Below are 193,640 nucleotides of genomic sequence, written 5' to 3'. Positions count from 1 at the left end.
GTCACCCGGCTGGTCGGAGTCACCCGGCTGGTCGGAGTCACCCGGCTGGTCGGAGTCACCCGGCTGGTCGGAGTTGGTGGTGATCTGGAAATAGGCAGTGCCGGTCGCGGAGCTGGTGGACCCGTCGGGCCCGGCTGCGACGATCGTCACCTGGGTTGTGTATTGACCCTCGTTTTGCGGGGTGTACTCAATCCCGCAAACCGTGGAATCGCCGGCAGCGATGGAGCTGTCCTGGCAGGACAGGCCAGTGGTGCCGCCGAGTTGGTCGATGTTGGTGTCGCCGGTGTTGTTCACCGTGACATTGATGTCGACCTGGTCACCAGGTGCCGACTGCGGGCCAGGGGCCTGGGAAGCGGACTCCCCATTGACCTGGATGTCGGTCACCTCAATCGAGACCTTGCCGTCGGAGTCACCCGGCTGGTCGGAGTCACCCGGCTGGTCGGAATCGCCCGGCTGGTCGGAGTCACCCGGCTGGTCGGAGTCACCCGGCTGGTCGGAGTCACCCGGCTGGTCGGAGTCACCCGGCTGGTCGGAGTTGGTGGTGATCTGGAAATAGGCAGTGCCGGTCGCGGAGCTGGTGGACCCGTCGGGCCCGGCTGCGACGATCGTCACCTGGGTTGTGTATTGACCCTCGTTTTGCGGGGTGTACTCAATCCCGCAAACCGTGGAATCGCCGGCAGCGATGGAGCTGTCCTGGCAGGACAGGCCAGTGGTGCCGCCGAGTTGGTCGATGTTGGTGTCGCCGGTGTTGTTCACCGTGACATTGATGTCGACCTGGTCACCAGGTGCCGACTGCGGGCCAGGGGCCTGGGAAGCGGACTCCCCATTGACCTGGATGTCGGTCACCTCAATCGAGACCTTGCCGTCGGAGTCACCCGGCTGGTCGGAATCGCCCGGCTGGTCGGAATCGCCCGGCTGGTCGGAATCGCCCGGCTGGTCGGAACCACCTTGGGTCGGGACACCCTGCTGATCTCCGCCGCAGGTACCGAAGTCCTGCGAGTTGACGAACAGGAGCGAAGCAGCCTGCATGCCGCAGGGGTTCTGCTGCATGCCACCCACAAGGGTGATGGTCTGCTGCGAAGCAATGTCATTTGCGTTGACGCCAGCATTGCCGGCGTTACCTGACGTGCTTCCCGATGAAACCCCGTCACCACCACAGGTACCGAAGTCCTGGGAGGTGGTGAAGAGGAGCGAAGCAGCCTGCATGCCGCAGGGGTTCTGCTGCATGCCACCCACAAGGGTGATGGTCTGCTGCGATGCGAGGTCCGAGGACCCGGCGCCGGCAGGAATGCCGGTCGCCGAGTCCGCGGAGGTGTTGCCGGCAACAACGTTGCTGTCGCCACCACAGGTGCCCCAGTCGGTCGTGTTCACGAAGAACAGCGACGCTTCCTGAGCACCACACGGGTTTTGCTGCATGCCTCCAACAGCGGTAATTGTCTGCTGGGAGGCCAGGTCCGAGGACCCGGCGCCGGCAGGAATGCCGGTCGCCGAGTCCGCGGAGGTGTTGCCGGCAACGACGTTGGTGCTGTCGCCGGCGCAGGTGCCCCAGTCGGTCGTGTTCACGAAGAACAACGACGCTTCCTGAGCACCACACGGGTTTTGCTGCATGCCACCGATAGCGGTGATGGTCTGCTGGGAAGCCACATCAGTGGATCCAGAGCCATTACCAGCAACGGTTCCTGCGGCCGTGTCACCAGCTGCGGTGCCGCCTGCAACAACATTGCTGTTGTCGCCGGCGCAGGTGCCCCAGTCGGTCGTGTTCACGAAGAACAGCGAGGCCTCTTGGGCGCCACACGGGTTTTGCTGCATTCCACCGATGGCGGTGATGGTCTGCTGCGAAGCCACATCGGTGTCTCCGGAGCCGGCCACGCCAGCGGCGGTGTTTCCTGCGGCCGTGTTGCCAACGACGTTGGTGCTGTCGCCGGCGCAGGTGCCCCAGTCGGTCGTGTTCACGAAGAACAACGACGCTTCCTGAGCGCCACACGGGTTTTGCTGCATTCCACCGATGGCGGTGATGGTCTGCTGCGAAGCCACATCGGTGTCTCCGGAGCCGGCCACGCCAGCGGCGGTGTTTCCTGCGGCCGTGTTGCCAACGACGTTGGTGCTGTCGCCGGCGCAGGTGCCCCAGTCGGTCGTGTTCACGAAGAACAACGACGCTTCCTGAGCACCACACGGGTTTTGCTGCATTCCACCGATAGCGGTGATGGTCTGCTGGGAAGCCACATCGGTGGATCCAGAGCCATTACCAGCAACGGTTCCTGCGGCCGTGTCACCAGCTGCGGTGCCGCCTGCAACAACATTGCTGTTGTCGCCGGCGCAGGTGCCCCAGTCGGTCGTGTTCACGAAGAACAGCGACGCTTCCTGAGCACCACACGGGTTTTGCTGCATGCCACCGATAGCGGTGATGGTCTGCTGCGAAGCCACATCGGTGGATCCAGAGCCATTACCAGCAACGGTTCCTGCTGCCGTGTCACCAGCTGCGGTGCCGCCTGCAACAACATTGCTGTTGTCGCCGGCGCAGGTGCCCCAGTCGGTCGTGTTCACGAAGAACAGCGACGCTTCCTGAGCACCACACGGGTTTTGCTGCATGCCACCGATAGCGGTGATGGTCTGCTGCGAAGCCACATCGGTGTCTCCGGAGCCGGCCACGCCAGCGGCGGTGTTTCCTGCGGCCGTGTTGCCAACGACGTTGGTGCTGTCGCCGGCGCAGGTGCCCCAGTCGGTCGTGTTCACGAAGAACAACGACGCTTCCTGAGCGCCACACGGGTTTTGCTGCATTCCACCGATAGCGGTGATGGTCTGCTGGGAAGCCACATCGGTGGATCCAGAGCCATTACCAGCAACGGTTCCTGCTGCCGTGTCACCAGCTGCGGTGCCGCCTGCAACAACATTGCTGTTGTCGCCGGCGCAGGTGCCCCAGTCGGTCGTGTTCACGAAGAACAACGAGGCCTCTTGAGCGCCACACGGGTTCTGCTGCATTCCACCGATAGCGGTGATGGTCTGCTGGGAAGCCACATCAGTGGATCCAGAGCCATTACCAGCAACGGTTCCTGCCGCCGTGTCACCAGCTGCGGTGCCGCCTGCAACAACATTGCTGTTGTCGCCGGCGCAGGTGCCCCAGTCGGTCGTGTTCACGAAGAACAACGACGCTTCTTGGGCGCCACACGGGTTCTGCTGCATTCCGCCGATGGCGGTGATGGTCTGCTGCGACGCGACGTCAGTCGAGCCGGAGCCATTACCTGCGACGGTTCCTGCGGCCGTGTCACCAGCTGCGGTGCCGCCTGCAACAACATTGCTGTTGTCGCCGGCGCAGGTGCCCCAGTCGGTCGTGTTCACGAAGAACAACGACGCTTCCTGAGCGCCACACGGGTTTTGCTGCATGCCGCCGATGGCGGTGATGGTCTGCTGCGACGCGACGTCAGTCGAGCCGGAGCCACCAGCAACACCAGCGGTTCCTGCGGCCGTGTCGCCAGTGGTGACAGCGACGCTGTCATCGCCGGCGCAGGTGCCCCAGTCGGTCGTGTTCACGAAGAACAGCGAGGCCTCTTGGGCGCCACACGGGTTCTGCTGCATTCCACCGATAGCGGTGATGGTCTGCTGCGACGCGACGTCAGTCGAGCCGGAGCCACCAGCAACACCAGCGGTTCCTGCGGCCGTGTTGCCAACGACGTTGGTGCTGTCGCCGGCGCAGGTGCCCCAGTCGGTCGTGTTCACGAAGAACAACGACGCTTCTTGGGCGCCACACGGGTTTTGCTGCATGCCGCCGATGGCGGTGATGGTCTGCTGCGACGCGACGTCAGTCGAGCCGGAGCCACCAGCAACACCAGCGGTTCCTGCGGCCGTGTTGCCAGTGGTGACAGCGACGCTGTCATCGCCGGCGCAGGTGCCCCAGTCGGTCGTGTTCACGAAGAACAGCGAAGCTTCTTGGGCGCCACACGGGTTTTGCTGCATTCCACCGACGAGGGTGATGGTCTGCTGCGAAGCCACATCGGTGTCTCCGGAGCCGGCCACACCGGCGGCGGTGTTTCCTGCTGCCGTGTTGCCAACGACGTTGGTGCTGTCGCCGGCGCAGGTGCCCCAGTCGGTCGTGTTCACGAAGAACAGCGAGGCCTCTTGGGCGCCACACGGGTTTTGCTGCATGCCGCCGATGGCGGTGATGGTCTGCTGCGACGCGACGTCAGTCGAGCCGGAGCCACCAGCAACACCAGCGGTTCCTGCGGCCGTGTCGCCAGTGGTGACAGCGACGCTGTCATCGCCGGCGCAGGTGCCCCAGTCGGTCGTGTTCACGAAGAACAGCGAGGCTTCTTGGGCGCCACACGGGTTTTGCTGCATTCCACCGACGAGGGTGATGGTCTGCTGCGAAGCCACATCGGTGTCTCCGGAGCCGGCCACGCCAGCGGCGGTGTTTCCTGCTGCCGTGTTGCCAACGACGTTGGTGCTGTCGCCGGCGCAGGTGCCCCAGTCGGTCGTGTTCACGAAGAACAGCGACGCTTCCTGAGCACCACACGGGTTTTGCTGCATGCCACCGATAGCGGTGATGGTCTGCTGGGAAGCCACATCGGTGGATCCAGAGCCATTACCAGCAACGGTTCCTGCGGCCGTGCCGCCTGCAACAACATTGCTGTTGTCGCCGGCGCAGGTGCCCCAGTCGGTCGTGTTCACGAAGAACAGCGAAGCTTCTTGGGCGCCACACGGGTTTTGCTGCATGCCACCGATGGCGGTGATGGTCTGCTGCGAAGCCACATCAGTGTCTCCGGAGCCGGCCACACCGGCGGCGGTGTTTCCTGCTGCCGTGTTGCCAACGACGTTGGTGCTGTCGCCGGCGCAGGTGCCCCAGTCGGTCGTGTTCACGAAGAACAGCGAGGCCTCTTGGGCGCCACACGGGTTCTGCTGCATGCCGCCGATGGCGGTGATGGTCTGCTGCGACGCGACGTCAGTCGAGCCGGAGCCACCAGCAACACCAGCGGTTCCTGCGGCCGTGTCGCCAGTGGTGACAGCGACGCTGTCATCGCCGGCGCAGGTGCCCCAGTCGGTCGTGTTCACGAAGAACAGCGAGGCCTCTTGGGCGCCACACGGGTTTTGCTGCATTCCACCGACGAGGGTGATGGTCTGCTGCGAAGCCACATCGGTGTCTCCGGAGCCGGCCACACCGGCGGCGGTGTTTCCTGCTGCCGTGTTGCCAACGACGTTGGTGCTGTCGCCGGCGCAGGTGCCCCAGTCGGTCGTGTTCACGAAGAACAACGAGGCCTCTTGGGCGCCACACGGGTTTTGCTGCATGCCGCCGATGGCGGTGATGGTCTGCTGCGACGCGACGTCAGTCGAGCCGGAGCCACCAGCAACACCAGCGGTTCCTGCGGCCGTGTCGCCAGTGGTGACAGCGACGCTGTCATCGCCGGCGCAGGTGCCCCAGTCGGTCGTGTTCACGAAGAACAACGACGCTTCTTGGGCGCCACACGGGTTTTGCTGCATTCCACCGACGAGGGTGATGGTCTGCTGCGAAGCCACATCAGTGTCTCCGGAGCCGGCCACGCCAGCGGCGGTGTTTCCTGCTGCCGTGTTGCCAACGACGTTGGTGCTGTCGCCGGCGCAGGTGCCCCAGTCGGTCGTGTTCACGAAGAACAGCGAGGCCTCTTGGGCGCCACACGGGTTTTGCTGCATTCCACCGATAGCGGTGATGGTCTGCTGGGAAGCCACATCGGTGGATCCAGAGCCATTACCAGCAACGGTTCCTGCTGCCGTGTCACCAGCTGCGGTGCCGCCTGCAACAACATTGCTGTTGTCGCCGGCGCAGGTGCCCCAGTCGGTCGTGTTCACGAAGAACAGCGACGCTTCCTGGGCGCCACACGGGTTTTGCTGCATGCCGCCGATGGCGGTGATGGTCTGCTGCGACGCGACGTCAGTCGAGCCGGAGCCACCAGCAACACCAGCGGTTCCTGCGGCCGTGTTGCCAACGACGTTGGTGCTGTCGCCGGCGCAGGTGCCCCAGTCGGTCGTGTTCACGAAGAACAGCGACGCTTCCTGGGCGCCACACGGGTTCTGCTGCATACCACCGATGGCGGTGATGGTCTGCTGCGAAGCCACATCGGTGTCTCCGGAGCCGGCCACGCCAGCGGCGGTGTTTCCTGCTGCCGTGTTGCCAACGACGTTGGTGCTGTCGCCGGCGCAGGTGCCCCAGTCGGTCGTGTTCACGAAGAACAACGACGCTTCCTGAGCACCACACGGGTTTTGCTGCATTCCACCGACGAGGGTGATGGTCTGCTGCGAAGCCACATCAGTGTCTCCGGAACCGGCCACGCCATTGTCGGAAGGCAGAACATTGCCGTCCTGAATCGTCACATCAGGTGCAGGTGCCGAAATCGGGACTATTTGTGGGTCACTGTCATCGGACTCACCTCCGGAGGTCGACTCACTGGAGGAGCTGACCTGATGAGACTGCCGCGGACGGTTCACCGTGGTTGTGGTCGTGCTGTGCGAAACATCGCCCTGGGTCGTGACCTGGGGCGTATTGGTGGTGACGCTCGAGGTACCAGAGGTACCGCCGACCGATGCTCCACCAGTTGCCGCGACCGGAGCCGCAGCCGTATCCGTACCAGCGTTCCCGATCGCGGTCAGGATCCCGGAGTCGGCGCTGCCGGAATCCGTTGCCTGGATCGGAATGTCGAGCACGGGGGCGCTGGCGCCGCCGTTGCTGGTTGCGTTGGCTGACGACTCGTCAGAGCCGGCAGCCGTCTGTGCGTTTGCCGCGGCCATGTCGGACGACGGTCCAACCTGCTGGGATGTCGACTGGACCTGGCCGTTCGGCTGTACGTCACCGGTCACTGCGCCGGTCGCACCCTCGACACTGCCCACCGGGTCGGTGGTAACTGCCGTGAGTTCGCCGGAACCGGGAACCTTCTGCACTGCCGTGCTGAGGGGATCTCCGGTGGTGCCGGTGAGCTTGCTGATGATGCCGCCGCCCTGGAGCTGACCGACCGTATTGGTCACAGCTTCAAGGGGCGTACCGCTGGTGAGGTTCCCGACCGCTTGAACGGGGGAGCCTCCGGTGATCTTGCCAACGGTTTGCAGCGGGGAGCCGCCGCCGGTGACCTGGCCGACCGTTCCGGTGACGAGGGCGACCGGGCTGTTACCTCCGGTGACCTTGCCAACGGTCTGCAGCGGGGAGCCGCCGCCGGTGACCTGACCGACCGTTCCGGTGACGAGGGCGACCGGGCTGTTACCTCCGGTGACCTTGCCAACCGTCTCGAGCGGGGAGCCGCCGCCGGTGACTTGACCGACCGTTCCGGTGACCAGCTGAACCGGATCGGATCCACCAGTGACGCTACCCACCACGTCGAGTGGGGAGCCACCTCCGGAGCCCTTTCCGGTCGTACCGGTGACCAGTTCCAGCGGCTCATTGCCGCCGGTGACGAGGGCCAACGGGCCACCGCCTCCGGCGAGGCCGCCGGTCGCACCATCGACCGTGCCGGTAACCGTACCGACCGGATCGTTGGACAGCTGACCGACTTCGGTGGTCACCGTGCCGACCGGGTCACTCTCGACCTGACCGACCGTGTTGGTGACCAGCTGGACCGGATCGCTGCCGCCGGTGACGCTACCCACAACGTTCAGTGGGGAACCGCCGCCGGTGACGCCGCCGACCGTGTCGGTGACCAGCTTGACCGGATCGTTGCCGCCGGTGACGCCGCCCACAACGTTGAGTGGGGAACCGCCGCCGGTGACGCCGCCGACCGTGTCGGTAACCGTCTTGACCGGATCGTTGCCGCCGGTGACGCCGCCCACAACGTTCAGTGGGGAACCGTCGCCGGTGACCTGGCCGACCGTGCCGGTCACTGTGTCAACCGGATCATTTTCGACCTGGCCGACTTCCTGAGTCACCGTGCCGACCGGATCGCTCTCGACCTGGCCGACGGTGTTGGTGACCAGCTGCACCGGATCATTACCTCCGGTGACACCGCCCACCGTGTCGGTGACCGTCTTGACTGGGCTGTCACCGCCCGTGACGGACGAAACCGGATCATCTGACGATTCGGAATCACCCCGGGTGGCGCCCGTGTTGGCGTCGACATCAGTAGCGTGCACTTCGCCCGCTGCTGCGACGTCCTTCGCCTCGTCCAACGCCGCCGAGACCGTTTCCGGATCTGCAGCGATGGTGGACTTGTCATTCGTGGTGCTGATCTGCACATCCTTGCCCGAAGACTCGGCGTTGACGGAGTGATCACCAAGAAGATCGTCCGTCGTGCCTGCCTCGGCCTTCAGCTGTGCAGAGTTATCTGTTGAGTCGGACGTCGGTTCGCCGGCAGCGACCTTGATCGCTCCCGACTGCTGATCATCCAGATTCGCCGACGCATCAGCCGATGCACCGGTGGCGGATCCCGCCGCGCCGTCAGCCGTAGCTGCGACCTTGTCGGTGGTGTCGCCAACGACGGGGAGGCCACCAAGAAGGCCACCCGTGGTGTTGTCGACTTCACCGACCACGCCGGATACGAGCCCGTCGGAATCGTTGTCCTGGATGGTCACGTCAGCGTCGTCGTTGTTCGACGACTCGTCCGTCTCTGACGTTGCCTTCACCGGCTGCTCTTCAGCCGCTGGTGAGGCGTCGTTGCTTTCATCTGTGTTTTCTGCGGTGGCTTCATCGGTCGCTGATGTCTTGACCGGTTCGGCCTTGACCGCCTCGGTGCCTGCCTTGTCATCGGACAGGGTGGTCACCTTGACGGACTTGTCCGACTTCGTCGACGCCGCGCTGTCCTCGTCCGTGGTGGACTTGGACGCCGTGGCGATCTTCGTCGTCGGGGTTGCGTTGTCATCGTCCGCCGCGTGCTTCGGCGCGGCGTCCGTGGTTTCCATCTTCTGGCTGTCCGCGGCGTGCTTGGGTGCGGCAGCTGTGCTCTCATCCTCATGCGACGCCTTGGCGTGCTTCGGCTGAGATTCGGATCCATCGCTCGTGGCGTTATCCTGCGATGAGGTCGCCTCGGCGGTGTGAACCTTCGTCGCCTTGACAGGTTCAGAGTCGGACTTGCTGGTACTGCTCTGCTCCTGTGACGACCCGCCTTGTTCCTGTGCCTTCGAAGTCGACTTGGCTTCGGAGGACAGGGACGAGGTCTTTGCCGCAGCGGGTTCGGTGCTTCCGGACTTGGCTTCATGGGCCGGGGCCTCATGAGCCGTACTGCTGCCGGACGAACTCTTCTGCAGCTTGACAGTCGAACGAGCCGGTTGGCTGTGGTCGGATGCCTTCGTCGCTGTCGATTCGTCGGATTCGTTGGACTCGCTCTGTCCCTTGAGTGATGACGTGACCGGTTTGGTCGTGTCGGAAACAGTCTCGTCCACAGTTTTCGTCAGGCCGGACACAAGGCCGTCCTGCGAATCATCCGAACCCGGTGGTGATCCGTTGTCAGCGTGAGCCAGCGTTCCGCCGAGCGCGAGGATTCCTCCTGCGATGGCTGCTGCCCATGCTGTTCTTCGTAGTCCCCGAGAACAGACTTCTCTCACAATGTCTCCCAACATTGCACGGGTTTGAAGTTCAGGTCCTCATGTATGTCTGCTGACCATGGAGGGTCGGATCACAGGCGTCGGCCCAGACATGGGCGAGCGCACTGGATCAGAGCAGACGGGACACCCGTCAGTCAGGGGAGGAGCCAGGACCGAACGTGGGTCCTGTGGGGAGATTCTCTGATTCGGGATGTACGGTCCCGAGTTGATCAAGTTTGGGGAGCTTGAACGCGTCGGCAAGGACGCCGGCGTTGCTCGCGGCGGAGCCACCGCCGATTGAGGAGTTGGCACCGGCGCTGCCGCCGTGGCCGCTACCGCCGCCCACCGAGGGAGCGAGAACGTCGACGGCGCCGGGCTTCAGGTGCGACCCACCGAGCCCCTGCGAGCTGTCAGCATCGTCATCGCCCAGACCGTCGGTTGCGTTCTGCAGGAACGAGGTCGGCTGAGCGGCACGCTGGCCGGGGCGGGTGGGGCTATCCATCACGGGACCGAGTCGTACGGTCCCGGTCGGCTGGAGCGTCGTCGGCTCGTCCGAGGTCAGCGTTCGGACCGGCTGCAGCGTCGCCACGGTCATCGCCGGAACCGTCGACGGCACGGCCGCGAGCTGGTCAACGGACAACGACCCTGAGGGCGCGACATCGGCTACGGACCCGGTGTTCCAGGACGGCAGCGTCGCGCTCACCGTAGGCAGGATCGCGCCGGTCAGCGGTTGGGTGACGATGTTGATCACCTCGGTGACCGAACCCACCGGCCCACTGATCGCTGTCACGATCGGGTCGACCACGGTCGTCACGGTCGACGTGGCGTTGACCACTGGAGCCGTGACGGTGTTGATCACCGGGGCGGTGACATCGGTCACGGTGTTGATCACCGGGGCGGTGACATCGGTCACGGAATTGATCACCGGTGCCGTCACATCACCGACGGTCGTGGTCACCGGCGCAGCCACGTCGGTGACGGTGTTGATCACCGGGGCGGCCACGTCACCGACCGCTTCGGTCACCGGCACAGCGGTCGATACGACGGTCCGGGTGATCGGGGCGGCGACGTGCGCGACCTCGTCGACCACCGGAGAAACTGTCTGATCGAGTAGTGGCGCCACGGTCTCGTCGACCAGCGGACCGACCGTACGATCCACGAGTGGCGTGACGGTTTGATCAAGGACTGGACTGACGGTCTTGTCGACCAGCGGGTCGACGATCGGCGCAACGGTTCCCTCGACGATCGGTGCCACGGTGTGATCGAGTAGCGGAGCAGCGGCCTTGTCCACCACCGGCGTGACCGCTTGATCAACAAGTGGGCCGACCGATGCGTCCAACACCGGTGCGACGGTGTTCTTGATCAACGGGGTGACCGTGTGATCGATGAGCGGCGCGACCGAGTCGCCCAACAGTGCCGTCGTGGTTCGTTCCAGCAGGGCACCGGTCGGTGAGCTGTCTGCCGAACCGCGATCGGTCGAGGTGGTTTCGCCGGAGACGGCCGAGATTGCCTCATCGGAGCGGAGAGCGCCGTCGTCCGCCGTACTCGGATCGGTCTGCTCGGCGTGGTCCTCAGTGGGCTGTGCGGAACCGGCCGCAAGCCGGTCGAGACCGCCGAGCACCGGCACCAGATCGCGGATGATCGACGTGGAGTGATCGGCGTCGGAGCGATCCGCGGCCTCGTCCAGATCGGTCCTGGGCTGGGAGGCGGCACCGTCGTCGGTGACGTGGCCTGCCGACGACGAGGCCCGCGTGCCGATCGGGATCGACAGCAGCGTCGGCCGGTCACCGAGCAGGTCGGCCGCGGCTGCGGTGTCCGGGACATCGGCCGCAGTGGTATCGGCGACGGTCAGCTCGGACTCGGCGTCGGCGGAGTCAGTCGCAGCGGTCGCGTCGTGACGATGATCGGCGGCTCCGCGATCGGCCCCGTCGGCCGGTTCGGTGGCGCCGTCGGTTGCGTTCCCCGTCACCGGTGCGACCAGCGAGTCGACCATCGACAGTGGGGCATCGGACGAGTGATCGTCGTCGACCTGGATGGCCTGCCGAGCCCCATCGTCGGCCGGTCCTGCCGCGGCGTCGGCGGCGGTCGCAGAACTGAAGGTCGATCCGAGAAGCGTCTCGAGTCCGCTGTCGCGGCTGTCGTCCTCCACCTGCTTGGCGTCCTCGGAATCGGTCGAGGTCACGTCGGCAGTGGTGGATTGATCGGCAGTGCCAGATTGATCGGCAGTGCCGGATTGATCGGCGGTGTCAGAAACGTCGGCGTTGGTGCTCGTGTGACGGGGGTCGTCGGATTCGGTATCGGCAATCGAGGAAGTGGCGACATCGCTGGCGCGAACATCAGCAGCATTCGAATTGCCCGCGGTTACTGAATCCTTGTCGCCGTTCGTCTTGGTAAGTGACGCCGGCGAGTCATCAGCACCCGCCGCATCCTCGTCAACGGCGGGGGAGGAAACTTCTTCCTCGGTAGTGGAGGAGTGCTGATTCTCTGACTTGTCCGCAACGTCGACGGCATTCTTGTCGTTCGAGGATCCTGTAGCGACCTGAGCGATATCGTCGATCGCATCGATCAGGTCGGTTGAATTCTCGGTGGAGTCAGAAGAAGCCTCTTCTGCTTCATCGGAGATCTCGGAGTTGTTTTCCTCGAAATCACTCGAGCTTGAATCCTCTGAAATCTTGTTCGGTGATGTCGAAACGGAAGCGCCGGTGTTGTCGTCGGAATCCTGTGCTTCGTGATTATTCGGATCTGTCGAGTCCGACTGGCTGCTGATCGACGAATTCTTATCCGCCGACCGATCCGAGTTTGATGCTGAATTGTCAGAAGACTTCGAGGTCTTCGAGATCTCCGAATTCTCGGTGTCCGAATTGTTGGACTTCTCGGAGCTATCCAAGTCTTTCGAATTCGCGGTGACGGTCTGGATGGACTCGGTCTTGATCGAGTCCTCGTCACCGGAATGGTTTGCCTGCTGGTCGTGCTGTGCTTGGTTGTTGCTCTGCTGTGTCGACGTCGCGTCGTCGTCCGACGATGCGGCGTGACGAGGGGTGTAGTCGCCGGCGCTGCTGTGCTGCGTCGTCGAGTCTTCGCCGTCCCGAGCTCGGCGGGGCATCACCCGGGCACCCTGATCGGATCGCGACTCCGACGTCGTGCTGGTCGGAGCCGGGTCGGTGTTGGTCGTGTGTCGGACTGTCGAATCCACGGTCTTGGTGACTCCGCTCAGCAGGCCGGCCCTGGGGGCCTTGTCTGCTGCCTTGGTGTCGCGGAGCGCTACGGGATCTTTCTCGTCCGCGCTGGCCGTGTGGGCCAGTGCCACACATGCGACGGCAGACAGGCCGACCATGAAGGCCAGCCGGAGTGCGAATCGCGCCGAGCCGCTTGACCGTCGGTTCCACGTCGAAGGTGAAGCCGCTTGTCCAGCAGGCTTCTTGGTGTCCCGGGGCTGTGGGGCGCGGCGGGTGCTGCGAGGCATTTGACTTCACCTCCTCTCTGCGGATCCAACACGTGCTGCGCAGTCGTGAACTGCGTAGCCGGACTCTTCCCCGAGTCCCCCGAGAGGCTTGTGAAGTGCTGCTCTGTCGGCCGTGGCCGACGCGTGGAGCGGGCGGTGCTTGGATGCGACGGATCGCCACCATCCACTCCGGTGAGCCCAGGATCTTGGTCATCCTGTGCACTAGACAGTGCCGAATCTAAGCGTTGACCCGAACCGTGTCAATGCTGCAATGCCGAAATCCTGAGGTTTGGTCAGAGTGGTGGCAGAGGGCGCGCTTGCGACCCTCTCGATGCCGGTGCGCAAGCCCTGTCCGGGCAGCGTGGTTAGCCGACCGAAGGGGGTGCCATGGTGCCCTCGATGAGGAGCGCCCAGGCGTAAAAGGCACGAAACGTCATTTCAGAATGAGGCTTTCATAAAGTTTTGGAGGTTCTGCCCTCCGAAGGTGTGCCCAGCCATCCCGGGTAGACCGCCGCATCGCGCCGATTGGTACTGAATCGGCGTGCTGTCGCCCCGCCCGATGCTTGGTGTGCCAGCGCGCGGATCGGAGGGGGTCGTGGATGGGCTGTACGGCGCCGCCGCCCATGTCGTCGGTACGACCTGGGCGCCCGCGTCGATTCGGTGCCCACTGCGCCAGGGGCGCAGCGCGTCCGACGGGATGCAGTCGTGCTGCAACGGCTGCCGCTCTCGAAGCGATGTTGATCATGGAATGGCGTCCGGCCGGCGGCGGTGGTGCGGTCGCTGGCAGAGCGTAGGTCCGGTCGGCTGCATCCCGTTCGGGTACGAGGAACCGGTCGCTGGCTGACAGTCCGCGCTCGTCCGCCGATCGCAAACTCACGCTTGCCGACAGGGGCGGCAGGTAGCGGCGGGGAAATCGTTGAATGCCAAGGTGATCAGGTCATCTGGATTTCCTTCGGGTGACTTGCTGTGCGGGCGGACGCCGATCCGTTCCTGCGGGCATAGCTTTGCGCGCACCGCCTCGTTGAATTGAACGGGTTCTGTCACTCGGCCGGCATGGCGGCGTAGGTCGGATCCGCTGTTCGTACTGGCACTGATGCATCTGGTCGCCAGGGATGCTTGTTGCTATCGCTGTCTCGTGGAGTGGAGTTCGCCGCTCTTTCTGTGGTCGAGACTGCGAGAACGCACCGTCCGGCCCTATGAGCGAAACGTGGTGGAGTGGCGTGGTGGAGGAATGACGACTCGTGTCCGAGCGCTAGGAAAACTTGCGTATGTTGGTCGTCGGCTGTCATGCGGCGGATCCGGAAGGTGGGCGTGCGAAAGAGGGTATCGGTGAAGAGTTTCCTTCTGTCGTTGATGTGGTCGTGGGATAACGCCGTCGGCTGGCGCGTTCGAATGCTCGACAAAGATGCGACTTCGCATTGGCGCGCACCTTGATCGGTGATGGTGCCGGCTGCGGCTCAGTCGCCGGAATGGGGGCGTCGAATACCGGAAATGTCTGCCGCCCGGCCAGCAAGCATGACGATGAGGAGTTCATCGTGGTGAATTGCATCGCCGCCCAACGGTTGTCGAAGAGTCGAAAGTCCGAAGCGCCCCGGGACATCACGAAGGGCCCTGAGCGTGTCGGAGGGGTTGTGTCCGTGGTTCCGATCTGGTGGTCGGGGCCACGGTCCTGCGACAGGCTCAGGGCCCTTCGACAAGCTCGGGGGCCTCAGGTCGTGATCAGTTGGGGATGATCAGGCCCTTGGTCTGTTGGGTGGCGCGGGTGAAGCGTTCTTGGGCGTCGGCCCAGTTGACCACGTTCCACCAGGCCTTGACGTAGTCGGGCTTGACGTTTTGGTAGTCCAGGTAGAAGGCGTGTTCCCACATGTCCAGCAGCACGATCGGGACCTGGGCGATGGGCAGGTTGCCCTGCTGGTCGTAGAGCTGGACGATGTTGAGTCGTTGGCCGAGGCTGTCCCAGGCCAGGATGGCCCAGCCCGATCCCATGATGGTGGTGGCGGTGGCTTCGAAGTGGGCGCGGAAGCCGTCGAAGGAGCCGAAGAACTCGTCGATGGCCTGGCCGAGTTCGCCGGTGGGCTTGTCGCCGCCGTCGGGGGAGAGGTTGGGCCAGAAGACGGAGTGGTTGACGTGGCCGCCGAGGTTGAAGGCCAGGGCCTTCTCCAGGCCGGCGACGGTGCCCAGACTGTTCTTGTCGCGGGCTTCGGCGAGTTGGTCCAGGGCGGTGTTGACCGCCTTCACGTAGGTGGCGTGGTGCTTGTCATGGTGGAGTTCCATGATCTTGCCCGAGATATGGGGCTCGAGTGCTCCGTAGTCGTACGGCAGATCGGGAAGCTCGTAGGCAGCCATCTTCAGTCCTCTCGTGGTGTTGCCTTGATCTCTACCCATCCTGCAACTTCAACAACGGTTGAGGGCAAGCGGCCGTCTTGTCGGCGGACGGAATCATCCCTAGAATCGAACACAAGAGCGATTGAGGGAGGATGCATGGAGACCTTGGTGCCGCCCGGCTGGCCGGCGACGGTTCGACCACCGGGGGTAGAGGGATGGGAACGGCAGGCGATCGCGCATCTGCTGGATTGCTGCCCACCGGACTTTCGGCGGGAGGCTCTGTTCGCCCGACATCCGCTGGTGCTGGCGATCTTCGCCGAACGCTGCGTCCAGGGCCAACAGCGTGCCGCCCACGACGGGCTGGCGCTGGTGCGCGCCGACCTCGGCGACCGATTCGACCAGCCGGTGGTCGATGCGGCCGTCGACGTCTGGCAGGCCGAGTCGGCCCGACTGATCCGCGTCGTACGGGAGGTGGACCTGCTGCGGCGTGCCTTCTCGGGCGAGCAGTTCGTTCCGACCCTGGCCGGCAGATGGAACACAAGGCCGACCTGACCGCTCCGGGGCCGCCGAGCCGTTTACGAAAGGCCGCTCTCGAAGGATGTCGGTGACGACCCTATTAATGTCCTGAGATCTCGGCGCGAGCCGCCGAACCGGCGCGACCCCGGGCACCCGTCCCACGTAAACTCGGGCCCATGTCCTTGCTGGAGACGATCGATCAGCCGCGTGACCTGCGCGGGCTCTCCGCAGCACAGCTGGAACGGCTGAGTGAGGAGATCCGGGCCTTCCTGATCCACCACGTCTCCCGTACCGGCGGCCACCTCGGTCCCAACCTCGGTGTCGTCGAGCTGACCATCGCGCTGCATCGGGTCTTCGACTCGCCGCAGGACCCGATGGTCTTCGACACCGGCCACCAGAGCTATGTCCACAAGATCCTCACCGGTCGGCGCGACCGGTTCCCGACCCTGAAGCAGCGCCATGGGCTGTCCGGCTACCCGAGCCGGACCGAGTCCGAACACGACTGGGTCGAAAACCAGCATGCCTCGGCTTCCTTGTCCTATGCCGACGGCCTGGCCAAGGCGATCCGGCTCCGCGACGACGATCAGACCGTGGTGGCGGTGATCGGTGACGGCGCGCTCACCGGAGGGATGGCCTGGGAGGCGTTGAACAACATCGCCGCAGCCAAGGACCTGCCGGTGGTGATCGTCGTGAACGACAACGGCCGGTCCTACACGCCGACCGTCGGTGCGATCGCCAACCACCTGACCACGCTGCGCACCGATCCGAGGTACGAGCAGGTGCTCGACCTGGTCCGCCGCAGTGTGACCCGGGCACCACTGGTCGGCAGCGCGGCCTATGAACTGCTGCACGGTGTGAAGACCGGGCTGAAGGACGTGCTTGCTCCGCAGGGGATGTTCGCCGACCTCGGGATGAAGTATGTCGGCCCGATCGACGGGCACGACATCGGCGCAGTCGAGCGAGCGCTGCAGCAGGCCAAGAATTTCGGCGGCCCGGTTCTGGTGCATGTCATCACCCAGAAGGGCAAGGGCTACCCGGCCGCGGAGAACAACGTCGAAGACCAGTTCCACACCGTCGGGAAGTTCGACGAGATCACCGGCGAGCTGTTGGCCGGGTCGAAGGGGCCGAGCTGGACCGACGTCTTCGGCGAGGAACTCGTCCGACTCGGTCGCCGGGACGATCGGCTGGTCGCCATCACTGCCGCGATGCTGTATCCCACCGGGCTGCACCGCTTCGCCGAGGCCTTCCCGGAGCGGACGTTCGATGTCGGCATCGCCGAGCAACACGCGGTGACCTCGGCTGCCGGCCTCGCGATGGGCGGAATGCATCCGGTCTTCGGTGTGTACGCGACCTTCCTCAATCGGGCATTTGACCAGTTGCTGTTGGATGTCGCCATGCATCGGCTCGGCGTGACCTTCGTCCTCGACCGCGCCGGCGTCACGGGTAATGACGGGGCCAGCCACAACGGGGTCTGGGACATGTCGTTGCTGCCGATCGTGCCCGGTCTGCATTTGGCCGCACCACGCGACGCGACCCGGCTGCGTGAAGCGCTCGGTCGTGCAGTGAGCGTCGACGACGCGCCGACGGTGTTGCGCTACTCCAAGGACGCGGTGCCGGCCGATATCGGGGCGATCGAGTCCGTGAACGGGGTCGATGTGCTTGCCGGCTCGGTCGCCGAACCGTCCGACGTCTTGATCGTCGGATACGGCGCGATGGTGCCGACGGCGCTCGCGGTCGGTCGTCGGCTGACCGATCAGGGAGTGGCGGCGACCGTCGTCGATCCGGTCTGGGCCCTGCCGGTCAACCCGGCCCTGATCGACCTGGCCGCGTCCCATCAGTTGGTGATCACGGTCGAGGACAACGGCGTCGTCGGTGGCTGCGGAGCACGGCTGGCCCAGGAATTCGGCACCCGCGGGCTGCCGACGCCGGTACGCAACTTCGGCGTCCCGCCGGCATTCCTCGAACACGGCAGCCGCGCGGAGATCCTGGACGAGATCGGCCTCTCGGCCCAGGACATCGCCCGAGCAACCCTGGAACAGCTGCTCGGCCACGCCCGCCCGATGACTGCCGAGGACGTCCTCCAAGATCAACAACGCCCCAGCGCCTGACCGGACGAATCGGTTCCACCGGTAGCGCTGGACGTCCAGGGCCTGTCGGGGATGTGCCGGCAGCCACGCCGGTTCGGCTAGCCGCTGGTCTTCACCGCGACCGGATTGATCGGCCGTGGCCGACGTTGCGACGTTGCGGTAGCCGACGAGCAAACCGGTTCTCGGCGCGCCGGCCGGGCTAAGGCGACACCGGAGCCCGCACCCGAGCGGCAACCGGGATTTCGGCCCGTCGGTTGGGTTTCGGGTGTGGCGGGCGTTGCGTCGCGGCCGGCCGCGACACGCAACCCGACCGCCGCAACGTAACCCGGCCGCGATGCTGGGCGGAAACCCAACCGACGGGCCGAAATCCCAACCAGGCACCCAGCCCTTCGACAAGCTCAGGTCCCGATGGGCTGAGGGAGCGACGGAAGAGAAGATGACAGAACGGCGCCGCCGGAGACTTGGGGGAGCCGCCGGCGGCGCCGTTCTGAATTCGCGGTGCCTGTGTGTGACGTTCAGTCGGTCCGGGCGACGCTGGCAACGCCGGCGGGCAGGAACCGTTGGCCGACGGTCTTCTCCGAAACTCCGGTCCGGTCCAGGTACGGGGTGATACCGCCGTCGTGGAAGGGCCAGCCGGCGCCGAGGATCAGGCACAGGTCGATGTCCATCGGTGCGGCAACGACCTTCTCGGTCAGCATCAGCCCGATCTCCTCGGCGAGCGCCGAGGTGGCCCGATCGAGGATCTGTTCCGGCGTGCTCGGCCGGTCGCCGACGGTGAAGAGCTCCTTCACCTCGTCGGGCACGTACGGCGTGCCGTTCTCATCCCAGTCGTAGACGCCGGACCGCTTGGAGGCGACCAGCGCCTTGAGGTTGTCCGAGACGGCGAATCGATCGCCGAGCTTGGCGTTCAGGGTCTCGGCCACGTGCAACGCGATCGCCGGTCCGACCAACTGGGTCAGCACCATCGGCGTCATCGGCAGCCCGAGCGGCTGCAGTGCGTTGTCGGCGACCTCGATCGGGGTGCCCTCGTCGATGGCGGCGATCACCTCGCCCATCAGCCGGGTGAGCAGCCGGTTGACCACGAAGGCCGGTGCATCGGAGACGATCACCGCGTTCTTCTTCAGCTTCTTGGCCACCGCCAGCGCGGTGGCGACGGCGGCGTCATCGGACTTGCTGCCGCGGGCCACCTCCAGCAGCGGCAGTACCGCGACCGGGTTGAAGAAGTGGAAACCGACCACCCGTTCGGGATGATCAAGATCGGCGGCCATCTCCGAGACCGACAACGAAGAGGTGTTGGTGGCCAGGATGCATTCCTCGCCGACGTGCTTCTCCAGTCGGCCGAAGACGTCCTTCTTGACCGACAGTTCCTCGAAGACCGCCTCGATCACGAAGTCGCAGTCGGCGTAGTCGGCGAAGTCGGTGGTGCCGGTGATCAACGCCTTGAACCGGTTGGCGGTGTCGGCATCGATCCGGCCCTTGCTCAGCAGCTTGTCGATCTCGGCATGGACGTAGCCGATCCCGCGGTCGACCCGCGCCTGATCAAGATCACTGATCACCACCGGCACGCTGAGCCGACGGATGAAGAGCATGGCCAGCTGGCTGGCCATCAGACCGGCACCGACCACGCCGACCTTGTTCACCGAACGGGCCAGCCACGAGTCCGGCGCGCCGGCGGGCTTGCGGGCCCGCTTCTGCACCAGGTCGAAGGCGTACAGCCCGGCCCGCAGTTCGTCGGACATGATCAGGTCGGTGAGCGCGGCGTTCTCGCGGGCGAAGGCGGCCTGTCGGTCGCCGTCCTTCGCCGCGGCGATCAGCTCCAGGGCCCGGTACGGAGCCGGTGCAGCGCCCGACACCTTCGCGTCGGCGATCGCCTGGCCGCGTGCGACCGCCTCGTCCCAGGCGGCCCCTCGATCCGGCTCGGGACGGTCGACGGTGACGGTGCCGGCAACGACCTGACCGGCCCAGTCCAGCGACCGCTCCAGGAAGTCGGCTCCGTCGAACATCGCGTCGGCCAGACCGAGTTGGTAGGCCTGCGGTCCCTTCAACATCCGGTTGTTGTTCAGCGGGTTCTCGATGATCACCGTGACCGCTTTGTCGGCGCCGATCAGGTTGGGCAGCAGGTAGGCCCCGCCCCAACCCGGCACCAGACCGAGGAACGCCTCCGGCAGCGCGAGCGCCGGTGCGACGGCCGAGACCGTCCGGTAGTGGCAGTGCAGTCCGATCTCCAGGCCGCCGCCGAGAGCCAACCCGTTGTAGAAGGTGAACGTCGGCACCGGCGAGTCAGTGAGCTTGGCATACACCTCGTGCCCGATCCGGGCGATCGCTTCGGCGTGTTCGGCCTTGGTGATCTTCGCGACGCCGGACAGGTCGGCGCCGGCGGCCAGGATGAACGGCTTGCCGGTGATCGCGATCGCGGCGATGTCGTCGCGGGCGAGCGCAGCATCGATGGCGGCGTTCAGCTCGCCGAGGCTCCGCGGTCCCATCGTGTTCGGACGTTTGTGATCATGGCCGTTGTCCAGTGTGATCAACACCGCGGTGCCCGCGCCGTGGGGGAGGGCGACGTCGCGGCTGAACGCCTTGGTGACCACCTCGTCGTCGGTCAGCGCCGATGCGTCGTCGATCAACTTCTGCAGGTCGTCGGACATCAGGCTGCTCCCTCGTCGGCGCCGGAAGCGCTGTTGTAGAACGGGTTCTCCCAGACCACCGTGCCGCCCATCCCGAGCCCGACGCACATCGTGGTCAGTCCGTAGCGGATCTGGGGGTTGTCGCGGAAGCTGCGGGCCAGATGGATCATCAGCCGGACACCGGAGCTGGCCAGCGGGTGGCCGAGGGCGATCGCACCGCCGTACGGGTTGAGCTTCGGGTCGTTGTCGTCGATCTTGAAATGATCACAGAAGGCGAGCACCTGGACTGCGAACGCCTCGTTGATCTCGATCGCGCCGATGTCGTCGAAGGACAGGTCGGCGCGCTGCAGTGCCTTCTCGGTGGCCGGGATCGGACCGACGCCCATCACCTCGGGATCGACACCGGCGAAGGCGTAGCTGACCAGTCGCATCGCCGCCGGCAGGCCGAGCTCGGCGGCGGTGTCCTCGGCGGCCAGCAGGGAAGCGGTGGCGCCGTCGTTCAGACCGGCCGAGTTGCCGGCGGTGACCCGGCCGTGCGGCCGGAACGCGGTTCGCAGCCCGGCCAGCGCCTCGACCGTGGTGCCCGGTCGCGGCGGCTCGTCCTGGGTGGCCAGCCCCCAGCCGAGCTCGCTGCTGCGCAGCGCGGTCGGTACCAGGGACTCCTGGATGATGCCGTCGGCGTAGGCCTGAGCGACCCGCTGTTGGCTGAGCACGGCGTAGGAATCGGTGCGCTTTTTGGTGATCGCGGGGTAGCGGTCGTGGATGTTCTCCGCGGTGTTGCCCATGATCAGGGCCGACTCGTCGACCAGCTTCTCGGCGACGATCCGCGGGTTGGGGTCGATGCCCTCACCCATCGGATGCCGGCCCATGTGCTCCACGCCGCCGGCGATCGCGACATCGTAGGCGCCGAAGGCGATCCCGGACGCAGTGGTGGTCACCGCCGTCATCGCGCCGGCGCACATCCGGTCGATCGCGAAGCCGGGAACGGTCCGCGGCAGACCGGCCAGCAAGGCCGCCGTGCGGCCGATGGTCAGACCCTGATCACCGATCTGGGTGGTGGCCGCGATCGCCACCTCGTCGACCCGCTCCGGCGGCAGTTCCGGGTGGCGACGGATCAGTTCGCGGATGCAGTTGATCACCAGATCGTCGGCACGCGTCTCGGCGTACATCGACCCGGCCTTACCGAACGGGGTACGGACGCCGTCGACGTAGACGACCTCCCGGGAGGTTCTGGGCATGCCGTCATATTACTCACGAGTAACAAGCGAACGAAAGTGCCGTCAGGGCCAAAGATCCCTGAGCTTGTCGAAGGGGCATCACAGCGTGGTTGCGTCTCGGTCCTTCGACAGGCCTCAGGAGCTTGCCTGGAGCAGTGGTGTGATGATCGGGACGACGATCTCCCGCTGCCACGGCCGCGCGCCGAAACCGCCGAGCATGTCGTTGACCGCGCGTTCGTCGGGGTCCTTCGGTGGGCGCCAGGTCAATCGCCGGAGGTGGTCGGGGGTGAGCAGGTTCTCCACCGGGAGTTCGAGTTCCTCGGCTTTCTCGGTCAGAGCATCGCGGACCGCGTGCAGCCGGTCGGCCGCCGCCGGGTCCTTGCTCGCCCATTGTCGAGCCTGCTGCGGTGGCCCTTCGGAATGGCGGTGCATCGGCGGCAGCTCCGACTCCGGCAGCTCGAGTGCCCGGGTCACCGCGCCGACCCAATTGGTCCGATAGCGGTTGGCCGGCCGGCGTCGGAAGGACGGTACGGTGCCCACCGAGTCGGGGCCGACATCGCGCAACGCGGCAAGCTCGGTGATCGCGGAATCGGCCAGCACCCGTCCCGGTGCCTTGTCGTTGCGGCGGGCGATCTGATCCCGGACCCGCCACAGTTCGGCGACGATCGCGAGTCCGCGCCGGTTGCGTACCTTGTGGATGCCGGACGTCCGTCGCCAGGGGTCGGGTCGCGCCTCCGCCGGCCAGGCCGCTCGGGCGGCGAGCCAACCGAACTCCTGCCGGGCCCACTCATCCTTGCCCGTCTCGACCAGCTGTGCTGCCAGGGCATCGCGCAGCTCGACCAGCAGCTCGACATCCAGTGCGGCGTAGTTGAGCCAATCCCGGGGCAGCGGCCGAGTGGACCAATCCGCAGCCGAGTGCTCCTTCAACAGCCGAACGCCGAACAGTTCCTCGATCAACGTGCCGAGGTTGACCCGGGGATACCCGAGCAGCCGGCCGGCCAACTCGGTGTCGAACAGCCGGGAGGGAACCAGTCCGATCTCCACCAGGCAGGGCAGATCTTGGGTGGCGGCGTGGATCACCCATTCGGCGTCGCCGATCGCGTCGGCGATACCGCTGAGGTCCGCGGGAGCGGTGGCGGCCTGCCGCGACGGGCGCTGGCGGCGACCCTTGCCCGCTGTGGTTGAGGCCGCCGACTGGGAGTCGGCGGACCGGGTCGGATCGGTCCCGGCGCCGGCCGTCGCCGATCCGGGAGAGGCGGCCGCGATCTTCCGGGCGCTGGTCTGCGGCTCCTCCGCCGTCACCGCAGCCAGGGCGATCGGGTCCAGCAGCACCGTGCCCGCGCCGTGCCGGCGGAGCTGGATCAGGTAGGCGCGTTGGCTGTAGCGGAAACCGTGTGCACGCTCGGCGTCGATCGCCACCGGCCCGTCACCGCCGGACAACGCCGTGATCGCTGAGCGCAGACCGGGCAGATCGACGATGACCTCGCCGAGCCCGTCTGCGGGTTCCTTCAGGATCCGTACGTCGTCGTCAGAGGTCACCGTTTTCGACCACTCCGGCCCGCCGGAGTGCGTCGGGACGGGATCGGCACCACGCCGTCGGGCAGCGGAGGGAGCCCGGCGGTCGTACACAACATCTCCGCCCACGCGGTCAGATGCGGCGTGAGCGGCTCGCCGTCCTCGATCTCGGCGGTCCACGAGGCGCGGATCTCGACCTCGGCGCGCGGCGGCTCCTCGGCCATCCCACCGAAGGACTCGCTGGACACCGAGGTGACGGTGCCGCTCGGGGAGTGGAATCCGGCCTTGTTGTCGGTCAGCGCATCGATCAGCCAACTCCAGCCGACCGACCCGAGCAGCGGATCGGTGACCATCTCCGGATCGACCTCCGCGCGGGCAAAGGTGACCAAGCGGAAGGTGCCACCCCAAGCCGCGTTACCGGCGGGATCGTGCAGCAGCACCAGCCGTCCGCTGCCGACCTCATCGCCGCCGACCATGACATCGGCGGTGATCGCAGCGGCATGCGGTGCGATACGTTGTGGCGCCGGGATCTCCTCGATCTGCAATTCCGGGCGCCAGGAAGCCGATTGCAGCTCAGCAACGACCTTGCGGAAGCCGTCCGGCGCGGACGCCCGCTCCTGGTTCACACCCACATCACTGAGCCTATGCCGCCGCACCCACACCGGATCGTCTCGACGCGCCGCTCGTGAAAAGATTCACTGCGTGTCTGTTGATCCGAGCCCATCCTCCGCCGTCTCGAACGTGCCGCCGCTGCTGGCTGCGGCCGCGCGACAACAGGGTGACCGACTGCCGGTCTGGTTCATGCGTCAGGCGGGGAGGGCGCTGCCGGAATACCACCGCGCACGCGACGGCGTCGGGATGTTGGAAGCCTGTGCCCGACCGGATCTGGTGACAGAGATCACGTTGCAGCCGGTCCGGCGCTACGGGGTCGACGGCGCCGTCGTGTACAGCGACATCGTGGTGCCGTTGCGGGCCGTCGGCGTGGATCTGGACCTCGTCCCCGGGACCGGTCCGGTGATCGCGGACCCGATCCGGGACCGGGCCGGACTGGACCGGCTGCGGCCGTTGGATCCGGCATCGGTGGACTTCATCGCCGAGGCGATCCGGCAGTTGGTGGCCGAGTTGGGAGAGCAGACTCCGGTGATCGGGTTCGCCGGGGCACCGTTCACCCTGGCCAGCTACCTGGTGGAGGGCGGGCCCAGTCGCGACTATGCGCGGACCAAGGCTCTGATGCTGGCCGATCCGCAGCTCTGGGACGACCTGTGCTCACGGCTGGCAGACATCGCCGCGGAGTTCCTCGCCGTTCAGATCGGTGCCGGTGCTCGGATCGTCCAGTTGTTCGACTCCTGGGCCGGCAGTCTGGCGCCGGCCGACTACCGGCAGCAGGTGCAGCCACACTCCGCGCGGGTGCTGTCCCGGGTCCGCGAGCTGGGCGTGCCGAGCATCCACTTCGGTGTCGGCACCGGCGAGCTGCTGCCGGCGATGGCTGAGGCCGGTCCGGACGTGGTGGGTGCGGACTGGCGGGTTCCGCTGGCCGAGGCGAGTCGGCGGATCGGCCCTGATCACGCTGTGCAGGGCAATCTCGATCCGGCGCTGTTGACTGCGCCCTGGCCAGTGCTGGCCGACCGGGTCCGCGACGTCATCCGGTCCGGTGCGCAGGCGCCTGGCCACATCTTCAACCTGGGCCACGGGGTGCCGCCGACCACCGATCCCGACGTGCTGACCCGGATCGTCGAGCTGGTGCACACCGAAGGGCCGGCGTTGCGGGCCGAGGTCGCCCGGTGACCGCGACGGTGGTGGTCGGGGCCGGCATCTCCGGACTGTCCGCCGCCCACCAGCTCGCAACCGAGACCTCCGACACGATCATCGTCTGTGATGCCGCTCCGCGGTTGGGCGGCAAGCTGCATCGGCTCGCTTTGGACGACCCGGCCGACCTCGACCAAGGGCCGGACCTTGTCGACGGACGGTGCGGTGACCCTGCGCTCCCGTTCACCGTCGACGTCGGCGCGGAATCGATGCTCGCCCGCCGCCCCGAAGGACTGGAGTTGATCACCGCGCTCGGTCTCGATGATCACCGCGTTCATCCGACGACCGCACGGGCACAAGCCTTCCTGGACGGCCGGATCACGCCGCTGCCGCCGAGCAACATGGGCGTGCCGACAGACCTGGAGGCGCTCGGCGGGTTTCTGTCCGATGCCGGGCTCCGCCGAGCCCGAGCTGAAGTTGATCATGAGGCACCCGCACTGGCCGGTGACGTCTCGATCGGATCCTATGTGGCCGACCGTTTCGGCGACGAAGTGACCGATCGGCTGCTGGAGCCGATGCTCGGCGGTGTGTACGCCGGACAATCCCGGCGATTGTCCTTCGAGGCGGTCCATCCGGGATTGTTCGCCGCTGCCCGTCAGGGCGGGTCCCTGTTGGCTGCCGCGCAGCAGGTGGCAGCGGCTGCCAAACGCAGTAATGATCAATCCGTCGGCTCCGCGCCGCCGGTGTTCGCGGGCCTGATCGGGGGCGTGTCCGGGGTGATCACCGCCCTGGAAGATGATCTTCGTTCACGGGGAGTGGCCATCCGCTCGTCGACCACCGTCCGGGAGATCCGTCGCGAGCCCGGCGTTGATCACGGTGGCCGATTCACGCTGGTGACCGGGCCGGTCCCGGCGCCGGAGTTGATCACGGCCGACCGGGTCGTGCTGGCGACGCCGGCGGCACCCACCGCCCGGCTGCTGCGGGCGCTGGCGCCGGAGGCCGCCACCGCGCTGGCGGAGATCCCGTACGCGTCGATGGCGGTGATCACCTTCGTCCTGGCCGACGCCGAACTGTCCGGCTCCGGCCTGCTGGTGCCGCCGGGGGAGTTGCCGACGATCAAGGCCTTCACCTATTCCAGCAACAAGTGGGACTGGATCGCCGACCGTGCCGCGGCCGGCTTCGGTGCCGGCACGGCAGTGGTCCGAGCCAGCGTCGGCCGGTTCGGTGAAGAACAGTTGCTGCAGGTCGATGATCATGAACTCGCGCGACGAACGCTTGCCGAGGCGCGGGCCGTCCCGGGATGGCAGTCGGCTCGCCCACTGCGAACGAGGGTGCAGCGCTGGGGCGGTGGACTGCCGCAATACCTGGTCGGTCATCGGGATCGGATCCAGACGATCCGGTCGGCCGTCGCCGCGGTCGGCGGGATCGCCGTGGCCGGTGCGTACCTGGACGGCGTCGGGTTGCCGTCCTGCATCGCAGCAGCGCGGCGGGCCGTGGCGGACCTGTGACCGCAGCCCGTACTACCGAGGGTAGTAGATTGGGTCCGTAGCGACCGGAGAACAGTAGTAGCGACGAGACAGGACAGGGAACTGTGGCCAAGGCACGGGAGATCAACGACACGATCCGCTACACGATGTGGTCGGTGTTCCGGTTGGCGGTGCGGCCGGACGGCGCCGCCGACGAACTGGCCGGCAGTGCGCTGGCCGACATCGAGAAGGCCGTCGACGGCGAGGACCTGGCGATCCGCGGCTGGTACGACGTCGCCGCGCTCCGCGCCGACGCCGACCTGATGGTCTGGTGGCACGCACCGGACATCGAGGTGCTGCAGGAGGCCTACCACGCGCTGCGCCGGTCGCAGCTGGGCAGCGGTCTGGAGTCGGTCTGGTCGCAGGCCGCGCTGCATCGGCCGGCCGAGTTCAACAAGGGCCACGTACCCGCCTTCATGTCCGGCGAGGAGCCGAAGGACTACGCCTGCGTCTACCCGTTCGTCCGGTCCTATGAGTGGTATCTGCTGCCCGATCAGGAACGACGCACGATGCTGGCCGAACACGGCATGATGGCCCGGCCCTATCCCGATGTCCGGGCCAACACGGTGGCGTCCTTCGCGCTCGGCGACTATGAGTGGATGCTGGCCTTCGAGGCCGACGAACTGCATCGGATCGTGGACCTGATGCGCGAACTCCGCAAGGCCCCGGCCCGGCGGCACACCCGCGAGGAGATCCCGTTCTTCACCGGCCGCCGCCGCGAACTCGCCGACATCGTCTCCCGCTGGTGAACCCCTCCAAGTCGGCAGAACGTGGCGCGCGGTGGCGCAACCACGTTCTGACAACTTTCGGCAGTCGGGTGACTACCGGGGGTCCATCGTCAGGCTGATGGAGTTGATGCAGTAACGCAGGTCGGTCGGGGTGGAGTAGCCTTCACCCTCGAAGACGTGGCCCAGGTGCGAGTCGCAGGCTGCGCAGCGGACCTCGACCCGGCGCATCCCCATCGAGGTGTCGGTGATGTAGCGGACCCGGTCCTCGGCCAGCGGCGCGAAGAACGACGGCCACCCGCAGTGGCTCTCGAACTTCTCATCGCTGCGGAAGAGTTCGGTCCCGCACGCCCGACAGCGGTAGACGCCGGCCGCGGTGGTGTCGGTGTATTCACCGGTGAACGGCCGTTCGGTGCCTGCTTCGCGCAGCACATGGAACTCGGCGGCACTCAGCTGCTGGCGCCATTCCTCCTCGGACTTGACGATCTTGCCGACCGCCGCCGCCGGGCTGCTGTTCTGTGCGGCGGACTGCTCCTCGACCTGCGGTTGCTGATCGGTCGTGGTCGGGTTCTGCTCGGTGGTCATCGATGTTCCTCCTTGGTCGGTGCAACCGTTGCAACAGCGACGGGCGACCGGACGTTCCCCATCAGCGTACGCGTCATCGGTGCGTCATCGATCCGGCGGTTCACGACTCCTGGCGGACCGGAACCAATAGGTTGGACGCCATGGCGAAGACCGCAGCTGCTCACGTCACCGCGGGGGACCGCGAGGTTCGGGTCTCCAGTCCCGACCGGGTCGTCTATGAGGCCACCGACAGGACCCCGGCGCTCACCAAGCTGCAGGTGTGTGAGCACTTCGTCACCGTCGGCGAGGCGATGATCCGTGCCGTCGGTGATCGACCGACCGCGATGGAACGATGGCCGGACGGGTGGCGCGAGGGCATGCGACTGGCGACCGGCCCGCAGGACCGCAACGCCGACGGCTTCTACCAGAAGCGACTGCCGAAGGGCGCTCCGGACTATGTCGAGACGGTGCAGGTCAGGTTCCCCAGCGGGCGCACCGCCGACGAGCTCTGCCCGACCGAGCCGGCCGATCTGGTCTGGGCCGCGCAGATGGGCGCGATCACCTTCCACCCGTGGCCGGTCCGCCGCTTGGACGTCGATCGCCCCGACGAGCTGCGGCTCGATCTCGATCCGCAGCCGGGCACCACCTTCGCCGATGCCCGACGGGTGGCCGCGGTGGCCCGTGACCTGTTGGACGAGCTGGGCCTGCGGGGCTTCGCCAAGACCAGCGGCAACCGCGGGATCCACATCTACGTCCGGATCCGCCCCGAGCACTCGTTCGAGGAGGTGCGGCACGCCGCGATCGGCTTCGGCCGCGAGTTGGAACGCCGCGATGACGGGGTCACCACCGCCTGGTGGAAGGAGGAACGAGGGAGCAGGATCTTCCTGGACTTCAATCAGAACAACCGCGACCGCACCATCGCCAGCGCCTGGAGCTTGCGGGCTCGGCCGGGTGCACCGGTCAGCACCCCGATGACCTGGGAACGGTTGGCCGAGGTGGACGATCCCCGGGACTTCAATCTGACCACGGTTGCCGACTATCTGTCCGACGGTGACCCGTGGGCCGAGATGGACGACCAGGCCTATGACCTTGCGCCACTGCTCGAGCTGTGGGAGACCCTTCCCGGCGGCGAGCTGAACTTCCCACCGGACTATCCGAAGATGCCCGGCGAACCGCCCCGGGTGCAGCCCAGCAAGAAGGTCGCCGAACACTGGGATGCCGACGGCAACCGCATCGCCGACTGACCCCGAAGCTGTCTGAGCTACGGCCCGACGACCTGTTGGCGACTGCGCGTGTAGCGCAGCAGCAGGGACTGGTCGTCGGCGGTGATGCAGTGGGCCAGGTCGTAGGACTCCGGGTCGAGCATCGTGCCGGCGGTGGTGCGGGAGGCGTCGCCGCCGATCACCAACGGTGACAGGGTCAGGCAGATCTCGTCGACCAGCCCGGCCGCATGCAGCTCCTGGCTGAGATGCGGGCCGCCCTCACACAGCACCCGGTACAGTCCGCGTTCGGCGAGAACGTTGATCAGATCGGCGGCGCCGACAAGATCATCATCGCCGATTTCGACCAGTTCGGTGCCGTCCGGTGCCGAGCGGCCCTCCGAGCCGCCACCGGTCAAGATCAACACCGGGCCGCCGGGGACCTGATCCGACGCTGTCCCCAGATCGGCCGGCAATCCGCAGCTCCGGGATACGATCGCCAGCGTCGGGTCGGGCGTCATCCCGAACTCGGCGCGCAATTCGTGCTGCCACGGTTCAAGATCAACTGCACGATAGTGCTCGACCCGGGCGGTCCCGGCGCCGACCATGATCACATCGGCCATTGCCCGTTGCAGGGCGAACACCATCCGGTCGCTGGCGGTGTTGATCGATCCCGATCGGCCGTCCGGTCCCTGGGCAGCCCCGTCCAAGGTGCTGACGAAGTTGGTCCGAACCCACGGCCGATTCCCGGTCGTCGGGTGCCGATACAGTTCGGCCAGTTCCGCGGTCGAGACCGAACGGCCGGGATGACCCTCACCGAGCAGCACGCGATAGTTGATCGTCACAGGTGTTGACCCTATCGATCAGAACGCGTTCCGCCGGCTCAGGCGCCGACGACGGCCAGGTGCGGCGCGGCCCGCCGTTCGGCCAGCATCGGCTCCAGGTCGACCAGATCCATCGCCGAGACCACGTAGCGGCTGATGATCGTCTGCAGCAGTTCCGGCTCCGGCCCGAGCGGTTCGGAGACCGCGATCGCGCCCGCCTCGTAGGCCATCCGGGCCTGTCGGAGGTAGTCCTCGGTCGGGCTCAGGTACCAGCTGCCGACCGCGACGTGGCGACGGCCCTGGGCATGCAGCGTGCGGACCGCTTCGGCCGCCGTCGGACCATGATCACCGCCGAACGCGGTCACCGACGGCAGTCGGTGGTGACTGCCCCAGAGCCGGGTGCGGCGGGCGACGACGGCGTGGCTGCGGGTGTCGTGCGAGTTGTCGGACAGGAACACCAGACCGTCCAGTTCGGTTGCCCGGCGTGCCTTCAGGGCATCGCGCAGCCGCCGGTCGACGACCGACAACAGCTTCGGATCCGGTCCGATCGGCTGCGATGCGACCACCTGCAGCCCGGGATGGGCTGCCCGGACGGCCGTCAGCATCGCACCAAGATCATCACCGCCGCTGAACGCATCGGCGATGCTGAGCGGGGTGAGCACGACCTCGTTGACGCCGCGCTGGGTGAGCTTGTTGATCACCTGCAGTGCGGTCGGCGGGTTGTCGGCGAACGCACAGCGGACGTCCAGTTCGGGACGCAGGTCGTTGAGCCCGGCTCGGAGGCCTTGGCTGACGGCAGCGACTCGGGGGTCGCCGCCGCCATTGCTCAACAGGACAAGTGCGGGCGCGGTCATCGTCGGTCCTCCTCTGTAGCCGGCCTCATGGCAGATCCCTGCCCAGTAAGGCCGAAGCCAGCGCCTTGGTCTGCACGACCGATTCGGTCAACGGCACCTGTCCGGTGTCGATCACGAGATCGGCGCTGGTCGGTTCTTCGTACGGGTCGTCAATTCCGGTCATCCCGGTGATCTCGCCACGGCGGGCCTTGGCGTACAGGCCCTTCACGTCGCGCTGCTCGGTGATCTCGAGGCTGGTCGAGACGAACACCTCGCCGTACGGGACGGCGTGCTTGGCATGGTCGGCACGGACGGCGTTGCGGGCACTGGCGAACGGGGCGATCACCGGCACCAGGGTCAACACGCCGTGGCTGGACAGCAGTCGCGCCACGTAACCGATCCGGGTCACGTTGATGTCCCGGTCCTCCCGGCTGAATCCCAGCCCCTTCGACAGGTAGGGCCGGACGTCGTCACCGTCCAGCACATGGACGTCGATGCCGGTCGCCCGGAGGTCGTCGGCCAACGCATGCGCGATCGTCGACTTGCCGGCCGACGGCAGACCGGTGAACCATAGGGTTGCCCCGGTGACGTCGGTCCGCACCGGGTTGGACGGCCGGCCGATCCCGGTCGACAGGGCTGGTTCGGTCGACACGGCTGGTTCGGTCACAGCTGGATCCCGCATTCGGTCTTGCCGCGGCCGGCCCACCGGCCGCTGCGCGGATCGCCGCCGTCCACCGGACGGCTGGTGCAGGGTTCGCAGCCGATCGACGGGTATCCATCGGCCAGCAGCGGGTTGCTGATCAGGCTGTGCTTGTCGATGTAGGCAGCCACCTCGTCGTCGGTCCAGGAGGCGATCGGTGCGATCTTGACCATCTTCTTGACGTTGTCGAAGGCCACCACCCGGGTGTCGGCCCGGCGGGCGCTGTCCACCCGGCGCAGGCCGGTGGCCCACGCGTTGTACGGCTTCAGCACCTTGCCCAGCGGCTCCACCTTGCGCATCTGGCAGCACAGGTCGGGGTTGCTGGCGAAGAGATCCTTGCCGTAACGGGCGTCCTGCTCGGCGACGGACAGTTCCGGCGTCACGTTGCCCACGTTGACGTCGAAGATCTGCTCCACCGCGTCACGGGTGCCGATCGTCTCGACGAAGTGATAGCCGGTGTCCAGGAAGATGACGTCCATCCCGGGTGCGGTCTGCTCGGCGAGGTGGATCATCACCGTGTCCGCCATCGAGGCCGTCACCGCCAACCGGCGGCCAAAGCGCGCGAACCCCCAGGCGAGGATCTCCTCGGCCGGTGCGCCTTCCAGTTCCTGGCCGGCTCGCTCGGCGAGAGCGCGCAACTGCCCCTCGGAGAGGTCGTTGCTGTCACCCAACTCGATGTCTCGTTCCGTACTGGTCTGGCAGATCGTCATTGCTGGTCACCGTCCTTCGGTGCCGGACCGGCGGTGCCCGCCGCCCCCGACACCAGTCCGTGGAACCTCACCGAGAACGCACGCAGACAGCTCCGGCATTCCCAACCCCCGCTTTCGGCGGGGAAGAGCGTTTCCTCGGAGCAGTACGGGCAGAAGGCGATCGACTGCCGCCCCGTCCCCGACCCCGAGCTGGGTGAATCCGACACAGTAGCGCCTTCCGATGTGGAGTCGGCGAATGTCAGGCTCGCCGAAGCGAGAGTCCCGGTCACAGCAGCAGCGATTCGTCGGCTCGCCCGACCCATTGGGCGAAGCGTTCGCCGTCCTGCCGATCGGCGAGGTACGCCTTGGCGACCCGTTCGACGTAGTCGGGCAACTCGTCCGCGGTCACCTTGTGGCCGCGCAGCTTCCGGCCGAAGCCGGCATCGAGTCCGAGTCCGCCGCCGAGATGCACCTGGTAGCCCGGCACCTGATTGCCGCCTGCACCGGGGACGAGCTGGCCCTTCAGGCCGATGTCGGCGGTCTGGATCCGGGCGCAGGAGTTGGGGCAGCCGTTGATGTGCACGGTGATCGGGTTGTCCAGCGAGCCCAGCCGCTGCTCCAGTTCGTCGGCGACCCGGACGGCCTGCGCCTTGGTCTCCACGATGGCCAGCTTGCAGAACTCGATGCCGGTGCAGGCGAGCACCGAACGTTGCCAGGACTTCGGGTCGGCCGACAGCCCGAGTCCGGCGAAGTCGGCGATCAGGCCCTGCACCTCGTCCTCGGCGACGTCGAGCACCAGAAGCTTCTGCATCGGAGTGGTCCGGAGCCGCCGGGAACCGTGCGCCTCGGCGATTTCCGCGGCCCGGGTGAGGATGTCACCGCTGACCCGACCCGCCGGGGTGCTGAATCCGACGTAATGGTTGCCGTCATGCTGCCGATGAACACCGACGTGATCACGGGTTGAGACGGGCGTCTCGGGTGCTGGGCCGTCGATCAGCTTGCGTTGCAGGTACTCGTCCTCCAGCACCTGCCGGAACTTCTCGGTGCCCCAATCGGCGACCAGGAACTTCAGCCGGGCCCGGTTGCGCAGCCGACGGTAGCCGTAGTCCCGGAAGATCCGGGTCACCCCGGCCCAGACGTCGGGCACCTCCGCCAGCGGCACCCAGGCGCCCAGCCGCTGCGCGAGCATCGGGTTGGTGGACAGCCCGCCGCCGACCCACAGGTCGAAGCCCGGGCCGTGTTCGGGATGGTCGACTCCGACGAAGGAGATGTCGTTCAGTTCGGGGACGACGTCCTGGCCCGGATCGCCGCTGATGGAGGTCTTGAACTTGCGGGGCAGGTTGGAGAACTCCGGGCTGCCGATGTAGCGCGCCTTGATCTCGTCGACGGCCGATTGACCGTTGATGATCTCGTCGGCGGAGATGCCGGCCACCGGCGATCCGATCACGACTCGCGGGCAGTCACCACAGGCTTCCGTGGTGTCCAGGCCGACGTCGGCCAGCCGGTTCCAGATCTCCGGCACGTCCTCGATCCGGATCCAGTGCAGCTGGATGTTCTGCCGATCGGTGATGTCGGCGCTGCCGCGGGCGAAGTCGTTGGAGATCTTGGCGATCACCCGCAGCTGCTCGGTCGTCAGTGCTCCGCCGTCGATCCGGATCCGCATCATGAAGTGCGTGTCATCCAGTTCGTGCGGCTCCAATGTCGCGGTCCGGCCGCCGTCGATGCCGGGCTTGCGCTGGGTGTAGAGGCCCATCCACCGGAACCGACCGCGCAGATCGCCCGGGTCGATGCTGTCGAAGCCGCCCTTGGCGTAGATGTTGATGATGCGCGCCCGGACGTTCAGCGGGTCGTCGTCCTTCTTGGACTGCTCGTTGGCGTTCAGCGGCTCACGGTAGCCGAGTGCCCACTGGCCCTCGCCACGCTTACGTCCTACCTGGCGCCGGGTGCCGGGCCGCCGTGCGGGCGCAGCTGTACGGGCGGTCCGGGTGGGCGTGGTGTCGATGCTCATCGCATTCCTTCGTTGGCCGTTGTCGGTCGGTCATCGGTGCGTCGTGTTCGATGCGCTGGCGCGCCACCGGGGGAGCAGCAGGATGCTCTGAGGTTCGGCGGCGCTGATCGTGCGCACCGCCGGAAGTCCGGGAAAAGGGGGCGCAGATCAGGCGGAAGCCCGACACATCATCGACTTGGTCCGAGCGAAGTCGACGAAGCGGCGTACGACGAAGGGGCCGAGGTCGGCGATCATCTCGGTGATTGCGAAGGCTCGGCTCGTCCGGCCACGCGCGGCACGCACTCCGGGCCCGAAATCCGGGCGGAGAGCTGCGGGCAGGCGCGTTGGCATGTCACAAGACTGGGCGATCACGGCTGATCCGGCAAGCCCTCATACCATAATACGGACATCTGTCTCAGGATTCGGTCACGGAGTGTTCTGGTGAGGCCTGCGGATGGGCAAATTCATCGATCGCAGAATTGAATGCGGCACCGATCAGGACGGCCAGGGAGATCAGATACAGCCACAGCAGCAGAGCGATCGGTGCCGCCAACGGACCGTAGACCGACGGGGTGCCGCTGCTCAGACTCAGCGCCTTGCGCAATGCCCAACTGCCGCCGACCCAGATCAGCATCGCCAGCCCTGCGCCCGGCAGCGCCCAGCGCAGTTGATACCCCCGAGGCAGCGAGACGTCGTACAGGCTGGCCAGGAAGAACGCCGATCCGATCAGCACGATCGGCCAGTAGAGGTCGCCGAGCCAGCCGATCGGATCGGGAAGGATCCGCTCGACGAAGCTCGGTCCGGCCAGCACCAGTGGGATCAACACGACCGCGACCAGCAGGAAGGCCACGTAGAGCAGGAACGACAGCAGCCGGGCACGGACGAAGTGTCGGTGCCCCTGATGGCCGTACATGATCCCGATCGCATCGATGAACACGTTCAACGCCCGTGATCCCGACCAGAGGGCGATCAGGAACCCGACCGAGATCACATCGGCGCGGCCGCCGGCCAGCACGTCGTCGATGGTCGGGGCGATCACCGACTGGACAGCGCTGGGGGTCAGGATCCGGCTGGCCAGTTCCAACAGCTCGGTGCGGAACTCCTGGATGACCGCCGGCCGGATCTGCGAGGCGACGAACCCGAGGGTGCCGACGCCGGCGAAGATCAGCGGTGGCAGCGAGAGGATCGCAAAGAAGGCTGCCTCACCGGCCAGACCGGTGACCCTGTTGCGGAAACAGGCAGCCAGGGTCACTGCCAGGATCCGCCGGACCGCATGAAGTCCGCGCCGGCCCCGATCACCGACGTCCCCGCGGTGTCGGGCGGGAACGGGGCGATCGGTCATGACTTCAGGGTACGGAGGTTCGCACCCCAGTCGTGGCACCTCACGGCGAGCGTCGCAGCACGGGTTGTCGCGGCGACGATTCCCGACCTCCGGCCGGCGGCGGTCGATCAACCGTCGGCGTGGGGTCAGACCGGCCCGGGCCGTCCTCGGTCCGCCGCGACTGCGGAGTACGCCGGATAGTCCCGGGCGGCGGTGCGGACCGGTGTCGCGCTGCGAACCCCGTCCAGGATCGCCTGTTGCATCACCCGGGCGGCGGCCGCCTGGATCTCGACCAGCGCGGCGATCCGTGGCATCGGTTCCGACGGTAGGTCGATCGCGCCGGTTGCCAGGCCGAAAACGGTGTCACCGTCGGTGAGCGTGTGCACCGGATCGATCGCCCGGGCGAAGCCGTCGTGCGCACAGGCCGCGGTGCGGGTGATGTCGGCGACGTCGAGCCGGGCGTCGGTAGCGACCACAGCGATCGTGGTGTTGAAACCGGGCTCGGTCACGGCTCCGTTCGGCATCCGCGGTGGCAGGCCGGACAACAACGCGTCGATCCGCGGCAACTGGGGGACACCGCGGGCATTGACGACGGCCAGCGCTCCGACGGTGACCGACCCGCCGTCGAACCGGACCGTCGCCGACGCCGTCCCGACCCCGCCCTTCAGTCGTCCGTCGGCGACCTGGGCGCCGGTGCCGGCGCCGACGTTTCCGCGCTCGACCTCGGCGCCGTCGCCGCTGTGATCGGCGGCGACGGCCGCTCGGTAGCCCCAGTCCTCTGTGGGGCGGGCGGTGAACCGGCCGCCCCGTCCGAGGTCGAAGATCGCGGCCGCCGGAACGATCGGCACCACCTCGCCGGGAGCGCCCATCGGCACGCCGCGGTCGTGTTCGGCGCACCACCGTTGGGCTCCGTGCGCCGTCACCAGGCCGAACGCGCTGCCACCGGTCAGCACCACCGCGTCGACGGTCGGCACCAGCGTCCCGGGCGCCAACGCATCGGTCTCGTGCGTACCGGGCCCGCCGCCCCGTACGCTGACGCCGCCGACGGTGCCACGGGGCGGCAGGACCACCGTAACGCCGGTCAGATGATCATCGTCGACCCGGCTGACGTGCCCGACCCGGACCCCGGGCACGGCAGTGATCGCACCTCTCGGATCGGTGTCAGGCCCATCGGTCTCAGGGCTCGTGGGCAGCTGGTTCAACGATCGCCTTTCGTCATCGGCCGACGGCCGTGGTGTGCAACTCGGGCAGCGCGCCGATCAGACGTTCGGTGTACGGGTGGCGCGGTTCGGCGTAGAGCTGCTCTGTCGGGCCGCACTCGACGATCCGCCCGGACTGCATCACAGCGACCGTGTCGCACAGGTGCCGGATCACGTTCAGGTCGTGCGAGACGAACACCAGGGTCAGCCGATAGCTGCTGACCAGGTCGGCGAGCAGATTCAGCACCTGGGCACGGACCGACACGTCCAGCGCCGACACCGCCTCGTCGGCCAACAGCACGCTCGGCTCGGTGATCAGCGCTCGGGCGATGGCGATGCGTTGTCGCTGGCCGCCGGAGAACTGGTGCGGGAATCGGTCGCCGGCGTCGGCCGGCAGCCCGACGGCCTGCAACATCTCCGTGACCCTGCTGCGGCGGCCGGCGTCGGAGACTGCGCGCAGCGGCTCGGCCACCACGTCGCGGATCCGCATCCTCGGGTCAAGCGAGGAGTGTGGGTCCTGGAAAACGATCTGCACCTGCTCGCGCAGTGCCCGCAGGTTGCGCTCCTTGGCGCCGGCCAGCTGCTGTCCGGCCACCTCGACGCTGCCGGTGGTCGGAGAATCCAACGCACACAGCAGTCTGAGCAGTGTCGACTTGCCCGATCCGGACTCGCCCACGATGCCGAACCGGTCACCCGACGAGACATCGAAGGACAGGTCGTCCAACGCGGTCACCTCCCGTCGCCGACCGAACAACGAGGTTCGCCCGCGGTGGTAGGTCCGCCCCAGCTCCCGAACGCTGATCACCGGTGCGTCGCTCCGGTTGAAGATCACCGGGTCCCCGTCTGCCAGGACGTCGTGCGCCGCCGGTCCCTGAGCTTGTCCGTCCGAAGGGCCCTGAGCTTGTCGGAGGGCTGGTGGTTGAGTTGACAGTCCTTCGGCGGGCTCAGGACCCTGTGTGGGCTCAGGTCCTTCGACAGGCTCAGGACCCCGGGGAACGGTGATCAGGCGACCGGTGTGCGGATCGGTGGCCAGGGCGGAGGCCGCGAGCAGCCCGCGGGTGTAGGGATGCCGGGGATCGGAGAAGACCTGATCGATGCTGCCGGACTCGACGATCAGACCGTCCTTCATGATCAACACCCGCTGGCACATCCCGGAGACGACGGCGAGGTCGTGGGTGATGAACAACAGCGCCGTGCCGTGCTCGCGGACCTGGGCCCGCATCAGGTCCAACACCTGCGCCTGCACCGTCACGTCCAGAGCCGTGGTCGGCTCGTCGGCCAGCAGCAGATCGGGGGAGTTGGCCATCGCCATCGACAACATCACCCGCTGCCGCTGCCCGCCGGACAGCTGATGCGGGTAGGCCTGTGCCGCGACCGCCGGGTCGGGCAGCCCGACCTGGTCGAGCAGTTCGACGGTCCGCCGGGACGCCGCGGCAGCGTCCGCACCGTGCAGCGTCATCATCTCCGCGACCTGCCGGCCGACCTTCATCAGGGGGTTCAGTGCGGTCATCGGTTCCTGGAAGATCATCGACAGCCGACGGCCGCGCAGCGTCGACCAGGCCGACTCCGGGGCCACGAGCAGATCATGATCAACTCCGTCCAGCCGCAGCGACCCGGACGCGGTCAGCCCGGCCGGCAGCAGGCCCATGATGCTCAAACAGGTCAGCGACTTACCCGATCCCGACTCGCCGATCAGCCCGACCCGTTCACCGGGTTCGATGACCAGATCGAGATCCTGCACCAGGGCAGTGCGACCGGCGGCGACATTCAGCCCGGCAACCTCCAGCAGACTCATCGGTTGCCCTCCGACCGAGGATCCAGCAGGTCTCGCAGCCCGTCACCGAGCAGATTGAAACCCAGCACGGTGAGCGCGATAGCGCAGCCCGGCCAGACGATCAACAGCGGCGTGCTGAACACGTAGGTCTGCGACTCCTGCAGCATCCGGCCCCAACTCGGCGTCGGTGCCGGGGTGCCGAGACCGAGGTAGGACAGGGCTGCCTCGGCGAGCACCGCGACCGCGAAGTTCACCGAGGCCTGGACGATCAACACGCCGCCGATGTTGGGCAGGACGTGCCGGACAGCCAGGAAGAAGCGGCCGCGGCCGGCTGCTCGGGCCGCGGACACGTACTCCCGGCTCATCACCTGCAGCGTTCCGGCACGGGCGACCCGGGCGAAGGCCGGTGCGGTTCCGATCCCGAGCGCCGTCATCGCCGTGACCGTACTGCCGCCCCAGATCGCGCCGAAGATGATCGCCAACAACAAGGCCGGGAACGCTTGCATGATGTCGTTCCAGCGCATCAGCCAGGCTCCGGCTCCGCCGCCCGCGATGCCGGCGATGATGCCGATCGGGACCCCGATCGCGGCAGCCACCACGACCGCGATCACGCCGACCGCCAGCGTCGTCCGGGTGCCCTGCAGGATCACCGAGAAGATGTCATGGCCGAAGGAGTCGGTGCCCAGCCAGTGGGCCGTCGACGGGCCCTGCAGCCGGATCGAGGCATCGACCAGCGTCGGGTCGTACGGCGTCCACACGAACGACAGCAGGCAGCTCAGCACGATCGCCGCAACGATCACGGCGCCGACGATCAGGGTGGAGTTCGGGCGTCGACGTCCGGCCGGTTCGGCGACCATGCCGGGGCGGACCGGAAGTGTCGTCATCGGGCGCTCCTCAGTCGTGGGTCGATCACGGCATAGAGCAGGTCGACCAACAGATTGATCAGCAGCACCATGATCACGATCACCATCACCACGCCCTGGATCTCGATCAGGTCCCGGTTCTGGACCGCGCTCACCAACAGACTGCCGATGCCGGGCACCACGAACACGGTTTCGATCACGATTGCACCGACGAAGAGTGCCGCCAACTCGATCCCGGAAACGGTCACCACCGGGATCAACGCATTCCGCAGACCGTGTCGGAGCAACGCCCGGAAGGGGGTCAGGCCCTTCGACCGGGCGGTTCGCATGAAGTCCTCGGCGACGATGTCCAACACCGCGGACCGGACGTAGCGGCTGAGGATCGCACCCTGGATCAGCCCCAGTGCCAGGGCCGGCAGGATCAGGTGGGACAGGAACGGACCGGCCCCCTCGATCGGTGCCGCCCAACCGCTGGCCGGCAGCCAGTGCAGGGTGACGGCGAAGACGATCACCAGCAGCAGTCCGGCCAGGAAGCCCGGCACCGCCACCGCGATCTGGCTGAGAGCGCTGATCACGGTGCCGTCCGGGCGACCCTGTCGCCAGGCGGCGAAGATGCCGACCGGGAAGGCGCCGCAGATCGCGATGATCATGGCCGAGACGACCAGGATCAGCGACACCTGAAGATGCTCGAAAACCTCCGGGGCGATCGGCTGATGGGTGACGTAGGAGACGCCGAGGTCGCCGCGCAGCAGGCCGCCGAGCCAGTCCAGGTAGCGCAGCGGCGCCGGTCGGTCCAGACCGAGTTCGGTCCGCAGCGCCGCGACCGCCTCCGGGGTCGCCTGGACGCCGAGCATGGTGCGGGCCACGTCACCGGGCAGGATCGCCAGCAGCGTGAACACGATGATCGAGGCAACCCAGGCGGTCAGCACGAAGATGCCTGCCCGTCGCGCCAATCGCACGACCATGATCAACAGCGCCTGACGTCGGAGACCTGGTGCATGATCAGGACGGGTTGCCGGTCTTGGTCAGATCGAGTGAGACCCCGGTGTCGTTGGCGCCGAGTCCGGTGACCGACTTCTTCGCGATCACGATGTTCGGCGCGTTGTAGAGCCAGTCTGCCGCCGCGTCGTCGACGATGCCGTTCACCGCGGTCTTCATCCGGCTGGTGAACTGTTCCTTGTCCGGGGCGGCGACGGCATCGTTCAGTTCCTTCTGGACCGCCTTGTTGCGGTAGCTCCAGTAGTAGTCCGGGTTGGCGTAGTTGAAGACGTTGCGGGCCTCGACGTGATTGATCACGGTCAGGTCGTAGTCGTGCTTGGTGTAGGTCTTGTCCAGCCAGACCGCCGGAAATTCCTGGGTGTGCAGGTTGGCGGTGACGCCGATCTTGGCCAGGTCGGACTTCACCACCTGGGCGATGGTCTGGGCATACGGCAGGCTCGGGACGTTGAAGTCGACGCTGAGCTTGGACTTGCCTGCCGCCTTCAGCAGTTGCCTGGCCTTGGCCGGGTCGTACGGATACTTCTTGGACAGGTCGGTGTACCACGGATCGGTCGGCGGCACCGGTCCGCCGAGCACCTTGCCCAGCCCGTTGGTCGAGGTGGTGTTGACGGCGTTACGGTCCACGCCGTAGATGATCGCCTGCCGGACACGCTTGTCGTCGAAGGGCGGCTTGGCGTTGTTCATCGACATCACGGTGATACCGGTGGTGACGCCGATCTGCACGGTGAACTGCTGGTCGGACTGGAACTGCTTGACCTGGTCGGCGGCCTGGCTCTGGTAGACCGCGTCGAGATCGCCGCTGCGCAACGCGTTCACCGGGGCGTTGGCGTCGCTGTAATACCGCAATGTCGCTCGGCTCAGCTTGGCCTTGGTGCCCCAATAGCTGTCGTTCCGCTTCAAGATCAACGACTCGCCGCGGTTGTACTTGTCCATCAGGTACGGGCCGGTCCCGATCGCGGAGTTGGCAAGATCATCTTTGGCCTTCGGAGAGAACATCGCCCCCAGCGGACCGGCCAACCAGAACAGCAGGTTGTTGTCCGGCTGCTTCAGGTTGATCTTGACCTCGGTTGGTGAGACCGCCTGCACCGACTTGATCGCGGACAACACCGTGGGGGTGTTCGCCTTCCAGTCCGGCACCGCATCCAGATTGGACTTCACCACGTCGGCGTCGAACGGATCCCCGTTGGAGAACTTCACCCCGGACTGCAGGGTGAAGTCATAGCTCAGCCCGTCGTCACTGATCTTCCAGGACTTCGCCAGCAGCGGCTGGACGTCGGCGTTGCCGTCCAGCTTCACCAGGCCCTCGTAGACGTTGTACATCAGCGCCTGCGGGATCGCCGCGCCCGCGGTCTGGGTCATGTCCAGATTGGCCGGGGCAGCACCGAGCCCGATCGACAGCGTCTGATCGGCCGCGCCGCCGGACGGGTTGCCGCCGCCGGAGTCGCCGGCGCCGGCGGAGCAGGCCGTCACGACCAGCAGCAACACCGACAGGATCGCTCCGGCACCGATCGTCGCCGCCCGGGATCGGGTGCCCCGGCTGACGCCGGTCTGTGGCGACCGGGTGGGTTGTTCAGCGGTTGTGCTCATGGCAGGCCTTTCTGTCCAAGCGCTTCGTCAGCCGTACGCCCGGCGGAACGTCCACGGCATGGTCCTCTCCGTACGTCGAAGACCACTAGCATGCCGCCCCCGGCTCGGTTCGGTCACCAGATCTTGGGCCACGGACGCCGCGAGTCGGCCGGGCCGTGGTCGGAGTAGAAGCTAGCGGCTGCCAGCACCGTACGGTCGTCGAACCGCCGACCGGCGATCTGCAGACCGATCGGCCGGGCATCATCGGTGTAGCCGCAGTTGATGCTGATCGCCGGTTGGCCGGACATGTTGTAGGGCATGCAGAAACCGATGTGGTCCATCGCGTGCTCCACGTCGTTGCTGGGCATCGGCCAATCGGCGGGATAGGTCGGCTCGGGAGAGACGGGGGACAGCACCAGGTCGACGCCGGCGGTGGCGGCCAACGCGACTTTGGCGATCTGCAACTGGGCGTCGCTGCCGGCGGTCGCCTCGGGCCCCGTCAGCTCGGCCCCGGCCCGGGACCAGTCGGCGATGAACGGCAACAGCAGGTCGCGGCGTTCGGCCGGGATCGCGAGATAGTCGTTCCAGTGGCCGACCCGCCAGAACCGATCCACCCGTTCCAGCAGGTCGGCGGTGAGGAACGGTTCGAGCGGCCGGACGTCGGCACCGGCCGCGGCGAACACGTCGGCGGCGGCGAGCACGGCGTCGCGGACGGCAGGAGACACCGCCGTACCGGTGCCCGCTTCGGTCAGCAGGCCGATCCGCAGCCCGGCGGGACGCAGCTCGAGGTCGTTCCAGTCGATGGGCTGAGCCGGCAGGCTGTAGGGATCGCGCTCATCCGGCCCGGACAGCGCCGCCATCGTCAGGGCGGCATCGGCGACCGTCCGGGTGAGCGGACCGATGGTGCGGCCGATGTAGGCGGGATCGACCGGGATCCGGCCGAAGCTGGGCTTGTAGCCGAGGCAGCCGTTCCAGCCGGCCGGCAGCCGGATCGAACCGCCGATGTCGCTGCCCAGGTTGATCGGCGCGTACCCGGCGGCCGTTGCCGCACCGGCACCGGAACTGGAACCGCCGGCGTTCCAGTCGGCGTTCCAGGCGTTCCGGGTGGTGGGATGCACCGAGGAGATGCCCGAGGACAGCATGCCCCAGTCCGGCATCGTCGTCTTGCCCAGCACGACCGCCCCGGCCGCGAACAGCCGCTCGGCGACCGGCGCGGTGCGGGTCGCCGGCTGGTCCGGGCTGGCCGCCGTACCCCAGCGGGTCGGCTCACCGGCGACGTCGACGTTGTCCTTGATCGTCACCGTGACGCCGTCGAGTCGCCCGAGCGGACGGCCGGCGGCCCACCGGTCGGCGCTCGCCCGGGCCGCGGCGCGAGCCCGTTCGGGCCAGCTGATCTGCATCGCGTGCAGGACCGGCTCGGCGGCCTCGATCCTGGCCAACGCGGCCTCGGTGACCTCGACCGGCGACACCTCGCCCGCGGCGTACCGCGCATGTTGCTCGACCGCGGACAGCTCCGCGAAGAGATCGCTCACGTACCCTCCATCCCCGCTCCGGAGGTCCGTACGTTACTGACCCATCCACCGGAAGTTTGCCAAAGGTGGTTGGGCTCCAGTGTCCCGCGCCCGACGTTCGCGCGATCCGTCGAAGCCTGAACAGCGATCGGCTGCGTTGTCCTCGTTCGGCGGGGCCCGGCCCGCCCGCGCTCCTGCGCCCGGCGACCGACGCGCAACACGGTCCTCGCAACGCTTCTTCCTGATCGGTGCTTTCGTCGCACGACCACACTCTGACAACTGTGGAGAAGTTGTGAGAATGCACACGAGCCATGTGGGATCTCACACGACTCGTGTGAAGTATGGTGGGGCTGACGCAGCAGCGATGCTCGTGGCGCGAGCACGGACGAGTTAGGAACATCGATGTCCTTCATCAGCAACGACCCCGCTCGATTCAGCGAGCAGGCAACGGCCGGCTTCGTGGCGGCCCATGGCGACCTGGTCCGGGCGGTGCCCGGCGGAGTCGCGCGCCGGACCGCCACTCCGCAGGGTCAGCCTGCCGTCGTGATCGGCGGCGGCTCAGGCCACTACCCGGCCTTCGGTGGCCTGGTCGGGCCCGGCCTGGCCCACGGAGCGGCCGTCGGCAACGTGTTCGCCTCGCCGTCCGGCCAGCAGGTCTACGACGTGGCCAAGGCGGTCGAGAACGGCGGCGGTGTGCTGCTCACCTGCGGCAACTACGCCGGCGACGTGCTGAACTTCAATCAGGCCAGGGACCGGTTGCGGGCCGAAGGCATCGCGGCCGAGACCCTTTTCGTCACCGACGACATCTCCTCGGCCAAGGCAGACGAACGCGACAAGCGGCGCGGCATCGCCGGCGGACTCGCGGTCTACAAGATCGCCGCCGCCGCGGCCGAGGCCGGCAAGGACCTGGACCAGGTCGTCGCGCTGGCCGGCAAGGTCAACGACAACATCCGTACGCTGGGCGTCGCCTTCTCCGGCTGCACCCTGCCCGGTGCGCACGAGCCGCTGTTCACCGTGCCCGAGGGACGGATGGGTGTCGGGGTCGGGATCCACGGCGAGCCGGGGATCGACGAGACCGGGCTGCTCAGCTCCCAGGAACTGGCGACGATGCTGTGGGACGCGGTGATCGCGGAGAAGCCGGACGGCGCCGGTGATCGTGCGGTGATCTTCGTCAACGGTCTCGGCGCGGTCAAGAACGAGGAACTCTTCATCCTCTTCAACGATGTCCGCGCCCTGGCCGAGCGGGACGGCCTGGTGGCCGCCGATGTCGAGGTCGGCGAACTCGTCACCAGTTTCGAGATGGCCGGCGCTTCGCTCAGCCTCTGGTGGGTCGACGAGGAGATCGAGCAACTCTGGGCCACGCCCTCCTATACCTCCGGCTACCGCAAGGGCGCGTTGCAGGCGGATCAGGGCGAGGTGCTGGACGACGTCGACGCCAGTGCCGCGGTCGAGGTCGGCGACGCGACCGAGGAGTCACGGCAGGCGGCCCGGACGATCGCCGGGCTGCTGACCACGGTACACCGGACGATCACCGAGCACGCCGACGAACTCGGCAAGCTGGACGCGATCGCCGGCGACGGCGATCACGGGATCGGGATGGAACGCGGAGCCCGGGCCGCGGTGGAGGCGGCCGACGGGCTGCTGGACAGGCAACCCGGTGCGCAGACCCTGCTGGTCCAGGCCGGAGCGGCGTGGGCCGCCCAGGCCGGCGGCACCTCGGGCGTGTTGTGGGGTGCGCTGCTGGACGCGATCGGACGCACCGTCGGTGACGAGGTCAAACCTGACCCGGCAACCGTCGCCGCCGGCGTCCGCGCCGCCGATGAGTCACTGCGCCGGATCGGCGGCGCCCAGGTCGGCGACAAGACGATGATCGACGCCCTGGTGCCGTTCGCCGACGCGCTCGGCAAGGCCGTCGAGTCCGGCAAGGACCTCGCGGCGGGCTGGACCGAGGCGGCGCAGGCGTCCACCCAGGCGGCGCAGGCGACCGCCGACCTGATGCCCAAGCTCGGCCGGGCCCGGCCGCACGCCGAGAAGAGCCTCGGCACCGCCGACCCCGGAGCGATCTCGTTCGCCCTGATCGCGACCGCCGTAGCCCAGGACCTCTGACCAGAATCTCGACAAGACGAGCACAACGCGAAGGAAGTAGTGAGATGAGCGGGTGGAAGATCGTGGTGGGGTCCGATGATGCGGGCTTCGACTACAAGGAAGCGCTGAAGAAGGATCTGGAGAATTCCGATCTGGTCGAGTCGGTCGTCGATGCCGGCGTCGACGCCTCCGGGCACACGCCGTATCCGACGATCGCGATCGCCGCGGCGGAGATGGTCGCTCGAGGCGAGGCCGATCGGGCGCTGTTGGTCTGCGGGACCGGACTCGGGGTGGCGATCTCGGCCAACAAGGTGCCGGGCATCCGGGCGGTGACCGCCCACGATCCGTTCTCGGTGCAGCGTGCGGTGCTCTCCAACAACGCCCAGGTGCTGTGCTTCGGCCAGCGGGTCGTCGGTCTGGAACTCGCCCGGATGTTGGCCGGCCAGTGGTTGACCTACACCTTCGACGAGTCCAGCGCTTCGGCGGAGAAGGTCGCGGTGCTGACCGACTACGAGAAGCGGGTCGACGCCAGCGCCGATCAGGCGACCGGATCGTCCTGCTGACGAATCCTGCGCAGGTGCAGGTGGCGATGACGATGTCGACCAGGAGGTACAGGTGACCAGGGCTCCGATCTTCCTCGGCGTCAGCCTGAAGATGTATCTGGACCACGAAGCCACGTTGCGCTGGGTCACCGACGTGGTCGCGACCGCCGACTCCGAACCGGCCGTACGGGACGGTCGGGTCCGGGTCGCGGTGCTGCCGACCTTCGTCTCCGTCGACGCCGTGGCCGCAGCCACCCGGGGTACGCCGGTGGCTGTCGGCGCCCAGGACCTGGCGTGGGCCGACCACGGTGCCTTCACCGGTGAGGTGAGTGGACGTGACCTGGCGTCGTTGGGCTGCCGTTACGTCGAGGTCGGGCATGCCGAGCGGCGCCAGCTGTTCGGCGAGGACGACAAGATCATCGCGAGCAAGCTGGCGGCGGCCGCACGCAACGGGCTGATACCGATCCTGTGCGTCGGGGAGCAAGATCATCTTTCGCCGGAGCGGGCGGTCGATCTGTGCCGCCAGCAGGTGCTCAGCGCGTTGGCCGAGGTCGACTCCGGGCTGGACGAGTTGATCATCGCCTACGAGCCGGTCTGGGCGATCGGAGCAGAGCAGCCGGCCGACGCCGATCATGTCCGGGCGGTGTGTCGACAGCTGCGGGCCGGGCTGGCCGACGATCATCGGACCGAACAGGTCCGGGTGATCTACGGAGGTAGCGCCGGTCCCGGACTGCTGACCGAGCTCGGCGATGCCGTCGACGGGCTCTTCCTGGGCCGGTTCGCCCACGATCCGGAGGCGTTCGGTCGGGTGATCGGCGAGGCGGCCGCGATGGGCCGGAGCTGAGCGATGAGCACCGAGGCCGATGCCACGGATGCGGTTTCCCGACAGGGAAAACGCACCGATCGCCAACACGCGATCGCCGATGCGGTGATGCGGCACGGTTCGCTGCGGATCGAGGACATCGCCGATCAGTTCAAGATCAGCGTGATGACCGCGCATCGTGATCTTGACGAGTTGCAGGCCCGCGGGTTGCTCCGCAAATCACGTGGTACGGCGACGGCGTTGGCGTCCACCCTGGTGGAATCCAGCGTCGTCTATCGCCAGGCGCAACGGACCGAGATCAAGCGAGCCCTGGCCACGGCGGCGCTGGACTACCTCGACACCGGGCAGTCGGTGCTGCTGGACGACTCGACCACGGTGCACCAGATCATCCCGCTGTTGGCCGACGTGGCACCGCTGACCGTGATCACCAATTCGTTGATCGCGATCAACGAGGTGAGCGTGATCGACGACATCTCGGTGATCGGTCTCGGCGGGGAGTTCCACCCGTGGTGCGCATCCTTCATGGGCCGGATGACCAACCAGGCGATCGGACGGCTGCGATCGGATCTGTTGTTGATGTCGGCAGCCGCGATCGTCGGCCGCACGGTCTGCTTCCAAGCGTTGGAGACGGTCGACACCAAGCGGGCGATGTTGGACGCCTCGGCGACCCGGGTGCTGCTGGTCGACCACACCAAGTTCACCTCCGGCGCCCTGCACGCGCTGGGAGATCTGGACGAATTCGATCACGTCGTAGTGGATCGCGAGACCCCGCGGTCCACGGTGGCCGAACTCCGCCGGTCGGGGATCGACGTCGTCGTCGCCGACCGGTGATCGGTCACCGAGGTCTTGTCATATGAAGTGAATAGCTTCAGACTTGCAGAATGAAGGAATCAGCTTCAACGACGGGTCGTTCGGGTGGATCCGGCTCGGACGATGATCGGTCGCCCGGCGTTCGCGGGCCTGCCCCTGGAGACTACCGCGCCGCGGTGATCGGGGACCTGGTCGGATCCCGGAAATCGACCGACCGCCGCGGGCTGCAGCAACGGCTGAATACGGCGCTGGCCCGCAGCGCCGCCGATCATCCGGTCGCCGATCCGTTGGTGATCACCGCCGGCGACGAGTTCCAGGGCAGCTTTCCGACCGTCGGGGAAGCCCTGCACGCTTCCTTCCTGCTCTGGCTCGATCTCGCGCCCGACGGCGACGTTCGCTTCGGTGTCGGTTGGGGCACCGCCCAGGTGCTCGATGCCGAGACCGGCACCCAGGACGGCCCGGCGTGGTGGCAGGCACGGGCGGCGATCAACACGGCCGAGGCCCGGGCCGAACATCCCGGCACCCGGCACGCCCGCTTCTGCTATCGGTCCGGTCCGGAGGGGGAGGGGCCCAGTGAGCCGGCGGTCGATGCCGCTCTGCTCTGTCGGGACCAACTGGTTGGATCACTGGCAGCACGGTCGTTGCGGATCCTGGGAGGGCTGATGGCCGGTCGGAGCAAGACCGAGATCGCCCGCGACGAGGGCATCTCGACCTCTGCGGTGTCCCAACGCGCCCAGCGGGACGGGCTGGACGTGATCGTTGCGGCCAGTGCGATGATCCGGGAGATCGTGTGATCACCGCCGACGACGGGAGCGTCCGATGAGTGTGCTGGCGGTGCTGCTGATCGCGGTCGCGACCTCCGATCTGTGCCGGCGGTCGCGGTTCCCGTCCTGGCTGCCGTTGCTCGCCGGGCCGCTGGCGGTGCTGCTGTTCGGCCTGTTGGCCGGGCTCGCCGCGGCGGCCGAGATCGTGCTGTTGGTGCTGGCCGCGGCCGTGGCCTTCGGCTGGGCTCTGCTGGTCGACCGATCGCGGCGTCGTGGCGTCGCCGAGCACTGGCCGTTGGCGGTGCTGCTCACCGGAGTCCTGGCGATGCTGCTGCTCGGTGGCCTGGCCGGGCCGGCCGACGGCCTGGTCGAACGCTGGCTGCGGACGGTGGGCTGGCGACCGACAGTCGGCCTCAGCGCGGATCGATTCCTGCTGATCCTCGGGCTCTTCGGGTTCCAACTCAGCACCGCCAACGAACTGGTCCGGCAGGTGCTGGCCGCGGTGGGGGCGATCAAGCCGCACGGCGAGCCGCAGGCCTCCGACCAGTTGCGCGGTGGACGTCTGCTGGGCCCGATGGAGCGGCTGCTGATCCTCGGTCTCGGCCTGGCCGGCCAGATCACGGCGGCGAGCCTGGTGATCGCGGCCAAGAGCCTGATCCGCTTCCCCGAACTGAATGCGCGCCGCGGTTCCACCTCGTCGGTGACGGCGGTCGGGATCGACGAGGTCACCGAGTATTTCCTGGTCGGCAGCTTCGTCAGCTGGTTGATCGCCCTGATCGGGTTGGGTGGCGCGCACCTGATCTGATCCGCCGTCGGCAACGGTGCCTGATCGGTCGAGGACGGGCTGCCAGTACGGTTACGCCCATGGGACTCCTGGACAGACTGCGTGGCCGCGGCGGTGGCGGACCGGATCCGACCATCGTTCTTGATCTTGATGCCCGCCGGGAGCAGTTGCAGGCGCTCGAACAGTCCCTGGACGCGCTCGCTCGGCTGATGCGTGAGCGCGAGGATCTGATGGTCAATCCGGGCTGGCGCGCCAAGATCACCGAATACGACCTGGTGGCGGGGGAGGCGATGCAGTTGCGTCGCGGAACGCCGACTCGGGAGGCGATCCTCGACCTCGCCTTCGAGGTCCGGCCGGCGGTCAAGGGCGAAGTCCCGGCGGGCTTGGAACAGGTTGCCGCGCAACAGGAGGATGCCCTCGCTGCCGCCAACCGGCTGGCCGAGTTGTTGCCCGGCGAGCGGCGCTGAGCCCCAGGGAGACTGCTGAACCGATCCGGGCCCATCGGCGGCGTTGCGGCCGCTCAACGGTGAACCAGACTGCCTTCGCGGCGGCAGGATGCCGATGCGCCCGCCTGGTGCCGCTCGCTAACGCCGACGATCGATGTATTCAGGCTGAGGTGAAGATCACAATCTGCGTTACAACGTTGAAATCGCGCTGTCGATAGTCGTATGGTTCGCCCAGACAGTCGGAACAGGGTGTAGTCGGGGCGCGGCAAAGGGGCATGCAGCATGGTTTCTCACACACGTCTGACCCGTCGGGGTCTGCTGCGCGGTGGGCTGGGAGTGGCTGCCGGACTCGGATTGGCCGGCGGGCTGTCCGGCTGTGGCAGCGCCTTCTCCGCCGGTGTCGCCGGCACCGAGCTGGCGCCCGGGACGGTGACCTTCTGGAATCTCTTCGGGGGCGGTGACGGCGTCCGGATGCAGGCCATGGAAGACGGCTACCGCAAGTCACCCGGCGCGGCACCGTTGCAGGCGGCGACCTTCAGCTGGGGCAATCCGTACTACACCAAGGTCTCGCTGGCCACCCTCGGCGGAGCACCGCCCGATGTGGCGGTCTCGCACCTGACCCGGGAGAAGAACCTGGCCACCGGTGGGCTGCTCAGCGAGATCACCGACGACATGCTGGGTCTGGTCGGACTGAGCGCCGACGACTTCAACGCCAAGGCCTGGACGAACCAGAAGGTCGACGGCAAGAGCTATGCCATCCCGCTGGACACCCACCCGTTCGTGCTGTTCTACAACGTCGACGTCTGCAAGAAGGCCGGACTGCTCGACGCCGACGGCAAGCTGAAGCCGATCAAGGGAACCGCGCAGTGGGAGGACGCGCTGAAGGCCGCCAAGGAGGTCACCGGCCACACCGGAGCCAGTGTTGCGACGGTCGGTGACACCGCAACGAGTTGGCGCTGGTTCCAGACCCTGTACAGCCAACGGGACGGCGCCACCGAGTGGCTCGGTGACGGCGGGCAGGAGCTGACCTACAACGAGGAGTTGGTACTCGACACGCTGGACTACCTCCGGAAGCTGACGAAGTCGGGGCTGATGCCGGCCACCGCCGACTATGCCGGGTCGCAGACGATGATGTTCACCGGCCAGTCGGCCTTCTACATGCAGGGCGAGTGGGAGATCAGCACGGCGCAGGCCGTCAAGGGACTGAAATTCGGGATGGTGCCGATCCCGACGCTGTACGACAAACCTGCCGAGCAGGCCGATTCGCACACCCTGGTGTTACCGAAGATGGACCGTACCGATGCGCAGGTCCGGCGGGCGATGGGCTTCATCAAGTCGCTGCTCGACCAGAGCATGACCTGGGCCGAGGGCGGCCACATTCCGGCCTACCTGCCGACCCTGAACAGTGCGGCGTACAAGAAGCTCACCCCGCAGTCCGACTACGCGTCGGCGGCCGACTACGCCGTCTACGACGCGCCCGCCTGGTATTCGGGGTCCGGCTCCAACTTCGAGAACGTCGTCGGTGCTCAGATCGGCCTTGTCCAGCAGGGCCTGGCGACACCGAAGGCCGCCCTGGCCGCAGCCCGCTCCCAGCTGCTCACCTACGCCAAGACGGAGAATCCGCTGTGACCGCTCAGATCGAGACCACCGGTGTGGTGGCGCCGTCGGCCGGGCGGACCCGGCGCGGAGCCGGAGGGACGCTGCCGGGGATGACCCGGAGTGCGTGGTTGTTCCTGGCGCCGTTCGGCATCCTGTACGTGATCTTCCTGATCTGGCCGGTGATCTACATGATCATCACCAGCTTCTTCAACACCACGATGGTGAAGAACGGGTTCGGCAGCTTCGCCGGCCTGGCGAACTATCAGGAGATGTTGACCAAGCCGGAGTTCTGGTCGGCCCTGTGGCACACGATCCAATTCACGATCTACACGGTGCCGCCGTTGGTGATCCTGGCGTTCGTGTTCGCCGTCCTGGCCAACCGGGTCCGCCGCGGGCAGGCGATCTTCCGGCTGGCGTTCTTCGTCCCGTTCATCCTGCCGTCGGCCGCGATCGCGCTGATCTGGAATTTCATCTTCACCCCGGCGACCGGATTGTGGAACTCCTTCCAGACCCTGCTCGGCGATACCGATCCGCTGCCGGTCCTGGGGACGCCGAAGCTGGCCATGATCGGGATCGCGATCACCACCGTGTGGTGGACGATCGGCTTCAACTTCGTGCTCTACCTGGCCGGACTGCAGGACATCCCGCGGGAGCTGTACGAGGCTGCGGCGGTCGACGGAGCGACCGAGTGGCAGCAGATCCGATCGATCACGATCCCGTTGCTCAGCAGGACGACAACGCTGGTGATCCTGCTGCAGATCGTGGCCAGCATGAAGATCTTCGATCAGGTCTACCTGATGACGCAGGGTGGCCCGGGCATCGATACCCAGGTGCTGCTCGGACTGGTCACCAACACCGCCTTCACCGACTATCGGATCGGTGCCGCGTCGGCGGCCTCGGTGCTGCTGTTCATCGTGATCCTGCTGGTCACGGTGCTCCGACAGGTCGTCGAGATGATCCAGCAACGGAGGGCCGCCTGAGATGACTGAGAACGCGATTCCCGAGGTCGTCACCGGCCGCCGCCGGCCCAACAACGGCGTCTCCGCCGCGGCACCGCCGGCTCGGATCACCCAGGCCGGCAAGAAGAGCAGCGCCGGGAAGATCTTCACCGTCGTCTCCTGGATCGTCCTGATCGTCTTCGCGGTGCTCTGGTTGCTGCCCAGTCTGTGGGCGATCAAGACGTCGCTGACCTCCAACGCCACCTCCGCGATCGGTGCCGGTCCGATCCTGAAGGACTGGAACCTGACCTTCGGCTCCTACTTCACCCTGCTGTCCGGTGGTGATCTGTGGAACTGGTATCTGGCCAGCTTCATCACCTCGATCCTGACGGTGGTCTTCGCCGTGCTGTTCGCGGCGATGGCTGCCTACGCGCTGTCGCGGATGCGTTTCCGCGGCCGCAACCTGGTCATGCTGTTGATGATCGGCGGGATCCTGGTCCCCGGCCAGGTGTTGATCGTGCCGATCTTCCAGGAGCTGAACGTCGTCGGCCTGCTGAACACCTACTGGGCGGTGATCCTGCCGCAGATCCCGACGGTGATCGCGGTCTTCGTGTTCAAGCAGTTCTTCGACGGCATTCCGCGTGACTTCGAGGAATCCGCCCGGATCGACGGCGCAGGCTTCTGGCGCAGCTTCGTGTCGATCATCCTGCCGCTGTCCCGGCCGGTGATCGCGGCGATGTCGATCGTCACCTTCGTCGGCACCTGGAACAACCTGATCCTGCCCTTGTTCGTGCTGTCCAACCCCAAGCTGATGACCATCCCGGTCGGGCTGGCGACCGTGCAGGGATCGTACGGGCAGCGACTGAGCGACATCCAGGCGTCGTCGATCCTCGGGGCGTTGCCGCTGGTGATCTTGTTCCTGATCTTCCAGCGTCAGATCGTCGAAGGCGTCGCCGGCTCGGGCCTGAAGGGGTGAATCGGCAGAGTTCGACACCGAATCCTTCACGGCCGGGCCAAAATTGCCGTGAGTAGCTGGCCGTAATGGGCCAATTCAAGTGGGCGGATTTAATATCGGCCGACTTGTCCTACAGCCAACGTGGTTGCATATTACGGAATGGTCTCAACGGCGGCGATGAGTTGCCCGCGACCCCGCCCGACTGGTTGAGTAGCAGCCATGGACGGGGACGTGAACCCCCGAGCTCGTTCCCGTCCACACCGAGAGGCGCCAGATCCCTACGGATCGCGGCGCCTCTCGTGTTTTGCCTATCGGATGACCGACGTCGGGCAATAGCGGGACAAATCTGGAAGGAAGCTCCAGCGATCAGGGATCGCGTGGACATAACCTGCCCGGATACGAATCCCGGAGTCGAGCCGAAGTATTCCGGCTCTCTTTCCGGGCCGAGCCGAGGCCAGGTCCGGGCCGACGTCAGGCCCGAGCCGACGTCAGGGCGCGACGCCGACCGAGGATGCTCACAGCGGCTTGCGGAGCGTCGGCGGGCGGGTGGCTGCCGGGCACGAATCATCATCGCCCCGGTGTCGACGGCGGCGAGAAGCTCGCCATCCATGACGCGGCCCGGCAACAGGGTCGGAAAACAGGAGAGGCACCCCCCGGATCTCTCCGGACGTGCCTCTGGCCGTTCACCTGGTGGGCGATACTGGATTTGAACCAGTGACCCCTTCCGTGTCAGGGAAGTGCGCTAACCGCTGCGCCAATCGCCCGAGGTGGAGACGGGATTTGAACCCGTGTAGACGGATTTGCAGTCCGTTGCCTCGCCTCTCGGCCACTCCACCAGGGAGTCTCGAACCCTCCCAACGGGGAGTGGGCAAGACCCGCTCCGAGCGGACGACGGGATTCGAACCCGCGACCCTCACCTTGGCAAGGTGATGCTCTACCAACTGAGCCACGTCCGCATGCACACCCTGGAACCCTGCTGTTCTTCGTGTTCCTGGCGCGAGCAGAAACAATAGCGGGTCCGCGACCAGACTCCAAACCGGGGTCCACGACGGTCTGTCGCGGTCCGATCCGGGGCCCTGCCGACCGGCAGCCGCAGCCCCGATCGGGGCCACGACAACGGGCCGTACGGACCCGATCGTACGCTCGGTTCACGCCTTGGCTGACGCATGCGCTACAGTTCGTTGCGCGCCGCCCGAGGGCGGCGACGAGATGCGAGGGCGATTGGCGCAGTGGTTAGCGCACTTCGTTCACACCGAAGGGGTCACTGGTTCGAGTCCAGTATCGCCCACCCTCAATCATTCAACCCGCGCGAATCAGCCGGGCACTCGATCAGCAGGGCATCGGGTCCGCCATGATCGATTTCGATCACGCCGTGAGATCGGTCCGGACACCGATTGCCCGACCGTGGTGCGGCTTGGCAGTGTGGTTGTCGCGCAAGATGACGCCGACCACGGAGGCGAGCTCATGAAGCGGTCAACGGTGACCGAGGCCGGATCCGACACCGACGGTTACCCGACCGCCCTGTACCGCGCCGACCGGGTTGCGGACTATGTCGAGTCGATCGACGACATCACCGAGTCCGATATCGATCGGTTCGACGAGCGCGGCTACCTGGCTGTCCGTCGGCTGCTGGGCCCCGCCGAGGTGTCCGAGGTGTTGGACGGACTCGCTGCCGTCCTGACCGACCCACGTGACGCCGCCGTCGAGTACGAGTCCTGGGCCGTCGATCGGGTCGGGCAGGCAACCGGGGTCGAGCGGATGGACCTGGTCCACAAGCTGATGTGGTTCGCGAGCTCTCATGATCAACTTGCACGGCTCGCCGGCGACGAGCGGATCGTGCAGGTCGTCCGTCGTCTGACCCGGGAGCAGGACCTGACGATGTTCCAGGACATGGCGCTGCTGAAACCGCCCGGCGGCGGCCGGGAGAAGCCGTGGCATCAGGACAACGCCTACTTCAACTACGAGCCCGGCACCCCCATCGTCGGGGTGTGGATCGCGCTGGATCCGGCGACCGCGGACAACGGTTGCATGCACGTGCTGCCTGGCACGCATCGCGAGGGTCCCCGGATCCATTACCGGCGCCGGGACTGGCAGTTGTGCGACACCGACGTCGACACCGGTCGTGACATCGTGGTGCCGCTCCCCGCCGGCGGAGCACTCTTCTTCCACGGCCTGATCCATCACGGCACGCCGGCCAACCACACCCACACCCGCCGACGCGCCGTGCAGTTCCATTACCTCCCGATGGGGACACCCGGGGTCGCAGACGAACGCCGGCTCGAGCTGTTCGGCAGCGAGGGGAAGAATGTGAGCTGCTGACCTTTGGCGGCGATCGCGGCGAGTGGCAGGCAACCGCCGCCGACGTGCCCGGACGTCATCGGTCATGATGGTGACCATGACCGATCAGACCGAACGCTGTTGGCTCTTCGACACCCTTGCCGTGACGGTGGCCTGGGTCGACTTCCACGATCCTGCGATGGCCGACCGGGCCGACGCCCGCGAGCGTGGCGTCCGGGTGGAGATCAGGCCGATGACGATCGAGGCCGGGGGATCGGTGTATGCGTCGCCGGCGATCGCCCTGGCACCGGCCGTATGCCGGATCGATCTGTTGGAATCTGCTCCCGATGCGGCGGACCGGATGCACTGGCATCCGGTGATGATCGACGGCGAACCCGACGACCGGGAGTACGTGCCCCGGATGGGAGCCGATCCGGCCGGCTGGTTGGCGGCGAGACTGGCCGAGGTCGATGTCTTGTTGCAGCGGACCGGGGTCCCCGACGACGCGGACCGCCGCGCCGCAGCGGCGGCGATCGCTCGGTCGGCCGACGAGATCGTCGACGCCGCCCGCGCCGGATTGGACTGGGCGCGTCAACCGTGGCCACAGGTCGAACGCGATGTCCGGGGGATGGCAGTCAGCGTCGGGTGATCAGCAGGGCCATCATCGCCAGGGGTCCAGCGCCTGCTTGCCCGTCGTCCGGCCGGCCTCGAGATCTGCGAGGACCCGCGGTCCGTCCGCCAGGGGATGGATCTCGGGACGGCCGGGCGGGTAGACGCCGAGCCTGATCAAATCGGTCAGTTCGGCCAGCACGTTGCGGTAGAGCGCCGGTGCAGACGTGGCGAGACTGCCGATGTGCAGGCCCTTCAACTGCACCGGGTGTTCGAAGATCATCTTCTCCATCGACACCGCTGCCGGCCCGGAGGCGGTCCCGAAGACGATCACCCGCCCGGTGTACGGCCGGGCCACCCCCAGGCTCACCGGGACGCTCGTCCGGCCCACCGAGTCCAGCACCAGATCGACACCATCGGTTCGCCGCAGGATCTCCGCCGCCAGATCCGGGTGATCGCGATCGAGGACGTCGTCGGCGCCGGCCGCTCGAACGGCCGGATGCTTGCTCACCGAGGCGGTGGCGATCACCCGGGCGCCGAAGTGTCGGGCCAGTCGGACGGCGGGCTGCCCGACGCCACCCGCCGCGGCATGGATCAGCACGGTGTCACCCGGAGTGATCATGCCCATCGGCCGCAGCGCCGCCAGCGCCGTTCCCCAGTTCAGCACCATGCCGAGTGCGGCGGCGCTGGTCCAGTTGTCAGGGATCGGCAGGACGCCGGCCGCCGGCATCGCCAGGAACTGCGCGAACGCGCCCGGGCCGGTCCCGACGATCCGGGTACCCGTCGGCAACGGGCCGGCGACCCGGCTACCGACGGCCACGATCTCTCCGACGGCCTCGAAGCCGGCCGGGTAGGGCGGTCGCGGCCCGCCGCCGTAGCTGCCACGGGTCTGCATCGTGTCGGCGAAGTTGACACCCGCCGCCTCGACCCGGACCAGGTAGTCATCCGGACCCGGTCGAGGTCGCTGTTGATCTTCGTGCAGGATCAGGTCCGACGGCCCGCGGTCGGAGTGTTGGACGAGTGCGCGCATCCGCGGACCGGCGCGCTGCGGACCTTGATCATCGGTCATGCCGCGAACGCTAGAACGTTGACAGAGGTGTCAAGGTCAAGTCGGGGGCTCCGAACGTGCCGATCGCCTGGGACCGTCGAGTTCGGCCAGGAACCGGTCCAGCGCGATCCGTCGCTCGTCGAGCGTCGCGATCCGGGCGACGATCCTGCGCCGGTGATCCCGGATGGCCGCAACGACGGCCGGATCCACCGCGTCCAGATCGAGCTCGGCGGCGCCACCGTCGAGCTGCTCGGTCAGGATGATCTTGATCAGCCGGGTCGGCACGCCGGACTCCAGCAGCGTACGGATCGCCTGGGCGCGGTCCACCGTGACCTGGCAGAAGTCCCGGTAGCCGTTGCCGTACCGGCCCGGGACGATCAGCCCCTGGTCCTCGTAGAACCGCAGCGAGCGGGCGCTGACACCCGCCGCCCGGGCTGCTTCACCGATCCTCACGATCGGCGCAACACCCGGCGAGTGGTGAATCTTCCGGTGGCGAGTATGACGGTGCCGGCAGACAGCGCCGCACCGGTGACCAGGACCGCCAGGATCACCGGCAGCGAGACTGCGGACGCCACGTCCCCGGTCTTCAGGATCGCGAACGGGATCACCGCGCAGACGCCGGCGATCAGGCCGCTGAGTCCGCCGACGGCGATCGCGATGATCGACTCGATCAGCACCATCGCACGAGTCTGCGATCTGCTCGAACCGATCAGGTCCATGACGCTGAACTCGGGCCGGCGCTGACCGATCGACGCTGTCAGGTTGTTCACCAGGGCGATCGCCATGAAGGCCGCGATCAGGACGACGACGAAATAGTTGATCGCCGCCATCACCGCACCCATGCTGCCGGTGGCGCCGGAACGGGACTCGACCTGTTGCATCGTCAGGGTGCCCACGGCGATACCGACGAACAGCGTCAGGAAGGTGACCAGCGGCCGGAATCGCGCCGGCGCGGCTGCCAGGTTGACCCGGGCGAGATGCCCGCTGATCGTCGGGCTCGGCGGCAGCAGGCGTACCAGTCGAGTCGCCAATGCCAGTGCCTCGGGAGCGAGCACGGCGAGCCCGACGGTGATCAACACGCAGCCGGGTCCGGTGGTCGCCGTCGAGTAGATCTGATCGGGCCGCAGCGCCAGCGTGGTCAACGCGCTGAGCATCCCGATGATCACCGCGAGCAGCGCCAGCAGCCGGCGAGGGTTCCGACGTCGGTGGCCGGGGACCTGACCTGCGGCGGCCGGTTCTGCGTCGATCGGAACTGCCCCGACGAGTGGCCGATGGGCGAACGTGCGCGCCCCCAGGTAGCCGCCGAGGACGGCGGCGATCAGCACCAGCACGCCGGCGGCTACCGGAAGTCCGATTCCGGGGGCGAAGCCGGACGGTGCCGCGATCAGTCCGGTGGCCCCGATCCGATCCATGATCAACCGGTCCAGCGGGTACCCGAGCAGCACCCCGACGACGACGGCCGGCAGCGCGCCGATGCCGATCTGTACGGCGATGATCATCTGCAGCTGATGCGGCGTCGCCCCGGTCAGGCGCAGACTCGTCAACTCCCGAAGTCGACCGTGCAGGGTGACGGTCACCGTCGAGACGACCGCGAAGACCGTGATCGCGAGGATCCAACCGCCCATGATCATCGGAAACTCGACCAGGAAGGACCGGTCCTGCTCGCGTGTGGTCGGCGCGAGCCCGGCGGCGAGCACCCCGGCCATCGCGCTGACCAGCCCGGCACCGACCGTGGCGACCAGCAGAACCGCGGCCGCGGCGCGGGTGCGGAATCCGGAATACACCGAATAGCTCAGCATCGGTCCACCCGTTCCTCCGGGCCGCGGTCGGCCAGTGCGACGAGCTCGGCCATCCGACCGGCGACGGTCGAAGCTGTCGGAGCCGCGAGCCGGTCGACGATCCGTCCGTCGGCCAGGAAGAGGACGTTGTCGGCGACGGCCGCGGCGGTCGGATCGTGTGTCACCATCACCACGGTCTGACCTTGATCGGCGAGGCGACGCAACAGCTGCATCACCTCCCGAGCGCTGTGCAGGTCCAGCGCCCCGGTCGGCTCGTCGGCGAAGACGATCTCCGGATGCGTGATCAACGCCCGCGCGATCGCCACCCGCTGCTGCTGGCCGCCGGAGAGCTCCGCCGGGCGATGCCGGACCCGATGGCCCAGACCGACGGCGCTGAGGAGCGCCAGCGATTCGCTGCGCTGTGCCCGGCGGCCGTCCAGCCGGAGCGGCAGTTCGACGTTGTCGATCACCGTCAGCGCGGGCAACAGGTTGAAGGACTGGAACACGAAACCGAGCCGCGTCCGGCGCAGTCGGGTGAGGTCGGACTCGTCGAGTCCGGCGATGCTGGTGTCGCCCAGCAAGATCTGTCCGCCGGTCGGTCGCTGCAGTCCGGCGGCACAGTGCAGCAGGGTCGACTTGCCCGATCCGGACGGTCCCATGATGGCGGTGAACGAGCCGTGCGGCAGGTCGAGATCGACGCCGCGCAGTGCGTGAACGGTGCCGGCACTGCCGGCGTAGGTGCACTCGAGTCCGCGGACCGTCAACGCGACGGTGCGGGGCGAGTGGAGGAAAGCGGTCATGTAAACAAGCGTATGAAACAAGCGTTTAAAACACAACTGCTAGTCTGCGCTGGTGGCAACGACGAGATCGCGTTTGATGTCGGCGGCGCGGACCTGCCTGCTGCGCGACGGGTACGCCGGCACGACAGTGCGCGACCTGGTGGCGGAGAGCGGGACGAACCAGGCCTCGATCAACTATCACTTCGGTTCCAAGGACGAATTGCTGAACAGCGTGCTGTTCGAGTTGAACAGCGAATGGGGCGACCTGCTCTTCGGTGCGCTGGCGGCCGAACCGCCGGGGACCGATCCCGAGCGCCGATGGGCGCGGGTGATCGAGTCCATCCGGGCCAACACCGGGCTGTGGTATCTCAACTTCGAGGCCGTCGCACTGGCCCAGCATGACGAGGCGATCCGGGCCGGGCTGGCCGAGCGTGGCGCAGCCGCCCGCCGGGCGTTGGCCCACGCGTTCGCAGGCCTGGACGAGGCCAGTGCGTCGGCCGAGCAGATCCGCGCCGTCGGTTCGCGCTACTACGGACTTCTGATCGGCGTCGCGCTGCAGTTGATCACCGATCCGGACAGTGCGCCGCGCAGTGCCGACCTGACGGCCGACGGGAGTTGATCCTGCCCCCGTCGGTCGCCGGATCCGTGCGGGTCAGCAGCGAGCGAGTTCTGCCCCCGCGGTGTGAGCGCGGGTCAGTGCCGCGGTGCGCTGATCGTCGGCATCGACGGTGACCAGGTTGGGACGGAACTCGATCTCGATCGGGTCGCCGAGTCCGGCGAACCGGAACCAGTCGCGCAGGTAGGGGAGCTGGAAGTCGGTGCCGAAGGCGGCCGGCCGACCCGTCCCGTACACCGCACTGGTGGAGATCACCGCCGTCCGCTTGCCGTGCATCAGTGGCGAGTAGCCGGCCGCCGGGTCGAATCCGAACAAGCGTCCGGGTTGGCTGACCACGTCGATGAACTGCTTGAGGACGTAGGGCAGCCCGTGGTTCCACATCGGGACACTGAACAGGTAGTGGTCGAAGCTGTCGAACCGTTCGAACAGGTCGATGGCCGCCTGCCAGGCGGTCGCTGCCGCTCCCTGTGGTTGCTGACCCGCGAACACGGCCATCTTGGCCGCGGCGGCGTCCGGGCCGAAGGCGGGAAGCGTGCCGTCCCAGAGGTCGAGGGTGTCGACGGTGTGCTCGGGTTGGGCATGGCGATACCCGGCGACGAACTCGTCAGCCAGCGCCAGGGATTCGGAGTGGCTACCGCGCGGAGAGGCGGAGATGTGCAGCAGGGACATGGTGATCCTTTCCGATCAATGTATGTGCGTGCGCACACAAGAACGTGCGTGCGCACGTAAATATTCCTGGGTATCGTTGCTCCGGTGAAGGATCCGACGCGGGCCTGGGCGTCCCTGCTGCGCGTGCATGCGACGCTGGTGCCGCAGCTCGACCAGGTGCTGTTGGCCGAGCACGGCATCCCGTTGACCTGGTACGACGTCCTGCTGGAGCTGAATGCGGATCCCGAAGGGCGGTTGACGATGACCGAACTCGGCCGGTCCGCGGTGGTCAGTCGATCACGGGTCAGCCGGGTGGTGGACGAGCTGAGCCGAGCCGGACTGGTCCGCCGGACCCCGAATCCCGCCGATCGACGGTCGTCGCTGGCGACCATCACGCCGCGCGGGCGGCGCAAGCTGACCGAGGCCGAGCCCACCTACGTCGCCGAGATCAGGCGCCGGTTCACCGGACAACTGACCGCCGAACAGCAGAAGGCGATCGCGGTCGGCCTGGAGCGGGTGCTGGCCGCCCAGCAGACCTACCCGATCAGCGCGCCGCGCCGATCGTCCTGACCCGGCCGCTGTCCGGATCGTGGCGCCCGATCAGGGTTCGGTCGGCGGTGCACCGCCGGGGCCGCCGAATCGCCGTGGTCGCCAGCCGGTGGAGTGCGGAAGTCGCCAGTTCAGGTGCCGGGCGAGCATGGTGAGTCCGGCACCGAGCACCATGCCGACGATCACCCCGACCGTCGGCAGTCCGAGCTCGTGGAAGATCACCATCGCCGATCCAGCGACGACCGCAGAGGTCGCGTACAGGGTGCTGTCGGCGCTGAAGATCACCGGCACCCGACGCAACACGACATCGCGTACGGTGCCGCCACCGACGGCGGTGATGCCGCCGAGTAGGATCGCGGGGAGCCAGCCGAGTCCCGCGGCCAAGGCCTTCTGGGCGCCGACCACGGCCCAACAGCCCAGCGCGATCGCATCGGCGATCGGAAAGATCCGGTTCCAGAGTCGCCCCTCGATCCGCAGTAGATAGGCGATCCCGGCGCCGACCACGGCGGTCACGATGTAGCTGTAGTCGGTCAACGCCACCGGGGTGCCGTGCTGGATCAGCACGTCGCGGATGATGCCGCCACCCAGTCCGGACAGGATCGCCAGCGTGACGAAGCCGACCGGGTCGAGCCGCTCCCGGCGCGCGACGATGCCGCCCAGCACGGCGTTGGCCAGCACGCCGACCAGGTCGATCACGCGGATCATCATGTCCAGCGACGTTCCGGTTACCACATCGGGATCGTAGCCGCCGGGCGGCGAGCGGTCCGCCGGCCGATCGGTACGGGTCTGTCGAAGTGATCTACAACGTGGTAGAAATCATCTTCAACGTGGCAGACCATCCTGGCTGCGACCGTCTTGTCCAGCAAGGGGAGCGCTGATGTCTCATCCTCCGTCGTTGTCCCATTCGCTGTCCCGGCGACGGCTGCTCGCCGGCACCGGCACGCTGGCAGCCGCGGCAACCGGCCTGGTGACCGGATGCTCCCCGGAGGGTGCGCCGGGGACGACCCAGACCAAGGCCAAGAGCGGCACCATCACCTGGTGGGACCAGTTCCTGCCGAAGGAAAAGCTGGAGCGCTCCTTCTTCAGCAAATTCCATGCCGACGGTGGGCCGAAGGTCGACTACACCGTCTACAACCCCAACGAGCAGGGTCGGGCGCTGCAACTGGCCAAGCAGAGCAAGCAGATGCCGGACGTCTTCACCCTGGCCGGTCTGCAGACCGCAGCCATCGCTTTGCAGGAGGGCGGTTGGTTCCAGCCGCTGGCCGACCCCGACGCGATCGTGAAGAATCTGCCGGCTGGGACGATCGTGGAGGGACTGCACCGTTTCGACGGCAAGCTCTACTCGTTCCCGCTCGGCACCTTCCGGATGTATGTCACCTTGCCGTGGGGCAACAGATCCCTGCTGGACAAGGCCGATATCGACGTCGACGACGGCCCGCAGAGCTTCGACGACTTCCGGGCCAAGGTCCGCAGAGCACAGCAGAAGACCGGCACTCCGGGGCTGCTGCTCAACCTGGCCTTCCTGCCACGGATGGCCAACTTCGTCCATGATCTCGCGCAGAACGCGGGCTTCCCCGGCGGTGCCGGGATGGAGTACGCCACCGGCGCGTACAACTACCACCACCAGGCCTACCTGGATGCCCTGGACTTCCTGTTGTCCTTCCAGAAGGACAAACTGCTGCTGCCGGCCAGCTCCCAGCTCGACGCCCGCAAGGGCAGGGCTCGCTGGGTCGCCGGTGATGCCGTCTGGTTCGTCGACGGACCGTTCAATGCCGGTGTGGTGAAGACCGACTACGCCGCCTTCGTGGACAAGCTCGCGGTCACCCAACTGCCGACCGCCGAAGGCGACGACCCGGTCGTCACCAACGGCCCGCTCGGTGGTGATCTCTGGATCTCGGCCGACTCGCCGTACGTCGAGGAGTGCAGCACGTTGCTGGCCCAGTTCACCTCGGAGGAGTTCCGGATCGGTCAGGCCGAGGCGATGGATGGCGGTCCGATCGATCTGTCGGTGGTGCCGGACTCCGACGCCCACCCGACGTTCAAACAGTGCTGCGCGTGGTACGAGCAGTTCGGCAAGCTGGCGCCGTCGGCGGTCGCCCGGAACCCCGAGGTGGCCCGAGTCGATGCCAAGGCCAAAGACGTCAAGCCCGACCTCGGGGCCATCGTCCAGGGCGCGTTCTCCGGCGACGTGACCGATCTGCCGGCGGCCCTGAAGAAGCTCAGCGACGATTCCGAACGATCCCGAGAGGCCGCGATCAAGGCGGCCGGCAGCAAGGTCGGCACGGACGCCTGGGCGTTCCCGGACTGGGTCCGCGGTCAGGACTACACCAGCCGCTGACCCGGCGACCGGCGAGCCGGCACCAACCCTCGCTAACCTGGCCCCATCCCGATCGGAGCGAGGTAGGTGGGTCGATGGCGAGGCTGACGCCGGCCGTTCTGCGCAGTCTGGACATCCTGGAGCTGTTCCTGGAACGGCACGAAGGGATGACGAAGGCCGAGATCGTCGCTGTCACAGGGATCCCGCGGTCCTCGGTCCACGAACTGTTGGCCACGCTGGTCGATCGCGACTACCTCCGGCTCGATCCGGCGACCGGCCGCTACCGGCTGGGTGTGAAGGTCTTCCGGCTGGGCAACTCCTTCGGTGATCAGCTCGATCTCCGGGTGATCGCCGACCGGGCCGCCCGGACGCTGTCCTCGGAGATCGACGAGACGGTCAACGTCGGCGTCCTGGACGGTCTGCAGGTGATCTATCTGAGCAAGGTGGACAGCGATCGAGCGGTTCGGCTGGTGTCTCGGATGGGCGGCACCCTGCCGGCCAGTTGTACGGCGGTCGGCAAGGCCCTGCTGGCCTACGCGTCGCCCTCGACGATCGCCGCGCTGCGCTCCGGTCCACTGGCTCGACTGACCGACCGCTCGATCACCGACCAGACGTTGCTGGACGAGGACCTGGCGCGGACCCGCGACCGCGGAACGTCGTACGAGTCGGGGGAGTCCACGCCCGATGTCACCTGTGTCGGAGCGCCGGTCCGTGATCACACCGGAGCGGTGGTGGCTTCGATGAGTATCTCGGTACCGGACCTGCGCTGGCCGCACCGGTCCGAGGGCGATTGGCGTCGGCTGATCAAGGATGCCGCCGAGGCGATGTCGGCCGAGCTCGGCCGCTCCTGACCCCGCATTTGACAGGACATCGTCCGGGGCGCGACAGTGTGGCGAAATCTCGATCATGTGTCGAAATATCGACAGTTCGAGCGGAGTCGACAGTCGAACGGAGTCAAGGATGACCGTGCCCCCGAGTTCCGGCCCTGAAGCGTCATCGTCCAAACCGACCCGGGCGCGATGGGTGATCGGCCTGTTCCTCTGCCTGGGAACGGCGATCAGCTACGTCGATCGCGCCAACCTGTCGGTCGGGCTGCCGTTCATGGAGGCCGATCTCGACATCAACAAGGCGATGACCGGTGTGCTGCTGGCCGCGTTCTTCTGGACCTACGCACCGGGCCAGTTGCTCGGCGGCCGACTGGTCGACCTGGTCGGGCCACGGATCGCCGCCGGCTTCGCCACCCTGTGGTGGTCGTTCTTCACCGCGATCAACGCCGTCGCCGGCGGCCTGGCGACACTGTTGATCTTCCGGCTGGGACTCGGGATCGGGGAGTCGGTCGCGCCGTCGGCGTTCGGCAAGGTGGTCGGCCGCTGGTTCCCGTTGCGGGAACGCGCCCGGGCCGCCGCACTGTACGACTCCGGATCGCGGCTGGGCACCGCGTTGGCGTTCCCGATCGTTTCCTTGATCATCTACGCCTTCGGCTGGCGGGCCTCGTTCGTCGTCGCCGGCGGCCTCGGCGTGCTCTGGGTGATCGGCTGGTTCGGCTACTACCGGGATCCGGAGAAGCATCGCTTCGCCAACGACGCGGAGAAGCGATTGATCCGTGAAGGCGGAGCGCGGATCCGCGCCGATCATGACGACACCCCGCAACCGACGGTGCGCTGGCGCGACCTGCTGCGGTTCCGCACTGTCTGGGGCATGATGCTCGGCTTCTTCGCCCTGAACTTCGCCTTCTACTTCTTCGTCACCTGGTTCCCCAGCTACCTGGTCGAGGCGCGCGGCATGGATCTGCTGAAGATCGCCTGGGTCGGTGTGATCCCGCCGCTGGTGGCGTTCTTCTGCGAGTTCGGCGGCGGCGCGCTGTCGGACCGGCTGACCCGACGCTACGGCCCGACCAAGGGCCGCAAGATCCCGATTGTCAGCGCGATGGTGCTGGCGTCGTCGATCGCGCTGGCCGCGATCGTCCCCTCCGCAGCGGTTGCGGTCGGCCTGCTCAGCCTGTCGATGGGCTGCCTGGCCGTCGCCGCTGCCTCGATCTGGTCACTGCCCGCCGACGTCGCGCCGAGCGAGGGCACCGTCGGCTCGGTCGGCGGGCTGCAGAACTTCGCTTCCAACGTCGCCGGCATCATCTGCCCGATCTTCTTCGGCCTGTTCGCCGGGACCGGCTCCAGCGCATTCGTGTTGCCGCTGGTGGTCACCGGCGGAATCGTGATCGTCGGTGCGGCCTGCTATCTGCTGATCTGCCGCACGTTCGAGCCGTTGCAGTTGCCGCAGACCCGAACCACCCAACCCGAAGGAGCCGTCCGATGACCACCGATCCGGCACCGACCGACGACCTGCTGACCGGCGTCGTCCCGGTCGCGCCCACGATCTTCACCGACGACGAGGAACTCGACCTCGACGGGCAGCGCCGGGTCTGTGACCATCTGATTGACGCCGGTGTGGATGGGATCTGCATCCTGGCCAACTACTCCGAACAGTTCTCCCTGACCGACGCCGAACGGCGTGCGGTCCTGGAGACGACGCTGGACCAGGTCGCCGGGAGAGTGGCGGTCTGCGTCACCACCAGTCACTTCAGCAGCCGGATCGCCGCCGAACGCAGCCGGGAGGCGGCCCGGCTCGGGGCCGACATGGTGATGCTGATGCCGCCGTTCGTCGGCGCCACCATCCAGGTCGGCGGGCACGGCGTGCTCGACTACTTCCGGACCGTCGCCGACGGGCTGCGGGTGCCGATCATGGTCCAGGACGCACCGATGAGCCCGACCCGGTTGCCGGTCGAACTGATCACCGAACTCGCCGGCACGGTCGAGGCGATCACCCATGTCAAGGTCGAGGTCCCTCGGGCGGCAGCCAAGATCAGCGAACTCGGTCGGCACGCCGACGTGCTCCCCGGGCTCTTCGACGGCGAGGAGGCGATCACCCTGATCCCGGACCTGCAAGCCGGCGCCGTCGGCACCATGAGCAGTTCGTCGGCGAGCCGGGAGTTGGTGGACATCCTGCGCAGCTGGCAGTCCGGTGATCGAGACGGCGCCGAACAACAGTGGGAAACGCTGCTTCCCTTGCTGCACTACGAGAATCGGCAATGCGGTCCGGCCGCAGCGAAGGCGATCCTCGCCGAGGGTGGCGTGATCGCCAGCGAACGGACCAGGTCACCCTTCCCGGGCCTCGACGAACCGACGCGGACTACGCTGGTGCGGCTGGCCCGGCGACGCGAACTGTTCGCGTTGAACTGGGCCTGATGAGACGGACATTGGGCTGACCGAGACCAAGAGACGGAAAGCAGGAACGGTACGCGATGGCGCAACCAGGACAGGGCACCCAGCCGCAGCGGGTCGACTTCGACCGGGTCGCCGTCGTCCCCGAACCGGGGGACAACTGCGCGCTGGTCTCCAGGGATCTGGAGGCAGGTACGGTCGTCGACTTCGGCGGCCGCGGCGGTCTGGGAGAGGTACGGCTGCCGCATCGGGTGATGGAGGGGCACCGGTTCGTGATCGCCCCGATCCCCGACGGCGCCGCCCTGCTCAGCTGGAACACCCCGTTCGCCACCGCCCTGCGGGATCTGGTGCCGGGCGACTACGTCTGCACCGAACCGGTGCTGGAGGCCCTGGCCGCGCGGAAGGTACCGGGGCTGCCGGCCGAACCGAGCGCACTGAACGTGCCCCTGGATCCGTATCAGTTGGACGAGCAGTCGTTGGTCCTCGGCGAGCAGGTGGCACCGGTCCAGGATCGGCTGAGCACCTTCGCCGGCTATCGGCGCAGCAATGGCACCGTCGGCACCCGCAACCACGTGGTGATCGTCGGCGTCACCTCCCGATCGGGAGCGTTCGCCACCGAACTGGCCCGACGACTGGCGACCAGGTTCCCGGCCGATGATCATTTCGACGGCGTGGTCGCGGTCGCGCACACCGAGGCCGGTGAGGAGACCCGGCCGAACAACGCCGACTTCGTGCTGGCTGTGCTCGCCGGCACCCTGGTGCATCCCAATGTCGGTGCCGTGCTGCTGGTCGACGAGCCGGGCGCGGTGATCACCAGCAAGGACGTCAACTACTTCATGGAGCAGCACGGCTACCCGGCCGTGATCGCTCCCTGCGCCAGCTTCGACCGGCACGGCGGATTCGAGAACGATCTTGCCGAGGCCGCCGAGATCGTCGCCCCCTGGCTGCCGCAGGTGCAGCAAGCGCGGCGGACCGAGCAGCCGACGGCCAAGCTTGCGATCGCTTTGCAGTGCGGAGGATCGGACGCGTTCTCCGGCGTCACGGCCAACCCGTTGGCGGGTGCCGTCGGCGGTGAGGTGATCAAGCGCGGCGGCATCGCCTGCCTGGCCGAGACCGATGAGCTGATCGCCGCCGAGGGCTACGTACTGAAGAACGTCCGGACCCCGGAGGTGGCGCGCAAGTTCCTGGACACCGTGCAGAGCTTCAAGGAACGCGTCAGCTGGCACGGGCACACCGCCGAAGGCAATCCGTCCGGCGGCAACATCTACCGCGGCCTGTACAACATCTCGCTGAAGTCACTCGGCGCTGCCCGGAAGCTTCCGCGGGAGGTTCGGGTGGATGACGTGATCAACTACGGCGAGTTGTTCCCGCGCCCGGGCTACATCTTCATGGACAGTCCGGGAAATGATCTTGAATCGGTGGCCGGTCAGGTGGCGTCCGGTTCGACGATGATCTTCTTCACCACCGGCAACGGGTCGATCACCAACTTCCCGTTCGTGCCGACGATGAAGTTCGTCACCACCACCGAACGGTATCGGCTGCTGAGCCACGAGATGGACGTCAACGCGGGGCGCTATCTGGACGGGACCGACTTCGACGAACTCACCACCGAGACCCTGCAGCAGACCATCAAGGTCGCGTCGGGTGAGCGGACGGCAGGGGAGAAGGCCGGCCACAGCCAGGTCTCGATCTGGCGGAACTGGAAACAGACCGGGCCCCGGCAAGGGATCTCGATCAGCATCGACGGCCGGATCGGACGCCGGCTGGAGGAGTTGCCGGCCGATGAACGCGACGCCGAGCTGCCCGGGCAGCCGGTCGAGGTGGCCGCGGGGCTGTCCGATGCGCTGCCGCCGGCGCCGATCTCGCAGGTCCAGCTCTACCCGGCCGACAGTGGGTACGCGACCGAGCAGTTGGCGCTGGTGTTGCCGACCTCGTTGTGTTCGGGACAGATCGCCGGCCGGCTCGCCGACCAGGCGGCCGCCGAGGACTGGACCGCCGGTCGGACGACCCGGGCCGTCGCGCTGCCGCACACCGAAGGCTGTGGGGTGTCCGGTGGTGCGAACATCACCACCTACGCCCGCACCATGGTCGGGTATCTGGCCCATCGCTCGGTACGACTGGCGCTGCTGCTGGAGCATGGCTGCGAGAAGACCCACAACGACTTCTTCTCCGGTGAACTGACCGCAGCCGGTCTGGACCCGGGCCGGTTCGGCTGGGCGAGCATCCAACTGGACGGCGGGATCGAAGCGTCGGGCCGACGGGTGCAGGACTGGTTCAGCGATCGTGCCGCCGGCCTCGGAGTGCCGACCCGGGAGGACCGGCCGCTGTCCGACCTGTCTGTCGCGCTGGACGCCCGCGGACCGATCACCGACGAGGCCGCCGCTGCGCTGGCCCGGACCGCTGGATGGATCGTCGCCGCGGGCGGCACCGTGATCATCCCGACCAGCAGCAGATTGCTGACCACCCCAGCGTTCAGCGACGCAGCCTTCGGTCGCGCGGTGACTGCACCGACCATCGCCCACGGACAGCGACCGGCAGCGGCCGGCTGGCACATCATGCGGATGCCCGGGACCGACTGGCTGGAGACCGCCACCGGGCTCGGTGCCTCCGGGGCAGAGTTGGCCCTGATCCACGTGGTCGGTGGGACGCTGCCCGGGCACCGGTTCCTGCCGGTGCTGCAGGTCAGCGGTGACAGCGACACCGTGGCCGCCCACGGCCCGGACCTGGACGGTGTGCTGCACGGCGGGATCGACCAGCAGGCCGGCGCGGCACTTCAGGTGCTCGCCGACGCCGCATCGGGACGGATCCGGGCCAAGGCCGATCTCGCCGGCAACGTCGGATTCCAGCTGACCAGGGGTCTGCTCGGCGCCTCGATGTGACCCTCGCCGACGGGTGTCCGATACCGGACGAGCGCCGGTTTCGGACGGCCCGCACCATTGCCGGCTGACCTGCCGGCACACTACGGTCGGGTCTCGTTCGTACCCCCGGGCGGGAATCGAAGGAGCCACAGATGAAGCGCATGCCCCCCATCGCCGCTGCGATCGCCACAGTGATCGCAGCCGCGGGCCTCGCTGCTGCGCCGACAGCACAGGCCGAACCTCAGCATCCGAGCCCCACGGTCCATCCGGCCGCCACCACCACGGCAGAGCAGCGGAAGGTCGACGACTACTGGACGGCGGATCGGATGAAGTCCGCCGAGCAACGCACGGTCCGCCCTGCGGCCGACTGGAAGCCGAGCAAGGTCGAGACCGGTGCGCCGACGGTCCAGCACGGCCAGCCGAGCACTGCGGGCAACGGCAGCACCAAGGGCAAGGGCAAGAAGCCGAAGGACGGCGACGCCTACCTCGGCGGCCCGTGGACCGGCGGCGGTGCGGTGGTCAAGACCACCGGCAAGGTGTTCTTCACCCTCGGCGGGACCGACTACGTCTGCTCCGGCAGCGCGATCGAGTCCGACAACAAGAACACCGTCAGCACCGCAGGGCACTGCGTCAACGAAGGGCCGGGTGAGTACGCCACCAACTTCGTCTTCGTTCCGGCCTACGACGACGGCGCCGCGCCGTACGGGAAGTGGAAGGCCACCGGGCTGAGCACCAGTGAGCAATGGCGGACCGAGGGCGACTTCAACTACGACATCGGCTTCGCCGTGGTCGACCAGGTCGACGGCAAGAACCTGACCGACGTCGTCGGCAGCCAGTCGGTCGGCTTCAACCTGCCGCGCGGAGAGTTCCTGTACTCCTTCGGCTACCCGCAGGCCCGTCCGTATGACGGCACCACGCTGGACTACTGCTCGGCGACGGCAGGAGCCGACGCCCTCGGTGGCAGTGAGGACCAGCGGCTGGACTGCAACATGACCGGCGGATCGTCCGGTGGCCCGTGGTTCGACGACTTCGACGAGTCCGCCGGCACCGGCGTCCAGGTGTCGGTGAACTCGTTCGGCTACACCTCCGACCACAATGCGATGTACGGACCGTACTTCGGCTCGGTCATCGAGGATGTGTATTCCTCGGCGCAGACGGTCGCCTGAAACCTCAGCAGCACCGCAACAGATCGGTGGGACACCGGGATGGAGTCCCACCGATCCGTCGTTGTGGCATCAGTTCCGTGCCAAGCCCGTCTTCGGGTCGATGATCAACTTCTTGTTCGGACGGTGGCTGCGGAAGTCGAACATCGACTCGAGCGAGCCGGCGATGCTGTCGGTCGAGCCGGGGATCCGGTTCAGCCTCCAGTTGTCCTCGACGAACCGCACGATCGAGCCCTGCTGGGTCTGGTGATGATCAACGAAATCGGACTTCGCATACGGTGAGATCACCAACAGCGGCTGCCGCGGACCCGGCCCGCAGCGCCCCTGCTGACCGCCCAACGGCTCGGCCTTCTCCGCTTTCTGCTGCCGACCCTTGTTCTTGGCGTCCACCTGGCAGCGGCCGTCGCCGCTGATCGCGTCGGCGACCGTCGACGACGGATTGTTGATCGTGGCCGACTGATGGTCGTACCAGCCGTCGGAGTCGTCGTAGGCCAACACGATCGCGGTGTCCTTCCAGGCCGGGGAATTCTCGATCGCATTGACCTGTTGGGCGATGAACGCCTGCTCGTCCAGTGGGTCGGAGTAGCCGGCGTGCCCGTCCTGATTGCCCGGCGCCTTCAGGTAGCTGACCGCCGGCAGGTGATCGGTCCCGAGTTGGCCCCGGTCGATGGCAGTGATCAGGTCGTCGAAGGTGCTGATGTCGTACTGGTGGTTGGCCGTGTCGTAGTCCGGCTTGCCGGCCGTGTAGTGCTGGGTGTCGGTGCCCACCACGTCCAGCGAGGCCGGAGCGATGTGGTGCGGGTTGGCGGTGGACGCGTAGTACTGGAACGGTTGGTGGTGTGGGATGTAGTCGCCCTCGGTGCCGTATTGTCCGGTGCCGCCGATGGCCTCGCCGATCGGGCTCGAAGCCCCGCAAGCGGCGCGGCCGGTGACCGTCGTCGGGTCGTAGCCGGCGCCCTTCCGGACCGGGCCGGAATACTTCGTGGTCGGGGTGAAACCACCCTCGAACCAGCCCCAGCTCAGACCCTTGGCGTTCAGTTGGTCACCGATGTTCCGGCCCGCCAGGCCGACCTGGGCGCCCGAGGCGCAGTCGTCGTAGTACGGATCGGGATCGGCGATCACCGAGGAAGAACCGTTGCCGTCGGCGACCAATTGTCCGGCGGCGGCATTGTCCCGGCTGGTCGCGTATCGGACGCTGCCGGCGGTCTTGTCGACGCCGCCGGTGCTGCCCGACACCAGGCTCAGGGCACCAGGGGTGGAAGGGCCGAAGACGTCGCTGTAGGAGTTGTCGCTCATCGCGTACTGCTGGGCGTAGTTCCACAGTGCGGTGACGGTGTTGCCGTCGTAGTAGGCCAGATTGTCCGACGCCTTGCAGGTGCCGCCCGATGCGCTGGTGCCCTTGGCTGTCCCGACGTTGTTGGGGAACGCGTCCATCCTGCCGCGGTCGTAGGCGAGTTGTTCCGGCAGGTAGTCGTGGTTCTGATCGCAGGTCAGCACCTGTTGCGGATCGCTGGGGGAGAGCCGAGTGGGATTGACGCCGTTCGGATTCCGGGTCAGCAGCGTGCCGCCACCCTTCACCTTGGTGGTCAGGTTGTTGACCTTCGGCGTGTTGCGCTTGGCGACGAACCGGCTGCCGTCGGTGTTGGCGGCCCGCGGGTAGGTGCCGAAGTAGTGGTCGTAGGAGATGTTCTCGCCGAAGATCACCACCAGGTGCTTGATCGGCGTCGTGGTCCGCGCCGCGGCCTGCTGCGCAGGCTGCTGGGCCGGAACGGCGTCGGTGCCGCAGGCCTGCAGCGCAAGGCTCGCCGAAGCGACCAGGCCGACGGCGGCTGCGGTGATGATCTTGGATCGGCGGTTCCGCCGATGGTGCGTCGTTGACGCGGCTGCGGTGCTGGGATCGGAGCTGGATCCCCCGGGACGTGGATGCTGATCGGTCACGATGACAACGTTCTGCCGAGGTGTGGCGGACCGGCGACGGCCCGATGACAGATCACTGACACCAGATGAACACTGGTCGGACTCTCAGCCTGGCCACAGTAACTGCCGTTCATCTACTCGTCGAACGGTGGACATCGGACGCTGTGATCATCATCGAGATGGGGGAAACGGACAGCGGGGCGGCCGGCATTGGTGGACGCGTGGCACCGATCGGGCCGCGGGTCGTCGCGGTGATCATCATCGTCGCATTGCTGGTGCTGATCGTCGTGGTCACCCGGACCGCGTCGTCGCGACGCGAAGCCGGTGCAAGACTTTCGGACAGCCACTCCCTCAACGTTGGTGCCAGCGGCTGTGCCCGCGGGATCGGATCGGCCCCCGCCGGTCGGGTGAGCTATCCGATCGTCAACCAGAGCTCGACGCCACAGGAGATCACGATCTACGACCAGCAGCATCGCTACGCCTACGGAGCGATCGAGATGCTGGCCCCGGGAGCCTCACGCACCCTGGTCACCGTGCTCCCGGCCGGCAGCTACAGCCTGGCGTGTGAGGGCGATGACGGCATCGTCGGTTACTCCGATCCGTTCACCGTCCGCGGAGGCCCGGTCGAGGGCGTACACCGCTGGATCCCGGCCGACTACGGCGACCTGGCCAATGCCGTGTCCCGCTATCGTCGATCGGTCTCACACGGCCTGCGGACGCTGGCAGCAGATACCGATCGGCTGCTGAGGGCGGTCCAGGACCATGATCGACAACTGGCCCGGACACGGTGGCTGGTTGCCCACCTGGACTACCAGCGATTGGGTGCGGCCTACGACACGTTCGGCGACGACGCCGACAAGATCGACGGGCGGCCCGACGGTCTACCGGACGGCGTCGACGATGCGGGCTTCAGCGGCTTCCATCGGGTGGAGTATCTGCTCTGGCACGGCGGATCGGCCGCCGAGGTGCTGACCGCCACCCGACGACTCGATGATGACGTGCACGGGCTGGTCGTTGACTTCCCGCACCAGATCACCCAGCCCAACGACGTCGCGTTGCGCACCCACGAGGTCCTGGAGAACACGATGCAGTTCGTGTTGACCGGCGCCGATGATCAGGGCAGCAACAGCGGCCTGGCGACATTGGCTGCCGACATCGACGGCACCCGGATGACGCTGTCGGCATTGAGACCCGTGCTGCGACGCAATGATCCGACGCTGCTGGCCGCGGTGACCAGATCGCTGGACGAGCTGGACGCACTGGTGACCAGGGCCCGGTCGGCGGCACACACCGACGCCGTCGGCGCGCTCAGCGGCACCGCCCGGGAACGTCTCAATGGTGCCGTCGGCGACACCCTCGAGACGCTGGCGCCGATCCCCACCGAGCTGGAGATCCTGACCACTCAGGACAACGGATGATCATGAAAGCTGCCGGTCCTTCGACAGGCTCAGAACCCGGTGCCGGCTCAGAGCCCTTGGCAGGCACGGGACTGTCGGCTCGTGTCGGGCGGCGCGGGCTGATGCTCGGCGGTGCGGGCGTCGGTGCCGCATTGCTGGCGGCCGGCGGGCACGGTGACGCCCGGGCGGACGGTCAACCGAGTCCGCGGCCGAGATTCGGACCGTACGGTGAGCATCAGGGTGCGCTGATCAATGAACCGACCGCTGCGACGGCAGTGATCAGCTGCGACGTGATCACCGACCGTCGAGCCGAGCTGGCCGAGCTGTTCATGATCATCAGCGACCGGATCGGCGTCCTGACCGGCGGCGCCCCGACGGCCTCGGACGACCCGTCCCGGCCGCCGGACGACAACGGCATCCTCGGACCGTCCTATCCGGGAGGCAAGCTCGGAGTCGTGGTCGGCGTCGGCGCCTCCCTGTTCGACGACCGGTTCGGTCTGGCCGATCGGAAGCCGGTCGGACTGACGTCGATGCGGACCTTCCCCAACGACGATCTGGACGAGCGGCTGACCCACGGCGACCTGAGTATCCAGCTCACCTCCGCCGACGACGACGTCGTCACCCACGCCGTACGGGACCTGACCAAGCACACCCGCGGATTGATGCAGCCTCGATGGCGGATCAATGGCACCGCCGCGGCACCGCGACCGGCCGGGGCACCGCGCAACCTGCTCGGCTTCAAGGACGGCACGGCGAACCCCGCGACCGACCCGGCAACCCTGGACCGGCTGATCTGGGTCGGCACCGGCCAGCCGTCCTGGGCAGCCGGTGGCACCTTCCAGGTGATCAGGATCATTCGCAATCTGGTCGAGTTCTGGGACCGGGTCTCGTTGCAGGAACAGGAGTTGATGTTCGGTCGACGCCGTGACAGCGGTGCACCGTTGGACGGCGATCGGGAGACCGAAGCCCCGGACTTCGCCGCCGATCCGCGAGGCCAGGTGATCCCCTTGGATGCCCACATCAGACTGGCCAACCCGCGGACCGAACACACCGACCGGAGCCGGATCCTGCGGCGGAGCTGGAACTACGATCTCGGCCTGGACAGCAACGGACAACTCAACCAGGGAACGCTTTTCAGCTGTTATCAGCAGGATCTGCAACGGCAGTTCGAGGCCGTCCAGACCCGGCTGATCGACGAGCCGCTGACCGACTACATCTCGCCGGTCGGCGGCGGCTACTTCTTCGTGCTGCCCGGGATGGCAGACAAAGATGATCATCTCGGCCGCTCGTTGCTCGCCCGTTGAGTGGGCCCGGTGAGGACATGATCGGCGATCTCGGGACGTACACCCGGATCGTTCACTTTCGGCAACGTCGGGCATGCTACCGTTCCGCGCCATGACGCAGGGGACTCCCGATTTCATCATCATCGGAGCGATGAAGTCGGGCACGACGAGCTTGTTCCGGCACCTTGGCAGACACCCCGGTGTCTTCATGTCTTCGCTGAAGGAGCCGTGCTTCTTCATCAAGAAACGGAACTGGTCGAAGGGCCACGACTGGTATCGCTCACTGTTCGACGGCGCACCGGAGGGTGCGTTGCTCGGCGAGGGTTCGACCAGCTACTCCAAGAGCGCGGCGTTCCCCGGCGTACCGGAGCTGCTGCGGTCCGAGGTGCCGGACGTGAAGTTGATCTACCTGCTGCGCGATCCACTGCAGCGGATGCGCAGCCACCACGCCCACGCGGTCTTCAAGGGTCGGGAGAAGCGGCCCATCGAGCGGGCGATCACGGCCCGATCCGGCTACCTGCGGACCAGCCTGTACGGCGCGGAGCTGCAGCGCTACCGGAGCTATTTCCCGGCCGACCAGATCCACGTCATCCTCACCGAGGATCTTGCGCAGGCGCCGGCCGAGGTGCTGTCCGGTGTGGTCGAGTTCCTCGGCCTGCCCGACTACGAGTTCCCGGGTGTCGAACGGCGCTACCACGTCAGTAGCAACCGGAAGGTGAACACCCGCCTCGGAGAGGCGGTGCAGCGACACCGACCGCTGGACACCTGGAGCCGTCGTTACGTCCCGGAGCAGGTCCGCGACCGGTTGCTGACCCGCGGGGCGGACACCGAACCGGCGCCGCTCCCGGAGAACGTGGTCGACCGCGTTCGCAAGCCGCTGCTGGCCGATCGCGCCCTGCTGCAGAGCCAGGTCGACCTCGATCTCAGCAGCTGGGCAGACCTCCGCACGACCTCTCGTTGACGCCGAATTGTCCCTTGCCGGTCCCGTATTGTTTCCCTGAAATTCACTCACGGGCGTCGACGAATTCGACCTGTTAATCTCTGCGCGTGCTGCATTCACAAACGGAGTCGGTGGCGGATGGGCGTCGCGTCCAGGTGCTCGACATATCCGATTTCCGAATTCCCGGTGGCACCTCGGCCGACATCGCCGAGGAGATCACCGCGCAAACCTCGGCAGGATGGACGACCGGACTGATTCACCTGAACAGCTCTCTGGTGGCTCGGGCGGCGGCATTCGATCCCCGGATCCGGCAGAGCGTGACCGACGGCAGCGCACGACTTCTGCTCGGGCGTGATCCGGTCCACGCCGACGTCACGGTGATTCGGCATCCGACGGTTCTCCAGCACGCCGCCGACCAGCTCCCGCCGATCAGCACCGAGCACGTGCTGCTGGTGGCCGACACGACAGTCATCGGCACCGACGGCACGGTCGAGTACGACCCGGACCAGATCACCCGTCTGGTGCAGGAGCACCTCGGCCGGACGCCACGGTGGGCGGCCCTGTCGGCGGAGATCCGGAGCCAGCTGGAGCAGGCGGCACCCGGGCTGGAGCTGGTGGGCGACGACTGGGTGAACGCCAGCGACGGTGACGTCGCGTCGGCCGAGGTCCGCCCGGAACGGCTCGGTCATCAGGTCCATCGCGACCGGCTGCGGCAGCTGGCCGGGCTGCAGCCGCTCAACCCCGACCCCGGACAAACAACAGCCTCACCCGGCTCAACAGCCTCACCCGGCTCGACGGCGTCGTCGGCCCGACGCTCCGCCGGTGCGGGACAGCAGGATCGGCCGGCGTTGCTGCTGATCAGCAGCAACGGGACCGGGATGGGGCACCTGATGCGGCTGATGGCCTACGGCCGGCGGGCGATCGAGTTCGAACCCCAGGTGCTGTCGATGTCCCAGGGCGTCGGCGCGGTGGGTGCGATGGGGATGACGTACGAGTATCTGCCGTCCGCCGGTGCGCTGGGGATGGACTCCCGGAACTGGCAGCAGATCTTCACCGAGCGGGTCGGCCACGCGCTGGACCGGATCCGGCCCAGCATCGTCGTCTTCGACGGCACCTGGCCGTATGCGGGGATCGAGGAACTACGGTCCAGTCATCCCGACCCGCTCTGGGTCTGGTCCCGGCGCGGGATGTGGATGCCGGATCGCGGCGGGGAGCAGTTGTCGACGTCGGCCTGGTTCGACGAGGTGATCGAACCCGGCGACTTCGCCGGAGCGGCCGACGTGGGTGCCACGACGACAGCGTCGGCGACCAGGATCCCGCCGGTGACCCTGCTGGACGCCGACGACCTGTTGTCCCGCGACGCGGCGCGGCGTGAGCTCGGGCTGCCGGCCGACGGACCGTTGGCGCTGGTCAGTTTCAGTGGCGGCACGGTGCAGGATGTCGGCAGCGACACCGCTGCCGCTATCGGGGCGTGTCGCAAACTGGGCATCGAGGTCTGCGTGACCCGGTCGGTGGTGGCTCCGCATGTTGCGCTGCCGCCGGACGTGCACGTGGTCAACCCGATTCCGCTGGCGACCTACCAACGCGCCTTCGACGTGGCCATCTCGGCTGCCGGTTACAACTCCTTCCACGAGTTGCTCCGCTTCGGAACGCCGACGCTCTTCATTCCGAAACGGAACAGTTCGCTGGACGATCAGGACCGGCGGGCCCGGTGGGCGGCCGACCAGGGCTGGTCGCACTATGCGACCCATGTCGACACCGACGGCACCGCCGAGGTGCTGGCCGATCTGTTGGAGCACGGCGAGGAGATGATCGCCCGGATCGCGCGACAGGATCCGGGAAACGGCGCCGTCGATGCGGCGAAAGTGTTGGCCGATCTGCATGCCCGGCGGGATGTCAGGAGGGGGACATGGTGAGTGCTGACGATCTGTTGGCTCCGATGGCACGTCGGGCACGGCGGCTGCCCGGCTTTCCGATGCTTCGTCGAGTGGTGCTGCCGCGGGTCCGGCAGAACACGACGTTTCGAGCGATCGCCCGCAAGCTGTGGGCCAGTGACGTCCTGCCCGACGGTCGCGGCGCCGATCTGACGGCCGGCAACCTGCTGGCCGGGACCGGCCTGGAGGCATTACCGGTGGCCGTCTTCGATCTCAGCGGCGTGCCGGCGGAGTCGATCCAGCAGGTCGTCGACAGCATCGCCGAGCTGCAACTGCTGACGGCCGGGTTCCGGCCGGTGCTGGTGCTGCCGACCCCGGACTTCGGGTGTGCCCGCTGCTACGGCTACCCGGCCGAACTGATGCCGACGGCGGAGTCGGCGGACCGAGTCAGGTTCTGGCAGCACGTCCGTCGGGCGTACGGGACCTCGGTGCTGTACGAGGTCGGTCCGGCCGGTCTGTCGGCCACGCAGAAGTCTTTTCTGTCGGTTGCTCCGGCGCCGGTCGCGAGCTGAATTCTCGTCCTGAGTCGGCCGGTCATATTACTGACAGAAATCGTTAACCTTCCGGTAATCGAGGGTTGTGGCACACGTCCGAATTGACGTCAAGCGTTCCTTGTGACGTTGCTATCATCGGGCCAAGTCTGGCTTAGCTGACCGAATATGGGTGAAATGATATTCGCGGATTTCCAGGCACGGTTTTGCTTTCGGGGCAACCGCCGAATGCAGGTGGTGTGCAACGTCGCAGCACCAGGTGTGGAGGAGCTACGTCGGAAGGGCGGATTCGGAGCATGAGCAAGGTGGCCATCGTCGGGCAGGGCTACGTGGGACTTCCGCTGGCCCGGACGGCGATCAATGCAGGCCTGGAGGTGGTCGGCGTCGACGCCGACGCCGACATCGTCGCCGGCCTCAACAACGGGCACAGCCACGTCGACGATCTGAGTGCTGCCGACCTGGCAGCAATGGTGAGCAACGGCTACCGGGCCACGTCCGACGCCGCCGAACTGCGGCACGCCGAGTACGTGATCATCTGCGTGCCGACGCCGCTGTCGGAGGACGGCGATCCAGACCTCGGACCGCTGCGGGCCGCTGCCGCCGATGTCGCGCGCCAGTTGTCTGCGGGCACCCTGGTCGTGGTCGAGTCCACCACCTATCCAGGGACCACCGACGAGGTGGTCCGCCCGATCCTCGAAGAGAGCGGCCTGATCGCCGGGCAGGACTTCAACCTTGCCTACTCGCCGGAACGGATCGACCCCGGCAATCCGGAGTTCGGGCTGCAGAACACGCCGAAGATCGTCGGCGGCCACACCCAGGCCTGTGGGGAACGCGCAGCGATCTTCTACGGCAAGCTGGTGCAGGACGTCGTCCGCGTCCGCGGTACCCGCGAGGCCGAGATGGCCAAGCTGTTGGAGAACACCTACCGACACATCAACATCGCCCTGGTCAACGACATGGTGCGGTTGTCCCGCGAGCTCGGGCTGGACCTGTGGGAGGCGATCGGTGCCGCGGCGACCAAGCCGTTCGGCTATCAGCCGTTCTGGCCGGGGCCGGGTGTCGGCGGCCACTGCATCCCGATCGATCCGCGCTATCTCTCCCACGAGGCCAGCGTCCGTCTCGGGCACCCGCTCCGGTTCGTCGAACTGGCCCGTGAGGTCAACGAATCGATGCCCGGCTACGTGGCCGAGCGGATCGAGGAGCGGTTGGACGCCGACGGGATCCCGCTCGCCGGGGCAACGGTGTTGTTGCTCGGGATCACCTACAAACCCGACATCGGCGACTCCCGGGAGACCCCCGCCGCTCCGCTGGCCCGGATCCTCCGCGACGGCGGCGCCATCGTGCAGTATCACGACCCGTTCATCGGCGAATGGGAGCTGGACGCGGACCAGCTGACCAGCGTTGCCGACCTGGCGTCGAGCGTCGCCGGGGCCGATCTGTGCGTGCTGCTGCAGCAACATCGCGACTACGACCTGGATGACATCGCGACCAGAGCCGCCCGGGTGCTGGACACCCGGGGCGTGATGACGGGGGAGAGCGTTGAGCGACTGTGACCGAACGGTTCTCGGAGGGGATCTGCGATGAACATTCCCGGATTGGAAGCGACCGGACTGATGGAAGCGATCGACGACCGGCCGCGGCGGATCCTGGTCATCACCGTGGTGCACGATCCACGTGACTCGCGGATCTGGTTCCGACAGATCGACGCACTGCTGCGTCGTGGCTGGCAGGTCAGCTATGCCGCGCCGCTCTCCGATGAGCGACCGCTGACCACCGACCACCTCGGACCCGAGGAACGGCAACGACTCCGGCTGATCCGGCTTCCCCGCGCCCGCGGGCGGAACCGGCTCCGCGCGGCCTTGTCCGCTCGGTCGCTGGTGCGTCGCGAGCAGGGACGACACGACGTGGTTCTGATCCACGACCCCGAGTTGCTCGCCGCGACCTGGGGGCTGCAGATCCCGCATCTGGTCTGGGATGTGCACGAGGACACGGCCGGAGCACTGGCCCAGAAGTCGTGGCTGCCGAATGTCCTCCGGGAGCCGGTCGCCCGCGCGGTCCGGCAGGCGGAGCGGTGGGCCGAGGAGCGGTTCACCCTGCTGCTGGCCGAAACCGACTACCAGCAACGATTCCGCAAGGCCCACACGGTGGTGCCCAACGCCGTCGTGGTGCCCGGCGACGTGCTCGCACCGGCCAGCGAGGACCGGGTGGTGTATCTGGGCTCGATCAGCGAGGCGCGGGGCAGTCACCAGCTGCCGCAGATCGGCCGGATGCTGCGGGAACGCACCGGCGGGTCGGTGAAGCTGGAGGTGATCGGCCCGACCTACGACGAGCAGAGCACCGAGCTGATGCGGTCCGCGCACGCCGACAACGATCTGATCTGGCGCGGATTCCTGCCGGCCGACCAGGCGTTGGCGCGGTTGCACGGAGCGCTGGCCGGCCTGTCGCTGTTGCAGGACACACCGAACTTCCGGTCCAGCATGCCGACGAAGGTCGTCGAATACTGCGCCTACGGCGTACCGGTGATCACCACACCGCTACCGCGGGCCGCGCAGTTGGTGGAGCGCGGCCGGGCCGGTCTGGTCGTCGGATGGGACAGTCCGCACGAGGTCGCTGCCGCCGTCCTCGAGCTGGCCGCAGCCAAACGCGAGGCTGCGGAGATGGGACGCCGCGGGCACCGGCTCGCCACTGCCGAGTACGACTGGTCCCGGCTGTCGCAACGCTTCCTCTCCGAGTTGGAATCCGTGGTCGGACGATCGACCGCACGAGTCGAAAGGGCACAACCATCGCACGCCTGAGCGAAGTCGCAGAGCCGCCGACGTCCGGCCACACCAGAGAGCGGGTTCCGGACTTCGCCCTGATCGGGGCGATGAAGGCCGGAGCGGCGGCACTGCATCGGCAGCTGCGCAGCCACCCCGACGTCTTCATGCCCGAACTGACCGAGCCGAACTTCTTCGTGACCGAGAAGAACTGGACCCGGGGTTTCGACTGGTATCGGTCGCTGTTCGCCGGAGCTCCGGAAGGGGCACTGCTCGGCGAGGCCTCAACCAACTACTCCAAGGGCGCCATCTTCGGCGGAGTGCCCGAGCGACTGCACAGCTACGTCCCCGATCTCAAGATCATCTACCTGCTGCGCGATCCCATCCAACGCATCCGCAGCCACTACGATCACGCAGCGGAGCGCGGTCGGGAGAAGCGATCGCCGGAATCGGCCATCACTCGTAGGTCGACCTACCTGCGGACCTCGTTGTACGGCGCGGAGCTGCAGCGCTATCTGGAGTGGTTCCCGTCCGAACAGATTCTGGTGCTGCTGACCGAGGACCTGCGCGACGATCCGGAGCCCCTGCTGGTGAGGGTCCAGGAGTTCCTCGACCTGCCGCGATATTCCTTCCCAGCCAAGGATTCCTCACCTCCCCGAGGTGATAGGACCGCACGGGACGGGGACCCGCCGCGGGTCTGGGACAGGCTGCTCAAGAAGCCCGTCGAAGCGGACGCGCTGACCATTCCGGCACCGGCACTGGACCGGATCCGGGGCGACCTGGCCGCGGACCGGGAGCTGCTGCAGCGCCTGGTCGGCATCGATCTGACCGGTTGGCAGTCCCTTGAACGCTGCTGAGATGGGATCGGCGCCGCTGGTCTCGATCGTGATCCCGGTCTTCAACGACCAGGACTGGCTGGCCGACGCCTTGACCAGCGCCCAGCGACAGACGATGCGGCAGCTGGAGATCATCTGTATCGACGACGCCTCGACCGACGCCAGCCTGCAGATCATCGAAGCCTTCCAGCAGCGTGACGATCGGATCCGGATCATCAGGCAGGAAAGAAATCTGTCGGCCTTCCAGGCTCGTCGGGTCGGGATCCTCGCCGCCACCGGCCGCTACGTACTGTTCCTGGACGGCGATGACGAACTGGACCGCCATGCGGCGGCGAAGGCGGTCGCCAAGGCCGAGTCATCGGGAGCCGATCTGGTCGGCTTCGGCGTCAAGGTGATCGGGCCGAATGGCGGCGTCGTCGGCGGCTACCAGTCCCGTTTGATGCCGGCACACGGGCTGCTGGAGGGCGAGGCCATCCTGGCCGGACTGTTCCCGGTCGGCAAACCGGCACAGGGGCAGATCTGGCGCTATCTGTTCCGCACCGAACTGCTCCGCAACGCCTACGCCCGGGTGCCCGACGACCTGGTCCTGAACCGCATCAACGACCTCCCGATCACGTTCCTGGCGGTTGCCGAGGCGCAGCGCTACGTGTCGATCCAGGACCGGCTGTACAGCTACCACTTCCGACGCGGCGCCAGCGGCCACCTGGTCGAAGAGCTGTCCCAGTTCGCGTTCTACGCCGGCGGGATCGATTCTGTCGACAGCATCGGATCGGCCGTTCACGAGCTGGCCCGCCGGACCCCTGATCCGGAGCCGTTGATCGACGGCTATCAGACGGCCCGGTTGTCGATCGTCGGCAACGTGCTCAGCTATTTGATCAAGAGCGTGAGCAGCGATCTGTACGAGGCCTGTCTGGATCTGCTGTTGCAGAAGGTCTCCGAACGAGAGGTCGTGCAGGCGGCTGCCCAGTACGCACCCGGTGCGCTGGATTTCCTTGCCCGGCACGGCAAACGGATCGAGCTGGGGCAGCGGCCGGTGCACAGCGTGCTGCTCACCACCCGATCACTGACCACCGGTGGTGTCTCCGGCGTCCTGCTGGCGCAGGCCCGGCATCTGCTCGACGCCGGTTACCAGGTGACGATCGTTGCCCATCGGGACGGCAGCGTCCTCGACGGTCTGCCGGAGGGGGCGACGTTCGTCCAACTGGGCGAAGGCAAACTGTCGGCCCGGTTGGCGGAGTGGGCGGAGATCTGTCGTCGCTCTGCGGTCGATGTCGTCATCGATCATCGCGTCCTGTACAGCCGGGAGTGGCCGGCCTTCGCCCAGATGGCGCGGGCGATGGGAGCACCGACGATCGGCTGGGTGCACAACTTCGCGATGCGTCCGGTCTATGACCTGAAGGACCTGTTGTCCTTCATCACCGATCATGCCAACACGCTGGCAACGCTGGTCGCGTTGTCGCCACTCGATGTCGAGTTCTGGAAGCTGCGGGGGGTGTCGCACGCGGCCTACCTGCCGAATCCGCCGTCCCCGTTGCTGGTCGAGTCCGCGGCGACCGCGGACGCCAAGCCGGCGCCGTGCGGTCGTCGGCTGGAGCTGATCTGGTGGGGTCGGCTGGAACAGCACACGAAGCAACCGCGACAACTCCTCGCGATGGCCACCGAGCTGCGCACGCTGAACGTCGACTTCCGGCTCCGGATCATCGGCCCGGACTGGGCCGACCTGACCGCGGCCCAGTTGGCCGACGAGGTCGGCAAGCGGGGACTGGGTGAGCAGGTGGCGGTCGTCGGCCCGTTGCACGGTCAGGCACTGGCCGACGCGATCGACTCCGCAGACCTGTTCGTCGGGACCAGCATCATCGAGGGCTACCCACTGGCGCTGGCCGAAGCTCAGGCTCGCGGGCTGCCGATCGTGATGTACGACCTGCCCTGGCTGGCTGCGGCCAGGGACAACGAAGGGCTGGTCGCCACACCCCAGGGCGACGCCGCCGAGTTGGCCCGACAGATCGCCGAGATCGCCGATGATCCTGACCGCTACGACAAAATGTCCCGGGCATCGGTGGACGCCGCCCACCGTGCGCTGGCACTGGACTTTTCCACGCTGTACCGGCAGTTGGTTGCCGGAATGCTGCCGGCGGAGTACTCACCTGAACCGACACTGGCCGGCGCGCAGCAGCTGCTGGACCTGATGGTCTTCTTCGTGGAACGCAACACCGGTGCGGTCTCGGATGCGCAGGAAACGCCGTCGGCACAGTCCTCCGGCGCGGCGGGTCAGCGAGAGACGGCGGACAGGAAGGGACGGACGACGGGCCCGGCCTTCGACTCCCCGCTGGTCCGATCGATGCTGCCGTTCGTACGTCGGGTCTACCGGCTCGCTCCCGGACTGAAACCTGCTGGCCGACGGTTGAAGCTGATGTTGCCCGCCGCGGTGACTCGGGACAAGGAGGCTCGATCGGACGGCACCTGAGGTCGACCTCCGCCGATGATCATGATCCCAGGATCACCACATGATGATCATGATCAGAAGACTCTGATCATGCGACAGCGCTCATCGCGGTTCGCATCCGGACCCCGAGCCGGGCGATCGACTCGCGGGCGGTGTCCACGGCCGGGGCGAGCCCGGACAGCTGCGACGGCAGCCGCTGCGCCAGCTCCGGCAATTGATCATGGCGACCCACGACGTTGCCGAGCCCGGCGATGGCGAGCAACCGGGTGATCTTCTGCGGATCGGCGGCGGTGCCCAGCGGGTAGGCACCCTCGGTGGCACCGATGATCAAACCATGCGCGCGGTCGCTGACAACGGCCACCGACTGCCGGTAGACGGCTCGTGCATAGGCGTCGAGATCGGCATGGCGCATGCTCGGCGGCGTCCGGTAGTCACCGCCGAGTGCCTCGGCCAACCGGACCGCACGGGGCGCGTCGCGGGATACCTGGGCCAGGGTGACGATCTTGGTCGAGGTCTGCGCCGCGAGATCGCGGACGGCGGCGATCCAGGCGTCGCCGGGCCATGGACGGTCGTAGCGCAAGGTGACCGCGAGCAGCTGACGCGACTCATGCGCCGGCCACCCAGAGGTCGGCGCGCCGAGGGCGAAACCCCAATCCGGAGCGACGTCGCCGAAGCCCGCGGCATCGCGCGACACCTCGTCGCGCCAGGAGACCACCGCAGCCTCGCGCAACCCGGGATGGATGTCCAGCTGCCCGACGATCGACGGATCGCGGAGGCCCGCGCCGGCGATGATCACGATGCCGCGACGGTCCAGTACCTGCTCCACTTGGGTCTGCAGTTCACGCCGCGGATACTCACCTGGCAACGGATTGAGCTCACCGGAGTTGAAGAGCAGCACCGGCCGGGTCGCCGACCGACACGACTCGAGCCAGCTGGCAGGATCGGGATAGATCCTGTGTGCCGGCTTCAGCGGAAGACCGGAGAGATAGTCGTCGGACTGCGGACCGAAATGCAGATGGAAGCGCCGCCCCGCACCCTGCGCGGCCGAGAAGTACGCCGCACGCAGTGCCGAGTCGCCAAGGTTGTCGTCCTGTCCACTGAGGTGGGCGAAGACGTCCTGCCCGCGGCTCTCATTCATCGCGGGGAGTATATATAGTCGTCGCGTGCTCGACTTCCCGCGTGATCAAGTCCCGGTCGAGACGGTCCCGGGAGAACGCCTCCGGGTGCTGATCGGTCACCGACCGCCGGCACCGGCGGTGCGCTACGTCGACCAGATCGTCGGCGACGATCCGAGCGACATCGACTTCCGGTTCTTCGGCGGGATGCTGAAGCAGTTCGATGTCGACGTCGTCCAGCTGGTCGACCCGATCCGCGCACTGGGGCCGCGGAAGACCGCCGAACAGCGCCGCGCCCAGGCCCTCCAGCTGGTGCAGACGCTGGCCGAGCATCGGATCGCCCTGGTGCAGACGGTCCTTCCCGGCACCGCGGACGAGTCCGTGCACGGTGGCCCGTCCGACGACAGCCGGATGATCATCGACCGGGCAACGGACGCGTTCATCGCCCTGGACGATGTCACGGCCACCCCCGATCCGGCCCGGACGACGGTGATCCCGCACCGGCACTACCGGGATCGGTTCGTCGGCTACCCCCGGGACGCGCAGGTTCCCGGGCGGCTGTTGAGTGTGTCGCGGGCGGGGCTGGCCCGGGCAGCCCAGGGCCCACTGAAGGTGTTCTCGCTGACCCACACCCCTGGCCTGTCGCTGCGGGTGGTCGGGGATGGCGACTTCGGACTCGACGAACTGGCGGCGCGGGCGATCGCCCGGACCCCGGAGACGGTGTCGGCACGGCTGGAGCACGTCTCCGATGCCCAGCTGGTGAATCAGATCTCCGCGGCCGAGATGGTGTTCCTGCCCGATCCGGCGTCGCTGGACGATCTGAGCACGCTGTTGCTGACGCTGTCCCTGGATCGCCCGGTGGTGCTGCCGTCGAGTCCGACGGCACGTCGGCTGGCCGAGCAGGTCGGTACGGGGTGGGTGCACTGCCTTCCGAGCCCGCTGACCGCCGAACTCCTGGACAACACGATCACTGCCGTCAGGACGACACCTCGCGCACCACGGCCGGACCTCCGCGGCCGGGACGCCGACGCGGTCGCGGCACGGTACGCGGCGCTGTACCGTGCGGTCGCCGAACGGGTCCGACTCGCGGCACCGCGTGTCCTGGCGGTCTGATCCGCTGTTGATCTTGATCCCGGAGTGCGGGACTGCTCGAAGACTCCTTATCCGGTTGGGGTTGGGACGCGGGACCGAACGACGGCGCTGATACCTGGAAGAAACCTGTTGTTGGTCCGGCGGTCGCCGTCCCGACCGAATGTCGTCTTAACGTCGCGGCCGTGGATCTACTTGTCGTCGGCTCTGGTTTCTTCGGATTGACGATCGCGGAGCGCGCCGCGCACGCGGGACGCAGGGTGACCGTGATCGATCGGCGTTCGCATCTGGGTGGCAACGCCTACAGCGAGCCCGATCCCGAGACGGGCATCGAGGTACACCGCTACGGCGCGCATCTGTTCCACACGTCCAACCCGCAGGTGTGGGAGTACGTCAACCGGTTCACCGCATTCACCGACTACGTGCACCGGGTGTACACCACCCATCGCGGCGTGGTGTATCCGCTGCCGATCTCGCTCGGCACCATCAACCAGTTCTTCTCCGCCGCACACTCTCCCGGCGAGGCGGCCGCACTGATCGCCGAACAGGCTGCGGAGTTCGACCCGAAGCAGGCACGCAATCTCGAGGAACGCGGCATCGGCCTGATCGGACGCCCGCTGTACGAGGCGTTCATCCGCGACTACACCGCGAAGCAGTGGCAGACCGATCCGCGGGAACTGCCCGCCGAGGTGATCAGCCGGCTGCCGGTGCGCTACAGCTACGACAACCGCTACTTCACCGACACCTGGGAAGGGCTGCCGGTCGACGGTTACACCGCCTGGCTGGAGCGGATGGCCGACCACCCGAACATCGACGTACGGCTGAAGGCCGACTTCTTCGACGACGCACAGCCGTTGAACAAGGCAGCTGTCGCCGGACGGGTTCCGGTCGTCTACACCGGTCCCGTCGACCGGTACTTCGATTACTCGGAAGGGGCGCTCGGCTGGCGGACGCTGGACTTCGAGGCCGAGGTCGTCGAGGTCGCCGACTTCCAGGGCACCGCGGTGATGAACTATGCCGATCTCGCCGTGCCGTACACCCGGATCCACGAGTTCAAGCACTTCCATCCGGAGCGTGCCGACCGCTACCCGACGGATCGGACGGTGATCATGAGGGAGTACTCGCGCTTCGCCGACACCGGTCCGGCAACCGATGACGAGCCGTACTACCCGGTGAACACTCCGGTCGATCGGGAACGCCTGCTCGCCTATCGCAAGCTCGCGGCGGCCGAACCGAATGTCTACTTCGGCGGCCGTCTGGGCACCTATCAGTATCTGGACATGCACATGGCGATCGCGTCGGCGCTGTCGATGTGGTCGACCCGACTCGCCGCGTGATCACGACGCCGAACGGTAGCGATGATCATGCCGCTCAGACGTCATCCGCCGTTCATCTTCCGGCCATGGTGGCCCCAGTAGGCTCCGCGACCATGACGACGTCGGGCGGAGCTGTGCCGTGTCAGCGCTGGCATTCGAACGATTTCCTCACCCGGATCGCGCGGGCTGAGGCGGTCGACGACGATGCTTCTGGATCGGAGCCGACAACAACGGCTGACGAGGGCTGCGACATCGGTTCCACGGTCGTACCGGAGCTGTCCTTCGACGCACCGTCACTGCTGTCGGTCTCGGCCGACCCGGACCTGCATGAGCGACTGACCCTGCGGCGTTCCCGGACCCTGTCGACACCGCACTTGATCAACTTCGCGGCCCGGAACCTCTCGGTCTGGGCGTTGGACGTCCTGGTCGGTCGGCTCACCGGCGACCGTCAGGACTGGGACGGACTGCGGGCGGCGCTGCTGCAGTTCGACCGCCGGCCGAGTGGCTACGAACCGACACTTGATCAGATCGAGTTGGCCGATCTCTACGCCTTGGCCGGTCTGCTGCACGAGCGGGCGTTCGACCCGCCGGCGGAGCGTGGTGCGCTGCGTTACGTCGCCGACCGGATGATCGGTGGCGGCGAACTGCCCGGCAGCACCGGGGAGGCTGTCGTCGTCAGCCTGCTGATCGCCGGGCTGGTGGAGCAGGCCGCCGCGCTGTTGCCGCGGCTGGACGAGGAGACCTGGCTGTGGCACGCCATCGCCGCGGAGTTGGAACATCCGCGGTTCGGTGGCTCCTTCGACGCAATGCTCGGGCGACTGAACGCCGCCTACCAGCGGTTCGGGCTCGAGCGGATCACCCTCGGGGGATCGGAGGACACGCCCTTCGACCGCCTCGACGCGGTGCCGCTCAGCCGGCTCCGCACCGGACCGCTGGTGACCATGATCATCAGCTGTGACCGGCCCGGGACCGAGCTGAGGACCGCGGTGCGATCGGTCGTCGGGCAGACCTATCAGAACTGGGAGTTGATCGTCATCGACGACGGCTCGCCGCAGCAGCACGGGCCGATCCTGGACGAGGTCGCTGCCCTCGACCCGCGGATCCGGGTCATCCGCAACGAGGTCCGGGCCGGGGGTTCCGTCCGCCGCAACGAGGCGATCCGGCTGGCCCGCGGCGAGTTCGTGGCCATCCAACACTCCTGCGACTGGTCCCATCCGCGCCGCATCGAGATGCAGGTCCGCGACCTGCTCGGGACACCTGCGCGGTGGGCCAACGTCGTCCACGGTGCGACAGCCGGCGACGACTTCTCACTGTTCACAGCGCACGGGGCGGGGCCGACACCGGCCGAGTCGTCGCTGCTGTTCCGCCGTGAACCGGTGATCGAAGCCGTCGGCTGGTTCGACGACGCACATCCGGGTTCCGACGACGAGTTCCGTCGGCGACTGGAGACCGCGACCCGCAGCCCGCTGCGTGCCGTCGCCGCCGAGATCCCGCTGCAGTTCCTCCGGGCCCGGTCGGATCAGGAACCGTCCGGGTCGGTGGACAACAGGATCTGGATCGACCCCGAGCTGATGGCGTACCGCAGTTCGGCCCATCGTTTCCACGAACGGATCCGAACCGGCCGATCCGATCCGCGGCTCGGATTCGACCAGGACCGGCGCAGTATCGTCGCGCCACCGCGGCTGCTCGGCATCGAGCCGGCCGCCCATCAGGTGGATCTGCTGGTGGTCGTCGATGGTCATTACCCGTCGTGGCGACGGGCCTTCGTCGACGCCGTCGCCGATGAGCTGCGGACCGCGATCTCGGCCGGCCTTCGGGTCGCGCTGCTGCACTCCGAGTCGGTCAGTGGTGTGCAGAACATCGGCCCGCTCGCCAAGCGGCTGCAAGCGATGATCGACTCCGGACAGCTGCTCCAGGTCTTCGAGGCCGACCGGGTCGAGGCGTCTGTGGTCGTGGTGCGGCATGCCGGTGCCGCCCAGGGCCACCACGCCCGGCGTCGGCCGGTCACCAGCTCGCGGGTGGTGATCGTCGAGGACCGGCTCGGCGGCGACGTGCGCGGCGAGACGATCGCCCGAGGCGATGTCCTCGACATCGTGACGGCCTGGTTCGGCATCGAGCCGAGCTGGACCGTGGCCCGGCCCATTCCGCCGCGGCCGACGGTCACCTCGGTGGTGGTCGAGGCGGACACGGTCACCGTCCGGCTTGAGGGCTCGGACCTGCCGAAGATCTCGGCAGTCCGGATCGGCAACGGCAACGCATCGCTCGAGCTCGAGGCCTGGCTCGGGGAGGACGACGGCGGCGACTATCTGACCGGAACCGGGAGTCTGGCACCACTGCCGGACGGCGAGATCTGGCTCACCGTGGAACGGCGGACCGGAGACGAATCGTCGACACTGCAGGCCTGCCCGGTCTCGGCACGGTCGGTGCTGACCGGGCCGGGGGAGCGGCTACTGGTCAGCGGGGAGAACGGCGGCCTTCGGATGCTGCCTGCGGCTGATCCGGACGGACTCGGTGGCGCCGAGTTCTACCGCCGGCATCTGGCCGCAGAGGTGTCCCAGGCGAGAGCCTTCCGGGACCTGTTCGAGGTCACGGTCAGCGGTGCCGGCGTCGCCGGACTGACCGCCCTGTTCGCGTTGCGCAATGTCAACGGCCGGATCCGGCGACGCGAGTTCATCATCGACCATGCGACCGAGCAGGAGGTCCGTGCCCGGCATTCGCTGACCAAGATCGAAAACGTCCGGTGGCGGATCTACGGCAACTTCCAGACCCCACAGGGGCCGGTCGAGGTCCCGATCGATGTCACCGACCGCACCGTGGCGCTCGGCGGCGACCGACACCGGGTACGGAAACTGACCGACACAGGAGTCCTGCACGTCGTACCGCAGCCGATCGACGCGCCGCCGGCGCCGGCCCCCGAACTCTCGGTGATCATGCCGGTCTACAACGTCGGTCCGTATCTCGATACCGCGATCAGATCCGTTCTGACACAGGAGTTCGAGGATCTCGAACTGATCATCATCGATGACGCGTCGTCGGACAACAGCCGCCAGATCATCGCGATGCATCGTGAACTCGATCCACGGATCCGGGTGATCGAGCTCGATCACAACACCCTGGGCGGCGCCGGCATCCCGAGCAACATCGGCATCCGCGCCGCGCGAGGGAACTACATCGCGTTCGTCGACAGCGACGACTGGGTCAGCCGGACCGGCATCAATCGTCTGCTGACGCTGGCCCGGCAGCATGACGCCGAACTCGTCATCGGGGATTTCCGGCTCTTCGACGACGGGGACCGGCAGGTGACGGCGCCACTGGACAACGCGGCCTGGCTGGACATCCCCGACGAGGAGGTGATCAACGCCGCCAACCATCCGTCGCTGCTGCGACTGTCACCGGTCCCGTGGCGCAAGCTGTACCGGCGCGACTTCGTCACCGCGCACCAGGTCCGTTTCCCCGAAGGGGACTTCTTCTACGAGGACAACGCGCTGCACTGGCTGGTGCTGTCGCGAGCTCAGCGGGTCGTGGCGTCGAGCGAGGTCATCGCCTACCACCGGATGGGTCGGGAGGGCCAGACGATGGCCGCGGACACCTATAAGCTCGCCGCGATCGCCAGCCATGCGAACACCATCGGGAATTCCTTGATCGAAAGCTCCACCCTCGCCGACAACACCGACCTGGCCGCGGGCCCTGACGATCGGGAGGCGTTGTTCGACGCGTTCATCGAATACCTGCGGCGGCAGAACTGGACGGTACGGCGACAGACCCAGCCGGCGGCTGCGGCACTGCTCCAGCGGCGGTTCGCCACGGTCTATCAGAAGGCGATCACGGCCGCACCGTCGGCGCCGGTCCGGCCCGAGGTCCGACGCCACTTCGAGGCGTTCGGGGAGGCCTATCCCGACATCGATCTGACCATCGTGATCCCGGTCTTCAACTGTGCCGACTACCTCGGCGAGACGCTGGACTCGGTGCTGCAGCTTCACGGCGTGAGCTACAACGTGCTGCTCGTCGACGACGGCTCGACCGATGCGTCGTTGGGGATCATGCGGGACTACGAGGACACGCATCAGCACGTCCACGTGTTCTCCCAGAAGAACCGTGGGGCAGGACGGGCGCGGAATTCGGTGATCCCGTTGATCACCGGACGGTACAGCTACTTCGTCGATGCCGATGACGTCGTCGATGCCGGAGCACTGGCCCGGGCGGTGAGGCTGGCCGACGTCGACGACGTCGACCTGCTGTTCGCGAAGTACCGGCTGGACTACGTCGACGAGGATCGCTCCCGCGGGATGTTCGATGCCGACGTGCAGATCTGGCGGCAGCTTCCCGAGGCCACCGGCAACACCGCCCGACGGCGACTGCTTGCCGGCTTGATCAACTATCCGTGGAACCGGCTGATCCGCACCTCCTTGCTGCATGACGCCAACATCTTCTTCGGGCCGACGGTCGTGCACAACGACATGCTCTTCCACTGGCACAGCATCCTGAGTGCGAAGAACCTGGGCTTCATCGACGCCGAGGTGTGCGCCCATCGCAAGTTCAGCACCCGGGCACAGGTCACCAACATCGTCGACGAGCGCCGGATGGCTGTCGTCGAGGCGTTGCGGGGTACACACCAGCGCATCTCCGGCCTTGCGAACTACCCCGACATCCGTGAGGAATGGCAGCGGTTCGCGTTGGACCTGCTCGATTGGGCCAAGGACCGGATCCCGGCCGATCTCCAGGACAGCTATGAGAAGCGCGGCTCGGAGTTCGTGGAAACGCTCTTCGAAACCGTCGACGAGGCGCCGCCCGATGCCGAGGTGCCTGCCCTCTCAGCGCCCGCCGATGACGGCAAGCCGTCGAAGTCCTCGATCCTCATCTAAGGAAACACATGCCCGAGCAGAGCAAGTCCGGAGCTTCGACAGCGGTCTCCGCGCGAGCCTCCGATGCGTGGATCACCGCGCTGTCCAATCTGGTCGCGGTACGGAGTCCGCTCAGTGGTCCGCTGGCCGAACGGCTGGCGGGGCGTGCCGAACTGACCAAGACCCAACGAGTCCGACTCGAACGGCTCCGCCCGTGGGCCGGGCGGATCACCAACCCGCCGCCCGCGCGGGACGTGCCGCCCGGGGAGATCAGCTTCGGCGTGCTCGGCTACCGCGCGGCGGACTATGTGGCCGCATCGAGAAATATCGGCGACTGGGTGCAGACGCTGGCGATGATGTCCCATCTCGTTCGCCGACCGGATGTCCGTCTGACCGGGCAGGCCGATCTTGCCAAGCTGTTCACCGGTCTGCAGTCCTCGGTTCCCGACGATCGTCGGATCGACGGCCCGTCGAGCACCGTTCATCTCGTCGAATTCAACCGGGATGCATCGTCCTACGACTCGTTGCCGTCGGACACCTGGGCGTTCGTCTTCGGGTGGTACTTCAAGCTGCCGTTCGGTCGGCATCCGGAGTTTCCGTTGAACCCGCGGATCATCCCGATCTTCCTGTCCTTTCATGTCAGCCGCGGTGATCAACTCTCTGATCTGGCCTTCGACTACCTGCGGGCGCACGCGCCGATCGGGTGCCGGGACTGGTTCACCGTTCGGTTGCTCCGTTCCCGGGGGATCCCCGCCTACTTCTCCGGCTGCGTCACCACCACCGTCGGCTCGCTGTTCCCGCCGGTCGCACCCGACCCGAGCAAGCCGGTCGCCTACGTCGACGTAGCTGCGCCGGCTGATGATGATCAAACCGGTGATGCGGTCGAGGTGACCAACCTGATCAACGGTCTGCGGGACAAGCCGCTGGCCGGGTCGCTCACCGACGCGATCACTCGACTCAACTCCTATCGCAACGACTACTCGCGGATCGTGACATCCCGGCTGCACACGTTGTTGCCGTCACTGGCCTGCGGTCTGACCGTCGATTGGCAGCCGAAGGATCCCGACGATCGGCGCTTCGAAGGGCTGGCGGGTCCGACCGCCGAGCCACTGGGTGACATGGCGGCCCGGGTCTCGCGGATCGCCAAGGTCGCGCTGGACGCGATCCTGGCAGGCAAGTCGAAGTCGGACGTGTACGCCGTCTACCGGGACGAGGTGGCCGCGGATCTCGACGCCACCGACAAGCACCTGGCTGCCGACAAGAAGGTCGCGGTGTCCGCCGCGGCCGGGAAGTGAGTCAGTGATGCGGAACTTGATCTGGCAGTACCACATCGACACCAAGCGTTCCTACGACGGCGTCCACCGCAAGCGGATGGCGATGGCCTCCTCGGAGACGGTGGCGTTCTATGCCATGAAGTACGGCGTCGAGTACGAGATGGCCTCGCACTCGCGCTGGTGGAAGAACGGCTATCACGGCGGCCCGGCGATGGAACGCTTCCAGCTGCTGGACGAGCGTTTCGATGTCTACGACCAGATCCTCTACATCGACACCGACATCCTCGTCTCGCCGGACGCTCCGAACATCTTCGACGAGTACGCCGACGCGACGATCGCCGGTCTGCACCAGACCCACCGGCGAGACATCACCCTGCTGCAGGAGGGGTGGTTGCGTACCGAGTTCCCCGATCCGGCGAGATACCGGGCGAGCTACGTCAACGGCGCGATCCTGGTGATGTCCCGCGACTTCCGGCAGTATCTGCGCGGCGTGCTGCGGGTCGAGGACATCCAGGTCGACAAGGGGACGCACTGGGACCGGGACGGGATCAACGTCCGCTGGCCGGTCTACGACCAGTCGATGGTGTCCTACTGGCTGGCGATGTCACCGTTCGATCTGACCTCGCTGGACCGGGCCTGGTTCAAGGGGCCGCACTTCTACAACCACGGCGGCCCGAAGACCGACGAAAGCCTGCACCGCTACTTCTCCCGCTACGACACGCTGCGGGAACAGTGGATCCCCCGGGGCTATCCGGGGACGACGACCGGCGATCCGCATCCCGAAACTGCGCATGCAGCAGAAATCGCGAGTGCAGCAGAAACCACGGGGACAGCGGAAACGAAGGAATTGAAGAAGGCTCCGGCCAAGCCGACGGTGGAGAACCTTTCGAAGCAGGTTCGGCAGAAGCGGCTGAGCTATCTCGGCCAAGGGAAGTTCGACAGCATCTACGACCGTATCGAACAGATTCGATCCGACGGTGTCGCCGGCGACTTCACCGAATTCGGCGTCGCGCTCGGCGGTTCCGGCATCTGCCTGGCGCGCGCTCTGGAAGACGGTCAGCGATACTTCGGTTTTGATGTGTTCGGGATGATCCCACCACCATCTCAGGCCGACGGTCAGAAGGTCCTCAATCGGTACAAGACGATTTCGTCCGGCGAGTCCAAGGGAATCTCCGGCGACCCCTATTACGGCTACATGGATGATCTGCTGGAGAAGGTGAAGGGTAATTTCGCCGAATTCGACTGTCCGGTCGACGGTCGGCGGATCAATCTCGTCGAGGGGCTCTTCGAGACGACGCTGCCCGCACACGATGACCTGACCATCTCACTGGCCCACATCGACTGCGATTGGTACGACCCGGTCAAGCTGTGCCTGGAGTATGCCTGGGGCCATCTGTCCCCGGGCGGGTTCATCATCCTGGACGACTACAACTCCTGGCCCGGGTGCAAGAAGGCGGCCGATGAGTTCCTGGCAGCGACGCCGGCGGCCAAGCTGCTCTACGAGAAGCCGAACGCCGTGATCCGCAAGCCGCTCTGACCTCGGACGCCCTGCGCGCCGGCCGGGCCATCGCCCGACCGGCGCACGGGTCGGTCCATTCTCGGAGCGGTCGGTGGGCCTGGTCAGCCGTCGATGAGGCGGACGGCAAGGTTCATGTGGCCGAGGCTGATCGCCTCGAAGCTCAGCCCGCTGCGATCCAGGAACTCCAGGAACGCCTTGTGTTCGTGCTGCTGCCAGCCGTAGTAGCCGAAGTACTCGTCGAAGACGATCACCGTGCCGGCGACGAACCAGTCCTGCAACTCGTCGAAGACGGTCTTGGTTGAGCTGTACAGATCGGCGTCCAGATGGCAGAAGGCGAACGGGCCGTCGTGCTTGTCGCCGTAGGGCGGCACGGTTTCGTTGAACCAGCCGACGTGGAACTCCACATTGCTGACGGGAAGCTCTGGCGGCTTGGCGCCGACGTCGAACGCGCCGGTCCCGTTCGCGGTGCCGCCCCATGATTCGGGCAGGCCGATGAAACTGTCGAAACCGTGCACCGTCCAGTCCGGGAAGAACTTGGCGATCTGGGTCAGCGATGTCCCGCGCCAGACGCCGAACTCGGCGACCTGCCCCTCCATCGTCACCGCCCGCAGGCCGGCGGTGATGGTGCGGGCGTTGTCCAGAGTCACCTGCATGGTGTCGAATCGCCGGTCCGAGCGGATCAGATCGACCCCGTCCTGGACCGACTGCTCCCGCAGCGCGATCCCGGTCGACGGGATGTTGCGGGCGATGTTCAACTCCTTGCGGATCTTCTCCAGCAGCTCGAGCACCTTGGAGTCGTCAGGCATCAATCGGCTCTTTTCTCTTCGGGGGAGACGCAGGGCACGCCGAACTCCGAAAAGTAGCAGTCGCACGTCGACCTCCGGCGTCGCCGAGATGACATCGAATCGGACATCAGAAGACAGTCGAACGACGAGTTCGAGCAGCTGCGGAATGCATCCGAAGAACGGGCTGCGCCGGTGGCTATTCGGGGTGGAATCCGCCGTTAGGGTGGCGCGTGGCCGATCACGAAACCGTCGGATGGAAAGGCGACCATGACCACTCGTACAGCACCTCCTCGCGGTGCCACGGCACGCAAGCCGGCTCGTCAGGGATTCCCGCCGTGGAAGAAACGCTGGTTCCGCAATTCCAGCCGGATCTGGCTGAAGCGCTACAACCGCAACTTCGCCAGGGCGACCAAGGCCGACATGCTCGTTCTGGACGCCGGTGCGGGACCGGCACCATTCCGCGGGCTGTTCGGTCACGCGCGATACGAGTCGGCCGATTTCAAGCAGTATCGCGACGACCAGACCTACGTCTGCGACGTGGCCGACATCCCGGTCGAGGACGGACGGTTCGACCGGGTCGTGTTCAACCAGGTGTTGGAACATCTGCCCGACCCGAGCGCGGCGTTGCGTGAGCTGTGCCGGGTCACGAAACCGGGCGGGCAGATCATCTGCACCTGCCCGCTGTACTACGAGGAGCATCAGAAGCCGTACGACTTCTTCCGCTACACCCGATTCGCGTTGAACAAGTTGTTCGCCGACGCCGGCTTCGTGGTGCAGAAGGTGGACTGGATGGAAGGCTATCTGGGAACGGTCGGCTACCAGTTCGAGGGCATGCATCGGCACCTGCCCCGCGCGGCACCGGCGGATTGGTCGTTCTGGAAGGCACGCAGGACAGAGCTGTTGCTGCAGTCGACCCGGGCCATCGGGTTGCTGTTCGCCGGCCTGTATTACAAGCTCGACGCCGAGTGGAAGTTCACCGGCGCCGGATATCCGAAGAACTACGTCGTCATCGCGAGCAAGCCGGAGTGACGGGCAGCCGCCGCTGCCGACGACGGACGGCCTGCCTGGCGTAGGCTTGCGCACTGCATCAATTCAGCGGGCTCGGCCCGCCCGGCAGCAGGAGAGGACGGATCGTGGCGTCGACCAAGATCACCCTGACTCATCAGGACAGCACGACCGAGCGGGAGATCGACGAGACGACGACGGGTCTTGAGCTGTTCGGTGAGGACCGGACGGTCGTTGCGGTGAAGGTCGACGGGGAGCTTCGTGATCTTGATCGTCCGTTGCTCGACGAGGGGTCCTTGAGCTTGTCGAAGGGCCCGTCGATGGTAGAAGCGGTGTCGATCGACAGCCCGGACGGGCTGAACGTGCTGCGGCACTCGACGGCGCACGTCGCTGCGCAGGCGGTGCAGACGCTGTACGCCGAGGCAAAGCTCGGCATCGGTCCGCCGATCACCGACGGGTTCTACTACGACTTCGAGGTGTCCGAGCCGTTCACCCCGGATGATCTGAAGGCCATCGACAAACAGATGACCAAGATCATCAAGGAGCGGCAGCGGTTCGTCCGCCGGGAGATCAGCGACAACGAGGGCAAGGTCGAGCTGGCCGCCGAGCCGTTCAAGATCGAATTGATCGGCAAGAAGGGCAGTGCCGACGACGAGGACGGGTCCAGTGTCGAGGTCGGCGCCGGTCAGCTGACCATCTACGACAACGTCCGACGTGACGGATCCGTTGCCTGGAAGGATCTCTGCCGCGGTCCGCACCTGCCGCACACCGGCTACATCCCGGCGTACGCGATCACCCGCAGCTCGGCGGCGTACTGGCTGGGTGATCAGAACAACCAGCAGTTGCAGCGGGTCTACGGCACCGCCTGGCCGACCAAGGAAGCGCTGAAGGACTACCAGCATCGGATGGCCGAGGCGGCCAAGCGAGACCATCGCAAGCTGGGGGTCGAGCTGGACCTGTTCAGCTTCCCCGACGAGCTCGGCTCCGGTCTCGCGGTCTTCCACCCCAAGGGCGGCGTGGTCAAGCGGGAAATGGAGGACTACGTCCGTCGTCGGCATCTGGAGGAGGGGTTCTCCTACGTCGGCACCCCGCACCTGACCAAGTCGCAGCTGTTCGAGACCTCCGGCCACTACCCGTACTACGCCGACACCATGTTCCCGCCGATGGAACTCGAGGGCAGCCAGTATCTGGTCAAGCCGATGAACTGCCCGATGCACAACCTGATCTACAAGTCCCGCGGCCGGTCCTATCGCGAGTTGCCGCTGCGCTTCTTCGAGTTCGGCTCGGTCTACCGGTACGAGAAGTCCGGTGTGGTGCACGGCCTGACCCGGGTCCGCGGGATGACCCAGGACGACTCGCATTCCTACGTCACGCCGGAGGACGCACCGGCCGAGATCAAGCACCTGCTCGGCTTCATCCTCGGTCTGTTGCGCGACTTCGGGCTGGACGACTACTACCTGGAGCTGTCCACCCGGGACCCGGAATCGGACAAGTTCATCGGCAGTGACGAGCAGTGGGCGACCGCGACCGAGATCCTGGAGCAGGTCGGCCGCGACTCCGGCCTGGACCTGGTGCCCGACCCGGGCGGTGCGGCGTTCTACGGCCCGAAGATCTCGGTACAGACCCGGGACGCGATCGGCCGCACCTGGCAGATGTCGACCATCCAGTACGACTTCAACCAGCCGGCCCGGTTCGGTCTGGAGTATCAGGCCGCCGACGGCTCCCGGCAGCAGCCGGTGATGATCCACTCGGCGAAGTTCGGCTCGATCGAACGCTTCATCGGTGTCCTGACCGAGCACTACGCCGGTGCCTTCCCGGTCTGGCTGGCCCCGGTGCAGGCCGTCGGCATCCCGGTCGCCGCCGAGTTCGACGGCTACCTGGTCGATGTCGCGGCGAAGATGCGCAAGGCCGGGATCCGGGTCGAGGTGGACACCAGCGACGACCGGATGCAGAAGAAGATCCGGAACTGGACCAAGCAGAAGGTGCCCTACCAGCTGATCGCCGGCGGCCAGGACGCCGAAGCCGGCGCGGTCTCCTTCCGCTACCGCGACGGCACCCAGAAGAACGGCGTCCCGGTCGACGACGCGATCGCCGAGATCACCGAAGCCATCGCCACCCGCACCCAGGTCTGACCCAGCCTGCTCCCACCCCGCCGACCCGTCAGTTCCTCCCCGACATTCCGCGCGTGTCGGGGAGAAACTGACGGGTCGGCGGTAGGGGAGCTCGGGGGACGTGGGGGGATCCGGCATGCTTGGGGGTGACATGAACGATGAGATCACCGACCGGGCGGACGATTTCGCCGGCGTACCCGATGAGCTGGAGCGGCTCTGGACGCCGCACCGGATGGTCTACATCGAGGGCGAGAACAAGCCGCCGGACGGCACCGCGGAGACCTGCCCGTTCTGTCGACTGCCGCAGGGCGACGACGAGGCCGGGCTGATCGTCCACCGCGATGAGCTGGCCTACGCCGTCCTCAATCTGTACCCGTATTCGCCGGGCCATCTGTTGATCTGCCCGTACCGGCACGTTGCCGACTACACCGACCTGACCTACCAGGAACGTGACGCGGTTGCCCGCCTGACCTCGGAGGCGATGACGGTGATCCGTGCCGCCAGCGCCCCGCACGGCTTCAATCTCGGGATCAACCAGGGAGCCGTTGCCGGCGCCGGGATCGCCGCTCATCTGCACCAGCACGTGGTGCCTCGGTGGTCCGGCGATGCCAACTTCCTGCCGGTGATCGGACAGACCAAGGCGGTGCCGCAGTTGCTCGGCGACACCTGGCGGTTGCTGCGCAAGACCTGGGTCGACCTGACCGCCCCGGACGTGGTGCGTCACAACGTCGTGGGTACGGACGTGACGGGCTCGGATACAACAGGGCAGGAGCCACACTGATGTTGGAACGGTTCCGTGCGGCCTGGACCAAGGTGATCGCGCCGATCGCCGCCTTCTTCGTCCGGCACAACGTGTCCCCGGACGTGATTACGGTGGTCGGCACGCTCGGCGTCGTGGTCGGCGCCGCGGTCTGTTACCCGCAGGGCTGGCTGTGGCAGGGCACGGTGATCATCGTGCTGTTCGTGTTCGCCGACATGGTCGACGGCCAGATGGCCCGGAGCACCGGGCGGGCCAGCACCTGGGGCGCCTTCCTGGACTCCAGCCTCGATCGGCTCGGCGACGGAGCCGTGTTCGGCGGCATCGCGCTCTATTTCATCCACGGCGCCGTCCTGGACGGCCGCCAGGTCGCCTTCGGGCTGGAGACGATCTGGACCGCTGTCACCCTGTGGGCGTTGGTGATGGGGCAGGTCACCTCGTATGTGAAGGCCCGGGCCGAGGCGCTCGGATTCGACGCCGGCGGCGGGCTGGCCGCGCGCGCCGACCGGTTGTTGATCATCCTGTTCGGTGCTCTGGTCGGCGGCCTCGGGGTGCCGTACGTGTTGGAACTCGCGGTCACCGCGTTGGCCGTGATGAGCACGCTGACGGTCTTCCAGCGGATCGCCAAGGTCTACCGCCAGGCCCAGCACCAGGCCCCGCCCGCCGAGCAGGGCCCGAGCGGAGCCGGTGCCTGAGTGGCCACGACGTCGTCCGATCAGCTGGCCAGGTGGGGCCTGCGGCTGCTCTACCGGTCCGGCTGGCAGATCGGACCGCGGCTGCCGGAGAGCGCACAGAACTTGATCATCAATCTCGGAGCGCGGATCGCCGTGGCGCGGGGCGGCAGGCATCTTGATCAGTTCGCCGAGAACCTGCGGTACGCGACCGGTCGCCGGCCCGATGATCAACTACTGCGGGCGGGGGTGGCGTCCTACCTGCGCAACCTGATCGAGGCCTTCGCGCTGCCCGGTTGGTCCCGGTCCAAGATCATCGGCCGGGTGACCACCAGCGGGGAGGGCGACCTCCGACGGGCCGCCGCCGGCGAAGGGGCCGTGGTCGCGCTGCCGCACAGCGGCAACTGGGACCTGGCCGGAGCCTGGGCCTGCGTCACCGGAATGGCTGTCAGCACCGTCGCCGAACAGCTCGACGATCCGGAGTTCGCCGCCTTCACCACGTTCCGTGAATCGCTGGGCATGCAGGTGATCTCGCATCGCGACCCGGCCGCGCTGCCGAAGCTGGTGACGGCCGTCCGGGACGGTCGGGTGGTCTGCCTGGTGGCCGACCGCGACCTGCTCGGCAGCGGCGTCCCGGTCACCTGGAACGCCCATCCGGTGCGGATGCCGGCCGGTCCGGCGCTGGTCGCCCGACGCAGTGGCGCAGCCCTGTTCCCGATGGTCGGCCGCTATCACGGCGACGGGCTGCAGTTGGACATCGGACCGCGGATCCGGCACCGACCCGGCCGGGACGGGCTGATCGCGATGGTGCAGGAGCAGGCGGACTATTTCGCCGAGCAGATCCGCCGGGCACCGCAGGACTGGCACCTGATGCAGCCGTTCTTCGGCGCCGACCGAGTGGCCGCGGACAGCACGACCAGCGGCGGTGCCGACCGTCGATGACCGAGTTGCTTCCTTCCCTCGATCGGGCAGCCCCGGCGGCTGACCGACCGGTGACCGCGGCAACGCGGCCGGCCGCGACGGTCTCGGGGCGAACAGATCCGGCCCGACAGCGGCCGCTGCGAGTCGGTCTGGTCTGCCCGTACTCGCTCAGCGCGCCCGGCGGCGTCCAGAATCATGTGTTGGGTCTGGCCGGCTACCTGACCGCCGCCGGTGACCAGGTGGCGATCCTGGCGCCCGGCGAACTCGACCCGGAGCGGGCCGGCCAGCACGGCATCCACCCCGAGCAGTTCACCTCGGTCGGCGCGGCGATACCCGTTCCGTACAACGGATCGGTGGCCCGGATCACGTTCGGCCCGCGGGTCGCAGCGAGGGTCCGTCGCTGGCTGACCGCACAGCAGTTGGACCTGGTGCACATCCACGAACCGTTGGCTCCGAGTGTGTCGCTGCTCAGCCTGCTGGCCTGTACGGTGCCGGTCGCGGCCACCTTCCACACCGCGACGCCGCGCTCCCGGCTGCTGCGCGCCGCCGGGGTAGCGCTGCGGCCGGTGATCGATCGGATCGGCGCCGGCATCGCGGTCTCGGAGTCGGCCCGCCAGGTGGTCGTCGAACACCTGGGTCGGCAACCCCGCGTCGTACCGAACGGGATCCGGTCCGGCGAATTCGATCCACCGGCACAGCACCCGGAAGATGATCATGGAACCGGCGAGGGGCGGTCGGTCGCCGATCGGCCGTGGCGCGGGGGAGACCGGCCGCGGCTGGTGTTCCTGGGCCGGCTGGACGAGCCGCGCAAGGGGTTGGCCGTGCTGCTGGACGCGTTGCCGATGATCAAGCAACGGCATCCCGATCTTGAAGTGGTGATCGCCGGTCAGGGCAACCTGTCGAGGATCGGTCGCCGCGACGCCGCCGCGCAACTCCCGGACGGCTGCTGGGCGATCGGCGAGGTGGACGACACAACCCGCGACGCGTTGCTGCGGACCGCGGACCTGTTCGTCGCTCCGCACGTCGCGCGGGAGAGCTTCGGGATCGTGTTGATCGAGGCGATCGCTGCCGGTGCGACGGTGATCGCCTCCGACCTGCCCGCCTTCAACGATCTGCTGACCGATCGGGGCCGCCGGCTCGGCTATCTGTTCCCGACCGGCGACCCGGCGGCGCTGGCCGGCACCGTCGACCGAGCCCTGCGCGCCGACCGCCGCGAACTCAACGCCGATGCCCGGACGGCGGTGGCCCGCTACGACTGGTCGAAGGTCGGCCCCACCGTGCGTGACGTCTACCGTGACCTGCTGAGCCACTGACGCGACATGCCCGATGACCGAGCAATCGCCCGACTTGTCCGACGATGGCGATGGCGGGCACCCGAGCAGGTAGATTCGCTGCTGCCGGAGGGCGAAGGCACACGATCGGGAGGTCGAGATGACCCAGCAGGGCGGTAGCGGCCTGAGGTCGCGACCGCGGGTGCCCGACGCCAGCATGGATCTGCTGAAGCAGATCGTCGAACACCCGATCGACCCGGACTACGCGATCGTGGCCGCTCGCCGCGCCGAATCGCGGGGCCCCGGCGGCACGACGGGAGACCGGGCGCCACGCGAGCGCTGGCCGACCCGCCTGGTGTTCGGACTCGTGGTGCTGCTGATCGGTGCGATGTTCGCCGTCGCCGCGCTGCAGACGACCCGGTCCCGGCCGGCGATCCAGCAGGAGCGCAACGAACTGATCACCCGGATCAAGACCGCGCAGAACAACAGAGACGGGTTGCGCGAGCAGGCCGATGCGCTCGCCGCCGAGAACGCCCGACTGCGGACCACCGGGCTGGGCGACGACGCCCAGGACCGCGCCCTGCGGGCGAAGCTGAACGGTTTGGAGACTGCCACCGGCGCCGCGCCCGTGTCCGGCCCCGGGCTGACCGTCGTGGTCGACGACGCCCCCGGCGGCAACGGCCAGAACCGGGTACTGGACGTCGACCTCCAGATCCTGGTGAACGGGCTCTGGGCGGCCGGTGCCGAGGCGGTACAGATCAACGACCAGCGGGTCACCAACCTGACGGCGATCCGCGAGGCAGGGCAGGCGATCACGGTGAACTATCGGTCGCTGACACCGCCCTACACGGTGCGGGCGATCGGTGACCAACGCCGATTGCAGGCGCGGTTGTTGGAGACCTCGGCCGGACCGTGGTGGAATGCCCTGAAGCAGAACCAGGGCATGCGTTACGACGTCACTGCCGCCGAACGGCTCGATCTCGACGGGGTGCCCGGCATCACCGTCCGTACCGGAAGGACGCGATGATCCCGATCCTCGGCCTGATCGCCGGCATCGTTGTCGGCCTGCTGCTCGAGCCGAGCGTCCCGGCCTTCCTGCAGCCCTATCTGCCGATCGCCATCGTCGCCGCGATGGACGCCATCTTCGGTGCCTTTCGGGCCTACCTGGAGGGCACCTTCACCGACAAGGTGTTCGTCGTCTCGTTCATCTCCAATGTGTTGATCGCCGCCGCGATCGTCTATGTCGGTGACCAGATCGGCGTCGGATCGCAACTGTCCACCGGGGTCGTGGTGGTGCTCGGGATCCGGATCTTCACCAACGCCGCCGCTATTCGACGGGCGCTGTTCCATGCCTGATCCCGAACCGGGCAAGAAGGATCCGCAGCAGGAGACCGCGGGCTCTGAGCGGGTCCACGAGCACGCCGAGGATGCCCCCCAGGTCGATCCTCAGGTTGACGGTCCTTCGACACGCTCAGGACCCCTGGATCCGCGTCGGCGATTGGTGCGGTCGATCACCCGGCCGGGACGCGGGCAGATCATTGCCGCGGTGATGTTGTTCGTGGTCGCCGTGGCCGGCATCGCGCAGGTCCGCAGCAAGGCGGCCAACGAGGCGTACAGCTCGGCCCGGCAGGACGATCTGGTGCAGATCCTGGACGGGCTGAACGGCGAGTCCCGACGTCTCGAGTCCGAGGTCCAAAACCTCGAACGGACCCGGCAGAGTCTGCGCTCGGGTGCGGACCGGGAGCGGGTCGCACGCAGCGAGACCCAGCAGCGGGTCGACGACCTGGGCATCCTGGCCGGCACCGTACGGGCGACCGGTCCGGGGGTCGAGATCACCGTCAAGGATCCGGCCGGCAAACTCGGCCCCGAACTGTTGTTGGAAGGTATCGAGGAACTGCGCGACGCGGGCGCCGAAGCGATCGAGATCAACGGCAAGGTCCGGGTGGTGGCGTCCACCTCGTTCGCCGGTTCGGCCGGGGCACTGACCGTGGACCGGGTGCCGGTCAAGGGCCCGGTGGTGATCGAGGCGATCGGGGACGCCGACAGCCTGGCCTCCGGTGCCAGCTTCCGCGGCGGATTCGTCGACCAGGTGACCGGCAGCGCGCAGGGCAGCATCGACATCACCAAACAGCAAGAGCTGCGGATCGACTCCTTGCACACCGCGCGCGAGAATCAGTACGCTCACCCCGCGTCCTCGCCGACCGGCCGACGTTGACACAATGCTCGGGCACTACCCGTGACCAACCTTGCCGCAGAGCGTCGACAGGCTGCAGAGCGTCGACCGACGCGGCACCCTGACCGACCTGAGCCGTAGCGAACACCCGACCTCGAGGAGACCCGTCGTGCCCGACTTCCCGGAAGACCTCAAGTACACGACCGAGCACGAGTGGGTGCGGCAGGGCAACGAATCGACCGTGCGGGTCGGCGTCACCGACTACGCCGCCGAACAGCTCGGCGACATCGTGTTCGTCTCGCTGCCCGCGGTCGGCGACGACGTGACGGCCGGCGACGCCTGCGGTGAGCTCGAGTCGACCAAGTCCGTCTCGGACCTGTTCAGCCCGGTGTCGGGGACCGTTGCCGCGATCAACGGCCAACTGGACGACAGCCCGGAACTGGTCAACTCCGACGCCTACGGTGACGGCTGGCTGTTCGATGTCGAAACCGCCGATGGGACCGATCTGGACGCATTGCTCGACGCTGACGCCTACGCTGAACACGTGGAGAGCGCAACCTGATGATCTACTGCACCAACTGCGGGCACGGCAACACCGACGCCAGCAACTTCTGCAGCCAGTGCGGCACCGCCCTGCCCAAGCAGGCGGCGGCACCGGCCGAGCCGGTACGCGCAGCCGAGGCGCCGGGTGAGCCGACCACCCGGCCAGCCGAGGCCGACCAGGAACCCGCCCCGTCCGGCCCGGAATCCGGCGCAGAGCCCCCGAGCGAACCGGCGCCGTCCGGTTCGGGCTCATTCACTACCGGCTCATCGGCTGCCGGCCGCACCGGCGACACCACCCGCACCATGCCCGCGATGGGCGAGGACGACGATTCGGGGCTGAGCCCGGACGACGTCGAGGCGGTGAACGCGTTGCCGCGCGGTTCGGCGTTGCTGATCGTCCGCCGCGGCGCCGACGCCGGCAGCCGCTTCCTGCTGGACACCGAGTCCTCGACCGTCGGCCGCAGCCAGGATGCCGACATCCTGCTGGACGACATCTCGGTCTCCCGCCGGCACGCCGTCTTCACCCGCACCGACGCCGGTGTCGTGGTGAAGGACGTCGGCAGCCTGAACGGCACCTACGTCAATCGGCAGATGGTCGACGAGCAGCTGCTGCAACCCGGCGACGAGGTGCAGATCGGCAAGTTCCGGCTGGTCTTCTACGCCGCGCGCGGCTGACCGCCGAGCAGAGTCGTTGAGCCGTTGCCGGCCGACCGCCGGTTAGGCTGACTCAGATCCGGCGCGACCGCCGGCACTGTCGCTTGACGAACTCATCGGAGGGAGCGCCGTACCCGCATGGCCGCGAACCCGACGCTGCGCAGCATCGGCCAGGTGCTCGCCTCGCTGAAGGGCGACTTTCCCGACATCTCGATCTCCAAGATCAGGTTTCTGGAGAGCGTCGGGCTGCTGTCTCCCGAACGGGCTCCGTCGGGTTACCGCCGCTACAGCGAGTCCGACGTCGAACGGCTGCGCTACATCCTGCGGGTGCAGAAGTCGCACTATCTACCGCTCAAGGTGATCCGCGAACATCTGGAGATGATGGACCGCGGTCTCGAACCACCGCGGCTGGACCCGATCCGGCCGCAGCAGCCGGCCGAGGACGATCCCGACCTGACCCTCGGCGTGGCCAAGGATCCGGCAGCAACGGCCCCGGACCGTACGACGACTGGTTCGGCCGCCGGACCGACCGATGCCGCCGGACCCGGCGCCGGGCAACCGGGCGGTCAGCAGACCGCCGGTGCCGGCCGTCAGCCCAGCAAACCGATCCGGTTGTCCCGGGCCGACCTGTTGCAGGCCAGCGGGCTGACCGATTCGGCACTCACCGAGCTCGAATCGATCCAGGTCGTCGTCCCGCGACGCGGCACCCAGTACTACGGCCGGGAGGCGTTGGCGATCGCGGTCGCCGCCCGCAGGCTTGCCGTGTACGGGATCGACAGCCGCCATCTGCGAGCGTTCAAACTCGCCGCCGACCGGGAGATCGGACTGGTCGAACAAGCGATCGCGCCGCACGTCCGACGCGGCGCCCGGGACGGTCGCGGCGACGTCGCCGCCGAGGTCACCCAGCTGGTGATCGGGGTGCACGCGGCCCTGATCCGGACCGGGATGGATCACTGATTTCCCTGCGTGATCGCCGGGCCGAGGTGAAGGAAAGATTGCGATCGGAGCAATCGCTGCACACACCTTGATCGGCGTACACCCTGTCGACGTAGTGTGGATGTATGCGAGAACTCGATGTGGTCGGCGTCCGGGTCGAGATGCCGTCGAACACGCCGATGGTGCTGTTGCGCGAAGTCGGCGGCGCTCGCTACCTGACGATCTGGATCGGTGCCGGTGAGGCCTCGGCGATCGCCAACGCGCAGGAGGGTGTGGTGCCGCCGCGGCCGCTCACCCACGATCTGATCGTCGACGTTCTGTCCGGACTGGATCACACGCTGTCCGAGGTGCACATCACCGAGCTGGACGGCGGAACGTTCTATGCCGTGCTGGTCATCGACGGCGTGGAGATCAGCGCCCGGCCGTCCGACGCGATCGCGATCGCGCTCCGGGTCGGCTGTGACATCTACTGCGCCGAGGACGTGCTCGACGAGGCCGGCATCGTGATGCCGGAGGACGGCGAGGAGACCGAGCAGGGTGGCGAGACGCTGGACTCCGACACCGAGGTGGCGAAGTTCCGGGAGTTCCTGGATCAGGTCAATCCCGACGACTTCGTGACCGGCGACGAACCCCGGCCCGACCACTGAGCCTGGCTGAGCCGGCCGACCAGGCTGCGCCGAGAGCCGCCGAGGACGACGCGCCGAGACGGCGATCACGGCTTCATCACAGTCACCCGGCGGGCCTCAAGTTGGGGTTGAGAGACAACTCATTGTGATGTCCTCACACGGCGTGTCGTTGACCCTCGGCGTCGGCTGCCCGTAGGTTTTCAGACGTAATCCCGCGGGTGGAATTACCCCGATGGCAGTCGTTCGCGCCTCGCAGCAGGCCGGCCGGAGGTTCGTCGGGAACGGCTATCTGGAGGCATCCGGTGACCATCGAACACAAGTCGGTCCAGCAGGATCAGCCGACCCTGCCGGTCGGCGAGGGGCTGATGGCCGGCGAGACGCAGGATCTGCTGTTCGAGGGCGACTTCGCCCCGCTGCCGAGCGACCGCGGCTTCCGCGGCCCGGTGGCCTGCAGCGTCGTCGGCATCACCTATCGACAGCTGGACTACTGGGCACGGACCGGGCTGGTCAAGCCGGAGATCCGTGGCGCCAAGGGGTCGGGCAGCCAGCGGCTCTACAGCTTCCGCGACATCCTGATCCTGAAGGTGATCAAGCGGCTGATCGACGCCGGCATCTCACTGCAGCAGATCCGGACCGCGATCGAGCACCTGCGGGCCCGGGGCGTCAACGACCTGTCCGAGGTCACCCTGATGAGCGACGGCGTCACCGTCTTCGAGTGCACCTCCGACGACGAGGTGATCGACCTGCTGCGCGGCGGCCAGGGCGTGTTCGGGATCGCGCTCGGCGGGGTCTGGAAGGACATCGAAGGGTCGCTGGCCGAGCTCCCGGTCGAACGGGCCGAGGAGCACGCCGCCGACGCCGAGACCGAGGCCATCCTCGATCGCGCCGACGACGAGCTGTCGCGTCGTCGACGGGCCCGTGCGGTCAGCTGATCGAGCTTCATGACATGACGCTCCCCGGAATCCCCGGGGAGCGTTCGTGTTTTCGCCGACGGGTGCGCATCGAAGCGCAGCCAGGAGGAGTCGCAGGATGACGACCGATCCGAATCCGGACAACGGCAACGTCCTGGTCGGCGCCCGCCGCCGACGGATGGCGGCCGGCGCCTCGATCGGCACGCTGATCGAGTATTACGACTACTACCTGTTCGGCCTCGGCGCCGCGGTCGTCTTCCCGATCGTGTTCTTCCCGGCGGAGAATCCGGTCGCTGCGTCGTTGTCGTCCTTCGCCACCTTCGCTGTCGGCTTCCTGCTCCGCCCGATCGGCGGCATCGTCTTCGGCCACATCGGCGACCGGCTGGGACGTCGGACCGCCCTGATGATCACCGTGATCGGGATGGGACTGGCCACCGCCGGCATCGGCTGCCTGCCGTCGGCCGACACGATCGGCATCGCCGCGCCGGTGCTGTTGGTCATCCTGCGGCTGTTCCAGGGCCTGTTCGTCGGCGGTGAGATGGGCGGTGCGGCTTCGCTGATCGTCGAGCACGCCCCGCCCGGTCGGCGTGGGTTGTACGGCAGTCTGCTGATCAGCGGCGCCGGTATCGCCAATGTGCTGTCCGCCGGGCTGATGGCCGCGCTCGGTGCCGGACCGGAATCGTTCTTCATGACCTGGGGTTGGCGGATCCCGTTCCTGCTGTCGCTGCTGTTGGTGCTGTTCGCGGTGCTCCTGCGTTCCCGGCTGGAGGAGTCCGACGAGTTCCGCCAACTGAACCGCGAGGTCGTACGACGCGGCGCAGCCAAGGCCACGCTGCCGCTCTCGGCGGCGCTGCGACACCCGAAGAACGTGATCCTGGGCATCCTGATGGGGTTGGCGCAGAGCATCACCGGCTACGTGATCCTCACCTACGGCCTGTCCTACGTGGTGGGCAAGGGCACCAGCAAACAGGTCGGCTTCATCGGCACCATGATCGTCGGCGCGTTGCAGATCGTCGTCGCGCCGCTGTGGGGTCGGCTGTCGGACCGGATCGGGCGGCGGCGTACCTATATCGGTGCCTGCATCGCGTTGGCGATCGTGATCTATCCGGTGCTGGGCCTGTACGGCACCGACCAGCCGCTACTGATCTGGCTCGGGATGGTGATCGGCTTCGTCATCCCCGGCGTCTGCATGAGCGCCATCCTGCAGACCATGCTGAGTGAGATGTTCGACGTCGAGGCTCGCACCACCGGGGTCAATCTCGGCTATCAGCTGTCCAACACCCTGGGCGGCGGTTTCGCCCCGCTGATCTGCGTTGCACTGGCCGCTGCGGCCGGTGGCAACAGCTGGCCGGTCGGGATCTACGTGATCGGGATCGCCGTGATCAGCATCGTCGCCACGGTCTTCGCCTCGCTGCGTCCCGACACTCCCGACGCCGCCCGCCTGCACGACCTCCACGTCGCCCCCTGACGCATCCACCACACCCCGTCACCATCACCCTTCCGCACCAGTTCCGTCTTCCCGCACCAGGTACCCGCGGTGCGGGAAGACGCAACTGGTGCGGGAACGTGAGCATCGGTCAGGAATGAAGAAGCTGACCACGGCGGTCGGCTCCTAGCGTTGTCCCATCAAAGCGGTCGAGCAGCGACCGCCGATCCCGTCAGGAGACGACGATGAACCCGACCATTCGCAGCCTGGTCGTTCCGGTGACCGATCTGGCCGCAACCAAGGCCGTCTACAGCGCACTGTTCGGTGAGCCGCACACCGACGAGTCCTACTACGTCGGCTACAACGTCAACGGTTTCGAGATCGGGTTGAACCCGGCCGGCAACGGTGGCGGGCCGGTGGCCTACGCCGACGTCGACGACCTGGACGCCGCCCGGGACGCCCTGCTCGCCGCCGGAGCTACCGAGCGGGACGCCCCGAACAAGGTCGCGCCCGGGGTACGGGTCTGCGTCCTCGCCGACGCCGACGGCAACCCGATCGGCCTGCGAGGCAAGTAGCCGGCCGACCTACGCGGGTGGGTTGTGACGCCGGCTGTCCTTCTCGGTGACGCCGACATGACATCTGGGCGTTGGCGGACGGCGACCGGCTCCGGTTGGATGGCGTCGTGACCATCCAACTCGCCCGCCGTTCGCGGGGCGTCGCTGCCATGATCGCCGTTGCGGTGACTCTCGCCGTGCTGCCGTGGACCGCCGCAGCCGAACCCGGATACACCGTGATCGGTACGGTCACCGATCCCGAGTTGATCGAGCCGTCCGGACTCGCCGCCAGCCGAGTCAATCCCGGCGTGCTCTACACCCACGGCGAGGACAACCCGTACGTGGTGGCGCTGGACAGCACCGACGCGTCGGTCGTCGGCCGCTACCGCGCGGACCTGGTGCCGTGGGACTGGGAGGATGCGGCGGTCGGCCCCTGCCCGACGGGCTCGTGCATCTACTTCGGCGACATCGGCAAGGAAAGCGGCCGAGCGGGGCCGCAACCGACGACCTTTGCGATCCACCGGGTGGCCGAGCCGGATCTGGCGGAGGGGGAGTCGAGCGGCACCCTGCACGTCGACACATTCCGCTTCGCCTACCCCGACGGCGCGAAGAACGCCGAGGCCCTGATGGTGCATCCCGTCAACGGTCGGATCTACGTGCTGACCAAGTCGAACACCGGGTGGAGCGGCATCTACACCTTCCCGAAGCGGGTACCGCAGCCGGGCGACGGGATCGCCACGCTGAGGAAGGTCGGTGAACTGCAACTGCCGACCAGGGAGGGGGACACCAACTTCTCCAAGGTGACGGCCGCTGCCATCCACCCGAAGGCCGACCGCTTCCTCATCCGCACCTACAAGGCCGTGTACGAGTTCGGCCGGCCGGGGAAGGACCTGGACAAGGCGTTCGTCGCCGACCCGGTCCGACTGGTCGACACCGCCGAACGACAGGGCGAGACGATCGAGTACGCACCGGACGGCTCCGGCTACTTCACGATGGGCGAGGAGAACGCGCCGCCGTACACGCTGAAGTTCGTCGCACACGGCTGACCGCGACCGCGGCGAGCGCGGTGCGGCCGCGTCGATGTCAGGGGAACGGGGTCGGTCGGCTAGAGTTGGTGCCAGCCGCAGCAGTCGACGCGAGAGAGTTCATCCTGGCTCCGGCCAGAGGATGGCGCCGAAGGGGCAACTCCCCGGAACCTCTCAGGCACCCGGACCGCGTATCGACCGGCTATCTGGAGCCGCCCTGGCCGTGAGGTCAGCAGGTGACAGAGGGGAGCTCGGGCACCACCGGTGCCGTACCGACAGCTCGCTCTCGACCAAGGACCGGCCACATGACGATCTCTCCCGGGACCAGCACTTCCGACGCCGCTGCGGCACCGTTCGCGTCGCGGCACATCGGCCCACAGCACGACGAAACGGCCGAAATGCTGAAGTCGCTCGGGATCTCGACCCTGGAGGACCTGGCCGACCGGGCGGTGCCGTCCACGATCCGGCTCCGCGAGACGCTCGATCTGCCGGCGGCCCGGACCGAGACCGAGACGCTGGCCTGGCTACGCGGCCTGGCCGCCCGGAACAACCCCCGGCGGGCGATGATCGGGCTCGGCTATCACGGCACCATCACCCCGCCGGTGATCCGCCGCAACGTGCTGGAGGACCCGGCCTGGTACACCGCCTACACCCCCTATCAGCCGGAGATCAGCCAGGGCCGGCTGGAGGCGCTGATCAACTTCCAGACCGTGATCTCCGACCTGACCGGGCTGCCGACCGCCGGCGCCAGCCTGCTGGACGAGGCGACCGCGGTGGCCGAGGGGATGGCGCTGGCCCGTCGGAACACCAAGCAGGGCTCGGTGTTGATCATGGACGCCGACACCTTGCCGCAGACCATCGAGGTGACCCGGACCCGGGCCGAGGGGCTCGGCATCGAGGTGGTGGTCGCCGACGGTGCGCTGACCGACGCGATCGACGCCCACGATGTGTTCGGCGTCGTCGTCCAGACCCCGGGCGCCAGCGGCGCGCTGCTGTCGACCGACGAGCTGCGGGCGATCGCCGAGGCGGCGCACGCCAAGGGTGCACTGGTGATCGCGGCCTGCGATCTGCTGGCGCTGACCCTGGTCACCCCGCCGGGCGAGTGGGGCGCCGATGTCGCGGTCGGATCCAGCCAACGCTTCGGCGTGCCGCTGTTCTACGGCGGTCCGCACGCGGGCTTCATGTCGGTCCGGGCCGGACTCGAGCGTTCCTTGCCGGGCCGCCTGGTCGGTGCCTCGGTGGACAGCGCCGGGGTACCCGCCTTCCGGCTGGCGCTGCAGACCCGGGAGCAGCACATCCGCCGGGAGAAGGCCACCTCCAACATCTGCACCGCCCAGGTCCTGCTGGCCGTCGTCGCCGCGATGTACGCCAGCTATCACGGCCCCGACGGGCTGCGTCGGATCGCTCGCGGCATCCACCAGCGGGCCACCGCGCTGGCCGCCGATCTGGGGGCGGTCGACGGTGTCGATGTTGACCATGAATCGTTCTTCGACACGCTGTTGATCACCGTCCCCGGGCGGGCCGCGGCGATCGTCGCCGACGCCCGGGAGCGCGGAGTTCACCTGCGGCTGGTCGGCGCCGATCAGGTCGGCATCTCGATCGGCGAGGACGTAACCGATGAGGATCTCGACGCGGTCCGGCGGGCCTTCGGCGCCAGGACCGGCAGCGGCCGGCATCGCGGCGATCTGGCCGGTTCGGAACGCCGTAGCGACTATCTGACCCACCCGGTCTTCAACGCCTACCGCAGCGAGACCGCCATGCTGCGCTACCTGCGCGCGCTGTCCGACCGTGACTATGCGTTGGACCGTGGGATGATCCCGCTCGGCTCCTGCACCATGAAGCTGAACGCGGCCGCCGAGATGGAGCCGATCTCCTACCCGGGCTTCGCCGATCTGCATCCGTTCGCCCCGGCCGAGGACGCCGCCGGCTACCGCGAGTTGATCTCCACCCTGGAGGGCTGGCTGGCCGAGGCAACGGGCTATGCGAAGGTCTCGGTGCAGCCGAATGCCGGCAGTCAGGGCGAGTTCGCCGGCCTGCTGGCGATCCGGGCCTACCATCAGGCCGCCGGTGATGATCAACGCAAGGTCTGCCTGATCCCGTCCTCGGCGCACGGCACCAACGCCGCCTCGGCGGCGATGGCGGGGATGAAGGTCGTGGTCGTGAAGGCCGATCCGGACGGCACCATCGACTCCGACGATCTGGCGACCAAGATCGACAAGCATCATGATCAACTCGCGGCGATCATGATCACCTACCCGTCCACCCACGGCGCCTTCGAGGACGGCATCTCCGAGATCTGCGCGGCCGTGCACGATGCCGGCGGTCAGGTCTACGTCGACGGCGCCAACCTGAACGCCCTCCTCGGACTCGCGCAGCCCGGCCGATTCGGTGGCGACGTCAGCCATCTCAACCTGCACAAGACCTTCTGCATCCCGCACGGTGGCGGCGGTCCCGGGGTCGGACCGATCGCCGTCGCCGAACACCTGAGGCCCTACCTGCCGAGTCATCCGCTGGACGCGACCGCCGGACCGGCCAGCAGCCACGGGCCGATCTCGGCGGCGCCGTACGGGTCGGCCGGGATCCTGCCGATCAGTGCCGCTTACATCGCCATGATGGGACCGGACGGGCTGACCCGTGCCACCGAGCACGCGATCCTGGCCGCCAACTACGTTGCCGATCGACTGGGGGAGTACTACCCGGTGCTCTACCGCGGCCACAACGGACTCGTCGCCCACGAGTGCATCCTCGACCTGCGACCGTTGACCAAGCAGACCGGGGTCACCGTCGACGATGTCGCCAAGCGGCTGATCGACTACGGCTTCCATGCACCGACGATGAGCTTCCCGGTCGCCGGCACGCTGATGGTCGAGCCGACCGAGTCGGAGGACAAGCACGAATTGGACCGGTTCTGCGATGCCATGATCAAGATCCGGCAGGAAGCCGATCGGGTCGTCGCGGGTGACTGGCCGGCCGACGACAACCCGCTGCACAATGCCCCGCACACCGCCACCGCGGTGATGGCCGAGGACTGGACCCATCCCTACACCCGGTCCGAGGCCGGCTATCCGTTCGGCATCCATCGCGGTCCGATCGGCGCCGGAGCCCAGGACAAGTACTGGCCGCCGGTCGGTCGCATCGACGGGGTCTACGGGGACCGCAATCTGGTCTGTTCGTGTCCGCCGCCGGAAGCCTTTGAAGACTGAGCTCCGGGCCGGACTCTGCCGGGGCCGGGAGGTGGTGGCACCGAGTCCCGCCGAGGCGATTCCGGGTTCGCAGGCTTGTTGCGTGACAGGCGACCCCACCTCACCTTGGGCGCCGGGAGGTGGTGGCACCGAGTCCCGCCCGAGGCGATTCCGGGTTCGCAGGCTAGTTGCGTGACAGGCGACCCCACCTCACCTTGGGCGCCGGGAGGTGGTGGCACCGAGTCCCGCCCGAGGCGATTCCGGGTTCGCAGGCTTGTTGCGTGACAGGCTGCCCCACCTCACCGTGGGCGCCGGGAGGTGGTGGCACCGAGTCCCGCCCGAGGCGATTCCGGGTTCGCAGGCTCACCCGGAATACGCTTTACGCCCACCACACCCGGACTCGGTGCCACCACCTCCCGGCTTGGTCGGGTGCCGCCGTGTCGCTGCACTGGGGTGGGTCTGCACAGCTCAACGTAACGGGGATCTGCGCCCTCGATCCCTGAGTTTGTCGAGTCGGATTGTGAGCTGGTGGCTGTCCCTTGACCAGATCCGCAGCCATCGGCTCACATTCGGTGGAGGTGTGTCGGTGATCATGAACGAGCTTCGGACGGTAGTCCGGCCGTCAACGGGTCGGCATCGGCTCTCCCTCTCCAGCCACGCCGAGGCACTCGGCCGTGCAACCGCTCGCCCCCATTTGATGAGCGCGTCGTGACCTAGGATCGTGGGCGAATCGAACGGTCTGCGGAATCGAACGGTCCGGACAACGGTTCGCGGACTGGATCGATGGACGAGCCGGGGAACTGGGGAGGCGACGATGACGACGCTGGCTGGGCGGAGCGGGACGGCTCTGGTGGTGATCGATGTGCAGCGGGATGTGGTTGCGGGCACGTACCAGCGGGATCGGGTGGTCGGCAACATCAAGGCGCTGGTCGGTCGGGCTCGGGCCGGTGGGGTGCCGGTGGTCTGGGTCCAGGATTTCTCCGATCAGCTGCCGAAGGACAGTGCCGGGTGGCAATTGGCGCCGGAGTTGTCCCGGGATGCCCCGGAAGCCTTGGTGCACAAGCACTATGCCGACGCCTTCGAGGACACCGATCTGGAGGAGGTCCTGGCGGCGGCCGGCAGCGGACATCTGGTGGTGGTCGGAGCACAGACCGACGAGTGCATCCGGTCCACGATCCACGGCGCGATGGTCCGCGGCTACGACGTCACCCTGGTCGGTGACGCCCACACCACCGAGGATCTGTCCGCGTGGGGCGCTCCGCCACCGGAGGCGGTGATCGCGCACACCAACCTGTACTGGGGCAATCACGCCGCACCGGGACGTACCGCTGCAGTCGCGACGACCGACGAGGTCACCTTCGCCGACTGACGCCCGGTGATCGAGATCCGAGCGGTCGAGACCAGGAGCGACTACTCGCCGCGGCTGATCCGGTGCGCCATCTCGATGTCGCGCTGGGTGAGACCGCCGGCATCGTGACTGGTCAGGACCAGATGGACCTTGTTCCAGCGGATGTCGATGTCGGGGTGGTGGTTCTCCTCCTCGGCCATCTCGGCGACGCGGTTCACGAAGACCATCGCGGCACCGAAGTCGTCGAAGGTGAAGTCGGCGGCGATCTGGTCGCCGTCGGCCTTCCAGTCCGGCAGATCCTGCAACTGCCGGGTGATCTCTGCTGTATCCAGTGTCCGGCTCATGGCACCAACGTTAGTGCTCCGCCGGTCGAACCGTTACAGCTCGAGCTGAGGTTCCTCGGCCGGCGGCTTGTCGTTGACACTCGGGTCGGTGGCGAACCACAGCGCCTGCGGCAGCTGGAACGCGGTGTAGCAGTAGTTGCCCATCGGCAGCCAGTAGTGGAACTCCTCGACCGTCGAACCCTGATAGGCGACCAGGTACTGCCAGCGGTCGGCGTACAAGGCCCACAGCCGCCGCTTGCGGGTCTGGCCGTCCTCGGTGAAGGTGATCGTCCGTTCCAGCTTGACGATGTTGTTGTAGGTGTTCTCCACCGCGTTCTCGACCACCAGATCAGGCAGCTGGGCGAGCCCGTCGTCCAGACCGTCCCGGAGATCCGGCAGATCCTCGGCAACGACACTCAACTCCAGTTCGGTCACCCAGACCGCGAAGTATGTCGCCTCGTCGTCGATCTCGGGGCGGACGATCACACCGTCCCGATCGTCCTCCAGATCGGAGCGTTCCCACCCCCACGGATGCCGGAACTCATAGCGGCCCTGGGGGTCGGAGAAGGTGGTGACACCGGTGAACTGGGGTCGACCGGTCCGCGACTTGACGTCGTTCATCGTGCTGCTGCCTTGCTCGTGTCGGTATCGGTGTCGTTGTCCGTGTCGTTGTCGGAGGCGTTCTCCGCGGTGCCGCTGGACGCATCGGGAACCGCCTCCGGGGACGGCACCACGGCTCCGTTGAGCTGGAGTTCCTCGGCGAAGTGGCAGGCGACCTTGCGGCCGTTGCCGCCGGCGATCTCCTGCAGCGGTGGCGTATCGGTCGAACAGATGTCCTTGGCGTAGGGACAGCGGGTGTGGAAGTAGCAGCCCGACGGGGGGTTGGCCGGGCTGGGCACGTCACCGGTCAGTGGCACGATCTCGGTACGGCTCCGCGGATCCGGCTGCGGCAGCGCCGACAACAACGCCTCGGTGTAGGGATGCTTCGGGTTGTAGAACAGGTCCTCGGTGTTGCCGATCTCGACCACCCGGCCGACGTACATCACCGCCACCCGGTCGGAAATGTGCTCCACCACCGACAGGTCGTGGGAGATGAAGACGTAGGTCAGGTGCAACCGGTCCTGCAGGTCCTCCAGCAGGTTGATCACCTGGGCCTGCACCGACACGTCCAAGGCCGACACCGCCTCGTCGCAGATGATCAGGTCCGGATCGAGCGCGATCGCCCGGGCGATCCCGATCCGCTGCCGCTGGCCACCGGAGAAGGCGTGCGGATAGCGGCTGGCATGCTCGGGGCGGAGGCCGACCATGGTCAGCAGCTCGGCAACCCGGTCCCGCAGGGCCTGGCCCTTCAGCACCTTGTTGATCACCAACGGTTCGGCGATCACCCGGCCGACGGTCATCCGGGCGTCCAGCGAGGCGAACGGATCTTGGAAGATGATCTGCATCCGCGGACGGATCTGTTCCATCGTCTTGTTGTCGGCAGACTCGACATTGACCGCGCCGAGCTCTGGGTGATGGAAGACGACCTCGCCGTCGGTGGGCTGCAACAGCCGCAGGATCGCTCGGCCGGTGGTGCTCTTGCCGCAGCCGGACTCGCCGACGATGGCCAGGGTCTCGCCGCGTTTCACCGTCAGGTCGACGCCGTCGACGGCCTTGACCGCGCCGACCGTCCGGCGCAGCACGCCGCCCTTGATCGGGAAATGCTGCTTGAGTCCGGTGACCTCCAGCAGCGGGGCGCCGATCTCGGAGTCGACGTGCTTGGCTTCGGTTGCCGTGTCGGTCATCTCAGGCCTCCGTCCTCGACGCGCTGGTCGGCTGATCGGTCGCACCGTCGGATGACGACGCCTTCGTCGATCCGACCTCGTCGTCGTACAGGTGGCAGCGGACGCCGTGCGTGGTCGGTCCGGCCAGCAGGGTCTCCTCCGGGATCACCGTGTCGCAGACGCCCGGCATGAAGTCGGGGCAGCGCGGGTGGAAGGTGCACCCCGAGACCCGGCTGTACGGGTCGGGGATCGAGCCCTTGATCGTTTCCAGCTTGGAATGCTCTGCCGAGCCGATCCGGGGGATCGATCGCAACAGCGAACGGGTGTAGGGATGCTTCGGTGCGTAGAAGATGTCGTCCACCGAGGCACGTTCGACGACCCGGCCGAGATACATCACGATCACCTCGTCGCAGAGCTGCGCCACGACGCCCATGTTGTGGGTGATGAACATGATCGACATCCCGATCTCGGCCTTCAGCTTGCGCATCAATGCCAGGATCTGTGCCTCGGTGGTGACGTCCAACGCGGTGGTCGGCTCGTCGGCGATCAACAGCGCCGGGTGGCAGGACAACGCCATCGCGATCATCGCGCGCTGCCGCATGCCGCCGGACAACTCGTGCGGATAGGAGTCCGCGATCCGTTCCGGATTGGGCATGCCGACCTGGCGGAGCATGTCGACAGCCTGTTCCTTGGCCTGCCGCTTGTCCGAGGTCTGGTGCAGCAGGATCGCCTCCTCGATCTGCGACCCGACCGTGTACACCGGGTTCAGTGAGGTCATCGGCTCCTGGAAGATCATCGCGATCTCCGCACCGCGCAGTGCCCGCATCGCGTCGCTGCGCGGACCGAGCTTGGTGATGTCGATGCCGCCGGAGTCGGTCTTGGCGACGTCCACCTCGGAGGAGACCTCGCTGAGCATCTGCGAGGCCGACTCGCCCTTGGGGCGGTGGAACTCGATGGTGCCCTCGGTGATCTTCCCGGGGTGCTCGATGATCTGCATGATGGCGCGAGCGGTGACACTCTTGCCGCAGCCGCTCTCGCCGACGATGCCGATCACCTTGCCGCGCGGGATCTCGAAGTTGACCCCGTTCAGTGCCCGGACGACTCCGAGCGCTGACGGGAACTCGACCTGGAGGTCGCGGACCGAGATGATCGAATCGGTGTCGCCGGTCGCAGGAGCGGCCGGCGTTGCCGTGGAAGCTGTAGTCACGTCAGGCGTCCTCTGATGATCATGGTGAACGTTGGTCGGGCTGGTGATGTCGGCACGATCAGCTGTACGGGTCGACCGCATCGCGGATGCCGTCACCCAGCAGCTGGAAGCAGGTGATCGTCAAGATCACGGCCAGGCCGGGGATCAGGATCCAGGGGTACTGCTGGAGGACGTCCAGCTTGGATGCATCACGGAGCAGCACACCCCAGCTGATCGCCGGGTCGAGCATGCCGATGCCGAGGAAGGACAGCGACGTCTCGGCCAGGATGGTCGCCGGCACCTGGAGCATCGACACCGCCACGATGTGACTGGTGGCGTTGGGGACCAGGTGGGTGGTGATGATCCGCATGTGGGACGAGCCTGCGGATCGTGCCGCCGCCACATAATCCGATGCGCTGTAGGCCATCACCTTGCCGCGCATCTGTCTGGCCAGGCCGGTCCAGGTGACCAACGACAAGATGATCGTCATCAGGAAGTACCGGTTGGTCACCGACAGGTCTTGAGGCATCACCGCCGCCATCGTCGCCCACAACGGCAGGGTCGGGATCGACATGATGACTTCGATGAAACGCTGGATGACGTTGTCGGTCCGTCCTCCGGCATAGCCGGAGATGGTGCCGATGATCACGCCGAGGATGGTCGCGATCGCTACGCCGAGCAGACCGATGGTCATCGAGACCCGGGCGCCGTAGATGGTCCGGCTGAAGATGTCCCGGCCGTTGCTGTCGGCGCCGAACAGCAGCAACCGTCCCTCGTCGACCGTCATCAGGTGCCGGTCGGTCGGGATGATGCCGAGCACCTTGTATTCGAAACCCTTGCCGAAGAAGTGGATCGGGATCGCGTTGTTGCAGTCGGTCTTGTAGACCGTCTTGATGTTGATCGGGTCGACTTCCTGGGTGACCCGGCACATGCCCGGACCACCGTTCAGGGTGAGCTGACTCGGCTTGGCGTACTTGAAGTCCTGGTTCACCGATGCGGGGTCGTTCGGCGACAGGAACGGGGCGAAGATCGCCGCCAGGTACAGGAAGATCAACACCACCACGCTGGCAACGGCCAGCTTGCTGCGCCGGAACCGCAGCAGCATCAGCTTCCACTGCGGAATCTCGCCGACCTTGCTCGGCTCGTCGATCTTGGTCGGGGTCGGCTCGTGTTCGGATTCGGGAGCCGGTGCGATAGCTGTAGTCATCTCAGGGGCTCCTCAGTCCGCGGCCTTGACGCGTGGATCGATCCAGGCGAGCAGGATGTCGGAGATCAGGTTGCCGATCACCAACAGCATCGACAGGAACAACAGCAAGGTCGCCGCGACATAGGTGTCCTTACTGATCAAGGTCTCGATCAAGGCCTGGCCGGTGGTGGGCAGGGCGAAGACGATCGAGATGATCGCCTCACCGGAGATCAACACCGACAGGGTCGAACCGAACGTCATCACCAACGGGTGCAGCGCATTGCGGACCGCGTGCTTCCAGATCACCTTGCGTTCGGCAACACCCTTGGCACGCGCGGTCTGCACGTACTGCTGGCCGAGCACGTCGAACAGGTTCGCCCGCATCACGCGGGTCAGCCAGGCCGTACTGCCGACCGCGATCACCACCAGTGGTAACCACAGGTGCCCGAGCATGTCGACGAATCTGTCCAGACTCCACGGAGCGTTTCTGAACTCGTTGGAGTTCAACCCTCCGACGTCGATCCCGAACCATTTCGACGCTGCGGTCATCACCGCCAACGCCAACAGGAACTCCGGGATCGCCACGCCGACGAACTGGATCACCGTGATGATGTAGTCCGGCACCGTGTAGCGATGGGTCGCGGAGTAGACGCCGACCGGGATGGCGATCGCCCAGGCGACGATGATCGCGCCCAGCGCCAGGCTGAACGACAACGCCAGCCGGCTCCAGATCAGATCACCCACCGGCTGCCGATACAGGAACGACTGGCCGAAGTCGCCGTGCAGCATGCCGCCGGCCCACTTGGCGTATTTGACGATCCACGGATCGTTGATGCCGTACTGCTCCTCCAGAGCGGCGACCTGCTCGGTGGACACGATGTTTCCTTGTGCCCGGAGCCGGGAGATCTCCTGGGTGAGTGCCGAGCCCGGCGCCAACTCGATGATGAAGAAGGCGACGAGCGACACGGCGACGATCGTGATGACGGCATACAGCAACCGCCGGGCGACGAAAACGAGCACGGGGTAGGCCCTCCCTCGTTACTGACCTTGTTGAGCGTACTGACGGAATCTTCTTGCTGGGAAGGGTTACTCGTGCTTGGTCGGATCCTCCCAGTACCAGGTCTCGGTGTCGTAGACCGCCGGGGTCGGGTGGATCCACGGGTTGACCATGCCGCCCTGGGCAAGGTTCTCCTTGCGCGGGAAGTTTCGCAGATCCTTCTTGATCACCTCGACCTGCGGGTAGTTGGCCACCGATCCCATGAAGAACGGACCGTCGGAGATGTGGATCTTGATCATGTCCCAGACCTGCTGGTACCGCTTCATCTCGTCCGGCTCGACCTTGGACTTGTCGTAGATGTCCCACAGCTTCCTGATCGGGCCATCCTGCTCCGGCTCCATCCGCGGTGGGTGCCGCTTCCAGGGATCGACATCTTCCTCGGTGCCGGCGGTCTTGGTGCCGAGCTGCTGGTACCACTGGCCTTCCAGCGGGCAGTAGCGGGTGTACTCGATCGGCACCAGCCACTGCGGGTAGACCAGGTGGTTGGGCCCGTCGCCGACCTCCCAGTTGCTGTGCGCCATCAGCTTGCCGGTCTTCCACTGATCGTCGTAGGTCTGTGGTGGGATCGGGTTCAATTCCATCGTCAGACCGACGGCCTTCAGGTCCGAAACCAGCTGGTTGTCCTTGGTCTTGTGCTCGTTGGACTCATCGGCCTGGTAATCCAGCCGCAGCTTGAGCGGTTTGCCGTTGGGCAGCTTCCGGACGCCGTCACTGCCTTCCTTCAGGCCGAGCTCGTCGAGCATCTTCTTGGCCTTGTCCGGGTTGTGCTCCACATAGGCGTCGCGCCAGCTCTTGTAGGCCTGCTTGCCGGTGTCGTTGACGGTGTACTCGATCGCCTTCGGGCTGAGGGTGCCGGTCGTCGGCTCGCCGGTGTTGAAGTAGACCGACTTGCGGACCGCCTCCCGGTTGAAGGCGTGTGAGATGGCCTGCCGGAACTTCGGCTCCCGGATCAGCTTGCGCAGGTCGTCGTCGGGGTAGTCGTAGTTGAAGAAGAAGATCGACCCGGTGCCCGATCCGCTGTCCCACAGGGTGACCTCGGTGTTGGCCTTGGCGGCGCTGTCCCGGATGCCCTGGACATCACCCAGGAACACCTGGTTGTAGTTGCCGTGGCAGACATCGACCGAGCCCTGCTGGACCTGCAGCTTGCCGGCCTCGGGGTCGGTGACGATGCTGATCTGGATCTCGTCGATGTAGGGCAGCTGGTCGCCGTTGGGCATCACGCACCAGTAGTACGGGTTGCGCTCCAGCACGACGCCCTTGTTGGAGTCGAAGGTCTTGCACTTGTAGCCGGTCAGCGTCGGGCAGTCCGGGTTGCGGTGCCAGTCGGCCTTCTGTTCCATCAGGCCACCGACGGTGTCCCAGTCGGCCTTGACCTTCTTGTTGTACTTCGGGTGGAACTGCTTCAGATAATGGCTCGGCATCACCCAGATCGGGCCATTCTTCCCGATGTTGCCGTTGACCCACATCGCCATCCGGTCCGCGGTCAGCGGTGCCGGGGCGTCGAAGGTCATCGTCAGGGTGTACTCGTCGACCGGTTTGAACTTGGCCAGCGTGCCCTTGCCGGAGCGTGCTTCGTCCGGCGGAGTCTGGGCCATCTTCTGGTCGATGATGAAGTTGTCCCACCAGAACATGATGTTGTCGGTGCTGAAGTCCTTGCCGTCCGACCATTTCAAGCCCTTGCGGAAGTGGAAGGTCCACTCCGAGGCGTCGTCGTTGGACTCCCACTTCTCGACGATGCCGGGACCGATGTCCTTGCCGTCGTTGAGCCACCGCAACGGGGAATGCCCGTAGAAGAAGTTGCGGTCCGAGTCGGCCTTGACCGCGCCCTGGGTGGAGAACGTGTTCATGTTCAGCTTGCCGCCGTACTTGCCGGCCTTGACCCAGCGGTGCGGAATGACGTACGGATTTTCCGGGAGTCGTTCCTCAACAGCCGGCAGACTCTTGTCCACCGTCGGCGCCTGTTGGAACTTGCCCGGCTTGGGAAGTGCCTTGGTCTCTGACCCCTTCGCCCCAGATGCGCCGCCGCCGTCGCCGCTGTTGCCCCCGGGTGAATTGTCGCCGGAACTGCAGGCAGCGAGTGCCGCAGTACCGGCTACCAGCGCGGAGCCGTACAAAAAGCTCCGACGTGTGATCTGGGAAGCGTCCATCGTTGGTCCTCCGTTGTGCCCGACTTCTTCGTCTCAGTGCTCGGAAGGGCAGCCCCCGCAACGGGAGCCGCCCTTCGAACGCTGCGTTGCTTGCGTGAAGGGATCGTATGCCGGAAGTCTGCCTGGGAAAGCAAACTCGCCCAAATCTTCAAGCCAAGTTCGGAATCGTTACCACGCCTCAAGGTTTCCTGTCCGCCATCAGCTCGATTCTCGGCGCGTCGCTGGGGCGCCGCGGGTCGTCCGGATGGTATCCGTCCCGGGCCGAAATGCCATCGGATGTCCTACAGGTTGAGTCATCGGGGCCCGGCGAAGGCGTCGTAGGGTGCTGTCGTGGACTTCGGCGAGCTGTTCGGCCGGGTCGGCCCGATCCTGGCGTTCCTGGTCTGCATCACCGTCATCGCCGAGTTGTCCGACCTGATCGGTGTGTTCCGGGCACTGGCCTACGGAGCCGCCCGGCTGGCCCGCGGGTCGGTGCTGGCGCTGTGGCTGCTGGTCGTCGTGGTGGCGACCGTTTCGGCCGCGGTCCTGTCGCTGGACACCACGGCGGTGCTGATCACACCGGTGGTGTTGGTGCTGGCTCGCCGGCTCGGGCTCAGTCTCGGCCTGTTCGCCTTCACCGCGGTCTGGCTGGCCAACACCGCGTCGCTGATCTTCCCGGTGTCCAATCTGACCAATCTGTTGGCGATGTCGTGGCTGGCCGGCGACACGGTCGGTCGTCCCGATCTGTCGACGATGGGCGGGTTCGCCGGGCTGATGTGGCCGCCGGCCGCCGCGGCCTGGTTGATCACCGTTGTCGCCCTGATGGTCATCTATCGCCGCCGGCTCCGCGGCCGCTATCAGCTGCCCGGCTGGCGCCCGGTGAGTGATCGCGTGTTGTTCGTGGTCGCCGCGGTGGTGTGCGCCGCGCTCGGCCCCGCCTTCGCGGTGGGAGTCGATGTGACCGTCGCCGCGGCGGTCGGGGCGGCGATCCTGGTGCTGGCCTATCTGCTCCGGCGGCCGCGTGCCCTGACCTGGAAGTTGCTGCCGTGGAAGATGGTGCTCGGCGTCGCGGCCCTGTTCGTGGTCGTCCAGTTCGCCCACGATCACGGTCTGGCGACGATGCTCGCGACGCTGGCCGGCCGCGGTGACTCCTGGCCGGCATTGCTGCGTTTCAGCGCCGTCGCGGCCGGCGGGTCGAACCTGATCGACAATCTGCCGGCGTATCTGGCGTTGGAGCCGCTGGCCGACTCCCCGGTGCGGATGGCGGCGTTGCTGGTCGGCGTGAACGCCGGGCCGTTGATCCTGCCCTGGGGGAGCCTGGCGACCCTGCTGTGGGCCGCTCGCTGCCGGTCGGCCGGGGTCCGGATCAGCTGGGCGAAGTTCGCCGTCCGCGGGCTGATTCTGGTACCCCTGTTGCTGCTCGGCAGCACTGCCGCCATCTCGCTCACCTGACTCACCGGCCAGCGGCGCGGGTGCCCCGGATCTGTGACGACACCCACAGGCGGTATGAATAGGGAGGACGACTGGCAACCGGTCGCCGAACGGCCGGGCCGGGGACCGAGACGAAGCTGTGACCGACGATGTCCGAGCTGGAGGAACAGGGATGTCCGAGCTGAAGGAACAGGCGACGAAGATCACCAGCCGGCCGGTGATCGCGCATCTGCTCCGGGCGAACACGCGATTCGGTGAACGCCTCGGCAACCAGTTCGGGGCCGCGATCACGTACTTCTCGGTGTTGGCGATCGTCCCGATCATCATGTTCGCGTTCTCGGTCCTGGGATTCATCCTGGTGGTCGCCATGCCGCAGCTGATGGACGAGACGTTGGGCAAGATCAACGAGGCGTTGGGCAGCATGGATGCCGGCACCCGGAAGAGCATCAGCGGGGTGATCGAGAACGCGTTGAAGAACTACGCGGCGATCGGCATCGTCGGCGCTCTGTCGGCGCTGTATTCCGGGGCGGGCTGGATGGGAAACCTGAAAGACGCCGTACGAGCCCAGTGGCGGCCCAGCTTCGACATGCAGGTCAAGAAACAGAACTTCTTGATCAAGACACTGAGCAACCTGGTCATCCTGCTCGGGCTGTTGATCATGATGGCGGTGACGTTCGGCATCGCATCGGTGTCGACCGCGCTGAGCGACAACATCATTGGCTGGATCGGACTGGACGACGTCGGCTGGCTCCGTCCGGTGCTGAAGCTGGTGCCGATCCTGGTCTCGGTCGGTGCCGGCTGGTTGATCTTCATGTACCTCTACATCGTGTTGCCCGAGACCCGCGAACCGTGGAAGTTCGTTCGTCGCGGGGCGTTGATCGGCGCCATCGGGTTGGGAGTGCTGCAGTATCTGACCAGCTTCTTGATCAGCAAGTTCGCCGGGAATCCTGCGGCGGCTCTGTTCGGGCCGGTGATCGCACTGATGCTGTTCTTCAACCTGTTCGCCCGCCTGATCCTGTTCGTCGCCGCCTGGATCGGCACCGCCGAGCACCCCGCCGAACCGGTGTTCGCCCAGGATCCGGATCAGATTTCGGCCGCCGACGCGCAGGTCATCGACGAGCTGCCTGCGGGTGCGGCCGCTGCACAGACGGATGCTGCTGCCGCAGAGAGCGGCACCTCGGGTACCGAAGCGGGGGATCGGGACACCGAGCAATCCACCGATCAAACAGGGGGCGGATCTCGACCTGAGGCAGGTCCTCCACAGCAGGCCCCCGAGGTCACGACCTCACCGGACGATCCACGCGGCCCGTGGTCGAAGACCCCCGGTCTGGTCCCGACGCCTGTCGCGGCCCGCTCGGTCAAGATCGGCACCCGCGCCGGCTACCTGGTCGGCGTCGCCACCGGAGTCGGAGCCGGATCGGTCATCGCCCAGCTGATCAGAAAGCTGCCGCGCCGTCGATGAACATTCGCAACTCGGACCTCGAACTGATCAAGCGACGCCGAAGCTGAAGACGGTCGTCGTCCGGTAGGTCTGGTCGGGACGCAGCACGGTCGACGGGTAGTCGGGCTGGTTGGGGGAGTCCGGATAGTGCTGGGTTTCCAGGGTGAAGGCATCGCCTTGGCGATAGATCGCCCCGGTCAGACCGGTGAAGGTCCCGTTCAGGAAGTTGCCGGAATAGATCTGCACGCCCGGCTGATCGGTCGCACAACGCAGCCAGCGTCCGGACCCGGGATGGTAGGCGGCCACCACGGGGCGCAGCTGCCCCGGCCGATAGTCGTTCAACGCCCAGTTGTGGTCATAGCCCTGGGTCAGCAGGAGTTGATCATCGTCCTGCCGCAGGTCTCGGCCGATCGGCTTGGGCCGACGGAAGTCGAACGGCGTGTCGCGCACCGGATCCAGCGGTCCGAGCGGGATCGACCCTTTGCCCACTGGCGTGTAGCGATCCGCGTTCACCTGCAGAAGTTGATCTTCGACCGTTCCTTCTCCCTCGCCGGCCAGATTGAAGTAGGCGTGGTTGGTCAGGTTGATGATCGTCGGCTTGTCGGTGGTCGCCCGGTAGTCGATCGTCAACCGAGCGAGTCGATCAAGTGTGTAGCGCACGGTGGTCCGCAACGTGCCGGGGAATCCCATGTCGCCGTCCGGACTGACCAGCGCGAACTCGACACCGACGCGATCGGCTTCCTGCACCGGCGTGGCTTTCCAGACCTGCTTGTCGAATCCGGTCGGACCGCCGTGCAGCGCGTTGTCGCCGTCGTTGGTCGGGATCTGGTAGTCGACCCCGTCGATGCTGAACTTGCCGGCCGCGATGCGATTGCCGTAGCGGCCGATCGTCGCACCGAAGTACGGGCTGTGGTCCTGGTAGTCGGCCAGGGTGGGCAGGCCGAGGATGATGCTGCGGCGGCGCCCGAACCGATCCGGCAGCTCGATCGACTGCAAGGTGGCGCCGTAGGTCAGCATCTTGATCAACACGCCGTGCGCGGATCCGAAGGTGTATCGCTCGACCGGATCGCCGTCGGTGGTGGTGCCGAACGGTTCGGAGCTGATCGTCAGCCGGCCGCGGTTCAACCCGGACCTGGTCGGGATACCGTCGCGGCCATCGGCGCGCGCGGGCGCGTGATCGGCTATCGCGGCGGCTGTCCCGAGCCCGACGGCACCGACGCCGGCCATCACCGAACGTCTGCTGATCCCGCGCCGGGTGTGCGCCGTCGGTCCGTCCGTCGGCGCCGGTTGATCATGATCATCCAGGTCATGATCAACAGGGAGGGCGTTGGCATCGGGCACGTGGTTCACGCTGGACATCGTTGTCTCCTCCGAACAGGTTCCCCGACACAGTGCGCCTCGACCGGCTTGCTACCCGGGTGACGCTGTGTCCGTCTGCTTCGTGACCGTACAACCGATGACGCCCGGCGGCAACGGTCCGGCTGCCGCGGCGTGAGCGCGGCACCCGGACCATCATCTGTCGATCAGGAGGCTGCCGGCTGCTGTCCGATCTCCTGCAGCAGGGTGCTGAACCAGTCGGTGCCGACGTCGAACGGCTTGCCACCGGCGATCCGCGGGAATTCGATCGCGCGCAACGTGTCGCCCTGCTCCTCGTCCTGCCCGATCACGCCGGACTCGCCCCGCAGTGCACTGTCCACGGCGAGGTCGGTCATCTGCCGGATCAGATGCAGATCCTGGTCGTTGGCCGGTGCGGAGCGGGAGAAGTAGCCCGACTTCTGCACCATCACCTTCTGCGCACCGAGACGTTCGGCGAACTGATCGCCGAACCAGGCGCCGGGGTTGATCTTGTCGAGTTTGACGTGGCCGAACGGATCGCGCGGGACCTCAGCGCCGGTGCGCTGCAATTCCTCCACGATCGCCTCGACGCCGGCGCCCTCGGAGATGAACAGGTTGACCGAGCCGAGCTCGTCCATCACGCCCCGCAGCCGGGTCGCCTCGGCGTCCAGATCGATCCCCGCCTCGGGCACGTAGACGCCGTGCACATCCCAGGCCCGCCCGTCCAGGCCGATCTCGGGCAGCCACTCCTGCTTGCCGACCCAGCGGTGGTATTCGGCGGCGGTGGCTGCGGTCAGCCAGCCGCAGTTGCGGCCCATCACCTCGTGGATGATCAGCATCCGGGACCCGGAATTGTGCTCGGCGATGATGTTCTGGGCGAAACGGGATCCCTGCTCGGCCGCCGTCCAGGCACCCAACGACTGCCGGATCGGGACGACGTCGTTGTCGATCGTCTTCGGCAGGCCGACGACGGTCAGGTCGTAGTCGTGCTCGGAGAGATAGGCGGCGAGGTCGGCGGCGGTGGTGTTGGTGTCGTCGCCGCCGATGGTGTGCAGCACGTCGACCTTGTCCGCGGTCAGTTGCTCGGCGGCGGCCTGCAGCGGATCGACGCCTTCGGCGACCAGGCCACGCTTGACCAGGTCGGCGGCGTTGGTCAGCTTGACCCGGGAATTGCCGATCGGCGAACCGCCGTAGCGATGCAGCAGATCGGCATGCTGGCGTACCGCGTCGGTGACGGTGATCGAGTCACCGCTCAGCAGACCTTGGTAGCCGTACTTGTAGGCGATGATCTCCGCATCCGGTGCCAGTTCGGTGTAGCGCTCGATCAGGCCGCCGATGGCCGATGACAGGCACGGCGCAAAACCGCCCGCCGTGAGCAACGCGATCCTGGAGACCTTCTTGGCAGCTGTGGGCACCACGCCATCCTTCGTCTGAGCTCGGGTCGATCCGTTCATCGACTGGTCGATTGGGTGCACAGACTAGTGAACTGTCAGCCCCCCGCCGCGACCGGTTCCAGATACCGTGCGCCGACACCGGTCGTCGCCGCCTCGTCGTCCGGATTCTGCAATGCGCATCGCTGCAGGCTCAGGCAGCCGCAGCCGATGCAGCCGTCGAGCTTGTCCCGCAGATTGACCAGCCGTTGGATCTGTTCGTCCAGCCGCGGACGCCAGTCCTTCGACAGCCGCGCCCAGTCGGCACGGGTCGGAGTCCGTCCCTCGGGCAGCGTCGACAGTGCCGCGCTGATCTCCTCCAGGCTGAGCCCGACCCGCTGTGCGGTCCTGATGAACGCCAGCCGGCGCAGCGTCGTACGGCGGAACCGGCGCTGATTGCCGGTGGTGCGTTCGGAGTGGATCAGCCCGTGCGTTTCGTAGAACCTGATCGCCGACGGCGCGACCCCCGAACGTGCCGAGAGGTCTCCGATGGCCAGGAGATCGGTCGTGTGCATGGCACGACCTTAGCTCGACCTCAACCGAGGTTGAGCTATCGACCGGATGACGGAACCCGGTCGGAAGTCGGCGCGAGCCGGGGAAAGGCGGGCTCTGCCGGTCCGAGCCGCAGCGTCTCGGTCGCCGCTACCGGGTCGCCGAGCACTCCGAGCAGGCGCGCGGCACCATCCGGGACGAACGCGGTCAACTCGACGGCGACCCGACGGCAGACCTGCAGCAGCGCCGCCAAGATCGTTCTGAGCTGTTCGCGGGCAACCGGGTCGCCGTCGACCGCCGGCCGGACATGCTGCCACGGTCGGGTCGCCTCGATCGCGGCGTTGGCTGCGGCGGCCACCTCGATGATGCGGGCCGTCGCCTGCCGATGGTTGAAGTCGTCCAGTGCGACGTCGATCCGCTCCGGCAGCGCCGCCGCGAGATCAGCGGCCCGCTGCAGCCCCGGCGGAACGGGGCGGGCCACGGCATCGGGCGGCCCGATCCGCACCTCGCCGCCGAGACCACGCTGCGCCAGCGCGACGGTCCGGTTGATCAGGTTGCCGACGGTGTTGGCCAGGTCCTCGGTGTAGCGGGACTTGAGCCGTTCCTCGCTGAAGTCGGTGTCGCCGACCGGCGTGACATCGCTGACCAACCACCAGCGGACGGCGTCCCGGCCGTACCGGGTGAGCAGGTCGTCCGGGTCGGACACGATGGCCGGGTCGGACGGTCTCGGCGAGCCGGATTTGGAGATCTTCCGGCCGCCGGTCTGCAGGTATTCGTGGATCGAGATCCGGGTCGGCAACGGTTCGCCGGCGGCCAGTAGCAGACCGAGCCAGTAGACGGCGTGGAATCGACTGATCCCCTTGCCGATGACGTGTAGGCGTTCGTCGGCCGCACACCACCGGCTGCGGTACCGGTCCTGATCAACTCCGTAGCCGGCGGCGCTGATGTAGTTGATCAACGCGTCGGCCCAGACGTAGACCGTCTGACTTTCGTCACCCGGTACCGGAACGCCCCAGCCGGCGGAGCGGCTGCTCGGCCGGGAGACACTGAAGTCGGCGAGCCCGGAGCGGACGAAGGACAGCACCTCGGCTCGTCGGTGAGCGGGCTGGACGGACACCGTGTTACTGGTGATCAACTCCTCGATCCGTTGCTGATAGCGGGAGAGTGCGAAGAACCAGTTCTGTTCGGTGACCTGATGCGGCGCGATCCGATGCTCGGGGCAGAGCCCGTCGACCAGGTCCTCGACCCGGTAGAACTGTTCGCATCCGGCACAGTAGCCACCGGTGTAGTCGCGGCGGTACAGGTCCGCGCTGATCGCCTGCCAGAGTTTGGTCACCGCCGGCCGGTGGCGTGGATCGGTGCCGGTCCTGATCACGTCGTCGTGGGAGCTGCCCAGTCTCTCGGCGAGCCGGATGAAGGCGTCCCCGTTGGTGGCGACGAAGTCGGCGACCTCGACACCAGCCGCGGCTGCGGCGGAGACGTTCTTGGCGGCATTGTCGTCGGTGCCGGTGAGGAAGCTGACCTGGTAGCCGCGCAGCCGACGGTGCCGGGCCAGCACGTCGGTCTGGACGAGCTCCAGGCCGTGGCCCAGATGGGGTCTGGCATTGACATAGGGGATAGCGGTGGTGATGTAGCTGATCATGATGACTCCTGGATGGATTCGCAGCCAGGAGTCACGACGGCGCTCCCTCCGACTGCGAGGGAACGAAAGACGTCGAACAGCGCCCGGGTTACCTCTGAGGTGGGCGCATCATCAGGCAGAACGGCGACATGAGCTCAATTGTGCGGCGCTGCTCCCGACGGTGTCGAATCCTTTACGCTGGCCGCATGCGATTCGATGATCAGGTCGTCTTCATCACCGGCGCTGCGCACGGTATCGGTGCGGCGACCGCTCGCCGGTTGCACCAGGAGGGAGCCCGGGTCGCGATCGCTGATCATGATCGCGACGCCGCCGAACGGACCGCCGCGGACCTGGCGGAGCGGGCGCTGGCGGTGACCTGCGACGTTCATGATCGGGACTCGGTGGACGCCGCGATCGCCGCCACCCTGGAGACGTTCGGGCGGTTGGACCAGTTGGTCGCGGTGGCCGGAGGCTCGGCCCCGATGCCGGACTTCGCCGAGCAGTCCGACGAACTGTGGAACGACCTGATCGACCTCAACCTGACCGGAGTGATGCGCTGCATCCGGGCGGCGCTGCCGGCCCTGCAGTGCAGCGATCGCCCGGCTGTCGTGATGGTCTCCTCGGTCAACGGGCTGGCCGCCTTCGGCGAGGAGTCCTACGGTGCGGCGAAGGCCGGATTGTCCAACCTGGCCAAGAATCTTGCGGTCCGGTACGGTCCGCGGAGAATCAGATTCAACGTCGTCGCACCGGGCACCATTCGGACCCGGGTCTGGGACCATCAGCCCGGATCACTGGAGCGGTTGAAGCGGTTCTATCCGCTGGGGCGGGTCGGCGAGCCGGAGGACATCGCTGCCGCGGTCGCGTTCCTGGGCTCCGCGGATGCGAGTTGGATCACCGGCATCACGCTGCCGGTCGAAGGCGGTGCGATGGCCGGGCCGTTGCATTTCTCCGGCCGGGCCTTCAACGATCCGGACCAGTGACCATCGACACCGGAACCGGCCGCTCAGCCGGTGGCATGATCGAGGTCCTGGTCGCGGGTCTCGGGCAGTCGGGTGACGCAGAGCAGTGAGATGACCGCGATCACCGAGATCATCACGCCGACGGCGAAGCTACCCGGCCCGGCCGCCAGCTTGACCGCGATCAGTGGCGGCAATGCACCGCCGAGGACACCACCGAGGCTGTAGGACAGCGCGGCACCGCTGTAGCGGTAGCGGGTGCCGAAGAGCTCGGGCAGGTAGGCGCCCATCGGGCCGAAGCTCAGTCCCATCAGCGCCAGACAGCCGGCCAGCGCGAGCCACATCAACGGGTAGCTCTTGGTGTCCAGCAACGGGAAGGTGACCAGACCCCAGACCACCGAGACCGAACAGGCGATGATCAACATCCGTTTCCGTCCGATTCGATCGGCCAGCGTCGCGCTGACCGCCGTACCGATGCCGAGCATGATCACCGCCAGCATCACCACGATCAGCATCGGCGTCTGGCCGATCCCGAGAACCGTGGTGGCGTAGCTGAGGCAGTAGGTGGTGGCGGTGTAGAACAGGGCGTACTGCACCATCATCACGCCGGCACCGAGCAACACCCGCTTCCACTGTTGGGTGATCAACTCCACGAACGGTGTCCGCGAGACCTGATCGTTCTCCATCACCCGGCGGAAGACCGGCGTCTCGGCAATGGTCAGCCGGACCCACAGACCGACCAACACCAGCAGGAAGCTGATCAGGAACGGAATCCGCCAGCCGAAGGTGGCGAAGGAGTCCGGTGCCGCGATCCGGGCCAGCAAGAAGGATCCGTTGGCCAGGATGAACCCGATCGCCGGGCCGAGCTGGGGGAACATCGCCCACCGGGCACGTTGCCCGGACGGCGCATGCTCGGTCGCCAGCAACGCCGCGCCACCCCACTCACCGCCGAGTCCGATGCCCTGCAGCACGCGGAGGATGACCAGCAGGATCGGGGCCAGCACACCGATCGTGCCGTAGCCGGGCAACACACCGACCAGGGCCGTACTGAGTCCCATCATCAGCAACGAGACGATCAAGATCGACTTCCGGCCGATCCGGTCGCCGAAGTGGCCGAAGATGGCCGCGCCGAGCGGGCGGGCCACGAACGCCACCGCGTACGTCGAGAACGCGGCCAGCGTGCCCGCGACCTGATCAAGCTCGGGAAAGAACGCCTTGTTCAGCACCAACGCCGCCGCCAGGCCGTAGGCGTAGAAGTCGAAGAACTCGATCGTCGTCCCGATAAAGCTCGCGGCGGCTACCTTCGGCATCGACTCTGTCTTGACCTGCTGGTGGTCGGCGCCTTCTTGCGATTGCATGATCAGCAACCTAGCGGTCGCGTCGTCAAATCTGTTGCAGGGTCTCGCGTTCTTCGGCTGCGTCGGTTGCGTCGGTGCGTCGGTTGCGCGGCATGAGTCTGGTTGTGGGCCGTTCGGTGTGGTTGAGGGCGCTCCCGCCCTCGAAGCCTCACCCGGTCTCGCAAGCTCGACCGGCTGAGTTTCAAACGCCCGCCCCACCCAGAGCGCCCTCAACCACACCGAACGGCAGGTTCGGCGGGCCGCTTGCCTTGGTTGGAGCTCGTCGCTCTCGATCAGCGATGCCTACCAACGGCGGACCTGAACTTGGCGAGGACTCGGTGAATCGAGGACCCTGAGCTTGTCGAAGGGTCTGGGCTCGACCAACGGCTCAGTCCATCAACAGGCTTTGGTCCCTGAGGTGGAGTCGATGCGCTCAGGTGCTTGGGGTGGTCTGAACCGCTCAATGGCTGGTGGGTCTAGCGGTAGTAGACCTCGAGTTCGGTGATGGAGGTGTAGTGGTCGGTGCCGCCGGGTTGGCCGATCAGGCGGATGCCGTCGCCGTGGGTGTCGTGGAAGGTGAAGCGGTATTCGGTGCCGTTCTCGATCGACGGGGCGTACGGGTAGTCGGGGGTCACGGTCAGGCCGGTGACGTCGTGCCAGATGAAGTCGCGGCGGACCTGGACGCGGAGGCCGCCGGCGTAGGCGGTGAACCAGCCACCGGCGGCGTCGGCCGGACCGGCGACGTAGATCAGTTCGTTCATCCGCTGTTGGGCGGGAAACAGGTAGCCCCAGAAATCGATGCCCTTGTTCATCTGGTCGTCGCTGGTCTCGTGCTGCTCCCGGTCGCCGTCATTGGCATAGTGCGGATGCGCGCTGCCGGCACAGATCTGGTAGCTGCGGACGCCGTCGACGGACCGCGCCAGATTGTCGTCACTGCGGGAGTTGCTCGGCCGACTCGGCCGGTACGGGGTCAACTCCACCCGGCGCAGATTGAAGTTGTAGTTGTCGTCCGGTTCCGGCACCGGTCCGACCCACCAGTTGCTCTGCAGCCACAGCTTGGTGCCGTCGGCGTTCACGTACTTCGACGGCATCGTGGTGCCGTAGCCGGCGTTCTTCGGAGTGTGTTCGGTGTCGGCCATCCGGCGCCACGGGCCGAGTCCGGTGTTGTGATATTTGAAGCGTCGCCACGGCCCCCACGGCTGCGGTGCCTCGAAGAATTCCAGGCCGCCGGCGGTCCAGGTGCTGTACAGGTAACGCCGCAGTGGCGCGTTGTAGAGCACGCCGCCCTGGGCGATGATCGTGTCCGAACCGTTCTTGCCCGGCCGCGGGTCGGGGTATCGGCGCATCGGCTCGTGCAGCACCGGCACCTTGTCGGTGATCCGGCTGCTCCAGCGCGGGCGATCCTGATCATCGAGGCCGACGAAGAACTCCCAGCGGGCTCGGTCCTGCACGGCGTCGTCGGGCACCCTGGCCAGATAGAGGTCGATCGGGTCGGGGACGATCCCGTTGAACGAGGCTCGCCAGTTCCAGTCCAGCCCGTAGGCGTACACGTAGCGTCCGTCGTCGGCACCGAGTGCCGGCACCGCATGCTCGGAGTCCTTGCCGAAGTCGGCGAACATGATCGTGGTGAAGCGGTAGTCGGTGAACATCGCCTGCTCGGTGATCTTCCAGGTCCGGCCGTGGTCGTCGGACCGGCTGATCGAGGCGTTCGGGACATCGTTGAAGGCGTCGTCGCCGTAGCGGAGGTCCTGGACGGCGAGGTACAGCACGCCGTTGACACAGACCATCCCGGTCGGCTTGCGGTTGAACAGCTTCGGGTCACCCCAGACCGCGGCCACCTGCGCCGACGCCGCCAGCCGCTCGCCGGTCAGACCGGTCTCGGGAGTGCCGGCGATCCGGTTGACGACCAGATCCTCGAACGTGTCGTCGGAGAATCCGCGGCCGTCGCCGTTGGCGGTGTAGACGTAGTCGTCCTCGGCCCAGCAGGTCGGCCACAGGTCTCCGTCGCTGCCCGGGGCGGCGTAACTGCCGGCCGGTTCGACCCAGGCCGATGCGAACGCGCTGCTGTTCTCCTGCGGCAACTGTGCTGGATCCACCGCATCCAGCAGGGTGTCGCTCGTGGCCTCCTGGGCGTGCGGTCCGCTGCGGTCGGGCACTCCATCTCCTTCGACGACGAAATCGATTTCACGCAATCTATCAAAGCCGCCGGACCGGCCGCGGTCGTGCGGCCGGTCCGGCGTTCCGACAACTCGGACGTCGGGGTCATTGGGTGTGGCTCGGGGGACCGTTAGGGTCTGAGAATGGCACGCTACTTCGACGTACACCCCCAGGATCCGCAGCGGCGCACGATCGGTCAGGCAGTCGAGTTGATCAAGGATGGCGGGCTGGTCGCCTATCCGACCGATTCCTGCTACGCCCTGGGCTGCCAGTTGGGCAACAAGGAAGGGTTGGAGCGGATCCGCGAGATCCGCAGCCTGGACGACAAGCATCACTTCACGTTGATCTGCCGGGACTTCTCCCAGCTCGGCCAGTTCGTCCAGATCGACAATGCGATCTTCCGCAGCATCAAGGCCGCCACACCGGGCAGCTACACCTTCATCCTGCCGGCCACCAAGGAAGTGCCGCGCCGGATGCTGCACCCGAAGAAGAAGACGGTCGGCGCACGGATCCCCGATCATCGGGTGGTGCAGGCGCTGCTCGCCGAGCTCGGTGAACCGCTGGTGTCCTCGACGCTGCTGTTGCCCGGTCAGGAGGATCCGATGACCCAGGGCTGGGAGATCAAGGAAGCGCTGGACAACCAGATCGACGCCGTCATCGACTCCGGCGACTGCGGACCGGACCCGACGACGGTGGTCGACTTCCGCTCACCGCAGCCCGAGATCGTACGGCGTGGTGCGGGGGACCCGTCGTTGTTCGAGTGAGCCCGGCAGCGGCAGTTCCGACCGGATCACACTCTGCCGCCGACCTCGATCGTGAATTGCTCGACCGGTTCCGGTGTCGACTGCCATCGCCGCTGCCTCCGTTCAGTAGTGTCCTGCCATGATCGGCAGCCCAGACACTCGCCTCGTCGTGCTGCGAGGCAATTCCGGGTCCGGCAAATCGACGGTGAGCCGGCGGCTGCGCCAACGCTTGGGCCGCGGCGTCGCCTGGGTCGAACAAGATCATCTGCGGCGGGTCGTGCTGGCCGAACATGATCGACCCGGGCTGCCCAACATCGGTCTGATCGACCAGACTGCGCGGTACGCCCTGGACGCCGGCTATCACGTCGTGTTGGACGGGATCCTGCTGGCCGACCGGTACGGCCCGATGATCAACGGGCTGATCTCCGACCACCGAGGGCGCAGCGGCCTGTTCTACTTCGACATCCCGGTCGAGGAGACGGTCCGCCGACATCGCAGCCGACCGCACGCGGCAGAGATCGGGGAGGGCCGGCTGCGGTCCTGGTACAACGCCGGCGACCAGCTCGGCCGGCCCGGCGAGTTGATCATCGGGCCCGGGTCGGCGGTGGACGCGACGGTGGAGTTGATCATCGGTCGGGTCGGTTTCCCGCCGGCTCCGATCTGCGATCGGACGCAGCCGGCCGACCATCTGGACGCCAACAGCTGAGCACGGCGACCGATGTCGTAGGTTGATTCCCGGCGTCCCGTCACCGACGCCGGGGGAGGAGCACGATGTCGGCCGAGATCATCGATGGCAGCGCCGTCGCCAAGCAACTGCTGGCCGAGACCGCCGCGCGGGCGAAGGCGTTCACCGAACGTGCCGGCCGTGCCCCGTGCCTGGCGACGGTGTTGGTCGGCCAGGATCCTGCGTCGATGAGCTACGTCAGGATGAAGCAGAACCGCTCGGCGAAGAACGGCATCGACTCCCGCAAGGTGGAACTGCCCGAGACCACGACCACCGACGAATTGATCGCGGCGATCACCGGGTTGTCCGACGATCCGCAGGTGGACGGGATCCTGCTGCAGCATCCTGTGCCGGAACAGATCGACGAACGCGCCGCCTTCGAGGCCATCGCGCCCCGCAAGGACGTCGACGGCGTCACCATGCACAGCCTGGCCGCGACCGCATTGGACCTGCCCAGCTTCCACTCCTGTACACCCGAAGGCATCGTCCGGCTGTTGGACAGCTATCGGGTCGAGCTGGCCGGCAAGCGCGCCGTCGTGATCGGACGAAGCCCGATCCTCGGAATGCCGGTCGGGCTGCTGCTGCTCGGCCGCAACGCCACCGTCACCTACTGCCACTCCGGGACGGTCGATCTCGCCGACCAGGTACGGCAGGCCGACGTGGTCGTGGCTGCGGTCGGACGACCGGAGTTGATCAAGGGCGAATGGATCAAGCCCGGCGCGGTGGTGGTCGACGCTGGCTACAACCCGGGCAACGTCGGCGATGTCGAACAGGCCGTCGCCGTGGAACGGGCGAGCATGATCACGCCCGTCCCCGGTGGCGTCGGTCCGATGACGATCGCCGTTCTGCTGGCCCAGACCGTGGCCGCTGCCGAGGCGTCCCTCGGCTGATTGCCCTTCGACAGGCTTAGGGCCCGTCGACAGGCTCAGGCCGGCGGGATGTTGTGGTTGACCCGCAATACGTTGGCCGGATCGTAGCGGCGCTTCAGCTCCCGCAGCCGGTAGTAGTCGGCGACCCGATAGGCCCGGGCCGTCTGTGACGTGTCGGACAGGAAGTTCAGGAACTTCGCGCCGGTCGCTGACCAGGCAAGGTGATCGAGGACCCCCGGTTCGGCGTCGATCTTGATCGAGAACGGGATCTGCCGATGACCGACCGGACCATGATCAGCTTCCGGTCGCGCCGTCGCGCCGCCCCAATGGTGGAACTGCAGCGCGTTCGCGGTCCCATCGACGATGGCACCGACGGAGACGTCGATCAGCTGGTCGGACAGCTCGTGGTACATCTCGAAGCCGAGCGGCCGGGTGCCCGGGATCGTGATCCTGCCGTACGGGATCAGCCGCCCCTCGGACCGTACGCCGTCGACTCCGGCGATCCCGGTACGACCGGCCCAGCGCATCGCGTTCAGGGTGACCACGGCCCGTTCGGGATCGCCGACCGCCACGAAGCCCACCGACAACACCGGTCCGGACTGTTCGCGACGCAGCACCGGCGCCAGCGTCACCTCGTCCGGAACCTCCTCGGCGTGATCGGCGAACCAGCGCAGCACCGCAGCAGCCCGGTCGATCGGCCAGACCATGCTGCCGGCCAGCACCCGACTCACCGGCACCAACCGGATCTCCAGCTCGGTGATCAGCCCGAAGTTGCCGCTGCCACCGCGGACAGCCCAGAACAGGTCGGGATGTTCATCGGCACTGGCGGTGACCGTGCGGCCGTCGGGAAGAACCATCGTCGCCGAGATCAGATTGTCCGCGGCGTAGCCGTACCGGCGGGCCAGCCAGCCGACACCTCCGCCGGTGGTGAAGCCGGCGACGCCGACCCCGGGGAAGTCGCCCGACGTGGGGCTCAACCCGTACGGTTCCGCGGCCGCTATCACCTCCGCCCACCGCAGGCCGGGCTGCAGTCGGGCCACCCGCCGGACGGGGTCGATGATGATCTTCTTCATGGCGGCGGTGCTGATCAACACCGCGCCGTCAGCGGCAACAACCGAGCCGTGCCCGGTGGCCCGGACCGCCAGCGGACGCTCGAGCTCAGCTGCCGCCCGAACACCGGCGCGGATGTCGTCGGCGGTGCGTGCCACGACGATCGCGGCGGGGTAGTGGTCCGGTGTGTTGTCGGCGCGGGCAGCCTGGTAGCGGTCGGTGCCGGGGAACAGGACGACCGGGTCGCCGATCCGATCGACGGTGCGGGACGGGGTGACGATCTGGGTGCTCATGACGCCTCCTGGGTCTGATGCGATGTCCTCGATCGTTCCGTCGAACCAGGGGTCCGGGCATCGGCAGCCGAGCGGCAATCGGGCTACGTCGTCGGTCGTATCGGGCTACGCGTCCCGACGCAGCGCTACGTTGGAGCCCGATGACGACAGCCGCAGCAGGTCCGCCCGTACGGCACACGCACGCGATCACTCGTGACGGGGAACTGATCACCAAGACGTTTCGATCCTGGAGTCGCGGCGAGCCGCTGCGGGAGTGGCGTGCACTGCGACACCTCGCCGAGACCGCGCCGGGGCTGGCACCCGAGCCGGTCGCCGCCGAGCCGCTCGCCGAACCACCCTGGCTGCGGATGCGGGTCGTACCGGGGCAGCCGGTCACCGGACCGTGGACCGATGATCACCTGGACGCACTGGCCGCATCGATGCGTCAGCTGTGGTCGGTGCCGGTGCCGACGGCACTCGATCCGATCGACTTCCACTCCACGGCTGCCTGGCGTGACCTGGTCGCCCGGACACCTGAGCTCGACCCCGGTCCGCAGCGCGCCGTCGACCTCGGCATCCGCCGGTGGATCGGCAGCGGTGAACTGGTCGACCTGCTGACCGCTGACCGGCCACCGATCCTCGGGCAGGGTGATCCGCAGGTCGGCAACATGCTGTACGACGCCGGCCGCTTCCGGCTGGTCGACTTCGAGGACGCCGGCCGCAGTGATCTGGCCTTCGAACTGGCCAACTTCGCCGAACATCTCGGTACCCGCGGCACCGGCCTGGACCGGCTCGCCGATCGCTTCGACGTCGACCCTGCCCGCTACTGGCTGTGCCGCCGGCTGATCGCCAGCTTCTGGTTCTTCACGCTGTCCACCCAGCGCGACCGACGCAACGACGAGTTCGTCGAGCAGAGCACGCGGCTGGAGGCACTGCTGGACCGGTGAGCGGCCCCTGCTGCGCACCGGCGCTGTTGATCATCCAGCACGCAGCCACCAGATGGCCGGCCGATCCGGCTGCGCCGTGATCGTCGCGGCCGGTAGCGTGCCGGGTCGTGCACAGCGCCCCGATCCCACCTCCCGTACCCCCGTTGGACGCCGAGCAGTTGCTGGCCGAGGTCAACCGTCACACCGACGCCGGACTACGGCTCACCGGACGCGCCGCAGCCGGTGAGGTCGGCGCCGGCTACGTCGCGTGGCCGGACGGCCGGCACGGTGTGCTGACCCGGTCCGGCGCACCGGTCTCAGAACTCCGGAAGACACAGGCGGTCCTGGAACGGGTCGCCGCCGTCGGCATTCCGTCTCCGCACTATCAGCAGATCGTCGACCTCGGCGAGCAGCGGGCGATCATCCAGCAACGGCTTCCCGGAAGCTCACCGGAGCGGGTCGACGCCGGCCTGGTGGTCCAACTCGTCGACCTCGTGGAGACGCTCCGCGGGCTGTCGGGGACCGGATCGGTGGCGCCGGAGGTCAACCTCCACCTGACGTCCAGTGGTCCCGGATTCTGTGTGCACGAGACGCTCTCCGGCTACGACGCCCGGAGCCGTCGGCTGTTGGGGCGGATCCGGGAGATCGGCCGGGACGCACCGCCGGAGCATGGGGACGATCTCGTCCATCTCGACTTCCACCCGGCCAACGTGCTGGTGGACGACGCCGGCCGGATCAGCGGGCTGGTCGACTGGGACGGCATCGGACGGGGCGACCGCCGGTTCGCCCTGGTGACCCTCACCTTCGACCTCAGCTTCGGGATCGCCCACCGCGACGGCTATCGCGCATTGGATCCGGCCGACCTTGCGCCGGTGCTCGACGGGCTCGCCGCGGCCCCGGTCGAACGGGTTCGCCGCTGGTGGGCGAGCATGAGCCTGCGGCAGGTCGACTGGACGATCCGACACTCTTATCCGATCGAGGTCATCGACTTCTATCTCGCCTTGGCCACCCGGGGCCTGGACCGGTTGACCGCCGACCGACCGCTGTCGTCGTCGGAACTGTTTCCCGCCTGAATGCGTGCTCATCGCCGCAACCGGCGGGCCCGTGAGCGGCGGTGAACCCAGGGGCGGCCGTTGAGATCGCGAATCGGCGGGGACCAGAACCCGTTGCAGGGTCGGCGAACCCCGGCCAGGATGATCAGACACGGCTGGACAGACATCGATGGCGGACGGCCCCGTCATCAGGACCAAGGGAGTTCCGATGGGTCTCATTCCGGTTTCCGAACAGGATCGGCAGGGCGAGTCGGCCACGTTCATCGGCAAGGGGTACGAGTCCGACGTCTCGTTCTTCCTGGAGTATCTGCAGCCGGGTCAGGGACCGGCACTGCATCGGCACCCGTACTCGGAGACCTTCATCATCATCGAGGGCACGGTGACCTTCACGCTCGGCCGAGATCAGGTCGACGCCCGGGTCGGCGACATCGCCGTCGCGCCGGCCCGCACCCCGCACAAGTTCACCGTCGCCGGCGACGGTCCGGCCCGGATGGTCAACATCCATGCGGCGGCCGAGATGGAGACCGAATGGTTGGACGAGGAGACCTGGGAAGTCCTCCGCACCTCGTCGGTTCGTGCCTGAACGAGCCGTCCGCCGGGTGCGACCGGACTCGAACCGGTAACGGTCGCCGCGGCACGGCCGAGCGGTTCCACGGTTCGGGCGCCGACGCCCTACGCTATGCCGAGATGACCGCAAGCCAGCGGCGACGCCGCTTACCCCTGCCCGCGCGGCCGTGTGCATCTGCCACGGCCGCGGATCGTGATATCTGCATCGGTGGTGGAGTCGCTCCCGTGACCGGCGTGAACGTCTCCACGAGCACGTTCGGGGAGATGGGGGGCACCGCTCGGTGATCGCCCTGATCGTCGCGGGAGCGTTCGCTCTCGCGTTCACACTGCTGACCATGCCCGCCTTCATCAGGTTGGTGCACCGGCTCGGGTGGGGCCAGCCGATCCGGGTCGACGGCCCGACGACCCACCAGATCAAGCGGGGTACGCCGACCATGGGCGGCCTGGTCTTCGTGATCGGCGCCGTCGGCGGCTACTTCATCGGCCACCTCGTCGTCGGATCGAGTACGCCGATCACCGCGAGTGGACTACTGGTCGTGCTGATGATGGTCGGGCTGGCCGCCGTCGGCTTCCTGGACGACTTCACCAAGACCCGACGCAAGCAGAGTCTCGGACTGACCGGCTGGCAGAAGGTCGGCGGCCAGCTGGTGGTGGCGACGGCGTTCGCCCTGCTCGCCCTCGCATTCCGCGACCCCGACAACGGGCTGACCCCGGCGACCGCCGCGATCTCGGTGATCCGGGACGTGCCGTGGCTCGATCTGATGGCCCTGGGGCCGGTGGTCGGAGTGGTCCTCTATCTGCTCTGGATCAACCTGCTGACCGTCTCGGTCTCCAACGCGGTCAACGTCACCGACGGCCTCGACGGGTTGGCCACCGGCGCCACCATCCTGGCGCTGTCGGCGTACATCTTCATCGGGTTCTTCCAGTTCAAGCAGGCCTGCCACAACGTCGGTGACACCGCCGAGGGCTGTTTCCAGGTCCGCGATCCGCTCGATCTGACGATCGTGGCGGTGGCGCTGGCCGGCAGCCTGGTCGGCTTCCTGTGGTGGAACGCCTCACCGGCCCAGGTCTTCATGGGCGACACCGGTTCGTTGGCCATCGGCGGCACCCTCGGAGCGCTGGCGATCCTGACCCACACCGAGCTGCTGCTGATCGTGATCGGTGGTCTCTACATCATCGAGACCGGTTCGGTGATCATCCAGCGGGCGTACTTCAAGGTCACCCACGGACGCCGGATCTTCCGGATGAGTCCGATCCATCACCACTTCGAGCTGAAGGGCTGGGACCAGGTCACGATCACGATCCGGTTCTGGATCCTGGCCGGATTGTTCATGGTGGTCGGTGTCGGGCTGTTCTACTTCGGCTGGCTCAGTAGCTGACGCCTTCGGCTCAGAGCAGCCGGGTGGCGTCGTTGATGTCGGTGATCGCCTGCCTGGTGTCGTGCCGCAACTGCCGGGCAGCGACCGCGTACTCGCGGGACGAATTGCTGGACAGCATCATCAACCCGGCGATCTGCAACCCGGCAGCGGCGATGTTGGTCCCGAGCGGGGCCGGCAGCACGCCGAAGTGATCGACCAACCCGACCGTGATGCTGAACAGCAGGAAGAACATCAAGATCAATCGGGGCACCTGCTTGCCCTGCAGGGTGAGCACGATCAAGATCAACTGGGCCAACAGCACCACCGCACCGGTGATCGTGGCCAGCCCGGAGAACTCGCTGTCCGGGACCAGGGACGGCTCGCCGGTCCGGATGAAGTCGGCCACCCCGATCGAGATCAGCACGGCCGCACCGGCCAGCACCAGCGCCGCACTGGCCAGCACCGACAACGGACGCCGCCGGGACGCCTTGGTCTCCTCCAGCGCGTTGGCCAGACCGCCGGGCCGCAACGCCCGTTCCTGCCGTCGCTCGCCCTCCAGCGGACTGTCGTCGGCGTCCGGTAATTCGATGATCGGCAGGTCGCCGTCGGTGTGGATCGAATCGCCGCCACCATTGCGGGAGTGATAGCCGGTGGTGAAGTCCTCCAGGACCGTCACCTCGGTGTCCGGGATGGTCGTGGTGATCGACTCGGTGACGTAGTCGCGTTCGATGTCGATGTCGGCGTCGATCTTGTGGGTGATCTGCAACGTGAACAGGCTGACCCCGACCGCGCGGTCGTAGGTCGCCGCGGCCAACCAGTCGACCCGATGCCCACCGGGCAACGGCCAGTCCTGCGGCGTTCGCCAGAACCGGACGTGATGCCGCTTGCCGGGACTGCCGTCGACCTCCTGTTGATAGGCGAAGTCCTGTTGCCGACCGAACAGCAGCAGCGGTGACACCGGCGCCTCGGAGTAGCTGCGCCGGGTCAGTGTGGCGCGGATGATCTGCCAGGCCGACTCCAGGGTGATCTCGTCGGCCAACGTCCAGCCCGCCTTGCGCATCGCCTGGTGCAACTGGTGCTCGTCGCCGCGGAAGGCGAGGTTGATCGGATCACCGAGCAGGCCGTCACTGGTCCGGGTCCGGCCGATGAAGTAATTCGGGACATAGATGTCGGACAGGATCCGATGCAGCCGCGGCAACGTCAGGTAGGCAGCCATCGCCCAGAACAGGATGAAGAACAGCCAGTTCGACCAGTTCCACCGGAACCCCTCCCGGAGCAGGAAGATCGTCAACCAGATCGCGGCGATGCCGGCGATGATGAAGAAGAACTGGTCGATCGGGCCTGCCTCGGGGATCCGCTGTCGCAGCCGGTAGGGCCGGCGACGCGTGGCCGAGCGCGCGTCCTGGCGTTGAGTCACCCGACGATGGTACGGGTCCGGTCGGAGCGCTTCCCTGGGCCATCGATGAACCCGGATCGGTCGGCGGCAGAAAATTCTTGCCGTCCGGTCCAACCAAACCGTGTTCTGCGGACTCTCTCCAAGTGACGGCACGCGGGGTGCCGATCACCGAGGAGTGAGGAACACAGCATGTCCACCAACACCACCCGTCCCGCCGCGCCGTCCGGCTCCGCCCAGGCTGCCGGCCGGAAGGGACTCGCCGCCCGCGCAGCCTTGGCGCTGGCCGTTGCGGCCGGCGCCGCCGTCGGGCTGAGCGGCTTCGGGCTGCATTCTGCCGACGCGGCGAGCACGGACCCGATCGACACCGTCAACCTGATCCAGGGACGCGACTTCAGCAGCTTCAAGGACAACGTCGGCGAGCTCAACCAGCAGACCACCGACCTGTACGGAGCGCACGGCATCAGCGCCTGCACCGGTGAGGACTCCCTCGACACCCTGACCGGAAACAAGGACCTGACCTCGATCGGATCGACCTGGTCCAACGCCGACGGTGAGGTCGACGGCCTGATCACCGAGGCGATCGTCGAGGCCAAGACACCGGCCGCGGCCAAGGCTGCCGCCGCCACGGTGGTCGCGGCGCTGAAGGAATGCCAGACCGAGCCGGAGGGCCACTGGCACTACGGCAAGCTCTACAACGGGCCACTGAAGGACGGCGACCACGTCTGGATGGACAGCATCGACGGCGACACCGGCAAGGCCACCGGTGGCGTCTCGGTAATGCTGCACGGCAACCGCTTCGGGATCGTCGAGGTCCAGCAGTCGGCCGGCTCGGTCGGCGACGGGGACGATGCGATCAAGAACGTCAGCTACGAGGCTGAGCTGCGGCTGGCCGACTGATCACCGTTCGCTCCGGCGAGTCCGTCGAGGGGGATAGGCTCGCCGGAGTGAATCACACCGATCCCAACACCGGCAGCGATCCGGTGGTCGATCGACTCCGAGCGGCCGGCTGCGTGTTCGCCGAGGACGAGGCGGCCCTGCTGCGTAACGAAGCGGTGGATGCCGCCGCGCTGCAGCAGATGATCGAGCGCCGGATCGCCGGCGTTCCGCTGGAGCAGATCGTCGGCTGGGCCGAATTCTGCGGGCAGCGGTTCGCGGTCGAGCCGGGGGTCTTCGTGCCCCGCCGGCGGACCGAGCTGCTGGTCCGTACGGCCGCCGACCGCTGCGGATCGGGTTCGGTGCTGGTCGACCTGTGCGGCGGTGTCGGAGCCGTCGCCTCGGCCGTGCTGACCTCGGTCGGCTCGTTGGAGCTGTACTGCACCGAGATCGACCCGGTCGCCGTCTCCTGCGCCCGACGCAACCTGGCGGCACGAGCCTCGGTGCTGCACGGAGATCTGTTCGATCCGCTGCCGCAAGCTCTGCGTGGGTCGGTGGCGATGATCACCGCGAATGCACCGTACGTGCCGACCGGCGAGATCGCCTTCATGCCGGCCGAGGCCCGTGATCATGAACTGCTCGCCGCGCTGGACGGAGGAGCCGACGGACTCGACATCCACCGTCGGATCATCGAACAGGCGCCGGAGTGGCTGACCGACGGAGGCTGGTTGATCATCGAGACCGGCCGGGGACAGGCCGACATCGATCGGGAATTGCTGGCCGCCGCGGGGTTCGATGCCTCGACGATCATCGACGACGAGATCGACGGCACCGTGGTCGCCGGCCAATTGAGTCGCCATCGCGGCGCCCATCGCTGATCATGGTGAGATGACCGACTTCGAGCCGTGGGCCGCGCACTTCGAGGTCCTGGCGTTGCGGCGGGAGGACGTCGATCTGGACTGGACCCGCGTCGACGCGGTGGAGCTCGTCGTCGGCGGCCGAGACTTCCGGGACTGGGTCGCGGAGGCGGAACGGCAGGAATCAGGGGGCCGCGAATTGGCCGGGCAGTATCTCGGTCTGAGTGCTACCGAGGTGGACTGGCCAGACCACCTTCTCGGCCGGACGCCGGAGACGGGGGAGGACGACTACCGATGGGACGGCCGGACCGTTCTGCTGGGCTGTAGCTGCGGCACGATCGGCTGCTGGCCGCTCTACGGCCGGATCACGGTCGATACCGGCTCGGTCTTCTGGTACGACTTCGCCAACCCGCACCGGGACTGGACCTACGCCGGGTTGCCGCCGTTCCGTTTCGACCGGGCCGGCTACGAGCGGGAGTTGGCCCGCTTCGCCTCGACGGTGGGATGACCGTAGGATCGCAGCCGTTGGTTTCGCCGCACTCGCGGCCGCAGACGTTGCTACGGAGGATTCAGTGATTCGCACCCATCAGGCCGGTACGTTGCGCGCAGCGGACGCCGGACAGACCGTCACCCTCGCCGGCTGGGTCGGCCGGCGCCGGGATCACGGTGGGGTCGCGTTCCTGGATCTCCGTGACGCCAGCGGTATCGCCCAGGTGGTGGTCCGCGACGAGTTGCTGGAGGCCTCCGGCGCGCACGATCTGCGCAACGAGTACTGCATCAAGGTCACCGGCGTCGTCGAGTCCCGGCCCGAGGGCAACGCCAATCCGGACCTGCCCACCGGCGAGATCGAGGTCGTCACCTCCGAGCTGGAGGTGCTCAACCCGTCGGCACCGCTGCCGTTCCAGATCGACGAGCGGACCGAGGTCGGCGAGGACACCCGGCTGAAGTACCGCTACCTCGACCTGCGCCGGCCTGCGCCGGGCCAGGCCATCCGGCTGCGCAGCGAGGTCAACCGGGTCGCCCGGAACACGCTGGCCGAGCATGACTTCGTCGAGATCGAGACCCCGACCCTGACCCGGTCCACTCCGGAGGGCGCCCGGGACTTCCTGGTCCCGGCCCGGCTGCGGCCCGGTTCCTGGTACGCCCTGCCGCAGAGCCCGCAGCTGTTCAAACAGCTGCTGATGGTCGGCGGCATGGAGCGCTACTACCAGATCGCCCGCTGCTACCGGGACGAGGACTTCCGCGCCGACCGGCAGCCGGAGTTCACCCAGCTCGACGTCGAGATGAGCTTCGTCGACCAGGACGACGTGATCGCGCTGGCCGAGGAGCTGCTGGCGGGGATCTGGAAGCTGGTCGGCCATGAGATCACGGCCCCGATCGCACGGATCAGCTACGCCGAGGCGTTCGACAAGTACGGCACCGACAAGCCGGATCTGCGGTTCGATCTGGAGATCACCGAGCTCACCGACTACTTCTCCGACACCCCGTTCCGGGTCTTCCAGGCGCCGTACGTGGGTGCGGTGGTGATGCCGGGCGGCGCGGACCAGCCGCGCCGGACCCTCGATGCCTGGCAGGAGTTCGCCAAGCAGCGTGGGCACAAGGGACTGGCCTACGTGCTGGTCGGCGAGGACGGCGAGCTCGGCGGCCCGGTCGCCAAGAACCTCAGCGAGACCGAACGCGCCGGACTGGTCGAGGCGGTCGGCGCCAAGCCGGGCGACTGCGTCTTCTTCGGCGCCGGCGAACGCACCAAGGCGCAGGCGCTGCTCGGCGCCACCCGGCTGGAGATCGGCCACCGGGTCGGCCTCATTGACGAGGACGCCTGGTCCTTCGTCTGGGTGGTCGACGCGCCGCTGTTCGAGCCGGCCGCCGACGCCGTCGCAGCCGGTGACGTGGCCGTCGGAACAGGCGCCTGGACCGCCGTGCACCACGCCTTCACCTCGCCGAAGCCGGAGTCGATCGACACCTTCGACACCGATCCCGGCTCGGCACTGGCCTACGCCTACGACATCGTCTGCAACGGCAACGAGATCGGCGGCGGCTCGATCCGTATCCATCAGCGCGACGTCCAGGAGCGGGTCTTCCAGGTGATGGGCCTGAGCGCGGAGGAAGCGCAGGAGAAGTTCGGCTTCCTGCTGGACGCCTTCGCCTTCGGAGCCCCGCCGCACGGCGGCATCGCCTTCGGCTGGGACCGGATCGTCGCGCTGCTGGCCGGGATGGACTCGATCCGCGAGGTGATCGCGTTCCCGAAGTCCGGTGGCGGCGTCGACCCGCTGACCGACGCCCCGGCCCCGATCACCCCGCAGCAGCGCAAGGAAGCCGGCATCGACTCCAAGCCGCCGGAACCCAAGCCCACCGAATCCTCCGACGCCTGATCCCGGACCTCACTCCATCGCCGCACCGTTTCCGTACCTTCGCACCACGTACACAGGGTGCGATCGTACGGAAGCGGTGCGGCTGGGTTGTGAGGCTGGGAGGTCAGCCCTTGACGGCGCCGGAGGTCATCCCGGCGACGATCTGCCGGTTGAAGAAGATGTACATGATCAACGGCGGGATCGTGATCAGCAGGATGTCGGCGAAGAGCAGGTTCCACTGGTTCAACGCCTGACTCTGGAAGTTGTACAGGGTCAGCTGGACGGTGACGTTCTCGTCGCCGGGCAGGAAATACAGCGGCCCGGTGAAGTCGTTGAAGACGTTCACGGCCTGGACGACGATGACGGTGATCATCACCGGCCGGAGCAGTGGCAGCACGACGGTGAAGAACAGTCGCAGCGGCCCGGCCCCATCGACGATCGCGGCCTCGTCGAGCTCACGCGGAATGGTGCTGACGAAGGCCCGGAAGAGCAGGATCGAGAAGCTCAATCCGAAGGTCACTTCGACCAAGATCATCCCGAACATGGTCTTGAAGATGCCCAACGACTGCAGCACCCAGATCGTCGGCACCACGGCCGGCGGGATGATCAGCCCGGCCATCACCATGAAGTTGATGAACGGGTTCCATCGCGAGGTCCGACGCTGCAGCACGTAGCCGGTCATCGCCGCGAACACCACCATCAGCGTCACACTGAATACGGTCAGCGTCGTGCTGTTGATGAAGGCCCGCAGCACGACGAAGTCCCGGGTCGTCAGGACGTCCAGGATGTTCTGCCACAGTTGCCATCGGGTGGGCAGGGCGAAGTCGAACTCGGCGGCTTCCTTCGTACTCTTCGATGCCGTCAGCAGGATGAACGCGAACGGCACGATGAAGACGACCAGCGCCACCAGCAGCGAGATCAGTCCACCGGTGAACTCCGACACGCGGCGCCGTCTCATCGATCCGGTTCGTCTCATCGATCGATCTCCCGCCGGTTGAAGTAGTGCGACATCGGGATCACGATGATCGACACCACGACGAACAACACCACGTTGCCGGCAGTCGACAGACCGTAAAATCCGGCCTGGTACTGCTTGTAGATCACTGAAGCGATCACATCACTGGTGAAGCCGGGCCCGCCCTTGGTCATCGCCCAGATCAGGTCGAAGGAGCGCAGCCCGCCGATCAGCGACAACAAGATCACCGTCGTGGTCGCCGGCCGGACCAGCGGCAACGTGATGCTCCAGAAGTTCTGCCACCAGCCGGCGCCGTCCACCTTCGCCGCTTCGTAGTACTCCAACGGAATCGCCACGATGCCGGCAATGTAGATCAGTGTGGCGATCCCCAACCCCTTCCAGATGTCGACGCCGGCGACGCTGAAGAGGGCCCACTTCGGATCGGTCAACCACCCCGGCCCGGTGATCCCGAACCAGCCGAGCACACCGTTCACCAGTCCATGATCGGGATTGAGCAGCACCTTGAAGGTCAGCCCGACACCGATGGTGGAGACCAGTACCGGGAAGAAGATCACCGACCGCAGGAAATTGCGGCCGAACAGCCGACCGGTCAGCGCCAGTCCGAGCAACAGCCCGATCACCACCTTCGCGCCGGAGGTGATGAACCCGTAGATGAAGGTGTTGACGAAGCCGCGGACCAGGGTCGGTTCGCTGAAGAACATCGCGTAGTTCTCCAGCCCGATGAACTCGGTCTCGAACAGCGTCCAGCGGGTCAGGCTGAAGTAGAACGAGGCAAAGGTCGGGATCGCGAACAGGACGACGAACAGCACCGCCGCTGGGATGAAGAACCAGGTCGGGTAGGCCCGGTCCCGGTGCCAGGCCCGCCGGCTGCGGCGACGCGGTCCGGGCGCCTCCGCAGCCGGTTGATCAACTTTGATACTGGGTGTGGAAGTCACCACGATTCGCTCCGATGATCACCAGCCGGGCAGGCCGAGTTGTTGGGCCTGCTTCTTGACGTCCTCGTCGTACAGCTTGGCGCCCGCCGCACCGGTCTTGATGCCGCGGCCGACCTCGACGGTCAGGTTGGGCAGCGCCGGCCCCTTGATCGGAGACAGGAACTCCGCGGCCGGCGAGGCCTTCTCCGCCTCGGTGTACTTCTCGATGTCGGTCAGCACCGGCGCGACGTCGTCGGGCAACTCGCAGGAGTTCAGCGCGTACGGCCCGGCCGGCACGCCCTTGTCGTTCTGGATCGCGCAGCCTTCGTCCGACATCGCGAAGGCGATGAACTTCTTGGCCGCGTCCAGCTTGGCACCCTCGGCGGTCTTCGGGATGTAGAACGCGTTCGGCAGCCAGATCGTCAGCCGGGTGTCGGCGCCGTCCTGGGCCGGCAGCGCGAACATGCCGATGTCGTCGAGGTTGTCAGGATGGTTCTGCTCGATCAGCGACAACGCGCTGGACAGCATCGGCCAGTGCACGCCGTCACCGCTGGCCAGCAGCGTCGCGCCCTGGTCGTACTCGGCCGACGCCGCATCCTTGTTGTAGTAGCCGGCCTTGGCCGTCTGCTGCTGGTTCAGCCAGCCCTGGACGGCGGGCTGCGCGGCGTACTTGCGTTGCCCCTTGGTGTAGGCATCGGCCCAATCGGGATCCTGGGCCTGGACGTTGGCGAAGTCGGCCAGCACGAAGAGCTGTGCAGTCCAGTCGGTGCCGAAGGTCTGGATCACCGGCACCTTGCCGGCTGCCTTGATCTTCTTGTTGTTGGCATCGAACTCGGCCCAACTGGTCGGCACCTTCAACCCCAACTCGGTGTAGACCTTCTTGTTGTACAGCACTCCGCCGGCCGAGGTGGTCCCCAGCGGAGCGCCGTACATCCCCTTGGAGGTGCTGACGGTGGAGACGAAGTTCTTGTCCAGGTCCTTGGCCCACGGTTGGTCGGACAGGTTGACCAGCTGGGTGTCCGGACTGAGCGCCTGCATCAAAGACCCGCTGTTGTAGTTGAAGACCTCCGGCATCTCGCCGGTGCTCAACTTCGTCTTGGTCAGGTTGTCGCCCTCGGTGCCGCCGGGCTGCGTCTCGAGATTGATCTTGATCTTGGGGTTCTTGGCGGTGAACGCCTTGATCATCGCTTCCTGCACCTCGGTCTGGCCGTCGGCCGAGACCGGAACCAGCATCCGGATGGTCGTGGTGTCACCGCCGGCGTCATCACTGGAGCCGATCGACCCGACCGAACAGCCGGCCGCCGCCAGGACCACCGACATCGTGATGGCGAGCGGCGCGAATCGCGTACGTCTGAGATGGAACACTCTTACCTCCCTGTAAAAGTGATCAGGGATCTGGACACCCCCGAGGCCACCGGTTGAAACGGTTCAGCTGCGAGCCAGCGTAAAGCGCCCGACGTTGTACGGTCAACAGTTCACTCGTTCGTGACCAGATCGATGCCGGACGCCCGATGCGACTCGTCGGCTGTCGGCTCGGCGGCATAGGGTTCGTCTGCGACGAATCGAGGAGAGGCAATGAGCGAGGACCTGTTCGGCGAACCGATCGGCGGTCCGGGTGCGGCGCAGACGTCGGGGCCGGGGAGCCTCGGTGCGGGCGATCACGCCGGTACGCCGTTGGCCGTCCGGATGCGCCCGCGGAGCCTGGATGAGATCGTCGGACAGCAGCATCTGCTGGCGCCCGGGTCGCCGTTGCGCAGGCTGGCTGCGGGCGAGCCGATGTCGGTCTTCCTGTGGGGTCCACCCGGTGTCGGTAAGACCACCATCGCCTCGGTGGTCTCCCAGCAGACCGAGCGTCGGTTCGTCGAGGTGTCGGCGGTGACCGCCGGAGTCAAGGAGGTCCGCGCCGTCCTCGATCAGGCCAAACGGGATCTGCGGACCGGCAAACAGACCGTGCTGTTCGTCGACGAGGTGCACCGCTTCTCCAAGGCGCAGCAGGACGTGCTGCTGCCGGCGGTGGAGAACCGACTGGTCACGTTGATCGCCGCGACCACGGAGAATCCGAGCTTCTCGGTGATCTCGCCGTTGCTGTCCCGATCACTGCTGCTGACCCTGAAGCCGCTGACCGACGACGACATCTCCGGGCTGCTCGATCGGGCGCTGGCCGACGACCGCGGACTCAAGCGTGACGACGGCGTCTTCGAACTGACCGATGATGCCCGCGCCGCACTGCTCCGGATGGCCGGTGGTGACGCTCGCCGCGCGCTGACCTATCTGGAGGAGTCGGCCGCCGGCGCCGCTGCCACCGATTCCATGATCATCGACCCGTCGGTGGTCGAACGGGCCGTCGACCGGGCAGCGGTGCAGTACGACAAGGACGGTGACCAGCACTACGACGTGATCAGTGCGTTCATCAAGTCGATGCGCGGCTCGGATGTCCAAGCCTCGTTGCATTATCTGGCCAGGATGATCGAAGCAGGGGAGGATCCACGGTTCATCGCCCGGCGGATCATGATCTTGGCCAGCGAAGACATCGGGATGGCCGATCCGACCGCGATCCAGGTCGCCGTCGCCGCTGCCCAGACGGTTCAGCTGATCGGCTTCCCCGAGGGTGCCATCACGTTGGCCCATGCGGTGATCCATTGCGCACTGGCACCGAAGTCCAATGCGGTGGTGACCGCGATCGGTGAAGCACAGGCCGATGTCCGAGCGGGCAAGATCGGCACCGTGCCGCCGCATCTGCGGGACGCGCATTATGCGACGGCGCAGAAATATGGACATGGGGTTGGATATCTCTACGCCCACGACGAACCGCATGGCATCGCCGCCCAGCAGTACCTGCCCGATGATCTTGTCGGCGCCGACTACTACCGACCCACCACCCACGGCAACGAGGCCTCGGTCACCGAGCGGCTGAAGCGCATCCAGGAGATGCTCGGACGTTCCGAGTAGTGCCGGTGAATCCTGGATGAACATCGCGACGGTGATCGATCGGGGGAACCGTAGCTGCCGCCTGGGCGTCGGAGATCTGACGTGCTGCGCACCCGAACACGCCCCCTGCGCTGTGTAACCTCGCCTGGGTCCACGCTCGTCCTGACCGCCTGTTCGACCTTGATGGAGGTAGATGTCCCGTGGGTAGCGATCCGAGTACCTGGGGTGGATTGCCGGATGTGAAGATCAATTCGACTGCCGCCTCCTCGTTGGTGAGTGGCTGCCGGGAAGCAGCTCGGGTGATTCGGGAGCAGGTGTCGGAACGTCGCCGGCTGACGACCAAGGCCCTGGTCGATTTCGACGGCGCCTTCTCCGACCTCTTCAAGGACAACCAGGCGACGGCCAACGAGGACGGCGAGCAGATCGCCACCGCGCTGACCGACATCGCTACCCAGGTTCAGTACATCATCGACATCGTGCCGGACGAGAACCGTCGGCGGAAGGAAGCGCGGGAGTGGAAGAAGCGCTACGACGAGGACAAGGCGCACATCACGTTCAGCGACCTCGGCGGTGACGAGGATCCGCCGGAGGGCCCGAAGTCGCCGCCGGCCCCGAAGGTGGTCTCGGCCAACGCCAAGGACCGCGACACCCCGTCGCCGGGCACCGGAGGCAAGGGCGGCTCGGGGACGTCGTCGGCCCGCCCGTCGAACCTGCGCGACTTCGCCAAGGGTGTGACCGGCAAGATCGGGGAGCTGTCCGGCAAGGACACCACCCTGAAGAACCTGAACACCGATTTCACCACCGGGTTCGACTGGGGCACCGGCGAGACGACCGGTGTCGACGGCAGCAGTGTCTACTCCGCGTTCACCCTGTATCAGAAGCTGAACAACGAGGACAAGACCTGGGTCAACACGATTGCCGGAGCGTTCGAGAAGGCCGGCGGTGCGGGTGGGATCTCGACGGTGTCGAACGCTGCGTTGGCTGCGAGTCTGCGGGCCAAGGGTGTGGCGGCCTCACGTCAGGACATTCCGGCGACCTCGCCGGCGGTGATGGGGGTGTCGCCGACCACCGGCTATTCCGACGACCCGGTGAACACCGCGACCGGGAACTTCGTCGAGCCCGAGACCGATCTGGAGTTCGTCGGCGGCTGCGCCGGGCTCAGCCTGGACCGGATGTACAACTCGTTCAATCCCGTCGCCGGTGCGTTCGGCGTCGGCTGGTCGAGCGCTGCCGAGGCCCGGCTGGACCTGGACTCCGAGGGTGCCCGGTTCACCCGTCCCGACGGACGCGCCGTGGACTTCCCGCGACAGGGGACCGGCTGGGATCGGGCAATCGGGGAATCGCTGTGGCTCTACCGCGACCCCGCCGAGGATGACGGCAACAACACCGACAACCACACCGGGGTCGGCTTCCGGATGGTCGACGGCGAGCGGAACACCTGGCGATTCGATGCCGCCGGTCGGCCGACGTCGCAGGACAGCGGCCCCGGGACGAGGGTGTCCTTCATCCGCGAGCTGCGCGACGGTGGCTCCCGGCTGGTCCGGCTGGAGCACGAGCGTGGCCGGCACATCGAGCTGATCTGGGAGGGCGACCGGGTGGTCGCCGCGCACAGCTCGGACGGCCGGACGATCTGCTACGGCTACGACTCCGACAGCAAGCTGACCTCGGTGTCCGGACCGCTGGGCACCCGCAGCTACCGGTGGAACGACGACGGGCTGATCGACCAGGTGATCGACGCCGACGGCGTGGTCGAGGTCACCAACACCTACGACTCCGAAGGCCGGGTCGCCACCCAGCTGTCGCCGCACGGCCGGACCTCGCGCTACACCTACCTGCCGGGTCGGGTGACCGAGGTCGCAGACCCCGACGGATCCCGGTCCAACACCTGGATCGCCGACGGTCGCGGCAGGCTGGTCGGGATCATCGATTCCGACGGCAATCGGCAGTCCACCAGCTACGACCAGCACGGCAATCCGGTTCTGGTCACCGACCGGGAGGGTGGGGTGACGATCCGCGAATACGACGATCGCGGCCATCTGACCCGGTACGTCACCCCGACCGGGGCGGACCTGCAGTTCGGCTACGACCAGCACGATCGGGTGACCACGGTGGTGACCGAGGAAGGTGCCGTCACCACCTACTCCTACGACGGCAGCGAAGGCGACGGCAGCCAGGGTCATGGCAGCGGGCGGAACCCGAGCCTGATCGTCGACCCTGAGGGCGGCCGTACCGAGTTGGAGTGGGCCGACGGATTGCTGACCAGGATCACTGGACCGACCGGAGGCACGGCGACCTTCGACTACAACGCCTACGGCGATCTGATCGCCACCACCGACGCCGAGGGCAACAGCGCCCGATTGGAACGCGACGTGGCCGGTCGGGTGATCGCCGCGATCACGCCGTCGGGGCACCGCACCAGCTACGACTACGACCCCGCCACCGGTCTGCTCGCCACCCGGACCGATCCCGATGGTGCGGTCTGGTCGTTCGCGCACACCGCCGCCGGCCGGCTGGCGACAATCACCGACCCGCTGGGCGCGGTGACGACGATGGAGTACGACGAAGCCGGCGACGAGACCGTCACCACCGACCCGTTGGGTCGCCGGATGACCCGGACGTTGGACGATCTCGGCAACCTGGCCGTCGTCGAACTCCCGGACGGAGCGACCTGGGGGTTCACTCACGACGCGCTGTCCCGGCTCACCGAGACGATCACCCCGGACGGCCAGTCCTGGAAACGGTCCTACAGTCCCGATGGTGAGCTGACCGCGTTGACCGACCCGATGGGTGTCCGGATCGAGGTGACCGCCGATGCGGACCGGCAGGTCACCGCATCCGACCCGACGTCGTCGGTGACGCAGGGCTTCGACCCGCTCGGCCGGCCGACCGCGGTCGGCCAGCCGGACGGTTCGGTCGCGGTGGCGACCTACGACCTGTGCGGCCGGGTGGTCGAACAACTCGACGCCGACGGCGGCCTGACCCGGATCGGGCGGGACCTGGCCGGCCGCCCGGTGACGGTGACCGATCCACTCGGCGCCAGCACCCGTTACGGCTACGACAGCCGTGGCCACCTCGCGACGATCACCGATCCCAACGGCGCGGTGACCACGATCGACTATGACCGCGACGGGCTGCCGATCCGGACCGTGTTGCCGACCGGCGAGATCGGCTGGACCAGCTACGACAGCTGCGCGCGAGTGACCGCAAGCTTCGCACCCGGGGTCGGGACCCGCCGCTACCGCTACGACCGGGCCGGCCGGGTGATCGAGGCGATCGATCCAGAGACCGGGCGGCGGTCGTTCGGCTACGACGCGGCCGGTCAGTTGGTCAAGGTGGTCAACGGCAACGGCGGGGTCACTCGCTACGGCTACGACGCGGGCGGTCGGGCGACCACGATCACCGATCCGCTCGGCAACGTCACCCGCCGCGAGTTCGACGCGATGGACCGCTGTGTCGCCGAGACCGATCCGCTGGGCCGGACCACACGCGCCGGCTACGATCCGGCCGGTCGGCTGGCCTGGCAGCAGGACCCGCGCGGTCGCCGGATGGAATGGACCTACGACGCGAGCGGTCGGGAAACGTCGATGTCCATCGACGGCCGCGTCATCACCACGATCGAACGCGACCTGCGCAACCGTACGGTGACGATCCGCGATCATTCCGATCCCGACCGGCCGCGGCTGCACGAACTGGAGTGGAACCGCCGCGGCCAGTTGGTGTCCCGTCGTCGGGACAGCGACGAGGTCCGGTGGGAGTACGACGCCGGCGGCCGCAGGGTCTCGATGACCACACCGGACGGACACGCCACGACGTACAGCCACGACCCGACCGGGAACCTGACGGCGGTGGACCATCCGCTGTTCGGACGGGTGACCTTCGATCACGATGCGTCGGGCCGGCTGATCGCCGCGACCGCCGGCGACCTGATCCAGTCCTGGAAGTACGGCGACGGTTTCGCCACCGGCCACACCCTCACCACGCCCGACGGATCGACGCGGACCCGGGTCATCCGCGACGAAGATGGCCGGATCACCGGGATCGACCGGGACGGTGAAACCACCAGCTACTCCTACGACGAGGCCTGTCAGCTGGTCGCAGCCCGGCTCGGTGACGAGATCCACCGCTGGACCTACGATCAGGCGGGCCGGCTGCTCGCCGAGACCCGGGGCGGCGAGACCGTCGAATACGGCTACGACGACGGCAGCCAGCTGCTGAGTGTCACCGGACCCGGCGGCACCACCCGGCACTCCTACGATCGGACCGGGCGACGGACCCGAACCGACCATGCCGACGGTCGTGCCCGCGAATACGCCTGGTCCACGATCGGATTCCTGTCCGCGATCACCGACCACGCAGCCGGCACCGATGGCAGAGACGCCCGCGGTACGCGCACCCGGTTGCAGGTCGACGGCACCGGCGAACTTGCTGCCGTCGACGACACTGCGATGTTCTGGGACACCGCAGCGCCGTACGCGGCCAGCCTGGTGCAGGTCGGCCGGACCGCGGTGCTGCCGGCCGGACCGGTCACCGGCATCGGCGAGTCCTGGACCACTCCGGGCTGGCGGACCAGTCGTGCCGATGGTGCCGACCCGTGGACAGCAGCCGGGGCGGGTGCCGACGTTCGCCGGCCGGGATTGCCGTCCGGCATCGGCATCGGCGGTGCCGGCGAACTCGCCATCGCCGGGCTGGAGTGGCTCGGTGTTCGCACCTACGACCCGGCTTCCCGCGGGTTCTTGTCGACCGATCCACTCGACCCGGTCGTCGGTGCCGGCTGGGCCGGCAACCCGTACTCCTATGCCGGCAACGATCCGCTGCACGCGCTGGATCCGACCGGTCTCAAACCGGTCTCCGAGGCCGATCTCGCCAACGCTCGCAAACCCTGGTACGAAAAGGCCTGGGATGCGACCACGTCGTTTGTCGCCAAGAACAAGGACTGGATCATCGGCATCGGCCTGACTGCCGGCGGCATCGCATTGCTCGCCACCGGCATCGGCGGACCGCTCGGCATGGCGGCCCTCTCGGCCGGCGCCGACACGCTGATCCAGAAGGCGACCACAGGCGAGGTCAACTACAAACAAGTCGCGGTGTCTGCTGCCATCGGCGGTGCCGGCGCAGGCGTGGCCGCGGGATTCCGGGGCATCCAGGCAGCCAAATGCGCCAAGTACGGCGTTGAAAGCTTTAAGCAGTTGGACAGAGGAGTGAAGACTTCCTTGATCGCCCAACGAGCCGGAGCCGAAACCGGAGTCGGTTTCGTCGGCGGCGGTGCTACAGAGCTCAGCAAGGGCGCCAAGTTCGGCTCCCGGGACATGTGGGCCGGAGCGTTCGGAGGCGGCGTGACCGGCGGCATCACCGGCGCCGGCAGCGACCTCGGAACGACATTCGGAAACGGCGTGCGCGGCCGGCTGCTGAACGGAGTCGAGTCGAAACCGTTCGTCCCCAGGGTCGCAACGAGAGTCGGGGCCTGGTCTGCCGACCACGCAACGAACATCGGCACCAGGATGACATCGGACTTCACCGGCGCGGCTTCCGGCGAGACCGTCGACCAGATGATCAGACCCGGAGATCAGAATGGGAACAAGATCTGGAACAAGGGTGTCCAGAAGGTGATCACCGGACGTGCTAGTGCCGGGGTGAAGCAGATCGACGGGGGAATCGCTCCGGACCGTACCGGCGTACGAGTCTCCGACGGAATCGGCAAACCGATCGGCATCGGCATCGATGGGGCCATGGGGATCAGGTAGCAGCCTGGATCAGCACATGGCCTCGTTAGGGTGACCGACATGACTGACCTAGCGGCGGGAGTGACCCGATATCCGGCCGGAGCAGCGGCGGGGCGGATGCCGCGCGTCCTCTGGCTGGTCGGCGGCCTGTGTTTTGTGGTCGGGGTGGTGGCAGCGTTCGTCACCGGCGGCGACCCGCGCTGGATCGCGGGGATCGCAGCGGTCGGCATCCTGCTGCCGCTGGTATCGCTGCTGCTGCCGTGGTGGCTGAGGCCGGTCCTCCTGATCGGTGTCACCGTGGCGGCCGGCCTGTCAGTCGACCGGATCGGCATCGAGAGCACGGGCTGGGACTGGGGCCGCGACCGGGATCTGGCGTACGCGGCCTGCTACTTCGGCTCGTTGATCCTGGGACTTGCCTTGCTCTGGAAGGCCAGCGACCGCCGCGCCTGGCGACGCCGGCTCGCCAGTGCCGAGGGTGCGCCGCCATCGGGACAGGACCCGACCGGCGGGCGCAAGATCGGGCGGCTGTTGATCTGGAGCGACCGGAAGTACGAATACGAAGTCGCCGACCCGAGCGTCGAGGCCGCTCTGCAGGCGGTGCGTGCGCTGGACGGCGAAAACCACACGCTGGTCTCGATCCACATCGGTCGCGGCGAACTGGACGTCGGCGGCGACGCCGCCGGCACCATGATCATCCAGCAGTCCGACAACCGCCGTAGTTGGCGCAACGGCTATCAGGTCGCCGACCCAGCGGTGATCGACCGCAAGACCGACCCGTGGGCGGATGGCCGACCCAAGATCAACATCACCTACGCTGGCGCTGACAAGGTCTATCCCGACCAACTGCTGACGACGCTGCCGGCCGCCGAAGCAGCGGTGCGCAGCTGGGTGGAGCGAGCCGAGCGGGATCGTTCGCTGAACTGGTGGCGGATGCCTGGCTGGGACGGTCTGCAACGTCCGCCGGCTTTGCAGGAGCGGGACACTCCGGGCGGATCGAGCGGCTCGGGCGACACCGACGCCTCGCACGGACTCTGATGGCCGGCCGACGTGCGGCAGGCGGCTCCGCGTCGGGGCGACGGGCCTTCTGGCGGCCGATTCCCTGGTGGCTCGCGATCCCGTTCGCGATCGTGTTCGGCGTGCTCGCCGTCGTCGTCGCCGAGGTGGCCGATGATCGGCCGATGCGGCCGGATGTCGGCTACGTGGTCAGCCAGCCCGACTTCTGCCACATCGGCGTCGCCGCGGATCCGGACGCCGACCGTCCCGACGTGACGATCAGTTCCAAGTCGGGCGACTCCTGCACCCGGTGGGACAAGGGCACCCGTCTCTATTACAACGCAGCTGCGCCGCGTGTGCCGCCCGGCCAGACGCCGGGCACCGGCAACCGGGCCTGGGGGATCGCGATCCTCGTGATTCTGGCGGCGATCGGTGTGGCGTCGGCGGTGCACGACCTGGTCCTCCGTCGCCGTCGGCGCGCAGCCCGGGACAGCCAGGCCGCCGAGCTCGCGGTGCGGCCACTGTCACCCGGCAAGACGTACGACCGGATCTCCACTGCCGAGGATCTGGTCAGCATTGCCCTCGATCCCGGCGCCGGTCGGGTGGCGCTGGGCGGGTCCGATCGCGTGCTCGGCGGTGCATTGCTGGTCGACCTCGCCCGAGCCGGTGCCGTCACGGTCACCGGCACGTCGGCCGGCACCCGAGTCGAGGTCCTGTCGTCGGTCGAACTGGAAGATCCGATGCTGCGTGCCGCGCAGTGGCGCTTGCGTAGTCAGGGCCTGGAGGGTGAGCAGCCGGAGAACTGGCGGGAGCGGCTGCTCCTCAGCTGGTTCGAACGCCGTAACACCAAACCGCTCAAGATCGGTGAGGCCTGCTCCCGGCTCACCGGCGAACACCTCGACCTACCCGCAGGCGAGGTCCGACGCCAGGTGCTCGACCGCGTGACGTCGTCCGGCGCCGTGGAATCCGGCACCCACCAGATCGACAGCTACACAACCTCGCAGCCGGCGCCCCTCGACGAACTCCGTGCCGACCTGCAGGCCGTGCTCCGCGGCGAACGAGCTCCGGATCAGCGCACCGGATCACTGATCGCACTGTTGGACGCCACCGGGAGGCTCGACCTACTCGGCACCCGGACCGAGATCGATCCGCGCGGCGTCGCCGACGGCGAGTGGGCCGATGACAGCGTACGCGCGATCATCTCCGGTGTCCGAGCACCGCAGGGGTCCTGAGCCTGTCGACCGACCTACTCCTGTCGGAGGACCAGGCCAGCAGCGAGTCAGGACCCAGCCACCGAGGCCTCCGCGACGATCCTCTACAGCAGGTTCAGCGCATTTCCGAAGCGTCCTGAGCCCGTAGCAGGTCCGGAGTTCGGCGCTGGTGGTTGTTGATCATGAGTGGTCGTCCAGCGCATGGCGTCGGCGTTTGACCACGGTGATTGCTGTCTGTCATGGCAATATTCCGTCTTGATCGTGCTGCTGCGGTGCGCGCGCTGCCGCTGTTGATCATGGCGTGCGGACGTTGTTGATCATGGGGTGCGGCTTTTGATGATCATGGATCGGGGGACAGGTGGTCGAGTGGCGGCCCGCGCCGTTCACCAGGTCAAGGGAAGCACAATCGGGCGCACATCTGCACGCAACCCGCACCGGGGTGTGTCATCCTCGGCAAGGGAACTGTCGGCATGGTCGTCGGCTCAATCTGCGTCCCTGGAATCCGCATCCGCAGGGATTCGTTTGTCGACAGCCCCGCGTCGCTGGCGATGAAGAATGTCAGTGCCGGTCCGTAGGGTGGTTTCATGAGTACGGTCATGGTGGTCGGTGGGCAATGTTTGGAGCCTCTTGCCCGTGTGTCCGGGCTGTTCGATACCTCGCGGCCAGCGTGGGCCGGATCGGGCGCCGGCGGCTGTGTTCGTGGCCGCGGGTCCAGGAGGTTTTTCTTGTGTCCACAGGGATCCCGGCTGTCGGGCAAGACTGTCCGCGCCGGTCCGTAGGGTGGTTTCATGAGTGCGAGCGGCGTGGTCGGTGGACGACGGGTGAAGCTTCTCACTCGTGCGTCCCGGCTGCTCCGAGCACGGCGCCCGGCGCATCTCGGTCCGGTCGGTAGTAATGGTGATCATGGCCGCGGCTCCGGCGATCTTCTCTTTATCCACAGGGATTCTGGCTGTTGGGCAAGACTGTCGGTGGGTGTCCGTAGGGTGGTTTCATGAGCGCGGGCAGGGTGGTCGGTGGGCGACGGGTGGAGCTTCTCACTCGTGCGTCGGAGCTGGCTCGTGCCGAGTGGGCGGCTGGTTGTGGGTTGTTGGAAGTGGTGGCGGAGTGGGTGGTGGCGAACCCTGGTGATGGGTTGGTGCCGCAGCGGACTCGGTTGGAGATGGCCTCGGAGCGGGCGATGGTGTTGGCCGGTGACGGTACGCCGTCGGTGGCCGAGACGGCGCCGGCGACGTTGGGGTTGGAGATCGGGCTGAGTCAGTGGCAGGCCTGTCGGCTGGTGGCCGATGTGTTGGATCTGCGGTATCGGTTGCCGCGGATCTGGACGCTGGTGCAGGGCCATGGGGTGCGTCCCGGTCATGCCCGCCTGGTTGCTGCCAAGACCCGGTTGTTGTCGGTGGAGCAGGCTGCGGTGGTGGATGCCGAGGTGGTCGGGATGATCAGCGCGGTGACCTATGGCGGGTTGTTGACCGCGATCGATGCCGCCGTGGTGCGGGCTGATCCGGAGGGTGCCCGGGTGCGGGCGGAGACGGCTGCCCGGTGGCGTGGTGTCCGGGTGGGTCGGGAGTCCGAGGACGGCACGATCGATGTTCATGCCCGGCTGGATGCCCCGGACGGGATCGCGTTGGGTGAGATGGTGAAGCGGTACGGGCGGTTGTTGCGGGACAACCGGGATCGGTTGCCGGAGTGTGTGCCGGATCGTGATCCGCAGTCGGTGGATGAGTGGGAAGCGTTGGCGCTCGGGTTGTTGCGGTTGCCGTTCGTGACCTGCCGGGTGTTGCTGGAACTCGGCTGCCCGGACCTGTTCGACGCCGCGATCGATCTGTTCACCGCCACCGACAACGACTGCACACCCGACACCGGATCGGATGATCACTTGCCTGGTGATGGTCTGGGCGCCGATGCTGATCAGAGCCGCCGTGATGCGCAGGGAACCGGTGATGATCATGACTCCGGTGATGGTGCTGCCCCGCCGGTTAGTGTTCAATCCGATCGTGATCAGTCTGACAGTGAGCTGGGCGAGGGTGCTGCCCATCAGGCTGACCTTGACCGAGCCGCGGCCGACCCGGCCGCCGGCGACCAACCAAGATGTGGCCGGACCGATGGTGAGCAGAGCAACGGTGGTCACCACACCGACGATCACGTCGAGACCGATCGCGCCGAGACGGATCTGACGGACGCAGCCCCGACGGATACCGCGTCTCCTGGCGCCGGCCCGACCTCTGACCATCCGACCCACGACCAGCCGGACGGTGATCATCCCGATGACGACTCGCACGATGACGATCTGACAGGCGACGCCCAATCTGACAGTGATCGGGATGCTGCCCGGGAGCGGGCGCTGCGAGCGTTGATCCGCGGGATCGACCCCCACAAACTGTTGCCCCTGTCGGTCCTGCACGTCCACATCGACGAATCCGCGGTCCGCGGCGACCACGCCGTCGCCCGCGTCGAAGACCTCGGCCCACAACTGGCCGACACCGTCCGCAACTGGCTACGCACCGGCACCCGACTGCACATCACACCCGTCATCGACCCCGCATCGGTCACCGCGGTCGACCGCTACGAAACCCCGACCTGGATGCGCGAAGCCCTCCTCGCGCGCAACCCACGCAGCGTGTTCCCGTTCTCCAACCGGATCAGCCGACTGATGGAGATGGACCACACCATCGCCTACCTGCCACCACCGATCGGACCACCGGGCCAGACCGGCCCCCACAACCTGGGACCGATGGCCACCGGCGAACATCGGGTCAAAACATTCGGCACCGTCCGCGTGCGCCAAGTCGAGCCCGGAACCTTCATCTGGCACACCGAAACCGGCCGGGTGATCATCACCAACCCCGCCGGCACCCACGACCTCGGCACCGGACCCTGGACCCAACAACTCTGGCATGCCGCAACCAGACCCCAACACCACAAAACAGCCGACCGACCCAACTGATCGACCTCGGTGCTGTTGTCGCGCCGCCGTCGATCATGCTGTCTGTCTCCCAGGGCGGATAGCTCGTCGGGCTGCCATCGATGCTGCCGGCGTATCTCCGGGGCTGACGGACTGCAGGACAACTGGGCCAACAGGGGAGGTCGGATCGCGTTCGACGCCCGACCGGACCTTCAGAGTGGGTGCGCGTGCGAGTCAGCTGGTCGGAGAACGTCCTGCCGTGCGGGTTGGTGGGAGCGTCCGTCGCGCTGACGTGGTCCCGGTCGTGCCGTTCGCATCGACCCACCCTGAAGTTCCGTACTCGACCCGCGGACCTGATGTGTTGGGCGGCATCGACCGAGCCGCGCGAGCGCCGCCCGGACTGCCGCGTGTTCGGTCTTCTGCGGTTCGGTCATTCGGGCCGTGGAGTCTGGGAGATCAGACCATAGACGTCCATGTAGTCGCGGACCAGGTCGAGCTCGCCGTTCCGAGCCGACAGCACGATCACTCCGTTGAGCTCGAAGCCCTCGGTGGTATTGCGGTGTCGGCCGGTGCCGTGCCACTCGTTGATGATCACGGTGTCCGACACCTGGTGGCTGGCGCGGTCCTCGATCCGGTCCAGCCGGACCGGAGGTTCGGCCCAGAGCCGCCGGTAGTAGCTGCGGATCTTGTCCCGTCCGACCAGTCGCTGGGTGCCGTCCGGCGTACGGAACGGGAATTCGTGGACGCCGTCGGCAGCGTACAGATCGGCGAACGCATCGGCGTCGAAGGTGATCATGGCGCGGTGGTAGCGGTCCAGCAGGGCCCGGATCTCAGAAGTCATTCAACGAATGTAGAACCAATCTGATGGACATTCAACGGCCGTAGAATGAGTGCATGGCGACCAGTCGAACAGTGCAACGGGAACGGACGCGCAGCCGGATCGCCGAGCAGGCGAGTCGGCTCTTCGGGGAGCGCGGCTACGACCGGACCACGGTCCGCGACATCGCTTCGGCCGCCGCGGTCGACCCGGCGCTGGTGCTGCACTACTTCGGCAGCAAGCGGGCCTTGTTCCGCCTCGTGATCGGTGGTCCCGGCGCCGACCCGGTGCAGGTCGGCGATCCGACCGAGTTCGTGCTGTCCAACCTGCGCGGCAAACTCGACGACCGGACCGGGGCAGTGCTGTCCCAGCTGCGATCGATCCTGACCAATCCGGACGCGGCCGATCATGCCCGCGGTCAACTGACCCGGGTCGCCGAGGCGCTGGCCGCCGAACTGCCCGACCGCTCCGATGATGGATCCGGATACCCTGACGCTTCCGGGCCGCGCGGGGAGCCCAGCCGGTCGGCGGTCCAGCGGGCGCACCTGCTGTTGGCCAGCACGCTCGGCGTGACGATTGCCCGTCAGTTGCTGGCCGTCGACGAACTGGCGTCGCTGTCGCCCGACGACATCACCGCCCTGCTCCGACCAGCGGTCGATGCGCTGACCCGGGTGTGATTCCGGTTGCGCACCGGGTGGGACGACGCCGTAGCCTTGAGGTGGCTGTTGTGAGTGGTCGCAGCGTGCGTCGGGCACGATAGGGTTCGCAAGGCGCACCGGATCCGCAGGGCTGCTGGCCGCAGCGGCAACGGGCGCCAGGCAACGTCGACCAGCACGGTCGAACAGCAGGGTCGAACAGCAGGAGAGGATCCGATGTCCATAGGAGAGATTGCCGGTCTGATCGCGGCGATCGCGTTTGCGATCCTGGTGATCCTCTTTGCGGTGCCGCTGCTCAAACTGGGCCGGGTGCTGGAGGAGGTCCGGCTGGCTGTCCGTGACATCGGACACGAGAGTGTGCCGGTGCTGACCGAGGTGCAGGGCACCGTCCGGGCGACCAACGAGGAGCTGGCCAAGCTGTCGGTGGTCACCGAGGATCTGGCGCGCGTCAGCCAGCACGCGACCGTGGTCAGCGAGAACGCCGCCAACATGGCGACGCTGTTCTCCGCCACCCTCGGCGGCCCGATGGTGAAGACCGCTGCATTCACCTACGGCATCCGGAAGGCGATCCGCGGCGAGGGCAAGAGCACCGGGCGGCGGAAGAAATGATCAAGCGTCTGCTGTGGTTCGCGATCGGTGCGGCGGTTGGGATCTTCGCCATCAAGAAGGTTCGCGACTACCTGGCCAAGGCTCGGCCCGATGCGGTCGGCCAACGGGTCCGTAGCGGCCTGGCCGACCGGGCCGAGGATCTGAGTGGGACCGCGTCGTCATTCGTCGATCGAGCACGAGCTGCCATGGCCGAGCGGGAAGCGGAACTCCGCGACGCGCTCGGCCAGCCCCAGACTCCGGCTGCTCAGCCGACCGATGACAGCACTGAGCACTGACCCAGTCGTCGACCGGTCCAGCACGACCGATCCGCTGCGGTGCTCGTACGAAACGATAAGGAACCAAGAACATGAAAACCGCCGAGATCCGGCGCCGCTTCCTGGACTTCTTCACGTCCCGCGGCCACCACGAGGTGCCCAGCTCGCCACTGATCTACAACGACCCGACCCTGCTCTTCGTCAACGCCGGGATGGTCCCGTTCAAGCCGTACTTCACCGGTGCCGAACCGAATCCGTGGTCGCGGGCGACCAGCGTGCAGAAATGTATCCGGACCGGGGACATCGAAGAGGTCGGCAAGACCACCCGGCACGGCACGTTCTTCCAGATGAACGGCAACTTCTCCTTCGGCGACTACTTCAAGGACGGCGCGATCCGCTACGCCTGGGAGTTGCTGACCAAACCGCAGGAGGCCGGCGGCCTGGGCTTCGACCCGGCCACCATCTGGGTGTCGGTGCTGAAGGGTGACGACGAGACCCGTGGTCTGTGGCGGGCCATCGCGGGCCTGCCCGACGAGCACATCCAGGACCGCGGGCTGAAGGACAACTACTGGAGCATGGGCGTCCCCGGACCGGGCGGCCCGACCAGCGAGATCTTCATCGACCGCGGACCCGAGTACGGTCCCGACGGCGGCCCGGAGGTCGACGAGGACCGGTTCCTGGAGATCTGGAACCTGGTCTTCATGCAGGAAGAGCTGTCCGCGGTCCGCGCCAAGGACGACTTCGACGTGCTCCGTCCGCTGCCGCGCAAGAACATCGACACCGGGATGGGCATCGAGCGGGTCGCGTTGCTGCTGCAGGGCGTCGACAACTTCTACGAGATCGACGAGGTCTACCCGGTCCTGGACCGGGCGGCCGAGCTCGCCGGCAAGCGGTACGGCGCCAACCACGACGACGACGTACGGCTCCGGGTGGTCGCCGACCACGTCCGGTCCGGGCTGATGCTGATCAGCGACGGCGTCACCCCGGGCAACGAGGCGCGTGGTTACGTGCTGCGTCGGCTGTTGCGCCGAGTGGTCCGGTCGATGCGCCTGCTCGGCGTGAACGGCCCGACCTTCGGTGAGCTGTTCCCGATCAGCCGTGATGCGATGAAGGGTTCGTACCCGGAGTTGGAGACCGACTGGCAACGGATCAGCGAGGTCGCCTACGGCGAGGAGGAGGCGTTCGGCCGCACGCTCACCTCCGGTACCCAGATCTTCGATCAGGCGGTGACCGATGCCAGGAAGAGCCAGCAGACCTCGTTGAGCGGCGAGCGGGCCTTCCAGCTGCACGACACCTACGGCTTCCCGATCGATCTCACCCTGGAGATGGCGGGCGAGCAGGGGCTCAATGTCGACGAGGCCGGTTTCCGTCGGTTGATGGACGAGCAGCGGCAACGGGCGAAGGCCGACGCGAAGGCCAAGAAGGGCGATGCGCAGGCGGTCCAGGCCTACGCGCAGCTGCGTGATCGCGGCGAGACGCCGTTCACCGGATTCCGAACCCTGGCAGGGGAATCGGCGGTCCGCGGCATCGTCTCCGGCGGCGAGCTGACCGAGGTCGCCCAGGCCGGCGACCGGGTCGAGCTGGTGCTGGAGGAGACCCCGTTCTATCCCGAGTCCGGTGGCCAGTCCGGTGATCACGGACGGATCACCACCCCGGACGGCACGGTGTTGGAGATCACCGACGTGCAGCGCCCGATCAAGGGGCTGCTGGTGCACCATGCGACGGTCGTCGAGGGTGAGCTGCGGTCGGGGCAGAACGTCCGCACCGAGGTCGATCCGCAATGGCGGCTCGGCGCCTGCCAAGCCCATTCGGCGACCCACGTGATCCACGAGGCGCTGCACGAGATCCTCGGCCCGACGGCGCTGCAGCGGGGCTCGTTCAACCGGCCCGGCTACATGCGGCTGGACTTCGCCTGGGGCAACTCGGTCAGCGAGTCCGAACGGGAGAAGATCGAGCACATCGCCAACACCGCGATCCGGGACGATCTTGGTGTGACGGCGACCGAGATGGCGCTGGCCGAGGCCCGTGAGTCCGGTGCGATCGGCCTGTTCGGCGAGGTGTACGGCGACGTCGTCCGGGTGGTCGACATGGGTGAGGGCTGGTCCCGGGAGATGTGCGCCGGCACCCACGTCCAGCAGTCGGCGCAGGTCGGCCTGATCGCGGTGAACAGCGAGTCCTCGGTCGGTTCCGGGATCCGCCGGGTGGAGGCGTTCGTCGGGATGGAGGCCTTCCAGCAGTTGGCCCAGGAACGCGCGTTGGTGCACGGGCTGACCGAGACGCTGAACGTGCAGCCGGATCAGCTGATGGACCGGATCAACCGGATGGTCGGTCAACTGAAGGATGCCGAACGGCAGATCGCCGAGCTCAAGTCGGCCAACCTCGGCACCCAGATCGAGCCGATCCTGGCCGCCGGCAAGGACATGTGGGGCGTCACGTTCATCGCCCGGCAGGTCGACGGCGTCTCCGGCGGCGATCTGCGCAACCTGGTCACTCAGGTCCGTGACCGGGTGCAGGACAAGCCGGCCGTGGTCTGCCTGATCGGCGGCACCGCCGACAAACCGAGCGTGGTGATCGCGACCACCGAGGGTGCCCGCTACCGCAAGCTGCGGGCCGGCGACCTGGTCAACACCGCGACCCAGGCGCTCGGCGGCCGCGGCGGTGGCCGGGACGACATCGCCCAGGGCGGCGGCTCGGACGGTGCCAAAGCTGCCGACGCGCTGCGCGACGTCGAGTACGCCGTCGGTCACGTCCTGCAGACACCGTGAGGAGGGGGCGCCGGCTCGGCATCGACTGGGGTGACGCCCGGATCGGTGTCGCGGTCAGCGACCCGGACGGTCTGCTCGCCTCCCCGCTGGACTTCGTACCGGCCGGGGACGGCGAGCTGGACCGGATCCTCGAGCTGGTCGGCGAGTACGAACCGCTGGAGCTGGTGGTCGGACTGCCGCGTTCGCTGAACGGGACCGAGGGTCCGGCGGCGGTCAAGGTCCGCGGCAAGGCCGCCGACCTGGCGGCCGCCCTGCACCGATCCGCCGATTCGGACACGGCCGGCCGCGACACGCCGGGGATCCGCCTGGTCGACGAGCGACTGTCGACCGTGACGGCGAGCCGACGGCTCCGGGCAGGCGGAAAATCGGCCAAAGCACAGCGTCGGTTGATCGACTCCGAGGCTGCCCGGGAGATCCTGGATCGAGCACTGGACGCCGAGCGTGCGAGCGGCACGCCGCCAGGCCAGTTACTATCAGGCAGCGAGCCAGCTAGCGAATCGGACGTCGATTCGTAACCTGAGATCAACCCGTCGCCCCTCGACGGGCCGGCAACAGTCCACCCGGCAACAGACCCTGCGGACAGGAACTCAGCGGACGTGACTTCTCTCCTCGACCAGGAGCCCGAGCAGCGCAGCAAGACCGCCCTGAAGAGCGGCCGCGGCTGCCTGGCGGCTCTGGTGGCGTTGGCCGTGCTGGTGGTCGGCGGCTTCTTCGCCTGGCAGAAGGCCTCGGCGTACGTGCAGAACGCGTTGGCCACGCCGGACTACACCAACGCCAAGGGAGTCAAGGACATCACCGTCCGGGTGCCGGACGGCGCCACCCTGACCTCGATCGGGGTGCAACTGGAGAAGGCCGACGTGATCAAGTCCACCAAGGCGTTCAGCAAGGCGATCGGCGAGTTCGACGGGCAGCCGACGGTCCAGGCGGGCAACTACAAGCTGCGCACCCAGCTGCCGGCCGCGACGGCGCTGGATCGGCTGACCACACCGGAGAAGTACCGGATCCGTAAGCAGGTCCAGGTGCTGGAGGGGATGCGGCTCAGCCAGCAGATCGCGACGCTGGCCAAGCAGACCAAGATCCCGACCAAGAATTACCGTGCCGCGCTGGCCAAGCCGCAGAGCCTGGGACTGCCGAGTTATGCCAAGAACAAGCCGGAGGGCTTCCTGTTCCCCGACACCTACGAACTGACCGACACCTCGTCGGCCACCGCGGTGTTGAAGCAGATGACCGCCCGCTACGGTCAGGTCGCCGACGACATCAACATCGAGGGCCGGGCGAAGGCGATGAACAAGTCGCCGTACGAGGTCGTCATCGTGGCCAGCATCATCGAGGCCGAGGTCAACCGGGACGCCGATCGACCCAAGGTCGCCCGGGTGCTCTACAACCGGCTCGGCAAGGGCATGAAGCTGCAACTGGACTCCACCGTGCTGTACGCGGTGCACAAGTCCGGCAAGCTGACCACCACCGACGCCGACCGGGCCAACAAATCGGCCTACAACACCTACGTCCACGCCGGTCTGCCGCCGGGCCCGATCGCCGCGCCCGGCAAGCGGGCGCTGCAGGCCGCGGCCAACCCGACCGCGGGCGGTTGGTACTACTGGGTCGCGGTCAACCCGGACACCGGTGAGACCAAGTTCGCCAAGACCAAGGCCGAACACGACCGGTACGTCCGCGAGTTCCAGGCCTGGTGTCACGCCCACCGGGGCAAGTGCTGATCGGCCACCGGCCGGCGGGGGAGTGCCGGCGATGACCGTACGCTGTGCGGTGCTCGGTTCCCCGATCGAGCATTCGCTGTCGCCGGCCCTGCACCGGGCTGCTTACGCCGAGCTCGGGCTGACCGACTGGGAATACCAACGCCATCGGGTCGAGGCGGCCGAGCTGGCCGGTTTCGTCAGCGGACTGGATTCCAGCTGGCGGGGGCTCAGCCTGACGATGCCACTGAAGGCGGTCGCGTTGGAGCTGGGTGAGCCGGACGAGCTGGCCGTGCTCGCCGGTGCAGCCAACACGATGATCTTCGCCGGTTCCCGGCGGACGGTGCACAACACCGACGTCGGCGGTCTGGTGTCGGCCTTCGGCGCCGCCGGTGTGACCTCGATCGATGCCGCGACCGTCCTGGGGTCCGGGGCGACCGCGCGGTCGTCGATCATCTCCGCAGCGCGGATGGGCGCCACCCGGGTCGGTCTGATGGCTCGCCGACCCGATCATGCTCGCCAGACCCTGTCCGGGCTCGCCGACCGGCTGGGGGTGCGGCTGGAGGTCGTCGCCTGGAGCTCGGAGGTGCCGGCCGCCGACGTGCTGATCTCGACCGTCGTCGGTGGTGCGGCCGATCCGATCGCCGACGCTGCGGTGGCCGCCGCCCCGGTGATCTTCGACGTGATCTACGACCCGTGGCCGACCGCCCTGGCCGACGCCGCCGAACAGCACGGCCGGACGGTGCTGAACGGACTTGATCTTCTGGTCCACCAGGCCGTCGGCCAGATCGAACTGATGACCGGCCGCACCGTCGCGGTGGAGGTGCTGCACCGCGCCGCTGTGGCAGGGTGACGTTCGTGGCGAGCGAAGGAGCAGCTGTGGGCGGACGGGTGATCGTGCTGGGGTCGCTGAGTCAGGATCTGCACCTGCAGATGCAGCGGCACCCGACGACCGGGGAGACCGTGATGTCGGGCGACATCGAGTACCGGTACGGCGGCAAGGGAGCCAATCAGGCGGTGGCGGCGGCGCGGGCCGGGGCGGTCAGCTTCTTCGTCGGACGGGTCGGGGCCGATCAGGTCGGTGCCGACTACCGGAAGCGGCTGGCCACGTACGGGGTGGACACCTCCCGGCTGGCGGTCAGCGACGACGCACCGACCGGCACCGCGATCATCTATCTGAACGCCGATCACGACAACATGATCGTCGTCGCGCCGGGAGCCAACTTCCGGGTCGGCACCGCCGATCTGGACGCTCTGGATGATCTTGGTCCGGAGGATGTGTTGCTGATGCCGTTGGAGCTGAAGCCCGACGTGGTGATCGCCGCCGTGGACCGGGCGCGCGCCGCCGGCGCCCGGATCATCCTGAACCTGGCGCCCTACATCGACCTGCCCGCCGAGACCCTCGCTGCCTGCGATCCGGTGATCGTCAACGAACTCGAGCACGATCTGCTGCAACGATCCGGCCTGAGCTGTCCGAGCCTGTTGATCACCCGCGGCACCGAAGGCTCGCAGTGGGGCGGACTGACCGTGCCGGCGCAGCAGGTCGAGGCGGTCGACACCACCGGCGCCGGCGACGCCTACTGCGGCACGTTGGCCGCGCGACTGGTCCGCGGCGACGACCCGGCGGTCGCGATGGCCGCGGCCTCGGCAGCGGCCGCCGCCAACGTCCAGCATCCCGGCGCTCAACCACCGACCGATCAGCTGTAGAGCATCTTCTTGATCTTGGGATCGTCGATGTTGGACTTGTCGTACCAGTAGGAGCCGGTGTCGATCGTCTTCTTCAGCTGCTCGCCCTTGGCAGCCTTCACCGCCGACTCCAACACCGAACGCCCGATGCCGCGCGGATCCTGGGTCATCGCACCGGTCATCGCACCCGACTTGATCGCGTCGATCTGTGCCTTGCCGGAGTCGAACCCGACCACCGTCAGCTTGCCGTCGGCCAGGTTGAGTTCCTTGACCGCATTCACGATGCCGATCGCCGAACCCTCGTTGGTCCCGTACAGGCCCTTCAGTTGCGGGTGACCGGCGATCATCGCCTTGGCGATGTCGGCGGACTTGAGATGATCACCGTCGCCGTACTGGATGTCGACGATCTTGATCCCGGGATAGTCCGACTTGATCTTCTCCACGAAGCCGTCCCGGCGTTCGACCCCGGTGGAATTGACCTGGCTGTGGCCGACGATGCCGACCTCGCCCTTGCCCTTCAGCTCCTTGGCCATGTGCTCGGCCGCGGTCGCGCCGGCCACCTTGGAGTCGGTCTTGGAGATGTTCACCGGGATGTCGGAATCGCAGCCGGCGTCGAACTCGACCACCGGGATGTCGGCGGTCTTGGCCGCCTCCATCTGCGGGATGCAGGCCTCCGGATCGAGGGCGGCGAAACCGATCGCGTCGGGATGCCGGTCGATCGCGGTCTGGAACATCTGCAACTGGGCGTCCACCTCGGTCTCCGAGGCCGGGCCGTCGAAGGTCATCTCGACCCCGAGCTCCTTGGCGCGCTCTTCCGCTCCGGCCTTCACCGCCTGCCAGAACTGATGCTGGAAGCCCTTGGAGATCAGTGCGACGGTGAGCTTGTCGTCACCACCTCCGGCGCCACGTTGGCAGCCGGTCATGATCAATGCCAGGGCGGCGATGATCGCCACTACGGCGAACGGTCTGCTGTGCCTTCTCATCTGGTCTCCCTCGACTCATCGATTAGCAGGGTGTTGCCTCTGAGGACCTCACGCGCTGTCGCCCATCCGGCGGCGACGCAGGTTGTCGGTGAACACGGCGATCGCGATCACGATGCCGACCACCACGTTCTGCCATTCGGACTGGATCGCCAGGATCCGCAATCCGTTGATCAGCACGCTCATGATCAGCGCACCGATCAACGTCCCGACGATCGATCCGCGACCACCCAACAGCGAGGTGCCGCCGATGATCACCGCGGCGATCGCCTGCAACTCGTAGCCGACACCGAGCTGCGGCTGCGCCGAATTGAGCCGGGCGGCGATCAGGATGCCGGCCGCACCGGTGAACAGCCCACCCAGGATGTAGACCGCGAGCAGCCAGCCGGCGGTGTTGATCCCGGACAGCCGCGCCGCCTCCGCATTCGACCCGATCGCGTACGTCATCCGGCCGAGCAGCGTCTTGCTCAACACGATCCAGGCGACCAGCGCGAGGGCGAACAGGATCAGCACCGCGCTCGGGATGCCCGGGATGATCGCCCCGAGGGCAAGCTGGCGGAAGCCTGGCGACTTGGTGAAATAGATCGGCTTCACCCCGGAGAGCACCAGTGCCAGACCTTGGGCGACCATCATCATCGCCAGCGTGGCGATGAACGGCGGCAGTCGGAGGACGGTGACGTTCAGCCCGTTGACCAGCCCGATCAGCGCGCCCATCGCCAACCCGCCGAGCAGCCCGATCGGCAGCGGCAGTCCCCAGTCCACCATCACGATCCCGGTGAACACCGCACACAGGGTCATCCCGGTACCGAGCGACAGGTCGATGCCGCCGGTGATGATCACGAACGTGGTGCCCAGGGCCAGCACACCGATCACCGCGGTGGACAGCAGCACCGAGGTCAGATTGCTGAAGGTGGCGAAGTCGGGGTTGGCAATCGAAAAGATGATCACGAGCAGGATCAGGGTGCCGAAGGCGAGTGCCTGTTGCAGCCAGCGGCGGAGGAATCCGGGCAGGGTGTCGACCCATCGGGCGGCCGGAGTCATGGTCGTCATGCGACACTGCCTTCCTCGAAGCTGGAGACGTTGCGGGTCGCCAGTTCCATGATCGTTTCGGAATCGGCCTCGGAGCGGTCGAGCAGTCCGGTGATGCGGCCCTGGGACATCACGACGATCCGGTCGGAGAGTCTGAGCACTTCCGGCAGTTCGGAGGAGATCACGATCACCGACTTGCCCTGACCGACCAGGTCGGTCAACAGCTGGTAGATCTCCTGCTTGGCGCCGACGTCGATGCCGCGGGTCGGCTCATCGAAGATCAACACGTCACACTGTCGGGCCAGCCATTTGGCGATCACCACCTTCTGCTGGTTGCCGCCGGACAGATTCCGGACCGGGGCGTCGATGCTGGGTGTCTTCACCCGCAGTGCGGAGACGGCATCGCGGACCACCCTGCGGGTCCGGGCGTTCTCGGTGAAGCCGAACCGGGTGAACTGTGGCAGCGACGCCAGCACGGTGTTGAACTGCACACTCTGGTCCAGCATCAGGCCGTGGCGTTTGCGGTCCTCGGGCAGATAGCTGATGCCGTGCCGGACGGCCTGAGCCGGGGTGCGGACCGACACCGGTCGCCCGTTGATCATGATCGATCCGGTGCTGCGCCGATCTGCTCCGATGATCGCCCGGGCCACCTCGGTGCGTCCGGCGCCGATCAGTCCGGCGAAGCCGAGGATCTCGCCCGGATACAGCTCGAAGCTGACGTCGCGGATCAGATCCGGAGTGGACAGCCCGCGGACCTCCAGGACCGGATCGCGGTCCGGCGCCGTCCGCGGGGTAGGTTCCTGACCCGGAGCCGGTGCCTGATCGGTCGGGCTGTCGGCTGTCGCGGGGTCGGGGAGATCGCGACCGACCATGGCGCGGATGATCTCGCTGTCGGAGACCTCGTCCAGCCGATGGGTGCCGACCTGCCGTCCGTCCCGTAGCACGGTCGCCCGGTCGGCGATCTGCCGGAGTTCGGCCATCCGGTGCGAGATGTAGACGACGCCGACACCGGTCCGTTGCAGTCCGCGGATCAGGGTGAACAGTCCCTGGGTGTCGGCTTCGCTGATCGCCGAGGTCGGCTCGTCCATGATCAGAATCCGGGTGTTCGGATAGGAGAGTGCTTTGGCGATCTCGACCAGTTGCTGGGCGGCCACCGGCAGCCGATCGACCGTGGCGTTCGGGTCCAGGGTCAGCCCGAGCCGGTCCAGCAGGTCCCTGGTCCTGGCGACCAGTCGGCCCTCGGCCAGGAACGGCCCGTAACGCGGCTCGCGGCCGATGAAGATGTTCTGGGCGACGGTCAGATGCGGCATCAGGTTGAGCTCCTGATGGATGATGCTGATCCCGAGTTCCTGGGCCTGCCGCGGATGAGTGATCTGCACCGGGGCGCCGTCGATCACGATGGAGCCGCTGTCGGCGGTGTAGGTGCCGGCCAGGATCTTCATCAGCGTCGACTTGCCGGCGCCGTTCTCGCCGATCAACGCCAACACCTCGCCGGCACCGAGATCGAAGCCGACATCGGCCAACGCCTGAACGCCGGGGAACGCCTTGCTGACGCCCTCGACGGTGAGTAGCTGTGTCATGTCCGCCTTCACATCGCTGTGTTCGGATCAGCCGGGAAAGCCGCCGATCGGGACACAGCGGCTTCTCAGGCAACGGGTCTACCGCACCCGACCGCGACCGGCCGGGACGACACGCTGGCCCGGTAGCCGATCGGAATGTTGTATCAATCCTCCGTCCGCCCACCTGGAGGTCGGTTATCCACAACTCGTACAACATGTCGATCGACCGTCGAGCAGCGCTGTCCACAGCGGCGGCCAGTTTCGCCGCGGAGGCCCATATGTGTAGGTATGAGAGATGACATAGCAGCACTGATGGACGGCGGGGTGATTCTTCGCCGTGACCACCCCGAGCTCGGGCAACGGTTGAATCGGCTCCGCAGGAAGGGGGAGCTGGTGGCCGTCCTGCCCGGAGTGTTGGTCGCGCCGGATCTGGCGACCGATTGGCGGACGAAGGTGATTGCCGGTCTGCGCTGGCTCGGTCCCGATGCCGTGCTGACCGGGCATGCCGCGGCACGCCTGACCTTCTGGCCGGGTTGCAGTCGGGAAGACGCGATGTTTCTGACACCTCGGCAACAGCGATCCCGTCGCGGGTGGCAGGTGATGACGGCCGTGGTGCCGCCGGAGATGATCCGGCGGCACCACGGAATCGCGCTGACCTGCCCGGCCTACACAGCGATGATGCTGGCGGGCGGGCCGGACGGCGGGAACGTCATCGACGAGGCATTGCGATCCGGCTCGGCGACTCTGCAGGAGATGCGGGCCGCCCTGGCAGCGATGCCCGATCGCACGGGGAACCAGCAGCGCCGGTGGCTGCTGCACGACTCCCGCGACAAACCCTGGTCGGAACTGGAACGCGAAGGTCATCGGCTGCTCCGTCGGCAGCGTCTGAGCCGATGGCAGACCAATGCCAGGGTGCAGACGGCCGTGGGCGACTACGCCGTCGACGTGCTGTTCGATGAGAGTCGGGTGGTCGTGGAGTTCGACGGATACGAGTATCACAGCAAGCCCACTGCGTTCGAGAACGACCGCCGACGGCGCAACGCCCTCGTGCTGGCCGGCTACACGGTCCTGAACTTCACCTGGACCCAAGTGTTCCGCGATCCCGAATGGGTGATCGGCTGTATTCGGGCGGCGATCGGAATGTCGTATCAGTTCGACTCCCGGGCCGCCTGAAGCGCCGAGAACCGAACTCATACGACAACGCGATCGCCAGACGTGGACGCGGTGCGGAGGATCGGCGGGGGAATGAAAGACTTGCCTCCATGCTCCGCTGGTTGACTGCTGGTGAATCCCATGGCCAAGGCCTGGTCGCCATCCTCGAGGGACTGCCGTCCGGTGTCCGGGTGACCTCCGACGACATCGCTGCTGCTCTTGCCCGACGCCGGCTCGGCTTCGGCCGCGGCGCCCGGATGAAGTTCGAGGCAGACAAGGTGACGATGATCGGCGGCCTGCGGCACGGGGTGACGATGGGATCGCCGGTGGCCATCGAGGTCGCCAACACCGAGTGGCCGAAGTGGCAGACGGTGATGTCGCCGGACCCGGTGGACGCCGAGGTGCTGGCCGGGCAGGCCCGCAACGCTGCCCTGACCCGGCCGCGACCCGGACATGCCGACCTGGTCGGGATGCAGAAGTATCGGGTCGACGAGGCCCGGCCGATCCTGGAACGCGCCAGCGCTCGGGAGACCGCCTCCCGGGTCGCGCTCGGCCGGGTGGCGATGGCCTACCTGGAACAGACCTACGGGATCACCATCGTCAGCCATGTGGTGGAACTCGGCACGGTGAAGGCCCGCTACGGACTGCTGCCGACTGCCGCGGATCTGCCGGCGATCGACGCCGACGAGCTGCGCTGCTTCGACACCGCAGTCAGCGGACGGATGGTCGAGGAGGTCAAGACCGCGCAGAAGGACGGCGACACCCTCGGCGGCGTGGTCGAGGTGTTGGCCTGGGGACTGCCGCCGGGACTGGGATCGCACATCCAGGGCGACAAGCGGTTGGACGCCCGGTTGGCCGGCGCCCTGATGGGCATTCAGGCGATCAAGGGCGTCGAGGTCGGCGACGGCTTCGAACTGGCCCGGACCCGCGGCAGCAAGGCACACGATGAGATCGTGCTCGGCGACGGTGGCATCGCCCGTGCATCGCATCGGGCGGGCGGCACCGAAGGCGGGATGAGCACCGGTGAGGTGCTGCGGGTCAAGGCGGCGATGAAGCCGATCGCCACCGTGCCGCGCGCGCTGCGTACCGTCGACACCAGCACCGGCGAGGCCGCGGTGGCGCACCATCAGCGGTCCGATGTCTGCGCAGTGCCGGCGGCCGGCGTCGTCGCCGAGGCGATGGTGGCGCTGGTGCTGGCCGACGCCTGCGTGGAGAAGTTCGGCGGCGACTCGGTCGTGGAAGCGACCCGCAACCACCGGGCCTACCTCGACGACGTCGCCGAACGCGGCCTGCAGATCCATGATTGAACCCGGGACACTCGAGGGATCAGGGCCGATCGTGCTGGTCGGTCCGCCGAGCTCGGGCAAGTCGACGGTCGGGCGGCTGCTCGCCGACCGGCTCGGCGCCGAGTTCGTCGACGTCGACGACGTGATCGAGCAGCGGGCCGGCAAGTCGATCTCCGACATCTTCACCGGTGACGGCGAACCGGCTTTCCGCCGGCTCGAGGTCGACACCACGATCGAGATGATCGGCCGGCAGGACGCCGGACAGCTTGTCGTCTCGCTCGGCGGCGGGGCCGTCACCTCCGAGCAGATCCGGGCCGCGCTGTCGCCGCATCGGGTGGTCTGGCTGCAGGTCGGGATCGCCGCAGCGGCCGATCGGATCGGGCTGAACACGGCCCGCCCGCTGCTGCTGGGTAACGTACGGGGCCAGCTGATCAAGCTGATGCGGGAACGTGAGCCGCTGTACGCCGAAGTGGCCACGATCAGCGTGGCGACGGACAAGCGGGAGCCGCCGGAGCTGGTCGAATCGATCATCAGCCGGCTGTGACCGTTCAGCCCGCGACCGCCAACGACGAGATGGGTGTGTGAACTTGCAGCAGTCGACCACCACGATCACCGTCAGGACCGACCACTCCTACCAGGTGCGGGTCGGTCATGGTCTGGCCGAGGAGGTGCCGCCACTGCTGGCCGGCAGCCAACGGGTCGCCATCGTCCACCAGCAGAGTTGCCGCGATCTGGTGTCGGCGCTGGAACTGCGGCTGGTCGCCGACGGGCTGGACGTGTTGCGGATCCCGGTGCCGGACGCCGAGGCGGCCAAGACGACCCAGGTGCTGGCCTACTGCTGGACCTCGCTCGGCAAGGCCGGGTTCACCCGCTCCGACACCGTGATCGGGGTCGGCGGCGGAGCCGCGACCGACCTGGCCGGCTTCGTCGCCGCGACCTGGCTGCGCGGGGTCCGGTTGATCACGATTCCGACCACCCTGCTGGGAATGGTCGATGCGGCGGTCGGCGGCAAGACCGGCATCAACACCGCCGAGGGCAAGAACCTGGTCGGTGCCTTCTACGAGCCGGCCGGGGTGTTCTGTGATCTGGACGCGTTGCAGACCCTGGTACCGGAGGAGCTGACCCCGGGTCTGGCCGAGGTGATCAAGTGCGGCTTCATCGCCGACCCGGCGATCCTCGATCTGGTCGGCGATGATCCGGGCGCTGCACAGGACCCGGGCTCGGACCTGATCGCCGAGCTGGTCCGCCGATCGGTGCAGGTGAAGGCCGATGTGGTCGCCGCCGATCTGCGGGAGGCGACCTCGGTCGGCGACCGGGTGGGCCGCGAGCTGCTCAACTACGGCCACACCCTGGGACACGCCATCGAGCGCCGCGAGCACTATCGCTGGCGGCACGGCAACGCCGTCAGCGTCGGGATGTGCTTCGCCGCCGAGCTCGCCCGGCGGGCCGGCCGGCTGGCCGACGAGGTGGCTGCCCGGCACGCCGAACTGCTGTCCGCGGTCGGGCTGCCGACAGCGTACGATCCGCAAGCCTTCGACGAACTGGTGGAGGCGATGGCACTGGACAAGAAGACCCGCGGTTCGACATTGCGATTCGTCATCCTGACCGACCTGGCACGGGCGACGATCCTGGTCGGTCCGGAGCCGGAACTTCTGCGCCGAAGCTACGCCGCGATCTCCGAACCGGAACCGTCGTGACACCCTGGCCACGGTGCGGCAGGAGGAGTTGCTGAGACGGGTGTATCGGCCAGATAAAGATTCGGCCCGTGGGTTGGTCGGGGGACTGGTGATGTGGTTTTCTCGATCGGGGCTTCGCCAACGGCCTCCGCTGGGTCACGCGAACGGGTTCGTCCGGCCCCGAGACCCGTAGCCCCACACCAACAGCGAGGAGCCGCATCGGATGAGAACACGACGAGCATGGCGACGGTTCAGCACCGTCGGCGTCGCCGTCGTGTTGGCGCTGCTCAGCGCGATCGTCGGACCGCTGCAGCAGGCTGACGCGAGCACCAAGAACGTTCCGGGACAGTTCGTTTCCAAGCTCTACACCGAGGCACTCGGCAGGGTCCCGACCAGCACGGAGTGGAACGCAGCCGTCCAGCAGTTCGCCGACGGCGGCTGCACCGCGCAGACCCTGGCCGATCTCGGACAGAGCGTCTACACCTCGGCCGACTTCGCCCGGCTCGGATACGACAACCCGGCCAAGCTGACCACCCTGTTCCGTGGCGCCTGGAATGCCGAGGCCGATCCCGGTCTGCTGGCCCAGTGGCAGAGCGGTCTGTCCCAGGGCGAATCCTGGTCGGCGGTGGTCGCGCAGTTCTTCGTCGCGCCGCAGTTCACCGAACTTGTTCCGAAGATCTGCCGCGGCGGCTCGGACTCCAGCGCGACCTCCTACGGGATGTCGGGTGAGGCGGCCGACGGACTGCCGCGAGCGACCGGCGGCTTCGCCGGCACCGAGGAGGACCTGCAGCGCACCCTGGACCAGACGCCAGCCGGCGGCACCGTACAGCTCGCCGGGCGGGCGGTCGTCCGGGTGACCAAACCGCTGCGGGTGCCGTCCGGGGTAACGCTGACCACCTCCGGCGAACCGGCGACCGAGCAGTACGCCGAGATGGGCCGGCTGGTCCGAGCCGGTGACTTCGACGCAGCGATGGTCGACGTCGCCGACGGAGCCAGACTGAGCGGGGTGTGGATCGACGGTGCCCGGAACAATCCGGACAACTCCGCACCCGAACGGACCAACGTCAGAGTGCTCGGCGGAACCGGAACCGCCGTCGTGGGCAACAAGATCTCCAACACCGCTGGCTCGGCCAGCGTCCAGGTCCTCGGCGAGTCCGCCGGGCACAGCTGCAGCCGGGTCGTCGTCAGCAAGAACCTGATCACCGCCTACTCCAACGATCACTACCTGACCAAGGAGCTGTCCCGGGACCGCACCACCGGGACCTGGAGCGACGGCATCGACGTCGGCTGTTCCGACAGCACGGTCACCGACAACCAGATCGTCGACACCGGCGGCGTCGGCATCATGCTCTACCGCGGCGCCGACGACACCTCCCGCCCTCAGCGGTCGACCATCTCCGGCAACACCATCGCCTCGGCCGGGGTGCCGATGTACGCCGCCATTGCGGTCAACCCGCTCTACTACGTGCTGAGCAAGGGCGAGGCCAAGGACTACGACTTCGGTGGCAGTACGATCAGCGAGAACCATCTGTGGACCGCGCCCAACACCCACTTCGTGATCGGGATCAGCATCGGCAGCAGGCCCTGGTACGGCGGGATGGCGATGGTCGGAGCCAACAGCGGCCACGGTGTCAGCGTCGCGGGCAACGGAACCTCCGGGATCGGCGCGCGGGTGCGCACCGGTATCGCGGTCAGCGGGATGGACGACGTGCGGATCACATCGGATCCGGCGGTCTGGCAGCACGGTGTTCCCGGCAAGTCCGGCGACGCCTGCCCCTCCACCGACGTCGCCGCCTCCAAGACTGCCGGCACCGCAGACGGGCTGGACACCGAGGTCAGCTTCGAAAACACCGATCTCGACGGCTGCATGGGCGAGCCCTGAGCCGACCGAGGTCGTCGTTCAGCGCCCCGGCTCGAACAGTTCCACCGGATTGCCTGCCGGATCCTGCACCAGGATCTGCTGGCCGCCGACCCCGGCGACGATGTCATTGCGGAACTCCGCGCCGGCATCGCGCAGTCGCTCGACCTCGGCCTGCAGATCGGTGACCTCGAGGCTGAACCTGTTCCAGCCGCCCGGCATCGGCACCGTTCCGTCCGGCATCGCCTGACCGCCACCGCCGGAACCACCGGGAGCCGACAATGCGAGTCGGAGGGCGCCGCGGGTGACGATCGCGAACCCCGGCGCCGGATGCATCTGGACCGCAAAACCGAGCAGTCCGGTGTAGAAGTCGATAGCGGCATCGACGTCGTCGACGATGTAGCGCACCAGAACCGATTCGACCGTGGAGTCGCCCATGATTCCACCTCCTGGCAGTATCCGACCAGGATCGCCCATCTGCGGCGTCAATGCACCCCTTCGGCTCCCGGATCGGTTGTCGCAGCCGGGTCGGTTGTCGTCGGCGGATCGTCGTCCAGCGCACCGGGGGCGAGCTTGGCCATCAGGATCTGGTCGTACCACTGGCCGTCCCAGTGCAGCGCATGCCGCAGCACGCCCTCGGTCTCGAAGCCGAGCTTGGTGTAGGACCTGATCGCCCGTTCGTTGAAGGCGTAGACGCCGAGACTGATCCGGTGCAGGCCGACCAGTCCGAGGCCGAAGTTGATCACTGCTTCACCGGCCTCGGTGCCATAGCCCTGGCCGGCGACGTCGAGTCCGCGCAGGCTGATCCGGTAGTTCATGCTCTCGTTATCGGCATCAAGATCATTGAGCACGACCTCGCCCAGATAGCTGCTGTCGTCGTTGCGGATGATCGCCCAGTCGGCGCGGTCGGAGCGGCCAGGCAGATTCTCCAGATGTTTGCGGACCTGGTCCTCGGTGAAGGTGCCATGGGTGCCGGTCAGCTTGTCGGTGTCGTGATTCTGCAGCGATCGCCACAGCTGCGGTCCGAACCGTGGACCCATCGGCACCAGTTGGGTGCGCGCGGTCTTCAGGGTCGGCTGTTTGGCCAGGAACTCGGTGCGGATCACCTGCCGAACGCTACCGGCTCAGCCCCGTCCGTGATCGCCCGCCATGCTCCATCGCGGTGAGGGCCGACCGGGTGCGTTCGGCGGTAAGGTCGGGCCCATGGATTGGGTGCTCGTCGCAGTGACGGCAGGTGCAGTGCTGGTGGCGATCGCGGTCGCCGGCCGGCAGCGTCGGGCGGTCCGCGTTCAGCAGGAGCGGCTGCGGCAGTTGGAATCCAGGCTGGACTCCGCCCTGGCGCAGCAGCAACCCGCTCCGGGAACACCCCCGGCGGTGCAGAACCCGAGCGCGCAGAATCCGGACGACATCTCCTTCGTCGGTTACCCCCAATACGCGAACCGGCGACAGCCTCGGTTCGGCCCCGATCCGCGTCTGGACGAGGTGCTCCGGTTGGTCCGGGAGGGTAAGAAGATCCGCGCGATCAAGGTGTACCGGGAGCTGACGGGCGTCGGTCTTGCCGAGGCGAAGGCCGCCGTCGAGGGGCTCACCCGGTAGCCCGATCCGGGCGCGGCAGCCGCCGGCAGCCGTCGGCTTCGGGTTGGAAGCGGTCTTCCGGTTAAACTGGGGCCGCCCGACCGACCGGGCTCGCACATTCGACAAGTGCAGAACACACGGCTTCCACCGGCCGACGACCCGAGGCAGCTGCCCGGGGGCTCCGTGGAGCGAAGACACGAAGGGTAACGCGGGTGATCTCGACCAACGATCTGAAGAACGGCACCGTGCTCGACCTCGACGGCCAGCTCTGGACCGTGATCTGGTTCCAGCATCACAAGCCCGGCAAGGGCAACACCGTGGTCCGGACCAAGCTGAAGGCCGTGCTGTCCGGCAAGGTCGTGGACAAGACCTTCAACTCCGACACCAAGGTCGCCGACGCCCAGGTCGACCGGCGGGAGATGCAGTACCTCTACTTCGACGGCTCCAGCTGGGTGTTCATGGACACCCAGACCTATGACCAGTTGAGCCTGGAGGAGAACGTCGTCGGCGATGCGAAGAACTACCTGCTCGAGGAGCAGTTGGTCACCGTCGCCCTGCACGAGGAAAATCCGCTCTACATCGATCTGCCGGCCTCGGTCGAGCTCGAGGTCACCTACACCGAGCCGGGGCTGCAGGGCGACCGGAGCTCCGGCGGCACCAAGCCGGCCACCGTCCAGACCGGGCTGCAGATCCAGGTGCCGCTGTTCCTGACCACCGGCGAGAAGGTCAAGGTCGACACCCGGACCGGCGAGTACCTCGGCCGGATCGGCAGCTGACGCAACGTGTCGGCGCAACCCTCGCGCGGCCCGGACACGTCGGGTCGCACCCGGTCCACTCGGACCAAGGCGCGTAAGCGTGCGTTGGACATCCTGTTCGAGGCGGAGCTGCGGGGCCGGACGGCGATCGAAACCCTGGCCGAGCGGACCGCCGACGCCGATCCACCGGTCCGTGACTACACGGCCCAGCTGGTCCGCGGGGTCGAGGAACACCGCCCCGAGCTGGACGGCCGGATCACCGCCCATCTGGCCGCCGGGTGGTCGCTGCCCCGGATGCCGCGGGTGGACCGGGCCGCCATCCGGATCGCGGTGTACGAGATCGATCACGTCGCCGACGTGCCCGACGCCGTCGCGGTCTCGGAGGCCGTCGAACTGGTCGGGGAGTTGTCCACCGACGAATCGCCGAGCTATGTCAACGGGCTGCTCGGCGCCATCCTCACCGACAAGCTGCGACCCACGGACTGACCAAGCACCGACCTGGAACGCGAAGAGCTCAGCCGCACCGGATAGCCGGTGCGGCTGAGCTCTTCGCTCCTCCCGGACTCGGCTGACTCGGTCAGCCGGCCGCCGTGGGATCAGCCGTCGGTGCTGCGTTCGTCGGTGGCCGCCAGTTGGCCGCTGACCCGAGCCGACAGCTCGCGTTCGACCTCCCGGAGCTGCTCGATCCGCCGCTCCAGATCGGCCCGCTGCTTCTCGGCATCGGAGATGATCCGATCGGCATCTCCGCGGGCACTCGCCGTCACCCGTTCGGCGGTCTGCTGGCTGTCCAACAGCAGGTTGTACTCGTACTGTCGAAGTTCACTGCCACCGGCACCGTCGGGTTGCGGCTCGGCCGACCCCGGCTTGGCCTGCATCAGGTCCTCCCGGATCGCCTGCAGCTCACGGTGGAAGCCACCCATCGCGGCATCCACCTCATGCGACACCGTGTCCAACCGGACCGCGACCTGATTGAGGCTGTCGCGGAAGCCGGCGTCGTACTGCCGGACCCGTTCCTGGGCCGCGGTGAGGACGTCCAGTGCGGCCACCGAACGGCGGCCAGCCGGATCGTCCAGCAGCGCATCGTCGAAGGCGTCCGCGGACTGGGCCCCGTTGGTCTGGTCCGGCGACCGGCCGTTGGTTGTCAGGCTCGCGGCGTTGACAACCGGCTCACCGGATGCCGACCCGTTGGTCGTGGCCGGGGTCGGCCTGCTGACCAGATCGACGGCCTGTTCGGCGGCGGCGACCGCCGCCGGGGCGGTCGCGGCCTGCGGATCGACAGCGGCCGCATCACCGGAGTCAGCGGGCGACTGCATCGACACGGTGGTCCGCAGCGGGACCTCGCGGACCAGCAGCACCGCGATGAACGCCGCGATCGCGATGATGCCGGCGATCAGGAACAGTGTCCCGAAGGTGTCGCCGTAGGCGTGCCGGACCACGTTCTCGATCGGATCGGGCAGGGCGGACAGGTCGAGATCGCCGCCGCCGCTGCCACCGAGCAGCTTGGCCGCCACGCCCTGCAGCGCCGCCGGCAGGGAGCGGATCCCGTCCAGTGTCTTGGTCTCGACATTGTCGGCCAGCACCGCACCCAGCACCGAGACACCGACCGCGCCGCCGAGGGAGCGGAAGAACGAGATCGTCGCCGAGGAGGCACCGATGTCCTTGACGTCGACGGTGTTCTGAACGGCGAGCACGATGTTCTGTACCAGCGCGCCGATGCCGATACCGGCGACGGCCATCCAGATGGCGACCTGCCAGTAGGGCGTGTCACTGTCCAGGGTCAGGCCGAGGGTGCCCATGCCGCCCATCACCAGGACGGTGCCGATCACCATGATCGGCTTCCACCGTCCGGTCCGGCTGACCAGCTGTCCACCGATCACCGAGCTGAGCAGCTGGGCCAAGATCATCGGGATCGTCATCAGGCCGGCCTTGGTCGGGGAGTGTCCACCGGCCAGCTGGAAGTACTGGGTCAGGAAGGTGCCGCTGCCGAACATCGCGACACCGACCGCCATCCCGGCGATGATCATCAACGCGGTGGTGCTGTTGCGCAGCACCTTGATCGGCACGATCGGCTCGGAGTGGTTGAGCTCGATCGCCACCGCGATCCCTGCCGCGGCAAGGAAGGCGAGCAGGAAGACACCGGACTGCCAGGAGATCCAGTCGTAGTCCTTGCCGGCGAAGGTGACCCAGAGCATCGGCGCGGCAGCGGCGATCGCCAGGAACAGTGCGCCGAAGTAGTCGATCTTGACCTTGCGCTTGGTCAACGCCGGCAGGTGCAGGGTGACCTGCAGCAGGATCAACGCGATCACGGCCAGCGGGACACAGACGAAGAAGCACCAGCGCCAGTCGAGATTGTCGGTGATCACGCCACCGAGCAGCGGGCCGGAGACAGTGGCGACGGCCATCACCGCACCCATGTAGCCGCTGTAGCGACCCCGTTGCCGCGGCGCGATGATCGTGCCCATGATCGACTGGGTGAGAGCGGTCAGCCCGCCCATGGCGATGCCCTGGGCCGCGCGACCGACCATCATCTGCCAGATCTCGGTGGAGAACCCGGCGAAGACCGAGCCGGCGACGAACAGCACGATGGAGAACTGGATCAACAACTTCTTGTTGAACAGGTCCGACAGCTTGCCCATGATCGGGGTGGAGATGGTCATCGCCAACAGCGATGCGGTGATCACCCAGGTGTATTGACGCTGCGTGCCGTGCAGGTCGCTCATGATCGTCGGCAGCGCTGTCGACACGATGGTGGACGAGATCAGAGCGGTGAACAACGCGGCCAGTAGGCCGGTCATCACCTCCAGGATCTCCTTGTGCGACAGTTCTTCGCCCGCCTGGTGCCCGTTTGAGGGCGTGGGATCGGGGGAAGGACTGCGTTCCGCGACAGCGGTGCTCATGCTGTTGTCTTCTCCAATGCAGTGCGTGAGGTGGAGGCGGGGATCTCAGAATCGTCGGGAGGTACGCCGTCGGCGGGCGGCGTTGTCGGGCGGATGTCCGGGGCGGCGAGCGGATCGATTCCCTTGTCGTCCGCGAGTCGCATCTGGTTGACCCAGGTGACCACCGATTCCTCCAGGCGTTGGAGCAACCGGACCGACTGTGCCGCGTCCTCGGTCGACCAGTCGGCGAACGCCTGGCTGACCAGGTCGAGGGCGCGGTCCTGGCGTCGCTGCAGGTGTGCTCGGCCGGTGTCGGTCAGATGCACCCGGCAGGCCCGTGCGTCATCGGGGTCGGGGACTCGGACCACGAGCCCGTCGGACTCCAGAGCGGCCACCGCGCGGGATGCGACCGACGGCTTGACCTGCAGCTTCTCCGCCAGGTCGCCGAGTCGGGGATCGGCGTCGCGGACGAAGTGCAGCAGGGCGATCGGCGTACCCGAAACGCTCTTCTCCGCATCGCGATGCGCGATGATGCGGGTCGTACGTGACAGCGACACCAGCGACTCCAGCAGGGTCGCTGCCTGGTCGCGATCGAGTCCCATGATCCGTGCTCCTTTGGTTGCTGAAAGCAACTATATTCCTCATGTCGTTGCTTAGCGAAACTAAATCGGGTGGCGTAGATCACGGTCTCAGCTTGGGCTCAGTCCCACCCCTGCATCCGAGAAGACCGCAGGACGTCGGCGTCGGAGAGATCTCGGCATCCCGCGTCAGCCGGCCAAATGGTCGCTCGTGTTGCGATATCGCCCCCGGCAATTCGGATCGGCTGGGGCGATATCGCAACACCTGCTGCCATCTGGCGCCGGGCCGCCGGCGGGGTTGTCGGTTCGCGTTCGGGGCCCGGAGCGGCGGGTGACTCAGTCGTCGGCGGAGAGGGAAGCGCTGAGTCGGCCGAGCAGGGCTGCCAGTTGGGACAGATCCTCGGCGTCCCAGGAATCAAGCCGGCGGAGCATCTCTTGGCGACGCGCTTCCCTGGAATCCTCTACTGCGGTCCGGCCGCGTTCGGTCAGCGTCACCAGCCGTGCTCGGGCGTCCAGCGGATCACGGACCCGGGCGACCAGGCCGAGGCGTTCGAGATCGCCCAGGCTGCGGCTCAGGGTCGACTTGTGCAGCCGGGTCCGGCCGGCCAGTTCGACCGCCCGTACGCCGCCGGCCTCCTCGGAGCCGTGCTGGCTGGGCTGGGCCTCGAGGATCGCCACCAGGAGCCCGTAGCCGGGGGCATCGAGCTCGGGATGGATCCGGGCCGCCATCCGCGCCGAGACATGTCGGGCGCTGCGGAACAGCAGGCTGAGTTCGCGTTCCAACTCCGTCGTCGCAGCGGCTCGGGCAGCAGCCGGCGCCGGGTCCTCGGTCCCCACGGCGCTCAGCTTAGACAGTGACCCGCCGGTCACCGGAGAACGCGCTCGCTCCGCGGGCATGCTGGTGCGGGGGAGGGCAGGAACACTGATACGCTCGGGCCGTACATGCCAACCTTTAAGACCTGTCCTGTGAGGCAGGAAAGGACGGTAGATGTCGCACTCTGCGCCCTCGCCACACTCTGCCCGTTTCCGGGATCCCTCCTCTGATTCGGCCGAAACGTCCCGCCAAGCCATCCTCGTCCTGGAGGACGGTCGCAGCTTCACCGGTGTCGGCTTCGGCGCCACCGGAGAGACCTTCGGCGAAGCGGTCTTCCAGACCGGCATGACCGGATACCAGGAGACGCTCACCGATCCCAGCTATCACCGTCAGGTCGTCGTCGCCACCGCGCCACACATCGGCAACACCGGTTGGAACGACGAGGACGACGAGTCGGGCCGGATCTGGGTCGCCGGCTACGTCATCCGCGACGCCGCCCGGATCCCCAGCAACTGGCGGTCCCGCCGCAGCCTGTCCGCAGCGCTCGAGGATCAGGGCATCGTCGGCATCGCCGGGATCGACACCCGGGCGCTGACCCGGCACCTGCGGGAGCGGGGCGCGATGCGGGTCGGCATCTCCAGCACCGAACTCGATCCGGCCAGACTGCTGGAGAAGGTCAAGCAGCAGCCGCAGATGAGTGGCGCCCACCTGGCCGACGATGTCACCATCGCCGAGCCGCAGGTGATCCCGGCGATCGGCACGAAGCGGTTCACGGTGGCGGCGGTCGACCTGGGCATCAAGTCGATGACCCCGCACCGGATGGCCGAACGAGGCATCGAGACCCACGTGCTCCCGTCGACCGCCACGGCGGCCGATCTGCAGGCCATCGGTGCCGACGGCATCTTCTTCTCCAACGGCCCCGGCGATCCATCGGCGGCCGAGGAGCAGATCGCGCTGCTGCAGCAGGCGCTGGAGTCCGGGCTGCCGTACTTCGGGATCTGCTTCGGCAACCAGCTGTTCGGTCGGGCCCTGGGGCTCGGCACCTACAAGCTGACCTACGGCCACCACGGCATCAATCAGCCGGTGATGGACCTCGGCACCCGCAAGGTCGAGGTCACCGCACACAATCACGGCTTCGCCGTCGACGCACCGATCGGCCAGGACACCCAGACCCGGTACGGCACGGTGCGGGTCAGCCACGTCTGCCTGAACGACAACGTGGTCGAGGGGCTGGAGCTCACAGATGATCAAGGAAGGTTGAAGGCGTTCTCGGTGCAGTACCACCCGGAGGCTGCGGCCGGACCGCATGACGCGTCCTACCTGTTCGACCGGTTCGTCGAGCTGATGACCGATCGGAAGGACGCCTGATGCCGCGCCGCGATGACCTGCAGTCGATCCTGGTGGTCGGCTCCGGCCCGATCGTGATCGGTCAGGCCTGCGAGTTCGACTACTCCGGCACCCAGGCCTGCCGGGTGCTGAAGGCCGAGGGCTACCGGGTGATCCTGGTCAACTCCAACCCGGCGACGATCATGACCGACCCGGAGTTGGCCGACGCCACCTACGTCGAGCCGATCACCCCCGAGTTCGTCACCAAGGTGATCGAGAAGGAACGGCCCGACGCGCTGCTGGCGACCCTGGGCGGTCAGACCGCGCTGAACACTGCCGTCGCCCTGTGGGACCAGGGAGTCCTGGCCAAGTACGGGGTCGAGCTGATCGGTGCCTCGGTGGACGCGATCCAGCGCGGCGAGGACCGGGAATCGTTCAAGACGATCGTGAAGGACCTGCCCGCCGGGCTCGACGGCGAGGCCCAGGCCGAGGTGGCCCGGAGCCGGATCTGTCACACCCTCGACGATGTGCTGGCCGCCGCCGATGATCTTGGTTACCCACTGGTTGTCCGGCCCAGTTTCACCATGGGCGGCGTCGGTTCCGGCTTCGCCCACCACGAGGCCGACCTGCGCCGGATCGCCGGTGCCGGCCTGGAGGCCAGCCCGACCACCGAGGTACTGATCGAGGAATCGATCCTCGGCTGGAAGGAGTACGAGCTGGAGGTGATGCGTGACCGGGCCGACAACGTCGTGATCGTCTGCTCCATCGAGAACTTCGACCCGATGGGTGTGCACACCGGCGACTCGATCACCGTCGCCCCGGCGATGACCCTGACCGACCGCGAGTATCAGCGGATGCGCGACGTCGCGATCGGCATCATCCGCTCGGTCGGCGTGGAGACCGGCGGCTGCAACATCCAGTTCGCGATCAACCCGGCCGACGGGCGGATGATCGTGATCGAGATGAACCCGCGGGTGTCCCGGTCCAGTGCGCTGGCCTCCAAGGCGACCGGCTTCCCGATCGCCAAGATCGCCGCCAAGTTGGCTGTCGGCTACACCCTGGACGAGGTGCCCAACGACATCACTCGCCAGACTCCGGCCAGTTTCGAGCCGACGCTGGACTACGTCGTGGTGAAGGTGCCGCGGTTCGCGTTCGAGAAGTTCCCGGCAGCAGACAGCACGCTGACCACGCACATGAAGAGTGTCGGCGAAGCGATGGCGATCGGTCGCAACTTCACCGAGGCGCTGGGCAAGGCGATGCGCAGCCTGGAGGACAGCAAGGCTCCGTTCGACGTCGCCGGCGAGCTCACCGAGACCACCGAGGAACTGCTGGACCAAGCAGCGCGACCGCACGACGGCCGGATCGGTCTTGTCTACAAGGCGATCCGGTCCGGTGCCACGGTCGAGCAGGTCCATCGGGCGACCGGCATCGACCCGTGGTTCGTCGATCAACTCTGCTTGATCAACGAGGTCGCCGAAGAGATCAGGACGGCGCCCGAGCTGACCCCGGAAATGATCTTGTACGGCAAGCGGCACGGTCTGTCCGACGCCCAGCTGGGACAGCTGCGCCATCTGGACGAACAGGTCGTCCGCGGGGTGCGCTGGGCGCTCGGCGTCCGGCCGGTCTACAAGACCGTCGACACCTGCGCCGCGGAGTTCGCCGCGAAGACGCCGTACCACTACAGCTCCTACGATGCCGAGACCGAGGTGGAACCGCGGACCAAGCCCGCGGTGATCATCCTGGGTAGCGGGCCGAACCGGATCGGGCAGGGCATCGAGTTCGACTACTCGTGCGTGCACGCAGCCTTCGAGCTGAGCGACGCGGGCTACGAGACGATCATGATCAACTGCAACCCGGAAACGGTGTCCACCGACTACGACACCTCCGATCGGCTGTACTTCGAGCCACTCACCCTGGAAGACGTGCTGGAGGTCGTGCACGCCGAGCAGCAGGCCGGCCCGGTGGCCGGTGTGATCGTGCAACTCGGTGGTCAGACACCGCTGCGGCTGGCACAGGGGCTGAAGGATGCCGGGGTTCCGATCGTCGGCACCAGCCCGGAGGCGATCAACCTGGCCGAGGAACGCGGCGCGTTCGGCGAGGTGCTGGACAACGCCGGTCTGCCGTCGCCCAAACACGGGATGGCGCGGTCCTTCGACGAGGCCAAGGCGATCGCCGACGAGATCGGCTACCCGGTGCTGGTCCGGCCGAGCTACGTGCTGGGCGGTCGCGGGATGGAGATCGTCTACGACGAGGGCTCGCTGTCGGCCTACATCCGGCGGGCGACCGAGGTGTCACCGGAACATCCGGT

154 protein-coding genes, 4 tRNA genes and 1 riboswitch (1 of these 159 running past the window's edge) are annotated in these 193,640 nt (G+C 67.2%); of the genes, 98 read left to right on the top strand and 60 right to left on the bottom strand.

Annotation, left to right across the window (positions count from 1 at the left end):
* On the bottom strand, positions 1-9,345 hold a 9,345-nt coding region (locus BLU38_RS30655; protein WP_172836255.1), incomplete at its 3' end, for a hypothetical protein.
* Positions 9,346-9,616: 271 nt separating this feature from the next.
* A complete protein-coding gene (locus BLU38_RS31130; protein WP_157683893.1) occupies positions 9,617-11,647 on the bottom strand; it encodes a hypothetical protein in 2,031 nt (676 codons plus the stop codon).
* A gap of 628 nt (positions 11,648-12,275) precedes the next feature.
* Between BLU38_RS31130 and BLU38_RS31125 the strand changes: the two genes are divergently transcribed.
* Positions 12,276-12,497: a hypothetical protein gene (locus BLU38_RS31125; protein ID WP_157683891.1), complete on the top strand. Its 222-nt coding sequence runs from the start codon at positions 12,276-12,278 to the stop codon at positions 12,495-12,497.
* Between the two features lie 2,129 nt (positions 12,498-14,626).
* Here the strand turns inward: BLU38_RS31125 and BLU38_RS30645 are convergent.
* Entirely contained in the window at positions 14,627-15,253 is a 627-nt protein-coding gene (locus BLU38_RS30645) for a superoxide dismutase (protein WP_091526996.1), read from the bottom strand.
* 135 nt (positions 15,254-15,388) lie between these two features.
* Here BLU38_RS30645 and BLU38_RS30640 point away from each other — a divergent pair, with 135 nt between their 5' ends.
* Together BLU38_RS30640 and dxs are read left to right on the top strand one after the other, a co-directional pair.
* Positions 15,389-15,784, top strand: a complete 396-nt coding sequence (locus BLU38_RS30640; RefSeq protein WP_091531467.1) for a hypothetical protein — start codon at positions 15,389-15,391, stop codon at positions 15,782-15,784.
* Positions 15,785-15,924: 140 nt separating this feature from the next.
* On the top strand, positions 15,925-17,856 hold the full coding sequence (gene dxs / locus BLU38_RS30635) for a 1-deoxy-D-xylulose-5-phosphate synthase (RefSeq protein ID WP_091531463.1): 1,932 nt from the start codon (positions 15,925-15,927) through the stop codon (positions 17,854-17,856).
* A gap of 494 nt (positions 17,857-18,350) precedes the next feature.
* Here dxs and BLU38_RS30630 read toward each other — a convergent pair whose 3' ends face one another.
* The 4 genes from BLU38_RS30630 to BLU38_RS30615 all read right to left on the bottom strand — a co-directional run bounded on the left by BLU38_RS30630 (position 18,351) and on the right by BLU38_RS30615 (position 23,823).
* On the bottom strand, positions 18,351-20,480 hold the full coding sequence (locus BLU38_RS30630; protein ID WP_091531459.1) for a 3-hydroxyacyl-CoA dehydrogenase NAD-binding domain-containing protein: 2,130 nt from the start codon (positions 20,478-20,480) through the stop codon (positions 18,351-18,353).
* Positions 20,480-21,697 (bottom strand): thiolase family protein, encoded by a 1,218-nt coding sequence (locus tag BLU38_RS30625; protein ID WP_091531455.1) that lies wholly within the window; start codon positions 21,695-21,697, stop codon positions 20,480-20,482. Before BLU38_RS30625 ends, BLU38_RS30630 begins: the two co-directional genes overlap by 1 nt.
* Positions 21,698-21,811: 114 nt before the next feature.
* Positions 21,812-23,215 carry an HRDC domain-containing protein gene (locus BLU38_RS30620; protein ID WP_407939634.1) on the bottom strand — a complete coding sequence of 468 codons (1,404 nt, stop codon included), beginning with the start codon at positions 23,213-23,215 and terminating at the stop codon, positions 21,812-21,814.
* The gene (locus BLU38_RS30615; protein WP_091531452.1) at positions 23,212-23,823 is read right to left on the bottom strand and encodes a DUF3000 domain-containing protein; all 612 of its coding nucleotides are present in this window, start codon (positions 23,821-23,823) and stop codon (positions 23,212-23,214) included. Before BLU38_RS30615 ends, BLU38_RS30620 begins: the two co-directional genes overlap by 4 nt.
* A 70-nt stretch (positions 23,824-23,893) precedes the next feature.
* Between BLU38_RS30615 and hemE the strand changes: the two genes are divergently transcribed.
* The 3 genes from hemE (at position 23,894) to hemQ (ending at position 27,212) form a co-directional block, all read left to right on the top strand.
* Positions 23,894-24,976 carry a uroporphyrinogen decarboxylase gene (hemE, locus tag BLU38_RS30610; RefSeq protein ID WP_197679931.1) on the top strand — a complete coding sequence of 361 codons (1,083 nt, stop codon included), beginning with the start codon at positions 23,894-23,896 and terminating at the stop codon, positions 24,974-24,976.
* The gene (gene hemG / locus BLU38_RS30605) at positions 24,973-26,445 is read left to right on the top strand and encodes a protoporphyrinogen oxidase (protein ID WP_091531448.1); all 1,473 of its coding nucleotides are present in this window, start codon (positions 24,973-24,975) and stop codon (positions 26,443-26,445) included. Before hemE ends, hemG begins: the two co-directional genes overlap by 4 nt.
* 83 nt (positions 26,446-26,528) lie before the next feature.
* Positions 26,529-27,212, top strand: coding sequence for a hydrogen peroxide-dependent heme synthase (hemQ, locus tag BLU38_RS30600; protein ID WP_331715058.1), 684 nt, complete (start codon positions 26,529-26,531; stop codon positions 27,210-27,212).
* Positions 27,213-27,284: 72 nt separating this feature from the next.
* Here hemQ and msrB read toward each other — a convergent pair whose 3' ends face one another.
* Positions 27,285-27,773 carry a peptide-methionine (R)-S-oxide reductase MsrB gene (gene msrB, locus BLU38_RS30595; RefSeq protein ID WP_091531445.1) on the bottom strand — a complete coding sequence of 163 codons (489 nt, stop codon included), beginning with the start codon at positions 27,771-27,773 and terminating at the stop codon, positions 27,285-27,287.
* Between the two features lie 140 nt (positions 27,774-27,913).
* Here msrB and BLU38_RS30590 point away from each other — a divergent pair, with 140 nt between their 5' ends.
* Complete coding sequence (locus BLU38_RS30590) at positions 27,914-28,996, top strand: DNA polymerase domain-containing protein (RefSeq protein ID WP_091531441.1); 1,083 nt, start codon at positions 27,914-27,916, stop codon at positions 28,994-28,996.
* Positions 28,997-29,013: 17 nt separating this feature from the next.
* Here the strand turns inward: BLU38_RS30590 and BLU38_RS30585 are convergent, their stop codons facing one another.
* From BLU38_RS30585 to BLU38_RS30525, 13 genes are all read right to left on the bottom strand, one after another.
* Positions 29,014-29,796, bottom strand: coding sequence for a dihydrofolate reductase family protein (locus BLU38_RS30585; RefSeq protein WP_157683889.1), 783 nt, complete (start codon positions 29,794-29,796; stop codon positions 29,014-29,016).
* 38 nt (positions 29,797-29,834) lie between these two features.
* A complete protein-coding gene (locus BLU38_RS30580) occupies positions 29,835-30,629 on the bottom strand; it encodes a sirohydrochlorin chelatase (protein ID WP_091531434.1) in 795 nt (264 codons plus the stop codon).
* A 25-nt stretch (positions 30,630-30,654) separates the two neighbouring features.
* A complete protein-coding gene (gene cysC / locus BLU38_RS30575; protein ID WP_231920108.1) occupies positions 30,655-31,275 on the bottom strand; it encodes an adenylyl-sulfate kinase in 621 nt (206 codons plus the stop codon).
* Positions 31,272-32,018 carry a phosphoadenylyl-sulfate reductase gene (locus BLU38_RS30570; protein ID WP_091531427.1) on the bottom strand — a complete coding sequence of 249 codons (747 nt, stop codon included), beginning with the start codon at positions 32,016-32,018 and terminating at the stop codon, positions 31,272-31,274. Before BLU38_RS30570 ends, cysC begins: the two co-directional genes overlap by 4 nt.
* A 265-nt stretch (positions 32,019-32,283) precedes the next feature.
* Positions 32,284-34,005 (bottom strand): nitrite/sulfite reductase, encoded by a 1,722-nt coding sequence (locus BLU38_RS30560; protein WP_091531420.1) that lies wholly within the window; start codon positions 34,003-34,005, stop codon positions 32,284-32,286.
* A 147-nt stretch (positions 34,006-34,152) separates the two neighbouring features.
* Entirely contained in the window at positions 34,153-34,335 is a 183-nt protein-coding gene (locus tag BLU38_RS31120) for a hypothetical protein (protein ID WP_157683886.1), read from the bottom strand.
* 64 nt (positions 34,336-34,399) lie between these two features.
* Entirely contained in the window at positions 34,400-35,326 is a 927-nt protein-coding gene (locus BLU38_RS30555; RefSeq protein ID WP_091531416.1) for a YihY/virulence factor BrkB family protein, read from the bottom strand.
* Positions 35,327-35,451: 125 nt separating this feature from the next.
* Positions 35,452-36,438 carry a P1 family peptidase gene (locus tag BLU38_RS30550; protein ID WP_231920107.1) on the bottom strand — a complete coding sequence of 329 codons (987 nt, stop codon included), beginning with the start codon at positions 36,436-36,438 and terminating at the stop codon, positions 35,452-35,454.
* Between the two features lie 82 nt (positions 36,439-36,520).
* Positions 36,521-38,299: a dipeptide ABC transporter ATP-binding protein gene (locus tag BLU38_RS31965; RefSeq protein WP_091531413.1), complete on the bottom strand. Its 1,779-nt coding sequence runs from the start codon at positions 38,297-38,299 to the stop codon at positions 36,521-36,523.
* On the bottom strand, positions 38,296-39,135 hold the full coding sequence (locus BLU38_RS30540) for an ABC transporter permease (protein ID WP_091533439.1): 840 nt from the start codon (positions 39,133-39,135) through the stop codon (positions 38,296-38,298). Before BLU38_RS30540 ends, BLU38_RS31965 begins: the two co-directional genes overlap by 4 nt.
* A 23-nt stretch (positions 39,136-39,158) precedes the next feature.
* Positions 39,159-40,100 (bottom strand): ABC transporter permease, encoded by a 942-nt coding sequence (locus BLU38_RS30535; protein WP_456238087.1) that lies wholly within the window; start codon positions 40,098-40,100, stop codon positions 39,159-39,161.
* Positions 40,101-40,143: 43 nt separating this feature from the next.
* Positions 40,144-41,727 carry an ABC transporter substrate-binding protein gene (locus BLU38_RS30530; protein ID WP_091531406.1) on the bottom strand — a complete coding sequence of 528 codons (1,584 nt, stop codon included), beginning with the start codon at positions 41,725-41,727 and terminating at the stop codon, positions 40,144-40,146.
* Between the two features lie 113 nt (positions 41,728-41,840).
* Positions 41,841-43,238 carry an amidase gene (locus BLU38_RS30525; protein WP_091531402.1) on the bottom strand — a complete coding sequence of 466 codons (1,398 nt, stop codon included), beginning with the start codon at positions 43,236-43,238 and terminating at the stop codon, positions 41,841-41,843.
* 381 nt (positions 43,239-43,619) lie between these two features.
* Here BLU38_RS30525 and BLU38_RS30520 point away from each other — a divergent pair, with 381 nt between their 5' ends.
* From BLU38_RS30520 to BLU38_RS30475, 10 genes are all read left to right on the top strand, one after another.
* Complete coding sequence (locus BLU38_RS30520) at positions 43,620-45,323, top strand: dihydroxyacetone kinase family protein (RefSeq protein WP_091531399.1); 1,704 nt, start codon at positions 43,620-43,622, stop codon at positions 45,321-45,323.
* A gap of 44 nt (positions 45,324-45,367) precedes the next feature.
* Positions 45,368-45,865 (top strand): ribose-5-phosphate isomerase, encoded by a 498-nt coding sequence (locus BLU38_RS30515; protein WP_091531396.1) that lies wholly within the window; start codon positions 45,368-45,370, stop codon positions 45,863-45,865.
* Positions 45,866-45,917: 52 nt separating this feature from the next.
* The gene (locus tag BLU38_RS30510; protein WP_091531393.1) at positions 45,918-46,688 is read left to right on the top strand and encodes a triose-phosphate isomerase family protein; all 771 of its coding nucleotides are present in this window, start codon (positions 45,918-45,920) and stop codon (positions 46,686-46,688) included.
* Between the two features lie 3 nt (positions 46,689-46,691).
* Positions 46,692-47,498 carry a DeoR/GlpR family DNA-binding transcription regulator gene (locus BLU38_RS30505; protein ID WP_091531390.1) on the top strand — a complete coding sequence of 269 codons (807 nt, stop codon included), beginning with the start codon at positions 46,692-46,694 and terminating at the stop codon, positions 47,496-47,498.
* Between the two features lie 155 nt (positions 47,499-47,653).
* A complete protein-coding gene (locus BLU38_RS30500) occupies positions 47,654-48,271 on the top strand; it encodes a SatD family protein (RefSeq protein ID WP_197679930.1) in 618 nt (205 codons plus the stop codon).
* A 25-nt stretch (positions 48,272-48,296) separates the two neighbouring features.
* Positions 48,297-49,046, top strand: a complete 750-nt coding sequence (locus BLU38_RS30495) for a hypothetical protein (protein ID WP_091531383.1) — start codon at positions 48,297-48,299, stop codon at positions 49,044-49,046.
* Positions 49,047-49,105: 59 nt separating this feature from the next.
* Positions 49,106-49,492 carry a hypothetical protein gene (locus tag BLU38_RS30490; protein ID WP_091531380.1) on the top strand — a complete coding sequence of 129 codons (387 nt, stop codon included), beginning with the start codon at positions 49,106-49,108 and terminating at the stop codon, positions 49,490-49,492.
* A 261-nt stretch (positions 49,493-49,753) separates the two neighbouring features.
* The gene (locus BLU38_RS30485; RefSeq protein WP_091531377.1) at positions 49,754-51,100 is read left to right on the top strand and encodes an extracellular solute-binding protein; all 1,347 of its coding nucleotides are present in this window, start codon (positions 49,754-49,756) and stop codon (positions 51,098-51,100) included.
* Positions 51,097-52,050, top strand: coding sequence for a carbohydrate ABC transporter permease (locus BLU38_RS30480; protein ID WP_231920106.1), 954 nt, complete (start codon positions 51,097-51,099; stop codon positions 52,048-52,050). The genes BLU38_RS30485 and BLU38_RS30480 overlap by 4 nt, the downstream gene beginning before the upstream one ends.
* 1 nt (position 52,051) lies before the next feature.
* Positions 52,052-52,984, top strand: coding sequence for a carbohydrate ABC transporter permease (locus BLU38_RS30475; RefSeq protein ID WP_091531373.1), 933 nt, complete (start codon positions 52,052-52,054; stop codon positions 52,982-52,984).
* A gap of 667 nt (positions 52,985-53,651) precedes the next feature.
* Here the strand turns inward: BLU38_RS30475 and BLU38_RS30470 are convergent.
* From BLU38_RS30470 to BLU38_RS30460, 3 genes are all read right to left on the bottom strand, one after another.
* A tRNA-Val gene (locus BLU38_RS30470) sits at positions 53,652-53,727 on the bottom strand.
* Between the two features lies 1 nt (position 53,728).
* A tRNA-Cys gene (locus BLU38_RS30465) sits at positions 53,729-53,799 on the bottom strand.
* A gap of 47 nt (positions 53,800-53,846) precedes the next feature.
* A tRNA-Gly gene (locus BLU38_RS30460) sits at positions 53,847-53,919 on the bottom strand.
* A gap of 259 nt (positions 53,920-54,178) precedes the next feature.
* On the opposite strand from BLU38_RS30460, the gene BLU38_RS30455 reads away from it, so the two are divergent.
* The 3 genes from BLU38_RS30455 (at position 54,179) to BLU38_RS30445 (ending at position 55,889) form a co-directional block, all read left to right on the top strand.
* Positions 54,179-54,251: transfer RNA gene (locus BLU38_RS30455), tRNA-Val, on the top strand.
* Between the two features lie 176 nt (positions 54,252-54,427).
* Entirely contained in the window at positions 54,428-55,282 is an 855-nt protein-coding gene (locus BLU38_RS30450; RefSeq protein ID WP_091531369.1) for a phytanoyl-CoA dioxygenase family protein, read from the top strand.
* 76 nt (positions 55,283-55,358) lie between these two features.
* Positions 55,359-55,889, top strand: coding sequence for a hypothetical protein (locus tag BLU38_RS30445; RefSeq protein ID WP_157683885.1), 531 nt, complete (start codon positions 55,359-55,361; stop codon positions 55,887-55,889).
* 12 nt (positions 55,890-55,901) lie between these two features.
* On the opposite strand, the gene BLU38_RS30440 is transcribed toward BLU38_RS30445, so the two are convergent.
* The 4 genes from BLU38_RS30440 to BLU38_RS30425 are packed head-to-tail and all read right to left on the bottom strand — an operon-like array spanning position 55,902 to position 59,475.
* Positions 55,902-56,918 carry an NADPH:quinone oxidoreductase family protein gene (locus BLU38_RS30440; protein ID WP_091531363.1) on the bottom strand — a complete coding sequence of 339 codons (1,017 nt, stop codon included), beginning with the start codon at positions 56,916-56,918 and terminating at the stop codon, positions 55,902-55,904.
* Positions 56,919-56,954: 36 nt separating this feature from the next.
* Positions 56,955-57,350 carry a MerR family transcriptional regulator gene (locus BLU38_RS30435; protein WP_091531360.1) on the bottom strand — a complete coding sequence of 132 codons (396 nt, stop codon included), beginning with the start codon at positions 57,348-57,350 and terminating at the stop codon, positions 56,955-56,957.
* Positions 57,347-58,696 (bottom strand): FtsX family ABC transporter permease, encoded by a 1,350-nt coding sequence (locus BLU38_RS30430; RefSeq protein WP_091531357.1) that lies wholly within the window; start codon positions 58,694-58,696, stop codon positions 57,347-57,349. The genes BLU38_RS30435 and BLU38_RS30430 overlap by 4 nt, the downstream gene beginning before the upstream one ends.
* Positions 58,690-59,475: an ABC transporter ATP-binding protein gene (locus tag BLU38_RS30425; protein ID WP_091531354.1), complete on the bottom strand. Its 786-nt coding sequence runs from the start codon at positions 59,473-59,475 to the stop codon at positions 58,690-58,692. Before BLU38_RS30425 ends, BLU38_RS30430 begins: the two co-directional genes overlap by 7 nt.
* 52 nt (positions 59,476-59,527) lie before the next feature.
* Between BLU38_RS30425 and BLU38_RS30420 the strand changes: the two genes are divergently transcribed.
* Positions 59,528-60,073 (top strand): TetR/AcrR family transcriptional regulator, encoded by a 546-nt coding sequence (locus BLU38_RS30420; RefSeq protein WP_231920105.1) that lies wholly within the window; start codon positions 59,528-59,530, stop codon positions 60,071-60,073.
* A 33-nt stretch (positions 60,074-60,106) separates the two neighbouring features.
* Here BLU38_RS30420 and BLU38_RS30415 read toward each other — a convergent pair whose 3' ends face one another.
* On the bottom strand, positions 60,107-60,739 hold the full coding sequence (locus BLU38_RS30415; protein ID WP_091531348.1) for an FMN-dependent NADH-azoreductase: 633 nt from the start codon (positions 60,737-60,739) through the stop codon (positions 60,107-60,109).
* A gap of 84 nt (positions 60,740-60,823) precedes the next feature.
* On the opposite strand from BLU38_RS30415, the gene BLU38_RS30410 reads away from it, so the two are divergent.
* Complete coding sequence (locus tag BLU38_RS30410) at positions 60,824-61,288, top strand: MarR family winged helix-turn-helix transcriptional regulator (protein WP_091531344.1); 465 nt, start codon at positions 60,824-60,826, stop codon at positions 61,286-61,288.
* A 30-nt stretch (positions 61,289-61,318) separates the two neighbouring features.
* On the opposite strand, the gene BLU38_RS30405 is transcribed toward BLU38_RS30410, so the two are convergent.
* Positions 61,319-61,999: a trimeric intracellular cation channel family protein gene (locus BLU38_RS30405; protein ID WP_231920104.1), complete on the bottom strand. Its 681-nt coding sequence runs from the start codon at positions 61,997-61,999 to the stop codon at positions 61,319-61,321.
* A 145-nt stretch (positions 62,000-62,144) separates the two neighbouring features.
* On the opposite strand from BLU38_RS30405, the gene BLU38_RS30400 reads away from it, so the two are divergent.
* The 6 genes from BLU38_RS30400 (at position 62,145) to BLU38_RS30375 (ending at position 70,823) form a co-directional block, all read left to right on the top strand.
* On the top strand, positions 62,145-63,605 hold the full coding sequence (locus BLU38_RS30400) for an ABC transporter substrate-binding protein (RefSeq protein ID WP_091531337.1): 1,461 nt from the start codon (positions 62,145-62,147) through the stop codon (positions 63,603-63,605).
* Positions 63,606-63,679: 74 nt separating this feature from the next.
* Positions 63,680-64,435, top strand: a complete 756-nt coding sequence (locus BLU38_RS30395) for an IclR family transcriptional regulator (RefSeq protein ID WP_091531334.1) — start codon at positions 63,680-63,682, stop codon at positions 64,433-64,435.
* Between the two features lie 109 nt (positions 64,436-64,544).
* A complete protein-coding gene (locus tag BLU38_RS30390; RefSeq protein WP_091531331.1) occupies positions 64,545-65,894 on the top strand; it encodes an MFS transporter in 1,350 nt (449 codons plus the stop codon).
* Positions 65,891-66,823: a dihydrodipicolinate synthase family protein gene (locus BLU38_RS30385; protein WP_091531327.1), complete on the top strand. Its 933-nt coding sequence runs from the start codon at positions 65,891-65,893 to the stop codon at positions 66,821-66,823. The genes BLU38_RS30390 and BLU38_RS30385 overlap by 4 nt, the downstream gene beginning before the upstream one ends.
* A gap of 56 nt (positions 66,824-66,879) precedes the next feature.
* The gene (locus BLU38_RS30380) at positions 66,880-69,678 is read left to right on the top strand and encodes a UxaA family hydrolase (protein ID WP_091531323.1); all 2,799 of its coding nucleotides are present in this window, start codon (positions 66,880-66,882) and stop codon (positions 69,676-69,678) included.
* Positions 69,679-69,809: 131 nt separating this feature from the next.
* Positions 69,810-70,823, top strand: a complete 1,014-nt coding sequence (locus tag BLU38_RS30375; protein ID WP_091531320.1) for a trypsin-like serine peptidase — start codon at positions 69,810-69,812, stop codon at positions 70,821-70,823.
* A 69-nt stretch (positions 70,824-70,892) separates the two neighbouring features.
* Here BLU38_RS30375 and BLU38_RS30370 read toward each other — a convergent pair whose 3' ends face one another.
* Complete coding sequence (locus tag BLU38_RS30370) at positions 70,893-72,758, bottom strand: phospholipase C (protein ID WP_091531318.1); 1,866 nt, start codon at positions 72,756-72,758, stop codon at positions 70,893-70,895.
* 158 nt (positions 72,759-72,916) lie between these two features.
* Here BLU38_RS30370 and BLU38_RS30365 point away from each other — a divergent pair, with 158 nt between their 5' ends.
* The 9 genes from BLU38_RS30365 to BLU38_RS30325 all read left to right on the top strand — a co-directional run bounded on the left by BLU38_RS30365 (position 72,917) and on the right by BLU38_RS30325 (position 84,838).
* Positions 72,917-74,155 carry a peptidase M75 family protein gene (locus BLU38_RS30365; protein ID WP_172836254.1) on the top strand — a complete coding sequence of 413 codons (1,239 nt, stop codon included), beginning with the start codon at positions 72,917-72,919 and terminating at the stop codon, positions 74,153-74,155.
* Positions 74,156-74,211: 56 nt separating this feature from the next.
* The gene (locus BLU38_RS30360) at positions 74,212-75,438 is read left to right on the top strand and encodes a Dyp-type peroxidase (RefSeq protein WP_231920103.1); all 1,227 of its coding nucleotides are present in this window, start codon (positions 74,212-74,214) and stop codon (positions 75,436-75,438) included.
* 73 nt (positions 75,439-75,511) lie between these two features.
* Complete coding sequence (locus tag BLU38_RS30355; RefSeq protein WP_091531311.1) at positions 75,512-76,378, top strand: sulfotransferase family protein; 867 nt, start codon at positions 75,512-75,514, stop codon at positions 76,376-76,378.
* Positions 76,379-76,464: 86 nt separating this feature from the next.
* The gene (locus tag BLU38_RS30350) at positions 76,465-78,273 is read left to right on the top strand and encodes a glycosyltransferase (protein ID WP_157683879.1); all 1,809 of its coding nucleotides are present in this window, start codon (positions 76,465-76,467) and stop codon (positions 78,271-78,273) included.
* Complete coding sequence (locus tag BLU38_RS30345) at positions 78,267-78,803, top strand: hypothetical protein (RefSeq protein ID WP_091531304.1); 537 nt, start codon at positions 78,267-78,269, stop codon at positions 78,801-78,803. Before BLU38_RS30350 ends, BLU38_RS30345 begins: the two co-directional genes overlap by 7 nt.
* Positions 78,804-79,078: 275 nt before the next feature.
* Complete coding sequence (locus BLU38_RS30340) at positions 79,079-80,335, top strand: nucleotide sugar dehydrogenase (RefSeq protein ID WP_091531300.1); 1,257 nt, start codon at positions 79,079-79,081, stop codon at positions 80,333-80,335.
* Positions 80,336-80,362: 27 nt separating this feature from the next.
* The gene (locus BLU38_RS30335; RefSeq protein WP_197679929.1) at positions 80,363-81,577 is read left to right on the top strand and encodes a glycosyltransferase; all 1,215 of its coding nucleotides are present in this window, start codon (positions 80,363-80,365) and stop codon (positions 81,575-81,577) included.
* A complete protein-coding gene (locus tag BLU38_RS30330; protein WP_269458200.1) occupies positions 81,481-82,395 on the top strand; it encodes a sulfotransferase family protein in 915 nt (304 codons plus the stop codon). Before BLU38_RS30335 ends, BLU38_RS30330 begins: the two co-directional genes overlap by 97 nt.
* A 1-nt stretch (position 82,396) precedes the next feature.
* Positions 82,397-84,838, top strand: coding sequence for a glycosyltransferase (locus BLU38_RS30325; protein ID WP_091531293.1), 2,442 nt, complete (start codon positions 82,397-82,399; stop codon positions 84,836-84,838).
* A 67-nt stretch (positions 84,839-84,905) separates the two neighbouring features.
* Here the strand turns inward: BLU38_RS30325 and BLU38_RS30320 are convergent, their stop codons facing one another.
* Complete coding sequence (locus tag BLU38_RS30320; RefSeq protein ID WP_091531289.1) at positions 84,906-85,955, bottom strand: hypothetical protein; 1,050 nt, start codon at positions 85,953-85,955, stop codon at positions 84,906-84,908.
* 25 nt (positions 85,956-85,980) lie between these two features.
* Here BLU38_RS30320 and BLU38_RS30315 point away from each other — a divergent pair, with 25 nt between their 5' ends.
* The 5 genes from BLU38_RS30315 (at position 85,981) to BLU38_RS30295 (ending at position 95,989) form a co-directional block, all read left to right on the top strand.
* Positions 85,981-87,045, top strand: a complete 1,065-nt coding sequence (locus BLU38_RS30315) for a hypothetical protein (protein ID WP_091531284.1) — start codon at positions 85,981-85,983, stop codon at positions 87,043-87,045.
* Between the two features lie 161 nt (positions 87,046-87,206).
* The gene (glf, locus tag BLU38_RS30310; protein ID WP_091531280.1) at positions 87,207-88,358 is read left to right on the top strand and encodes a UDP-galactopyranose mutase; all 1,152 of its coding nucleotides are present in this window, start codon (positions 87,207-87,209) and stop codon (positions 88,356-88,358) included.
* Between the two features lie 92 nt (positions 88,359-88,450).
* A complete protein-coding gene (locus BLU38_RS30305; RefSeq protein ID WP_172836253.1) occupies positions 88,451-93,199 on the top strand; it encodes a glycosyltransferase in 4,749 nt (1,582 codons plus the stop codon).
* Positions 93,200-93,207: 8 nt separating this feature from the next.
* Positions 93,208-94,473, top strand: a complete 1,266-nt coding sequence (locus tag BLU38_RS30300) for a glycosyltransferase family protein (RefSeq protein ID WP_091531273.1) — start codon at positions 93,208-93,210, stop codon at positions 94,471-94,473.
* Between the two features lie 7 nt (positions 94,474-94,480).
* Positions 94,481-95,989 (top strand): TylF/MycF/NovP-related O-methyltransferase, encoded by a 1,509-nt coding sequence (locus tag BLU38_RS30295; RefSeq protein WP_091531269.1) that lies wholly within the window; start codon positions 94,481-94,483, stop codon positions 95,987-95,989.
* Between the two features lie 83 nt (positions 95,990-96,072).
* Here BLU38_RS30295 and BLU38_RS30290 read toward each other — a convergent pair whose 3' ends face one another.
* On the bottom strand, positions 96,073-96,777 hold the full coding sequence (locus BLU38_RS30290) for a TylF/MycF/NovP-related O-methyltransferase (RefSeq protein WP_091531265.1): 705 nt from the start codon (positions 96,775-96,777) through the stop codon (positions 96,073-96,075).
* Positions 96,778-97,023: 246 nt separating this feature from the next.
* Here BLU38_RS30290 and BLU38_RS30285 point away from each other — a divergent pair, with 246 nt between their 5' ends.
* From BLU38_RS30285 to BLU38_RS30195, 19 genes are all read left to right on the top strand, one after another.
* Positions 97,024-97,785: a class I SAM-dependent methyltransferase gene (locus BLU38_RS30285; protein WP_091531261.1), complete on the top strand. Its 762-nt coding sequence runs from the start codon at positions 97,024-97,026 to the stop codon at positions 97,783-97,785.
* Positions 97,786-97,889: 104 nt separating this feature from the next.
* A complete protein-coding gene (thrS, locus tag BLU38_RS30280) occupies positions 97,890-99,893 on the top strand; it encodes a threonine--tRNA ligase (RefSeq protein WP_091531258.1) in 2,004 nt (667 codons plus the stop codon).
* 130 nt (positions 99,894-100,023) lie between these two features.
* Positions 100,024-100,653, top strand: a complete 630-nt coding sequence (locus BLU38_RS30275) for an HIT family protein (RefSeq protein ID WP_197679928.1) — start codon at positions 100,024-100,026, stop codon at positions 100,651-100,653.
* A complete protein-coding gene (gene pgsA, locus BLU38_RS30270) occupies positions 100,653-101,324 on the top strand; it encodes a phosphatidylinositol phosphate synthase (RefSeq protein ID WP_091531255.1) in 672 nt (223 codons plus the stop codon). Before BLU38_RS30275 ends, pgsA begins: the two co-directional genes overlap by 1 nt.
* A complete protein-coding gene (locus tag BLU38_RS30265) occupies positions 101,325-102,242 on the top strand; it encodes a phosphatidylinositol mannoside acyltransferase (RefSeq protein WP_091531249.1) in 918 nt (305 codons plus the stop codon). It abuts the gene before it with no gap.
* Between the two features lie 50 nt (positions 102,243-102,292).
* Positions 102,293-103,534 carry a glycosyltransferase family 4 protein gene (locus BLU38_RS30260; protein ID WP_172836252.1) on the top strand — a complete coding sequence of 414 codons (1,242 nt, stop codon included), beginning with the start codon at positions 102,293-102,295 and terminating at the stop codon, positions 103,532-103,534.
* Between the two features lie 118 nt (positions 103,535-103,652).
* On the top strand, positions 103,653-104,519 hold the full coding sequence (locus BLU38_RS30255; RefSeq protein ID WP_091531241.1) for a DUF881 domain-containing protein: 867 nt from the start codon (positions 103,653-103,655) through the stop codon (positions 104,517-104,519).
* Entirely contained in the window at positions 104,516-104,848 is a 333-nt protein-coding gene (locus tag BLU38_RS30250; RefSeq protein WP_091531238.1) for a small basic family protein, read from the top strand. The genes BLU38_RS30255 and BLU38_RS30250 overlap by 4 nt, the downstream gene beginning before the upstream one ends.
* Positions 104,841-105,707: a DUF881 domain-containing protein gene (locus tag BLU38_RS30245; protein WP_091531235.1), complete on the top strand. Its 867-nt coding sequence runs from the start codon at positions 104,841-104,843 to the stop codon at positions 105,705-105,707. The genes BLU38_RS30250 and BLU38_RS30245 overlap by 8 nt, the downstream gene beginning before the upstream one ends.
* Positions 105,708-105,834: 127 nt before the next feature.
* Positions 105,835-106,227, top strand: coding sequence for a glycine cleavage system protein GcvH (gene gcvH, locus BLU38_RS30240; protein ID WP_091533434.1), 393 nt, complete (start codon positions 105,835-105,837; stop codon positions 106,225-106,227).
* Positions 106,227-106,883, top strand: a complete 657-nt coding sequence (locus tag BLU38_RS32170) for an FHA domain-containing protein (RefSeq protein WP_091531232.1) — start codon at positions 106,227-106,229, stop codon at positions 106,881-106,883. Before gcvH ends, BLU38_RS32170 begins: the two co-directional genes overlap by 1 nt.
* A 117-nt stretch (positions 106,884-107,000) precedes the next feature.
* Positions 107,001-107,819, top strand: a complete 819-nt coding sequence (gene ftsR / locus BLU38_RS30230) for a transcriptional regulator FtsR (RefSeq protein WP_091531228.1) — start codon at positions 107,001-107,003, stop codon at positions 107,817-107,819.
* 104 nt (positions 107,820-107,923) lie between these two features.
* A complete protein-coding gene (locus tag BLU38_RS30225) occupies positions 107,924-108,445 on the top strand; it encodes a bifunctional nuclease family protein (RefSeq protein WP_091531224.1) in 522 nt (173 codons plus the stop codon).
* A 344-nt stretch (positions 108,446-108,789) separates the two neighbouring features.
* Positions 108,790-109,356, top strand: coding sequence for a MerR family transcriptional regulator (locus BLU38_RS30220; protein ID WP_091533433.1), 567 nt, complete (start codon positions 108,790-108,792; stop codon positions 109,354-109,356).
* A gap of 97 nt (positions 109,357-109,453) precedes the next feature.
* Positions 109,454-110,803: an MFS transporter gene (locus BLU38_RS30215; protein WP_091531220.1), complete on the top strand. Its 1,350-nt coding sequence runs from the start codon at positions 109,454-109,456 to the stop codon at positions 110,801-110,803.
* Positions 110,804-111,006: 203 nt separating this feature from the next.
* Positions 111,007-111,336: a VOC family protein gene (locus tag BLU38_RS30210; RefSeq protein ID WP_091531216.1), complete on the top strand. Its 330-nt coding sequence runs from the start codon at positions 111,007-111,009 to the stop codon at positions 111,334-111,336.
* A 107-nt stretch (positions 111,337-111,443) separates the two neighbouring features.
* Positions 111,444-112,361, top strand: a complete 918-nt coding sequence (locus tag BLU38_RS30205) for a hypothetical protein (RefSeq protein ID WP_157683876.1) — start codon at positions 111,444-111,446, stop codon at positions 112,359-112,361.
* An 80-nt stretch (positions 112,362-112,441) separates the two neighbouring features.
* Positions 112,442-112,540, top strand: a riboswitch (glycine riboswitch).
* 105 nt (positions 112,541-112,645) lie between these two features.
* Positions 112,646-115,543, top strand: a complete 2,898-nt coding sequence (gcvP, locus tag BLU38_RS30200) for an aminomethyl-transferring glycine dehydrogenase (protein WP_091531211.1) — start codon at positions 112,646-112,648, stop codon at positions 115,541-115,543.
* A 793-nt stretch (positions 115,544-116,336) separates the two neighbouring features.
* Complete coding sequence (locus tag BLU38_RS30195) at positions 116,337-116,891, top strand: isochorismatase family protein (protein ID WP_091531208.1); 555 nt, start codon at positions 116,337-116,339, stop codon at positions 116,889-116,891.
* Between the two features lie 41 nt (positions 116,892-116,932).
* On the opposite strand, the gene BLU38_RS30190 is transcribed toward BLU38_RS30195, so the two are convergent.
* The 7 genes from BLU38_RS30190 to BLU38_RS30160 form a co-directional block, all read right to left on the bottom strand.
* Positions 116,933-117,214 (bottom strand): 4a-hydroxytetrahydrobiopterin dehydratase, encoded by a 282-nt coding sequence (locus BLU38_RS30190; protein ID WP_091531205.1) that lies wholly within the window; start codon positions 117,212-117,214, stop codon positions 116,933-116,935.
* A gap of 33 nt (positions 117,215-117,247) precedes the next feature.
* Positions 117,248-117,814, bottom strand: coding sequence for a hypothetical protein (locus tag BLU38_RS30185; protein WP_091531201.1), 567 nt, complete (start codon positions 117,812-117,814; stop codon positions 117,248-117,250).
* Entirely contained in the window at positions 117,811-118,977 is a 1,167-nt protein-coding gene (locus BLU38_RS30180; protein WP_172836251.1) for an ABC transporter ATP-binding protein, read from the bottom strand. Before BLU38_RS30180 ends, BLU38_RS30185 begins: the two co-directional genes overlap by 4 nt.
* A 1-nt stretch (position 118,978) precedes the next feature.
* A complete protein-coding gene (locus BLU38_RS30175) occupies positions 118,979-120,163 on the bottom strand; it encodes an ABC transporter ATP-binding protein (RefSeq protein WP_197679927.1) in 1,185 nt (394 codons plus the stop codon).
* Between the two features lie 58 nt (positions 120,164-120,221).
* Positions 120,222-121,349 carry an ABC transporter permease gene (locus tag BLU38_RS30170; protein ID WP_091531198.1) on the bottom strand — a complete coding sequence of 376 codons (1,128 nt, stop codon included), beginning with the start codon at positions 121,347-121,349 and terminating at the stop codon, positions 120,222-120,224.
* 12 nt (positions 121,350-121,361) lie between these two features.
* Complete coding sequence (locus BLU38_RS30165) at positions 121,362-122,348, bottom strand: ABC transporter permease (protein WP_091531195.1); 987 nt, start codon at positions 122,346-122,348, stop codon at positions 121,362-121,364.
* Positions 122,349-122,414: 66 nt separating this feature from the next.
* Entirely contained in the window at positions 122,415-124,532 is a 2,118-nt protein-coding gene (locus BLU38_RS30160) for an ABC transporter substrate-binding protein (protein WP_091531193.1), read from the bottom strand.
* 330 nt (positions 124,533-124,862) lie between these two features.
* Here BLU38_RS30160 and BLU38_RS30155 point away from each other — a divergent pair, with 330 nt between their 5' ends.
* Positions 124,863-125,963, top strand: a complete 1,101-nt coding sequence (locus BLU38_RS30155) for an SLC13 family permease (protein WP_091531189.1) — start codon at positions 124,863-124,865, stop codon at positions 125,961-125,963.
* Between the two features lie 151 nt (positions 125,964-126,114).
* Positions 126,115-127,404: a YhjD/YihY/BrkB family envelope integrity protein gene (locus tag BLU38_RS30150; RefSeq protein WP_091531186.1), complete on the top strand. Its 1,290-nt coding sequence runs from the start codon at positions 126,115-126,117 to the stop codon at positions 127,402-127,404.
* A gap of 27 nt (positions 127,405-127,431) precedes the next feature.
* Here BLU38_RS30150 and BLU38_RS30145 read toward each other — a convergent pair whose 3' ends face one another.
* From BLU38_RS30145 to BLU38_RS30130, 4 genes are all read right to left on the bottom strand, one after another.
* Positions 127,432-128,742 carry an aldose epimerase family protein gene (locus BLU38_RS30145; RefSeq protein ID WP_091531183.1) on the bottom strand — a complete coding sequence of 437 codons (1,311 nt, stop codon included), beginning with the start codon at positions 128,740-128,742 and terminating at the stop codon, positions 127,432-127,434.
* Positions 128,743-128,906: 164 nt separating this feature from the next.
* Positions 128,907-130,133, bottom strand: coding sequence for a pyrophosphate--fructose-6-phosphate 1-phosphotransferase (locus BLU38_RS30140; protein WP_231920102.1), 1,227 nt, complete (start codon positions 130,131-130,133; stop codon positions 128,907-128,909).
* Between the two features lie 74 nt (positions 130,134-130,207).
* Entirely contained in the window at positions 130,208-130,663 is a 456-nt protein-coding gene (gene soxR / locus BLU38_RS30135; RefSeq protein WP_091531178.1) for a redox-sensitive transcriptional activator SoxR, read from the bottom strand.
* Between the two features lie 35 nt (positions 130,664-130,698).
* Positions 130,699-132,282, bottom strand: coding sequence for a methionine--tRNA ligase (locus BLU38_RS30130; RefSeq protein WP_091531175.1), 1,584 nt, complete (start codon positions 132,280-132,282; stop codon positions 130,699-130,701).
* A gap of 185 nt (positions 132,283-132,467) precedes the next feature.
* Here BLU38_RS30130 and BLU38_RS30125 point away from each other — a divergent pair, with 185 nt between their 5' ends.
* Positions 132,468-133,241, top strand: a complete 774-nt coding sequence (locus tag BLU38_RS30125) for an SDR family NAD(P)-dependent oxidoreductase (protein ID WP_091531171.1) — start codon at positions 132,468-132,470, stop codon at positions 133,239-133,241.
* 23 nt (positions 133,242-133,264) lie between these two features.
* On the opposite strand, the gene BLU38_RS30120 is transcribed toward BLU38_RS30125, so the two are convergent.
* Together BLU38_RS30120 and BLU38_RS30115 are read right to left on the bottom strand one after the other, a co-directional pair.
* Positions 133,265-134,575: an MFS transporter gene (locus BLU38_RS30120; protein ID WP_091533428.1), complete on the bottom strand. Its 1,311-nt coding sequence runs from the start codon at positions 134,573-134,575 to the stop codon at positions 133,265-133,267.
* A gap of 455 nt (positions 134,576-135,030) precedes the next feature.
* A complete protein-coding gene (locus BLU38_RS30115) occupies positions 135,031-136,710 on the bottom strand; it encodes a DUF4185 domain-containing protein (protein ID WP_157683874.1) in 1,680 nt (559 codons plus the stop codon).
* A 144-nt stretch (positions 136,711-136,854) separates the two neighbouring features.
* Between BLU38_RS30115 and BLU38_RS30110 the strand changes: the two genes are divergently transcribed.
* From BLU38_RS30110 to BLU38_RS30100, 3 genes are all read left to right on the top strand, one after another.
* Positions 136,855-137,475 carry an L-threonylcarbamoyladenylate synthase gene (locus tag BLU38_RS30110; RefSeq protein ID WP_091533426.1) on the top strand — a complete coding sequence of 207 codons (621 nt, stop codon included), beginning with the start codon at positions 136,855-136,857 and terminating at the stop codon, positions 137,473-137,475.
* Positions 137,476-137,593: 118 nt separating this feature from the next.
* Positions 137,594-138,160 carry an AAA family ATPase gene (locus BLU38_RS30105; protein WP_091531164.1) on the top strand — a complete coding sequence of 189 codons (567 nt, stop codon included), beginning with the start codon at positions 137,594-137,596 and terminating at the stop codon, positions 138,158-138,160.
* A 65-nt stretch (positions 138,161-138,225) separates the two neighbouring features.
* Positions 138,226-139,068: a bifunctional 5,10-methylenetetrahydrofolate dehydrogenase/5,10-methenyltetrahydrofolate cyclohydrolase gene (locus tag BLU38_RS30100; protein WP_091531161.1), complete on the top strand. Its 843-nt coding sequence runs from the start codon at positions 138,226-138,228 to the stop codon at positions 139,066-139,068.
* Positions 139,069-139,103: 35 nt separating this feature from the next.
* Here BLU38_RS30100 and BLU38_RS30095 read toward each other — a convergent pair whose 3' ends face one another.
* A complete protein-coding gene (locus BLU38_RS30095; protein ID WP_091531159.1) occupies positions 139,104-140,390 on the bottom strand; it encodes an FAD-binding oxidoreductase in 1,287 nt (428 codons plus the stop codon).
* 140 nt (positions 140,391-140,530) lie between these two features.
* Between BLU38_RS30095 and BLU38_RS30090 the strand changes: the two genes are divergently transcribed.
* From BLU38_RS30090 to mraY, 4 genes are all read left to right on the top strand, one after another.
* Positions 140,531-141,316 carry a phosphotransferase family protein gene (locus tag BLU38_RS30090; RefSeq protein WP_157683872.1) on the top strand — a complete coding sequence of 262 codons (786 nt, stop codon included), beginning with the start codon at positions 140,531-140,533 and terminating at the stop codon, positions 141,314-141,316.
* A gap of 107 nt (positions 141,317-141,423) precedes the next feature.
* Positions 141,424-142,368: an aminoglycoside phosphotransferase family protein gene (locus BLU38_RS30085; protein WP_091531154.1), complete on the top strand. Its 945-nt coding sequence runs from the start codon at positions 141,424-141,426 to the stop codon at positions 142,366-142,368.
* Between the two features lie 187 nt (positions 142,369-142,555).
* Entirely contained in the window at positions 142,556-142,930 is a 375-nt protein-coding gene (locus BLU38_RS30080) for a cupin domain-containing protein (protein ID WP_091533424.1), read from the top strand.
* 319 nt (positions 142,931-143,249) lie between these two features.
* Positions 143,250-144,293, top strand: coding sequence for a phospho-N-acetylmuramoyl-pentapeptide-transferase (mraY, locus tag BLU38_RS30075; protein WP_231920101.1), 1,044 nt, complete (start codon positions 143,250-143,252; stop codon positions 144,291-144,293).
* A 10-nt stretch (positions 144,294-144,303) separates the two neighbouring features.
* On the opposite strand, the gene BLU38_RS30070 is transcribed toward mraY, so the two are convergent.
* Positions 144,304-145,689: an LssY C-terminal domain-containing protein gene (locus BLU38_RS30070; protein ID WP_231920100.1), complete on the bottom strand. Its 1,386-nt coding sequence runs from the start codon at positions 145,687-145,689 to the stop codon at positions 144,304-144,306.
* A 168-nt stretch (positions 145,690-145,857) separates the two neighbouring features.
* Here BLU38_RS30070 and BLU38_RS30065 point away from each other — a divergent pair, with 168 nt between their 5' ends.
* The 4 genes from BLU38_RS30065 to aspS all read left to right on the top strand — a co-directional run bounded on the left by BLU38_RS30065 (position 145,858) and on the right by aspS (position 149,770).
* Positions 145,858-146,565, top strand: a complete 708-nt coding sequence (locus BLU38_RS30065; RefSeq protein WP_091531148.1) for a hypothetical protein — start codon at positions 145,858-145,860, stop codon at positions 146,563-146,565.
* A 47-nt stretch (positions 146,566-146,612) separates the two neighbouring features.
* Positions 146,613-147,419 (top strand): putative protein N(5)-glutamine methyltransferase, encoded by an 807-nt coding sequence (locus BLU38_RS30060; protein WP_091531145.1) that lies wholly within the window; start codon positions 146,613-146,615, stop codon positions 147,417-147,419.
* Positions 147,420-147,429: 10 nt separating this feature from the next.
* Positions 147,430-147,906 (top strand): hypothetical protein, encoded by a 477-nt coding sequence (locus BLU38_RS30055; protein ID WP_091531142.1) that lies wholly within the window; start codon positions 147,430-147,432, stop codon positions 147,904-147,906.
* 64 nt (positions 147,907-147,970) lie between these two features.
* Positions 147,971-149,770, top strand: a complete 1,800-nt coding sequence (gene aspS / locus BLU38_RS30050; RefSeq protein ID WP_091531139.1) for an aspartate--tRNA ligase — start codon at positions 147,971-147,973, stop codon at positions 149,768-149,770.
* 103 nt (positions 149,771-149,873) lie between these two features.
* Here the strand turns inward: aspS and BLU38_RS30045 are convergent, their stop codons facing one another.
* From BLU38_RS30045 to BLU38_RS30035, 3 genes are read right to left on the bottom strand one after another with little or no spacing between them, the layout of a single operon-like run.
* Positions 149,874-150,707: a carbohydrate ABC transporter permease gene (locus tag BLU38_RS30045; protein ID WP_091533419.1), complete on the bottom strand. Its 834-nt coding sequence runs from the start codon at positions 150,705-150,707 to the stop codon at positions 149,874-149,876.
* Between the two features lie 14 nt (positions 150,708-150,721).
* Positions 150,722-151,663 carry a carbohydrate ABC transporter permease gene (locus tag BLU38_RS30040; RefSeq protein WP_091531136.1) on the bottom strand — a complete coding sequence of 314 codons (942 nt, stop codon included), beginning with the start codon at positions 151,661-151,663 and terminating at the stop codon, positions 150,722-150,724.
* A gap of 15 nt (positions 151,664-151,678) precedes the next feature.
* Complete coding sequence (locus BLU38_RS30035; protein ID WP_231920099.1) at positions 151,679-153,004, bottom strand: ABC transporter substrate-binding protein; 1,326 nt, start codon at positions 153,002-153,004, stop codon at positions 151,679-151,681.
* Between the two features lie 210 nt (positions 153,005-153,214).
* Here BLU38_RS30035 and BLU38_RS30030 point away from each other — a divergent pair, with 210 nt between their 5' ends.
* The 5 genes from BLU38_RS30030 to BLU38_RS30010 all read left to right on the top strand — a co-directional run bounded on the left by BLU38_RS30030 (position 153,215) and on the right by BLU38_RS30010 (position 165,432).
* Positions 153,215-154,588: a replication-associated recombination protein A gene (locus BLU38_RS30030; RefSeq protein ID WP_091531132.1), complete on the top strand. Its 1,374-nt coding sequence runs from the start codon at positions 153,215-153,217 to the stop codon at positions 154,586-154,588.
* 278 nt (positions 154,589-154,866) lie between these two features.
* The gene (locus tag BLU38_RS30025) at positions 154,867-160,308 is read left to right on the top strand and encodes a DUF6531 domain-containing protein (protein ID WP_157683870.1); all 5,442 of its coding nucleotides are present in this window, start codon (positions 154,867-154,869) and stop codon (positions 160,306-160,308) included.
* Positions 160,309-160,347: 39 nt separating this feature from the next.
* A complete protein-coding gene (locus BLU38_RS30020) occupies positions 160,348-161,322 on the top strand; it encodes an Imm1 family immunity protein (RefSeq protein ID WP_157683868.1) in 975 nt (324 codons plus the stop codon).
* A complete protein-coding gene (locus BLU38_RS30015) occupies positions 161,322-162,512 on the top strand; it encodes a GOLPH3/VPS74 family protein (protein WP_091531124.1) in 1,191 nt (396 codons plus the stop codon). Before BLU38_RS30020 ends, BLU38_RS30015 begins: the two co-directional genes overlap by 1 nt.
* Before the next feature lie 970 nt (positions 162,513-163,482).
* Positions 163,483-165,432, top strand: a complete 1,950-nt coding sequence (locus tag BLU38_RS30010; RefSeq protein WP_157683867.1) for a hypothetical protein — start codon at positions 163,483-163,485, stop codon at positions 165,430-165,432.
* Positions 165,433-165,820: 388 nt separating this feature from the next.
* Here the strand turns inward: BLU38_RS30010 and BLU38_RS30005 are convergent, their stop codons facing one another.
* Positions 165,821-166,231: a nuclear transport factor 2 family protein gene (locus BLU38_RS30005; protein ID WP_091531118.1), complete on the bottom strand. Its 411-nt coding sequence runs from the start codon at positions 166,229-166,231 to the stop codon at positions 165,821-165,823.
* Between the two features lie 53 nt (positions 166,232-166,284).
* Here BLU38_RS30005 and BLU38_RS30000 point away from each other — a divergent pair, with 53 nt between their 5' ends.
* The 8 genes from BLU38_RS30000 to BLU38_RS29965 all read left to right on the top strand — a co-directional run bounded on the left by BLU38_RS30000 (position 166,285) and on the right by BLU38_RS29965 (position 173,889).
* Positions 166,285-166,884, top strand: coding sequence for a TetR family transcriptional regulator (locus BLU38_RS30000; RefSeq protein WP_091531114.1), 600 nt, complete (start codon positions 166,285-166,287; stop codon positions 166,882-166,884).
* 195 nt (positions 166,885-167,079) lie between these two features.
* Positions 167,080-167,472, top strand: coding sequence for a DUF948 domain-containing protein (locus tag BLU38_RS29995; RefSeq protein WP_091531111.1), 393 nt, complete (start codon positions 167,080-167,082; stop codon positions 167,470-167,472).
* Positions 167,469-167,747, top strand: coding sequence for a hypothetical protein (locus BLU38_RS29990; RefSeq protein WP_091531108.1), 279 nt, complete (start codon positions 167,469-167,471; stop codon positions 167,745-167,747). The genes BLU38_RS29995 and BLU38_RS29990 overlap by 4 nt, the downstream gene beginning before the upstream one ends.
* Positions 167,748-167,818: 71 nt before the next feature.
* Positions 167,819-170,491, top strand: a complete 2,673-nt coding sequence (gene alaS / locus BLU38_RS29985) for an alanine--tRNA ligase (RefSeq protein ID WP_091531105.1) — start codon at positions 167,819-167,821, stop codon at positions 170,489-170,491.
* A complete protein-coding gene (gene ruvX, locus BLU38_RS29980; RefSeq protein WP_091531101.1) occupies positions 170,488-171,006 on the top strand; it encodes a Holliday junction resolvase RuvX in 519 nt (172 codons plus the stop codon). Before alaS ends, ruvX begins: the two co-directional genes overlap by 4 nt.
* An 81-nt stretch (positions 171,007-171,087) precedes the next feature.
* Positions 171,088-172,206 (top strand): endolytic transglycosylase MltG, encoded by a 1,119-nt coding sequence (gene mltG, locus BLU38_RS29975; RefSeq protein ID WP_157683866.1) that lies wholly within the window; start codon positions 171,088-171,090, stop codon positions 172,204-172,206.
* Positions 172,207-172,237: 31 nt separating this feature from the next.
* On the top strand, positions 172,238-173,035 hold the full coding sequence (locus BLU38_RS29970; RefSeq protein ID WP_091533415.1) for a shikimate dehydrogenase: 798 nt from the start codon (positions 172,238-172,240) through the stop codon (positions 173,033-173,035).
* A 26-nt stretch (positions 173,036-173,061) separates the two neighbouring features.
* The gene (locus BLU38_RS29965; RefSeq protein WP_157683865.1) at positions 173,062-173,889 is read left to right on the top strand and encodes a PfkB family carbohydrate kinase; all 828 of its coding nucleotides are present in this window, start codon (positions 173,062-173,064) and stop codon (positions 173,887-173,889) included.
* Here the strand turns inward: BLU38_RS29965 and BLU38_RS29960 are convergent.
* From BLU38_RS29960 to BLU38_RS29950, 3 genes are read right to left on the bottom strand one after another with little or no spacing between them, the layout of a single operon-like run.
* Positions 173,880-174,851, bottom strand: coding sequence for an ABC transporter substrate-binding protein (locus tag BLU38_RS29960; RefSeq protein ID WP_091531094.1), 972 nt, complete (start codon positions 174,849-174,851; stop codon positions 173,880-173,882). The genes BLU38_RS29965 and BLU38_RS29960 overlap by 10 nt on opposite strands.
* 48 nt (positions 174,852-174,899) lie before the next feature.
* On the bottom strand, positions 174,900-175,898 hold the full coding sequence (locus BLU38_RS29955) for an ABC transporter permease (protein ID WP_091531091.1): 999 nt from the start codon (positions 175,896-175,898) through the stop codon (positions 174,900-174,902).
* Positions 175,895-177,457 (bottom strand): sugar ABC transporter ATP-binding protein, encoded by a 1,563-nt coding sequence (locus BLU38_RS29950; RefSeq protein WP_091533411.1) that lies wholly within the window; start codon positions 177,455-177,457, stop codon positions 175,895-175,897. Before BLU38_RS29950 ends, BLU38_RS29955 begins: the two co-directional genes overlap by 4 nt.
* Positions 177,458-177,724: 267 nt before the next feature.
* Here BLU38_RS29950 and BLU38_RS29945 point away from each other — a divergent pair, with 267 nt between their 5' ends.
* The 5 genes from BLU38_RS29945 to BLU38_RS29925 all read left to right on the top strand — a co-directional run bounded on the left by BLU38_RS29945 (position 177,725) and on the right by BLU38_RS29925 (position 183,432).
* On the top strand, positions 177,725-178,609 hold the full coding sequence (locus tag BLU38_RS29945) for an endonuclease domain-containing protein (RefSeq protein WP_157683864.1): 885 nt from the start codon (positions 177,725-177,727) through the stop codon (positions 178,607-178,609).
* A gap of 89 nt (positions 178,610-178,698) precedes the next feature.
* On the top strand, positions 178,699-179,895 hold the full coding sequence (aroC, locus tag BLU38_RS29940; protein WP_091531083.1) for a chorismate synthase: 1,197 nt from the start codon (positions 178,699-178,701) through the stop codon (positions 179,893-179,895).
* Complete coding sequence (locus BLU38_RS29935; protein ID WP_091531079.1) at positions 179,888-180,418, top strand: shikimate kinase; 531 nt, start codon at positions 179,888-179,890, stop codon at positions 180,416-180,418. The genes aroC and BLU38_RS29935 overlap by 8 nt, the downstream gene beginning before the upstream one ends.
* 37 nt (positions 180,419-180,455) lie before the next feature.
* Entirely contained in the window at positions 180,456-181,571 is a 1,116-nt protein-coding gene (gene aroB, locus BLU38_RS29930) for a 3-dehydroquinate synthase (protein ID WP_231920098.1), read from the top strand.
* Between the two features lie 202 nt (positions 181,572-181,773).
* Complete coding sequence (locus tag BLU38_RS29925) at positions 181,774-183,432, top strand: right-handed parallel beta-helix repeat-containing protein (RefSeq protein ID WP_091531075.1); 1,659 nt, start codon at positions 181,774-181,776, stop codon at positions 183,430-183,432.
* Between the two features lie 18 nt (positions 183,433-183,450).
* On the opposite strand, the gene BLU38_RS29920 is transcribed toward BLU38_RS29925, so the two are convergent.
* Both BLU38_RS29920 and BLU38_RS29915 read right to left on the bottom strand, forming a co-directional pair.
* Positions 183,451-183,846, bottom strand: coding sequence for a VOC family protein (locus BLU38_RS29920; protein WP_091531071.1), 396 nt, complete (start codon positions 183,844-183,846; stop codon positions 183,451-183,453).
* A gap of 47 nt (positions 183,847-183,893) precedes the next feature.
* Positions 183,894-184,514, bottom strand: coding sequence for a GNAT family N-acetyltransferase (locus tag BLU38_RS29915; protein ID WP_197679926.1), 621 nt, complete (start codon positions 184,512-184,514; stop codon positions 183,894-183,896).
* Between the two features lie 97 nt (positions 184,515-184,611).
* Here BLU38_RS29915 and BLU38_RS29910 point away from each other — a divergent pair, with 97 nt between their 5' ends.
* From BLU38_RS29910 to nusB, 3 genes are all read left to right on the top strand, one after another.
* Positions 184,612-185,004: a ribosomal protein L7/L12 gene (locus tag BLU38_RS29910; RefSeq protein ID WP_091533405.1), complete on the top strand. Its 393-nt coding sequence runs from the start codon at positions 184,612-184,614 to the stop codon at positions 185,002-185,004.
* A gap of 191 nt (positions 185,005-185,195) precedes the next feature.
* Positions 185,196-185,759, top strand: a complete 564-nt coding sequence (efp, locus tag BLU38_RS29905) for an elongation factor P (RefSeq protein WP_091531069.1) — start codon at positions 185,196-185,198, stop codon at positions 185,757-185,759.
* A gap of 6 nt (positions 185,760-185,765) precedes the next feature.
* On the top strand, positions 185,766-186,224 hold the full coding sequence (nusB, locus tag BLU38_RS29900) for a transcription antitermination factor NusB (protein WP_091531065.1): 459 nt from the start codon (positions 185,766-185,768) through the stop codon (positions 186,222-186,224).
* A 110-nt stretch (positions 186,225-186,334) separates the two neighbouring features.
* Here the strand turns inward: nusB and BLU38_RS29895 are convergent, their stop codons facing one another.
* From BLU38_RS29895 to BLU38_RS29885, 3 genes are all read right to left on the bottom strand, one after another.
* The gene (locus tag BLU38_RS29895) at positions 186,335-188,635 is read right to left on the bottom strand and encodes an MFS transporter (protein ID WP_091531062.1); all 2,301 of its coding nucleotides are present in this window, start codon (positions 188,633-188,635) and stop codon (positions 186,335-186,337) included.
* On the bottom strand, positions 188,632-189,216 hold the full coding sequence (locus BLU38_RS29890) for a MarR family winged helix-turn-helix transcriptional regulator (RefSeq protein ID WP_091531059.1): 585 nt from the start codon (positions 189,214-189,216) through the stop codon (positions 188,632-188,634). Before BLU38_RS29890 ends, BLU38_RS29895 begins: the two co-directional genes overlap by 4 nt.
* A gap of 312 nt (positions 189,217-189,528) precedes the next feature.
* Positions 189,529-190,029, bottom strand: a complete 501-nt coding sequence (locus BLU38_RS29885) for a MarR family winged helix-turn-helix transcriptional regulator (RefSeq protein WP_197679925.1) — start codon at positions 190,027-190,029, stop codon at positions 189,529-189,531.
* A gap of 151 nt (positions 190,030-190,180) precedes the next feature.
* Between BLU38_RS29885 and carA the strand changes: the two genes are divergently transcribed.
* Positions 190,181-191,374 (top strand): glutamine-hydrolyzing carbamoyl-phosphate synthase small subunit, encoded by a 1,194-nt coding sequence (carA, locus tag BLU38_RS29880; RefSeq protein WP_091531054.1) that lies wholly within the window; start codon positions 190,181-190,183, stop codon positions 191,372-191,374.
* Positions 191,374-193,640: the 5' portion of a carbamoyl-phosphate synthase large subunit gene (gene carB / locus BLU38_RS29875; protein WP_091531051.1), read on the top strand. Its footprint extends 1,060 nt past the window's final position; only the first 2,267 of its 3,327 coding nucleotides appear in the window; it begins with the start codon at positions 191,374-191,376; the stop codon falls past the right edge of the window. The genes carA and carB overlap by 1 nt, the downstream gene beginning before the upstream one ends.

Origin of the sequence: Microlunatus soli (genome assembly GCF_900105385.1) — a bacterium.
GTDB lineage: Bacteria > Actinomycetota > Actinomycetes > Propionibacteriales > Propionibacteriaceae > Microlunatus > Microlunatus soli.
This window is presented reverse-complemented; position numbering and strand designations above follow the sequence as displayed.

Bases quoted from the DNA above. Each gene is read 5' to 3' on its own strand.
- BLU38_RS30645 (WP_091526996.1), bottom strand. From the start codon at position 15,253: ATGGCTGCCTACGAGCTTCCCGATCTGCCGTACGACTACGGAGCACTC.
- BLU38_RS30640 (WP_091531467.1), top strand. From the start codon at position 15,389: ATGGAGACCTTGGTGCCGCCCGGCTGGCCGGCGACGGTTCGACCACCG.
- dxs (WP_091531463.1), top strand. From the start codon at position 15,925: ATGTCCTTGCTGGAGACGATCGATCAGCCGCGTGACCTGCGCGGGCTC.
- BLU38_RS30630 (WP_091531459.1), bottom strand. From the start codon at position 20,480: ATGTCCGACGACCTGCAGAAGTTGATCGACGACGCATCGGCGCTGACC.
- BLU38_RS30625 (WP_091531455.1), bottom strand. From the start codon at position 21,697: ATGCCCAGAACCTCCCGGGAGGTCGTCTACGTCGACGGCGTCCGTACC.
- msrB (WP_091531445.1), bottom strand. From the start codon at position 27,773: ATGACCACCGAGCAGAACCCGACCACGACCGATCAGCAACCGCAGGTC.
- BLU38_RS30590 (WP_091531441.1), top strand. From the start codon at position 27,914: ATGGCGAAGACCGCAGCTGCTCACGTCACCGCGGGGGACCGCGAGGTT.
- BLU38_RS30580 (WP_091531434.1), bottom strand. From the start codon at position 30,629: ATGACCGCGCCCGCACTTGTCCTGTTGAGCAATGGCGGCGGCGACCCC.
- BLU38_RS30570 (WP_091531427.1), bottom strand. From the start codon at position 32,018: ATGACGATCTGCCAGACCAGTACGGAACGAGACATCGAGTTGGGTGAC.
- BLU38_RS30560 (WP_091531420.1), bottom strand. From the start codon at position 34,005: ATGAGCATCGACACCACGCCCACCCGGACCGCCCGTACAGCTGCGCCC.
- BLU38_RS31120 (WP_157683886.1), bottom strand. From the start codon at position 34,335: ATGCCAACGCGCCTGCCCGCAGCTCTCCGCCCGGATTTCGGGCCCGGA.
- BLU38_RS30555 (WP_091531416.1), bottom strand. From the start codon at position 35,326: ATGACCGATCGCCCCGTTCCCGCCCGACACCGCGGGGACGTCGGTGAT.
- BLU38_RS31965 (WP_091531413.1), bottom strand. From the start codon at position 38,299: ATGAGTCTGCTGGAGGTTGCCGGGCTGAATGTCGCCGCCGGTCGCACT.
- BLU38_RS30540 (WP_091533439.1), bottom strand. From the start codon at position 39,135: ATGGTCGCCGAACCGGCCGGACGTCGACGCCCGAACTCCACCCTGATC.
- BLU38_RS30530 (WP_091531406.1), bottom strand. From the start codon at position 41,727: ATGAGCACAACCGCTGAACAACCCACCCGGTCGCCACAGACCGGCGTC.
- BLU38_RS30520 (WP_091531399.1), top strand. From the start codon at position 43,620: ATGTCCTTCATCAGCAACGACCCCGCTCGATTCAGCGAGCAGGCAACG.
- BLU38_RS30515 (WP_091531396.1), top strand. From the start codon at position 45,368: ATGAGCGGGTGGAAGATCGTGGTGGGGTCCGATGATGCGGGCTTCGAC.
- BLU38_RS30505 (WP_091531390.1), top strand. From the start codon at position 46,692: ATGAGCACCGAGGCCGATGCCACGGATGCGGTTTCCCGACAGGGAAAA.
- BLU38_RS30495 (WP_091531383.1), top strand. From the start codon at position 48,297: ATGAGTGTGCTGGCGGTGCTGCTGATCGCGGTCGCGACCTCCGATCTG.
- BLU38_RS30490 (WP_091531380.1), top strand. From the start codon at position 49,106: ATGGGACTCCTGGACAGACTGCGTGGCCGCGGCGGTGGCGGACCGGAT.
- BLU38_RS30485 (WP_091531377.1), top strand. From the start codon at position 49,754: ATGGTTTCTCACACACGTCTGACCCGTCGGGGTCTGCTGCGCGGTGGG.
- BLU38_RS30475 (WP_091531373.1), top strand. From the start codon at position 52,052: ATGACTGAGAACGCGATTCCCGAGGTCGTCACCGGCCGCCGCCGGCCC.
- BLU38_RS30450 (WP_091531369.1), top strand. From the start codon at position 54,428: ATGAAGCGGTCAACGGTGACCGAGGCCGGATCCGACACCGACGGTTAC.
- BLU38_RS30445 (WP_157683885.1), top strand. From the start codon at position 55,359: ATGACCGATCAGACCGAACGCTGTTGGCTCTTCGACACCCTTGCCGTG.
- BLU38_RS30440 (WP_091531363.1), bottom strand. From the start codon at position 56,918: ATGACCGATGATCAAGGTCCGCAGCGCGCCGGTCCGCGGATGCGCGCA.
- BLU38_RS30430 (WP_091531357.1), bottom strand. From the start codon at position 58,696: ATGCTGAGCTATTCGGTGTATTCCGGATTCCGCACCCGCGCCGCGGCC.
- BLU38_RS30425 (WP_091531354.1), bottom strand. From the start codon at position 59,475: ATGACCGCTTTCCTCCACTCGCCCCGCACCGTCGCGTTGACGGTCCGC.
- BLU38_RS30415 (WP_091531348.1), bottom strand. From the start codon at position 60,739: ATGTCCCTGCTGCACATCTCCGCCTCTCCGCGCGGTAGCCACTCCGAA.
- BLU38_RS30400 (WP_091531337.1), top strand. From the start codon at position 62,145: ATGTCTCATCCTCCGTCGTTGTCCCATTCGCTGTCCCGGCGACGGCTG.
- BLU38_RS30395 (WP_091531334.1), top strand. From the start codon at position 63,680: ATGGCGAGGCTGACGCCGGCCGTTCTGCGCAGTCTGGACATCCTGGAG.
- BLU38_RS30390 (WP_091531331.1), top strand. From the start codon at position 64,545: ATGACCGTGCCCCCGAGTTCCGGCCCTGAAGCGTCATCGTCCAAACCG.
- BLU38_RS30385 (WP_091531327.1), top strand. From the start codon at position 65,891: ATGACCACCGATCCGGCACCGACCGACGACCTGCTGACCGGCGTCGTC.
- BLU38_RS30380 (WP_091531323.1), top strand. From the start codon at position 66,880: ATGGCGCAACCAGGACAGGGCACCCAGCCGCAGCGGGTCGACTTCGAC.
- BLU38_RS30375 (WP_091531320.1), top strand. From the start codon at position 69,810: ATGAAGCGCATGCCCCCCATCGCCGCTGCGATCGCCACAGTGATCGCA.
- BLU38_RS30365 (WP_172836254.1), top strand. From the start codon at position 72,917: ATGGGGGAAACGGACAGCGGGGCGGCCGGCATTGGTGGACGCGTGGCA.
- BLU38_RS30355 (WP_091531311.1), top strand. From the start codon at position 75,512: ATGCTACCGTTCCGCGCCATGACGCAGGGGACTCCCGATTTCATCATC.
- BLU38_RS30345 (WP_091531304.1), top strand. From the start codon at position 78,267: ATGGTGAGTGCTGACGATCTGTTGGCTCCGATGGCACGTCGGGCACGG.
- BLU38_RS30340 (WP_091531300.1), top strand. From the start codon at position 79,079: ATGAGCAAGGTGGCCATCGTCGGGCAGGGCTACGTGGGACTTCCGCTG.
- BLU38_RS30335 (WP_197679929.1), top strand. From the start codon at position 80,363: ATGAACATTCCCGGATTGGAAGCGACCGGACTGATGGAAGCGATCGAC.
- BLU38_RS30325 (WP_091531293.1), top strand. From the start codon at position 82,397: ATGGGATCGGCGCCGCTGGTCTCGATCGTGATCCCGGTCTTCAACGAC.
- BLU38_RS30320 (WP_091531289.1), bottom strand. From the start codon at position 85,955: ATGAATGAGAGCCGCGGGCAGGACGTCTTCGCCCACCTCAGTGGACAG.
- BLU38_RS30305 (WP_172836253.1), top strand. From the start codon at position 88,451: ATGACGACGTCGGGCGGAGCTGTGCCGTGTCAGCGCTGGCATTCGAAC.
- BLU38_RS30300 (WP_091531273.1), top strand. From the start codon at position 93,208: ATGCCCGAGCAGAGCAAGTCCGGAGCTTCGACAGCGGTCTCCGCGCGA.
- BLU38_RS30295 (WP_091531269.1), top strand. From the start codon at position 94,481: ATGCGGAACTTGATCTGGCAGTACCACATCGACACCAAGCGTTCCTAC.
- BLU38_RS30290 (WP_091531265.1), bottom strand. From the start codon at position 96,777: ATGCCTGACGACTCCAAGGTGCTCGAGCTGCTGGAGAAGATCCGCAAG.
- BLU38_RS30285 (WP_091531261.1), top strand. From the start codon at position 97,024: ATGACCACTCGTACAGCACCTCCTCGCGGTGCCACGGCACGCAAGCCG.
- BLU38_RS30275 (WP_197679928.1), top strand. From the start codon at position 100,024: ATGAACGATGAGATCACCGACCGGGCGGACGATTTCGCCGGCGTACCC.
- pgsA (WP_091531255.1), top strand. From the start codon at position 100,653: ATGTTGGAACGGTTCCGTGCGGCCTGGACCAAGGTGATCGCGCCGATC.
- BLU38_RS30255 (WP_091531241.1), top strand. From the start codon at position 103,653: ATGACCCAGCAGGGCGGTAGCGGCCTGAGGTCGCGACCGCGGGTGCCC.
- BLU38_RS30250 (WP_091531238.1), top strand. From the start codon at position 104,516: ATGATCCCGATCCTCGGCCTGATCGCCGGCATCGTTGTCGGCCTGCTG.
- BLU38_RS30245 (WP_091531235.1), top strand. From the start codon at position 104,841: ATGCCTGATCCCGAACCGGGCAAGAAGGATCCGCAGCAGGAGACCGCG.
- BLU38_RS32170 (WP_091531232.1), top strand. From the start codon at position 106,227: ATGATCTACTGCACCAACTGCGGGCACGGCAACACCGACGCCAGCAAC.
- ftsR (WP_091531228.1), top strand. From the start codon at position 107,001: ATGGCCGCGAACCCGACGCTGCGCAGCATCGGCCAGGTGCTCGCCTCG.
- BLU38_RS30225 (WP_091531224.1), top strand. From the start codon at position 107,924: ATGCGAGAACTCGATGTGGTCGGCGTCCGGGTCGAGATGCCGTCGAAC.
- BLU38_RS30220 (WP_091533433.1), top strand. From the start codon at position 108,790: ATGGCCGGCGAGACGCAGGATCTGCTGTTCGAGGGCGACTTCGCCCCG.
- BLU38_RS30215 (WP_091531220.1), top strand. From the start codon at position 109,454: ATGACGACCGATCCGAATCCGGACAACGGCAACGTCCTGGTCGGCGCC.
- BLU38_RS30210 (WP_091531216.1), top strand. From the start codon at position 111,007: ATGAACCCGACCATTCGCAGCCTGGTCGTTCCGGTGACCGATCTGGCC.
- gcvP (WP_091531211.1), top strand. From the start codon at position 112,646: ATGACGATCTCTCCCGGGACCAGCACTTCCGACGCCGCTGCGGCACCG.
- BLU38_RS30195 (WP_091531208.1), top strand. From the start codon at position 116,337: ATGACGACGCTGGCTGGGCGGAGCGGGACGGCTCTGGTGGTGATCGAT.
- BLU38_RS30190 (WP_091531205.1), bottom strand. From the start codon at position 117,214: ATGAGCCGGACACTGGATACAGCAGAGATCACCCGGCAGTTGCAGGAT.
- BLU38_RS30185 (WP_091531201.1), bottom strand. From the start codon at position 117,814: ATGAACGACGTCAAGTCGCGGACCGGTCGACCCCAGTTCACCGGTGTC.
- BLU38_RS30180 (WP_172836251.1), bottom strand. From the start codon at position 118,977: ATGACCGACACGGCAACCGAAGCCAAGCACGTCGACTCCGAGATCGGC.
- BLU38_RS30170 (WP_091531198.1), bottom strand. From the start codon at position 121,349: ATGACTACAGCTATCGCACCGGCTCCCGAATCCGAACACGAGCCGACC.
- BLU38_RS30160 (WP_091531193.1), bottom strand. From the start codon at position 124,532: ATGGACGCTTCCCAGATCACACGTCGGAGCTTTTTGTACGGCTCCGCG.
- BLU38_RS30150 (WP_091531186.1), top strand. From the start codon at position 126,115: ATGTCCGAGCTGAAGGAACAGGCGACGAAGATCACCAGCCGGCCGGTG.
- BLU38_RS30145 (WP_091531183.1), bottom strand. From the start codon at position 128,742: ATGTCCAGCGTGAACCACGTGCCCGATGCCAACGCCCTCCCTGTTGAT.
- soxR (WP_091531178.1), bottom strand. From the start codon at position 130,663: ATGCACACGACCGATCTCCTGGCCATCGGAGACCTCTCGGCACGTTCG.
- BLU38_RS30130 (WP_091531175.1), bottom strand. From the start codon at position 132,282: ATGATCAGCTACATCACCACCGCTATCCCCTATGTCAATGCCAGACCC.
- BLU38_RS30125 (WP_091531171.1), top strand. From the start codon at position 132,468: ATGCGATTCGATGATCAGGTCGTCTTCATCACCGGCGCTGCGCACGGT.
- BLU38_RS30120 (WP_091533428.1), bottom strand. From the start codon at position 134,575: ATGCAATCGCAAGAAGGCGCCGACCACCAGCAGGTCAAGACAGAGTCG.
- BLU38_RS30110 (WP_091533426.1), top strand. From the start codon at position 136,855: ATGGCACGCTACTTCGACGTACACCCCCAGGATCCGCAGCGGCGCACG.
- BLU38_RS30105 (WP_091531164.1), top strand. From the start codon at position 137,594: ATGATCGGCAGCCCAGACACTCGCCTCGTCGTGCTGCGAGGCAATTCC.
- BLU38_RS30100 (WP_091531161.1), top strand. From the start codon at position 138,226: ATGTCGGCCGAGATCATCGATGGCAGCGCCGTCGCCAAGCAACTGCTG.
- BLU38_RS30095 (WP_091531159.1), bottom strand. From the start codon at position 140,390: ATGAGCACCCAGATCGTCACCCCGTCCCGCACCGTCGATCGGATCGGC.
- BLU38_RS30090 (WP_157683872.1), top strand. From the start codon at position 140,531: ATGACGACAGCCGCAGCAGGTCCGCCCGTACGGCACACGCACGCGATC.
- BLU38_RS30080 (WP_091533424.1), top strand. From the start codon at position 142,556: ATGGGTCTCATTCCGGTTTCCGAACAGGATCGGCAGGGCGAGTCGGCC.
- mraY (WP_231920101.1), top strand. From the start codon at position 143,250: ATGCCCGCCTTCATCAGGTTGGTGCACCGGCTCGGGTGGGGCCAGCCG.
- BLU38_RS30065 (WP_091531148.1), top strand. From the start codon at position 145,858: ATGTCCACCAACACCACCCGTCCCGCCGCGCCGTCCGGCTCCGCCCAG.
- BLU38_RS30055 (WP_091531142.1), top strand. From the start codon at position 147,430: ATGACCGACTTCGAGCCGTGGGCCGCGCACTTCGAGGTCCTGGCGTTG.
- BLU38_RS30045 (WP_091533419.1), bottom strand. From the start codon at position 150,707: ATGAGACGGCGCCGCGTGTCGGAGTTCACCGGTGGACTGATCTCGCTG.
- BLU38_RS30030 (WP_091531132.1), top strand. From the start codon at position 153,215: ATGAGCGAGGACCTGTTCGGCGAACCGATCGGCGGTCCGGGTGCGGCG.
- BLU38_RS30020 (WP_157683868.1), top strand. From the start codon at position 160,348: ATGACTGACCTAGCGGCGGGAGTGACCCGATATCCGGCCGGAGCAGCG.
- BLU38_RS30015 (WP_091531124.1), top strand. From the start codon at position 161,322: ATGGCCGGCCGACGTGCGGCAGGCGGCTCCGCGTCGGGGCGACGGGCC.
- BLU38_RS30010 (WP_157683867.1), top strand. From the start codon at position 163,483: ATGAGCGCGGGCAGGGTGGTCGGTGGGCGACGGGTGGAGCTTCTCACT.
- BLU38_RS30005 (WP_091531118.1), bottom strand. From the start codon at position 166,231: ATGACTTCTGAGATCCGGGCCCTGCTGGACCGCTACCACCGCGCCATG.
- BLU38_RS30000 (WP_091531114.1), top strand. From the start codon at position 166,285: ATGGCGACCAGTCGAACAGTGCAACGGGAACGGACGCGCAGCCGGATC.
- BLU38_RS29995 (WP_091531111.1), top strand. From the start codon at position 167,080: ATGTCCATAGGAGAGATTGCCGGTCTGATCGCGGCGATCGCGTTTGCG.
- BLU38_RS29990 (WP_091531108.1), top strand. From the start codon at position 167,469: ATGATCAAGCGTCTGCTGTGGTTCGCGATCGGTGCGGCGGTTGGGATC.
- alaS (WP_091531105.1), top strand. From the start codon at position 167,819: ATGAAAACCGCCGAGATCCGGCGCCGCTTCCTGGACTTCTTCACGTCC.
- BLU38_RS29970 (WP_091533415.1), top strand. From the start codon at position 172,238: ATGACCGTACGCTGTGCGGTGCTCGGTTCCCCGATCGAGCATTCGCTG.
- BLU38_RS29960 (WP_091531094.1), bottom strand. From the start codon at position 174,851: ATGAGAAGGCACAGCAGACCGTTCGCCGTAGTGGCGATCATCGCCGCC.
- BLU38_RS29955 (WP_091531091.1), bottom strand. From the start codon at position 175,898: ATGACGACCATGACTCCGGCCGCCCGATGGGTCGACACCCTGCCCGGA.
- BLU38_RS29950 (WP_091533411.1), bottom strand. From the start codon at position 177,457: ATGACACAGCTACTCACCGTCGAGGGCGTCAGCAAGGCGTTCCCCGGC.
- BLU38_RS29945 (WP_157683864.1), top strand. From the start codon at position 177,725: ATGAGAGATGACATAGCAGCACTGATGGACGGCGGGGTGATTCTTCGC.
- aroC (WP_091531083.1), top strand. From the start codon at position 178,699: ATGCTCCGCTGGTTGACTGCTGGTGAATCCCATGGCCAAGGCCTGGTC.
- BLU38_RS29935 (WP_091531079.1), top strand. From the start codon at position 179,888: ATGATTGAACCCGGGACACTCGAGGGATCAGGGCCGATCGTGCTGGTC.
- BLU38_RS29925 (WP_091531075.1), top strand. From the start codon at position 181,774: ATGAGAACACGACGAGCATGGCGACGGTTCAGCACCGTCGGCGTCGCC.
- BLU38_RS29920 (WP_091531071.1), bottom strand. From the start codon at position 183,846: ATGGGCGACTCCACGGTCGAATCGGTTCTGGTGCGCTACATCGTCGAC.
- BLU38_RS29910 (WP_091533405.1), top strand. From the start codon at position 184,612: ATGGATTGGGTGCTCGTCGCAGTGACGGCAGGTGCAGTGCTGGTGGCG.
- BLU38_RS29895 (WP_091531062.1), bottom strand. From the start codon at position 188,635: ATGAGCACCGCTGTCGCGGAACGCAGTCCTTCCCCCGATCCCACGCCC.
- BLU38_RS29890 (WP_091531059.1), bottom strand. From the start codon at position 189,216: ATGGGACTCGATCGCGACCAGGCAGCGACCCTGCTGGAGTCGCTGGTG.
- carA (WP_091531054.1), top strand. From the start codon at position 190,181: ATGTCGCACTCTGCGCCCTCGCCACACTCTGCCCGTTTCCGGGATCCC.